At 45.4% G+C, this 224,666-nt stretch carries 263 protein-coding genes, 1 other RNA gene, 3 pseudogenes and 1 other annotated feature (2 of these 268 cut by a window edge); of the genes and pseudogenes, 108 read left to right on the top strand and 159 right to left on the bottom strand.

Translation table 11 applies throughout. The features are described from left to right. A protein-coding gene (locus ACN9MT_RS07475; protein ID WP_426273297.1) for a CPBP family intramembrane glutamic endopeptidase crosses the window boundary here: on the bottom strand, positions 1-2 show a 2-nt sliver of it. 775 nt of this gene lie to the left of the window's left edge; only 2 of the gene's 777 nt are visible here; its start codon straddles the left edge of the window (only 2 of its three bases are visible, at positions 1-2); its stop codon lies beyond the left edge, outside the window. Between the two features lie 159 nt (positions 3-161). On the opposite strand from ACN9MT_RS07475, the gene ACN9MT_RS07470 reads away from it, so the two are divergent. Both ACN9MT_RS07470 and ACN9MT_RS07465 read left to right on the top strand, forming a co-directional pair. After that, on the top strand, positions 162-485 hold the full coding sequence (locus tag ACN9MT_RS07470; RefSeq protein WP_035397512.1) for a PadR family transcriptional regulator: 324 nt from the start codon (positions 162-164) through the stop codon (positions 483-485). Between the two features lies 1 nt (position 486). Further along, on the top strand, positions 487-1,233 hold the full coding sequence (locus tag ACN9MT_RS07465; protein WP_426273295.1) for a hypothetical protein: 747 nt from the start codon (positions 487-489) through the stop codon (positions 1,231-1,233). Between the two features lie 409 nt (positions 1,234-1,642). On the opposite strand, the gene ACN9MT_RS07460 is transcribed toward ACN9MT_RS07465, so the two are convergent. The 3 genes from ACN9MT_RS07460 to ACN9MT_RS07450 form a co-directional block, all read right to left on the bottom strand. Then, a complete protein-coding gene (locus ACN9MT_RS07460; protein WP_426273475.1) occupies positions 1,643-1,873 on the bottom strand; it encodes a helix-turn-helix transcriptional regulator in 231 nt (76 codons plus the stop codon). A 160-nt stretch (positions 1,874-2,033) separates the two neighbouring features. Beyond that, positions 2,034-2,606, bottom strand: a complete 573-nt coding sequence (locus ACN9MT_RS07455) for a GNAT family N-acetyltransferase (RefSeq protein WP_426273293.1) — start codon at positions 2,604-2,606, stop codon at positions 2,034-2,036. A 15-nt stretch (positions 2,607-2,621) separates the two neighbouring features. Beyond that, the gene (locus tag ACN9MT_RS07450) at positions 2,622-3,857 is read right to left on the bottom strand and encodes an MDR family MFS transporter (RefSeq protein WP_426273291.1); all 1,236 of its coding nucleotides are present in this window, start codon (positions 3,855-3,857) and stop codon (positions 2,622-2,624) included. Positions 3,858-3,959: 102 nt separating this feature from the next. Here ACN9MT_RS07450 and ACN9MT_RS07445 point away from each other — a divergent pair, with 102 nt between their 5' ends. Then, entirely contained in the window at positions 3,960-5,591 is a 1,632-nt protein-coding gene (locus ACN9MT_RS07445) for an ABC transporter substrate-binding protein (RefSeq protein ID WP_426273289.1), read from the top strand. Positions 5,592-5,730: 139 nt separating this feature from the next. After that, a complete protein-coding gene (locus ACN9MT_RS07440; protein ID WP_426273287.1) occupies positions 5,731-6,870 on the top strand; it encodes a globin domain-containing protein in 1,140 nt (379 codons plus the stop codon). Positions 6,871-6,919: 49 nt separating this feature from the next. On the opposite strand, the gene ACN9MT_RS07435 is transcribed toward ACN9MT_RS07440, so the two are convergent. Both ACN9MT_RS07435 and ACN9MT_RS07430 read right to left on the bottom strand, forming a co-directional pair. Further along, positions 6,920-7,660 carry a sugar nucleotide-binding protein gene (locus ACN9MT_RS07435; RefSeq protein WP_347356072.1) on the bottom strand — a complete coding sequence of 247 codons (741 nt, stop codon included), beginning with the start codon at positions 7,658-7,660 and terminating at the stop codon, positions 6,920-6,922. Between the two features lie 376 nt (positions 7,661-8,036). Beyond that, positions 8,037-9,236, bottom strand: coding sequence for an MFS transporter (locus tag ACN9MT_RS07430; protein WP_426273284.1), 1,200 nt, complete (start codon positions 9,234-9,236; stop codon positions 8,037-8,039). Between the two features lie 175 nt (positions 9,237-9,411). On the opposite strand from ACN9MT_RS07430, the gene ACN9MT_RS07425 reads away from it, so the two are divergent. Next, on the top strand, positions 9,412-9,729 hold the full coding sequence (locus tag ACN9MT_RS07425; RefSeq protein ID WP_023468204.1) for a hypothetical protein: 318 nt from the start codon (positions 9,412-9,414) through the stop codon (positions 9,727-9,729). Between the two features lie 47 nt (positions 9,730-9,776). Here the strand turns inward: ACN9MT_RS07425 and ACN9MT_RS07420 are convergent, their stop codons facing one another. Both ACN9MT_RS07420 and ACN9MT_RS07415 read right to left on the bottom strand, forming a co-directional pair. Then, a complete protein-coding gene (locus ACN9MT_RS07420; protein WP_426273282.1) occupies positions 9,777-10,709 on the bottom strand; it encodes a cation diffusion facilitator family transporter in 933 nt (310 codons plus the stop codon). Positions 10,710-10,784: 75 nt separating this feature from the next. Then, a complete protein-coding gene (locus ACN9MT_RS07415; RefSeq protein ID WP_426273280.1) occupies positions 10,785-11,405 on the bottom strand; it encodes a class I SAM-dependent methyltransferase in 621 nt (206 codons plus the stop codon). A gap of 161 nt (positions 11,406-11,566) precedes the next feature. Here ACN9MT_RS07415 and ACN9MT_RS07410 point away from each other — a divergent pair, with 161 nt between their 5' ends. Both ACN9MT_RS07410 and ACN9MT_RS07405 read left to right on the top strand, forming a co-directional pair. Further along, positions 11,567-12,076, top strand: coding sequence for a hypothetical protein (locus ACN9MT_RS07410; RefSeq protein WP_426273278.1), 510 nt, complete (start codon positions 11,567-11,569; stop codon positions 12,074-12,076). Positions 12,077-12,147: 71 nt separating this feature from the next. Further along, entirely contained in the window at positions 12,148-12,474 is a 327-nt protein-coding gene (locus ACN9MT_RS07405; protein ID WP_214853536.1) for a DUF3139 domain-containing protein, read from the top strand. A gap of 189 nt (positions 12,475-12,663) precedes the next feature. Here the strand turns inward: ACN9MT_RS07405 and ACN9MT_RS07400 are convergent, their stop codons facing one another. The 3 genes from ACN9MT_RS07400 to ACN9MT_RS07390 form a co-directional block, all read right to left on the bottom strand. Beyond that, positions 12,664-12,789 (bottom strand): hypothetical protein, encoded by a 126-nt coding sequence (locus tag ACN9MT_RS07400; protein WP_426273276.1) that lies wholly within the window; start codon positions 12,787-12,789, stop codon positions 12,664-12,666. Between the two features lie 250 nt (positions 12,790-13,039). Continuing rightward, on the bottom strand, positions 13,040-13,381 hold the full coding sequence (locus tag ACN9MT_RS07395; protein WP_426273274.1) for a DUF3139 domain-containing protein: 342 nt from the start codon (positions 13,379-13,381) through the stop codon (positions 13,040-13,042). Positions 13,382-13,920: 539 nt separating this feature from the next. Then, positions 13,921-14,670, bottom strand: coding sequence for an SDR family NAD(P)-dependent oxidoreductase (locus tag ACN9MT_RS07390; protein WP_035408149.1), 750 nt, complete (start codon positions 14,668-14,670; stop codon positions 13,921-13,923). A gap of 82 nt (positions 14,671-14,752) precedes the next feature. Between ACN9MT_RS07390 and ACN9MT_RS07385 the strand changes: the two genes are divergently transcribed. Beyond that, positions 14,753-15,160, top strand: coding sequence for a MerR family transcriptional regulator (locus ACN9MT_RS07385; protein ID WP_426273272.1), 408 nt, complete (start codon positions 14,753-14,755; stop codon positions 15,158-15,160). On the opposite strand, the gene ACN9MT_RS07380 is transcribed toward ACN9MT_RS07385, so the two are convergent. Further along, positions 15,130-16,203, bottom strand: coding sequence for a threonine aldolase family protein (locus tag ACN9MT_RS07380; protein ID WP_426273270.1), 1,074 nt, complete (start codon positions 16,201-16,203; stop codon positions 15,130-15,132). The genes ACN9MT_RS07385 and ACN9MT_RS07380 overlap by 31 nt on opposite strands. 124 nt (positions 16,204-16,327) lie before the next feature. Between ACN9MT_RS07380 and ACN9MT_RS07375 the strand changes: the two genes are divergently transcribed. After that, positions 16,328-17,011: a hypothetical protein gene (locus tag ACN9MT_RS07375; protein WP_290750139.1), complete on the top strand. Its 684-nt coding sequence runs from the start codon at positions 16,328-16,330 to the stop codon at positions 17,009-17,011. A gap of 204 nt (positions 17,012-17,215) precedes the next feature. After that, positions 17,216-17,509, top strand: coding sequence for a hypothetical protein (locus tag ACN9MT_RS07370; protein ID WP_035408158.1), 294 nt, complete (start codon positions 17,216-17,218; stop codon positions 17,507-17,509). A 55-nt stretch (positions 17,510-17,564) separates the two neighbouring features. Here ACN9MT_RS07370 and ACN9MT_RS07365 read toward each other — a convergent pair whose 3' ends face one another. The 4 genes from ACN9MT_RS07365 to ACN9MT_RS07350 form a co-directional block, all read right to left on the bottom strand. Continuing rightward, complete coding sequence (locus ACN9MT_RS07365; RefSeq protein ID WP_290774554.1) at positions 17,565-18,701, bottom strand: GGDEF domain-containing protein; 1,137 nt, start codon at positions 18,699-18,701, stop codon at positions 17,565-17,567. Between the two features lie 134 nt (positions 18,702-18,835). Beyond that, positions 18,836-19,081 carry a phage holin gene (locus ACN9MT_RS07360; RefSeq protein WP_035408161.1) on the bottom strand — a complete coding sequence of 82 codons (246 nt, stop codon included), beginning with the start codon at positions 19,079-19,081 and terminating at the stop codon, positions 18,836-18,838. Then, positions 19,078-19,713, bottom strand: coding sequence for a M15 family metallopeptidase (locus ACN9MT_RS07355; protein WP_290750126.1), 636 nt, complete (start codon positions 19,711-19,713; stop codon positions 19,078-19,080). Before ACN9MT_RS07355 ends, ACN9MT_RS07360 begins: the two co-directional genes overlap by 4 nt. Beyond that, entirely contained in the window at positions 19,713-20,468 is a 756-nt protein-coding gene (locus tag ACN9MT_RS07350; protein WP_426273267.1) for a helix-turn-helix domain-containing protein, read from the bottom strand. The genes ACN9MT_RS07355 and ACN9MT_RS07350 overlap by 1 nt, the downstream gene beginning before the upstream one ends. Positions 20,469-20,559: 91 nt before the next feature. Here ACN9MT_RS07350 and ACN9MT_RS07345 point away from each other — a divergent pair, with 91 nt between their 5' ends. Then, positions 20,560-21,051 carry a DinB family protein gene (locus tag ACN9MT_RS07345; RefSeq protein ID WP_308101474.1) on the top strand — a complete coding sequence of 164 codons (492 nt, stop codon included), beginning with the start codon at positions 20,560-20,562 and terminating at the stop codon, positions 21,049-21,051. 40 nt (positions 21,052-21,091) lie between these two features. Here ACN9MT_RS07345 and ACN9MT_RS07340 read toward each other — a convergent pair whose 3' ends face one another. Further along, positions 21,092-21,577: an NUDIX hydrolase gene (locus ACN9MT_RS07340; protein WP_426273265.1), complete on the bottom strand. Its 486-nt coding sequence runs from the start codon at positions 21,575-21,577 to the stop codon at positions 21,092-21,094. 213 nt (positions 21,578-21,790) lie between these two features. Here ACN9MT_RS07340 and ACN9MT_RS07335 point away from each other — a divergent pair, with 213 nt between their 5' ends. After that, positions 21,791-22,255, top strand: a complete 465-nt coding sequence (locus ACN9MT_RS07335; RefSeq protein WP_426273263.1) for a hypothetical protein — start codon at positions 21,791-21,793, stop codon at positions 22,253-22,255. 316 nt (positions 22,256-22,571) lie between these two features. Here the strand turns inward: ACN9MT_RS07335 and ACN9MT_RS07330 are convergent, their stop codons facing one another. Continuing rightward, positions 22,572-23,105 (bottom strand): DUF402 domain-containing protein, encoded by a 534-nt coding sequence (locus tag ACN9MT_RS07330; RefSeq protein ID WP_083254793.1) that lies wholly within the window; start codon positions 23,103-23,105, stop codon positions 22,572-22,574. Positions 23,106-23,259: 154 nt separating this feature from the next. Between ACN9MT_RS07330 and ACN9MT_RS07325 the strand changes: the two genes are divergently transcribed. Genes ACN9MT_RS07325 through ACN9MT_RS07315 form a run of 3 tightly spaced genes read left to right on the top strand, consistent with a single transcriptional unit; the run spans position 23,260 to position 25,040 of the window. Further along, positions 23,260-24,369: a GGDEF domain-containing protein gene (locus tag ACN9MT_RS07325; protein ID WP_426273260.1), complete on the top strand. Its 1,110-nt coding sequence runs from the start codon at positions 23,260-23,262 to the stop codon at positions 24,367-24,369. Positions 24,370-24,386: 17 nt separating this feature from the next. Then, complete coding sequence (locus tag ACN9MT_RS07320) at positions 24,387-24,761, top strand: YkvA family protein (RefSeq protein ID WP_214729927.1); 375 nt, start codon at positions 24,387-24,389, stop codon at positions 24,759-24,761. 33 nt (positions 24,762-24,794) lie between these two features. After that, on the top strand, positions 24,795-25,040 hold the full coding sequence (locus tag ACN9MT_RS07315) for a hypothetical protein (protein ID WP_290722212.1): 246 nt from the start codon (positions 24,795-24,797) through the stop codon (positions 25,038-25,040). A 46-nt stretch (positions 25,041-25,086) separates the two neighbouring features. Here the strand turns inward: ACN9MT_RS07315 and ACN9MT_RS07310 are convergent, their stop codons facing one another. The 3 genes from ACN9MT_RS07310 to ACN9MT_RS07300 are packed head-to-tail and all read right to left on the bottom strand — an operon-like array spanning position 25,087 to position 27,601. Then, complete coding sequence (locus ACN9MT_RS07310) at positions 25,087-25,773, bottom strand: polysaccharide deacetylase family protein (protein ID WP_426273258.1); 687 nt, start codon at positions 25,771-25,773, stop codon at positions 25,087-25,089. Between the two features lie 16 nt (positions 25,774-25,789). Continuing rightward, positions 25,790-26,917, bottom strand: a complete 1,128-nt coding sequence (locus ACN9MT_RS07305; protein ID WP_426273256.1) for an MGDG synthase family glycosyltransferase — start codon at positions 26,915-26,917, stop codon at positions 25,790-25,792. A 54-nt stretch (positions 26,918-26,971) separates the two neighbouring features. Continuing rightward, positions 26,972-27,601 (bottom strand): DedA family protein, encoded by a 630-nt coding sequence (locus ACN9MT_RS07300; RefSeq protein WP_426273254.1) that lies wholly within the window; start codon positions 27,599-27,601, stop codon positions 26,972-26,974. A 159-nt stretch (positions 27,602-27,760) separates the two neighbouring features. On the opposite strand from ACN9MT_RS07300, the gene ACN9MT_RS07295 reads away from it, so the two are divergent. Together ACN9MT_RS07295 and ACN9MT_RS07290 are read left to right on the top strand one after the other, a co-directional pair. Beyond that, on the top strand, positions 27,761-28,321 hold the full coding sequence (locus tag ACN9MT_RS07295) for a DedA family protein (protein WP_426273252.1): 561 nt from the start codon (positions 27,761-27,763) through the stop codon (positions 28,319-28,321). A gap of 83 nt (positions 28,322-28,404) precedes the next feature. Beyond that, positions 28,405-28,947, top strand: a complete 543-nt coding sequence (locus ACN9MT_RS07290) for a GNAT family N-acetyltransferase (RefSeq protein WP_426273250.1) — start codon at positions 28,405-28,407, stop codon at positions 28,945-28,947. Positions 28,948-28,968: 21 nt separating this feature from the next. Here ACN9MT_RS07290 and ACN9MT_RS07285 read toward each other — a convergent pair whose 3' ends face one another. Genes ACN9MT_RS07285 through ACN9MT_RS07275 form a run of 3 tightly spaced genes read right to left on the bottom strand, consistent with a single transcriptional unit; the run spans position 28,969 to position 31,991 of the window. Then, positions 28,969-29,373 carry a GtrA family protein gene (locus ACN9MT_RS07285; protein WP_426273248.1) on the bottom strand — a complete coding sequence of 135 codons (405 nt, stop codon included), beginning with the start codon at positions 29,371-29,373 and terminating at the stop codon, positions 28,969-28,971. Then, entirely contained in the window at positions 29,370-30,326 is a 957-nt protein-coding gene (locus ACN9MT_RS07280) for a glycosyltransferase family 2 protein (RefSeq protein WP_426273246.1), read from the bottom strand. Before ACN9MT_RS07280 ends, ACN9MT_RS07285 begins: the two co-directional genes overlap by 4 nt. A 15-nt stretch (positions 30,327-30,341) precedes the next feature. Next, positions 30,342-31,991 carry a DUF6044 family protein gene (locus ACN9MT_RS07275; RefSeq protein WP_426273244.1) on the bottom strand — a complete coding sequence of 550 codons (1,650 nt, stop codon included), beginning with the start codon at positions 31,989-31,991 and terminating at the stop codon, positions 30,342-30,344. A gap of 168 nt (positions 31,992-32,159) precedes the next feature. Here ACN9MT_RS07275 and ACN9MT_RS07270 point away from each other — a divergent pair, with 168 nt between their 5' ends. From ACN9MT_RS07270 to ACN9MT_RS07260, 3 genes are all read left to right on the top strand, one after another. Next, positions 32,160-32,960, top strand: a complete 801-nt coding sequence (locus ACN9MT_RS07270; RefSeq protein WP_426273242.1) for a hypothetical protein — start codon at positions 32,160-32,162, stop codon at positions 32,958-32,960. A gap of 13 nt (positions 32,961-32,973) precedes the next feature. Then, positions 32,974-33,321 (top strand): hypothetical protein, encoded by a 348-nt coding sequence (locus tag ACN9MT_RS07265; protein WP_426273240.1) that lies wholly within the window; start codon positions 32,974-32,976, stop codon positions 33,319-33,321. A gap of 91 nt (positions 33,322-33,412) precedes the next feature. Further along, positions 33,413-33,694 carry a hypothetical protein gene (locus ACN9MT_RS07260; RefSeq protein ID WP_426273238.1) on the top strand — a complete coding sequence of 94 codons (282 nt, stop codon included), beginning with the start codon at positions 33,413-33,415 and terminating at the stop codon, positions 33,692-33,694. Between the two features lie 57 nt (positions 33,695-33,751). Here ACN9MT_RS07260 and ACN9MT_RS07255 read toward each other — a convergent pair whose 3' ends face one another. Further along, positions 33,752-33,934, bottom strand: coding sequence for a hypothetical protein (locus tag ACN9MT_RS07255; RefSeq protein ID WP_426273236.1), 183 nt, complete (start codon positions 33,932-33,934; stop codon positions 33,752-33,754). Positions 33,935-34,062: 128 nt separating this feature from the next. Further along, a complete protein-coding gene (locus tag ACN9MT_RS07250; RefSeq protein WP_426273234.1) occupies positions 34,063-34,698 on the bottom strand; it encodes an NAD(P)-dependent oxidoreductase in 636 nt (211 codons plus the stop codon). Between the two features lie 164 nt (positions 34,699-34,862). Between ACN9MT_RS07250 and ACN9MT_RS07245 the strand changes: the two genes are divergently transcribed. After that, the gene (locus ACN9MT_RS07245; RefSeq protein ID WP_426273232.1) at positions 34,863-35,300 is read left to right on the top strand and encodes an Rrf2 family transcriptional regulator; all 438 of its coding nucleotides are present in this window, start codon (positions 34,863-34,865) and stop codon (positions 35,298-35,300) included. 11 nt (positions 35,301-35,311) lie between these two features. On the opposite strand, the gene ACN9MT_RS07240 is transcribed toward ACN9MT_RS07245, so the two are convergent. Further along, on the bottom strand, positions 35,312-35,488 hold the full coding sequence (locus ACN9MT_RS07240; protein WP_375091688.1) for a hypothetical protein: 177 nt from the start codon (positions 35,486-35,488) through the stop codon (positions 35,312-35,314). A gap of 142 nt (positions 35,489-35,630) precedes the next feature. Further along, on the bottom strand, positions 35,631-36,032 hold the full coding sequence (gene arr, locus ACN9MT_RS07235; protein WP_035408197.1) for an NAD(+)--rifampin ADP-ribosyltransferase: 402 nt from the start codon (positions 36,030-36,032) through the stop codon (positions 35,631-35,633). A 193-nt stretch (positions 36,033-36,225) separates the two neighbouring features. Between arr and ACN9MT_RS07230 the strand changes: the two genes are divergently transcribed. The 3 genes from ACN9MT_RS07230 (at position 36,226) to ACN9MT_RS07220 (ending at position 37,768) form a co-directional block, all read left to right on the top strand. Beyond that, complete coding sequence (locus ACN9MT_RS07230; RefSeq protein WP_426273230.1) at positions 36,226-36,765, top strand: hypothetical protein; 540 nt, start codon at positions 36,226-36,228, stop codon at positions 36,763-36,765. 141 nt (positions 36,766-36,906) lie between these two features. Further along, positions 36,907-37,326, top strand: a complete 420-nt coding sequence (locus ACN9MT_RS07225; protein ID WP_426273228.1) for a MarR family winged helix-turn-helix transcriptional regulator — start codon at positions 36,907-36,909, stop codon at positions 37,324-37,326. Positions 37,327-37,345: 19 nt separating this feature from the next. Next, positions 37,346-37,768: a MarR family winged helix-turn-helix transcriptional regulator gene (locus ACN9MT_RS07220; protein ID WP_035408199.1), complete on the top strand. Its 423-nt coding sequence runs from the start codon at positions 37,346-37,348 to the stop codon at positions 37,766-37,768. Between the two features lie 107 nt (positions 37,769-37,875). Here the strand turns inward: ACN9MT_RS07220 and ACN9MT_RS07215 are convergent, their stop codons facing one another. Then, complete coding sequence (locus ACN9MT_RS07215) at positions 37,876-38,379, bottom strand: hypothetical protein (protein ID WP_426273225.1); 504 nt, start codon at positions 38,377-38,379, stop codon at positions 37,876-37,878. Positions 38,380-38,738: 359 nt separating this feature from the next. Between ACN9MT_RS07215 and ACN9MT_RS07210 the strand changes: the two genes are divergently transcribed. The 3 genes from ACN9MT_RS07210 (at position 38,739) to ACN9MT_RS07200 (ending at position 41,037) form a co-directional block, all read left to right on the top strand. Beyond that, positions 38,739-39,122, top strand: a complete 384-nt coding sequence (locus ACN9MT_RS07210) for a hypothetical protein (RefSeq protein ID WP_426273223.1) — start codon at positions 38,739-38,741, stop codon at positions 39,120-39,122. 155 nt (positions 39,123-39,277) lie between these two features. Then, a complete protein-coding gene (locus ACN9MT_RS07205; protein ID WP_426273221.1) occupies positions 39,278-40,363 on the top strand; it encodes a GGDEF domain-containing protein in 1,086 nt (361 codons plus the stop codon). A 62-nt stretch (positions 40,364-40,425) separates the two neighbouring features. Beyond that, entirely contained in the window at positions 40,426-41,037 is a 612-nt protein-coding gene (locus tag ACN9MT_RS07200) for a YdeI/OmpD-associated family protein (RefSeq protein WP_426273219.1), read from the top strand. Here ACN9MT_RS07200 and ACN9MT_RS07195 read toward each other — a convergent pair. Next, a complete protein-coding gene (locus ACN9MT_RS07195) occupies positions 41,026-41,916 on the bottom strand; it encodes an ABC transporter ATP-binding protein (RefSeq protein ID WP_426273217.1) in 891 nt (296 codons plus the stop codon). The genes ACN9MT_RS07200 and ACN9MT_RS07195 overlap by 12 nt on opposite strands. 1 nt (position 41,917) lies before the next feature. Then, positions 41,918-42,601: an ABC transporter permease gene (locus ACN9MT_RS07190; protein WP_426273215.1), complete on the bottom strand. Its 684-nt coding sequence runs from the start codon at positions 42,599-42,601 to the stop codon at positions 41,918-41,920. Positions 42,602-42,843: 242 nt separating this feature from the next. Between ACN9MT_RS07190 and ACN9MT_RS07185 the strand changes: the two genes are divergently transcribed. The 4 genes from ACN9MT_RS07185 to ACN9MT_RS07170 all read left to right on the top strand — a co-directional run bounded on the left by ACN9MT_RS07185 (position 42,844) and on the right by ACN9MT_RS07170 (position 45,959). Next, a complete protein-coding gene (locus tag ACN9MT_RS07185; protein ID WP_426273213.1) occupies positions 42,844-43,704 on the top strand; it encodes an alpha/beta fold hydrolase in 861 nt (286 codons plus the stop codon). Positions 43,705-43,747: 43 nt separating this feature from the next. Then, positions 43,748-44,134: a hypothetical protein gene (locus ACN9MT_RS07180; RefSeq protein ID WP_426273211.1), complete on the top strand. Its 387-nt coding sequence runs from the start codon at positions 43,748-43,750 to the stop codon at positions 44,132-44,134. A 573-nt stretch (positions 44,135-44,707) separates the two neighbouring features. Then, complete coding sequence (locus tag ACN9MT_RS07175) at positions 44,708-45,202, top strand: hypothetical protein (protein ID WP_426273209.1); 495 nt, start codon at positions 44,708-44,710, stop codon at positions 45,200-45,202. Between the two features lie 319 nt (positions 45,203-45,521). Continuing rightward, complete coding sequence (locus ACN9MT_RS07170; protein ID WP_426273207.1) at positions 45,522-45,959, top strand: hypothetical protein; 438 nt, start codon at positions 45,522-45,524, stop codon at positions 45,957-45,959. A 45-nt stretch (positions 45,960-46,004) separates the two neighbouring features. Here ACN9MT_RS07170 and ACN9MT_RS07165 read toward each other — a convergent pair whose 3' ends face one another. Next, positions 46,005-46,484, bottom strand: a complete 480-nt coding sequence (locus ACN9MT_RS07165) for a hypothetical protein (protein WP_426273205.1) — start codon at positions 46,482-46,484, stop codon at positions 46,005-46,007. 521 nt (positions 46,485-47,005) lie between these two features. Here ACN9MT_RS07165 and ACN9MT_RS07160 point away from each other — a divergent pair. From ACN9MT_RS07160 to ACN9MT_RS07090, 15 genes and pseudogenes are all read left to right on the top strand, one after another. Next, positions 47,006-48,232, top strand: a complete 1,227-nt coding sequence (locus tag ACN9MT_RS07160; RefSeq protein ID WP_426273203.1) for an MFS transporter — start codon at positions 47,006-47,008, stop codon at positions 48,230-48,232. A gap of 19 nt (positions 48,233-48,251) precedes the next feature. After that, positions 48,252-48,773: a GNAT family N-acetyltransferase gene (locus tag ACN9MT_RS07155; protein WP_426273201.1), complete on the top strand. Its 522-nt coding sequence runs from the start codon at positions 48,252-48,254 to the stop codon at positions 48,771-48,773. Positions 48,774-48,967: 194 nt separating this feature from the next. Further along, positions 48,968-52,696, top strand: coding sequence for an ABC transporter permease (locus tag ACN9MT_RS07150; protein ID WP_426273199.1), 3,729 nt, complete (start codon positions 48,968-48,970; stop codon positions 52,694-52,696). A 149-nt stretch (positions 52,697-52,845) separates the two neighbouring features. Beyond that, positions 52,846-53,019, top strand: a pseudogene (locus tag ACN9MT_RS07145) (DMT family transporter); the annotation flags it as partial. A 372-nt stretch (positions 53,020-53,391) separates the two neighbouring features. Beyond that, positions 53,392-54,270 (top strand): NmrA family NAD(P)-binding protein, encoded by an 879-nt coding sequence (locus tag ACN9MT_RS07140; protein ID WP_426273197.1) that lies wholly within the window; start codon positions 53,392-53,394, stop codon positions 54,268-54,270. Then, a complete protein-coding gene (locus tag ACN9MT_RS07135) occupies positions 54,257-54,550 on the top strand; it encodes a hypothetical protein (protein ID WP_023468121.1) in 294 nt (97 codons plus the stop codon). The genes ACN9MT_RS07140 and ACN9MT_RS07135 overlap by 14 nt, the downstream gene beginning before the upstream one ends. A 36-nt stretch (positions 54,551-54,586) precedes the next feature. Then, a complete protein-coding gene (locus ACN9MT_RS07130) occupies positions 54,587-55,006 on the top strand; it encodes an RrF2 family transcriptional regulator (protein WP_290750013.1) in 420 nt (139 codons plus the stop codon). A gap of 53 nt (positions 55,007-55,059) precedes the next feature. Next, positions 55,060-55,914 (top strand): NmrA family NAD(P)-binding protein, encoded by an 855-nt coding sequence (locus tag ACN9MT_RS07125; protein WP_050677785.1) that lies wholly within the window; start codon positions 55,060-55,062, stop codon positions 55,912-55,914. Positions 55,915-56,307: 393 nt separating this feature from the next. Beyond that, positions 56,308-56,574: a hypothetical protein gene (locus ACN9MT_RS07120; protein ID WP_426273194.1), complete on the top strand. Its 267-nt coding sequence runs from the start codon at positions 56,308-56,310 to the stop codon at positions 56,572-56,574. A gap of 33 nt (positions 56,575-56,607) precedes the next feature. Further along, positions 56,608-56,889 (top strand): hypothetical protein, encoded by a 282-nt coding sequence (locus tag ACN9MT_RS07115; protein ID WP_035397676.1) that lies wholly within the window; start codon positions 56,608-56,610, stop codon positions 56,887-56,889. An 18-nt stretch (positions 56,890-56,907) separates the two neighbouring features. Further along, on the top strand, positions 56,908-57,246 hold the full coding sequence (locus ACN9MT_RS07110) for a hypothetical protein (protein WP_426273191.1): 339 nt from the start codon (positions 56,908-56,910) through the stop codon (positions 57,244-57,246). Positions 57,247-57,283: 37 nt separating this feature from the next. Then, positions 57,284-58,459, top strand: a complete 1,176-nt coding sequence (locus ACN9MT_RS07105) for a hypothetical protein (RefSeq protein ID WP_426273189.1) — start codon at positions 57,284-57,286, stop codon at positions 58,457-58,459. A 210-nt stretch (positions 58,460-58,669) separates the two neighbouring features. Further along, positions 58,670-59,122, top strand: coding sequence for a GNAT family N-acetyltransferase (locus ACN9MT_RS07100; RefSeq protein WP_035408230.1), 453 nt, complete (start codon positions 58,670-58,672; stop codon positions 59,120-59,122). Positions 59,123-59,284: 162 nt separating this feature from the next. Continuing rightward, entirely contained in the window at positions 59,285-59,638 is a 354-nt protein-coding gene (locus ACN9MT_RS07095) for a hypothetical protein (RefSeq protein WP_035408232.1), read from the top strand. Positions 59,639-60,123: 485 nt separating this feature from the next. After that, positions 60,124-60,450 carry a hypothetical protein gene (locus ACN9MT_RS07090; protein ID WP_426273187.1) on the top strand — a complete coding sequence of 109 codons (327 nt, stop codon included), beginning with the start codon at positions 60,124-60,126 and terminating at the stop codon, positions 60,448-60,450. 94 nt (positions 60,451-60,544) lie between these two features. Here ACN9MT_RS07090 and ACN9MT_RS07085 read toward each other — a convergent pair whose 3' ends face one another. Together ACN9MT_RS07085 and ACN9MT_RS07080 are read right to left on the bottom strand one after the other, a co-directional pair. Next, entirely contained in the window at positions 60,545-60,805 is a 261-nt protein-coding gene (locus ACN9MT_RS07085) for a hypothetical protein (RefSeq protein ID WP_411211583.1), read from the bottom strand. Between the two features lie 26 nt (positions 60,806-60,831). Further along, on the bottom strand, positions 60,832-61,581 hold the full coding sequence (locus ACN9MT_RS07080) for a collagenase (RefSeq protein ID WP_426273184.1): 750 nt from the start codon (positions 61,579-61,581) through the stop codon (positions 60,832-60,834). Between the two features lie 195 nt (positions 61,582-61,776). Between ACN9MT_RS07080 and ACN9MT_RS07075 the strand changes: the two genes are divergently transcribed. The 4 genes from ACN9MT_RS07075 (at position 61,777) to ACN9MT_RS07060 (ending at position 65,101) form a co-directional block, all read left to right on the top strand. Beyond that, entirely contained in the window at positions 61,777-62,184 is a 408-nt protein-coding gene (locus tag ACN9MT_RS07075) for an Rrf2 family transcriptional regulator (RefSeq protein ID WP_329470840.1), read from the top strand. A gap of 76 nt (positions 62,185-62,260) precedes the next feature. Then, on the top strand, positions 62,261-63,163 hold the full coding sequence (locus ACN9MT_RS07070; protein WP_426273182.1) for an NAD(P)/FAD-dependent oxidoreductase: 903 nt from the start codon (positions 62,261-62,263) through the stop codon (positions 63,161-63,163). Between the two features lie 702 nt (positions 63,164-63,865). Continuing rightward, positions 63,866-64,165, top strand: coding sequence for a hypothetical protein (locus ACN9MT_RS07065; protein ID WP_329470836.1), 300 nt, complete (start codon positions 63,866-63,868; stop codon positions 64,163-64,165). A gap of 243 nt (positions 64,166-64,408) precedes the next feature. Continuing rightward, a complete protein-coding gene (locus ACN9MT_RS07060; protein ID WP_290787145.1) occupies positions 64,409-65,101 on the top strand; it encodes a hypothetical protein in 693 nt (230 codons plus the stop codon). 101 nt (positions 65,102-65,202) lie between these two features. Here the strand turns inward: ACN9MT_RS07060 and ACN9MT_RS07055 are convergent, their stop codons facing one another. The 5 genes from ACN9MT_RS07055 to ACN9MT_RS07035 form a co-directional block, all read right to left on the bottom strand. Next, the gene (locus ACN9MT_RS07055; RefSeq protein ID WP_290773723.1) at positions 65,203-65,589 is read right to left on the bottom strand and encodes a DUF3267 domain-containing protein; all 387 of its coding nucleotides are present in this window, start codon (positions 65,587-65,589) and stop codon (positions 65,203-65,205) included. Further along, positions 65,579-65,854 (bottom strand): hypothetical protein, encoded by a 276-nt coding sequence (locus ACN9MT_RS07050; protein ID WP_035408250.1) that lies wholly within the window; start codon positions 65,852-65,854, stop codon positions 65,579-65,581. Before ACN9MT_RS07050 ends, ACN9MT_RS07055 begins: the two co-directional genes overlap by 11 nt. Beyond that, positions 65,851-67,227, bottom strand: a complete 1,377-nt coding sequence (locus tag ACN9MT_RS07045) for a hypothetical protein (protein ID WP_426273179.1) — start codon at positions 67,225-67,227, stop codon at positions 65,851-65,853. Before ACN9MT_RS07045 ends, ACN9MT_RS07050 begins: the two co-directional genes overlap by 4 nt. Then, entirely contained in the window at positions 67,172-67,900 is a 729-nt protein-coding gene (locus ACN9MT_RS07040) for an ATP-binding cassette domain-containing protein (RefSeq protein WP_426273177.1), read from the bottom strand. Before ACN9MT_RS07040 ends, ACN9MT_RS07045 begins: the two co-directional genes overlap by 56 nt. 659 nt (positions 67,901-68,559) lie before the next feature. Beyond that, entirely contained in the window at positions 68,560-68,889 is a 330-nt protein-coding gene (locus ACN9MT_RS07035) for a winged helix-turn-helix transcriptional regulator (RefSeq protein WP_290757946.1), read from the bottom strand. 310 nt (positions 68,890-69,199) lie between these two features. On the opposite strand from ACN9MT_RS07035, the gene ACN9MT_RS07030 reads away from it, so the two are divergent. Together ACN9MT_RS07030 and ACN9MT_RS07025 are read left to right on the top strand one after the other, a co-directional pair. Beyond that, the gene (locus ACN9MT_RS07030) at positions 69,200-70,402 is read left to right on the top strand and encodes an MFS transporter (RefSeq protein WP_426273175.1); all 1,203 of its coding nucleotides are present in this window, start codon (positions 69,200-69,202) and stop codon (positions 70,400-70,402) included. Between the two features lie 253 nt (positions 70,403-70,655). Further along, positions 70,656-71,561 (top strand): TerC family protein, encoded by a 906-nt coding sequence (locus tag ACN9MT_RS07025; RefSeq protein WP_426273173.1) that lies wholly within the window; start codon positions 70,656-70,658, stop codon positions 71,559-71,561. A 55-nt stretch (positions 71,562-71,616) separates the two neighbouring features. On the opposite strand, the gene ACN9MT_RS07020 is transcribed toward ACN9MT_RS07025, so the two are convergent. The 3 genes and pseudogenes from ACN9MT_RS07020 to ACN9MT_RS07010 form a co-directional block, all read right to left on the bottom strand. Then, the gene (locus ACN9MT_RS07020; protein ID WP_426273171.1) at positions 71,617-72,096 is read right to left on the bottom strand and encodes a DUF4825 domain-containing protein; all 480 of its coding nucleotides are present in this window, start codon (positions 72,094-72,096) and stop codon (positions 71,617-71,619) included. A gap of 79 nt (positions 72,097-72,175) precedes the next feature. Then, a complete protein-coding gene (locus ACN9MT_RS07015; protein ID WP_426273169.1) occupies positions 72,176-72,424 on the bottom strand; it encodes a hypothetical protein in 249 nt (82 codons plus the stop codon). A 299-nt stretch (positions 72,425-72,723) separates the two neighbouring features. Further along, positions 72,724-73,998 (bottom strand): annotated as a pseudogene (locus tag ACN9MT_RS07010) (neutral/alkaline non-lysosomal ceramidase N-terminal domain-containing protein). A 76-nt stretch (positions 73,999-74,074) separates the two neighbouring features. Between ACN9MT_RS07010 and ACN9MT_RS07005 the strand changes: the two are divergent. Both ACN9MT_RS07005 and ACN9MT_RS07000 read left to right on the top strand, forming a co-directional pair. After that, complete coding sequence (locus ACN9MT_RS07005; RefSeq protein ID WP_426273167.1) at positions 74,075-74,326, top strand: hypothetical protein; 252 nt, start codon at positions 74,075-74,077, stop codon at positions 74,324-74,326. Between the two features lie 207 nt (positions 74,327-74,533). After that, positions 74,534-74,920 carry a hypothetical protein gene (locus ACN9MT_RS07000; protein WP_426273165.1) on the top strand — a complete coding sequence of 129 codons (387 nt, stop codon included), beginning with the start codon at positions 74,534-74,536 and terminating at the stop codon, positions 74,918-74,920. A 113-nt stretch (positions 74,921-75,033) separates the two neighbouring features. On the opposite strand, the gene sstT is transcribed toward ACN9MT_RS07000, so the two are convergent. From sstT to ACN9MT_RS06970, 6 genes are all read right to left on the bottom strand, one after another. Then, the gene (sstT, locus tag ACN9MT_RS06995) at positions 75,034-76,305 is read right to left on the bottom strand and encodes a serine/threonine transporter SstT (protein WP_426273163.1); all 1,272 of its coding nucleotides are present in this window, start codon (positions 76,303-76,305) and stop codon (positions 75,034-75,036) included. Positions 76,306-76,599: 294 nt separating this feature from the next. Beyond that, the gene (locus ACN9MT_RS06990; RefSeq protein WP_426273161.1) at positions 76,600-77,847 is read right to left on the bottom strand and encodes an MFS transporter; all 1,248 of its coding nucleotides are present in this window, start codon (positions 77,845-77,847) and stop codon (positions 76,600-76,602) included. Positions 77,848-78,063: 216 nt separating this feature from the next. Further along, the gene (locus ACN9MT_RS06985; RefSeq protein WP_375091640.1) at positions 78,064-78,447 is read right to left on the bottom strand and encodes a hypothetical protein; all 384 of its coding nucleotides are present in this window, start codon (positions 78,445-78,447) and stop codon (positions 78,064-78,066) included. Positions 78,448-78,877: 430 nt separating this feature from the next. Next, positions 78,878-79,558 (bottom strand): hypothetical protein, encoded by a 681-nt coding sequence (locus tag ACN9MT_RS06980; protein WP_426273159.1) that lies wholly within the window; start codon positions 79,556-79,558, stop codon positions 78,878-78,880. Continuing rightward, positions 79,530-80,174, bottom strand: a complete 645-nt coding sequence (locus ACN9MT_RS06975; protein ID WP_426273157.1) for a hypothetical protein — start codon at positions 80,172-80,174, stop codon at positions 79,530-79,532. The genes ACN9MT_RS06980 and ACN9MT_RS06975 overlap by 29 nt, the downstream gene beginning before the upstream one ends. 43 nt (positions 80,175-80,217) lie before the next feature. Then, on the bottom strand, positions 80,218-80,475 hold the full coding sequence (locus ACN9MT_RS06970; RefSeq protein ID WP_426273155.1) for a hypothetical protein: 258 nt from the start codon (positions 80,473-80,475) through the stop codon (positions 80,218-80,220). A gap of 479 nt (positions 80,476-80,954) precedes the next feature. Here ACN9MT_RS06970 and ACN9MT_RS06965 point away from each other — a divergent pair, with 479 nt between their 5' ends. The 3 genes from ACN9MT_RS06965 (at position 80,955) to ACN9MT_RS06955 (ending at position 82,896) form a co-directional block, all read left to right on the top strand. Then, on the top strand, positions 80,955-81,905 hold the full coding sequence (locus ACN9MT_RS06965) for a DUF2268 domain-containing protein (RefSeq protein WP_426273153.1): 951 nt from the start codon (positions 80,955-80,957) through the stop codon (positions 81,903-81,905). 500 nt (positions 81,906-82,405) lie between these two features. Continuing rightward, a complete protein-coding gene (relB, locus tag ACN9MT_RS06960; RefSeq protein WP_026829710.1) occupies positions 82,406-82,630 on the top strand; it encodes a type II toxin-antitoxin system RelB family antitoxin in 225 nt (74 codons plus the stop codon). Next, positions 82,627-82,896, top strand: coding sequence for a type II toxin-antitoxin system RelE family toxin (locus ACN9MT_RS06955; protein ID WP_426273150.1), 270 nt, complete (start codon positions 82,627-82,629; stop codon positions 82,894-82,896). Before relB ends, ACN9MT_RS06955 begins: the two co-directional genes overlap by 4 nt. Before the next feature lie 127 nt (positions 82,897-83,023). Here the strand turns inward: ACN9MT_RS06955 and ACN9MT_RS06950 are convergent, their stop codons facing one another. Genes ACN9MT_RS06950 through ACN9MT_RS06940 form a run of 3 tightly spaced genes read right to left on the bottom strand, consistent with a single transcriptional unit; the run spans position 83,024 to position 84,341 of the window. Continuing rightward, on the bottom strand, positions 83,024-83,314 hold the full coding sequence (locus tag ACN9MT_RS06950) for a suppressor of fused domain protein (protein WP_426273148.1): 291 nt from the start codon (positions 83,312-83,314) through the stop codon (positions 83,024-83,026). A gap of 9 nt (positions 83,315-83,323) precedes the next feature. Further along, positions 83,324-83,596, bottom strand: coding sequence for a hypothetical protein (locus ACN9MT_RS06945; RefSeq protein WP_426273146.1), 273 nt, complete (start codon positions 83,594-83,596; stop codon positions 83,324-83,326). Between the two features lie 37 nt (positions 83,597-83,633). Then, positions 83,634-84,341 carry a hypothetical protein gene (locus ACN9MT_RS06940; protein ID WP_426273144.1) on the bottom strand — a complete coding sequence of 236 codons (708 nt, stop codon included), beginning with the start codon at positions 84,339-84,341 and terminating at the stop codon, positions 83,634-83,636. A gap of 87 nt (positions 84,342-84,428) precedes the next feature. Here ACN9MT_RS06940 and ACN9MT_RS06935 point away from each other — a divergent pair, with 87 nt between their 5' ends. Further along, complete coding sequence (locus ACN9MT_RS06935) at positions 84,429-84,851, top strand: hypothetical protein (RefSeq protein WP_023468065.1); 423 nt, start codon at positions 84,429-84,431, stop codon at positions 84,849-84,851. Positions 84,852-84,942: 91 nt separating this feature from the next. Here ACN9MT_RS06935 and ACN9MT_RS06930 read toward each other — a convergent pair whose 3' ends face one another. The 5 genes from ACN9MT_RS06930 to ACN9MT_RS06910 all read right to left on the bottom strand — a co-directional run bounded on the left by ACN9MT_RS06930 (position 84,943) and on the right by ACN9MT_RS06910 (position 87,740). Continuing rightward, positions 84,943-85,323 carry a DUF5412 family protein gene (locus ACN9MT_RS06930; RefSeq protein ID WP_426273142.1) on the bottom strand — a complete coding sequence of 127 codons (381 nt, stop codon included), beginning with the start codon at positions 85,321-85,323 and terminating at the stop codon, positions 84,943-84,945. Between the two features lie 44 nt (positions 85,324-85,367). Next, complete coding sequence (locus tag ACN9MT_RS06925; protein ID WP_426273140.1) at positions 85,368-85,763, bottom strand: hypothetical protein; 396 nt, start codon at positions 85,761-85,763, stop codon at positions 85,368-85,370. A gap of 32 nt (positions 85,764-85,795) precedes the next feature. Further along, entirely contained in the window at positions 85,796-86,413 is a 618-nt protein-coding gene (locus ACN9MT_RS06920) for a hypothetical protein (RefSeq protein ID WP_426273138.1), read from the bottom strand. Positions 86,414-86,480: 67 nt separating this feature from the next. Then, positions 86,481-87,095, bottom strand: a complete 615-nt coding sequence (locus tag ACN9MT_RS06915) for a hypothetical protein (protein WP_426273137.1) — start codon at positions 87,093-87,095, stop codon at positions 86,481-86,483. 27 nt (positions 87,096-87,122) lie between these two features. Next, entirely contained in the window at positions 87,123-87,740 is a 618-nt protein-coding gene (locus ACN9MT_RS06910; RefSeq protein ID WP_426273135.1) for a hypothetical protein, read from the bottom strand. 134 nt (positions 87,741-87,874) lie between these two features. Between ACN9MT_RS06910 and ACN9MT_RS06905 the strand changes: the two genes are divergently transcribed. Together ACN9MT_RS06905 and ACN9MT_RS06900 are read left to right on the top strand one after the other, a co-directional pair. Further along, entirely contained in the window at positions 87,875-88,114 is a 240-nt protein-coding gene (locus ACN9MT_RS06905; protein ID WP_426273133.1) for a DUF2199 domain-containing protein, read from the top strand. Beyond that, on the top strand, positions 88,096-88,341 hold the full coding sequence (locus ACN9MT_RS06900; protein WP_426273473.1) for a DUF2199 domain-containing protein: 246 nt from the start codon (positions 88,096-88,098) through the stop codon (positions 88,339-88,341). Before ACN9MT_RS06905 ends, ACN9MT_RS06900 begins: the two co-directional genes overlap by 19 nt. Here the strand turns inward: ACN9MT_RS06900 and ACN9MT_RS06895 are convergent. From ACN9MT_RS06895 to ACN9MT_RS06820, 16 genes are all read right to left on the bottom strand, one after another. Next, positions 88,338-88,772: a hypothetical protein gene (locus ACN9MT_RS06895; RefSeq protein ID WP_426273131.1), complete on the bottom strand. Its 435-nt coding sequence runs from the start codon at positions 88,770-88,772 to the stop codon at positions 88,338-88,340. The two genes, ACN9MT_RS06900 and ACN9MT_RS06895, sit on opposite strands and share 4 nt — an antisense overlap. Before the next feature lie 27 nt (positions 88,773-88,799). After that, entirely contained in the window at positions 88,800-89,564 is a 765-nt protein-coding gene (locus tag ACN9MT_RS06890; protein ID WP_426273129.1) for a hypothetical protein, read from the bottom strand. Between the two features lie 7 nt (positions 89,565-89,571). Then, positions 89,572-89,739 carry a hypothetical protein gene (locus ACN9MT_RS06885; RefSeq protein ID WP_426273127.1) on the bottom strand — a complete coding sequence of 56 codons (168 nt, stop codon included), beginning with the start codon at positions 89,737-89,739 and terminating at the stop codon, positions 89,572-89,574. Between the two features lie 14 nt (positions 89,740-89,753). Further along, the gene (locus ACN9MT_RS06880; protein ID WP_426273125.1) at positions 89,754-90,431 is read right to left on the bottom strand and encodes a DUF2716 domain-containing protein; all 678 of its coding nucleotides are present in this window, start codon (positions 90,429-90,431) and stop codon (positions 89,754-89,756) included. Further along, entirely contained in the window at positions 90,338-90,757 is a 420-nt protein-coding gene (locus ACN9MT_RS06875; protein ID WP_426273123.1) for a hypothetical protein, read from the bottom strand. Before ACN9MT_RS06875 ends, ACN9MT_RS06880 begins: the two co-directional genes overlap by 94 nt. A gap of 21 nt (positions 90,758-90,778) precedes the next feature. Next, the gene (locus tag ACN9MT_RS06870; RefSeq protein WP_426273121.1) at positions 90,779-91,165 is read right to left on the bottom strand and encodes a hypothetical protein; all 387 of its coding nucleotides are present in this window, start codon (positions 91,163-91,165) and stop codon (positions 90,779-90,781) included. An 86-nt stretch (positions 91,166-91,251) separates the two neighbouring features. Next, a complete protein-coding gene (locus ACN9MT_RS06865) occupies positions 91,252-91,734 on the bottom strand; it encodes a DUF2691 family protein (RefSeq protein ID WP_426273119.1) in 483 nt (160 codons plus the stop codon). 22 nt (positions 91,735-91,756) lie between these two features. Next, positions 91,757-92,389: a hypothetical protein gene (locus ACN9MT_RS06860; protein ID WP_426273117.1), complete on the bottom strand. Its 633-nt coding sequence runs from the start codon at positions 92,387-92,389 to the stop codon at positions 91,757-91,759. A 15-nt stretch (positions 92,390-92,404) separates the two neighbouring features. Next, positions 92,405-92,884 carry a hypothetical protein gene (locus ACN9MT_RS06855; protein WP_214769636.1) on the bottom strand — a complete coding sequence of 160 codons (480 nt, stop codon included), beginning with the start codon at positions 92,882-92,884 and terminating at the stop codon, positions 92,405-92,407. 10 nt (positions 92,885-92,894) lie between these two features. Then, entirely contained in the window at positions 92,895-94,067 is a 1,173-nt protein-coding gene (locus ACN9MT_RS06850; protein WP_426273115.1) for a hypothetical protein, read from the bottom strand. A 74-nt stretch (positions 94,068-94,141) separates the two neighbouring features. Beyond that, positions 94,142-94,807: a hypothetical protein gene (locus ACN9MT_RS06845; protein WP_426273113.1), complete on the bottom strand. Its 666-nt coding sequence runs from the start codon at positions 94,805-94,807 to the stop codon at positions 94,142-94,144. Between the two features lie 26 nt (positions 94,808-94,833). After that, entirely contained in the window at positions 94,834-95,409 is a 576-nt protein-coding gene (locus ACN9MT_RS06840) for a hypothetical protein (RefSeq protein WP_426273111.1), read from the bottom strand. 106 nt (positions 95,410-95,515) lie between these two features. Continuing rightward, positions 95,516-96,238: a DUF2750 domain-containing protein gene (locus ACN9MT_RS06835; RefSeq protein ID WP_426273109.1), complete on the bottom strand. Its 723-nt coding sequence runs from the start codon at positions 96,236-96,238 to the stop codon at positions 95,516-95,518. Positions 96,239-96,268: 30 nt separating this feature from the next. Continuing rightward, complete coding sequence (locus ACN9MT_RS06830; RefSeq protein ID WP_426273107.1) at positions 96,269-96,925, bottom strand: hypothetical protein; 657 nt, start codon at positions 96,923-96,925, stop codon at positions 96,269-96,271. A gap of 29 nt (positions 96,926-96,954) precedes the next feature. Beyond that, positions 96,955-97,494, bottom strand: a complete 540-nt coding sequence (locus ACN9MT_RS06825; protein ID WP_426273105.1) for a hypothetical protein — start codon at positions 97,492-97,494, stop codon at positions 96,955-96,957. A gap of 16 nt (positions 97,495-97,510) precedes the next feature. Continuing rightward, on the bottom strand, positions 97,511-98,809 hold the full coding sequence (locus ACN9MT_RS06820; RefSeq protein ID WP_426273103.1) for a suppressor of fused domain protein: 1,299 nt from the start codon (positions 98,807-98,809) through the stop codon (positions 97,511-97,513). Between the two features lie 1,090 nt (positions 98,810-99,899). On the opposite strand from ACN9MT_RS06820, the gene ACN9MT_RS06815 reads away from it, so the two are divergent. The 5 genes from ACN9MT_RS06815 to ACN9MT_RS06795 all read left to right on the top strand — a co-directional run bounded on the left by ACN9MT_RS06815 (position 99,900) and on the right by ACN9MT_RS06795 (position 108,103). Then, on the top strand, positions 99,900-100,139 hold the full coding sequence (locus ACN9MT_RS06815) for a hypothetical protein (RefSeq protein WP_035408336.1): 240 nt from the start codon (positions 99,900-99,902) through the stop codon (positions 100,137-100,139). A gap of 109 nt (positions 100,140-100,248) precedes the next feature. Then, positions 100,249-100,635 (top strand): hypothetical protein, encoded by a 387-nt coding sequence (locus ACN9MT_RS06810; RefSeq protein ID WP_426273101.1) that lies wholly within the window; start codon positions 100,249-100,251, stop codon positions 100,633-100,635. A 170-nt stretch (positions 100,636-100,805) separates the two neighbouring features. Then, the gene (locus ACN9MT_RS06805; protein WP_426273099.1) at positions 100,806-102,698 is read left to right on the top strand and encodes a DUF5776 domain-containing protein; all 1,893 of its coding nucleotides are present in this window, start codon (positions 100,806-100,808) and stop codon (positions 102,696-102,698) included. Positions 102,699-102,843: 145 nt separating this feature from the next. Next, positions 102,844-104,418: a glycosyltransferase gene (locus ACN9MT_RS06800; protein WP_426273097.1), complete on the top strand. Its 1,575-nt coding sequence runs from the start codon at positions 102,844-102,846 to the stop codon at positions 104,416-104,418. A 160-nt stretch (positions 104,419-104,578) separates the two neighbouring features. Next, positions 104,579-108,103: a CDP-glycerol glycerophosphotransferase family protein gene (locus ACN9MT_RS06795; protein ID WP_426273095.1), complete on the top strand. Its 3,525-nt coding sequence runs from the start codon at positions 104,579-104,581 to the stop codon at positions 108,101-108,103. 58 nt (positions 108,104-108,161) lie between these two features. Here ACN9MT_RS06795 and ACN9MT_RS06790 read toward each other — a convergent pair whose 3' ends face one another. Further along, on the bottom strand, positions 108,162-110,189 hold the full coding sequence (locus ACN9MT_RS06790; RefSeq protein WP_426273093.1) for an acyltransferase family protein: 2,028 nt from the start codon (positions 110,187-110,189) through the stop codon (positions 108,162-108,164). Between the two features lie 204 nt (positions 110,190-110,393). Further along, a complete protein-coding gene (locus ACN9MT_RS06785; protein ID WP_426273091.1) occupies positions 110,394-111,068 on the bottom strand; it encodes a permease in 675 nt (224 codons plus the stop codon). A 169-nt stretch (positions 111,069-111,237) separates the two neighbouring features. On the opposite strand from ACN9MT_RS06785, the gene ACN9MT_RS06780 reads away from it, so the two are divergent. Beyond that, positions 111,238-112,221: a ketoacyl-ACP synthase III gene (locus ACN9MT_RS06780; protein ID WP_308101378.1), complete on the top strand. Its 984-nt coding sequence runs from the start codon at positions 111,238-111,240 to the stop codon at positions 112,219-112,221. 46 nt (positions 112,222-112,267) lie between these two features. Here ACN9MT_RS06780 and ACN9MT_RS06775 read toward each other — a convergent pair whose 3' ends face one another. The 7 genes from ACN9MT_RS06775 to ACN9MT_RS06745 form a co-directional block, all read right to left on the bottom strand. Further along, positions 112,268-112,798, bottom strand: a complete 531-nt coding sequence (locus ACN9MT_RS06775; protein ID WP_214729755.1) for a GNAT family N-acetyltransferase — start codon at positions 112,796-112,798, stop codon at positions 112,268-112,270. A gap of 62 nt (positions 112,799-112,860) precedes the next feature. Further along, positions 112,861-113,331 carry a DinB family protein gene (locus tag ACN9MT_RS06770; protein ID WP_308101375.1) on the bottom strand — a complete coding sequence of 157 codons (471 nt, stop codon included), beginning with the start codon at positions 113,329-113,331 and terminating at the stop codon, positions 112,861-112,863. Positions 113,332-113,460: 129 nt separating this feature from the next. Beyond that, positions 113,461-114,273 (bottom strand): ankyrin repeat domain-containing protein, encoded by an 813-nt coding sequence (locus ACN9MT_RS06765; protein WP_426273088.1) that lies wholly within the window; start codon positions 114,271-114,273, stop codon positions 113,461-113,463. Positions 114,274-114,716: 443 nt separating this feature from the next. Beyond that, positions 114,717-115,274 carry a hypothetical protein gene (locus ACN9MT_RS06760; RefSeq protein ID WP_368915123.1) on the bottom strand — a complete coding sequence of 186 codons (558 nt, stop codon included), beginning with the start codon at positions 115,272-115,274 and terminating at the stop codon, positions 114,717-114,719. Between the two features lie 2 nt (positions 115,275-115,276). After that, the gene (locus ACN9MT_RS06755) at positions 115,277-115,915 is read right to left on the bottom strand and encodes a hypothetical protein (RefSeq protein ID WP_426273086.1); all 639 of its coding nucleotides are present in this window, start codon (positions 115,913-115,915) and stop codon (positions 115,277-115,279) included. A 300-nt stretch (positions 115,916-116,215) separates the two neighbouring features. Next, complete coding sequence (gene galU, locus ACN9MT_RS06750) at positions 116,216-117,082, bottom strand: UTP--glucose-1-phosphate uridylyltransferase GalU (protein ID WP_426273084.1); 867 nt, start codon at positions 117,080-117,082, stop codon at positions 116,216-116,218. Positions 117,083-117,116: 34 nt separating this feature from the next. Then, the gene (locus ACN9MT_RS06745; RefSeq protein WP_426273082.1) at positions 117,117-118,613 is read right to left on the bottom strand and encodes a glycosyltransferase; all 1,497 of its coding nucleotides are present in this window, start codon (positions 118,611-118,613) and stop codon (positions 117,117-117,119) included. A gap of 379 nt (positions 118,614-118,992) precedes the next feature. On the opposite strand from ACN9MT_RS06745, the gene ACN9MT_RS06740 reads away from it, so the two are divergent. Then, complete coding sequence (locus tag ACN9MT_RS06740) at positions 118,993-120,936, top strand: CDP-glycerol glycerophosphotransferase family protein (RefSeq protein WP_426273081.1); 1,944 nt, start codon at positions 118,993-118,995, stop codon at positions 120,934-120,936. Between the two features lie 45 nt (positions 120,937-120,981). Here the strand turns inward: ACN9MT_RS06740 and ACN9MT_RS06735 are convergent, their stop codons facing one another. From ACN9MT_RS06735 to ACN9MT_RS06725, 3 genes are read right to left on the bottom strand one after another with little or no spacing between them, the layout of a single operon-like run. Next, positions 120,982-121,614 carry a hypothetical protein gene (locus ACN9MT_RS06735; RefSeq protein ID WP_426273079.1) on the bottom strand — a complete coding sequence of 211 codons (633 nt, stop codon included), beginning with the start codon at positions 121,612-121,614 and terminating at the stop codon, positions 120,982-120,984. Further along, positions 121,611-122,219, bottom strand: a complete 609-nt coding sequence (locus ACN9MT_RS06730) for an AAA family ATPase (protein ID WP_426273077.1) — start codon at positions 122,217-122,219, stop codon at positions 121,611-121,613. The genes ACN9MT_RS06735 and ACN9MT_RS06730 overlap by 4 nt, the downstream gene beginning before the upstream one ends. Before the next feature lie 35 nt (positions 122,220-122,254). Further along, positions 122,255-123,145: a LysR family transcriptional regulator gene (locus ACN9MT_RS06725; protein ID WP_426273075.1), complete on the bottom strand. Its 891-nt coding sequence runs from the start codon at positions 123,143-123,145 to the stop codon at positions 122,255-122,257. Positions 123,146-123,308: 163 nt separating this feature from the next. Here ACN9MT_RS06725 and ACN9MT_RS06720 point away from each other — a divergent pair, with 163 nt between their 5' ends. Next, on the top strand, positions 123,309-124,499 hold the full coding sequence (locus tag ACN9MT_RS06720; protein WP_426273073.1) for an MFS transporter: 1,191 nt from the start codon (positions 123,309-123,311) through the stop codon (positions 124,497-124,499). Positions 124,500-124,516: 17 nt separating this feature from the next. Here the strand turns inward: ACN9MT_RS06720 and ACN9MT_RS06715 are convergent, their stop codons facing one another. The 8 genes from ACN9MT_RS06715 to ACN9MT_RS06680 form a co-directional block, all read right to left on the bottom strand. Next, a complete protein-coding gene (locus ACN9MT_RS06715) occupies positions 124,517-125,290 on the bottom strand; it encodes a phosphotransferase family protein (RefSeq protein WP_426273071.1) in 774 nt (257 codons plus the stop codon). 19 nt (positions 125,291-125,309) lie between these two features. Next, a complete protein-coding gene (locus tag ACN9MT_RS06710; protein ID WP_426273069.1) occupies positions 125,310-126,275 on the bottom strand; it encodes a LacI family DNA-binding transcriptional regulator in 966 nt (321 codons plus the stop codon). Further along, the gene (locus tag ACN9MT_RS06705; RefSeq protein ID WP_426273067.1) at positions 126,250-127,098 is read right to left on the bottom strand and encodes a Cof-type HAD-IIB family hydrolase; all 849 of its coding nucleotides are present in this window, start codon (positions 127,096-127,098) and stop codon (positions 126,250-126,252) included. Before ACN9MT_RS06705 ends, ACN9MT_RS06710 begins: the two co-directional genes overlap by 26 nt. Before the next feature lie 110 nt (positions 127,099-127,208). Further along, positions 127,209-127,721, bottom strand: coding sequence for a DUF1643 domain-containing protein (locus ACN9MT_RS06700; RefSeq protein WP_426273065.1), 513 nt, complete (start codon positions 127,719-127,721; stop codon positions 127,209-127,211). A 227-nt stretch (positions 127,722-127,948) separates the two neighbouring features. After that, entirely contained in the window at positions 127,949-128,359 is a 411-nt protein-coding gene (locus ACN9MT_RS06695; protein WP_214729746.1) for a hypothetical protein, read from the bottom strand. Positions 128,360-128,389: 30 nt separating this feature from the next. Continuing rightward, the gene (locus ACN9MT_RS06690; protein ID WP_426273062.1) at positions 128,390-128,749 is read right to left on the bottom strand and encodes a hypothetical protein; all 360 of its coding nucleotides are present in this window, start codon (positions 128,747-128,749) and stop codon (positions 128,390-128,392) included. Between the two features lie 121 nt (positions 128,750-128,870). Further along, positions 128,871-130,043 carry an IS200/IS605 family element RNA-guided endonuclease TnpB gene (tnpB, locus tag ACN9MT_RS06685; protein ID WP_426273060.1) on the bottom strand — a complete coding sequence of 391 codons (1,173 nt, stop codon included), beginning with the start codon at positions 130,041-130,043 and terminating at the stop codon, positions 128,871-128,873. 51 nt (positions 130,044-130,094) lie between these two features. Further along, a complete protein-coding gene (locus tag ACN9MT_RS06680) occupies positions 130,095-130,271 on the bottom strand; it encodes a hypothetical protein (protein WP_426273059.1) in 177 nt (58 codons plus the stop codon). A 132-nt stretch (positions 130,272-130,403) separates the two neighbouring features. Between ACN9MT_RS06680 and ACN9MT_RS06675 the strand changes: the two genes are divergently transcribed. Both ACN9MT_RS06675 and ACN9MT_RS06670 read left to right on the top strand, forming a co-directional pair. Continuing rightward, on the top strand, positions 130,404-131,060 hold the full coding sequence (locus ACN9MT_RS06675; protein WP_426273057.1) for a hypothetical protein: 657 nt from the start codon (positions 130,404-130,406) through the stop codon (positions 131,058-131,060). Positions 131,061-131,118: 58 nt separating this feature from the next. Then, complete coding sequence (locus ACN9MT_RS06670) at positions 131,119-131,355, top strand: hypothetical protein (protein WP_426273055.1); 237 nt, start codon at positions 131,119-131,121, stop codon at positions 131,353-131,355. On the opposite strand, the gene ACN9MT_RS06665 is transcribed toward ACN9MT_RS06670, so the two are convergent. Genes ACN9MT_RS06665 through ileS form a run of 3 tightly spaced genes read right to left on the bottom strand, consistent with a single transcriptional unit; the run spans position 131,349 to position 135,420 of the window. Then, on the bottom strand, positions 131,349-131,825 hold the full coding sequence (locus tag ACN9MT_RS06665; protein ID WP_426273054.1) for a GNAT family N-acetyltransferase: 477 nt from the start codon (positions 131,823-131,825) through the stop codon (positions 131,349-131,351). The genes ACN9MT_RS06670 and ACN9MT_RS06665 overlap by 7 nt on opposite strands. A gap of 15 nt (positions 131,826-131,840) precedes the next feature. Beyond that, positions 131,841-132,326: an SMI1/KNR4 family protein gene (locus tag ACN9MT_RS06660; protein ID WP_426273053.1), complete on the bottom strand. Its 486-nt coding sequence runs from the start codon at positions 132,324-132,326 to the stop codon at positions 131,841-131,843. A gap of 10 nt (positions 132,327-132,336) precedes the next feature. Further along, a complete protein-coding gene (gene ileS, locus ACN9MT_RS06655) occupies positions 132,337-135,420 on the bottom strand; it encodes an isoleucine--tRNA ligase (protein ID WP_426273052.1) in 3,084 nt (1,027 codons plus the stop codon). Positions 135,421-135,477: 57 nt separating this feature from the next. Beyond that, positions 135,478-135,723 (bottom strand) — a binding site (T-box leader). Positions 135,724-135,809: 86 nt separating this feature from the next. Between ileS and ACN9MT_RS06650 the strand changes: the two genes are divergently transcribed. After that, positions 135,810-136,358 carry a GNAT family N-acetyltransferase gene (locus ACN9MT_RS06650; protein ID WP_426273051.1) on the top strand — a complete coding sequence of 183 codons (549 nt, stop codon included), beginning with the start codon at positions 135,810-135,812 and terminating at the stop codon, positions 136,356-136,358. Here ACN9MT_RS06650 and ACN9MT_RS06645 read toward each other — a convergent pair. The 4 genes from ACN9MT_RS06645 to ACN9MT_RS06630 form a co-directional block, all read right to left on the bottom strand. After that, positions 136,355-136,783, bottom strand: a complete 429-nt coding sequence (locus ACN9MT_RS06645) for a hypothetical protein (RefSeq protein ID WP_426273050.1) — start codon at positions 136,781-136,783, stop codon at positions 136,355-136,357. The two genes, ACN9MT_RS06650 and ACN9MT_RS06645, sit on opposite strands and share 4 nt — an antisense overlap. 142 nt (positions 136,784-136,925) lie before the next feature. Further along, entirely contained in the window at positions 136,926-137,309 is a 384-nt protein-coding gene (locus tag ACN9MT_RS06640) for a hypothetical protein (RefSeq protein ID WP_426273049.1), read from the bottom strand. Position 137,310: 1 nt separating this feature from the next. Next, positions 137,311-137,511: a helix-turn-helix transcriptional regulator gene (locus ACN9MT_RS06635; RefSeq protein WP_290787341.1), complete on the bottom strand. Its 201-nt coding sequence runs from the start codon at positions 137,509-137,511 to the stop codon at positions 137,311-137,313. A 137-nt stretch (positions 137,512-137,648) separates the two neighbouring features. Next, the gene (locus ACN9MT_RS06630) at positions 137,649-137,873 is read right to left on the bottom strand and encodes a DUF2188 domain-containing protein (RefSeq protein WP_290749717.1); all 225 of its coding nucleotides are present in this window, start codon (positions 137,871-137,873) and stop codon (positions 137,649-137,651) included. 146 nt (positions 137,874-138,019) lie between these two features. Here ACN9MT_RS06630 and ACN9MT_RS06625 point away from each other — a divergent pair, with 146 nt between their 5' ends. The 3 genes from ACN9MT_RS06625 (at position 138,020) to solA (ending at position 141,935) form a co-directional block, all read left to right on the top strand. Further along, entirely contained in the window at positions 138,020-138,490 is a 471-nt protein-coding gene (locus tag ACN9MT_RS06625; protein WP_035408382.1) for a DUF2975 domain-containing protein, read from the top strand. Between the two features lie 486 nt (positions 138,491-138,976). After that, positions 138,977-140,722 (top strand): methyl-accepting chemotaxis protein, encoded by a 1,746-nt coding sequence (locus ACN9MT_RS06620; RefSeq protein WP_426273048.1) that lies wholly within the window; start codon positions 138,977-138,979, stop codon positions 140,720-140,722. A gap of 70 nt (positions 140,723-140,792) precedes the next feature. Then, positions 140,793-141,935 (top strand): N-methyl-L-tryptophan oxidase, encoded by a 1,143-nt coding sequence (solA, locus tag ACN9MT_RS06615; RefSeq protein ID WP_426273047.1) that lies wholly within the window; start codon positions 140,793-140,795, stop codon positions 141,933-141,935. Positions 141,936-141,993: 58 nt separating this feature from the next. Here solA and ACN9MT_RS06610 read toward each other — a convergent pair whose 3' ends face one another. Further along, complete coding sequence (locus ACN9MT_RS06610; RefSeq protein ID WP_329470694.1) at positions 141,994-142,263, bottom strand: hypothetical protein; 270 nt, start codon at positions 142,261-142,263, stop codon at positions 141,994-141,996. Between the two features lie 150 nt (positions 142,264-142,413). On the opposite strand from ACN9MT_RS06610, the gene ACN9MT_RS06605 reads away from it, so the two are divergent. Then, complete coding sequence (locus ACN9MT_RS06605) at positions 142,414-142,932, top strand: transcriptional regulator (protein WP_426273046.1); 519 nt, start codon at positions 142,414-142,416, stop codon at positions 142,930-142,932. A 75-nt stretch (positions 142,933-143,007) separates the two neighbouring features. Beyond that, the gene (locus tag ACN9MT_RS06600) at positions 143,008-144,090 is read left to right on the top strand and encodes a hypothetical protein (protein WP_426273045.1); all 1,083 of its coding nucleotides are present in this window, start codon (positions 143,008-143,010) and stop codon (positions 144,088-144,090) included. A gap of 232 nt (positions 144,091-144,322) precedes the next feature. On the opposite strand, the gene ACN9MT_RS06595 is transcribed toward ACN9MT_RS06600, so the two are convergent. Further along, on the bottom strand, positions 144,323-144,673 hold the full coding sequence (locus ACN9MT_RS06595) for a cupin (RefSeq protein WP_426273044.1): 351 nt from the start codon (positions 144,671-144,673) through the stop codon (positions 144,323-144,325). A gap of 184 nt (positions 144,674-144,857) precedes the next feature. Between ACN9MT_RS06595 and ACN9MT_RS06590 the strand changes: the two genes are divergently transcribed. Genes ACN9MT_RS06590 through ACN9MT_RS06580 form a run of 3 tightly spaced genes read left to right on the top strand, consistent with a single transcriptional unit; the run spans position 144,858 to position 146,733 of the window. After that, entirely contained in the window at positions 144,858-145,085 is a 228-nt protein-coding gene (locus ACN9MT_RS06590) for a PLDc N-terminal domain-containing protein (protein ID WP_426273043.1), read from the top strand. Continuing rightward, a complete protein-coding gene (locus ACN9MT_RS06585) occupies positions 145,082-145,966 on the top strand; it encodes an ABC transporter ATP-binding protein (RefSeq protein WP_426273042.1) in 885 nt (294 codons plus the stop codon). The genes ACN9MT_RS06590 and ACN9MT_RS06585 overlap by 4 nt, the downstream gene beginning before the upstream one ends. Next, on the top strand, positions 145,963-146,733 hold the full coding sequence (locus tag ACN9MT_RS06580; RefSeq protein WP_426273041.1) for an ABC transporter permease: 771 nt from the start codon (positions 145,963-145,965) through the stop codon (positions 146,731-146,733). Before ACN9MT_RS06585 ends, ACN9MT_RS06580 begins: the two co-directional genes overlap by 4 nt. Before the next feature lie 46 nt (positions 146,734-146,779). On the opposite strand, the gene ACN9MT_RS06575 is transcribed toward ACN9MT_RS06580, so the two are convergent. The 5 genes from ACN9MT_RS06575 to nikA are packed head-to-tail and all read right to left on the bottom strand — an operon-like array spanning position 146,780 to position 151,783. Next, entirely contained in the window at positions 146,780-147,577 is a 798-nt protein-coding gene (locus tag ACN9MT_RS06575) for an ATP-binding cassette domain-containing protein (RefSeq protein ID WP_426273040.1), read from the bottom strand. Then, positions 147,574-148,380 carry an ABC transporter ATP-binding protein gene (locus tag ACN9MT_RS06570; RefSeq protein WP_426273039.1) on the bottom strand — a complete coding sequence of 269 codons (807 nt, stop codon included), beginning with the start codon at positions 148,378-148,380 and terminating at the stop codon, positions 147,574-147,576. Before ACN9MT_RS06570 ends, ACN9MT_RS06575 begins: the two co-directional genes overlap by 4 nt. Then, positions 148,377-149,222 (bottom strand): nickel ABC transporter permease subunit NikC, encoded by an 846-nt coding sequence (gene nikC, locus ACN9MT_RS06565; protein ID WP_374120232.1) that lies wholly within the window; start codon positions 149,220-149,222, stop codon positions 148,377-148,379. Before nikC ends, ACN9MT_RS06570 begins: the two co-directional genes overlap by 4 nt. Next, entirely contained in the window at positions 149,219-150,160 is a 942-nt protein-coding gene (gene nikB / locus ACN9MT_RS06560) for a nickel ABC transporter permease (RefSeq protein WP_290757121.1), read from the bottom strand. The genes nikC and nikB overlap by 4 nt, the downstream gene beginning before the upstream one ends. Before the next feature lie 12 nt (positions 150,161-150,172). Then, complete coding sequence (gene nikA, locus ACN9MT_RS06555; protein WP_426273038.1) at positions 150,173-151,783, bottom strand: nickel ABC transporter substrate-binding protein; 1,611 nt, start codon at positions 151,781-151,783, stop codon at positions 150,173-150,175. Between the two features lie 254 nt (positions 151,784-152,037). Between nikA and ACN9MT_RS06550 the strand changes: the two genes are divergently transcribed. Further along, the gene (locus ACN9MT_RS06550) at positions 152,038-152,595 is read left to right on the top strand and encodes a hypothetical protein (RefSeq protein ID WP_426273037.1); all 558 of its coding nucleotides are present in this window, start codon (positions 152,038-152,040) and stop codon (positions 152,593-152,595) included. Positions 152,596-152,650: 55 nt separating this feature from the next. On the opposite strand, the pseudogene ACN9MT_RS06545 reads toward ACN9MT_RS06550, so the two are convergent. Both ACN9MT_RS06545 and ACN9MT_RS06540 read right to left on the bottom strand, forming a co-directional pair. Continuing rightward, a pseudogene (locus tag ACN9MT_RS06545) lies at positions 152,651-153,064 on the bottom strand (diguanylate cyclase domain-containing protein); the annotation flags it as partial. Positions 153,065-153,091: 27 nt separating this feature from the next. Continuing rightward, positions 153,092-153,607 carry a GAF domain-containing protein gene (locus ACN9MT_RS06540; protein ID WP_426273036.1) on the bottom strand — a complete coding sequence of 172 codons (516 nt, stop codon included), beginning with the start codon at positions 153,605-153,607 and terminating at the stop codon, positions 153,092-153,094. 382 nt (positions 153,608-153,989) lie between these two features. Between ACN9MT_RS06540 and ACN9MT_RS06535 the strand changes: the two genes are divergently transcribed. The 6 genes from ACN9MT_RS06535 to ACN9MT_RS06510 all read left to right on the top strand — a co-directional run bounded on the left by ACN9MT_RS06535 (position 153,990) and on the right by ACN9MT_RS06510 (position 159,435). Continuing rightward, complete coding sequence (locus tag ACN9MT_RS06535) at positions 153,990-154,982, top strand: siderophore ABC transporter substrate-binding protein (RefSeq protein WP_426273035.1); 993 nt, start codon at positions 153,990-153,992, stop codon at positions 154,980-154,982. A gap of 20 nt (positions 154,983-155,002) precedes the next feature. Next, the gene (locus tag ACN9MT_RS06530) at positions 155,003-155,998 is read left to right on the top strand and encodes an ABC transporter permease (protein WP_426273471.1); all 996 of its coding nucleotides are present in this window, start codon (positions 155,003-155,005) and stop codon (positions 155,996-155,998) included. After that, the gene (locus tag ACN9MT_RS06525; RefSeq protein WP_035408411.1) at positions 155,995-157,059 is read left to right on the top strand and encodes an iron chelate uptake ABC transporter family permease subunit; all 1,065 of its coding nucleotides are present in this window, start codon (positions 155,995-155,997) and stop codon (positions 157,057-157,059) included. Before ACN9MT_RS06530 ends, ACN9MT_RS06525 begins: the two co-directional genes overlap by 4 nt. Then, a complete protein-coding gene (locus tag ACN9MT_RS06520) occupies positions 157,056-157,808 on the top strand; it encodes an ABC transporter ATP-binding protein (protein WP_426273034.1) in 753 nt (250 codons plus the stop codon). The genes ACN9MT_RS06525 and ACN9MT_RS06520 overlap by 4 nt, the downstream gene beginning before the upstream one ends. 27 nt (positions 157,809-157,835) lie before the next feature. Then, positions 157,836-158,531, top strand: a complete 696-nt coding sequence (locus ACN9MT_RS06515) for a dihydropteridine reductase (protein ID WP_426273033.1) — start codon at positions 157,836-157,838, stop codon at positions 158,529-158,531. 124 nt (positions 158,532-158,655) lie between these two features. Next, complete coding sequence (locus ACN9MT_RS06510; RefSeq protein ID WP_426273032.1) at positions 158,656-159,435, top strand: HAD-IIB family hydrolase; 780 nt, start codon at positions 158,656-158,658, stop codon at positions 159,433-159,435. 53 nt (positions 159,436-159,488) lie between these two features. Here ACN9MT_RS06510 and ACN9MT_RS06505 read toward each other — a convergent pair whose 3' ends face one another. Next, positions 159,489-159,755: a hypothetical protein gene (locus ACN9MT_RS06505; protein WP_426273031.1), complete on the bottom strand. Its 267-nt coding sequence runs from the start codon at positions 159,753-159,755 to the stop codon at positions 159,489-159,491. A gap of 165 nt (positions 159,756-159,920) precedes the next feature. Between ACN9MT_RS06505 and ACN9MT_RS06500 the strand changes: the two genes are divergently transcribed. Further along, a complete protein-coding gene (locus tag ACN9MT_RS06500; protein ID WP_426273030.1) occupies positions 159,921-161,027 on the top strand; it encodes a citrate/2-methylcitrate synthase in 1,107 nt (368 codons plus the stop codon). A 64-nt stretch (positions 161,028-161,091) separates the two neighbouring features. Here ACN9MT_RS06500 and ACN9MT_RS06495 read toward each other — a convergent pair whose 3' ends face one another. The 7 genes from ACN9MT_RS06495 to ACN9MT_RS06465 form a co-directional block, all read right to left on the bottom strand. Then, positions 161,092-161,649 carry a DUF1349 domain-containing protein gene (locus ACN9MT_RS06495; RefSeq protein WP_426273029.1) on the bottom strand — a complete coding sequence of 186 codons (558 nt, stop codon included), beginning with the start codon at positions 161,647-161,649 and terminating at the stop codon, positions 161,092-161,094. Between the two features lie 101 nt (positions 161,650-161,750). Then, complete coding sequence (locus ACN9MT_RS06490) at positions 161,751-162,278, bottom strand: general stress protein (RefSeq protein ID WP_426273028.1); 528 nt, start codon at positions 162,276-162,278, stop codon at positions 161,751-161,753. After that, positions 162,275-163,321: a DUF871 domain-containing protein gene (locus ACN9MT_RS06485; protein ID WP_426273027.1), complete on the bottom strand. Its 1,047-nt coding sequence runs from the start codon at positions 163,319-163,321 to the stop codon at positions 162,275-162,277. The genes ACN9MT_RS06490 and ACN9MT_RS06485 overlap by 4 nt, the downstream gene beginning before the upstream one ends. Positions 163,322-163,403: 82 nt before the next feature. Beyond that, positions 163,404-164,777, bottom strand: coding sequence for a PTS transporter subunit EIIC (locus tag ACN9MT_RS06480; protein ID WP_426273026.1), 1,374 nt, complete (start codon positions 164,775-164,777; stop codon positions 163,404-163,406). Positions 164,778-164,789: 12 nt separating this feature from the next. Beyond that, positions 164,790-165,683, bottom strand: coding sequence for an N-acetylmuramic acid 6-phosphate etherase (gene murQ / locus ACN9MT_RS06475; protein ID WP_426273025.1), 894 nt, complete (start codon positions 165,681-165,683; stop codon positions 164,790-164,792). 444 nt (positions 165,684-166,127) lie between these two features. Then, complete coding sequence (locus tag ACN9MT_RS06470) at positions 166,128-166,556, bottom strand: BsuPI-related putative proteinase inhibitor (protein ID WP_426273024.1); 429 nt, start codon at positions 166,554-166,556, stop codon at positions 166,128-166,130. 36 nt (positions 166,557-166,592) lie between these two features. Further along, positions 166,593-167,546 carry an SMI1/KNR4 family protein gene (locus ACN9MT_RS06465; RefSeq protein WP_426273023.1) on the bottom strand — a complete coding sequence of 318 codons (954 nt, stop codon included), beginning with the start codon at positions 167,544-167,546 and terminating at the stop codon, positions 166,593-166,595. Between the two features lie 156 nt (positions 167,547-167,702). Between ACN9MT_RS06465 and ACN9MT_RS06460 the strand changes: the two genes are divergently transcribed. Together ACN9MT_RS06460 and ACN9MT_RS06455 are read left to right on the top strand one after the other, a co-directional pair. Beyond that, positions 167,703-168,614: an EamA family transporter gene (locus tag ACN9MT_RS06460; RefSeq protein ID WP_426273022.1), complete on the top strand. Its 912-nt coding sequence runs from the start codon at positions 167,703-167,705 to the stop codon at positions 168,612-168,614. A gap of 3 nt (positions 168,615-168,617) precedes the next feature. Further along, entirely contained in the window at positions 168,618-169,079 is a 462-nt protein-coding gene (locus ACN9MT_RS06455) for a hypothetical protein (protein ID WP_426273021.1), read from the top strand. Positions 169,080-169,158: 79 nt separating this feature from the next. Here ACN9MT_RS06455 and ACN9MT_RS06450 read toward each other — a convergent pair whose 3' ends face one another. The 5 genes from ACN9MT_RS06450 to ACN9MT_RS06430 all read right to left on the bottom strand — a co-directional run bounded on the left by ACN9MT_RS06450 (position 169,159) and on the right by ACN9MT_RS06430 (position 171,062). Beyond that, positions 169,159-169,635, bottom strand: coding sequence for a glutathione peroxidase (locus ACN9MT_RS06450; protein WP_035408435.1), 477 nt, complete (start codon positions 169,633-169,635; stop codon positions 169,159-169,161). A gap of 73 nt (positions 169,636-169,708) precedes the next feature. After that, the gene (locus ACN9MT_RS06445; protein ID WP_029341406.1) at positions 169,709-169,927 is read right to left on the bottom strand and encodes a hypothetical protein; all 219 of its coding nucleotides are present in this window, start codon (positions 169,925-169,927) and stop codon (positions 169,709-169,711) included. Positions 169,928-170,001: 74 nt separating this feature from the next. After that, positions 170,002-170,226: a hypothetical protein gene (locus ACN9MT_RS06440; protein WP_426273020.1), complete on the bottom strand. Its 225-nt coding sequence runs from the start codon at positions 170,224-170,226 to the stop codon at positions 170,002-170,004. Positions 170,227-170,245: 19 nt separating this feature from the next. Further along, positions 170,246-170,746 carry a GNAT family N-acetyltransferase gene (locus tag ACN9MT_RS06435; RefSeq protein ID WP_426273019.1) on the bottom strand — a complete coding sequence of 167 codons (501 nt, stop codon included), beginning with the start codon at positions 170,744-170,746 and terminating at the stop codon, positions 170,246-170,248. A gap of 25 nt (positions 170,747-170,771) precedes the next feature. Further along, positions 170,772-171,062, bottom strand: a complete 291-nt coding sequence (locus ACN9MT_RS06430; protein ID WP_035397924.1) for a hypothetical protein — start codon at positions 171,060-171,062, stop codon at positions 170,772-170,774. 187 nt (positions 171,063-171,249) lie between these two features. Here ACN9MT_RS06430 and ACN9MT_RS06425 point away from each other — a divergent pair, with 187 nt between their 5' ends. Then, the gene (locus ACN9MT_RS06425; protein ID WP_426273018.1) at positions 171,250-171,438 is read left to right on the top strand and encodes a hypothetical protein; all 189 of its coding nucleotides are present in this window, start codon (positions 171,250-171,252) and stop codon (positions 171,436-171,438) included. A 57-nt stretch (positions 171,439-171,495) separates the two neighbouring features. Here the strand turns inward: ACN9MT_RS06425 and ACN9MT_RS06420 are convergent, their stop codons facing one another. Together ACN9MT_RS06420 and ACN9MT_RS06415 are read right to left on the bottom strand one after the other, a co-directional pair. Then, positions 171,496-172,341 carry an SMI1/KNR4 family protein gene (locus ACN9MT_RS06420; protein WP_426273017.1) on the bottom strand — a complete coding sequence of 282 codons (846 nt, stop codon included), beginning with the start codon at positions 172,339-172,341 and terminating at the stop codon, positions 171,496-171,498. Positions 172,342-172,577: 236 nt separating this feature from the next. Then, a complete protein-coding gene (locus ACN9MT_RS06415) occupies positions 172,578-173,033 on the bottom strand; it encodes a hypothetical protein (protein ID WP_426273016.1) in 456 nt (151 codons plus the stop codon). Between the two features lie 744 nt (positions 173,034-173,777). Here ACN9MT_RS06415 and ACN9MT_RS06410 point away from each other — a divergent pair. The 4 genes from ACN9MT_RS06410 (at position 173,778) to ACN9MT_RS06395 (ending at position 175,504) form a co-directional block, all read left to right on the top strand. Next, the gene (locus ACN9MT_RS06410) at positions 173,778-174,404 is read left to right on the top strand and encodes a hypothetical protein (RefSeq protein WP_368915180.1); all 627 of its coding nucleotides are present in this window, start codon (positions 173,778-173,780) and stop codon (positions 174,402-174,404) included. Between the two features lie 51 nt (positions 174,405-174,455). Then, positions 174,456-174,959: a PH domain-containing protein gene (locus ACN9MT_RS06405; protein ID WP_426273015.1), complete on the top strand. Its 504-nt coding sequence runs from the start codon at positions 174,456-174,458 to the stop codon at positions 174,957-174,959. A 204-nt stretch (positions 174,960-175,163) separates the two neighbouring features. After that, positions 175,164-175,343 (top strand): hypothetical protein, encoded by a 180-nt coding sequence (locus ACN9MT_RS06400; RefSeq protein ID WP_426273014.1) that lies wholly within the window; start codon positions 175,164-175,166, stop codon positions 175,341-175,343. A 29-nt stretch (positions 175,344-175,372) separates the two neighbouring features. Further along, entirely contained in the window at positions 175,373-175,504 is a 132-nt protein-coding gene (locus ACN9MT_RS06395) for a hypothetical protein (protein WP_426273013.1), read from the top strand. Positions 175,505-175,836: 332 nt separating this feature from the next. Here the strand turns inward: ACN9MT_RS06395 and ACN9MT_RS06390 are convergent, their stop codons facing one another. Continuing rightward, positions 175,837-176,982, bottom strand: coding sequence for a THUMP domain-containing class I SAM-dependent RNA methyltransferase (locus ACN9MT_RS06390; RefSeq protein WP_426273012.1), 1,146 nt, complete (start codon positions 176,980-176,982; stop codon positions 175,837-175,839). Between the two features lie 111 nt (positions 176,983-177,093). Next, positions 177,094-177,467: RNase P RNA component class B (gene rnpB, locus ACN9MT_RS06385), an RNA gene on the bottom strand. Positions 177,468-177,601: 134 nt separating this feature from the next. On the opposite strand from rnpB, the gene ACN9MT_RS06380 reads away from it, so the two are divergent. Next, positions 177,602-178,045, top strand: coding sequence for a hypothetical protein (locus ACN9MT_RS06380; protein ID WP_426273011.1), 444 nt, complete (start codon positions 177,602-177,604; stop codon positions 178,043-178,045). A gap of 46 nt (positions 178,046-178,091) precedes the next feature. Here ACN9MT_RS06380 and ACN9MT_RS06375 read toward each other — a convergent pair whose 3' ends face one another. The 4 genes from ACN9MT_RS06375 to ACN9MT_RS06360 form a co-directional block, all read right to left on the bottom strand. Further along, positions 178,092-179,435, bottom strand: coding sequence for a S8 family peptidase (locus ACN9MT_RS06375; RefSeq protein ID WP_426273010.1), 1,344 nt, complete (start codon positions 179,433-179,435; stop codon positions 178,092-178,094). A gap of 49 nt (positions 179,436-179,484) precedes the next feature. Then, entirely contained in the window at positions 179,485-179,898 is a 414-nt protein-coding gene (locus ACN9MT_RS06370) for a hypothetical protein (RefSeq protein ID WP_023467922.1), read from the bottom strand. A 59-nt stretch (positions 179,899-179,957) separates the two neighbouring features. Next, positions 179,958-180,650 carry a hypothetical protein gene (locus ACN9MT_RS06365; protein WP_035408451.1) on the bottom strand — a complete coding sequence of 231 codons (693 nt, stop codon included), beginning with the start codon at positions 180,648-180,650 and terminating at the stop codon, positions 179,958-179,960. A 69-nt stretch (positions 180,651-180,719) separates the two neighbouring features. Then, positions 180,720-181,715, bottom strand: a complete 996-nt coding sequence (locus ACN9MT_RS06360) for a potassium channel family protein (RefSeq protein ID WP_426273009.1) — start codon at positions 181,713-181,715, stop codon at positions 180,720-180,722. A gap of 68 nt (positions 181,716-181,783) precedes the next feature. On the opposite strand from ACN9MT_RS06360, the gene ACN9MT_RS06355 reads away from it, so the two are divergent. The 3 genes from ACN9MT_RS06355 to ACN9MT_RS06345 all read left to right on the top strand — a co-directional run bounded on the left by ACN9MT_RS06355 (position 181,784) and on the right by ACN9MT_RS06345 (position 183,236). Further along, positions 181,784-182,011, top strand: a complete 228-nt coding sequence (locus tag ACN9MT_RS06355; RefSeq protein ID WP_035408455.1) for a hypothetical protein — start codon at positions 181,784-181,786, stop codon at positions 182,009-182,011. A 35-nt stretch (positions 182,012-182,046) separates the two neighbouring features. Beyond that, entirely contained in the window at positions 182,047-182,253 is a 207-nt protein-coding gene (locus tag ACN9MT_RS06350; protein WP_035408457.1) for a DUF2922 family protein, read from the top strand. Positions 182,254-182,342: 89 nt separating this feature from the next. Further along, positions 182,343-183,236 (top strand): hypothetical protein, encoded by an 894-nt coding sequence (locus tag ACN9MT_RS06345; RefSeq protein ID WP_426273008.1) that lies wholly within the window; start codon positions 182,343-182,345, stop codon positions 183,234-183,236. Positions 183,237-183,326: 90 nt separating this feature from the next. On the opposite strand, the gene ACN9MT_RS06340 is transcribed toward ACN9MT_RS06345, so the two are convergent. The 8 genes from ACN9MT_RS06340 to ACN9MT_RS06305 all read right to left on the bottom strand — a co-directional run bounded on the left by ACN9MT_RS06340 (position 183,327) and on the right by ACN9MT_RS06305 (position 190,644). Continuing rightward, positions 183,327-184,424: an ABC transporter permease subunit gene (locus ACN9MT_RS06340; RefSeq protein WP_426273007.1), complete on the bottom strand. Its 1,098-nt coding sequence runs from the start codon at positions 184,422-184,424 to the stop codon at positions 183,327-183,329. Beyond that, the gene (locus ACN9MT_RS06335; RefSeq protein ID WP_426273006.1) at positions 184,421-185,473 is read right to left on the bottom strand and encodes a hypothetical protein; all 1,053 of its coding nucleotides are present in this window, start codon (positions 185,471-185,473) and stop codon (positions 184,421-184,423) included. The genes ACN9MT_RS06340 and ACN9MT_RS06335 overlap by 4 nt, the downstream gene beginning before the upstream one ends. Beyond that, entirely contained in the window at positions 185,470-186,351 is an 882-nt protein-coding gene (locus ACN9MT_RS06330) for an ATP-binding cassette domain-containing protein (RefSeq protein ID WP_426273005.1), read from the bottom strand. Before ACN9MT_RS06330 ends, ACN9MT_RS06335 begins: the two co-directional genes overlap by 4 nt. Positions 186,352-186,405: 54 nt before the next feature. Then, on the bottom strand, positions 186,406-187,479 hold the full coding sequence (locus ACN9MT_RS06325; protein WP_426273004.1) for a hypothetical protein: 1,074 nt from the start codon (positions 187,477-187,479) through the stop codon (positions 186,406-186,408). A 12-nt stretch (positions 187,480-187,491) separates the two neighbouring features. Then, positions 187,492-188,310, bottom strand: coding sequence for a hypothetical protein (locus ACN9MT_RS06320; RefSeq protein WP_426273003.1), 819 nt, complete (start codon positions 188,308-188,310; stop codon positions 187,492-187,494). Then, a complete protein-coding gene (locus ACN9MT_RS06315) occupies positions 188,307-188,987 on the bottom strand; it encodes an ABC transporter ATP-binding protein (protein WP_056060756.1) in 681 nt (226 codons plus the stop codon). Before ACN9MT_RS06315 ends, ACN9MT_RS06320 begins: the two co-directional genes overlap by 4 nt. Positions 188,988-189,399: 412 nt before the next feature. Next, positions 189,400-189,822 (bottom strand): hypothetical protein, encoded by a 423-nt coding sequence (locus tag ACN9MT_RS06310; protein ID WP_035408466.1) that lies wholly within the window; start codon positions 189,820-189,822, stop codon positions 189,400-189,402. Between the two features lie 147 nt (positions 189,823-189,969). After that, positions 189,970-190,644, bottom strand: a complete 675-nt coding sequence (locus ACN9MT_RS06305; RefSeq protein WP_426273002.1) for a CPBP family intramembrane glutamic endopeptidase — start codon at positions 190,642-190,644, stop codon at positions 189,970-189,972. A gap of 107 nt (positions 190,645-190,751) precedes the next feature. Between ACN9MT_RS06305 and ACN9MT_RS06300 the strand changes: the two genes are divergently transcribed. The 3 genes from ACN9MT_RS06300 to ACN9MT_RS06290 all read left to right on the top strand — a co-directional run bounded on the left by ACN9MT_RS06300 (position 190,752) and on the right by ACN9MT_RS06290 (position 192,943). Further along, positions 190,752-191,435 carry a lytic transglycosylase domain-containing protein gene (locus ACN9MT_RS06300; protein ID WP_056060751.1) on the top strand — a complete coding sequence of 228 codons (684 nt, stop codon included), beginning with the start codon at positions 190,752-190,754 and terminating at the stop codon, positions 191,433-191,435. A 15-nt stretch (positions 191,436-191,450) separates the two neighbouring features. Further along, positions 191,451-192,032, top strand: coding sequence for a DUF1643 domain-containing protein (locus tag ACN9MT_RS06295; RefSeq protein ID WP_035408471.1), 582 nt, complete (start codon positions 191,451-191,453; stop codon positions 192,030-192,032). Between the two features lie 110 nt (positions 192,033-192,142). After that, positions 192,143-192,943, top strand: coding sequence for an SMI1/KNR4 family protein (locus tag ACN9MT_RS06290; RefSeq protein WP_426273001.1), 801 nt, complete (start codon positions 192,143-192,145; stop codon positions 192,941-192,943). Positions 192,944-193,017: 74 nt separating this feature from the next. Here ACN9MT_RS06290 and ACN9MT_RS06285 read toward each other — a convergent pair whose 3' ends face one another. The 8 genes from ACN9MT_RS06285 to ACN9MT_RS06250 all read right to left on the bottom strand — a co-directional run bounded on the left by ACN9MT_RS06285 (position 193,018) and on the right by ACN9MT_RS06250 (position 202,293). Continuing rightward, entirely contained in the window at positions 193,018-195,393 is a 2,376-nt protein-coding gene (locus tag ACN9MT_RS06285; RefSeq protein ID WP_426273000.1) for a TIM-barrel domain-containing protein, read from the bottom strand. A gap of 152 nt (positions 195,394-195,545) precedes the next feature. Continuing rightward, the gene (locus ACN9MT_RS06280) at positions 195,546-197,069 is read right to left on the bottom strand and encodes a cardiolipin synthase (RefSeq protein WP_035408477.1); all 1,524 of its coding nucleotides are present in this window, start codon (positions 197,067-197,069) and stop codon (positions 195,546-195,548) included. Between the two features lie 111 nt (positions 197,070-197,180). Beyond that, positions 197,181-198,302 (bottom strand): GTP-binding protein, encoded by a 1,122-nt coding sequence (locus ACN9MT_RS06275; RefSeq protein ID WP_426273469.1) that lies wholly within the window; start codon positions 198,300-198,302, stop codon positions 197,181-197,183. 257 nt (positions 198,303-198,559) lie between these two features. Then, positions 198,560-199,444 carry an alpha/beta fold hydrolase gene (locus ACN9MT_RS06270; RefSeq protein WP_426272999.1) on the bottom strand — a complete coding sequence of 295 codons (885 nt, stop codon included), beginning with the start codon at positions 199,442-199,444 and terminating at the stop codon, positions 198,560-198,562. A gap of 19 nt (positions 199,445-199,463) precedes the next feature. Beyond that, on the bottom strand, positions 199,464-199,910 hold the full coding sequence (locus ACN9MT_RS06265; RefSeq protein WP_426272998.1) for a DinB family protein: 447 nt from the start codon (positions 199,908-199,910) through the stop codon (positions 199,464-199,466). Beyond that, positions 199,903-200,421 carry a GrpB family protein gene (locus tag ACN9MT_RS06260; RefSeq protein ID WP_426272997.1) on the bottom strand — a complete coding sequence of 173 codons (519 nt, stop codon included), beginning with the start codon at positions 200,419-200,421 and terminating at the stop codon, positions 199,903-199,905. Before ACN9MT_RS06260 ends, ACN9MT_RS06265 begins: the two co-directional genes overlap by 8 nt. A gap of 101 nt (positions 200,422-200,522) precedes the next feature. Beyond that, entirely contained in the window at positions 200,523-201,260 is a 738-nt protein-coding gene (locus ACN9MT_RS06255; protein WP_426272996.1) for an acetoacetate decarboxylase, read from the bottom strand. 13 nt (positions 201,261-201,273) lie between these two features. After that, positions 201,274-202,293: a ketopantoate reductase family protein gene (locus tag ACN9MT_RS06250; protein WP_426272995.1), complete on the bottom strand. Its 1,020-nt coding sequence runs from the start codon at positions 202,291-202,293 to the stop codon at positions 201,274-201,276. A 101-nt stretch (positions 202,294-202,394) separates the two neighbouring features. Here ACN9MT_RS06250 and ACN9MT_RS06245 point away from each other — a divergent pair, with 101 nt between their 5' ends. Next, a complete protein-coding gene (locus ACN9MT_RS06245; RefSeq protein ID WP_426272994.1) occupies positions 202,395-203,276 on the top strand; it encodes a LysR family transcriptional regulator in 882 nt (293 codons plus the stop codon). Positions 203,277-203,314: 38 nt separating this feature from the next. On the opposite strand, the gene ACN9MT_RS06240 is transcribed toward ACN9MT_RS06245, so the two are convergent. From ACN9MT_RS06240 to adhE, 3 genes are all read right to left on the bottom strand, one after another. Beyond that, a complete protein-coding gene (locus ACN9MT_RS06240; RefSeq protein ID WP_426272993.1) occupies positions 203,315-206,029 on the bottom strand; it encodes a bifunctional 2',3'-cyclic-nucleotide 2'-phosphodiesterase/3'-nucleotidase in 2,715 nt (904 codons plus the stop codon). A gap of 456 nt (positions 206,030-206,485) precedes the next feature. Beyond that, on the bottom strand, positions 206,486-207,886 hold the full coding sequence (locus tag ACN9MT_RS06235; protein WP_426272992.1) for a hypothetical protein: 1,401 nt from the start codon (positions 207,884-207,886) through the stop codon (positions 206,486-206,488). 191 nt (positions 207,887-208,077) lie between these two features. Next, a complete protein-coding gene (gene adhE / locus ACN9MT_RS06230) occupies positions 208,078-210,672 on the bottom strand; it encodes a bifunctional acetaldehyde-CoA/alcohol dehydrogenase (RefSeq protein ID WP_426272991.1) in 2,595 nt (864 codons plus the stop codon). 336 nt (positions 210,673-211,008) lie between these two features. Here adhE and ACN9MT_RS06225 point away from each other — a divergent pair, with 336 nt between their 5' ends. The 5 genes from ACN9MT_RS06225 (at position 211,009) to ACN9MT_RS06205 (ending at position 216,376) form a co-directional block, all read left to right on the top strand. Continuing rightward, positions 211,009-211,560 (top strand): beta-class carbonic anhydrase, encoded by a 552-nt coding sequence (locus ACN9MT_RS06225; protein ID WP_290787498.1) that lies wholly within the window; start codon positions 211,009-211,011, stop codon positions 211,558-211,560. A 299-nt stretch (positions 211,561-211,859) separates the two neighbouring features. Further along, positions 211,860-213,179, top strand: a complete 1,320-nt coding sequence (locus ACN9MT_RS06220; protein WP_426273467.1) for a Na+/H+ antiporter family protein — start codon at positions 211,860-211,862, stop codon at positions 213,177-213,179. A 124-nt stretch (positions 213,180-213,303) separates the two neighbouring features. Continuing rightward, complete coding sequence (locus ACN9MT_RS06215) at positions 213,304-213,897, top strand: DedA family protein (protein ID WP_426272990.1); 594 nt, start codon at positions 213,304-213,306, stop codon at positions 213,895-213,897. A 60-nt stretch (positions 213,898-213,957) separates the two neighbouring features. After that, on the top strand, positions 213,958-214,842 hold the full coding sequence (locus ACN9MT_RS06210; protein ID WP_426272989.1) for a hypothetical protein: 885 nt from the start codon (positions 213,958-213,960) through the stop codon (positions 214,840-214,842). 166 nt (positions 214,843-215,008) lie between these two features. Beyond that, positions 215,009-216,376 carry an amino acid permease gene (locus ACN9MT_RS06205; RefSeq protein WP_035408498.1) on the top strand — a complete coding sequence of 456 codons (1,368 nt, stop codon included), beginning with the start codon at positions 215,009-215,011 and terminating at the stop codon, positions 216,374-216,376. A gap of 69 nt (positions 216,377-216,445) precedes the next feature. Here ACN9MT_RS06205 and ACN9MT_RS06200 read toward each other — a convergent pair whose 3' ends face one another. The 4 genes from ACN9MT_RS06200 to ACN9MT_RS06185 form a co-directional block, all read right to left on the bottom strand. Then, positions 216,446-216,721: an ATP-binding cassette domain-containing protein gene (locus tag ACN9MT_RS06200; protein WP_426272988.1), complete on the bottom strand. Its 276-nt coding sequence runs from the start codon at positions 216,719-216,721 to the stop codon at positions 216,446-216,448. Positions 216,722-216,835: 114 nt separating this feature from the next. Next, positions 216,836-217,117, bottom strand: a complete 282-nt coding sequence (locus ACN9MT_RS06195; protein WP_426272987.1) for a hypothetical protein — start codon at positions 217,115-217,117, stop codon at positions 216,836-216,838. Between the two features lie 103 nt (positions 217,118-217,220). Then, positions 217,221-218,018, bottom strand: coding sequence for a transporter substrate-binding domain-containing protein (locus ACN9MT_RS06190; RefSeq protein WP_426272986.1), 798 nt, complete (start codon positions 218,016-218,018; stop codon positions 217,221-217,223). Then, positions 218,011-218,841, bottom strand: a complete 831-nt coding sequence (locus tag ACN9MT_RS06185; RefSeq protein ID WP_426272985.1) for a transporter substrate-binding domain-containing protein — start codon at positions 218,839-218,841, stop codon at positions 218,011-218,013. Before ACN9MT_RS06185 ends, ACN9MT_RS06190 begins: the two co-directional genes overlap by 8 nt. A 264-nt stretch (positions 218,842-219,105) precedes the next feature. Between ACN9MT_RS06185 and ACN9MT_RS06180 the strand changes: the two genes are divergently transcribed. Next, complete coding sequence (locus ACN9MT_RS06180) at positions 219,106-219,744, top strand: SDR family oxidoreductase (RefSeq protein ID WP_426272984.1); 639 nt, start codon at positions 219,106-219,108, stop codon at positions 219,742-219,744. Positions 219,745-219,797: 53 nt separating this feature from the next. Here the strand turns inward: ACN9MT_RS06180 and ACN9MT_RS06175 are convergent, their stop codons facing one another. From ACN9MT_RS06175 to ACN9MT_RS06145, 7 genes are all read right to left on the bottom strand, one after another. Next, the gene (locus ACN9MT_RS06175; RefSeq protein ID WP_426272983.1) at positions 219,798-220,415 is read right to left on the bottom strand and encodes a hypothetical protein; all 618 of its coding nucleotides are present in this window, start codon (positions 220,413-220,415) and stop codon (positions 219,798-219,800) included. A 20-nt stretch (positions 220,416-220,435) separates the two neighbouring features. Next, positions 220,436-221,479 (bottom strand): hypothetical protein, encoded by a 1,044-nt coding sequence (locus ACN9MT_RS06170; RefSeq protein ID WP_426272982.1) that lies wholly within the window; start codon positions 221,477-221,479, stop codon positions 220,436-220,438. A gap of 380 nt (positions 221,480-221,859) precedes the next feature. Beyond that, a complete protein-coding gene (locus ACN9MT_RS06165) occupies positions 221,860-222,387 on the bottom strand; it encodes a DUF2812 domain-containing protein (RefSeq protein WP_426272981.1) in 528 nt (175 codons plus the stop codon). Beyond that, positions 222,377-222,709: a PadR family transcriptional regulator gene (locus tag ACN9MT_RS06160; RefSeq protein ID WP_035408510.1), complete on the bottom strand. Its 333-nt coding sequence runs from the start codon at positions 222,707-222,709 to the stop codon at positions 222,377-222,379. Before ACN9MT_RS06160 ends, ACN9MT_RS06165 begins: the two co-directional genes overlap by 11 nt. A gap of 136 nt (positions 222,710-222,845) precedes the next feature. Further along, complete coding sequence (locus tag ACN9MT_RS06155) at positions 222,846-223,856, bottom strand: ABC transporter permease (RefSeq protein ID WP_426272980.1); 1,011 nt, start codon at positions 223,854-223,856, stop codon at positions 222,846-222,848. A 69-nt stretch (positions 223,857-223,925) separates the two neighbouring features. After that, a complete protein-coding gene (locus ACN9MT_RS06150) occupies positions 223,926-224,348 on the bottom strand; it encodes a MarR family winged helix-turn-helix transcriptional regulator (protein WP_023467873.1) in 423 nt (140 codons plus the stop codon). 75 nt (positions 224,349-224,423) lie between these two features. Next, a protein-coding gene (locus ACN9MT_RS06145) for a nuclease-related domain-containing protein (RefSeq protein WP_308101303.1) crosses the window boundary here: on the bottom strand, positions 224,424-224,666 show its end. The gene runs 492 nt beyond the window's last position; only the last 243 of its 735 coding nucleotides appear in the window; its start codon lies beyond the right edge, outside the window — the gene reads right to left on this strand; its stop codon occupies positions 224,424-224,426.

The following is a 224,666-nucleotide window of genomic DNA, read 5'->3' as shown; positions in this document are numbered from 1 at the left end:
ACGATCAATACCTCCCTTTTCTAAACAAGCGACGTATCTACTTTATGATTTGTTTACTTTTTTTTCAGGAAAATGAATCTTTTTTCTTTAGCTACCTTGCAATACAAAATAGCTTGGTATATCATTACCTTGTAATACCAAGTAGCGAAAGGATGATGCGGATGTCATCGACGCAAATGTTAAAGGGGATTCTCGACGGTTGTTTACTTGCACTGATCGCGGAAGAAGAGATTTATGGTTATGAACTGGCGACGAAACTCAAAGCATACGGTTTCGCTGACATCAGCGAAGGAACAATCTATCCCTTATTGATCCGGATGCAAAAACTGGGCTGGATCGAAGCGACTTCACGCGTCTCTCCGTCCGGTCCAAAACGGAAGTATTATTCGATCACGACGAGCGGTGCAGAAGAACTCACCGCCTTCAAGGAAAGATGGCAACACCTTTCGACAAGTGTTGAAAGTATTTTAAAGGAGGATGATTGAGATGACCCTATCAACGGAATCAACCCGATTTTTGGAAGACTTGAAGGTCTACCTGCTTGCTTCGGGAAAAAATGAACAAGCGACGAACGAGATCGTCCTTGAACTCGAAGACCATCTGATTGAAGCGGAAGCGGAGGGCAAATCGGTTCGCGCGATCACAGGTGACAGTCCGGGTGCCTATATCCAGTCGATCTCACACGAGATGGCATTTGATTCAAAACAAGCCTTTTGGACGATCATGCAAGTGTATCTTGGTGCGTCCAGCTTTCTATACTTACAAAATCTCTTGAATGGCACGACGACTTACAGTATCCTGCTCGTCGGTGGCTTCCTACTGATAAACGCTGTTTATTTGACGACCCTGGCATTGTTGTTCCGCAAAGACGCCTTACGCGATACTGCTCGACCACGCCTCCTGCGTTATGGTATTCATGGGAGTGTTCATCTTCTCCTGATCGTCGGACTATTGATCGTCAACGGACTCATTGATTCGCCCAAAATCACGTTATCTCCGAGCGTTGGTTGGTTAATTGGTGCCCTTCTAATTGCCTGGATTCTCGTCACGGCATGGAAAACGAAGACATGGATTTTACCGATTGCAGTGTTCGTCTTTTTCGTGCCCCAACTGCTGCTTTTGTTTGTATTTAATTTGTCAGAGATTACCGCCGTCCTCGTGAGTTATGTTTTGACCTCGATTACGATTGCAGTTACTTTTATCCGTTCATCCAAAAACAGTAAGGTAGATTAATCATTCAATCGTAAAGTAGAAAATTAGACAAAGCAGCGACGTTCTCCTACCTTGAAAACGTCGCTGCTTTGTCTTATAACTTTTCACACCTTTCACATCTTGAGTTATTTGGGTAGATTAAAGATTTACACTCGTCTTTTTAATGTAAAAATCACACCACCTAAAACAATGAATGTTAGAGGAATAAGTAATCCTAATATATTTCGATAATCGACAAATGTCAGGTTAGCGTAATTACGATGGTAGGTTTCTAACAGTAACCAACCAATTGGAAAAATCGGAAAAGTATACGTATATGCGCTTGAAACAATTCGCCTTCCCCGCTCATCTCTTCCTTCCTCACCGAAAATAAACGGTAGCGATACGAATAAGCTCAATAGAAAAATCGGTATTACTATTATGTTTAAAATCATCCTTTTCCCTCGCTTTCTCGCTCATATTGAAATACTTCGTTAATGTCCTTATTAAATAAATAAGCAATTTCAAACGCTAGAATCAACGAAGGGCTGTAGCGACTTCCTTCTAAAGAAATAATGGTTTGTCTACTGACCCCGACCTTCTCTGCCAATTCTTTTTGCGACCATCCTTTTTCAGCTCTTAAGATCGCTAATCGATTCTTAATGAATCCATCACTTTTGATGCCCAAACCATCTCTCCTTTCATCAGTCCTTTATTTATTACCATAAATAAACAGTAAAGTTTTTTTGACTTAAAGTAAAGTTTTTTTTACACATCAAATCAAATAAAAAGCGAGATTCTCAGATTAGGAGAAGTTCGCTGATTACTTGTGTTGGTTTCAATTACGTGTTCTTTATTTCGCGCTTTGCCTCATACCGCTCTCGCGTCCAGTTGTAGACATGGCTCGTCACGGTCCGTCCGTCGATTCGTTCCAAGACGAATGGTCGGTCAAGAACAGGCGTAAACCCGAGTTTCTCAACAACACGGCGTGATTGGTCATTAAAATCAAAATGGCCACACCAAACGACATCGATCGGCAGTTCCCGGAAGATGAAATCAAGCATCGCTTCAACGATTTCCGGCATCCGTCCTTCTCCCCAGTAATCAGGTGCGAGGACATATCCAATCTCGACTTGACGGTCATGGGTGATCGAATCGTCCGGCCGACGATTAAAGTGAAATCCGAAGCTCCCGATGACTTCTCCCGTCTCCTTATCGGTCACGGCATACTCGCCAGGTGACGCTTGGAAAATGCCGATCACTTCTTGGCTTTCGTCAAGTGACGCGTGCGGCGCCCAACCTGCTTTCGGTCCAACATTCGGATCCTTCGCGTAAGCATACAATGCGGCTGCATCATTTTCTTGCCAACGGCGTAACAAGTGCCGTGGTGTTTCGATAGTATTTGGTAAGTTCATCTGTATTCCCCCTTATTAAGATACGTTTCGCTCTCGTTCGACAGATTCCTTCACGAACAGACTCGTATAGACTAATCCAAATCCGGTCAAGAGGATCAATCCGAGGTATACACTCATCATCGACGGGATCAAGAAGGTCCCGACGAGAATCGTCGATCGAGAAAGTAAATCGGCTCCAGCAAACGACGTTCCCGCGAACGCTGAGTACGCCCCACGTTGATCGGCTGGCATCATATTTGCTTTTTGTGTGTTCAAGACCGGGGAGTAGAGCAACTCGCCAATCGTTGCGATGAAGATGAAGACCATCAGTGCCGTCATGCTATTGGCACTCGTCACGACAACGTAACCGATCGTGTACAGCATGAGACTCGCAGCGAGTGTCCGGCGCGGCGACAGACGCTTCGCAAGTCGCTGGACGATGAACGTCAACGTGACGACGAGCAACGTATTTTCGATATTGATGATACTCATCATCCGGACCCCGTTGATCGACCACCCGGCAAATGATAGTGGTTCGAACGAATCAGCGAGGCGGACGGCGACATAACTGCCCATCGAAAACTCAGCCGCTAAGATACACATCGAACCGAAAACGACCTTGACGAACGGACGGTCCCGCCAAGCGAGTTGATAGCTTGTAAAGATATCCGTGATGACACCACGTAGTTTTTGGCGCTGCCACGTCCGTGGCGTATCGTCGAGAAACAGGTAGTACGCGACCGGTAAAACGGACGACGTAAAGCTCAAGATCCAAAACAACAGCAGTTGGTTACTGACGTAGAGCCAGCCTCCGAGCGCCGTTCCGATGGCGATCGAGAGATTGATCAGCCAGTAGTCAAGCGCATAAACCGCTTGGCGATTTTCCTTCGTCGTTGCATCGATGATGATCGCCCCCATTGCCGGTCGACCAAGATTACTCGTCACCGAGAAGACAGCGTAGATGACCATGAACAGCAGCATCCAGTCGTATGTCAATGAAATCGTCATCGTGATGAACGTCAACGCCGTGAGCGCAGAAGTCGTGACGAGTAGGCGTTTACGAGAGAAGCGGTCGGCAAGATATCCACCGAGCAGATTGGTGATGAAGCTGACGAAGACCATCGCAATCAAAAACGCACCGGCGATGACTTCGTTGAATGCCTGGACGAACAAGAGAGCCATGAACGGCATGATCGAAAACGAGACAGCGCGGTTGAAAAACGATGTGATGAGACGTACTTTAATTGGCTTCGGTATTTCTTTCCATTTCATATTGTTACCTTCCATTCTCTACCTGTATCATAAACAAGACAAGACACAGGAAAAATGGACGTCATTTAAAAAAGATGTCCCCTTTTAAGGAGGAGAAGGACGATGGATGCTTATATTTTTATGTTATGGAAGACTTGCCGAAATGGACACTACTCGATTGCGACGCTTGCCGACGCCATCCATCTCAGTCCTAAACAAACGAAACGATATCTCAATAAATGGCAGGAAGATGGCTGGATGAATTACACGAGTGGTCGCGGACGAGGCAACTTAAGTGAACTCGTCTGGTTGCGCCACGTTGAACGGGAGTATGCGAAACGGATGCTCGAGCGGATCGACAGTGATTCAATCGAATCAGTGACGGAGGAATTGACGTGGGACTGGTCGCCGGCGCAAGCCGGTCGCTTCATGCGCCAACTCGAACGAAAATTCGGCTATACACAGACGACATCGGACGCCTTGCTGATTCCTCGAAAACGCAACTTCTTGACGACACACCCGTTAGAAGCAGCGGACATTCATAGTGCTCACCTCGTCCAAAACGTCTTCAACCGTTTGTTTACGATTGACGTCGACGGCAACATCCAAGGTGAACTGGCACATCACTATACCTGGAATGGTTCGATGCTCAGTCTCTTCTTACGTAAGGACGTCCGCTTTCATGACGGTTCCCTCCTGACGAGTAAGGAAGTGACGAAGAGTCTCCGTGCTCTGATCAACTATCCGGCTTATGCCTCTTCTTATCGGCACGTCAAACATATCGTCTCAAACGGTCCGTACCGGGTCGATCTCACACTCGATCAGCGCAGGAGTTCGATTTTGCCACAGCTCGCCTCGATACATACGAGCATCATCAAAGATGGCGTTGGAACGGGACCATTTCAACTGACGCAACATGACGATAAGAAAACCGTTCTGACGGCATTTCCGAATTACTTTGGCATCCGCGCCCTGCTCGACCGAATTGAGTTCATCCAGATGCCGGAGCAATACGATCCGGTCTACCGGACATCAGCATCTGACTCCAGTCCGATTGATACGATCGCGACGCAGTCCGGATTTGGTCTCGTCTTTCTCCATCCACGCGCCGGTGGTCCGTTTGAATCAAAAGCAGCGCGACATTATATCCACCGGCTCATCACGGAAGTCCGTGATGGCATTCATGACTTCCATGAGCGGACACAACCGAACGACTCTGGTTTTCTTGAGTCCTATAGTCCATCGTATACCGTCCCGGACGGTCCTGCTGTTTTGTTCACGCAACCGATCCGGATCAAGTTGACTGATTTTACGGACAAAGTAACACGTTGGCTCTGTCAGCGATTTGATCAGGACGGGATTCCGTATGAGTTCGTCGAAGTCGGATTCGAAGAGAGTATTACGGATTTTCATGTCTACGATACGATCGATCTCGCCATTCATGCCGAAGTGTTCGAGCGGAATGTCCAGTACGCCTTCTATCAGTTCATGACGAATACTTTTTCACCACCGATCCGGCTATTTCAGCAGATGCCCGAGATGCTGACATGGATTGAACAATACGATGCAACACCGTTCGAAGACTGGCTTCCGATTCATCAAGCAATCGAACGCTACTTGATTAACGAATCGTATTTCATCCCGTTCTATCACGATACACGACTAATTCCGTATCCGATCGAGCTGCAAAATATTACGATCGACTCGTTCGGTTATTTTGATTTCTCAAAGCTCTGGATATCTAATCAATCGTGACGAATCCTTGTCGATATTTTGACTTGCTTGTGACAAAACGCACGAAATTCTTTAATCTAGTATTTTAAATGTTGTATTAATGACGAGGCTGCGAAATACTAAGACTGTATTCATTACTTAGTGAAAAGGAAGTGGTCTTATGTTATCAACCTCTACCATTCAAATTGTTCAATCAACCGTCCCGGTCCTTGCATCGCATGGCGCCGCAATTACGAAAGTCTTTTATCAACGTTTATTTCAAGCTCATCCAGAACTCAAACATGTCTTCAATCAATCGAATCAACGGAGTGACCGACAATCGCAAGCACTCGCTACAGCCGTTTATGCCGCTGCTGCTCACATCGATCGACTCGAGACGTTAAAACCAGTCTTATTACCAGTGCTGCATAAACACCGGAGTCTTCAAATCAAGCCGGAGATGTATCCACTCGTCGGTCAAGAATTACTCGGAGCGATGCAAGACGTCTTAGGGGAAGCCGCAACGCCTGCAATCCTGCAAGCGTGGGGTGAAGCATACGGGGAGATTGCCGATTTGTTCATCACACTCGAAGCCGAACTATACACGCAGGACGAACAGGCGAAAGACTTTTACGGTTATCAGTCCGTCAAGATTTCGGATATCCAGGAACAAGCAGACGGCATCCGCTCGCTGACTTTCAAAACGGACAGTCCGCTCCCTGATTATCGAGCAGGGCAATACATCACGATACGGATTCAAGATAGCGACGGCTTATGGCACAATCGTCAATACAGTCTGACAACGGCATCAAACACGACGACTTATACGATTGGTGTCAAACGAGAAGGCATCGTCTCGAACTACTTACATGCAGCTCGAATCGGTGATACGGTGTTAATCAGTGCGCCAGCTGGGGCCTTCACGCTTGATGCATCAGGTGAACCCGTCGTTCTGATTGCTGGTGGAATCGGTATCACACCGATGCTTGCAATGGCAGACGAAGCGTTAGCTGCTGGACGAGACGTGACATTACATCACGCCGTCCAAGATGAACGCAATCGTCCGTTTAACGAACAACTCGCCCTGCTTGAGCAGCGTGGCGCTCGCGTCATTCGTTACGCAGAGCACCAGGCGACGGATCAAGCGGGTCGTCTGCCGAAAGACGTCATCGCAAGCATCACGGATTCGACATACGTCTGTGGTCCGGAAGCAATGATTCAATACGTCATTAAACACTTCACGGCGTCTTCGGACAAACTGCATTACGAAATCTTTGGACCGGCACTCGCTTTTGCCGCGGAAACGCCAGTCACGCAGTAAAAAACATCCCGCTCGCTTTGATACACGTCAAGGAGAGCGGGATGTTTGATTAGAGTGGCAATCGTTCTGACAACGGACGGACCAAAACGACATCTGTCGCCATCCGGTTATCCCGGCGCGGTTCATCGACTGGTTCAATCGTCCAGTTTTTCGCGTGGAGTGTATTTAAGGCATGCGCTAAATCGTACATCGAATAACGATCGTTTCCGTTCAACTGATAGAGCCCCGCTTCGCGTTCAAGTAAAATCGTAACGAGCGCTTCTGCTGTATCTTCAAGCAACGAACTCGACGGATACCAGTTTCGACTTGCTTGAATGACGCCGTGTTGCTTCATCTCGTTCGTGAAGAAGTCGACCATGTTGTTCGAACCTGCCTCCGTCCCGATCTGCCAGCCGATTCGGACGATTTTTGCTTGAGGATCAATTGCTTGAATCGCTTGCTCGCAAGCAATCTTATAGGCACCATACTCATCGGTCGCATCCGGTACAGCGTCCTTTTCAATCGGTGCTGGTACGTCGTCCGAAAAAACAGATACTGTACTCGTGAAAAAGAACGGAATCTGATATTCCTGGCACAAACGGACGAGCGCATCCGTCCAACTGACGGACCCCATCCCAATATGTAGGAAATAATCCGGTCGTTCCGTTTCTAAAAACGTCCGCATCTGAGACTCGTCAGTCGTTGAGACTTTCGTCCGATCCCACGCGACTGTCTCGATATCGTGCTTTGCTAAGACGTCCGCAACGACGGGTGCCACCGTTCCGTTCATGCCTGTAATGATTGCTTTCATTGTGATTCATCCCCCTTAGTTTCGATCGAAAAAATCATAAAACCACTTGCTACTTCAGTTTACACGCGAATCGCTGAATTAACGAATCTGAGGTTATTCTTCTACGACCAGTCATGACTCAAATGAAAAAAGCGCCTGCTATCCGATCTAATCTCGGTAAGCAGGCGCACTGTTTAGTTCATGATTACTCCGAAACACCTTCCGTTGCCATTCGGCGCCACAGTACATTCAAGAAGACCGTCATCCCACTGATCGGAATCAAAAACAATAATGCCGTGATCCATAAACTCTCCATCGACTCCACTCCTCATCGTTCATTTCTATCTCTAGTGTACATAAGCGCGAAACCGCTTACCTCCACCTCAAGGCGGATATTTCATCCGACCTTATCCTGTCGTGCCTCGGTAAAGGAAACGTTACGATGAATGAGTAACCAGATAGCTGTCAACACGAGACCACTTAAGGAAAACAGTAGGAAAACAAACGAGACGCTAAAGAGCGACGTCAAGTACGATGATAATCCGTAACAGAGTGCAGAACACGCCGTTGATGCTGCGACCATCGCCGTTTGAACCCGTCCGAGCAAGTGCGCAGGCGTCGAGCGTTGTAACAATGTCGCAAACGGAATCCCGAACAATGTCAGCGCCATGCCGAGTAAAACGAATCCGCCAATCGCAAGGGGCACGGACGATATATAAGCAACGATTGCAATCGCGAGTCCTTGCAGCACGACTGCGATCCGAAACAGCTTATCCTGTCTGATCGAGACGACCCACTTCCCGTAAAGGAGCGACATCGTGATCCCCCCGATCACCGTCGCTAGCTCAAGTGCGGAAAAGGTTTGGGCATTCCCCGATAAGACGTTCTTGGCATATGGCGCAAGTAAGGTATTCATCGGTGTGATCATCCAGTTCGCAAGGATCGCACAACCAAGGATCCATTTTAAGCGACCGTCACGCGCGACGTAATGAATCCCTTCGAGTAACGCTTCGCGGTACGATCCGACACGCGCTCCTTCTGCGACCTGTCCCGTCATGTGTCGGACGAGCAACCAGGCAACGAGATGCAGTCCCAGATCGAGCCACAAGATACTCGCAATCGAGAAGTGGGCAACCATCATCCCACCAAGTAAGAATCCGCTTAACGTCCCGATCCGTTCGATTGTTGCGAGATAGGCATTCGCTTGCGGCAATTGGTCATCTTCGACTAGATCAACGACCCACGTGAAGACAGCATTTCCACCAACGATTTGCAGGATCGTCTGAACGACGAGCAAGCCGAGTAACCACGGTAAGACGACGTCTGTCAGACCGATTCCCACTAACGTAATACCAAGCGCTAGCAAGCGAATGAGTAAGGTCGTTTGATACAACGATGCGCTGACGAAACGGTCAATCCACGGTCCAACGAACGTTGAAACGAGAAAACGAATCAAAAACACACCTGTTGCAAGCAAGGCGACACCGGAAGCACTAATCTGTTCCGCGCTCAACCAGTAAATCGCAATATAAACAAAACTCGTCCCGACAGTCGATAACAAATCGGAGACATACATAAAACGAAACGCACGTGACATGATGCTTTATTCCTTTCCTAAAACGACTTCTTGTTCATCTTACAATTTTTCTCAATTGCTGCCCATTCTTTTTTCGTCATCACATCGTCATCGTCTGTTAAGGCATTCTTACCCATCTGTAACAGAGCCGACATGTTCATTCGCTATACTAAAACGCATAGGGAGGTGAAGATCCATGAAAACGCAAACGCGTTATGACTATGAAACCGAACAGGAACAGGTCGACGTCCCGTCTGAGGCACGTCTAGGTTACTACTTTCTTTTGATTGTCCTGCCGCTTGGTCTCGCGCATCTTGTCCAGTCGCTTGCTCCTTCGCCGGATCAACACCACTCGTCCGTATTGACGGGTTTGACGTTCTTATCCATCGTCTTTTTCATGTACTTAGGTAACCGAGCTGCTGGAAATGCCAAAACGACCTTTTTCGGATACTCGATGTTCTTGAGTATCAGTCTGTTCGCGACGCTGTTTCTACCAACGGTGCCGATCATTTGAGCATAAGCAAACGAGCACATGTCCGACTTTGGACGTGTGCTCGTTTTTTAATGCGTATGCGATTCGTGTTTGCCGTCACAATACAACGTATTGCCATGTGCATGTTGATCCGTCTCGACCTGGATGGTCGCGTGGTTAATACCGACATGTTTTAAGTCGTGATCAATCTGTTCGCGAATCGACTCCGACTCCCGAACGGTCATGTTCTCCTTGACGACGACGTGACACGATAACGCGTTATACCCACTCGTGATCGACCAGATGTGTAGATCATGTAGTCCAAGAACGGCTTCGTTCGTCTGAATCGTCGAAACGACCTCATCAATGTCGACATCACTCGGCGTTCCTTCCATCAAGACGTGAACGGACGCCTTCGTCACGTAATAACCGCTCCGTAAGACGAGGATCGCTACGATGATACTCGCAAGTGGATCCGCCCATCCCCAACCGAAGAACAGGATCAGCAAGGCGGCTACAATCGCACCGACCGATCCGAGCATGTCGCTTAAGACGTGCAGATACGCACCGCGCATGTTGAGGTTATGTTCGTGCCCACCGCCGCGTGTCATGATCCAGGCAACTAAAATGTTGACGAGCAACCCGAGGACACTAATGATCAGCATCCCCGTCGTTGCGACAGCGGGTGGATCGATGAAGCGTTGAATGGCTTCAATGAAAATATAGAGAGCGATGACTATCAGCGTCACGCCATTTAGGATTGCGGCTAAGATTTCAAAGCGTTTTGAACCGAACGTCTTGTTCGCATCCGGTGCTTGACTCGAGAACTGGAAGGCTAACAGGGCAATCGCAAGTGAAATCGAATCACTTAACATGTGCCCGGCGTCTGATAATAATGCCAAACTGTTCGTCCAAATTCCGCCGATGACCTCGACGATCATGAACACAGTAATGATCAGGAACGACAAGCCGAGTACCTTTTTATTATCCGTATGATGGTGATGATGATGATCATGTGCCATGACATTGCCCCCTTTTACCTTTCATTCAAACGTCTATTTGAATTATAACGTGCCACTGTTCTTTGGTCAACGGGCTCATCCTTTATATCCCACAAGCGCTACCGTATGAAACGAACGAATGACTGGTCCACGTTTCAAAATGACTGATTCGAATCCTGTTTCGTTCGCAAGCGGAATGAATTCCCGCTTGATCTTCCCCTGAAGTTCTTCCCATTCTTCTCCCGCTTTTCCATCACAGTATGTCAAAACGAATCGTCCACCTGGTCGTAAGGATCGATACATTTCTTGGAGCGTTTGATCGACGGATTCCCAAAAATAGATCGTATGAATGCTATATATGCCGTCGACCGTTTCATGGAGTAATCTTAAATGGTTTAAATCGGCTTGCTGAATCGTCGCTCGGTTTGCTTGAATGGCTTGGCGATTACGAAACGTAGCAGAACGAACCATTGCCTTCGAGAGATCAAGACCCGTAACATGCGCCGCATCTGTTCGCGAGAGGAGGTAGTCAACGGCATGTCCCGCCCCCATGCCGAGTTCAAGAAACGCTTCTCCTGTTTGAACATTGAGCATTTCGATGGTCCACTTCATTTCTTCCCGATGTTGCCGGACCATGAATTCTCCAATTGATGTCCCGATGATACCCTTTGGTCTTGCATACTGTTGATCGATATACTTTTTAAATAATGATTTCAAGTTCATTTCTCCTTTCAACAATCCTCCATTCACCTTTTCCTGCCCTGCAAATGATTAAATAGTAAATTTCCGATATCCCTTATCACTGAAATCCCACACTATGAAATCAGAGAAACATGTAATACTATACATAGACGTTTTTTTATGGAGGGAGTCAGCAAATGAACCGTTTGAAACAGTTACAGATTGTCTTGTTAGTGTTAATAACGATTTGTGCTTTTTTCTTCTGGGCAGGACATGGATTTGAAGTAAGTTCTCATCAGATCAGCGGAAACGGCAATCCAGGAATTTTATTTGCTTACATCATCGTTTTCCTGCTTCCACTTATCGTATTAGGAATCATCGTTCTTTTTTATTTGATTGATGCTCGTCCCCTCTCTTTGATGACTACGATCATTTTAGCCGCTACCTATACCTACATCGGTTATTTTCATCAGCGGGAAAGCTTCGTTACATATCAGCATCTCAAAAGACAACAAATGATCGATGCCGGATTAGCTTTAGATTACATCGATGATGTTTTAGTCGGATTCTCCATTTATCTAAACTCACAATTTTTTAATCTGAACACATTTCTGATATATATCTGTTTGGTATTAATAACCGCGTCCGCTTTGTATCTTCTTCTTTCTACCATGATTCGTTTGATACAAATAATTCGATTTCGTTAAATGACTCAGACGAGCGACCTTTTTCAAACGACTTTTATACCTATACCATCAAATTGACGGGAAGTGATCGCATGAAAAAAGAAGTACGTCCACTAGTCTATACCCTTGTCGTTCTCGTCATGCTAATTGCCGCCTATCCAACGTATCGATTAGGATCTAAGGTGATTACGGAAATCAAGATTGAACGTTTGTTGGCTGAAACAGGATACGATCAGGATATCTCTAAAAAAGAAACGGTCTATGATTCAAAAACTGGAAGATATGAGATGAAAATCACATACACGAATGAACTGGATCATACATACTACTATGAAATCATTGAGGGGCATGTACTGACGACCGTATACGACCAGCATAATGTTGAAGTGACTGTCCCTGGTCAACATGAATTAAAGTAACTTGTCTTTTCAAATCAAAAACGAGTCCTCTCCACGAATTTCGTGAATGGACTCGTTTTTGGTAACTTAACATTCTTCTTTCATGTTCAATGATTCTGCCGATCGGATCGTAATCTGTTTTGCAGCATCATCGATGGATATGACACAATCCCACGTCGGCTTTAATTGCAGTGTGCCTTTTTGATCCAATCACAAGACTGCAGTTAGTTCGATGAAGTTTCCCATGACTACCATTTTTCTCGCCTTCTCATCAATGACGGCATATAGTTCATCATCCAAGCTGATTTTCCAGTCAAAGAATTCATTCTCATTCATCCTTTATCTCTCCCAATCCTTCATACACTCTCAAAATCATTCCGCTGTAGTAAACGCAATCTTCCATTTCTTCCGCGTAATCAATACAACGATTAGCGAAATCAACAGAGATATTTTAAGCGTTGTATCATCGATAAGGTGTACTCCGTAATGAAGTGAAAAAAGTACCGTTAGTAGAGCAACGACGCTTCCTAAAAAGATCATGTTTTTCATTCTATCACCTCGTTTCCTCAATGGATTTAACGTGTTGTCAATCCTTTGAAATATACCGTCCTTCTTGTTTGTTCGTAATCTGTACGCCGTCTTTATATCCCGTGACGTCAATGTGACTCGATCCCGATTGATAAATCTCATATTCATTATTCGGTTCATCTTCGAACACGACGCGTGCGAAGAATTCACCTGTGCTCGTATCATAACGAATTTCTTTATTCTTCACGTGTGTCATATAATTCTGTTGCGTCAGATAGTGATTGATTGCCTGAGTGACCTCTTGTTTTTCATCATAGTACAACGACTTATAGGCTGAAGCACCGATAATGCCGACTCCTAGAATCATCAATAACGTAATCGATATAAAGGTTCGTTTCATTTCATCACTCCTGAGAATCGTTTCTGTGTCATTCTTCGTATTAGACATTCTCCTTGTTTTTAAAATGTCGATATATATAAACTAATAGAAAAACACAAAAAAAGGAAGTTTTTTATGATAAAAAAATCCATAAAATACTTTTTATTGTTATCTATGTTGATTGTTCTTACTTTGAACTTCTTAAATGGTCAAGTGATTGATAATAAGCGATTAACGTTAGCCGTGAACATCGCAATAGTTCTGATGGCGTTATTCTTTATCAGCTTGAGGTTCTCAAAACGAAAACGTAAATAGCATGCTTTCGCCTCTAAAAAACGTATGTAAAGGTGGTCACATCGTGGAACAATTCATGATTTTCGGCGCTCTGATGAATCTTTTGATTATCGGCGCAGTCGTCTATGTCGTATGGAAGTTAGCAAAGAAACTCTTAAAAAAATAAGTAATTGATGTCTTTATTGATGCATTCATGAAATTCGTATATATAATGCTTACATAAAGAAGGTCCCTTTCTCAATTGAAAAAGGGACCTTACTTAGTTTTTATCCCGCGTAATTGAACAATGGACCACGCAATTCAAATTCATACGTTTCGCCGTCAACGATGCCGACGATTGCGTCACTTTCGATTAACTGATGCAGGAAGCCTGCCATTTCAGCCGCCGTATGATATTTCTTAACGTTCTTGCTGTAGTCGAACCCTACTTCCCCGCGCGAACGATCGGCGAACTCTGTCTCGGTCGCAGCTGGTGCGAGCACTTTCGCCCGGAGTTTTGCGCCGCCTTTTTGCAGTTCTTGCGCGAGTCCTTCCGTATAGGCGCTGACATAGAACTTCGTCGCGCAGTACGTGACGGCATTCGGTACGATCCGGTAGCCGCCTGCTGACGAGATATTGACGAGCGTCGTTCCTTCGACATCATGATGGTCGCGGACGAACAAGCTCGACAAAATCGTCAGTGCCTCGATGTTCAAGCGGAGCATCTTTTCGATTTTCCCGAGATCGATGTCCTGGACGAGATCAAAATCACCAAACCCAGCATTATTGATCCATGTTTCAATTTCAAGTTCTTTTAAGCCTTCATAAAGATCATGAACGTTTTGGTTATCAGAAAGGTCGATCGACTTGAGGATGACATCACTGTCTGGTGAAATCTGTTTGACTTCATCCCGAAGTTTTTCGAGCTCTGACGTCCGGCGCGCGACAAGGACGAGTGACTTTCCTTTTCCTGCGAGTAGTTTTGCCGTCTCATACCCAATTCCTGAACTTGCTCCTGTAATGACCGTGTACTTCATCTAGCATATCCCCTTTTCGATTTGGTATAGTCAGAGTCTAATCCTTAGAGTGAACTCTAAGTCAAGCAGAAAGGTGAGATTCATGTATACGATTTCTGAAATCAGTCGACTGACGATGACGAGTGCCCATACGATTCGCTATTATGAGAAAGAAGGATTACTGTTTCCGAAGCGCCAGAATGGCCAACGACGTTATGACGACCAAGACGTGACGTGGCTTCGATTTGTCCTCCGCTTACGTGAAACGCATATGCCGATCGAGCAAATCCGTACGTATGTGTCACTGTTTCTTGCTCACGGCGAGCAGGATACGACCCGCGAACGCCTTGCGTTGCTTGAAGCACACCATGCAAACGTCTTAGCTCAACTGGCAGCATTACAAGAAACGGAGCGAATGATCGCAGAAAAAGTCGACACCTATCGTCGCCTCCATCCTACGATTCCCGCTCCTGATGTCATTCAATCCTCTGAGAACACTTCCGTCAACTGACGAAAGACCCTTTCACGTTCGTCAGTCGTCAACGCAAGAAAACTATCGCCGATATTGATTTCCGTTGCGCAGCCTTTTTCTTTCTCGACAAGATAGCCGGCGATACCAATTTTTCCGTGCGACTGGATTTCAATCAATTTTTCCTCGACGACTGCTTTATCTGCCTCAAAGTAAAGATGAAACATGTTTGAGACCGGCTCAAGGGGACGAGTCGAGATGCCTGGTATCGCATTCAAGCTGCTCGCTAGTGCTTTTGCGACTACATAGTACTCCGCCATCCGGTCTTTTCGTTGTTCATAATAATGATCCGCGGATAGAATATACGGATAGAGACTAATCAAATCACCGCCATAGCGACGTTTCCAGATGCGAGCCTCGCTACAAAATGCTTCCGGTCCGGCTAAGATCGCTCCTGCGACGCCGCCAAGACCTTTATAAAAAGAGATATAGACACTGTCAAATAACTCTGCGATTTCTTTTGCCGATGCCTCATAGTACGGTAAGATTTCAAGTAGGCGTGCCCCATCCAAGTGCAGACGAATTCCTTGTTCCCGTGCATATGCGCAAATGATTTCAAGTTCCTCACGCGACGGAAGCAGTCCGCCGAGTTCGCGTTGTGGCAGTTCAAGTAACAAGCAACTGACGTCCGGCAAGGCTTTGACGTCGTCTATCGTCATTAAGCGATCGACTTCTCCGACTAGTACTGGTTTAATCCCGTGTAATTCCTTCAACCCATCCTGCTCATGAATCTCGAGGTGACAAAGGGGATGGTAGGCAACCTTACGATTATTCCGTTCATCAGACCAGATCCGTAACGCAATTTGTTGCGCCATCGTACCGCTCGGAAAAAAGATCGCATCGTCGTGCCCGAGTAAGTCTGCTATCTTACGTTCGAACGTTTTAATCAATTCGCCGTTTCCATACATATCGCTTGGTTGATCGGCAGAAACGGTTTGCAACGCTTCTTGTAATACTCCGATGGTTCGACTTCCGTGTCCATCCAATCGTTTTGTCGTTTTTTGGTAACTCGATCGTAAATCCATACTATTCATTCCTTTCTAAATCAATGACTATTTTTTGAAAAAATCAAAATATTCTATCTCCACTTTTGCTATACTGTGTAGCGAACGTCTGTTAAACGTACTCGTCAAAGGAGGTGTCCCTATCGTGCAAACGCTCCGCACTCGCCTGTTGCTTCTTATTCCAATCGTCTGTCTTCTACTGCTTGCCATCCAACAATTCGTCCCGTCATTCTACACGTCACTACTTGGACGAATCGATCCAGCAACAAATACATACTGCATTGATCGCTGTGGTCCGAAAGCATCGATGTTTAGTGCAGTCGAGGAAGGAACCTCATACGGCGGAGACGGAAGTACTGTCACGATTAGTGAAGCCGATCCTCCTACTCCTTGGTTCCGGACCGGTTTTGACTCTTCGGTGACGACACCTCCTTATCTTCTCATCTTATGTCTCGTTCTCCTGTTTTGTAGCTGGTTTTTATGGCACTATCTCCAGTGGTTGCGTCGGCCGCGACTAGATGCATCGGGTCATGTACTTCCACCACGCTTTCCGATTTTCGTTTACGAGACAAAAGACCTACCTGCTGACTCGATTCGAAAACAACTCGTTCGTTTTAATGAGCAACTTCCGCTTTCGTTACAGCGCAGGACACATGAGACCGTGACGGAATGGTTCGAGCGAATCGCTTTTCCGTCACCTGTTGATCCGCTTTATTTTGAAGTGCGGTACGGAAAGGTACCCGTCATCTCCACTCATCAACTGACCTTCTTCGTCCAAGCTATGGAACAATATTTAAAGAAATGCCATGTCCAGTCTTCGATATCTTGAATTTTTCTCTCCTTCCGCCCTGCTCATTGAAGCTTGGCGTTTTTTTGGCGGAGTTTAAGAGGATTTCTTGAAAATAGATTTTGGATGATTTCAAAATTCGGATTGACTTTTTTTCAAAATCAGACGATTAGTTGCCAGAAAAATGGGTAATATAGACTATAGTAGAGAAAGAGCTGATTTATCAGGAGAGTGAGGTGAGAAAAGTTGATTAGTGCACAAGAAGCCTATTACATTAAGAAGGAATTGAATGAAAAATTCGAGGATCCGCGGATTTCCTGTGATTTTTCAATCTTTTCGCTTGAACCGTTCCAACTTCTCTTGCACGTACAGGAAGATGTTGATGAGCTCAGTACTGAATTACGATATGGCTTAAGCCGTAAGATTCGTTCCCAGCTCACACAACTTAATGCGCGTGTCGGTGGTGAACCTGTCAGGACGGTTTATGTCATATCGGCGCCTCTCATTTCCGATCGATCGTATTGCGTCATCTTACAATGAAATGAAAAATCCCCCGTGTGAGAAGCAAACACTCACGCGGGGGATTTTATCGTATTCACCCTGCCAAGTCCCCAATCTGATTCCGTCCGTTCTCTTTCGCTCGATACAGTGCTTGATCGGCTTGGTCGATGATTTCCTTCTCTGTCGTCTGTTCTTCGGGTACAAGTGACGTCAAGCCAAGACTGACGCTGACCCGGCAAAGGGGTTCGTACTGCTCGTGTGTGATGTTCAAATCAAGAATGTCCTGTCGAATCCGTTCTGCGATATGACGGGTTTCTTCTATGCCACGCGTCAGTAAAACCGTGAACTCCTCTCCTCCGTATCGTGCGACTTGTCCATGCCGAGCCTGCCGTTTTAAGACGCGAGCCACTTCCTTCAAACATTCATCCCCTTTTAAGTGACCATACGTGTCATTGTAGGACTTGAAGGCATCGACATCAATCAGTATTAAGGAGAGCGGTGTCTGCTCTTGTTTGGCTTCTTCGAGAAGCTTCTCCAATCGTTCATCGAACGCTCGCCGATTCGGGATGCCAGTCAATGCATCATGCAAGGAACGATGAATCAAGACTTGTTTGCTGCGTTCCATTCGAAACGTCTGGATGAAGGCAATCAAAACAAGAACAGCGATGCTCGCGACGACAACGATAACCCATTTCGCAGCACTCGATGCTTGCTCGGAGCGTTGTGTTGCTTCCGCAATGATTCGGTTGACGTCTGTTCGCAAACGGGCATCAATCGGTCGGAACGTTTCGATGAACTGCATTCCTTGATATCGTCTTGCCTCTGCTGAAGCTCTGTCACCGTCCTTGACGAGTTCAAATTGCGTGTCGTAAAACTGCGTCGCCGTCTCGATACGGGGAATTGCCTCCGTCCGAACGAGTTTTCGCATGATGGGATGGTTCGCATCTAGCCGGTTCAGCCGCGTGATCGTTTGATCCAGCTGATTAATCGTCCGTTCATACTGTGCTAGATCCGTTTTGTTCGGTGAAAGGATGTAACTCCGGACACTGAGTTCTAGATTCAACAACGCTGGAAACAGTTCTGCTGCTTCCGTTGAGATCGGAATAGCTTCTTTTAAGATACGGGCGTTTTCTCGTTCGATTTTTAGGAAAGCTTGATAGCTCCAAACACTTGTAAATAAAAGCGCACAGAGTGCCAAAAACAAATACCGTTGCAACGTTGACCATTTCACAAGAAGACCGACCTTTCTTTCTCTATCTACTTGACTAAAGTCAATTTCTTCTATCAGTATCTTGAAGTCAAACAATTAGTCATTTGTATGAAATAATGCCCGTTGCTGACACAATCCAAACGCTTCCCGACCGTTCAATCGGTTAAGGATGTGTTTTCCAGCTGTACTTGCGACTGACGTCGTCTTAATGCCCGCTCGGTCACGTCGTTATTCTTCCACCAAGCGACGAACAAACCGATTACCCCAACCAGACCGGTCACGAATCGTTCGACGTCATTCGATGACACCGGTAAAGCGGTAAATCCAAGCGTTGGTAAGAATAACTCTAGAAAGACATAGAGCGGTATCATGAGGCGGAGCCATGCTTGAAAACGAATCATGGTGACACCGGAAAGAGACGACGCCATGTTTGCGGTCCAACAATCCCGTCAACCACAAGTCGAGATGTCTGCTGGAACGCTTGGATGGCTCGCGTCAAACGTATATCAAAGATTCCTGTCACCATCAGACCCAATCGCTTCTCAATCGCTCGGACGAGTTCCGGTGCTTGAATTCGTTCGCGTAGATAGTGTCCTGGTTTTGGCACGTGATGCCGCGCAAGACTGACATGATCGTACAATTCAAAATGTGGATAATCGGGAAAACGGGACCAATCGCCTCCCCAGTCCATTCCGCGCCGTTTCATTGCCGCAACGATTCGACGAAGTCGCGCGTCCGGTGGAGAAAGAAATAATGCACCATCTTCGTAAAGGAAGACGTCAATTGCAACACCAAAATTATGGTTTGATTGTCCACCACGGGCTTGCGTCACGATCGGTCCTTGGGTCGTCCGTCCTTTTGCGTATAACGCGTTCTGTTCCGCGATGCTCCGAAAACTTTGGGCTATACCGAGTTTGATTCCATGCGGATAAAGCTCTTGAATCACGTCACGGGCAATCCGGACGACCGACGGATGCATGCCGGGAACGGTTAGTTTTTGATTCGCGCGTCGCAGTAATTCTTCTAGTTGCATCAGGCTCCCTCCCTGGTCAATGTATGTAATAAAGCAGCAATCTCGTCATCGTCAGGAATGACTTGTCGTTCCTGTTGTTTTGCCTCGTAAGCGCGTTGTGCTTCTTTTTCATGTTCTACCCAATTCGGTAATTGAAATAATGAATTGTTCCTTCTCGAACGTTTGGTTACTTGTTTCGGACGTTCTGACGCGGATCCGGTTGCAAGGCGCTTAACGACCTGTTCGATGTAACCGAAATGACGACTGTTCGCTCGTCCCGCTTCTTCAATTGCGTACTGGATTCGCTCGATTGGATGTTCGTTCGCAAGCAACAGCAACTCTTGTTCGATTCGTGGTGTCGTCTTTCCGAGATTCGACTCATACTGCTGCACCAGTTCCTTTTTTAAAGACGTTTTCTTCAAGACTTCTTCTTCGGAGTCAGCAGAAGTCTCGGGGGCAGTCGTCTCGTGACTCGCCGGGGATGGCGTATCGACATGGGGCAGGACTCGATAAGCATTTGAGGTCTGTCCTCCGTGTTTCGTGAACCGTTCGACTTTCTCGATCCGACCACTTGCGATCAAGGACTGGATACACGACTTGACTGTCGATTTACTGCACGGAACAGCATCGGCGATCGTCTGATAGGACGGAAATGCTTGACCATCTTGACCACTGAAGCTTTCAAGGATCAGGTAGATCATTTTTTCATGGACGGACGCGAATGCCGTCCCGCTCCGTAAGAGCGTATGGGGAACCGGAAGATATGGAGCTTGCATGGTGATTCCTCCTTTCTAGGAAATATGACAGGAAGAAGTCGAAGATTGTTCGAAAAGAGTGAAGAAGATATTTTTTGAGAGGAGTGACAGGATGAACGAACTATTCACCTATTATCTACAAGAACTTGATCGCTATGAGCCGGAGGCGTTGATTCATCATCTCGACCATGACACGTGGTCGATTAGTCAAATGTATGATCATTTGATCGTCGTCAGTCATGAGTATTTGGATGAAGTCGAGTCGTGCCGGTTCGCACCCGTGACCACGTCCGGGAAGTCACCGTTCGGCGAACAGTTATTTGCTGCTGGTGCATTTCCGTCGACACCGATCCGGTTACCGGATGCGATGAACGCTCCACCGGATGAGACGGATCAGGTTGAACAAATACGGACACGTTGGTTGCAACTGATTGATCGTCACGTAACGCTCGCAACGATTGCTCAGGCGACACCCGTTGATCAAAAGACGCAACACGGTGGGATGGGCTGGTTGAACGCTGCCGAGTGGTATGCCCTCGTCTCGTACCATCTCGCGCATCACCGGCATCAAAAACGACGACTCGACGCTGCGCTAGCCAATTGAACATGAAAAAGCGCTCTCCGCATGCGAAGAGCGCTTCGATTCATTTTAAGACATCCCAATTCGAAAAGTGTCGTACCTCAAGATCGAGTTGTTGTTCCTCAATCCAGCGGAATGCTTCAAGTACGAGCGGTGACGCATTGTCGATTGAAACTTCACTCGCCTTGACCCAACGCGCACCGAGTGAGTCTTGTCCGACGAATTGCTCGGGAATGCCAAGCGTTCCACCGGTCTGTCGAACGAGATAAAAGACGGCGATATGATGGACTTCATCGAACTCCCGCCAGTCCCACGGGAGCTTGAAGTCAGCGACGCCGATCTGTCGTTCGAGTGCTACCTCAAGCCCTGTCTCTTCCGTAAACTCACGGCGCATCGCCGTAGCGAGTGTCTCCCCTTCTTCTAGGCTACCCCCTGGTAAATCATAGCGATTGATGTACGGTCCACCATTTTTATCGATTACGAGTAAAGCATCCTCTTTCATTAATAAGCCATAGACTCCAAATGCACGGTGACAACGAATCGTTTTCATTTATCATACCTCCCTTTACTTCTCTTTTACATTTTTTATTTTTTATCACAATGACACTTAAACATATTGATATCTAAAGAACGCGGTAATGCGGTTAGCTTTATATTAATCGTTACAAAATCAGTCTAAAGGCTTACGTAATAGTTCGTATTTCATCATACACTTTACATAGATCACTAAATGAAAAGTCATATGGAAAGAAGGATTGGTACCATGAATCCCCCGAAATTAAGTGTTTTTTTACTAAAGTCATGCTTATTCGTACTATCTCTTGGTCTACTGGGTTTAGCGGGCTATGCAATCCCTACATTGCTGAACGGAATCAAGAGTTCAATCATTTTTGAAAAACCAGGATATGTCGTATTGATCGTTGCTTATATTGCTCTTATACCGCTATTGGCTTCTATTTTTCACGGTTTCCGCATTTTAAGCGCCTTTACAAAAAGTCAGGACGCGGCTATTCGTATTTCTTCATCGTCGAATAGCATTAAAAAGGCATTTCTCGTGATTGCTGTTTTAGCGATTTCTATTCTCCCCGTATTCTTTTATATAGGTCAGTTAGATGATGCTCCTGGATTAGTGCTTGTAGGAATAAGTATCGTCATCATCCCACTAGCCATCAGTGCCTTTTTTAATTGCGTGCAGTACATGATGAAGAAACATATTGTTACTTCATGAATGAATCGATAACAGATGAACGAATGTCCCTTAAAACGGCTTGAATTCGGTACTTTACCGGACTCAAGCCGTTTGTTCGTTGTTTAAAGTACGCTTGGATCACAAACGAACGTTCAGCGACTTCCATAACGTTACGTAGACGACGATACTCTCACTACAGGATATTTCAATGAACTATATCGAATTACTCTACTAAGACGAGACAAACAGGTGGAGCCCTAGCTTTAATGATAGAATCAAGAGAGTCAACGTATAGACCGACTCAAACGTCTTGCGACAAAAAGCGAACAGACTAAATGCGTGATATCGTGGTTTTTTATTGGGTATCCTTTCCATCATTCATGTTCATGACGGTCAGGATGAAAGCATCTAAATAGCCGTCAAACGGAAACTGTTGCTGCGCGATCCGTTCTTGAAGGTTCAGCAATGACGCACGGGTTCGTTCAATCAATTCGACCGGATAGTGATAGAGCCGTTGGTTCTCCATAAATTCGTCCTCGTCGACGACTTGCCACACTCCGTTTCGATAGACGAGATCAAGATCCAGATCGATGAACGATAATGTTTCATCTTGAAGGACTGACGGAAGACAGATATTGCAGTAATAGCTCATCTCTCCCGTCCGTTCTATATCGAGACCAACCGTGAAATCAGCTTCAAACGGATAGAATTCGAGACTATAGTTGTCGTATGTATAAACGGTTGCGCGACGATGATGATGAAGCGTCCGCCCTGGAATATTCGCGACGAGTAGATAGTCTTTTGTCTGCTTTAGGACATATCCATCCCACGAATAGTGCGGACGTCCGTCAAGTTTCCGTGCCTCAATCATAAGACGTTTTAATTTCACTTCATCCCCCCCTTTTCCTGAAGCTCTCTTATTTTACCAAATACTTTCAATCGAGCAAGACTTTTCCTGAATCTTTAAAATTTTGAGTCTCTCTCGTTGACATCCCTTATCAAACTGCTATCGTGAAAGTATCATACTCAAGGATGTGGAACTCATGTTCATTGCCGAGTTGTTATTGAATGCCTGTATCGCCTTCACCGGCTTTTATTTAATCGCTAAAATCATCTATAGTCAACGCCTCGCATCGAGCAGAATGAAGTCCCTCATCGTTGGTCTTGCGACCGGACTACTCGGCGTGCTATTGATGTTTAAAGGAATTGCAGTCAATGAATCGTTACGGATGGACTTACGTCATTTACCGCTCGTCCTGCTCGCTTTTTATGGCTTTCGCTCGCCTCTCATCATCGCGACGCTGATCATCGGTTGTTCTCGATTTTACTTCGGCTGGACCCCACAATCAATCGTCGCCTTTCTCGCAGTCCTCGGCATCAGCACCGGGATGTACTTCATTCATAAGCGGTTACTCCATCGACCGCTCTTGCAAAACCTGATCATGAACGTCTGGTCATTGTTCATGATCTCGATCGCTGTCTCGATCAATCTCGGCTTCAGTGACGCCGCTCTTCGTTTACTTGCTTCAACGTGGACGATCGGACTTGCGGTTGGACTGTTATCGAGTCTCTTGACGATCGACTTTCAGTTGCTCAACGAACAGGTCCAGCGTTATAAGCAATCAGCAGAACTCGATCACTTGACAGGACTGTACAATCGGCGTGTCTGGGACGAACGGACGACATTGCTTGAAGCAGAAGGACGCGTCTACAATGTGCTCGCGCTCGATATCGATCATTTCAAGCATGTCAACGATACGTACGGTCATGCGAACGGTGATCTCGTCTTGCAACAGTTTGCACGGATCTTGCAGGAAGAGACACGTCCGCATGATATCACTGCTCGAATTGGCGGCGAAGAATTCATGGTCCTCATCTATGATCTCACGCCTCCAAAAGTCACGAAAGTCGCTAACCGGATTCGAGAACGGATCGCGAACACACACTTTCAGCTCGACGGATCCCCGTCGATTGCCATCACGGCATCCGTCGGGATCGCTCACGGGAAACATATCGCCATTCAACGAATGAATATTCTTGCGGACGACGCATTATATGCCTCAAAGGAACAAGGACGAAATCGTGTCATTCTGTATGAAGCGGATGGCGAGGCAGCCGTCACGACAAACGAACGGGAACCGGTTCGCTCATAAGAAAGGAGTACTCGCTTATGTTAGAGCGAATGAAACAGATCGCTAGACGGATGAAGCAACAATTATCAGTCCTCTCTTATGCCATCGAACATCCTCGTTTACCTCGTCATATTAAATGGGGAATCATCGCCTTAATCGCCTATACTGTCAGTCCGATCGACTTGATACCAGATTTTCTGCCTGTTATTGGTCTTCTCGACGATCTCTTACTCGTTCCACTCGGTATCTACTTCATCATCCGTTCGATTCCTAAAGAAATCTTGACACAAGCACAACGACGACTTGAACAACAAGGAACGCGTTCCTTTCCATTGCTCCGACGTTATGGTCTAGCGTTCGTATTAATTTGTTGGGGTATTGGTATCGGTCTTGTGATATGGTGGATAGTGTAAAATCAACCAAATCCATCCATAAGGAGTAGTTCAATGAAAAATGAGTTTGAGTTCATGACGACATCGGAAGCAATTCTATTCGTCAGTTCCTTTTTCATGTGGCTTTACATTGGTCGTCATTTCGTCATGATCACGACGTTCGACGACTTATTTTTGACGCAATCTTGGTGGTTACTACTTCCGGTCATCACCTTCATCCTATTCTTACGCTCGTTCGTCGTGCGGCGCTTGATTCTCCATCATAGTCAAGAAGATGAGGACTTGTCACGCGAAGCATAATCCATGCAAAAGAGGAGCTATCCTGCACCGGATAGCTCCTCTTTTTTTACGTTTGATCAATGCGACGAAACTGTAAGCCGCGTGCTTTCCAGTTCGGCAAGAGTTCACGAAGCGCTTCAATCGTCTGCACAGGTGCTTGTGGGTCCGCGCCGAACGTATCCCCGTTATCGTGGAGCAAGATGATATCTCCTTCTGACACATTCGATAGTAGCTTCTTGATTTTTGTTGTCCCGCCTTCTACCTTCCAGTCTTCCGCCATCTTCGACCAGAGAATCATCTTGTAAGCGGTTGGCCAGAGGACATCTCCGGCATTGAGTGCACCCCAAGGTGGACGATAGACCGTCGGACGTTCACCGGTGATCCGTTCAATGATCATAGCCGTCCGCTCGATTCCTGCCCGGACCGTCGACGGTCGCATCGACCAGTTCGGTCGATGGACGTAATTGTGGATACCGAGTTGATGCCCTTCGTCGTGTATCCGGCGAATGAGGTCCGGATGTGCTTCTGCTTTATGACCAACGACAAAAAACGTCGCCTGAATGCCTTCTTGTTTTAAGAGATCAAGCAGTTCTGCCGTATAGACGGGATCTGGACCATCATCGAACGTTAAGGCGACATATCGTGAGTTCACTGATTTTGTGACACGCCACCCAAAGACGCGTGACGCCACGTACGGGACGATCGTATAAGCGATTGTCGCGAGAATTCCTGCTGTGATAAGACGTGAACGCATAGAAACTAACTCCCTTTTATTCATTTACTTTTCGGCGACGGTCTTGCAGGCAACCCGCAATCCGTTCCGCGAAAAACCGCTGATCGGCCATGACGCGATCATTTTGATACTGCGTGACTGCTTGTTGCCAAGCATGCATGACGTCTGGGTTCTCAAGCGTCCGACGGATGACGTCCGCGAGTTTATCCGTTTGATGAAATGCGAACGCAAGTCCTTTCTCCATCAAATACGAACGATTGATCTCTTCTTGTCCCGGTAGGACGTGCTGAATGAACAACGGTACACGTTTTTCGAATGCTTCACTGACCGTCACGCCACCCGGTTTCGTAACAATCGCATCCATTCGTTCATACAGCTGATTCATCTCATCCCGTGAATCGATATAGGTGAGCGGATGGATATGTGGATGACGTCGCGAAGCTAGTCGTTTATACAATGTTTGGTTCTTCCCACATAAGACATGGAAATCTGCTTCTGGACATTGTTCGATCTGCGTCAGTAAGGTCTCGAGTTGACCTAGTCCACCGTTTCCGCCTGCGACAAGAATTTGTTTGCGTGACTGCGTCGAGCGAAAAATGGAACCGCCAGCGATTGCTGGATGGACGGGGATACCCGTCACGAACAAGCGCTCAATTGGTACAGCATGATGCTCGTGCAATTCTTGCCTTGCCTCACGATTCGGCAACAGATGATACTCGATATGCGTCTTTCCCCAGACGCGGCTGACGAATAAATCCGTATAGGCATTGATGACCGGTACGTCACAAAGGTTTCGTTCTTTTAATTGATTCAAGAGATAGGAGGGAAACGCATGTGTACAGATGATGACGTCCGGTTGTTCCGTCCGGATGATCCGTAACATCTGTTGTTGGAAATAATGCGACGTCCATCCTGTCGACCGGGCATTGCTCGAACGTCCGGCAATATGCTGATGATAAAAACGGCTATAGCCGTTTGAGAAGTGTCGGATCCAGTTCAGGTAAAACTTCGATGTCACCCATTCCGCAAACGGGCTGATCGTACTGAGCAATTCTACTTCCTTGACTTCAACCCCTGGACCTTGCAGTCGTTCGGCGATCGCTTCGGCAACCAGATGATGACCGGATCGCATCCTTAAAAAAGGAAAGATCACTATTTTTTGCATCGTTTGTCCACTCCTTCAAACTGTTCCGACGATCCTTCAAAAAAGAAGTAACGTTTAGTCTTCTTTTCCCGCTTCGTTTTTCCCTGAAACGACGCGTTTCTCAAGTCGCTTCCGCTTGAGCCATTTCACGAGCACTCCGAGCAGGAACAATACGAGTAAGGCAAGTCCGAAATACGGTACGACTTCCGGCTTGATATGAAATGTCTTTCCTGCAAAGTGACCGAGTAAGACAAAGGGGACGACCCACAGCGCGGAACCGATTGCTGACACAAAGAAGTACCGACCGAACGAAATCCGCTTCATGCCCGCAAAATACGGATTGATCTGCCGCACCCCCGGAATGTAAAGACCGCCGATGATCGTTCGATTGATTCGTTCCATGTAGCCGTTTGACACCCGCTCCCAGCGTTCCTTCGTCAATCCGAGGAATCGACCGTACCGTAGGACGGTCGGTCCGAAGAAGCGCCCCGCTCCATATGCCGTCAGCATACCGACGAACGTCCCAGCATACGCAGTCAAGATCGAATAGATTAAACGTTCTTCGTTTTGACCACTTAAGATGCCGATCAGGACGAGTAAGGATTCTTCCGGTGCTGGAATCCCGACGATGCCAAAAAATAAAAAAATAAAAATAACGCCGTATCCATAGGCATCGAGATACTGATTGATCGTATCCATATTCATGTTGTCACGTCCTCTACTGCTGTCTTTCTGTACTGTTTCAACGTCTTCTGACTATGTATTCGGTGTCGATGAAAAATTCCCTTTTCTCGTCTGATTAAACCTTTTGGAGGATTCGTCCTTTCTTGAAACGGAAAAGAACTACTAAAGGAGGGATACAGGATGCACTGGCAACAATTGATGGAGCAGTATCGTTATCTCGGAGTCATTCTTGCCTTGTTCGCTCATTTCATCCCGACCGAATTGATCCTAGCGTATGCCGGATATCTCGTTTCCATTCAAATCGTCGCTTTTTTACCGATGCTCCTGATTGCAAATCTTGCGTTCGTCGCCTCCCAAAGCATGCTGTATGCGATTGCATACTTAGGTGGACCACCCGTCCGATTCCGCTTGGCGCGTACGTTCCCAACATTCAGTGAGCGATTGACAAAGTTTGAAAATCGCTTTCATCAGAAAGGAATTTATTATTTGTTGCTTTCCCCGCTTTGGAAGACGTTGTTTGCCTGTCTCGCTGGATTTTTACGGATCCGCTTCTTGACGTTCGCAGGACTCACGAGTATTTCATTTTTTGTCTGGTCTCTCTTGTTCATGTGGAGCGGCGTTTTGCTCGGAGAACGCTGGTCCGTGATTGCCCATCTCGTCATGCGTCACGCGACCTGGGTCATCCTTGCCGCTGTGATTCTCATTTGGGGTCTTCGGCGTGCGTTGCATCACAAGCCGTGACGCATGAACCTCCTTTTAAAAATCGATACTTATTCGCTTCTACTATTTGGTAGAATGCACCTAACTCATTGAAGGAGGCCTACATGTCAAACCACATCACTATCAACATCCGTCCACTTGATTCGTCGACAGTTGCTGTCGTCAACGATGCGAACGATTCCTTTCCAATCATCGGATACATTTCACCTCAGTTCATCGCTGGCGAATGGTCGTATGAAGAACAGCTCTTTGATCGACCAGAATCGATTCGTTTTCCGGATGATCAACTCGACTGGACGACCTATATCGAAAACGCGGACCGGATCGTCCTGCTCGCGTTTTCCGGTCCATCGTGCGTCGGACAAATTCGATTGCATCGGGACTGGAACCGGTTCGCTTATATCGAAAACATCGCTGTAAGCAGTAGCTATCGTCAGCATGGTATCGGTCAACAGCTTCTTGAAGCTGCCACGAAATGGGCGAAGGAGAAACAGTTGGTCGGTCTTTCACTAGAGGCCCAGCACGATAATGTGATCGCTTGTCGGTTTTATGTACGTCACGGGTTTAAGCTTGGTGGTGTCGATACGTTGAAACAATTCGCGAATCCACATATTGATTGGACACTCTACTGGTACAAAGTCTTCTAACAGCAACAGACGCCCTCTCCATTACTGTGGACCAGGCGTCTGTTTTGAGTTCTCATCAAATACCCAAATCGACTGTCCGATAAAGTTCAACCCTGTGTATAAGATCATCCCGAACAGAATAGCGATCGTTTCGGAAAGTGTCGGAAATAAATGATGAACGATGACTAAGCTCACGCGATAAGCGATCAGGTAGCTCAGCAACACGACGAGCAGGAAACGAAGCCAGTAGCGGAAGCCGCCCGTCGTCTGACGAAACGTAAAACGGCGGTTCAAGTGATAACTGACGAAGACACCACAGCCGTTTCCGATCGCCGTCGCACCCCAGTAGCCGACTCGCATGAGATGATACAGCAATAACGTGATGGCAAGTCCGACGATCGTATTGATGATACCGACAAGGAGAAAACGTCCGAACGTCGCAATCATTGGCGTTTTTCCTCGACGACGTACCGGGGACGACGCTTGACTTCCTGATAAATCTTACCGATGTATTCACCAATCAAGCCGATCCCAAACAGTTGTAACCCACCTATGAACCAAATCGACATCATTAAAGATGTCCAGCCATTGATTGTCTCGCCGACCATTTGCCGGTAAAAGGCATACCCGACGAACCCGATCGAAACGATCAGCATCAATACGGAGATGAAGAATAACAGCTTGATCGGTCGGACGCTAAAGGAAGTGATGCCGTCCCATGCAAGCTGAAGCATTTTTCGTAGTGGATATTTCGATTCCCCCGCTTGACGTCGTTGGCGTTGATACGACACCGTTGTTGTTTTGAATCCGAGTGTCGGGACGATTCCTCGTAAAAACAGATTGCGTTCCGGAAAGTCACATAACGTCTCGACGGAGCGTCTACTCATCAAACGGTAATCGGCATGATCCGGTATCGTCTCGACGCCAAGTAACGTCATGACGCGATAAAATCCTTCAGCGCTGGTCCGTTTGAACCAACTGTCGGACGAGCGATCTGCTCGCACTCCGTAGACGATATCATGACCAATATGAAACTGCTCCAAGAAAGCGGGAACGATGCCTAAATCATCCTGTAAATCGGCATCGAGTGAGATGAAACACTCGGCTTGCGTCCGACTTTCCTTCAGACCACCAAATAATGCCTGTTGATGTCCGACATTATGGGCAAGCTTCAGACCATGGAACTGGTCGTCTTGTTCATGGATTGCAGTGATACACGCCCATGTCGCATCCTTACTACCATCATCAACGAATAAGACGAACGAATCGTGAGCAATCAACCGCTCCTCTTTCCACTGCATGAGTAACGACTGCAACGTTCGAATCGTGAGCGGCAACACGTCCGTTTCGTTATAACACGGAATGATGAAAGCAACTGTTGGAGTTTCATACATTGGCATCGTTTCTTCCTCCTCTTAACGAATCCGATATAGTCGAAGTGTCCATGCCGATTGAGGATCATGAAATGTTTTGATGCGGACGAACCCTTTTTGACGAGCATCTTTGATCATCACGGCAGAAATCAGATACGATGCCCCCATCCGCTTCATTTGACGTGTATTGAGCTGTAAATCATCAATCGTTTTCGGACGATTAGACGTCATCATGTCATCTTTTCCAAGTGCTGCTGAGAACACATACACGCGGTTTCCCCATGTGTCGTAATAACGACGTAACGTTGGACTTTTATTTAATTCTCCTTCAATGATGCGACGAAACTGTCGCTTATAGGAGAGCGGATAAAAATTGACGTATCCGTCGATCGTCTGCAGTCCATTGTACTGGGCAATCGCTGGATGAAGCCCGAGTGAGGCAACGCGATACGTTGATGTCGGACGATCAATCTCACGTTTGATCGCGTCAAACTGATTTGTCGCATAAAAGGCTCGATAGCTCGGTTCGTTCCGATAGATGATTTCCGGATGCCAGAGCAAAAGAACCATGGTTTGTGCCATCAACAGCCGTTTCACCCACCGGCGTTTTACATGAAGCCAGAGCCATTCCAGGGACAAGAAAAAGACACCATACCAAATCATCGGTTGTAAAAAATGAAAGCGTGAGAAGTTGAATGTCCGCAATAGACTGATTTGATCCTTCAGCGGATTCCACCCCACATAAAACCAACTGGCATACCAGACGGACAATCCGATCAACAGATATGTCAAACGGCGAATCCGTTGCGGGAGTTGACTTTTCTGACGCCAAGACAATATAACGACTAGTCCGATCGTCAACAACAGAATCGGCGCTTGTGCAGCCCGGTCATGCGTGTGTCCGAGAACAAGGTGTTTCAGCAAAAGTCGCATCGTCGCTAACAGTCCATTTTGTCCTTCTTCGAAGTCTTCTCGGCTCGTTGGTTCACTGTCCCATAAAAGAGAGTAGACCAGTCGATATTCAATGAGCAGATAGAGGATCGTCTGACCGATGAACGCCATCCAAAACAAACGATGGAAGGAGCGAGCGCGCATCTCTTTGATTGCATGATAAATGGCGAGTAGACACAAGAAAAAACAAATTCCTAGGACAAAACTGGAGTAAAAAGGGACGAGAAATAGAACAAGTAGACTGACACGGCGCTTTTGATGATGCCATAAGTTCCAATACGCCCAGAGCAAAAGAGGCATTCCGAGCGTACTGAGCATTCCGGATGGCCAAAACGGTGTCCAGGCAAATAAGATCGCACACCAGACGACGATATACAACGGTAGTCGATTACGTCCGTAATCTCGCAGTAAGAGATACATTCCGATGAAAGCAACAAGTCGCGTGAAGAGTTGACTGATAACATACGCCGTAAACGGACTGAACCATTCATAGAACCAAATGATGCCTGAAAAAGAACTGACGAATGCGTTGCGAGAGACGACTCCGCTCATCAAACCCGGAACCGTCGCCCCGATCGCTGCGTGCACACTATGCGCCTCGACTAACCACTTATACCAAACGACATTCGAATCCAGATTATCGTGGATGCGAACGTGGCTATCCTGCCCAAATAGGATTAGCGGTAAAACATAACAAGCCGTAAAGATGAGCCCGATCAAGAACAATGTACGTTCCCGCATGATGATGTCCTTTCCATTTAACACGACCAGTCGATGGTATAGTGTTCCTCTCAATCCCGTTACGTAATCCTCTTACCATAAGATTACATAATCAAAAAAATATCACGCAATGATTGTCCTCTGTCGTATACTAAAAGTACTAATATATGGAAAGTGGGTCTATCTTGAATGCAGCACTTATCGCGTGTATTTCTTTCGACCGTTTTGATTGCCTTCCTGTACGCCTCGGTCACTCGATTAAGCCTCCTGATCTTAGGTGAAGATGACCTTTCTTTCATGACCGTTTTTTTGATCGGATTTGTTTACGCTTTTCCCGTCATTCTCACCGGATCATTCCTATCTAGTGGTCTGCTCTACTTCACTCAAACAGTAGCGAATCACTTCATGACTCGTCTTATCATTAATCAAATGGTCACGCTGTTGTTAAGCCTTGTCTTGATTCCGCTTGTCTTGGATCAATCTTTTTCGAGCATATTTGTTCTATTCGGTTGTGGTGTGGCGCTAATCCATCTCTTTGTTTCCGAAATTTCGCGGAAATATCCGGCATCGAAACGGTATCTGTCCGACTGGCTTTTTCGGATCTTCCTCAGTTACTGGCTGTTCTCTATGTTATTTGGATCGATGGCGAGTTTTGTACCGACCATATCTCGAATGGAACAGATGATGAACGAGCATGAGGATGCATTTCTCCTACTTTTCGTTAGTGGGATCGTACTGGCTGAAGTCGTCTGTTCTTTCCTGTTTTCGAAACGGTCTCTGCCTTGGACGTCTCAGCTGTACATCCATATCGGAATCGTTTGTATCCTGGCTGGCAGTTCTTACTTCTTTACTTCGCTTCCGATAGCTTTATTTTTCGGTAACGTGTGTGCTGCATTGACCTATGTACTGATTTCTCGTCTATTCATCCTCATGAAGACTGGAAAGGAGGAGTACCATGATCCGTCTGTCATTTCGACTTCTGATGAGTAATTGGATTTTTCTGATGGTTTATCAACACCTTCCGTCATCACCACGACTCATGTCTGATCCAGACGTCGGCTATTATCCAGGTGTCTTCGAGACCTTGCTGTCGTTTGTAATCGTCATCACGGTTGGTGGCATCCTGACTGATGTGATCCGTTACTTCGGCTTCCGTACGCGTCCACTCTCCTTTACATCGCACCTCTTTTTGAATCAAGGCATCGCCTTCCTAATTGGTGGAATCTTATTAATGGTGTTCAATGGTCTGTTTCAACCGATCTATTTTCAGGCAATCGCGAGTAGCGCCGCTTTCCTCTACTTTTTGATGACGCGTTTGACATTGTTATACAAGAAAGATTCAGCTGTTTGAAATCAGCCACTTTCTTACATTTTTGTTAGGTAAAACAAGAAGACCTACGCTTTATACTAAATGTATCGTTTAGTAAAAGGAGACATGCCACATGTTTCGTCAAAAATCGCTTCTGTATTTACTCATTTTTCTGTCCTTTGGTTTAGCTTTCGATACGATCACGGGATCGTCTCTCGTTCCGTTTTTCGAACCTCTTCATCTCTTGATGACTTCTCTTGCGTTGACGATCACGACCGCCTGTTTGACACTGTTCTTTCTGCTTTACTACGGTCTTCGTCCGCATCTTGAATTACTGATCGTCCTTCCCTTTTTGATTTTGACGAGTGGCATCACGTTCTTGTTCGTCTTCTTGAGCGCAATGACTGTCATTTAACGTCACCAAAAAGCCCGTCTTCTTTAAGGAGACGGGTTTTGATCGGTCATATGTAGATCACGGTTTGACATGAAGCTCAAGCAACGGATCGGTGTCACTCGGCCAATTGATTTGTCCCGTGTAATGATCCTCAATCGTCGCGACTGGTTCCGAACGTTCGAATCGAGACGGTTGCGTCGACGTCGTAAAGACGATCAAGACAGCTAACAGACTGATGATACTAAAACATCGTCGCATCATGATGTATGCTCCTTTTGTCGTTTCTCTTCTCATTTTAAGCAAACTGTGCTGATTCGCCATCCGTCCTCCGCTGTATCTCTCACTCCGCCCATCAAAAAAGACCGACTCCACGAGTCGGTCTGACATCATCATCCTTGTTCACCAACGACGGAAAACCGTTCGTTGAGGTGTTGTCCCTTTTCAAGCTCATCCACTACAGCAATAGCGTAATCCGCGTAACTGATGTAGCTCTCCCCTTTTGCATTTAGAATCATCTGCTCGCCGCCGACCGAATACGTTCCTGTTCGTTGACCGCTCGGATCAAAGAATCCAGCGGGGCTGAGATACGTCCACGTCACGTCTTGCTGTCCTTGTAGTTCGATCAGATTTTTCCCCATGTTCGAGGCTGTCGGATAATACGCTTCCGGGAAATCAGGTGTTTCCATGACGCGTGTCGAGTGACTCTCGTCAACGAATAGACTACCAGCACCACCGACAACGAATAGGCGCGTCGTACTACCTGCTAACAGATTGATCAAGTGACGCCCGACTTCGATATGTTTCGTCTCCTCACCGGGTGCTGCGTTAAACGCATTGACGATTGCGTCAAACCCGTTCAAGTCGTCTTTCGTCAGCGCGAGGACATCGCGCTCGAGAATCGTGACGTTAGCCGTCACTTTTGCCGCATTACGGACGATTGCTGTGACGTCATGCCCGCGCTCGATTGCTTCTTGTAGAATCAATTGCCCTGCTTTTCCTGTTGCGCCGATAACTCCAATGTTCATGATGATTCCTCCTTTTGATATGTAACTACTTTGATTACATGTAACCAATATAGTTACAATTGAAGTGTTTGTCAACATTATTGTTTCTATTCCCCGTTTCTTGCCAAATGAACAATACGACGTATAATGAGAGAACACTGTTTTTAAGAAGGAGGGGTCATCCGTTGGCCATCAGTACACGTTTTTCCGTCGGCATCCACATTCTCTCGTTGATTGCAACCGACGAGAAAATGACATCCGACTTGATTGCCGGCAGCGTCAATACGAATCCGGTTGTCATCCGTAAAATCATGAGCATGCTCAAAAAAGCCGATTTGATTGAAGTTCGTCCGGGTGTCGCCGGTGCGCGGCTCGCCCGTCCATTGTCTAGCATCACGCTGCTTGACGTTTATCACGCTGTCGCTGTCGTACCGGACAAGGAATTGTTCGGCGTCCATGCGGCACCGAATCCAGACTGCCCGGTCGGACGAAACATCCAATCGACGGTCACGCCAATCTTCGAGCTTGCGCAATCCGCCCTTGAGAAAGTGCTGGCTCATGTCACGCTTGATGATATCGTCAATGAAATCGAAAAAAAAGAAGCATCGTCCTCGAAAGGATGATGCTTCTTACTTTAGAAAAACCATTGGTATAATAAATATCCTCCACCAAGGATTACGACGACTGCAAGCATCTCAAGTCCGCGCATTCCGTCGTTTTGTCCACGAGGTACGGCACTACCAAGACCTTGATCAACACCATCGCGTAGATGATCGAGTGTTTGTTTCTTTTCTTGTTTGTAGAGAGACAATCGAATAACCTCCTTTTTACATATTGTACCATTATATCCTTCTCTTGTATGATGATATTAGTTGATTAAATAAAGAGTTCATTATCAGCTGTTGATGTTGAAATAGCGAGTTTCAAAAAACGGAATGAGTAAGATTGATTTGTTAATCGATAATCGTGTCCTTCCCTTCTGCGCGTAACCGCTGAAGCGATGCTTTCATCGTCTCAATCTCTTCGTCCGTATGCCGTTCCCACGTTCCGAGTTCAGCGATGATCTTCACAGGTTCAGTCGAACGATACGACCTGGTCGGATTGCCTGGAAATCGTTTGTTCGTCAAATTCGGATCATCTTCATACGCTCCGAGCGGCTCGACGAGGTAGATGTGCTCTGGAGCGTCAGATTGTGCGAGCTCCGCGCCCCACTTCGCTGCATCGAGCGTTGCCGTGAAATAAATATGTTGAAGCGGATGTTCTCGAAAATTCGATGCATGTCCCGGCTTTAATTCGTCACCGATTTGAAGTGTCGCTTTCGTGCCATGGAAAAATGGACCTTCGACTGTTTTCATATACTCGCCTCCTAACTTGATACATTCAGTATAGACAGTAGATTCATCGAGATGTAGTCTGTTTCAAAACGAAATTTCAAGGTATACTTATAGCAAAAGAAGACAAATTTGTCGTCAGATTGTAACTCGTTTTTTATCTACCCGTCAGGCATGATGGGATTAGTCATTTTATATAGGAGGTCATCCGTTTAACGTGAAGTTCTTTAAAGCTTTAGCGAAAACCGAAGAGGCTGTCTGGATTCCAGAAGCCGAGTGGCAAACCGTCTGTAAGCAAGAAGGATTGACAGTGCCGAATCATCCACAAGAACAAATCGTTGGGCTTGCATATAATAAGCAACGCCAGATTGTTGAGGTCACTCGAAACTTGCGTCTCCCTTCCCTAAGCTATTACGTCACGATTCTTGAACCACCGAACAGTCGATCGCTCATCTCGAAACGATCCTATTTGACCGTTCTTTATGAAGGTACGAAACAGACGAAAAATACAGAATATGGTACGTTTTCTTTAATTGAAATCAATGTCAGAGAAGAAGGTCTTGGCGAACGCGGTTTGTTGCTCGAGGCTTTGATTCAAGACATTATGAAAAAATTTAAGTCTTTTGTCATTCGTGGCGACTATGCGACGATCACCTTACAAGGACGCGTCTCTGAGATGTGCTTTACGAAATATGGGTTCCAATTGAAGGATTCGTATCTCACGTTATCAAGCGGTATTCTTCCTGATCGGATTTGATTCGATCAGGATTTTTTTATAGGTATATCGAAATAATGGAAAGTGATGGTTTTTCGCTCAAACTAGTAGCACGAGATATTTTTAATATGGTATGGTGAAACTAGTTCAACAGCAGTACATTCTATATTTAAGAGGTTCTCCATGACAACAACTACAGAGACATATCCAATGGCATGCTGGCATACAATTGCGACCTATCATAATCAACAAATCAAGCGCGTCAACGCTTTCTTAAAACACTGGGAACTGTCCCATATGAATCTGGAAGTATTACGTTGCTTACACACGACCTCATGCACGAGTCAGAAGGAAATCGCCGAACGGATCCAAGTGACCGAGGGCACGATTTCACACGGAATCAAACGACTGTTCGACCGGCAATTAATCACGCGTCAACGGAAATGGAAGACGAACTATCTTCTGCTGACGGAAAAAGGAACAGCCATCCTACAAGAAGTAGTGCCCGCCTACGAACGTTTTCAACAAGAACAATTCGCCGCTTTGACTGCTCGACAACAAGAAGAATTGATCCGTTTCTTCGATAAGCTCAACCCTGCGTGACGAAAGAGGAGGAAAAAATATGACCTTCACATTCGAATCCTCGATGCAGCACTGGAACGCCATTCAGCGACTCCATGGCCGTTATTCGAAAGAAGTCAACGATGTGTTGAAACCAAAAGGACTCTCGAAGTCCCAATTCGATTTATTGATGACCTTGTATCACCAAGAAAGTGCGACGCAAAAATCACTTGAACGAACGCTTGAACTCTCAAGTGGCGCCATTTCACAAACGGTCAAGAAATTACTTGCTGAACATCTCGTCATCCGGAAACGGATCAATCGAGAAAAGCGGGTTTTGTTGACAGAACAGGGAACGAAGTTGATCCAAACGTCCGCTCCTGAAATCGAGGAAATCGATGATCGTTATTTCCGCGCCTTTACATCAAAGGACCACGAAACGTTTGATCAATTGCTGCATAAGATGCAGAGCGATCATTTTTAAATGCTTCTAGTCGCTAAAACTTTGCAAGTCCTTCTCTCTTCTGCACGGTACAGGAGAGAGAAGGACTCTTTTTGTTATTCATTGGTAACATCATGTCGCGCGATTTTTTAATCTGACTCAGATATTTGCCATTCCTCTCGAGTCCACCATGCGATCAAGCTCGCCATTAATAAGATGCTTGCCCAGTAAATCAAGAATGTGTTGCCGTTAAAGTATTGACTGTTCATATAGGGCGAAGGCATCGACGTAATACTCGTTAAATAACCGTCATCGATCATTCCACGATCTGCAATGACTTGTTGTTTGACCAACACTTGATACTGGCTGAACTGTTCGATTTGATAAATGATGCCACACACAAGATAGATCATCGTGCTGATTGATAAACCAATCAAGGATAAAAAACGTAACTGCGCTTCTCTTATCCATTTCAACACCAGAACGATCCCGATTGGAAAAAGTAACAGGAGTAGCATGAGTGGTAGGAACCCTAGATTCCCATTGCCGCTAATTTGTTGTGGATATATTTGCGTCGAGCGACCCAAGGAGACAAGAAGTCCACTAAAGATGCTCAATGCTACTATCAATCGGTCTATCTTCACGATTCTCATCCAATCGTTCCCTCCTTTAAAAAATGTTCGTAATTAATATGACTACCTTCATTATACAAAAAGGAGATATTCAAAATTTCCTTTTTCAGGAATCAAGGAAATGTATTAACCGATTTCAATTATCTTTCGCTTTCATTTTTTGAATTAATAATGTTTGCAGGATGCCGCTTGCATCGATCTCTCCCGCATAAATCGAAACCGGGACGTAAACGAGCGAAGCAACAGTCAGTGCAGACTAATCGAATGTTGCATACCAGAAAAATCCAAGATTCTTCCATCTCTTTTGAAACTTTTTTGAAAATTTTTCTCGATATTCTGACGCCGTCGCGTAATAATAGATGAAAAGGAGTGGTCTGACCATGCTATTACGTCATATGACACATCGGCATCATATGAAATCCATCGTGTCACGCGGAGGATTATCGCCGGCATTCCAAGTCGACGCACCAAAAGGCTGGATCGCGTTTGAAGTCGATCCTCCAAGCGAAGCGTACCAAATGCACTTTCATCAATTAAAGAGTGAGTGGCAAGATGGAGATATCGTCACCCTCGAATTCGACGGGGATAGAATGCAAGCAGCAGGTTTTGAAATTCTGCACTCGAATGAAGATGTCCGCAATCAAGATGCAGAGAGATTAGGGGTATCCATCAAGGAAATTGGCTCGTTTGCATTCATTCATAATTTCGTCTCACTTGATTATCTAATCGAGTCTTCACGCGAGAAAATCTCAGAGTATTATTGATTTAGAAGAGAACCTGTTATCTTTTTTTAAAGATAAGGTAATTACGATACTTTAATACACCTTTAGGGTATCGTTGGTTGTATAGAATAAATATTTACTAAGTAAATCATTTTATTGTAATTATCTTTCAGAAACCATTCGAGAGGAACACGAACATGTGGAATACATTGAATCATCTCATCCTCAACGTCGCTTTAACCTTTTTCTTCGTGCTCATCTCTCTATTCTTTTTTAAGCGGTTTCAATTCCGAAATACGCTCGACAGTTGGCTGAAAAAAAATCTGTTAGTGCTCATTCTTGCAACCGGTGCCGGCTACTGGGTCATTCACAATGCCATCACCTATGAGGGATTTCGTTTCGATTTGTCGATTACTTTAATCGTCATCGCCTTCATCTATGGAGGCATCAGTAGCGGCTTCATTACGACGCTCGTCTTCGCTTCCCTTCAAACGTTTGTTTTTCATTCCAATCATGCATTCTGGCTTATCGGTACGTATCTAATCGTCAGCATCGTTGTCTTATACTTACAAAATGAAGCACCGGATCGCTTCATCTCGTTTCCAATCATTTTTTCAATCGCACTCATTCTTTGTTTACCATTCGTTCAACATGTTCGTCCGAATGACGTGACAGCGATGACGGTATTTCTCGTCGGAAACGGCTGTGCCGGTCTCCTGCTACACAGTATTCTGCATCAAGTCCGCTGGCACTTCCATCAAGTCCGGATGCATCGGCGTCTCGCCTTGACGGATATGTTGACGGGACTTGATAATCGGCGCCATTTAGAAGAGACAGTCCAACGATATACATCACAACAGATGAACTTTTCAATCATGATCATCGATGTCGATCATTTCAAACAGGTCAATGATACATACGGTCATGACCGAGGGGATCATATCTTACGACAAATCAGTGCCTTGCTTACGTCCTATTGTCCCCCTTCTTGTGTGCTCGGGCGATTCGGTGGTGAAGAATTCATGATGCTGTTACCGGAATATTCATTGCCTGAGACGCGTCGAATCGCGGAACAAATTTGTGAAGCCAGTGCCACGCGAACGTATGAGTTATCAGCGACGGAACCGCTACAAGTAACGTTATCGATTGGTGTGTCTCGCCAAACCCATCAACCGTCTGAGATCTACAATTTTCTACAGACAATCCAGCAGGCAGACGCCGCTCTCTATCAAGCGAAAAAAAGTGGTCGGAATTGTGTCTTTCATCATGACCCGTTACGATAAAAAAGTGAAATCCCCCTCGTGTAACACGAAGGGGGATTTCGATATGAACAGGAGGAACTAGCATGGAGATCACGGACGTCTTACGGTTCACTAATCGCGAAGACTTTAGACAATGGTTATCAGAACACGCGGAACATAAGTCGTTTTGTTGGGTAATCCTCAGTCGAAAACAAGCCGGAGATGGTCTTCTCTATCTCGATGCCGTCGAGGAGGCACTTTGTTTCGGCTGGATCGATGGAATTGTGAAGAAGACAGCGGACGGTGAACTGGCGCAACGATTCACACCGCGCCGAAAGAACAGTAACTGGACCGAACTAAATAAGGAACGAGTCCGTCGCTTAGAACGGCTCGGTTTGATGCAACCGTCCGGACGACAGGTTCTCCCGGATATGCGACCTGATGCGTTCGTTATTGATGACGTAATCCAGACGCGTCTACAAGAAGACCCGGTCGTTCATGAACAGTTTAGACACTTCCCGGAACTCTATCGACGCATTCGGATCGATACGATTCAAAGTGTACGCAAGGATTCCGTTCTCTATGAAAAACGTCTGCAGACCTTGATTGAAAAAACGAAACTGAACCAGATGTACGGTCAATGGAATGACGAAGGTCGTCTCTTACTCGAAGAGGGTCCGGAGACGGAATCAGTTGCTGATTGGTCAGACCGCTAAGAAAATCTCTTCTAACGATTGGCGCTCGATTTGCACCTCGTATACTTTGACATCTTGTTTCGCAAGCGAGACGAGTAAATTCGGAATATCTTCTTTTGACGTTAATTCAAGTCGCGTACATTCATCTATTTGCGACAAAAGTCGAGCGTATTCTGGCAGATGTGATGTCTCTAACCGTGGAACAGTCCGAATATGGATTTGAATTTCCTGCCCGATTGCTTCTTGCAATGATGCAACAGTTCCGCAACGGACGATTCGCCCCTCTGCCATGATCGCGACGCGGTCACAAATCTTTTCAATCTCATTCAAGTTATGCGAGGTCAAAAAGATCGTTTTCCCATTGGCTTTTAATGCGAACAACAGTCGCTGGATATCGATTGCGGACTCTGGATCAAGACCGGACGTCGGTTCATCTAAAAAGAGTAGTTCCGGATTTCCGGTGAGTGCTTGCGCGATACTGATCTTTTTCTTCATCCCGAACGAGAAGCTCCTGATCTTTTGTCGCTCCGTTCCGCTTAATCCGACCTGCTCAAGTAACCTTAAAACCTCTTGTTTACTGATACGAACTCCGGATAATCCCGCCATATATTCAAGAAACGCACGTGCCGTCATGTCATGATAGAGATTCGATGTATCCGGCATGACTCCAATCCGTTGTTTGATTGCATCCAGTCGATCAGTGGGTTTCCCAAGAAGTACGACAGTTCCTCCTGTCGAGTGTGTGATCCCGCTCATAATCTGAATAAACGTCGATTTGCCGGCCCCATTACGACCTAAAAAACCAAAAATTTCTCCACGTTCAACCGTCAAATCCACCTCTTGTAAGACTTCTTTTGTGCCGAACGATTTCTTTAATCCTCTTACTTCAATCGCATTCATATTATAAATCCTTTCGTTTTAACGTCAGGTAGGCGACCATCAAAAATACCCCACTCCATAAAACAGGTAACAGTAATGACATTCCAGACACGATGACGGCATGGTACGGCAAGATGTATTGAAACGGTACGAGATACCATTTCTCTGAGAAAGCTGACCACAGACCGATGATCGGTACGACGATTCCGAGAAAAATACCGAGGAACATCGTCAAACCAGGCTTCGCAATTATTGTTGATAAAAAGATATTGAAACTCGTGATATATAGGATGACGATCAGCACCGTCAGATAATCCATCCAGAACCATTGTTGCGCGTAGAGCGAGACAATAAGGAAATTGATTGTTAGCGTCGTACACCAAAAAAATAACGATCCGAGAAACTTCTCTAAAACGATTCGTAGACGCGATGTCTTCGTGACCAGTAAACGAATCGTCCGCGTCTCGACTTCACGATTGATGATATCGTGTGATAACGCAGCCACGAATAGAAAACCGAAGAACAGGATGAAGAACTTAATGCTTGAAGTATAAGCAGACGGTTGATTAACGCCAGCAAGCAGTTCCGGATGTCTCGTCAAATACGATGCTGTGAAGACAGATGTAATCGTCAGAAAAAGAATCAACAGAATCGCTTTGATGCTTTTGAAGCTGCTCGTGAATTCTTGTTTTACAATCGGAAACATGATGGACTCCTTTGGACTTATTTTTGATTAACGCAAGCGTTCTTTTACTCCATTGACAAGGACACCGAGTCCGTATAAGGTAACGGCGGTTAAGAGCATCGTGATGACTGTTTTCATTTGAAATCTCTTTTATGTAAATGACGTGTCCTCTATCTCTACGCTACTCCTTAAAGAAAGTTTCCTTATTTTTCAATTTCCAACATTCTCCTCATGGTACAGTAAAAGAAAAAAGGAGACGGAACATGAAACGTTATACGATCACCTGTCAGCATCAATCCGTCCATATTACGGAATGGGGAAACAAACATCTTCCGACGATTGTATGCCTCCACGGGCTCGGCAGTACGAGTCTCAGCTTCATTGAAATCGCCGAAGCGCTCGCGGACGAATTCCGTCTGATTGCGATTGATTTACCCGGTCACGGCAAAACACCAGCTTTCTCAGATCCCCTACATTATCGCATGAAACCTTTTACGGACTGGATCGATGAAGTCTTGCACATCCTTGATATCAAGCGGTTCTATGCCTTATCACACTCATGGGGAAGTGTCCTCTCGCTCTATTATTTGATTGAACATGCGAATCGTGTGCTCAGTACGATCCTGATTGACGGCGGCTATCATAGTAAACGGCTGTACGGTCGTTCCGTAGAGGAAGAAGTTGCCTTTTATGAGCAAGATTTCGAGGATTCCGTTTCGACATGGAATGAATTTTTGAACATTGCCGTTTATGCCCCAAATGCCCGTCGCTCGCCCTCCCTTGATCAAGCGGGAGCCGATCTCCTTCGGATGGACGAAGAACGATTCCACTGGCATGCGCGAGGAGAAACGGCCGCTGCGATCGTACGCGCGCTTCACCACGATGATGTTCTTGATTTTCTCCCGGACGTTCCACCAGTAGACATTCAGTTGTACGTCGCAACGTTACCTCTGGATCAAGCACCCATCCGTCAGCAGGCGACGAACCTATTACATAAGATGACGCAAGCAACGATCCACCATGTGCCGGGTACAGGACATATGTTGCACTGGGATCGTCCCGATGTCATCATCGAGGCGATCCGGCATCATTGGTCGCCTGGAAAAAGATTGTCTTCCGCTTAAAAATTGGTTTATTATGGAATTAGAGTAAAAAGGAGGGGTTCATATGCTAAAACGGTTAACGTTCGTTTGTGTAACCTTATGCGTCGCGATCGTCGCCGTGCTCGTCGCAGCACGCCATTCAACAGGCAATACCATCTCGTTTGAGGAGCCGTTATCGGTCTACATTGCGATTGGACTAATTGTCGTCTTATTCTTACCACCGCTCGTTCTGTCGTTTTTCGAACATCCTGTCCTGAAGATCATCAATGTCGTCTATCAATCCTTGATCGTCTTCAGCTTCGTCGGACTGATTCCGGTCGGCTTCTTGATTCCGAACGGATCCTCGACGATCATCGTCGCTGTCCTCGGAACGGTCGCGAGTCTTGCCAGTATCATCGTGACAGTGAGAAATCACTCGATTTTAGCTAACTATTCTTCTGACGTACGTTAATCTATCTTTCAAACTGCTTCCGCCGTCATGGTGGAAGTAGTTTTTATTTTTAAGTATAAATTTATTTATCGATAAGCTCATTGGTTATTAATTTGTTTTTTGATTCAAGCGGGCGTATTCTAATCACGTAGCCAATCGGCTGTGTAATGCAGAATAGGAGTGGTTCTTACGCAAGCCTCCATTCTCGTTAGACAGAGGACAAAACAACAAAAAAAGGACCCAAAGAGAGTAATGGACCATTACTCTCCTTAGATCCTGCCTGCATGACCAGTCACATGTCTAACGTTCTATTAGATTTGTATTTACTATATATCATGAAAATGAAAGCGTAAACATTTTATTGAAAATAAACTTATCATTCTCTCTTATTCGCAATGACAGGTTTGAAGATGTATTATTTCTAGATCTGCTTTGATACTATACATTTGTATACAGTATGAATGAATCTAGATGTAATCACTTGATCTAGCAGGTGTTATCTATCATGCCCCCACTTAATCATTTCCTCCGTCTTGCTTTTGATTGAGTTGTGATCCATTCCATACAATCACGTTAGTGAAAGGTCGATGAACCATGAAAAAATTTCGCGGCAAACGCCGTTATTTTAAAAATCTAGAACTCGAGTTCAAAAACTACTCTTCTCCTTCCTATATCAATACAGACGATTGGTTTAACGACTGGCATGCACACCCTGACTTTTATGGACACGGTAACGCGAGTCTACGCATTCGAAAAGCACATCTTCGGATTGCGTTGAGTGCTTTGCAGGACATGCGGCAACACCTAGCGAAAAAACAGATTGAACATCAGATATATATGACGATCGCCCTCGAAGATGCTTCACAAGACGCACTGCATGTCCACACGTCGAATCCGTACGGGACTCCTTTCCCACTCGAGCGGGTTCAGTCTTTTCCTCTTTCTTTACATGTTCCGACCTGGGTAACTGAACTCTTTCCGAGCAACCGTTATACGATTCATGAATCACAAGAGGAGTTTGTTGACTATACGGAAGATGAGCCTGTCAGCTCGATCGTCACGCTTTTTTACATCTTGCCTAATTCTTAAATGGATACGACTACGAGCCACCCTTTCTTTAACAAAAATAGGATAGCTCGTTTTGTTCGTTTTCTCTTATGATAGCAAGATGACCTTGCCGAATTTATGGGCTTGTTTGACGTATGCCTGAACTTCTCGTGCTTCAGCGAGCGGAAACGTTCGATCGATGACGGACGGAATCGTCTTCGTTCGAACCGACTTCTTGTCTGTAAAGTCATGGGAAACGGATTCTCGAAATTTAAGAAAGGAATAGCCTTTCTTTTGAAAGACACCTCCGCTTGCTTTGTTTTATTTTGATAAAATAAATAAAAACAATTGGAGGTGTCTCATGAAACGTACCTTAATGTTAGCCGTTCTTCTTATTTTAGTCGCCTGCATCATCGTCTTCGAACCGTTCCGTGGTGCGCCGCCAAACCCTGACGTCGTGGCAAACGGAAAGGATGTCCCGACCGTCCAAGGCTCTTATTGTTGGGATAGCTTACTTCGCAGTCAATGTGTCGATAAGACGTACCGTGACGGTCTTGAGCTAGCAAAGGGAAAAACGTCAGTTACCGTCTCTGCCGGAGCCCCCGTCCGTGTCGAATTATCCGGTGATCTTAAAAGCGTGAAACTGATACAGTGGAACGATCAAAAACAAGAGTCGCGCGTCACTTTGAACAATGACCAGTTCAATGCTCCAACAAAGCCTGGTATCTATGCTTATGAATTAAACTCCCGCTGGAAACAAGGAGACGGACAATTTGGATTCATATTAAACGTTCAGTAATCACAATAACCCCTCTGTCGTCTCATACGTCAGAGGGGTTTGCTATCATCCAGTTTGACGGTACAGTTGCAAGATTCCGAGGACAGTCAAGATGAGATGGCCGGTTCCGATGAACAGAAAGACCGGGCGAATCAATTGATCCTTCGTTTGTCGCGTGATGCCTTCGAAGAAACAACTGACGATGAAGCCGAGGACTAAGATTCCGCCATACATGAAGAGGAACGAGACGAGAAGACCGACGGGACTTGCGTGCGTTAGTGAAGGTGCTAGCCATAAGATACTACCAATGAATACGGCAAGCATGAGGGTACCCAGTACGATCCCGATAAGTGGATGGATTGTGTTCAGTCGCCGGATCACATCATGATGTTTGACAAGACGCTCCACTACTGTCATCGCTGACAGACAGGTCAGTAAAAATAAGATTAAGAAATAGATTGCTTGCTCGATCGGATGGAACGTCGTAAAAAAGACAGCTCCGCTAAGAACCAGGAGTGGAGATATGAAAAAAATCAAACGTTTCACTTTTTTCCCACCTTTCATACACCTTTCTTGAAAGTGAACACATAACTAAGACAATGTAACATATAGCACGTTACATATTTTACCACTTTTATCATTTTTCAAATTTTGATACCTATGTACTTTTTTCAACAATTGTAAAAAAATGATAAAAATTCTTTACGATTTCATTTGGCATATGCTAGGATGAGACAAATCATATGAATCAAACGCATTGAAGAGAACAGTACGTCATTTCGATTTTTCCTAGAGAGCTCCGATTGGTGGGAAGGAGCAAAAGTCATTGACCGAACCAAGCCTCTGAGCAGCACGGTGGAACCGAATCGGGGATATCGTGACGGGTGCTCCCGTTATCGAGCTCAGGTATTTGCCGTTTAAAAGCGGTCGTACCGATGAAGGCGGTACCGGTGACGGTTTCGTGAACAGGGATGGCACCACGACACGCACAGTCTCGTCCCCAAGACCAACGTCTTGGAGGTGGGATTTTTTTATTGACGGAATCATAATAAAAAGGAGTGTGTCGGATGTCGAATTGGAAATACCCTGGATTGCTGTTACTTGGTGTCGGTGTCTCGAACATCGGAGCTTGGGTCTACTTCATCGCCTTGAATTTAATCGTCCTCGAACGAACGGGATTGGCGTTCGCCGTCTCCGTTCTCTATATCCTGTTACCGATCTCCGCGCTGTTGACGAGTCTTTGGTCCGGCAGTGTCGTCGATCGAATCAATCAACGTCGCTTGCTCGTCATGCTTGACCTTGGGCGCGCCGCGCTCGTCTTTTCACTGACATTGATCGATTCATTGTATGTTCTTTATGCGCTCGTCTTCATCCTGAACATCGGGAACACGCTATTTGAGACATCGTCGTTGATCTACATGACGAAGCTCGTGCCGGAGACTAGTCGCCAACGGTTCAATGCATTGAAGAATTTCATTCAGTCGGCCGGTTTCATTCTCGGACCGTCAATTGCCGGGTTCTTATTTTTGATCGGTTCCCCCGAAACAGCAATCGTATTGAACGCGGGAGCACTGGTGTGTTCTGCTACTTTATTGTCCGTCTTGCCTGACGTCCGCTTGGCGGCGACTACAGCAGTCCCCTTTTCACTCCGAGTGATTCTTAAGGACTGGAAAGAAACCTTTCAGTTTGCACGAACGCGGCGCTATATCACGCTCGTCTATGCCTTCTATGCGTTAATGATCGTCCTGATGAGCGGTCTCGATTCGCTTGAAGCCTCGTTTGCGACGATCGTTTTGCAGATGGATGAGAGTACGTATGGATTCCTCGTCAGTATCGCCGGAATCGGCATCATCTGTGGTTCCGCGGTCAATGCAACCTTTACGCATCGCTTGTCGCTCCGGTTCTTGATCCAGTTTGGGGCACTGATGACGCCTGTCGGTTACTTGATCTTTGCCTCGGCGACGTCGTTCCTGACTGCAGCAATCGGCTTTTTCTTACTGACCTTCGCCTTAGCATTCGCAAACACTGGCTTCATGACGTTTGCTCAAACACATATCCCCGTCGAATTGATGGGACGGTTCCTCAGTAGCATCCACGTTGTACAATCGACTGGTGTCATTCTACTGACTGCCTTGATCGGTCTATATGCCGAGACCTCGATCCGCTTGACGTATACCGTTGCTTCAGTTGGCTTCCTCCTGATTGGTGTATTGATCGTCTTCATCGTGCAAGACCGAACGAAACGTCAATATTTTACGACGGAAACCGATGAAACGATTAAACTTTCGTCATGAGAAGGAAAGGAAGATATTCATGCAGTTGACTGGAGAACGAATTTTTCTACGCCAGATTGAAGTGACGGACGCGCACGTCTTATTCGAACAAACACAAAATGAGACATTACGTTACCTGACCGGAACGACAGTGACGTTTTCGCTCGAACAGATTGAACAGCATATTCTCTTGATTCAAGCTGATGCGACGCGTCATGATTTTGCAATTTGCTTGACGTCGGGTGAGATGATTGGCGAGTGTTCGATTCTTGATATCGATTTGGATTCAGGAATCGCTGGCTTTCGGATTTCACTGCGTACCCTCCCCTGGACAGGTCAAGGATACGGGTCTGAAGCGATCGCGTGTATCTTCCAATTTTGTTTCGAGGAACTTCGACTTCATCATCTCGAACTTGAAGTGTTTTCGCATAATGAACGAGCCATCGCTGCGTATAAGAAAGTCGGTTTTGACATCGTAGAAACAATTCCTGATGCTATATCCTATGAAGGGCGTTCGTTCGACGAAATCATCATGAGGAAACGCAACCCACTTCATAGTTAAATGAATCACTCCTGATGTAGCACCTCCTTCGTGAGGTGCTTTTTCTAATCTATTAAAAATGAACATACCTAATTAACAGATTTTTTAGTCAATTCACTATTATTTGTATATAATGGAAAAATAACAAGAAATATATGGATATATGTAACCATTATAAGATTTTCTCTAAACCAAACGAAAGCGAGGGATAGTACATGCTGAGATTCATCTGGAATTCCTGGTGGCGCAATAAGGAGCGATTCATTCTGCTCCTCGTCGGCGTCCTGATCGTCAGTACCGGACTGAGTTATTTAATTGGTACGACGCAAGCGAACAACGGAACGGTCGTCGATGAACTGCAAAAACGCTGGGGCTCATCGTATGATATCGTCGTCCGTCCGGAAGGCAGCCGGAGTGTGACGGAAGACTTGAACCTGCTCGAACCGAACTATATGAGTGGACTCGACGGCGGGATCACCCGCAAGCAGTACGAGACGATCAAGCAGATTGCTGATGTCGAGGTTGCAGCACCGATTGCGATGATTGGGAACTACAATACGAATGCTGAAACGGATACCTATAATTTCAAAGAACCGGGCATTTACAAAATTTCGTTTACGGATATGCAAGATACTGGGCTAAAGAAAGAAACAGAATCTTATTCATTCTTTGCCGGAGCCGGTTGGTTCCCTCCTGAGAGTGACGGATTGAATCGAGATGTTTCACCGCAAGAATTAGGCGAGTTTCCTATCTACGGTTACGGGAGCGCAGTGATGCTTGCCGGGATTGATCCGGAAGCAGAAGCACAACTCGTTGGACTCGATCAGGCAACCAAAAAGGCTACGCATAGTCGTTATTTCACGAAGGACGATGTCGTGAACGATTATGGTGACGGTGTTTGGGACATCCCATTGATCATGAACAGTCAGGAGTACGTCAATGCTTCGCGGACCTATCGCTACGAGAAAGTCGATATCCCGCTCGTCAAAGATTCAATGGTTGAAACAGTACGCAGTATCATGAAAAAAGGTGGCGAATCCTATCTCAAGACGCTTCCTGTTAAAGATACGAAGGAATACTATATTTCGACAGAGCAAGCATCAAAGCAACTTATTAAGAACATTCTCGAAGATAAAGTTCCGGAAAAAGCAAGTGGTAGCTTTGACTGGATGTTTTTAAAGCCATCGTCTGTCGAGTATCAAACGATTGCTAGTCCCTTTGCCAAACGTTGGCCGTTCACCTATCAAGTAACACCTCAAGAGGTCGATAAGGACGTCCTCATTTCGAAACGATCGATGTATCGAAAAGCTCGTGTCTTCGGTGACAACACGGGTAACCTTGATAAAGTACCGAAAATGCATTTGAACTACATTGGTGTCTTTGATCCGAAGAAATTGAACATCTCGAAAGACCCATTGACGGAACTGCCGATGGAGACCTATTTCCCGGCGAAAGCCCAATGGGTCATGGACAAGAATGAAAAACCGGTCAATCCAGTCCGGGAAGTCAAACCGACGAACGATCCGTATGACTTCTTGACGAAACCACCATCGATGCTGACGACGCTTGACGCCGCCTTTAAGTTACGTGGGGATAAAGCCATCTCTGCCATTCGTGTCAACGTCAAAGGTGTCGAGACGATGAACGCGACGAGTGAGAAAAAGTTGAAAGCTGTTGCTCAAGAGATCGAGGACAAGACCGGTCTGATCACCGACGTCACGCTTGGCTCCTCGCCACAGCTCGCGCTGACATACCTCCCTGGATTAAAAGGTGAATCGGCACTCGGTTGGATCCAGCAACCGTGGATCAAACTCGGTTCATCGATGGCCATCTTCCAAGAAGCGAAAGTCGGAATGAGCGGCATCATCGCAAGTGTCATCGCTGTTGCGCTCGTGTATGTCTTTAGTTCAAACATCATCTTACTCTATGCCCGCAAGAAGGAATTCGCGATCTTACTGTCGCTCGGTTGGCGTCCACGTCAGCTCTCGAAGCTTCTGTTCCTAGAAGCAACGTTACTCGGCACACTCGTCGCCTTGATTTCTTGGACGATCCTCGGTTCGTTCTGGCTGACGACGGATCATCCGATTGCCTTATCACGGATCATCTTGATCGGACTTGCTGGTCTATTGATTTACTGGGGCGGTACGCTCGTCCCGATGACGCTCATCCGCCGGATTCAACCATTCGAAAGTATGCGTTCTGGTGAAGTCTCAAAAGGTCGTCGCTTCGTCCGGGCACAAAGTGTTCTTGGGATGAGCATCAACCAACTCGCAACGTATTGGCAACGGACGATCCTCTCGACAATCGCGATCGCCTTGCCGACGAGTCTGTTCATTTTCTTCCTATTCATCACCTTCCGACTGAAAGGTGTCTTGTATGCGACATGGCTCGGCGAATACGTTGCACTCGAAGTCGGCACGATGCATTATGTTGCGATGGGCGTCGCTTTACTCATCGCCATCCTGACGACAACCGAAATTATGTGGCAAAACGTCAACGAACGAAAGAGTCAGCTTGCCGTCTTGAAGGCAACTGGTTGGCGGAACGGTCAAATCCGGACGCTCGTCTTAAGTGAAGGATTAATGACGGGACTGTTCGCTGGAATCATCGGCTTACTGATCGCTCTTGCGATGATCGGCTTCGTCTATAACCAGTTCCCAACAGGTGAGCTCGGCTTTTTGAGTATTATGTTGTTGATTCCTGCCATCACGGGAGTTCTCGGTGCCCTCTTACCCGCTCAACGCGCCGTCAGCATTACACCAAATGCTGCGATTGGAAGTGTCGCAACGAATACGAAAGCGACGGAACGACGTTTCCGACTGGCCTTATCCGCAGTTGGTGGTGCCCTTGTCGTTGGTGTCGCTTCCCTATTCTTCTTTGCTACGACAGAAGAAGGACCTGCGTCCACGAAACCGGTACAAACAGCTGCACCAACGGTCAAGACGACAGGAACGAAATTGGCAGATGTAAAAGAAAAGAAAAAGAAAGCGTCCTCTACGAAAAAAGTCAATTCGAGCAAGCTCGATCAACTAATGAATCGTGGAGTCGTTCAAACCTATCCGGGAGATCCTAAAACACAAGGTAATATTTTTCATGTTGATAAACTTCTCCTATCACCTCCAAAGGAGTTGAAATTACCAACTCTTGATGATGAACAATATGTTACAGTTCCCGTCATCCTTGAGAACTACAAGGATAAAGACGCAGATGGCGGATATGGTATTTATAAGCCAAATCTATTTACGTTAGAGGATACAAGCGGTAATGTATACGAAGCTGTCGATTATGAGAACCGGAACCCAGACGCTTGGAAGGACGGCTATCGCTATTTCCCACCTTTCGTTTCTCGCGTCGATCTTGTTTTCCGTGTTCCAAGTGATAAAAATACGTATGTGCTTCTCGCGACAAGCGAAGCCATTGCGAAACCGACGACCGTCAAAATCGAAGTCGATGCTGTGAATGCTACTTCAACCACCGTGAAGACCGGACAAAAGAACAAGTCAAAGAAAACGAATACAGACGCCATCGAAGAACTGATGAATAAAGGTGGTCTTCAGACATATGCTGGTGATAAAAATTTAATGAAAGAACGTGGGTTCATGGTCAGTTCGGCGAAACGTGTTCCACTTAAGAATCTTCCGAAAGATAAACAAGCCGTATCTGTCAGACTTGAGATGCAGGTAAAGGGTGAAGATTCAGCTGACTCTTATATCGACTATAAACCCTCTTCTTTCCCATTGATTGATCGTCACAAGAAAAGCTACACGCCTGAAGAAACGATCAATCTGAACAAAAAAGCCTATTCAGAAAGCTTAGGTTATTACGCTCCGTTACACTCAAAAATTGATGTCATCTACATCGTACCTAAAACTGAAAATACCTTCGTCATGAACGTAAAAACAGGATTCACTGGTTTTCTCTATACCGTTAAAATCAAATTATGATTTACACTTCTTTCGATTCGATCACTGGCTGTCATATGACGGTCAGTGATCTTTCTATTTTACTGAAATTGATTTCCAAACTGTCTACTTTTGGTAAGATGAAATACAGGAAAAGAATTGGAAGTAAAATACGTAAACGAGGACCTGCTATGACATACTTCATGTATCTATTTTGTTTAATCGTCTGGGGACTGAACTTCATTGCTGTCAAAATCCAAGGAACACCTGTCGCCTTGGAAGTATCCCTGACCTATCGATTAGCGATGACCGCTGTTCTTTTCATCCTATTCGCGTTATTCGTTAAACGAACGAACAAACCTAGTCTTCTTTGACTCGGATTTCCTTTTGTATGTGTCGACTGATGTAGTGGATGTCATCGGAACAGACGTGAATGCGATTAGGACACTCAAGGAAACATACGCGGAACTTTACAATAGCTTTCACGAAAAATACGTCGAGTAATATTCATAATAAACCTAGATATGTAAACATAAGTATTAATAATTAATTTTTTTGAATATTAAGGTTCATATATTGAATAAATGGAATACTTAATTATGTTTTTAGCAGGAACTATCATCTATCCGGTATTTGAAAGATAATTAGGGTATTATATAACTAATACAAGTATTTTATTTACCACTTTACAACATCAGTGATGCCTCGTTCATCTAAGAGAGGAAAGGAATTTTCCCATGATTTTCATTACGGACTTTTCTTCACCGATCGGGCAGCTCGTCAGCCAACGTATGCGCACGGAAGAACAGCCTTTTTGCATTGGGGTATCCGATCCACAAGCCGCTTCCGAATTATATGGAGAGCATTTTGACTTTCGTCGATTCGATGTCCAGGATGCCTCGACGTTCGTAGAAGCACTCGCAGGATGCGATCAAATCTTTCTCGAATTTCCTGCAAACGCGGACTTGGAGACATTCGAATATTTTATTCATTATCTCAGACAGACTGCCCTACAACACATCGTCTACCTCTCAGCCAAAGACGCACTATCCCTCCCATTCACGCCACATCATCGTATTGAAGTCGTCATTCGCCAAACCGACATTCCCTACACGACCATTCGTCCTAGCTACTACATGCAGCATTTAAACATGTTCATGCGAGATATGTTACGAGATCATGCACACCTCTTTGCACCGGCAGGAATTGGTAAGACGTGCATGATTGATGCCCGTGACGTAGCGACCGTCGTGATGACGTGTCTTGAAAACCCAGCCACTCACTTCAATAAAATCTATACGATCAGCGGTGAAGCGGCTTACAATTTTTACGAAGTCGCCCGGCTTCTCGGAGAAGAACTTGAAACAGAGATCATGTATACGAACCCGTCTATTGATTTTTTCCGGTCCTTTATGATGCAACATGGATTGTCTTACGAAGAAACCAATGAAATCATCAAACTTCATGTGCCGATCTTATTAGGTCTAGCGGATGAGACGGATAACCACTTTCTAGAACTAATTGGTGAACGACCGATCACCCTTCGGCAATATATAATAGACCACCTATCCGATTGGGTAAATGAAGAGGAGGGCAAAGCATATGATTACTCATGAACGAGCACTGTTCGTTCGTCAATGCATCGTCGATTATTATCACCGGCTCGGCATTCATTGTCAGGTGACGATATTCACAGAGTACCCATTGCAATTGTTGCTCGACTTCGATTCTCGAAGAGATGAACTGATTACGCCTCAACGGCGAAGCCTCTCCTGTCGGTACATTCGCGCACACCTCATTTCTGCTTTGATCACATTCGATGATTCCTACACGCATGTTTACATGACGAAAGCGCCCTTTTCCTCCATGACGCGATATTGTCTCTTGATTGTCTGATATCATCGTCAGTCAAAAATGAAAGGAGATGCGGTCGTGCGGTTGAAACGTGCTACGGAACATGGCTTACTGACATTACTTTTTTTGGCACACACCTCAAAATCGATGACACGAAGAGGAGAATACGTAAAGACGAGAGACATTTCGCTTCAATGTAACATCTCGTACGAGCATCTCACGAAAATCATTTCAATTTTAGGAAGAGCAGGTCTTTTACGAACCCATGCTGGACGAGAAGGCGGTGTTCAACTCCTCCCATTGAGTCATACTGTCCGGGTCGGAGATGTCGTCGCGTTATTCGAACGTCCGCTTTTTCCGGGAACGCGTTATCAGGTATGTGCGTTAGATCAACTATTAGATGTTGCACTGATTTCATTCTTTAATACGCTCAATCAAGTTACGATAAAGCAATTAGCGGACGATTTACCACCTCACTTTTTCTTAGACATATCATGATTTACTTCTCATCAAACAGCAGTTCAGTCAAGTGTACAGGAAGGATGTTACACATGACGATTTTAGTAACAGGATTCACAGGAAACGTTGGACTAGCCGTCGGTCATGCAATGATGAAGCGACATATTCCCTTTCATGCGGCTGTCATCGACCCAGCAGCTGCTTCAGAGAAATTCGGCAATGCTTTTCACTATCGTCACCTGGACTACGCCGATATCTCAACGTTTTCACAAGCGTTAAAAGGCGTCGATCAACTCTTTTTGATGTATCCGTCCCAAGTATCAACACGACAGTTCCATCTCTTTCTGCGCTATTTGCGCTTCACCTCAGTCCGGCACATTGTTTATCTCTCGTTCAAGGATGTTCCAGTCTTTCCGCTGACACCTCACCATACGATCGAAAAGATCATTCAAGAGACCGGTATCCCGTTTACGATCATCCGTCCCGGATACTACATGCAAAATTTGAATCTCTTCATGCGTGATGACATCCGTTTTCACGAGCAGATCGTTACGCCCGCTGGTCTTGGGAAGACAAGCATGATCGACATCCGGGATATCGCGACGTTCGTCATCCATTGCCTCGAACATCCTGCCCCCCATTTCAATCGTGTCTATACGTTGCATGGCGAGGAAGTTTTCGGCTTCCATGAGATCGCAAGTCTGATGACGCTACTCTTAGGAAAGACGATCCGTTACACGAACCCTTCGATTCCATTCTTCCAAATGAAGATGGTCCAAAAAGGATATCCGAAAAGCTACGTCAATGAAGTCATCATGTTACACCTCCCGATTAGTCTTGGACTCACGAAACGAACGAACCGTCAGTTCCGCGAGGTGACTGGTACCGAGCCGATTCCCCTAAGTCAATATATTCTCGATTATCAAGCCCACTGGGAGAAGCATTGATTCCTCCTTTCTTCGTAAAAGGAACATGACTTCCCCAAAACCTAGTCATCTCAAAGAGACACGTGTGCCTCATTCATAATTCCTTCATCCATTTGAAGGGATTTGATAGTTTATTGTGGAAAATGATTCTATATGAAGATTCTTTTGCATGATATATGACTTGATTGATTTTAATTTCCGATTTAACACTATTATTTATTCAATAAAGGAGGAGTTGGTATCCTTAAATTCATTTTGATTGGTTCACTACTTGTCGTGATTGCTTTTTTCATCTATTTTGAGCCATTCCGTATTGAACCCTACGACCCCGACGTCGAAGTAAACGGTAAACCAATTCCGACTGTCCAAGGTTCTTATTGCTGGTCCAGTATGTTCAGCGCTCAGTGCGCGGACATGATTGATGTCGATGCGCTACATATGACTGAAAATAGTAAACCCGTCATCGTCTCACCCTCTGACAAAATTCATCTCTCGTTTGATCGTAAACCCGATTCGCTCGAAGTCGTACGCTGGGATTCGAAAACGAATAGTGAACAGGTTTCATTAAAAAACGACATTCTTAGCGCACCGTCTGCTCAAGGTACGTATACCTATGAGGTCGTTGCCGGATGGAACGAACATGGTGACGGTCTATCCGCCTTTTTGATTCAGGTCCGATAAAACCAACCTCACTCAAACAGGAGATGAATAATAATGCGTAAAGGTTTTCGACTCTGGCTACCCTTGCTCTCACTTGCTGTCTGTCTGTTCAATGCCTTCGGCTACGATGATAAAAACATCTTGTTGTTTCTGACGAGCCCTGTTTTCTGGCTTCTCGAATCACGATCCTTTCTTGGAACGTGGCTAGATTCCTTCCATGTCCCACTGTTCCTGATCTACATCCTGACCTTGATCAGTTGGTTCTTGATCGGCTTACTGATTGATGTCATTCTTTCTGTTTTGTTTAGACGATCGTCTAGACGCATCCATGATTAACTGAGGAGGAAAATACATATGGTACCAACCAATGACATGTGGGTGTGGGTACTTTCCTACGCATTCTTTTTCATCACGCTTATCAGTGCAATCTTCGTCGCGATCAAGCATCCAGCCTTGAGAAAAGCGTCGATCCGAGCGGTGGTAGCGATGCTTTTCCTGTATGCACTATTCATTTGGAACTCTTTGTACCGTCTTGACATTACAGAATTCAAACATTTTTACGAAGGATTGACGACACTGCGACCGTGGGCATGGATGTGTATCTTCTTATTCGCCTACACATTAAAGTGGTGGTATCTCGTATTTCTTTACACCCGTCGTTCGAGTCCTTCTTCACATGAGGTACAGCAATGAACTACATTTCCAAAAATCTTCGAAGGAGCTATCCGATATGAAATTACATCGATTCGCATCCGTCTTTTTCCTCTCGACCATCGTTTGGACGACAGCGGGTTGTACCATGATGGAAGAACAAGCGACACCGCGTGTAGCACAAAAAAATATCGCGTCACCTGAACAAGTAAACACTTCCTTGAAGAAAGCAACGACCGACTCCAATAACCAACAAGCAATCGGATTAGAAAAGCAAACGAAGCGCGTCACGTTAGGTCAAACGAAAACGTACGACCTCTCTTCATTACTGAGCAAACACCGTGTCTCGATTGATCCGCAGTATTTCTATCAAAACCAGATCTTCTACTTTGACCTACAAGAAAACAAGAGTGTCATCTATACATACGATACGAAACGACAGCACAACAAAATCGTCCATGCGACGAAGAATGCAATCCCGATGATGACGGGTACAGGTGCGTTTTTACTATGGGTCGAAACGGAACAGCCGACAAAGACCGGAGTCAAATGGTCGATTCGTCAACTAAATATCACGACGAATCAAGTGAAAAGACTTGATACAGGCGAAAGTCACTTCGATACATCCCCTCCGAGAATCGATGTCACGTCAACTCGTGCGTCCTGGATCACGCAAGAAGCGACTGCACAAAAAACGGTTTCCACGTTAAAGTCGTATTCGTTAAAAACCGGAAAGATCACACCACTCCAGTCCTTCATCTTAAAAACAGGAAAGGTACAAGACGGTCTATTCACATACGAGCACCGCGATAGCGATGACGGCGTGACCTTATACACGTCTCACTTTAACAACGGAAAGAACGTCCGTGTGCTTGAAACTCTGGATGGTGCCTACAAAAAAGAGATGTCCGGATTAATTGATTTCAGTCGTAGTGGCACCTATTTCGCTCTCGGCACAGAAGGCGACGCCATATTCCAACCCATCGGATTAGACGAACAGACGCTGAACTATTCTGCTTCCAGTGCCCAGACGTTGATTAACGGCATTCAATTCCTTTCGAACACACAAATCGTCTTCCGAGAAGGCATCCATCAGTTGATATATGCGGACTTAAAAGCGAAGACCGTCGCTCCTCTGACGGACTTTGAAGAGCTGGTATCGTTTCCTCTACTGCAAGATGGGAAACTCACTTACTCCATCACGAACGGGAAAAAATCCACCTTGCATGTCGTAAAGCTTCTCCCGTCTAACTAAACGATCATGATCTTAATCTAACAAAAGAAAGTCGTTTTCCGTTACTCGATACGGATGACGACTTTTTTTCTTACATGCTATTTTGTATTCTTAAGAAGGACAGAAGTTCACAGGTTCTTTCGTAACGCTTCTACATCAGCTATTGTGGCAGCAGAGTGAAACTGAAGCCTAAGACAAACATATATCAATCGATCCGTGAGGAGAATGAATATGAACATCCGACAATTATCCGTCCATGAAAATCCACCGATGGACCTCTTGCTAGCAGCGGACCCGTCTCAAAAGTTAGTCGAAAGCTATGCAAAAAGAGGTTATTGTTTTGTCGCTGAAAGGAATGACCAATGGATTGGTGTATATGTACTTCTCCCGACAAGACCTCAAACGATAGAAATCGTAAATATCGCAGTAGATGAGTCGCATCAAGGACAAGGTATCGGAAAAAATCTTTTACGACATGCGATTCGCACAGCGAAAACACTGGGGTATACGACCGTTGAAATCGGGACGGGCAATTCAAGCATTGGACAGCTAGCACTTTACCAAAAATGTGGATTCAGAATCGTTGGAGTCGATTTAAACTTCTTCTTGAGACACTATGAAGAGGTGATCATCGAAAACGGGATCCGGTGCACGGATATGATTCGGTTATCGCAAGATATATAAGAATTTCAGCATTTTTTCGAAAAGCATATTCCGCTACTTCATAGTAAAACTCGAACGATTATGGATATAACATCATTAGGCTATAAGCGTTATATAGGATTGCAAAAAATGGATTCATACTCCATAATATGAACATACGTTCTTATTATAAGGAGGTCCACCATGCAACACCTTCAAAAAGAAATGACTCATCCGGTATCGTTATCTACTATGAATCCGCTTATTTATCTCTCCATCGATTCATCCGTTATTCTTCACAATGATTCTCCCGTTTCGACGACTTATAAAATGGAAGTCATGTTATTCATCGCTTTACGGGAGAGATTATCCTTAAAACTGCTTCCTCTCCATCACTCCGGTGGCGCTGCAGAACTTGTCTACATAGAAGAAGTCGACTTCGAGAGTCGGCAGTTGACGCTCTTTCATATGAACGATTCGTCATTGTCCTATCATCACTACGTCGCAAACGATTACTTACTCTCCCAACAGCCTCAACTATTACTAAACTTGGTGTAAAACTAATAAAATTCATTTATATGACGCGTTCAGAACGTTCACATATGCTTTTTAATACATTATATCTATCACTACATGATTTTAAAGACACGCTATCACTATTTTTAAGTCTCCAACTAATCTTCTCACTTTCTTGACGAAACAAAAGGATGTTTTTATTCCTTTCTGAAACATTGTGATGAAAATCCACGGTTCTAATTGGAATTAATTTTACAGATACATTACTTAATGGCATAATAATGGTAACCTTTTCATGAGGAGGAGATACTTTTGAAAAAACAGCTTGCTTTTGCCGGTTCTTTTGCGCTCTCAGCTATCACGATCGTCATCATTCTTAAATTAGTTGGAGTCGATCTCTAAAGCAATCACTCAAATGATGTAGATTTTCAAATCAATGATTCAATCGCTGTTATGATGCATCGTCTTTCGATCATCTGTAACAGCTTTTCTAGGTTTAATGCTATGGAACGATCGGAAGTGATGAATTGAAAAAAGTCGGAATGAACGTTTTGGTTGTCTTTCTCCTATTAGGTGGACTGCTGTTTTACTTAAACGTCCGATACGATGAACGATTCGAGCAGCACGTCAGCACAAAAGTCGAAATCTATGTCGAGAAAAAATACGGTCCAGCTCATGTCGTCTCACTCCACTCTGCTTATGACGACAAACACCGCGATAAAGAGAAACGCTATAAGATTGCCGTAAAAGTACAGGGGCAAGGACTTCAAAAAGAGGAATATTTCTTGTATCGTCTTCAAGATGATCACGTCGTCGAGATGGGCACGACGACCAGTTTGCCCAAGCGAAACTAAGTCACGAGATGCTTTCTTATTTCACACTACATATCATGAAAGGTCAGAAGATTCTTTTTTACTCGGAATCAACTGACCTTTTTGTTTAACCTTTTTAAGGCTCAGAAATACCGTAAGCCAGTAACAGCAAATAGGACATCATACAGAACGTAATAAGATGGATACCAACGAATAGCCATCTAAGTACTCGATGCTTCGTTTTGTACCCTGTGTATACGCCGACTAACGGAACGATAAACAGAAGCAGGATATAGACAGTTCCAAACCCTTTCAGACTGACTCCGCTCTTCATCAAGAAAAATAAGAAACAAAAACAGATGAATGCAGATAACGAAAGAATACTGTAACGATTCACAAGCCCTCCTCCACTACAAATACAACTTAGCGATTTACCGACTGAAGATTAAAGTATGTCGAGAGCGGCACGATCCGCCCCTGCTCATGCCAGTTCCGATATGCTTCGAAAACGCGTAAGACGTCCCCGTCATATCGTTCCTCGATGAGATGGTGGATTGCGAGAAAGCTCCGCCAATAATCAAACATGATACTCGACAGACTACCAGCATAGGAGGCACTCCCAAATTGATCAATCGAGCGCGCTCCATACTCCTCCTGAAAGAGCTCGACCAGCTCTGTCTCAATTGTCGTAATTCGCTTGAATGCTTCGTCCGACAACAAATGCTTCCGGGGTAGGTACTCACACATCCCCTCTTCGAACCAGATTCCGTCTTCTCTCTCATCGTCGAATTCATCAACGAACAAATCCAAGTGATGCGTCAGTTCATGAGCAGCAATCGTCAGGACGTGATCTTCCGCAAGCGTTTCGTAGAACGCTCGAATATGCGATACGTCCTTCCCGTCGAGTTGAGACAAAAATAACGTTCGCCATTCTGCAACGTCTGGTGATATGTAAATCAAGTCCTTATTCGTAAATGCCGGAACCGGAATGTCCGAGAAGACGGTCGTCGCGAGTTCCGCTGACGTCCAAACGATTCCTTTCGGCACGGCGATCAGTTGATACTTCTCTTGTAAGATCGTTTGATACTCGTCTAACCGTGCTTGAAAGCGATGCGTGACCGCTTCGTATTTGTCATAGTCGGTTTTTGTCTCAAACGCAAACAGTTGTTTCATGTTCTCTATCACCCTTCATCAAAAAATATACGATTTCATTTTAACATATATTGGATAACGAATAAAAAACTACCTTCTGCAGGTGGTCGTGGATTGCAGATAAACCCTTCTTTCGTTAGTTTAAGTCATAACATTTGGATGTTCGTACGAATAACGGTATTATAGACATATTAAGTCTGTAATTAAGGTGAGAATATGAAATTATCAAAAGCAACCAATTATGCACTCCATACGATGTTATTTTTAGCTGTAAATCATTCTCATGATCATATTGGTGTAGCCTCGTTAGCCAAGCAACAAGGCGTTTCACCCACATACCTCTCGAAGATTTTAACTAAGCTAGTCAAAACGGGTATGGTGATCTCGACTACTGGAGCTACAGGTGGATACAAATTAAAACCAAGTTGGGAAGAGATTTCATTGCTTGATGTCATCATTGCAATTGAAGGCGTACCATCCATGTCTGACGCTTGTCTCAATAACAATCCGAACTGCTTGATTCAGAAATCAATCGAAACTGCTGAACACAAATTTTTAGATTCATTAAGACACACGCTTATTAGTGACTTATCTAATCAAGTTAATGAGACATCATCCATTTGAAACAAGTGATGTCTTTTGCTTTAATTACAGACACTATGACTCTTTAATATCTGTTATATAAAAGGAGGAAATGTTCATGAACGTATATGATTGCATCGTGATTGGCGGAGGTGCCGCCGGATCAGCTGCTGCCCTAACATTAGGAAGAGCTCGAAGAAATATTGTGATTTTCGATGATGCTACAAATCGAAATCGTGTCACACAAGAATCACATGGTTATCTCACTCGAGATGGAATTACACCGTCAGAGTTTAGAGAGATCGGATTAAAAGAACTACAAGCATATCCGTCCATTACGATTTGCAACGAAAAAGTCATCGAAGTAAAACAAGATAATCAGAATCATCTGTTTGAAGTTTCAACCGGTCAGCATCGTTATATAACTGAAACGCTACTACTCGCAACCGGAATTCAAGAAGAATTTCCCCTGGAGACAATCAAGGAGTATTATGGAAAAAGTTTGTTTAGTTGTCCCTATTGCGATGGCTGGGAGATGCGAGATTTACCCTTAGCTGTCATTGCCGAAGATCAAGCTTTTGTTCACCATTTAGCAAAGCTCGTTTTCAATTGGTCGAACGATTTAGTTGTTTTTACAAACGGTTTTGCACTATCTAAAGACGTTCGGAACGATTTAGATCGTAACCACATTCAAGCATACACAACAAAAATTAAACGCCTACATGGAAAAGCAGGTATTCTAGAACATATTGAATTAGAAGATGGAACAATGGTTGCAAGAAAAGGTGGATTCGTCGTTCCTAAATTCCATCGTTCAAACGATTTGGCTCAACAATTACGATGTATATTCGATGAGATTGGAGCCATCGTAACGGATGGAACTGGTCATACATCTGTCGAAGGGGTATACGTTGCCGGAGAGACCGAAAAACGAGGTCCTTCTTCTTTATTGATGGCAGCCGCTGATGGTTCCCGTGCAGCTGCAAGCATTAATTTCGATTTATCATCTAATCGATTTTAAGACTTCAACAAGATGATACAGGCAGTAAATGAATATGACGATCAGTTTGCCGAAGCGAAACTAAAGCAAACACCTTCTTGATACAATCGAGAAGGTCTTTTTTAAATGATATTATCTATACTAAACGATGTCATGTTCCATTCGTTTTCTTTGTAATTTATACACTCTTCTCAAGCAATGAACACTCAAAAACAATGACTTCCAAGCTACTGAATCATTTTATTTCTTCTGCAATCATCACGACGACGTTACCGAATTTTCGCCCGGTGTCGACATAACGGTGCGCTTCGACGATTTCATCAAGTGAACAGATATGGTCGTGACGGCTCTAAATCGTCCCGCTTCAAACAATTTATTCAAATAGTGTATATCTTCTTTCCGTTCTCTCGCCACACCTTACCCCGCGACGGATGCATACGATGAGTACTACAGTTGATTTCGGATCCAAACGAGGTATCACTCTAATATGCAAGACATCTAGCGGTTCGTAGCAGGTACAGATGGCTAGCTTTATCGTAACTCCTCCTCTGATCGAGATGAGGGTATTTTATCAATCATACGTAGTTTATGCCTGAATTCCTTTCATTTCAAAGCAAGAAAGATTTTTCTGATTTGCATCAATCGGTATCACAACTGGTAAAATTTATATAATAATACGATTTCATCTAACCCTATTAACTGACGAAAGTAGGTGCCTGGTTCATGCCGACGCGTCGTTGGCTTTTCGCTTTTATTCTATTCCTTTGTATGCCGCTTGGTGCCTGTACACATCAGGATGATGCACGCATCGTCGAACAGATTGTTGGTGACACGCTGTTTGTTGCTCCGAGTGAACAAAAACCGGACGAACAGTATGCTTTGACAAAGATTCGCGTCACAACGGATACGATCGTGTATGGCAAAACAGATAACACGGCTGACATTCAGACGGGTGACACGATTCAAGTGACGTTTGCAAAGGACTCGGCTGTCGCGATTGAAATCCGTCGAGCAGACAACTGAATCAGAAGGGATTGTCCACAATGCTCCAAATACTTCGCCATCTACGCAATATTTTCATGCTTGCCACTGCGATTTTTGGTTCATCCTATTTTTTTCAAAAGAATATCGGAAATGATCTCATTGGTTTCTTGTACATCGGAATACTAGGTGCGATGGGTCTTTGCATTACCACAGGACTACTCTGGTATCTCAAACGAAAAGAATCGCACGGTTTTTAATAAGCTCATCAAAGGAGACACAATTATGATGATACGTCCGAAAAAGTCACACCGTGTTCAGTTGAAAGTACTCTTCGCGCTTCTGTTCACACTTTCGATGATTGGTGCTGTTTTCGCACCTCATTCTGTCGACGCAGCAACAAAGGAGTATGCATCTTACAAGAAGCTAAAACTCGGCATGACCGCGACAAACGTTGCAAAATCGCTCTACGGAAAATCGTATAGGAAATACATAAAGAAAGAACACGGCGTCACAACACTCAAACAAAAAGCTGCATTACGAGAAATTGAAGATGACTATGCTTTGTACGCTTTTGCCTTTTATCCCTATGAAGTAACAGACGATCATTGGTTTAAGCAAAGAATGCATCTGATTTTCAAGACGAAACAAAACGGTCACACCTTATACCTTGCAGAGAAGGAATACATCCCTAAAACACCGTCAAAGAAACGACTCTTACCTGGAAAGAAGATCAAGCCCGGCATGACGCTAGCTGACGTCGATCGTGTTCTTTCAGGTATAGGACTTGGTGTCATGACGCTTCATCATACAGAAGATTACTCTACGATTGGAGAAGTCTATGCTGAAGGCACAGTCGTGTACCGAGAAAAACAGGGGACGCTTCTCTACTCGTATCGAAATCCAACGGGTGATGCATTAATGATCGTTGCATTTAAATATGATTTCGATCAAAAGAGGTATATCGCTCAAAAATAACGCCGGATACCAAATTTATCTTCGCTAGAATCTTTTCCATGTAAATAACCCCTCATTCCGCTCGAGGAATGAGGGGTTATTTGCATAGAAATGCACAAATATTACAGAGCGTCATTTCTGCGCTGTTCTTTTCTAATCATTCTTAAGCAAGATAACAGGATCATCTGGCCGTCTGTTGTCACCGGGAAAAAATTAAATACATTTGATAAACATAAAATTTTAACTAAGACCCATCCACCGCCATCTCCTTCTATCCAAATACCGAACGAAAATAAAATCGCAGGTGCAGAAGCAGCAATGATTAAATTTTGCCAGTCATTCTGATTATTCTCATAGCGGACGATTGGCGTTAAAAATCGATCGAGTTTCACTGTCGGTCGCCGTCGAAACACCCATGCGAACAATAAATGGATCATTTCGTGTATCGCTACGACAATGAATATCAGAAGAATATAGCTGATAAGATGCAGAACTGTCTCAGCTGTCATGACGCGCTAACGTTCGCCGCTTCTGTAAGAAGACACCAAACAATGTGAATAAAACGATAAATACCAAATAGAGAACAAGCGCTTGAAGTGTCAACGCGAAGTGTGTATTCAATTCTTCTTTTGTCATTACCGTTGTAATTTTTAATCCTGTCATCGTCGTCACGACACTCGTTTCATTGATTTGAAACAATTCATAAATATAATCGACTAAAAAAATAATTGCCCACAAAACAGTACCAACACCAATTAATTTCGTGATTTTCATTTTGCCACCTCGTATTCCTTCTTTAAGATAAGATATAAAACACCAAGTAAGATCGCTAATGTCGGATACAATGCCCCATCGATACTGACGAGGACAGACAGTAAGACAATTAAAATGATCGTCAACACGGATGCAATCGTCTCATTGATATTACTTTGAGATTTCGGAAATAAAAATCCTGCAATTGTAGCCGCGAAAAAGATATTGATTCCATACATATATGGATTCAAACTGTTTGTCTCAATGATACCGACATATAGTGCAGGTGCCATCAAGATGATGGCGACAGCAAGGAGTGACATGAGTTCCATCAAGGGATGGATCCGGTACAGTCCATACAACTTTCTAACTGCTAATGTTGCGTCTGCATATGTAATCGTCACTACTCCAAGTATCGGCAATAAGAACAACCAGAGTTGAAAAGTTCCCCCCCACCCGACTTGGTACCATGCTCCGATTGACATCACACCAAGTAATGCCCAAAAGTACAGAAAGTTTTTACTTCGGATGATGGCAGGCATGGTAGTCGCTAAACCAATATTGAAAGCAGGCAATCCTAACTTGAAGTAATTCTGCCGGACATACAAATGGTTTCGAGCAAAGAAAACTGCATGAAGAGTATAGGCAATCGTGCCAACGACAAGACTCGTCATCAACATAACTAGCGTGATCGTTAAAATCGAATACGGTAACGTACTAACCCATACATCAACCTGAAATCGTGTTTTTAATAAATGAAGTGTCACGAGACCCGCCAATACTAGATCAAGAATGAAACTGAAAATAGTACGCTTGATGCCTGTTACACGATGCAATACTGTTGCATGGAGACAATCCAATAACCAAAAGCTGCTGATGAATACAGTATGGAGTGTTATTAAAACAAGCAGTGCCGTTCCCAAGCGCATAGGAATTAGTTTCAGCGCTGGTGCAACGATGATCATCAGTAATTCGAAAAAGACTAGGGCAACAGAGAGTTTAAATAACCGTTGGCTGATATTAACTTCTCTTTCTGAGAATGGAAGTGTCTTCGCAAAAAATAAAGAGTTCCGATTCAATGAGACGGTTCCATTAATTAAAATGAACATAAAAGTACCTAAAATAAAGACGACATTAAAATAACTACTGAGTGTCATCTTCCCTGCCAGCAAGCGTGTTGTCTCATCTGCTTCCACTGCATTATTCGATAGGGTGGAGAGCTGAACCATGTTCAGATAAAAGTATCCAAGATAGATGCCAATTAGAAGAATACCTAACCCGTACCGATTCATCCGACTTTTAAAAAAAGGACGATTGAAAAGTCCATGAAACGTATCATTATAGAAGAATTTCAGTAGACATAAAATGTTTGCTGACGATGTCGAGCTTTTCACGTAAGACCTCCTCTTGTTTAATAACATCCGTCAATTTCTCTGGAGTTCCTTCAAAATTGACAAGTGATCCTTGTCTCATAAGTCGTATATCTTCTGGAAAACGATCAATCGTATTTCGTTCATGAGAGACGATAATCACTTTTTTCGTTGTGCTGACTGCTGCAAACAGTTCCTGAACGAGTAAAGACGTATCAAAATCAAGTCCGCCGAAAATTTCATCAGCAATTATATAGTCAGTATTGGCAGCAATCGCTGCGACAATTTGAATTTTTTTCTTCATACCAAAGGAATACGACTCAATGGTTTTATTTTGACCGTCCGCCAAATCGAGTAAGTCTATTAAAAGAGGAGCTTTATCCTCTTCACTTGTCTCATATCGACTCAAAACGAACTGTACATATTCCTTACCAGTCATGTAGCCCGGTAAATAAAAGTCAGAAGGAAGATAGAAAAATTTAGATTTGTATGCCTGACTACCAGGTGTAATACCATCAATTCGAATGCCGCCACCGTCAGCTTCTAGCAAATTCGTCAACATATTCAGTAGTGTCGTCTTTCCACTGCCATTTGTTCCAACTATGACAGAGACACCCGTTGAAGAAAATGATGCTGATAACGCATCGATAACGCGATTCTTTTTAAATGATTTTGTCAAACCATCGATTTCAATCATGTTTCTACCTCCTGAAAGAAGCGGGAGCTCTATGAGCCCCCGCCAGTTAAGTACGTTACGAGGCTTTACAGCCAATTCCCATTTGCCAGAACTTTGGCCAGTTTAATTTCACGTTTCCATTAAAGCTATAACCTCGGCTTGTGCAATAGAACGCATATGCAAATACTCCTACTAAAATGACAAGAGCGAAAACCATCCAGAACCATTTGTTTTCGATCATGTTGAAGAACTTTTCTTCCAAAGATAATTGATACGACACGAACATAGCAGACATCCGAACTCCTCCTTTCTCTGTCAAGATAGAAAGTCATTCACTCTGATGAAACATGGCATTAGTTCTTGAAAGAGAAAATTAAAACTTTCTTCCACTTGATCGTAACAAATATTCCAAAATCAGGAACCCGTCCTATAGACTCAAATCGATTATGTAGTATTCATGACTTTCTTATCAAGGGATTACTCAATACTAGTACTTTATTGACTTGTTTTATTGATATCTGATAAAAACCGCCCAAAAAATTTAAGGATTTTTCACAGTTGATGGAGTAAATATAATAAAAGATTTTTCTAACGATCACTTACTGTACAACTTATTTATTTCCAGACAATTTGAGCGCAAAAAAAGGATCGACCATAATGTCGAACCTTATTTCTGGCGATTAAGACGAAACAACCTCTCCGCCTGTCAAATTGATATGTCCTTCACCCCATGCGCACATCGCGTCAAGAATCGGCTTCAGCGACCAGCCGTACTCAGATAACGAGTAAACGACTTTTGGTGGGACTTGTTCAAAGACCGTCCGGATGATGACACCGTCTTCTTCTAACTCCCGTAATTGTTGCGTCAGCATCTTTTGCGTAATCGTCGGCATCAGCTTACGGAGCTCACTTGTCCGACGCTCGCCTTTGATTAAATGACACATAATGACGACCTTCCACTTTCCACCGATGACTTCAAGTGTTGCTTCGACCGGGATATTGTATGCCATATATGTTCCATCCTTTCGTGATTCCGTTGAGGACATAGGCACTTTTTAGTGCCTATCGTACTTGAAAGTGCGTACTTCCCAAGCGGATTGGCTGGCTATATGATAGCAATTGTCAACGGAAAGTACAACCTCCTTTTAGACCTTGCATCTAAAAGAACGAGTAGGGTACTTTTTAGTGCCTATCGCACTTTAAAGTACGTACTTCCCGAAAGGAACAACCCCCGTTATGCTGGGGTCATGTCAATCGGATCGTGTTTGGTCGGGCCCACTGAATACGATCCCTACTGAAATCATTTTAGGAGGAATCCCCATGAATCAATTAAATCAACAGGTACAGGAGGAACAGGCTCCAAGAAACGGCGGACTTGCCCTATTTGCCTTAGCAATCAGCGCCTTTGGGATCGGTACGACGGAATTCGTTCCTGTCGGACTGCTCGCAGCGATTGCTGGTGACTTAAATATCGGTATCACACTCGCTGGTCTCATCATCTCTGGTTACGCAATTGGCGTTGCTGTCGGAGCACCTATTTTGACGGCATTGACGAACCGGATGAACCGGAAAACGTTACTGATGGCATTGATGGTCGTCTTCATCGCCGGTAACTTGATCTCCGCCATCTCACCGACATTTGAATTGTTGATCGTTGCCCGTTTCATCACGGCGTTCTCGCACGGTGTCTTCTTCTCGATTGGTGCGACGATTGCTGTTCAGCTCGTACCGGAGCATAAAAAAGCAAGTGCCATCGCCTTGATGTTTACCGGTCTGACGGTCGCGACCGTCACGGGTGTCCCGCTTGGTACATTCATTGGTCAATCGTTCGGCTGGCGCGCGACGTTCTTTGCGGTTGCTGCACTCGGAATCATTGCAATCATCGCAAGCTTCTTCTTGATTCCAAAAGACTTGAAACAATCACCACCTGCGAAGTTCTCCGACATGTTCAAACTGTTGACGAACGGAGGCTTGATGCTCGGTTTCTTAATCACTGCCCTCGGTTACGGTGGGACGTTCGTCGCGTTTACTTATTTAACGCCGATCATGCAGGACGTCACGAAAATCAGTCCGAGCTTAATCAGTATCATTCTGCTCGTCTACGGAATCGCCGTCGCAATCGGGAACACGGTTGGCGGAAAACTCGCGAATGGTAATCCGATTAAAGCATTGTTTTATATGTTCATCATCCATGCCATTGTCATGATTGCCCTCTCATTCATGATTCCGTTCAAGGTCGCTGGCATCATCGGGATCATCTTGATGGGACTTCTTGCCTTCATGAACGTCCCTGGACTCCAGCTCTATATCGTCCAGTTGGCTGAAAAATACGTCCCAGCAGCAGTCGATGTCGCCTCTGCCTTAAATATCGCAGCTTTCAACATCGGCATCGCACTCGGCGCAACGATCGGTGGTCTCGTCACCGATACGATCGGACTCGTCCACACGCCATGGGTCGGCGGGATCATGGTCATTCTTGCCGTCATCTTGACTGATTTCTCACGTCGTCTCGAACTGCAGTAAAAGAAGATTTTTATGCTTAACGATCGCATGAGTGTACGATGAGCTCGGCTACAATCATCGATACGTTCGCTATTTCGTCGTACCGCATTTTCCACCACTCACATAATCCGCCAAAAGCACTGTTCGCATGAGCAGTGTTTTTTTGATTTTGTTCACAATTATAAAAAAGAGCACACTTACCTCTTTACTTTTGAGTTCTTATGAACTTATAATTAATTCAAGATAACTAATCACCTTAAAGGAGGAAGCGCTGTTGACACTACTCATTGCTTTTCTAGCCATCGTTTTCATCATGCTCGCCCTTGACCTTGGAGTCTTTCATCGCAAGGCACATGAAGTTTCGCTTCGGGAGGCTTGGACGTGGACGTTCGTCTGGATCGCGATCGCTGTCGCCTTCGGTGGCTGGCTCTACATTGATCAAGGTAGCGCTGCTGCTGTCGAATATACGAGCGTGTACTTCATCGAGAAGGCTCTTGCAATCGATAACGTTTTTGTCTTCTCACTCGTCTTCGCGTACTTCGCGATTCCATTGAAGTACCAGCACAAAGTCTTGTTCTGGGGTATTCTTGGTGCAATCTTCTTCCGCGTCATCTTCATTATCGCTGGTGTCTCATTGCTTGAGAACTTTGCTTGGGTGTACTACATCTTCGGAGCGTTCCTCGTCTACACAGGTTGGATGATGTACAAGAACATCGGACAAGAGACGTCGCTTGAAGACAACAAAACGATTCGTTGGTTAGAGAAACGTTTACCGATCACGCAAGACATCTCGTCTGGTAAGTTCGCGAAACGGATTGATGGGAAGCTGTTATTCACGCCACTCTTAATCACACTGCTCTTCATCGAAGTATCAGATATCGTCTTCGCCGTCGACTCGGTCGCTGCAAGCTTCGCGTACTCGCGTGATCCGTTCATCATCTTCTATGCGAACATCATGGCCATCCTTGGACTCCGTAGTCTCTACTTCGTCCTCGCGAACTTGATTGATCGCTTCTACTACTTGAAACACGGTCTTAGCTTCATGCTCGTCTTCATCGGAGCGAAGATGATCCTCGGTGACGTTTACAAAATGCCAATCTGGATGTCGCTCGGTACGATCGTCCTCGTCATCTTGATCAGCGTCTTCTACAGCTTCTACAAGACGAAGCCAGGAAAATAATCAATATTAAAAAAAGTGGAAGAGATGATCATTTCATCTACTTCCACTTTTCGTTTCAATTTAGTATTTCTTTTACTTTCCGTTCATCCTCAATAAAAGGCTTCGTGAATGCCTTTAAGGCTTTTTCATTATTGTAAGTTGTAAAGTCCTTTCCATACCAATCGCGTAGCTCTTGTTTCGTGAAGTGATACGAAGCATCTTCGATCGTCATGTTGACTTGATCGACATTCGGAATCAGTGTGAACAGTGCCGTCGCATTATAGATTGCCGTGCGATTACTTTTTTGCTCGACCTGTCCTTCTGTATATCCACCGTAACGCAACGTCAGTTGATATGGCTTGTCCTTTGTCGACAGTTCCATCTTCTTTAAATGATCACCGTGAGGTAGCTGTTGAACGATGTCGCGTACGTCACTGTTATCGCCTAGATATGTACCTTGTTGATCGAATAAATTGGTTTGCGTTGCTGCTGTTCCGCAACCACCGAGTATCACCATGCCGCTCGCTAAAATGATTGCACCAACTGTCTTTTTCATTTTTATTTCCCCCAATACGTTGGCTCGTTCTCATTCTAATAAACGAATCACACAAAGAAAAGTTTCAAAATAAAGGAAATCAATGCTTTGATAAACTCGATGACCTTTGTTTTAAGTAGAGTAGGCTGTACCCAGTACTTACACCTGCAGCAATCAAAGGCTTTATAATTTTGAAACGAGTGAACTCTTCAATGACGTACCCTTTTATCTTTTGAGTCAAAGTTGCTTCGGGAATCCAATCTATCGTATATCCGATGCTAAAGGATAAAAGCAAACTGAGGAATAAATAAGTGATGACAAAACTAAGAATAAATCTTTTGATGATCATGATATTCCCCCTCTTTTTAAATGTAATAAAATAACTTATTTTTATATAATAAGTAAATAAATTAAGAAATATCTAAAACAACAACCTATTTCCCTATATTTTGTTAATTACTATGTTACTCTATTACTATTCGAAAAGTTCGAAAATCTAGCTGTACCTATTTATGGAGGTCTTAAATGTTACAAATCTCTAACTTACTCATTCTGCTCTTTTTATTCATCTTCCTAACATGCGGATTTGTTTTCGCTTTATTCTGGATCATCAAAAAAATCAAGTCGTCATCATAACAACCCGGCCTCTCAGACGAGAGAAGCCGGGTTGTTGTTCGTTTCATAGAGTTGTCGGATACGATGCACGATGTCGTTTGCCGTTTCCGGTACAGGTGGCATCCAAAGACCCGTCACCGGACCGTAGACGACGGGATTGATTGCCACTTCGTACCCACCATACGGATGTTCTTCCGCTGTCGGCAAATAACCGATGTAACCGTTCGTATAGCCTCCGAAGAAGGCGAGTTCCGTTTGACGCATCCGCTTTATCTGTAGCGCTGTCTCACAGAACGGCTCCATCGGGATGCCTGAGAACGAACCTTCATTTAGTTCAAACAATTGAACTTCGACCGGGATGGTGAGTGTTGTTCCCGATTGCTCTTGAACGTACGCTAACCAGCGCGCTGCGCTGACGCCCCAAGTCTGTTCAGCGTAAGTTGCCATGTCTTGTAATTTGTTCATCTTTGGTATTTCTGTTAAGCGCATCGGATGAATGCATGACTGAATCCGGTGGTGCGTTAACGGTTGAAACGATACGTCTGGAATCGTCGTCAAGACGTGTCCACTTAGAGCAAACGCCATCTTCTGTAGACTTGCTAGGTCACCGCGATATTTCGCATTGATGTTCCCCGTCGCCCCTTGGACAATCACGACCGGACAGCCGAGTGCCTGTTCGAGTATCGTTCAAGCGACACCCGGATAATCACCGGATAAGACGACACTGTCTGATTTCAAGACGTTCGGATGCGCTGTACAGAAAACGAAGGCTCCGATGAGACCCGCATCATTGGCACGGCGAACCAACAGGGTCCCGATTCGGTCATCCGTCACCCCAAGCGGATCCGTCCCCATCACCGCGTGACCATTCCTTTTCTCCCGTCGGTTGACGCCGAGTTGTCCAGACGTCACACCCCAACCCATCTCGACCGGTTGCATCGCTTCGTTTGCTTTGACGGCAGATACGATCGCTTGTTGCGTCAAAATCGTTTTATAGGCGACGGTCAACGGCTCGTCTCCCGCTGTCGCTGGTCCCGAATGCGTATGCGTGTAAACGACCGTGATCTGTTCCTTCGAGACGTCTAGACTCTCTGCGATACCTTCACGAATGGTATCGGTATCTGCGACGAGCAAACCGATGTTATAGATGCTGACAAAAATCGATGTCGTCTGCTCGCTCTCAAAGATGCTCGCTGTGACATATAGCGGATCGTGTATGCTTGCAATACCAACTTCTCGGTGATAACCGATGAAGGTGGCACCGAGCGGCGGATTGATTTCTTCCCGATGAATTCCAAAACGACTCATGTCTGACGTTCCCCCTTGAGTAACACACTGTTTCTTCCATATAATAACATTAACTACAGTAGAGGAGGACATGCAGATGTCGATTCGTTGGAAGGAAGAGATGCTTCAGTTCGAGACATTCCGTGAAGCCGAAGTTTGGGCGGACTCGATCACGAATGAGATCCATGGTCGCTCAATCACCGGTTATTGCACCCCTGACTTTAAAGTCGCATCAATTCTTGCTTTTTATCTAGCGGAAAACTCAGATTATCGTGTATGTTCGGCAACGGTCCACCTCGATGAAGAAATCTATTATCAAGTCTGGGTCAAGATAATTGATTCACTCTGACTTCAAGAATTGTCCCAAGACGATTTCCTGAAACTCTCGCGCTACAGGTGAACCCCACTTTGACTGTTTCGTGAGCAGATGGGCATACATCGGACAGGATTTAAAACGAATGGAACAACAACAGAAACCTGTGACCTGGTTTGCCGATAGTCCGTTGTTAAATGGTCGACATGGAGTAACTTACAAAAACGAGAAAGAGGTTATGTCATGAAAAGAATCGTTTTGTTATGCGCTCTCTCGATAATAACTGTATGGCCATTGGCTGCTTGTAGTAATGAAGTAGAAATGCAACATACAAGTGAAAAACCGACAGCACTAGACGTATTAGGAGAAGATTCTACTGCTGACATTTTTCAACTAAATGATACGATCTACAAATCAGATGTAAAATGGGCAGAGAAAACAGAAGTCACTAAGAGTAAAAAAGTCGGAGAAATCAAGAAAATGAGTTCTGATCAATACGATTTTGATAATGGAACTGCTACGAAGCTCTCAAAGGGTACCGTCATATACTCTACGAAAGAAAGGAATGAAATTCTTTTAGTGAGTTTTAAAGGGAAATTAAAAAAATACGTTGCTTTAGGAGAAGGTTAAATGGATTACAACTTGTAGAAACCCCTTATTTCAATCACGAAACGAGGGTTGTCTATAAGAAAAGGCATCCTCAACTGGGATGCCTTTTCTTATTAAGATAATAGCGAATCTGATCAGCCGTTAACGACTTTTTCTGCTACTTCCTCATTCATCGATTGACGATTAATCGAGAGGTGTTCGCCTTCTTTCAACCGTTTTCGATATTCAGCTGTCGCAGTGAACAAGACATCTGTCGACGAGTTTAATGCTGTCTCAAATGAATCTTGCAACACACCGATGACAAATCCTACAGCAACGACTTGCATCGCAACGTCATTCGGAATCCCGAATAAGCTACACGCGAGTGGAATCAAGAGAAGCGATCCACCAGCAACACCAGAGGCGCCACACGCACAGACGGCAGCGAGGACACTTAAGATGATGGCTGTTGGAAGATCGACTTGAATACCAAGCGTATTGACAGCTGCTAGCGTCAATACGGAAATCGTGATGGCAGCCCCTGCCATATTGATTGTCGCACCAAGCGGAATCGAGATACCGTATGTCTCTTTATCAAGTCCAAGCTTTTTGGATAATTCCATGTTGACCGGGATATTCGCAGCCGAACTGCGTGTGAAGAATGCCGTGATCCCACTCTCACGTAGACATTTGAAGACGAGCGGATACGGATTTTGACGGACGTTGATATAGACGATCAATGGATTGACGATGAGTGCAACGACAAGCATCGTGCCGATTAGTAACCCTAACAGGCTCACGTAGTCAAGAAGAGACGAGAGACCGTTCTCTGTAATCGAACCGATGACAAGTCCCATAATGCCGAGCGGCGCAAGCTTGATAATCCATCCAACCATTTTCGCAAGTGCATCGGAGAAGTTCGAGATGAACGTTTTCGTTGAATCCGATGCATTTTTAAGCGCTAATCCTAAGATGATCGCCCATGTCAAAATGCCGATGTAGTTCGCTTGGACCAATGCATTGACGGGGTTATCGACCATGTTCAAGACGAGTGTCTTCAGGACTTCGATGGCATTCCCAGGTGCTGTCAATTCCTCCGTGCTCTCTTTAAGTGTAATCGTCACCGGGAACAAGAAACTAACGATGACCGCAATTGCTCCCGCTAAAAATGTACCGAGCAGGTATAAGAAGACGATGGATTTCATATTCGTTTGCTGACCTTTTTTGTGTTGCACAATCGAAGCCATAACTAGGAAAAAGACCAAAATCGGCGCGACTGCCTTTAGTGAGGAAACAAATAATGTTCCAAAGATGGTCAAAGAACTCGCTACTTCAGGAATCGTGACGGCTAAAATAATCCCTACGATCAAGCCGATCGCGATTTGTTTCACTAAACTGATTTGGTTCCACATCTTCAACAATTTCATACATTCCCCTCCAGGCTTTCAAAAAATAAGATATTTAGAATTCGAAAAATGAGGACTTCTCTCTCATTCCAAAACGATGAATGATCTGGTCGCTCACTTTTCAAAAAATTCTCTCAGTTGATTGTTTTCTATTTTTACATAAATCCTAAGAAATAAAAACTAGTTTTTCGCAAGAAATATAATTCCTTTTCCTGGATGTTAAATAAGAATACGAATGCAATCGATTGCATAATTACAAAAAAAGTAGAAGAAGATGCGTTCCTTCTCCTACTTCATTATGTAAACTAAAATGTTTCACAGATGTTGATTGACCTTTATTCTCTCTTCAGCAGTCTTCTCGAATTTAGTATTGACAGGTATCGTTAACGCTTTAAGTGTCGGATGAATTAAGAAATAACCGGCAAAGCCAAAATAGCCGATACCAGAGATCAATAAGATTGCTGTACTAGAAGACCATTCTCCAAAAATCCCTCCCGCAAAATATCCAAGCGGACTTAACGACCCTAACAGTGAAGAGAGAAACGAAAAACCTGTTCCTAAATAATCAGACGGAAGATTGACCTGAATGAGTGTATATAAATATATACTGTTCACCCCAATACCGATCCAAGCGATTCCGAATAAGACGATTGATAACAGACCAGCATCTTTCATTAAAAACGAACTAATCCAAAACAGTCCGGACAAGAGCGCAGCAATCGGCATGACACGATTGAGAGCAAACGTCTCCAAGTGACTTGATAGCAATGTTCCAATCATCGTTCCAAGTGAAATCGCTGCTAACCAAAATCCATACTCTGCTGACGTCTCAGAAATGATTGGTAACACCGCAAGTCCCATCGTCGCAAGAAAATTCATTCCGATGATGCCATAAATGATGGTCAATAATTTCTTTTGTTGCTTGACAACATAGTATCCTTCTTTGAAGTCATGCTTATACTGTTTCCAAAAGTTTCGTGAGGAAATGGGTTGTTCTCTTTTTGGAGATGGTATTTTGAGTACGAGCAAGAATAAGAACCCGATTCCTAGCAATACGACACTATTCACAGCGAATACGATACCGACACCGACAAACAAAATTACGATACCTGCTAACGCGTCGGCAATCAAATCAAGCGTTTGATAAGAAAAGGCAAACACCGAATTGACCTTCGTCAATTGATCTTTCGATGCCAGGCGTTCGATGAGTGTATTTTCGGTTGGATACGAGATTTCCGCTAGTGTTAACGCTAAAAACAACATGATGAACAGCAATGGAATCCAGAGCGTCTCGTTAAAATAGAGTAAAGTGATGAATCCGACTAAAATCGCTTGTCCAATGCCTGAGAAAAACAGGATCTTCTTTTTTGAATAGCGATCGATAATCGGACCATACAAAAATTGAATCGTTACCGGTAACACAGCAATCGTGCTCGTTAATCCAACCAGGAATGGCGAATTCGTCGTTGTCTTGACGAACCAAACGATCGCAATCATATAAAAACTGTCTGATATATTCATCAAAATCCTACCGAGCAACAAAGCTGATAGTTGTTTATTCAACCAACTTCCTCCTCTTCAACGGTTAAATTTAATTGAACTTTATTGTAGAGTAAAGGACTGGAAGAAAAATGTAAAGCGGAAAGTTCAATTTTATTTAACTCAGAGTATAAAAAAAGTGCTTCTCGTAAATAGAGTCTTTACGATAAAGCACTTTTATATTAGAGATGGCGTTCTAGAATCGCGAAATTTACTGATAACGCTGAAAGCTAATTTAGTTCAATCAGTTATCGCTTCTATCCCTCTTATCATTCGCTTGAATTTCGGATGATCATCAATCCGATTGGTGAAGTTTTGAATCCAGTGTTCTATAACTTCCGAAGCTTCATATCGCTTCATCACTCGTAACATCGTTAAAAATTCCGGTGCATACGCAAGCTCCATCGACTCGACGATCGTCAACCCTTCTAAGAAACACCGACTTGCTTCTTTCTCTTCACCGAGTTCAAGATGCAACATCCCGATATAAAGAATCGTACTTGATCTTGCTCGTGGTTCATCTAACCGCTCGACATGCCTCGACAATAAATCAATCGCACGTCGTCTCATATCAAATATTGCTAACCCAACAGCAGCATGGGTAATCCAATTGTAACGGTTCATAATGAAATTCTACTCCTCAAGAGATAGTTGATTTTTTACGTTTAACAATCCAGAGAACAACGAATAATATCACCTCAAGAATCAAAAATATCCCTACAAAGAAATAAAGACCAAATACCTGACTGAATCCATCTATAGCTACTGCGTAAAACCACGTCAAAGAAATAATGACTGTATACGCGATATTTACGACTGTACTTCGTAACAAACTCTTTTTTAGACTTTGTGTGTTTCGCGCTTGCGTAATGATGATGACGAGTGACCAATCGCCCAGACAAGTAAGATCAGTTCTAAAATATATTGATCATTTGGTATGACATCCATTCCCTATTCTCCTTTTCAGTAGACTGACTAAAATGATTTAAGTGATACCTATATTTTACAGCATCAAAAAGTCTTCCAGTCTTCCGAAAGTTAAATGAATACGTTTTTAAAGATCTATGTCAGAATGGTCCTTCATTTTCCTAACCCGAACACTTTCCCCCTGACCGATGTGATCAGTTTCTTCCAAACGGTGCTGTACGACGAGAAGAACCAACACAATTGCTGAAATCACACAAATCGTCGCATAATACGGTTGAGCAAATCGTTCCAACTCAATCGCAGATAACACCTGTAAAATCGTCAATCCAGCAAGCATCCCGTGGAAATATCTCTGGTAGTTGCGCGGCATTCCGGCTTGTCCAAACGTCTCATACCAGACGAATAAGCCGAGTCCGAACGCGAGTCCGTTTATGATCGGTGAAGGCAGTAGAAACAGGAGGATTCCGAGACCAAGCATCCACGAGGCATAACGAATAGCTGGCTTGAAGAAAGCAGGATCGAGCGTCGGTTCTTCTTCCTCGATGACAGGTGTTGCTTTTTCCTCTTCGGTCAACAGTCTAAAACCAAGTGCTTCTTTCTCTTCTGCTAACTCGAGCATCCGCTTTTTCATTCCGAAATAGAACGGAAAACGTTCTTTGATGATCTCCCCTTCATCCGTTTGCCCATCCGCTTGTTCTTGCACGGATACCTGATAAAGCGTACGCCCCATCCGGTAACTAACCCAGTACTCGGTCGTTTGTCCATTATTGCGTTTAAGCTCAATCACCTTGGCTTGTTGATTCGTCATGATATGTGATTCCTTTCGTCGCAAGTTCCTTTAGTTGTTCTGACGCATACAACAGGAGAATGAATCCTGAGATGAGACAGATCGTTCCGTTAATTGAGAGATTGATTGGTGATAAATAGTTTTTTGATGAGCCCGCTAACGCGAACATGAAAAGTGCTCCTGACCAGCGATACATGCGAGAACGTAAAGATTTTTCTTCGAGATGCATCGGCCAGAAAATCATCAGAACGATGAGTGTTATGTATCCCGGAATTGGCAAGATATCAGTCAGCGTCAGTAATCCACTGAACAAGATCAGTAGAGCGCTTAAAATACGTAACTTTATGATGCGTCGGTCGGCTCGAAAATCCATCACTTCAGACAGAGCAAAAGGTGATCGCCTGTACCCATCGTCTAATTTTTCACGTACCCATGCTTTTTTCTGACGATACGCAAGAAACGGATTTTTGAATACGATCCGCTTCGTTGCGGACTCTTCATTCGTTTCCATCATGTCGTCGCTATCGACTGCTTGCTCTTTTCGGGCAACTCCTTCCCGACAGAATAAAGTACGCCCTTCTTGGTGAAAGACGATGTGATACACACGATCGTCGACTTGTTTTAGTAATTGAATCATGATTTGAGCTCCCTCTATCTTGCTTTCTACATTCCTCTAGATCTCACCATGCTGCGCTGACCACGTATAGTATGAACAGTCCACCTAAGACACAGATGTAACCGTAATGTCTAACGGTCAATGAACAAAATAGGATGACGCCAATTGACAGAACGATACTGAGTACGAATGAGTCCACACTGTCGACGCTATCCCCGTGTCCCGCTAACGGTGTCTTTTTCGCATGCTTTGAGCGGATGAAATAAATGCCTAACGTAAACAAAAATAATCCTACACCATGACCAAGGAACGGAAGTATCACAGGCCTCTCCTCCAACATATATAATTATCTTATTTGACTGTAATGATTGTTGTCCCATTAAAATTATACAATTATTATACGAAAAAACTTCCTTTATTTAGCAAAAAAAATGAACGTATTTTATTCTACGGTCATCTTTTTTGTATTGAAGAAAAAGTTATCTAGACTGATTTCGTTTCTTTTTAATGGCTACCGTCAAACAAACAAATGCACCCATAAAACTTGAGAAAATCGCAACAAATGCTCCATTAATCAAAATAAAAACTCCTCATTCATTTAGAATCATAAATTTTATACAACATCCTTTTCATAATAGTACTTATACGGTTGGAAAAAATAAGTGGTTTCATTTTAATAAATTAATCATTTATTACATTTTTTGACTATGTAAAAATTGAATGCTATCGTTATTTTAATGGTTCTTCTATTTTTAAATATTTTTTGGGGAGTATTAATGTATCAATTGAAAGGATGATCATATGTTGAAAAGAATATTTGTACCTTTTTTATGTGTTCCTTTAGTCGTTTTAACCGCTTGTTCGGAAGAAAGTCAAAGCGAAAAATTTAAATCGGAGTCCATTGAACTCAACAATGACAGTGAAGTGAATATCGTTCCTCTTTACTCCCCCTATCAAAAATACTTAAAAGCTTCACTAAAAGATAATGATATTGAAGTGAGTAAACAAAATTACTTAAAATATGTTCTAAACGATATCGATAAAACGGGTGAAAAAGAAGATTTTGATACTACTTCTTTAAAAGGTTTCTTCATGCTGCAATCGACTGCTTATCAGCAAGCGCTGCTTGATCGAATCGATGCTCTGGAAGAACGACAAGACGAGATTAAAAAAATCATCACAAAAAACTACACTGCTGCGCATAAAGTCCTTCCAAAGAAAAAGAGTACGATTTTCATCGTACCGATCAACTCGGAATATACGACGATGAACGAACCGATGGGGGGAGTAGCAGCAGGAGCGTACAAAGATGCGGTCGTGCTCTATCTGGCGGAAGATTTCGATAAGGATGCTCTCGCCTATACCGTTGCACATGAATACCATCATTTAATCCTTCAAGATAGACCAGAATATCAGATGAATAAATTACTCGATTCGGTCATTGTTGAGGGAAAAGCAGATGCTTTTGCTGATCGAGTCTTAAAAAATGTGAAGGCCCCATGGGATATTCCAATGGATGAAACAACGATCAAGCATGTTTCAAAACTGATTCAGACTGGTGAGGCTACCTACGAGGATCTTGCAGGCGGTAATCCCCAAAAAGACATTCCCCGCTGGAGTAACTACAATTTAGGACACGATATTCTCAATCATTACTTTAAGTTATATCCAGATTCTAAAATAGAGGAATGGTCTTTCAAAAATGAAGCTGATCTTTTAAAAGGGTACAAATACCAAAAGTTACTTCAGTGAGAAAAGTATATTTTTGATACATTCCAAAAAAACAGATAGATGAAATAACAAGAACAGCTTACGTGTCCTAAGGAAATTTCTCTACCGAGCTCAATAATATCTTAATATGGACCAATGTCTATGACAAAAAAAGATCAAGGTACAGATGCTTTAAACAGATCTGTACCTTGATCTTTCTTCAATTCAAAACACTCTTTGTTTTCTTGTAATAGATACACGGCGCCGTCTGGATGCATATCTTGTTTTCGCAAACGAGGAGAATGAAAGAACTTATCATGATCATCACCTTCCTAAACATGGTCAAATTGAAGATGAATGACTATGTTTCCTTTAATTTGAACATAATTTCACCCACTTTTTTGGCATCATATCGTACTTGTTCATGATATTTACAAGTCGAATTTCAGCACTTCAAAGAATCTTTATTTAGGATTATCGCCCAATCCTACGTACTAAAACCTCATTTTGTATTACAATGTATTACAAAGGAGCTGATAATTATGAGCACCATTTCTGTACGTCTGGATGATCAGGATACACGACTCATCAAGGAATATGCAAAGGCAAAGAACATCACGATTTCTACACTCGTTCGCGATGCCGTCCTCGACCGTATCGAAGACGAAATCGATTTACAACTCTATCATGATTCCATGGCAGCACACCGTAAAAAATCAGAAGCGATCTCTTTCGACGACATGATGAAGGAACTTGATTTAGAATGACAGCTTATAATATAGATTTCGAGCGCGGGGCTCAAAAATCACTCAAGAAAATGGATCCCCAACAAGCGCGGATCATCATGTCCTGGATCAAGAAGAATCTGGTCGGGACGGATGATCCGCGTCGTCATGGTAAAGGACTCGTTTCGAATCGCTCAGGTGAATGGCGGTATCGCATCGGAGACTATCGTCTGATTGCTGACATCCAAGATGAAAAAGTCATAATCTTGATTCTTGAAATCGGACATCATAGGGATATCTATAAATAAGATGACTAGAACTCACGTACGTTTAAAGTGATCTAGTCTTAAATTTTGAGGAAATACGAAACACCTCTTAAATAGTAAACTTAAAAAAAGTACTAACATCAGAGGTGTTTTTGCATCTTTACTTTCTTTAGATTAAAGGCTTACGGTTAAAATCTACTAACTCATCTGTCTCAAACAAAAGATCTTCAAATTGATCCGCTCCGTGTTTTTCAATATATTTCTCCTCAGATTCAAAAATCGGTACGAACCAGACTGGCAATACGGTATCTGGCTCATTCCCAACATTAGAATCTGTTTCAAATAGGAAGAAGGATTCATCAAAGTACACAGGACTTGTAACATAAACAGAGGAGAACTGATACTTTTCAAATATTCCTTCAGGGAGTGGATAATACTCTGCTTCATTAAATAAATGCATGTCCTGTCCTCATAGCGTACTCAGCCAATTGCCAGAGTAAATAATGATCTCGTCCTGAACGTCTGGTTGTTCCGCTGACATCATTATTTCTTGATGCATCAGTGAATCATCTTCCGTTTGGAGTGGATGAAAAAGTAATCCAAGGGATGCAATCGTATAGGTTTCCTTAAACGGTGCATCTTTGAATTTCAAGATTTGGACGTTCTTTTGTTCAAGTTCCTCAATTGGAAATGCTTCCGAAAATTCTCCGCAATGCTGTTCTAAATGATCAAGATAATTCATTAAATAAACCTCCAGTAAAATTTATGATTACTAGCTTCTAATTGCTGCGTTCATATTCAAAAATCGCCCACGGCAGCCATAAGACTGCTTCTGTCGCCTCGCCTAATTCATTACAATAGTCTGAGTAACGATCCGCTTCTTCGAACGTATGGATTAAACCATGGCTGTTTAGTGAAGTGTTGAATTGATGATCGAAATCGCGTTCCAGTCCGTTACACAAATACGAATGAAATAATCCCGAATCAAATCCTAACACTTCGTACCCGATTTTTTTGGCACCGTCTGTGTCAGGGCTGATATGTTGTGATACCATTTTTTCTACTCCATAAGGCTCTGAATTTTTACTACTAAAAGCCGCTATATCTTCAAGAAAATCCACTTTATACTGCTCAGGCAAACCGATGCTAATGATACGTATTTCAGGAAGATGATTCAAAAAACGATCTACGAACGTTTGCGCAGCATTTAAGTTAGAGAACACTTGAGGAAACAACATATCTCCCGTCTTCCGATGTTCTTCTATCCATTGTTCGAGTAACTGAAAGATGGTAAGTGAGAGACCGAGTTGCTCCATATAACGGTCTTTCTTTACTTCCGAGTTTCCCCATAAGATACTGATGTCAGGATAGTGTGTACAGATGCATTCACTTACGGATAGAGCGGATTCAGGAACAACCGTCTTGTCCATGTATTCTTTTCGAGGAGTTGGCAGAATAAGATAATATCCCGCAGATAGGTAGCTCATAAATTGGCTCCTTGTCATGTAAAATGAATTCAATGAGTGTATGTAATGGATTCGGTACGATAGATTAAGTAGAAAGGAACTGAAAACATGGATAAAGAACAAGAAAGAGTGCTCGTCCAATCGTTTTTCGTCAAGCGCGTTCAAGAGCGCGTACTGCATGAACTGTTCACGCCCAAAAAACGAGATATGGCGCTTCAGCGGTTAGATCACCGGTATTTAAGCATGCTGAAAAATGATTATTTGATTGAAATCAAACCACCTAATTCATGGCCTGACGATACGTATGATTTGTTGAAACAATATGGTGCACCGGATACGTGCTATTGTCTATCAGAAAACGAGCTGATCAGCGGGAAAACGTTACCTCTCCGTGAGGCACTCGAACACGCCATCGGCTTTGGATTCGCCTCGATCATTTCCTGTATTCCAGGCGAACTAGCGTATTTCGAAGCGGAGCAATCTTTCGGTCCACCACCTCGTTATTTGTTGAAGAAACCAAGCAATCGTTAATCTTCATCCTTGCATGCTTGGTTTCTAACAGCTACGTCATGTGATCGTACGTAATATTAGCTGAATGCATACCATTAGCTCCATGTTCCTCTTAATCTGCTTCGTATATGCCCTCTCTGAAGTCATACACTTGACTCCATATCTTAATTTTTGTGCCATTGATCGTCACCGTATCCTTCGACCACTTCACTTCTTTTATTTCCCGACAAGGATATTCCCAGTACATTCTGCGCTTTTCTCCGTCTTTGTTCTCCATGATGCCGAGCATCGCAAAATCTACCGTCGCACCACCATTTGCGCGGTAAAAGCGAACCGTATACGCTTGATCGGGCGATGTACTTTTTGAGATATATTCTTCTTTTGGAACAACATTGATATCAACTAAGAAAAATAGTCGATAGATCGTCCACACGACATATATCGAAAGACTTACACCTGCTATGATTCCCGTTATCTTCAGCTTTTTTCTCACTTTTCAAAACTCCAATTTTTATATATTCTTCAACATTCAATCGTTTAGTCGCCCCAAAAACAAACCAACGTATTCTGATAGACAGACGCGATGCACATCCGCTTCAACAACTCTAAAAATTGATGTAATTCCTCAATTCGTTTATCTGACTGATGCATCACCCAAAGCTCACTCGCATAATAATTCGCTTGATTCATCATCCACGCTTCCTTCGGTGTGCAATAGCGTTGAATAAGTAGTTCGCAAATTCCGATCAACTCATTCACTTCTCTCGCTCCAAACAACTTATCAGTGTAAGGATCGAGATTAATCAAGAGATCGCAACGATTAGATGTCCTTGCGAAGTCTTCTTTCAAAAAGCGTTGGACGTTACTCGGATACCAGAGAATCTCTTTTTCGTTTTCTGGTACTTCTTTTAGACTCGTACTGATCCCAAACATGATCGTCCTCCTTTATATCATCCGTCCGGATGTCATTCATAGTAGTCAATGCCATCTCCTCTCGGAAGAAACGCTTTTACCTTGTCTTCAGTATCAAAACAAGCTTCATTCGAAAACAGATAATAGCCCATGAAATCATGCTCCATCGTGATGAATGACATCTCTTTTGTCGCACGAATGACAGGAACGATACGTTCTTTTTTGAAAAACCATCCTTTGACCATTTTCCGCTCAATCGTCAGGAGATTCGTAAACGATATGAAATAAAAATTGTTCACAGCTGCATACCAATACGTTTCGTCCAGCAGATGCTCAAGTTCGCTCGCATCGTTCACTTGAACGCTATAAAAAGGGCTGCTCTTATCTGGTTGAACCTTTGTATAGCATAGATTTTCCTTCTGAAAAAACGGTTCGACTTCTTCATTGGTAAAACCACCGCCGAACGTGACGAATAGCGGAAAGCGATTCAGACGCGTCAAAAAATGCTTCAGTACATCGTTCGAGTCACGTTGATAGTCTCGTTTCTCGTCATTCGGAATACATCCCATCGAATAAATCGACTTAATAGCACCTGGTTGATCAATATCGAGATAACGGTCTTTGATCACTTTTGCATGATTCGTATGTTCATCGAGATAGATATATAACATAAAAATTCCTCCACGTATTCTGCTTGATCCATCTACATCATCCAACTAAATCGAGTTGCTGGTTTCATTAATAGAATTCAATGGTACCGTCGTCAGGAAAGAGTGCTTTCACCTTGTCCTCGGTATTAAAACAGGATTCATTCGAAAAAAGATAATAGCCCATAAAATCATGCTCCATCGTGATGAATGACATCTCTTTTGTCGCACGAATGACGGGCACGGTACGTTCTTTTTTGAAAAACCATCCTTTGACCATTCTCCGCTCAAACGTCAGGAGATTCGTAAACGATATAAAGAAGTCTTCGTTCACAGCCCCATACCAATAGGTCTCATCTAGCAACAACTCAAGTTCGGTCGCATCAAGCACTTGAACGTGATAGTATAGGTTCTTGTTTGGTCGAACCTTTGTATACGATAGATTGTGCTTTTGAAAGTACGGCTCGACCTCCTCGTCCGTAAAGCTTCCACCGAACGTGATGAAAATCGGGAACCGATTGAGACACGTCAAAAATTGTTTCAAGACTCGATTTGAATCGCCTTGATAGTCGCTTTTAGTTTCCATATCCGGTAGACACCCCATCGAATAGATGAAGTCGATACGTTCTGGTTGATCAATGTACAAGTATCTGTCTTTGAACACTTGTGCGTGATCCATATGCCTCTCAAAATAGACATCCAACACGATTCCACTCCTCTCTCAATCACTTTATTACCGCTCGATTTCGTCTTCTGGAAACAGTGCTTCTATTTTTTCGAGTGTATCAAAATCCGTTTCATTCGAGAAAATCAAGACATTCTCGAAATCAAAGCTGATTTTAAAAAATGTCGTCGGTTCTATCATGTCAACCACTGGTACGAGTCTCTCTTTTTTGATGAACCATCGTCTCACTTTTCGTTTTTCGAATTTTAATAGATTCGTCAAAGAAATCAAATAGTAACCATTGTAGTTAGCCATTGTAATTGACTGCGTGAGTACCTGAAATAAGTCTGCTGGGCAATTCACTTCGACGGTCATATATCTTTCACGCTTAGTGATTAGGATCTCTGTATACGATAATTGTTTGTGCTTAAGCGTAGACAGCAAATCCGTTTTTTCTAAATCAATCAGTTCATTGAATCCAAAGGAGAGATAAACGGGGAACCGATTCAACCGTGTGAATAATCGTGTTAACACTTTCTCGTCCGATATAACTTCATCTTCATTTGAATCATCGTTATAATACTCGAAAGAGAAAATGGATTTGATTCGGTCTTGCCCTCTCATCGTGAGATGGTATTCCTTGATCGTTTTTGCATGCTTCTGCATTTCTTTGATATAAATTTGCACTTTAATCCCCTCACTTTCGCTGGATTGTAACGGTCTTCTTCAGGATTCACTACCAACGTGTGCTACACTACAAGTTTGCTCTCTCCTAACGTTCGATAACGAGACATACATAACTCCACTTAGAGTTAATTCCAATGAAACGACTTATGCCTTGCGCCCTCTGTGGCGAGCGCCACGACGAACTCCCGACTGAATATGAGACACTCGGACCGGTCTACTCCGAACAAATGTCTGAGAAAGAGCAAGAAACGAAAAGCGAGATGCATAATACATGGTGCGTCCTAGAACTGGAGGGTCTACATTGTTTCGTGAAGGGCATTCTTGAACTCCCGATTGCTGAACAAGACGTACCCTTCTGGGGGTTACATGGGTAAGCTTAAGTCCAGACAACTTCGCTCGCTTCATCGAGAAGAAACGTTCTCGGATCGAGGAGCCGATGTTCGGCTGGTTCTCAAGCGATCTACCCACTTCCCCGGATACCCTTAATTTAAAAGTGATGGTCCATAATGACGCTTGCACAGGTCCATGCAATAGCAGACATCGTCTATGCACAAGAGTGAACCATTTAACCCATAGCCCCTGTGGATCAGCGCTTTTTTAGTTTTCACTCTGTTTCGTGATCAAAATATGCGTTCTTTCAGGAATCTCAATGTCTTCTAACTGATCAAGTGCTAATGATAATGTCATACTTTTCACTTGCGGATAGGACTCTTCCCCAATCCAACAGGTATACAGTTCAAATGATTCACCCTCGTCTAAGAAGTCATTCATGAACGTAAACAGATAACGCAGCTTTTCCTTTGACTCCTTTGAAATGCTGGAATCAAAAGGTTCAACAATCTCGATGCCCCAATGACTCGAAATTTCATATACATACCATTTATGAAAATGCCTCGTTTTTACTTCATATAGACAGTCTTGATCCGCAAAACAGGGGCCGATGTATAAGGGAAGGGTTTCATCTTCTTCATCCAAATTGAGATACTGATCAGGAATTTGTCTCTCCATACAGATATATGACGCTAAGCTCATTGTGTTTCCTCCTTATGTGTGAAGTTTTCATTGTTTCTTGAAAGACGTCTCTCGATCGTCTGCCTTTCCAAAATGCGCAATCTTTCCATTCGTACAAAAGTGATCGAGCATGCCAAATCGATCCATCGCATCGCGAGTAACGATGAAGTTATACGCCATCAATAACGAGAATTCAGACATAAAGTCCTCAAGCGTTTGACGCGCGGGACGTGCATATTTCGAAAATAATCCTGTCGTCACTTCTTTTCGATTCAGCAAATGCAATAAATGTTCTTCAAATACCGCTTGCCAATTGGAATCATGCAACGTCAACACGTGAATTGAACCATCATTATCTAAAACATCCCGACCACAAAAGACGACCTCGACCGGAAACGTGGCGTGTGGTAAAATCGCATCAAAAAAGTTCTCATATTCTGTCCCTGCGTCATCGAGCTCCTCATATGCGATTCCATACATCGAGACACAATCGTTTGTGACCCGGACGATTCCTTGTCCTTGTTTTTGGACGATGAGTGTCACCTCTGCTTCAGTCGCCATTTCTTGCTGTTCGATGACAAGATGTTCGAGAAATCGGTCAAGTTGCGCGGCATCTGTCATGATGAAGTGGGAACGAACCGTCCAATCCGATAAATCATGAATATTTGGATTCTGCTTGAGTGGTCGTTCTAGTAACTTCACTTCAAACGGATACGAATGCTGACTCACCTGAAGACGGATGAGGTCTTGCCAATCGTCGCGTGGTAGCAGTTCCCGGAAAACATCAATCCATTCGTCTCGTTGAAATCGCATCCTATTCTTACTTTTCATCTTTAATCCGACCTTCTAGTTTGCTATAGAGGTAGCCAACAATATGTTCATGCGTCGTCCGTTCTTCGAGATCATCATTGTCGATTAATTCATTGATTGTCTCCGAGATGATCTGCCATAATGCGGTTTCTTGATACTCGTCGTATGGTGTTCTCACTTCCTGTCCCCCTTTTATCCTCTCCGGATTTCATTCATAAAAATGTCTGTCCCTTGGAACGCAGAGATCATCTCTTCTCCAAACAACGTGATACTTCCCTCCCACGGATGACCGAGATATCCCCAGCGAAAATCTCGGGCGATGAAAAAGGAGTAATCGCCATCTGGAACTGCTGGAATCATCCAGTCTCCTTCTTCATTTCGAAGAAACGTGCGCCTTGGGTCGATCCAGTATCCTTGATGATTCCAATCGAGTGCCATCACGCGTTCTCCTTCAACGGTCAGCTCGGTCAGAATACGCTTTAACGTTTGCTCGATCTCTTCGCGTTTCTCGTAATCCACTTCGTATGTAATGAACGGACTCGGGGAGTGGTATGAGGGGAAAACCGTCGTACTGGGTGTGAATTGAAATTGTTGATCAATGACGTGCCATATCTTCTTGTCCTCCGCTTGCGTCATCGGAATCCAGCTCCATGGTTTACCTTCACCAATCAGATCAAACGGCGTTCTTTCAGGGTATAAAACGGTGTACGCTTCTCCTTCTGATATCGCGATGATCGGTTCTCCTCGTACATCGTGTTCCTTCATTCCTTCAAAGATCAGAGAAACAGATGCCTCGACATCAAGTACGTAGTAAAAGATATTCGTCGTACCACTCCCGATATCTCCACCTTCGCAGTATCCGTTCCCCATATGAAGCAGACCATATGAATTACTTCTTCCATCATGTGACGTCGCTCGAGCGCTGCTTCTTCCTGACCTTTCTCATAAGAAAACTGAACGATCAGTCCCGTATAATCGGTCTCATTCAGCTCGCGATAGCCTTGGCGTTCTAATTCCTTGACTATCTGCAATATCTGAACACCTAAGCGTTTGAAGCGCGAGACGCGCATCTGTCTCACGTCTTCTTCTCTCACCCACGCTCCAACGATTCCTTGATGTTGAATGATGAGGCGTCCTTCCGTATAGATTGTTTGGTAGAGTGTATTCGAGCCGTTTTGTTTTATCAGTTGGATCATGAGTGGTTCCCGCTCCCTCCTTCACAATGCATTCAAGTCACGATCTTCTATGTAGCCCAAAAACGTATCTTGCAATGCACCATCTGTCTCTACGGTCTCGACCGGATCTCCTGCTTCGTCGACTCGGACAAGTGACAGTTTCGCTTCAAGCGCAGATCCATTTAGTCCTGAACTCCCATCGATGATGCCAAATACATGGGAAACCGTATCGATGATCGTCTGTTCCATCATCTGTCTCATCCGTTTTTGATCCGCTTCGCTCGACTGCTGGTAAAACGCGATACAGGCAGTATAGGCATTAACACTTGGATCGACTTCTTCTTCGTAGATGTCCTTATAGTCCGCCATACCTTCTTTAACAACCGTTCGATAAACTGCTTGAACGAATTCTTCCAACTCTTGATTCATGATTTTCTCTCCTTCATTAATACCCAGCAGTTCATCCCTCTTGTCTTAAACGCTTAGCGTTTACATCTGTTCGTCAGGACTACTTCTTATTCTGACCATACCGACAAACGGGTGCGAGGATCATTGTCATCGGTCACCCATTCGATTCCGGTATATCCACGTCTCACGGCGTTCTCATAAAATGCTTCGGATACGTGCTGCTCCTTACAATAGATATCGACGTACGTGCAGTCATACACCAAAATAGCGATTTGACAATTGCTTTTCTGAAACCACGCATACGTCATTCCTACTTCTTCAGTCTGACCACTTTGAAATGCAAACAATTCAGCAAAGATTAGGTAATTGCTAGGTCCCCTTAGCCATTTCGCTAGTTCACGTCCTGTTACGTTCTGATCGACCGAAAACTCTTCTAAACTGTCATACCATTCCCCGTCCATCGATTGGATCGGAAAATCAAAATTACGAAGAAACCAATCATACGCTTTCATCTCAATCGCACTTAATATGTCGATCAAGACACGCCCCGGTTCATTCGGGATTTCAAATGACACACCACGCAGACTCATCGAATCCCCTCTTTCTACCTTGTTATAAGAAGGCTGCCGTATGAAAACACTGTAGTTCTTGTTCTTCACTTGAACTTCCCCACGTGCAGACGGCGTAACCTTGTGCTGTCAATGTCGGAACCATCTCGACGACTGGTACGTCTCCACTTTCTGTTAAGCCGATATCGAGCACATGTGTTAGTAATTCCTGACAATGTAATGGTCGATCATGATTCGCACAAATAATGGTATACCTAGATGGAGAGTCACTAATCATTTCAATGGCTGTCGAAAGCTGTTCGAGACCAAATTCAGCAATCCCAACGTAATACGGTTCTTCTCCAACTTGGACTGGTACTTCTATTCGGGATGTGAAGCCATCAAGCATCTCTTCTCGTTCGAGTAGACGCCACAGTTTGTAATAATCAAAGATTCTTTTTGACTGGAACCCATTTCCGGCACACACTACTAAATAAAAGCGATACGTGCTCAGCTCATGCTTTTGCCTTAGCTCGTTACGGAACATTTCACTACTGATTTGTTTGAACTGGACGATTTCTTCTGGAAACAGGAGCATCTCACCGACTACACATAAACAACGAATTGATGAGCTCGCATCCGCAAGCCAAGGGTAGACGCGGGTCGCATCGCTATGCTCTTCGATATACGTTTTCATGAAAAATCTCCTTTTTCAATCCCACTGACACGATACGCTTTGATACGTTTCAAACTGTAGATACACGAGTTGATTCGTACCAAGATGAGTGAGTCTGAGTGATTGTTGTGATGGTTGCGTATAAGCCAATTCGAATCTGACACCTTCGATTTTCTTCAATAAAAAATAAGCCCAGTGCCGATCGTATTCATTCTCAGACAAAACATCCCATAACGCATCCTCACAACAATTCGCCTCGTAAACATACAATTTCATGATCGTATTCTCCGCTATCACGGGTAACCCCGCAAATACGGGAACGTTCGGAATTCGGGGCTTCTGTATGACCAAGGTATAGCCATCTTTCAGAAGACGATCCAATTGTTCGCGGCTATCCGGTATCTCCTCTTTGATGACGGAAGACGGGAGTTCTCTGATTCGGATCGGTAACCCCACCTCATATTCAAAAGGATCGTCGAGTGCGAGTAAGTCTTCACGGGAATAGATTGTTTTCATGAAATCATCCTCACATTCTTTTATGTAGTGCTTTCAGGTTACACGCGCGCCACGCATCACGGACGATATCTTGGAAAGTCGTCGCCTGGCGTTTGAGTTTCAACGTTCTATAGTCGAAGCGATAGACGGCTTCGTTTGGACGCTCTTTCAATACTGCGTAGTATTCGTCCTGTCTAAACGATGAGCCAAAAAAGAAATACTTATAACGGATCGCATCGAACTCGGTTAACGCGTATTCCGCTAGACTGACGGAGAGATTGCCTTGGATCTCATGCGATAACCCGTTCCAGCTCGTCAACGGAATACCGTATAAGTTCAACTCTTCGGCAAAACGCACACCGTTACAGACTCTCAAAATATCTTTATACCACTCCGGAATCGCAAAATGATTGGTCTCGAATGCTTGGATACGAGCTTCTGGACAGGGACTTTCCACTGCCACTTGATAGTTTTGAATGGAGGATGAATAATCATACAAATACAGTTTGTGCTCCACCTTCTGACCTTCAATCGGAATACTGTACTTCAAGGATTTTTGATCGTTCACATAAAATAATCGCATCGCCTGAAGGATACTCGTAAGAAAGGCATCGTCAGGCAAAGCAGTGTTCTGATGATTCAGTCGTGGTACGTCGACGTCTTCCAGCGATAATTCTTCCTCGTCATCGTGTTCTTCAAAAGCTTCATGTTCTCCGAGGACGATCGCGATGCCTATCACGTTCCCGTCTTCTCGGCGGACGAGGACTTCATAGTGTCCGTCCCCCATCAACTGAACGGCGACACCGAACGGAAACAGGAAGATCTCGTCTTCCATCATTTCGTCTGAAATTGCGATATAGAACGGGTCGATTTCTTCGTCGAACTCCAAGGTATTTCGAATCTCCCAGTCGATGGCTTCCCGTCTCCCGTAATCAGCTGTGTTCATGACAACGAGCTGCGCTGAATCAACAACGACTAGATCGGATAACGGCTCGAAATCGAATGGAGCCATCTTCGTTTTTTCGTTCACCGTTAAGTAAAGCAAATTGATTGATTCAAACTCATCTTCGTCATAGAAGACCGTCCAAATCGAACCTTGTTCAACTTGAATTGTCACGTTGTACCCAATATCCGGCTCAAGGAAAGCCGGATCCGAGACGATGAGATTTCCTTCCTGACTTGTAAACGTGCCTAATTTTTTCATGGTGTATACCTCTTTCTTAAATATAACGGTGAGGGGGCATTTATAACCTGTTAATGCTATTAGATTAATCAAATTTAATTCTTTAATTCTTGTTGCATGCGCCACTCCATGAATCCAGTGGTGTGCTCTTGCTCAAAACGAACCCAGTACGTTAAGGTTTGATTCAACTTCTGCCATTCGATGATACATTCCGATTTGAAAACTACATCATCGAGTTGCTCGATTAGCAACCGAGCCTCAGTTAAAAATGCTACATCTTCTTCTATTTCTCCTAAATACAAATCTTCATCGAGATGATGGAAGGAATACCATAACCCGTATAAATAATGGTCAATCATTCTCTCGATCGCTAACTGCTCCCGCCTTCCCCCACGCGTAATTGCCTCTTGTAAGTAGATGAAACGGTCATCTTCATCAAAAAAGAGACCATACCAGCGATACGGTCGAACGTCATCCGGCAACTCTTTCATCCACTGATTCAAGATAGGTTTTAGAAGGCGTTTTTGTATCGGATGAATCAAAAGGACCGAAACTTCTGACTCTCCTTCACACGTTAACAGCAACCAACTCACAAACGTCCGTTGTCTTTCGAAATCCCACGCATTCGCTTCTTCAATGAATTCGTCGATATGTACTAACCACTCTTTGCGCAAGCCGCGTTCTTTCGCAAGAAGAGCATTATGTAAACGTGGTATCTCAGAAACGATAGGATCTTGTAGTAACTTATTTAGAAGCGACATGTTTCATCTCCTTTTAAAGAGTGCTATTATTCCACTTTCATATTTTTTCTTGTTTTTCGAAGATGAGACCATAATAATACTCCCGTGCTTATCGAAAGAATCGGGAAAAGATACGGGATGTACGATTCCTGCTGATGAATCACGTGCATGAAAAAGTAGCTAATGAAGCAGACACTTCGAAGCCATGTAGGGAGGTAACCTTTACTGAGAAAACCTAAAAACATCAAGAGAATACCCATTCCAAATACTACAGTTGGTAAGACAGAGAAAGGTGTTACTAACTGAAACAGACCTAGTCCTATAAGTAGATAGGCGAACCACGATGTCCGTCGTCGAAACTTCTCGCGTTCCTTTCGTCCAGGTTGCATCCCGTAGATATCATCTTGTCTGTATCCCTCCGCCCGTTTCTCTGCAATCAATTCATTCAGTCTTCGTTTTGCTTGACGCCGAAACGTATACCGTTCTTCGATTGAATCACTGACATCTTGATCGAGCTTCCATTGCTCGGTGACACCGTAATACATCTGAATCGTTCGACCATCGCGATACATGAACCAGAAATAGGTGATGCCATCTACTTGCTTACTAAGTGTGACAATCATTTTTTCATCATCCTTAATCCATTAAGTTAATCTTCTTTTATCCATAGCGATAGATACGCCACACATCTGACATTCTATCGACTTGTTTCAAAACGCCCAAATCCTATTAACCTTCTAAATCGGCTAGGACATCTTCCGGATCAAGTTCGATCCCGACGAGCTCTGGTCCCCAGTTCAAGCCACAATACAGTCCGTCGTCAATCATGTTCGGTAACCAGCCATGCATGAATAAATTCAGATCCAAGCGAATTAGATGATAGTCCGCCCATTCCTTCATCCGCAACGCTTTCGCCCCTGCTTCCGTCGAAAAGAATAACAGCACGTCCGTTTCCTCTTGATTCGACGGACAATACGCCCAGCCCGACTGTTCAAACTTCGATAGACCATAGACAGCGTCCGTTTCATGAACTGTCTGTAAGAAGTCTTCTGCTTGTTCCGCACTCTGCTCCATTTGTTGTTCCTTTTCAATGAACGCCATCAACGTTGGTGCTACCGGAAACAGCTCTTGTTCCTCATGATCCCACCAGACGATCGTCTTTGTGTCCGGAAATTGATACCCGAGTTCGTCACCCGTTCCGTCCGCCGCAATCCGCAAGAACCCTTCTGGATACTCATCTGCCTCTGTCAAATTGACACGAACAAGGTCATCCCATGTCCGTTTGATATGCTGCTCGTCCTTGATCGGATGAAACTCCCAGTCACCGACGCTAAATTTGTTTTCGCGCTTGTATATGTTTCGTAATTCTTTCGGAAGCTCGCAACCGAGTGCTGTCTCTACCTCTTGTAGTCTCTCTTCTGTAACACCAGGTAATCCATTCTGATATGTCATTCTGTATGACTCCTTTTGTCTTCAATTGAATTATTCGAAGGTATTTAGTACATGATCAATCTGATAATCCGTTGGTAAAATCGCTTGTAGCTGATCGACGTTTTGAAAGGCATCTCCATTCGAAAACCACATGAAACCGAGCGCATCATGTGACGGAAGGATGAACGGTAATCTATCACGTGCATCAATCACATGCGTGTATTTCGCTTCTTTAAAGATCCATTTTCCAGAGGTTTTCAACTCAAACGTGGGGCGAGCGAACGTGATGAGGAACGTTTCACTATAGGCAGCTCGAAAAAAGGACTCTTCTAAGACGAAACGCAGATCGTTCGCATTCAACACTTCGATACAACAGTAAAAACTGGTGCGCCAATGATCGCCTTCGTACCGCGGATGTTCGTGGCATACGAATGGTCGCGATTTTAAACGTTCTAAGAGGTGCATCTCATCTTCTCTAATCTCATCAAAATTAGTCGTGATATATAAAGGAAAATGATTGTAGCGAACTAGCGTGTCATACAATACCTCCTCCGTCAATTCACTCGTAAAGCTACCTATTGTATGGTCACAACACATGATTTCGTAGATAGTTTGCAAGTGACCAAGCACATTGATTTCGGATGTCTGAAGCATACGTTGGATACTCTTCGACTGAAAAAAGTATTCATCGATCGTCAGCTCGTTCATACTGTTCCTCCTATCTGTGTCGTCATTGCTCAATTTTTTCGGTTAAAGTTTTTCCCTTCAGGATAGAGCCCGGTCAAGCGTCTGCCATAATGAACTTTTGCCTGCCCCATCCGAAGCCGTGTCAATCCATACTGTTTCTTAAAATATTCAATGACGGGTTGGACGATCTGAGATGGTTCGAGGACATGAAGGACGAATTCGATGGCTTCCGGACCATAATCATCCTCAACAAAATAACCGTTGCCGATTTGAAAAAGAAATGTATGAAGGTCGTCTTCGATATTCGAACGATGCTCAAAGATGACTTCATATTCTGTATCTTGACAAAAGATTTCGACGACAATCTCATAGTAATCTGCTTCTTGAACGACGGAGTAACCGTCTTTTTCTTTCTCCGCTACGAGCTCCCGAATGTAGGCATCCAGATTGAAAAATCGCGAGAACTTCTGCTCGCTCATTGGTTCTTCCAACCGCTTTCCCATAATGCCGTGAAACGTGTGAAGTGTCCGTCCATCCTTCTCGAATAACAAAAAATGATTCTGACCGTCGATTTGTTTAATGAGTTGCATGCAGTTCCTCCCGTTCTTATAGGTCTGCGAACCATTCTCCATTCAGCTGGCGAATCACCGTATCGCTTGGTAACTGTTGTCGCAGTCGTTTCGCCCAGTCTGTACGAAGATCATACGCGAAGTGTTCTTCGTTCGAGAGGACATAAAGCATTCCACCATCATGACCGACGATCACGACGGTCGTCTCCTCTGGATAAACGAATCGATCTTCTAGGACACGTGTTTTTCGATACGTCGTTTCGACCTCTCGTTGAATTGACAAACGATCGGAATATGAAAACATGAACAGTTCGTTCATTAATGCAGCTGCATAGGCTTGCTCAAGGATGAGTTCGAGCATCTTAGCATCTTCAATCTTGACCGTGAAGTAATGACTCTCCCACGTCGATGTTCGTTTTCCGCGTAACCATCCGTCCGTTTGTTTTTGCTTAGACAAGACATGTGAAGTGAACGACATTTGATGTTGCGTGAAGAACGCTTTGTTGTCTTTGTCTTCTTCTTCAAAAGCAAAAAAGGTCGTGTAGATCGGAAAACGATTTTGATGATTTAGAAAATCAAATAGGAAGGTTTGAGTTTCGACCGCATTCCCTTGTGCTTCCGAATCAAGGTCAATGGCATATGCTTTTTTTAATGGTCCGTCTAGCAATAATGGTCGTTGAATTTCATCTTCAAAAAGATTATCTGTAATCTCACACTCGAGAACGAGGAGTTGTCTTTTAGCGTTCAATGCTTCGATTGCTTCTTCTCCCACGAGCGGATGCCGCTTTAAATTAAGCAACTGCATCTCAGTTTCATATAACATCTCATTAAATTTCTCAGTACCGTATTGTTCGATGTATGCGACTTCTGAAGCAAAGATCGGTACAAACCAGACAGGTAGTACCGTTTCCGGTTCCCCGAATGCCACGTCTCCTTTATGGACTTGAAACGATTCTTCAAAGTAGAATGGTGTCGTCACGTATAGAGCAGCGAAGCCGTACTTCGATAACAATCCATCTGGCATCGGTAAATACTCACCTAGATCATAAGCGTGTCCAGTCTTCCATGCTTCTAGCGTCAAGCGATAAACCAATTCAATCAAGTCCGACTCAGCATCTTGTTGCATGACGGATAGCATCACTTCTTGATGAACGATAGCACCATTCTCGAATTGTAACGGATGGCGTAACAGTCCAAGTGACGTCATCGTGATAGCATTAGCAAACGGTGCATTTTGAAACTGCAACAATTGAATCGCCTGCTCTTGTAATTCTTCAATTTCTAGATGACCTGTAATTTCACCGCAATGAGCTTCTAAGTGTTCGATGTAATTCATATTTTATATCCTCATTTCAAGACATTAAAAAATGTCATTTTCAAAAAGTATCTTCTACCATATATTATATATTTCATAATACATTTTTGGGATTTTTTATTTTTTATACCTGTTACTTTAATGTTTTATTTAGTTGCACAAGATGGACGCCTTAGTTCGAAAATAAGAACTGCGCTTCATATGAAAGACGATTAGAAAATCGATGAACTGTAAGCATAAAATCCTGTAAAGCGGTATTTCTTACTTAGGTAAAGAATATCGAGACATCTGAAAATGTCAAAAGATGACTCCGGTTCAATACCGAAGCCACCTCATAGTAACGAAAAAGTTAAAACGACTTTTTTAAAGCGTCCATTTGTTAGGCTGTACTCACATGTACCGTTTTCGTTCGAAGAACTTTCCTTCGATCCATGTCCAAATCCGAATTGCTAGGTAAACATCAATTATGCCAATGATTAATGTCACAACAATCATGAGAACACCACTGTATTCAAAAACGAGTAGAGGATGCAAAATTGTAAAAACGACACTCAAAAGAATTGGAATTGTGATACCCATCCAAATAGAATTAAACAATAGTGCCTTCCACATCCAAATCATTCCTTTACTTAGAAATAGATTGTTTAAGTTTAGCATGTGATAAACAGAAAATGTGAAATATGTGTAGATGCTTTAATAGCACAACCGCTAGAACTCAAAATATGGTTAAAAGAAGATGTGCTACGAATCCTTCAAAGCAATTCATCGAAGAGTTTGAGGAGTTTTTTATTTTTATATTTCTTCGCATAATCAATGACCGTTTTCCCATTGTATCCTGATGATTTGGATCTACTCCGTACTGTAGCAACACTTGAACGACCTTAGCGTGATCCTAACTAACTGCTAACATCAAAATATGCCTCATTTGGATTGAACGGATGTATAGGTACAGGTATTCCTCTTACAGTCCTTCCTCGAAATCTCTATAAATCAAAATCCAATTTAGTTGATATATTCCATTTTGATTACAATTTTAATTTAAAACACTTTTATGTAAGCGTTATCATTATACTGTATACGGTACTTATTCTTTATTTAGGAGTTGAATCGAATGGATACGGTCATCAGTCATTATTCGAAATTCAAATGTCCACGTTGTCGCGAGAAATTCAAGGATGAGATTCTCATTGAAGATTTACATAGTGTAGCGTACGAAGACCGGCGCTTAGGTCTCGAAATCCAGTATGACTTTTCTTCGGAAGTCGCTTGTCCGAACTGCCATCATCAATGGCTCATTGAAGGCAATGTCTGGGAGTATCCTGAAGGCGTCATCGATGCCATCGAACTATAGTGCGACCAACATGAAACACTTCCCTTTTTCTTAAGTAAGCTACATATGAAGTGTTGCCTTGATGTACACTATCGGTAATACAGAACGTGTACTTCGGAGGTGTTCGCATTTGAAAAGTAAACTTTTATTTTTACTGCTATTTTCGATCGTCTATCTAGCAGGGTGTAGCGATTACGATCAAGACGGAAATACGACTAGTGAGGAAGCAAAAAAGAAATACGATGCAGCCATCAATCAAGTCTTTAAATCGGAAAACCAGTACTTAAAGAAACAGCAGGACAACAGACAATTGAAGCGAAACACCGGTGAAACGGGCGTCATCGTCTATGAGGATCAAGATTTAATTGAAATCTATTACAATCAATTATCTGGACGTGAGACAGCCATTTATCAGAAAGACGGATCAAATTACGCGCGGAAGACATATACGAAACAAATCAACCGTAAAATTGATTCCTCTGAAAAAAAATACCTTGAGAATATTGGAATCAAGTAATTCCAATCCTATAAGGCTGATGTATTACCTGTTTAAATGGTCGATGACTCTATTATTTAATGGAGTCATCGACCATTTTCGTGTTTTCTTACCCTTCTCTTTCCTTCATCTGTTTTAAGGCACAGTTCAGGGGGTATTTTTTAATATTTAGTTTAAGGTGGGAATTACTGATGGAAAGAACCGCATCAATCATTATTCCTGTATACAATAAGGCGACATATCTCTCAACTTGTATCGCATCGATCCAAGAACTCATGCTCGATCACTCAACAATCGAAGCGATTTTCGTTGATGACGGTTCGACGGATGAATCGTTATCGATTCTCCACACGGCTGCACAAACGATGGATTTCATTCGCATCATCGAACTTCCTGAAAATACGGGCAGTCCTGCACAACCGCGAAACGTCGGAATTGAAGAAGCGACAGGTACGTACGTCACGTTTTTAGATGCTGATGATCGTCTCGACCCAGTCGGATTCCCTCAACTCGTCGCACAAGCCGCTTCGCATGATGCCGATATCGCATTCGGTCAAACGATCAAACATACCGACACGTCGATTCAAAAGGTTGGTCGCTTTGCATCGTTTACGACAGCGAATCAGCTTGTTCCGTATGAAATCGACAAAGTGTTCCGCGCGGTCGGACCTCCGGGGAAAATTCTGAAGCGCTCCGTCTTGCTTGAACATAACATTCGGTTCAGCGCGATGCAGTACGGTGAAGATAAACTCTTCTTCTTTGAAGCCATCTCGAAATGCCAAACGGCTTCGATGAATCCGGCACCGGTCTATCACGTCAATCGTTTCGCGATGAATGATTCGCTTGTCGGACAAACAAGTATTTTCGAAAAGACGACCTTCAATTTACAAGTGCTTGAGAAAACGCTCGAACTTGATATTCCGGCAGTTGCTATAACCCATGCATTGAGTCGATTGATCGAGATGGACTTCCTCTCCCGACTGTTCAACAACAAGCGTTTCCTTGAGCATCCGCAACAGCAGACCTTTTTTGACCTGTTCCGCGAAATGATTGCCGTTTTTGAACGCCATGGTGCAGATCCAGCGGATTTCATTTTCGATGACATCTTTCAAAAACAGTACACCTTACTTCAGCAAAAAGATTATGACAGCTTCGTCACCTTCATCACGCTGCTCGTCCAAAAACATAAAGCCCGGCGATATGTATCGGAGAATCGTCTTTATTACCGGATGCCTCCTTCGTTGAGTCATCTCGGTCCTGTCCTTGAGCCATTCTTTGCTACGTATGCAGGCACGCGTCTCGTTGATGGTCTCTTCTATGAAGTCGTACAATTACTCAAAGACGACATGTCTTCGGTCGATCAAGTTCTCTTAATCGCACCTAACGATGAAACAACGGAGACCGACGTACCGTTCCATATCGAAGGGACTGAATTGTTTATTCCGACGGAGGCACTCGAACCGCGTTCAGATCCATTCCAATTGATGCTGATCCATGACGACTATCATCCGTTCGTCGTCCGGATGACGTTACCGAGTAGTGTCGACGAAATGCATTTGCATTATCAGCAACTTAAAGTCGAATTTCGTCCCGAGGAACAAAAATCACCGTCACAGAAAATCGACGCGACGAAGTATCATATCGAAGCACCGCCGCAAGTCGTCGTACTCGAGAAAGCCTTTTTGTATGATGACCTCGAATTCGAGCATAAGCAAGCAGCGCTCGAAGTCGGACAACTCCTGAAAATTAGTGATCTACAGTTGACGCTTGCTGGCACACCACGACTTGTCACGGCTGATGGGGCTTACGTCACGGCAAACAAAAAATATGTCCATCTTCCGCCTGTAATCGATAACGAGACGTATCTGACTGTGCCTCCAGCAACAGTCCGGATTTTGAAGACATGTAAACAGTACGCTGATCGCGACTTTAAAAATGAATTACCGACGAAAAACACACCCGATACAGTGGTTCAAATTGAGAAGGTCGTCCTGTCATCGAAAGGCACACCACGCTTGAAAACGGCTCAGGATATGTACATCACAGCCAATCGATCATTCGTTCTACCGATCAACGAAGCTTAACAATACACCTAGGGATAGAGAGATCTCTTTCCTAGGTTCCTTATTATTCCAAAAAAGTATGCTATAGTATGGGCAAGGTTCACCGATGTGCCCCACATTTCATGCTGCTAAATAAAATTGTAAGCGTTATATAAGGAGATGCCCTATGACACGAGATTTGTTTTTTACATTGAATACGTTAGCTGCCCAGCGTGGCGGTTTATCAAAAGCAGTCATTAAACGCGCGAATGCGATCATCGCGGCTGATCCCGAGCGAAACGTGACGCTCGTGACGTTCGGGATTCAACCGAATCTCGAAACAATTCGTCAAGAGATGGTCGAAGCACGGTTGCTTGATCCTCGCATCCAGGTCGTCAACGTCATCAATTATTTAGCACGTCGACAGGCAGACAAACGGTCCGTCGTTTCTTCGAAAGCCGAATTGATTCCGCGTTGGGAAAAACGGTATACGTTGTTCCTCGATGCGAGCCGTGCCGAAAAAGATTCCTATCGATTGTTCGACAATGGTACATACGTCCAGTACGCTCGGTTTGACGTTAACAATCAGCTCAGCTTCATCGATTATTTTTCAGAGAATCGCCATCGCCTACGCCGCGAGGAATACCTTGATAACGGGCAGTTGGTACAGACGATCCAGTATTCGCTTACATCGAATAAGCCGGTCTCTCGTTCCTTCTTCCACTGTGATGGAACGTGTTATTTGACGATTTGGCATAAGATCAACTCGGCGGATTGGAGCCATCTGTTTTATTTCGAAGCCGGTCAGGAAAAACAGTTCAATGATCCAGCGATTTTTAATACCTTCGTTTTGAACAAGCTGTTAGATCAACATGACGCGGTCTTGATCTCATCCGAATACCGGGATCGTCTTGCCAACCTACCGAAAAAAAATTTGGATGCGGTCATCCTAGACATCAAGCATCCGAATATTAAAAAGATTGCCTTCGGGCATAGCAATCACTTCGTGTCGCCCTTCAATGAGACAGCAGCCGTCAGTGGTGTCTGGGATACATTATTCGGTCGCATCGACGAGTGGGATCGTGTCATCACGGCAACACCTCGTCAACAAGCGCATATGACCAACCAGTTCGGTCATCCGGAAACGTTCCATGCGATTCCACACGGTGTCGGTGCTGTTCCGGAAGCCGACTACTCGGTACTTCCTGAACCTGATCCGAATCGGTTCATCGTTGTCTCGCGCATTCAAATCAAAAAGGATGTCGCTGCGAGTGTCCGTGTCATGCGGAAGATCGTCGACCACCACCCCAATGCCTTCCTTGATTTCTATGGCTTCGGTTACAACGATCAGCTCGAAAAGGATCTCCATGCTTTGATCAAGGAATTGTCATTAACGAAGCACATCCGTTTCAAAGGGTTCGTCACGAACATTCAAGACGCTTATCATGGTGCTGTCGCAACGATCTTTACGTCGCAATCCGAAGGGTTCGGGATGGCAATCCTTGAGAGCATGGGTCACGGTGTTCCGGTCATTGCCTACGACGTTTGTTACGGTCCCCGTGAAATCATTGAGCATGGAACGACTGGATTTATCATTCCACCTGGAGACTCGTCAGCCTTTGCTGACGCAGCGATTCGCTTGATGGAGCAACCATCCCTAAGACGTCAAATGGGCGAAGCCGCCTTGCATTCGGTTGAGCGTTTTTCGGATGATCTTTTCACGAAAAATTGGCTGATGCTTTTGAATCAGCTCGACGAATAGTTAGTCGACCTCCTCCCCTGTGAGGAGGTTTTTTTGTCTATCCACCAAAGTCCGCATTGTTTTTCAAATTTTAGGATGTTTTAGCTATTGATTATGATAGAATGCTAAGGGAAGATAACGCTTTCATATAACATCTTTTAGTAGGAGGTTCCTTGATTCCATGCTTTTTAAATCTGCTCTCCGGGTGCTCCAATTTGGACATTCCGTACTTCCGAAAAAACAAAAAAAGCTTAAACGATCGGCATTAAAAGAATCGTTAAAGATTCAATCTTCGCCGACAAACTATACGCTATCCGGTCAATTGAATGATCCGTTGCTGACGATCACGTCGTTACGTATCCGCGATCGATCGCAAGAGACGGTCCTTGAAGTGCCGAACCAACTGGACGATCATCGCTTCACCTTTCAGCTGTCGCATTCAATCGTGTCTCAATTGAGTCAGCATGTTGCTCAGATGCAAGAAGAGGCGGACGTTCCGACGGTCGAAGAAGACGGTCTCGCTGAGATCGAGTCCGTCGAAGCCGATCAAGATACGCTCTATCCGATTGGTCGTTTTGCGCTTTGGCTTACGTTCACGAAAAAAGTTGAACACCTCACACCGGAGCAATTACAGAAATGGGAATCTGACGGCTTACCGAGTCATGCTACGCTCGACGCGTCTGTCTTCACCCGTGAGATTCTGCTAGGACGTTTCCTTGATACGCAGATCCCTGCGCCGCTCGCACCGTTGATGGATGAGACGTTCAACGAATTCGTCCAGTTGTATACGGATTTAAAAGGCAATCTGCGTCTATTGCTGAATAAAGAACCGCAGATGAAGCCGAAGATTCAAATCGATGCGGTCCATAATGAGACGAAGGCGACGACGGTCATCAGCGGAAAAGCCTTTATGCGTCATGCGTTCATCAAGACGGGACGGTTGCTCCTTGTTCACCGAGAGAGTGGCGATCAAGTCCCTGTCCCAATCGATTGGTTGTACCAAAACGAGGCAAGTGCGAAAAAATTCGGATTGTATCGCTATCATTACACGGCGAAGATTCACTGGTCGCACCTCCATCAAGCAGCCCAATTGCAAGAAGGGGTTTATGATGCTTTCATCACGCTCGATTTCTATCACCGATCGAAACCGAAATTACACCGTCTCGGTCGTGCCCGTTATATCACGCGTCAGCTGACACCGGAAGCGTTAGGGAAAGATGAGACGTCGACGATGCATATCATTCCGTACTACACGGTCGGTCACCGGAATCTATCATTTGAGATGACCGAGTTCACGAATGAAAATTACGCCTATCTGAATCATCTGATGACGTTTGCCCCGCTCTACCGGCTGTTTGCCGAGAAGAACACGTGGCTCGTCGGAGAACGTCCATATAAAGCGCAGGACAATGGTTACCACTTCTTCAAATACATGCGCGAGACCTATCCGGAGCGACCGGTCTATTACGTCATCGATCCGGCGTCGAACGAATATGCGCAAGTCGCTCCGCTCGGAAACGTCTTGCCGATCAAATCGAAGGAACACATCTATCACTCTTTGATGGCAAAGAAGGTCATCGGGACACACCACGCGGAATACTTGTATCCGCTTCGCTCGGAGCCGTTCAAACGCAAGATGCGTGCAGATCGTGTCTTCATCCAACACGGGGTTCTCGGAACGAAGAACATGAACAATCAATACGGGAAATTTGCTGCTGCCTTCGACACGGATTTGTTCCTTGTCAGCTCGGAGCGGGAAAAACGACTCGTCACACAAGATATGGGATACGCTGAGCGCGAGGTCAAAATTACTGGCTTGTCTCGCTTTGATGCACTCTTGAAAAATGACGTCCCGGTCAAACGCCAGATGCTCGTCATTCCGACGTGGCGGTCGTGGCTACAGACGCCTCTCCAGTTCTTCGAATCAGAATACTATCAGCAGTACCAAGCGTTCCTATCGAGTGACCGTTTGCATGCGTACGCGAAACAGCATCGTCTCGAGATCGTTCTTTGCCTGCATCCAAACATGCAGCAATATTCGAGTCACTTCGAGAACTTACCGATCACGGTCATCCATCAGGGCGAACGCGATGTTCAAGGATTGTTAAAGGAGAGCCTCTTGCTCGTCACCGACTATTCGAGTGTCGCTTTTGACTTCAGTTTCTTAAAGCGACCGGTCCATTACTTGCAATTCGACCCGAAACGCTTCATCGGTCCTCTCGGTTCGTATCTCGATCTAGAAAACGAATTACCAGGTCGGATTTCAAAAACAATCGATGACTTGTTCGAGGATCTCGACGCGACGGCACGCCGTGATTTTAAGATGGCGGATGAATACAAACGACGCGCTGACGTCTTCTTGACGAAAACGGATACGACTTACTCTGATCAGGTCTATCAAACAATCGCTAATTATACGAAACAGACGAGTCTTTTAGAGAAGATTCAGACGAACGAGGCGGCGAACATCCTCTTTAAGGTCTATCGTCGTAGCCGGTTCTACTTCCCGACGATGAAGGCTGGATACCGACTCATGCAACGCGTCTTGCCGGTCGACCCGAAACTCGTTGTCTTCGAGAGTGGGCTCGGTAAACATTACGCGGACAGTCCGCGTTACATTTATGAGGAACTGAAGAAACAAGCACTCGGCTACAAAGTCGTCTGGATCTATAACAAGAAGCTTTATCTCGGAGATCCGAACGCAAAAGTCATCAAACGCTTATCTCCTGCCTACTTCTATTACATGGCGACGGCGAAGTTTTGGGTCAACAATCAGAACTTCCCGCATTACATGACGCGGCGAAAAGAGACGACCTACATCCAGACGTGGCACGGCACACCTTTGAAGAAGATGTTGTTTGACTTAGACGAGATCCATGGACGGGACGAAGGCTATGTCGAGCGTGTAACGAACGCGATCCAGCAATGGAGCGTCCTCTTGTCTCCGAGTCCCTATGCGACGAACATCTTTAGAAGTGCGTTCCAGTACGGGGGACCGGTCGTCGAGTCTGGTTATCCGCGAAACGATCTCTTCTTTACGGCGAATAATGCGGCGACAATCGAACGGATCCGGACGCAGCTTCAACTGCCGGAAGACAAGAAAGTCATCTTGTATGCACCGACTTTCCGTGACCATCAGTCGCTTGGTAAAGGGAAGTTCTACTTCGACTATCCGTTTGATTTCGACCGGGTCGCAGAAGCGTTAGGCGATGAGTATGTCTTCTTGATTCGGACGCATGTGCTCGTCACTAAAAAGCCGAAGATTCCAGCGCAGCACCGGGAACAGTTCATCGACGTGACAACTTATCCGGATATTCAAGAACTATACTTGATCACCGATCTACTGATCACGGACTATTCTTCTGTTTTCTTCGACTTCGCGAACATGAATCGTCCGATGATGTTCTATGCGTATGACCTTGATCTCTACCGCGATACGCTGCGCGGGTTCTACCTCGACTACTACAACGATCTTCCAGGACCGATTTTAGAAACGGAAGAGGCTTTGCTTCACGCCTTATCGGACATTCCGCGTCTGACGAAAATGTATCAAGCGCAACTCGATGCATTCCGTGCGACGTACGGTCCGATGGAGGATGGGTTTGCCGCTTCTCGTGTCGTCGATGCGTACTTCAAAACGGATCAAACGATGCGCACTCAAACCCTTGAATTACTTGAACAACCAGACGGCAGTTACTCTGTTTGACCGATGATATGAAAAAACGGCTTGCACCCTTTTCTGGATGCAAGCCGTTTTACATATTTTATTCGTCCGTCGCTAATTTTTCTGCGAGGACCTCGTTGAGCTTTTTCTTGAACATCGGAGCAAAACTTTCCGCATACGTATTCGTCATATGGCTGTTATCGCGATAGATGACGACATTGCCGATAACGGGACGGTACTCGCCTTTGACGTGGAAGTAACGCGTCAAATCCAGCTTATGGAGCGACTGGTTCGTTTTTTCGAATTGTTTCCAATACGCCTCATCCGTTTGATTCGGTTGAGCGTTCATCTGTTTCGTCGTGTCAGCGATGCTTGTCGTTTCCAGTGCCTCGAGCACGTTGAAATCGTATCGTGGATTGTCTCGAAGCGCCAATCCATCAATACCATACTCGTCCTTGACGAACTGCATCTGGTCGACCATTTGTTGATGGATGCTGTCTTTTGAAGCATCCGCTGCCGTCACGTGCGAGATGATCAAATCGACATCGGCATCTTTCAAATAGTTCAGGACGTTCTGATTCCATATCCCTTTTAGCGAGTCCGGTTCATAGCCGGTTGAAAAACGTGTTCCTGACCGCGTCAGGTTGAGTAAACGGATATCCGTCCCTTTGATTGCTTCATGTAAGGCACCGAACCATTGCTCCGAGTGCGAGCTACCGACGAGTGCGATCGTTGCTTTATAATCCTTCGTCTTCCCGTATTCGCCGACTTTTGCTTCCGTCTTTTGCAGCCCTTGGTTGCTACCATCCGTATGGACGAGGGGTAAGTCATTGAAGACGTTCGCATACGACGGGAATGGGTCTTGCTTCGGTACAGACAATGCCTGCTCGATCGCTAAGGCACCCGGATATTTATTCTTACTGACGGCTTGTTTCAGCTCTTGTTCTTCCATATAAGCGAATCCGAGTAATGATCCGATTAACAAAACGTTGACCGTCAACAGCGCACCTAATTTCTTGAACGCTGTCCGATTGACGGTCGAAGTCCGGATTGGTTTTTCAATCCATTCCGTCATCAGATACGATAAGCCGATCGACGAGACGATAATCAATGTGCCGATGAGCAGACCAGGTGTTTCTTGGACGTTGTAGCGATAGAACTCAAGCAGTACCCAGTGCCAGAGATAAATCCCGAAGGCAATCCCCCCAAGTTTGACCATTGGTTTAGATCCGAGGAACCGTTTTAATCCGAACTGTGTCTCTTGCGTCCCTGATAATACGATCATCAAGGCGCATGTCATTGGCCAGAGTGCGATGTAACCAGGGAACATTTGCGAGACATTAAACAGGACGCCGGTCGTCAGCAAACCGATCAGACCAATCCAGCCGATAATCGTTGCCACCCATTTCGGAATACGGATCGCCGATAAGTTCACGCATAACAAGCTGCCTAAGGCGAATTCCCAAACCCGTGTCGGCGTAATGAAATACGCCCATGGCTGATTGACTTCAGTCAGATAGATCGAGTACGCGAGTGACGTGACGAACAAGAATCCAAGCAGACCATTGAGGACGGCTTTAATTGAGCGAATCTGATATTTGTTCATCATCCATAAGATGAACGAAAACAAAACGAACCAAATCATATAAAATTGCCACTGGATCGATAACGCCCAAAAATGTTCGACGGGTGACTTCATTTGCGTCGCGTCCAAGTAATCAGTACTTGAGACGGCGAGTTGCCAGTTTTGATAAAAGAACATCGAGGCGACGACTTCACGAATCGTTTTACCGAGAATCGATGCTGGTAATAAAAACGTACTTAATACCAAAACGACTCCTAAGATGAATAAAACCGATGGCAACAGTCGTTTCAGCAACTTTGTCACATACGGCAGGAACTTGAACTCTCCTGTCCGGTTGATCGTCGAGATGATTGATGTCGTGATTAAAAAACCCGAGATGACGAAGAAGACATCGACACCACCTGAGACACGATTGAACCATATGTGATAAATTGCGACGAGTAAGGCAGCTACCGTGCGTAGACCTTCGATTTCTGGACGAAACCGGCTTTCAATATCAATCCGTTTCTGCCCAGACTGACCAGATACTTTCCATTCTTGCATGCTTCTATGTCCCTCCATCTACTTCTACACCTACGAATCCTGATGATTGCAGCGCATTTCTTGTACAGTTCGGTATGTACTCACCATTTCAAGAAAACGTTTCCATTCACTATGATAGAACATATTTCAAAAAATACAATGCCAATGAACTATATTGCCGCAAGAAACTTGGAAAATATGTAAAAGAAGTGCGTCGGTTACGAATTACGCTAGAAATCGATGCAAGTAGTCGTCAAAAATCCGTCGCATGACTTTTGGTGTGTTCTCGATATAGATCCGCATCTGTTCGACGTTTGCTTCGACAGCACCCTCGTTCTTCTCTTCGGTCGGAAAATCGGAAATGCCTTTGATGATGATACATTCAACGGCATTTTTCTGACAGATGTACGCGACAGCCCCCGCCTCCGTATCGGCAATCGTCAGACCGTTATCTCGCAGTTCGATATAGTCTCGCCACATGACGACAGCGCGATCAGCCGTTCCGATCGTTCCGAGATGAAAGTCGTTGCCATATTTTGAGACGTCGAGATTGATGACGAACGATGGTTTAATGAGTGGTTCAATCTCTTTGACCGTACAATCATATTGAACGGCACGATCTGGAACGATGATGTCAAGTTCGTCGTACCTCGGGTCAATCCCGGCACACGTTCCGGCAACGATGACCTTCGTCAATGAGAAACGGAGGATCATATATTGGTTCGCACCGATGCCATTTACTTTTCGAACGCCTGTGCTGTAAAACAAGAGCGTTTCCCCATTCATCTCGCGCGTAAAGTATTCACCATACGGATAGACGATTCTTTCTTCAGGCGAGACATGAAAATATGCAATCGTCGCGTCGAACTCCCATGTGGTGGCGATGCTGATTCCAATCATCCTTCCTTACTCCTTTCGAGCATCCGCTAAAGACCGCTCTTTTTTTCATCTAATCGAATTGATGATGTGTACGATAAGTTATATTCCTTGTGTTTAAACGAAAATTCGCTTAAATTAGTACCTAGTACTAAAACCAAGTATAACATCTTTTTACAGGGAGGAACCATTTATGACTGCATATCATGCTCGAGTAACAGCGATCGGCTCTTACGTTCCAAATCAAATTATGACGAACCATGATTTAGAGAAACTAGTAGAAACAAATGATGAATGGATAGTGCAACGCACAGGCATCAAAGAACGAAGAATCGCGGGTCAGACTGAATCGACAAGTGATCTTGCCTATCAAGCAGCCATGAATTTAAAACAGCGTTACAATACAGAATTTCAAGATGTTGATATGATCATCATCTGTACGATGACACCCGATTTTAAGACACCAAGTACTGCATCATTGGTACAAGCAAAACTCGGTATCAATCATGCAGGTGTAATTGATTTGAACGCCGCATGTGCAGGATTTACATACGGATTACACCTGGCGAACGGGTTAATTTCATCTGGTCTTCATAAAAAAATTCTCGTCATCGGAGCAGAAACACTCTCTAACATCACTGACTATGCCGATCGAAACACATGCATTTTATTTGGAGATGGTAGTGGAGCGGTTCTTGTGGAACGCGATGAAGTCCAGTCTGACTTTATTTCATTCTACTTGAACTCGGAAGGGGAAAAAGGAGCCAGTCTCTATTGCTCGAACTTGTCAAATCACATGTTCGAAGATCCTATCATTCCCACTAATAAACTCATCCAAAATGGACGCGAAGTTTACAAGTGGGCGGTCAGCACGGTTCCTCGTGGAATGAAACAAGTAGTGGATCAGGCATCGATGACTTTGGATCAAATCGATTGGTTCATTCCGCACAGTGCAAATCTACGCATGATTCAATCGATTTGCGAAAAAAGCAATGTTCCTTTTGATAAAGCGCTTTACAGTCTCATCCATTTCGGAAATACCTCCGCTGCCTCCATTCCCTTATCTTTAGATATAGGTGTTACCGAAGGGAAAATCAAAACGGGTGACTTGCTTCTATTATATGGATTTGGTGGCGGTTTGACACAAGCTGGATTACTAATGAAATGGAGTCTGTGATTCATACAAGGAGGAAGTACAGATGCATCGTACTTCCTCCTTGTTTTTAATTCTGATGACGGACAAGCGTGGTAATATCCAGCCATTCATATGCTTCATCTTTAACCGTGACATTCCCAAAACGACTCTGGCGATGATCTATGTATTTACCTCCGAGTCGTTTGTAAAATGCTCGTCCCGACTCGTTCTTTTTCATTACCCAAACTAGCATCGAGAAGACATCTGCTTTCAGGAAATGAGCAGCGATAGTCGCCATCAATTTTTTGCCGATCCCTAAACCGTGCGCTTCAGGTAATATATAGAGGGCAGATAACTCTCCTATCCGTACTCCATCATCAGCATGAATCTGAGCTGCTGCGAATCCCACTGTGATTCCCTGTTCGTTCAATACCACATATAGGAACGTATCTTGTGAGGAATCGTTCAAAAACTGTGTCCATTTTTGTTCAGCTCGTTGAACCGAGAGTTGTTTCAAATATACATCGGGTACTAAACCGGCGTATGTCGTCCTCCACGTATCAACGTAAATTTTTGCTATTACCTTCATGTCTTTGGACGTGGCTAAACGTATATTCAAGAATTTCATCCCCCTAGCATCGGTAGCTCATAGTACTACCATTATTTTCTCATTCACCTACCTTAGTCCCAAATCCGCACACGCTCAATGTCTGCCGTTCTCAAATAATCGAGTAGCTGTCCTGTATGCACTGCTTCATGATAAGCAATTCGTAACAGCATATCACCAAGCGAACGGACATAACCTGATTCGGAACGATCAATCTGGACCGTTGCTAAATCTGATTCCGGTAGTCGCCCGACATATGTCATGAATTCCTCCCGATAGACCTCCGCAAAGTCTAGCTCTTCTTGCACGGATACGAAGTCACGCCCTTCAAACGGAGACTCATACGACGATAGACTGCCTCCATTTTGTAAGGCTAAGTAATAATAATACTCGCTATCTAACACATGACGGATCATCTCAAAACACGTCATGGCGTTCTCATCCGGTTTCCAGTTCAGCTTATCTTCAGGAATCGAACACCAGACTTTGATGCTTCTTCTTCTCACTTCATTTAAATTCCATACCATCCAATCCTTTGCGTTCATTATGTATCCTTCCTTTCGATGACGAATAAGTGTTCTCCTATCTTTATTTTGACAAAGCGATTTGAATGTCCTTTTAAAAAATAAAAACAGGAAGCATCCGCAGATGTTTCCTGTTTAATCGTCCATCGTTCACTTATTCTCTTCCTCAGACAATGCATCAATCTCTTTTTGTCGTAAAATCTCCGCAATCTGATGGTGTTCATTATCCAGTGCCGCATCACGCGCTGTCCGCCCGTCTTCATTTCGATGCAATGGATCGGCTCCATAAGAGAGTAATAATCGAACGACGCGTTCATAGCCATAAGCGCTCGCTAAAGCGAGGACTGCCGTATCCCCATCTGCGATGTTTTCCGCCTCGATATCAGCTCCCGCCTTTAAGAGAACCTTGACCGCTTTCGGATAATTATTCCCGACGGCGAGATACAACGGTGTAAATCCATCTAGTCCGACAGCATCGACTTCTGCTCCTGCCTCCAGTAACAGCTGGACTTTTTTCGATTTACCTTCTTGCGCCGCATAATGGAGCGGTGTCACACCTTCCCCGTCATCGGTCCGTTGATGTAACAACTCGACGTTCTGTGCTAATTTCCGTAAGACTTTTTTATTGCCGGACCGTCCCGCTACTATATGAAGCGCTGAGAATCCGTGTTCATCTAAATCAAGATGAGCACCTCGCTTGATCAAAAGTAACGCAATGTCGGTCTTTTGATCATAAAGCGCAATATGCAACGGTGACATCCCGTCCTGATTCGGAAGGTTAACATCCGCCCCGTGATCGAGCAACAATTCGACGATCCGTAGGTACCCTTCCTGAATCGCCCAATGAAGTGCTGCAAATCCTTCTTCATCCAGTTCGTTCAGATCGTCACCACGTTCGATGCAGCGCATTACTTGTTTTCGTTTGCCCAAAAAAGCAGCATCTTGGATGGATCGTTTCGTCATGTCCGTTCGCCCCTTACCTGTTCCATTGTCCTCCTCATTTTACAACAAGAACCTGTTATAATGCGCGAAAACCATCCTACTTGAGGATGGTTTCGACGATTATTCAGCAGGGTTAGACTCATCGCTTATCAGTCGTTCGACCAAAAACACGAATACAATAGCTGATAGGATTCCAATTACACTTGGTAAGACCGAAACGATGGGGTCATTGAAAAAGGATGTTGGAATGAGAAATTTGAGGATCTACCTCACACTATTGAGAACGGCAAGGGATATTAATAAAATTAAGAAGACCGTCGATTTCTCGACACCTGCAAAAAATGGACGTCCTGCGCTATTCGCTTTCTTAATACCTAGCCAAGATAACATTTTCATCCTCTCCATTCTGAAACAATCATAATCTTTTTCTATTCAAAACAAGATCTAATTACTATTCTGTAACTTTATTGCCACGTCGATAAGTTTAAATCAAACAAAATTGCTACCGCTTGCTGTCGCTCATTTAAAAATAAGAATTGATAATTACGTGTATCCAAAAATAATGGTTTCGTTTTACTTGATATTGGTGCATTCAAGTATAACTTTTGATGGATATGCATCACCTGATTCGAATCTAATTGAAAGTTAACCTTTACGACTTCAGGAGATTTTTTCAAAACAAACTTACTCAGTACATCTTGATTCATATTCGCAGCAAAACTAAAAGTTGGTTGGTTTTTTGTGAGTTTGAATATCTTAAATAAATGTTTGGATAACTTCATTTTCATTTTCAAATCAACACTATTACTGTCTATAAGTTTAACTTGTAATTCTGTCCTTTTAAATTGATTACCTTGTATTTCAGAAACGTATTGATTAACTGATGTATACTTTTCTTCAGTTATATTTTTTTTAGTAGTCCGTTCGTCTTTTTCAAACTTAAACGTAGCAATAATAAATAAAAGTATAAGTAAACATATTGCGCAGAAGATTACAATTTTTTTAATATAAAATTTGTTCATCTTTAGCTTTTAGCATAATATACACGAGTAGAATATTTTACATCTATTGCTTCCGATTTAGATAGTGAACCTCGTTTATATACAGATACTGTACCCATCGTTTTGACTGCTTTCGATCCAAAACTAATATAAGTTGTGTGCTTTGGTGGAATAGTCCAAGTATATGATACAGAATCTACTGTAGTTGTACCAAAACTTACCTCTGCATTAAATTTAATCTTATCTTCAATTAATGGCATATTTAGTTTTACTGAAGCTTCAGCACCAATTTTCCCATTACAAAACTGACTTCTCGAGATAAGTTTTGTTACAGTATCAGATGTCTTTCCTCCATTTTTAAGCTCTGCTTTCCAGTCAATTTGCGTGTATTTTTTTGTTTGGTATGGACTATAATCACGTCCATCATAAGGAATGTAGGCTTTCCTAACTAAATCGACACTCTCATAGTCAGTCAATATAGGTTTATTATATTCATATTCTGTAACTTCAATATCACCAACATTGTCTTTAGTGATAGTTGCTTCTTCAGTGTTAGCATTTGAGCTTGTTTCAACTGTATTAGCCTCTGCTAATACAAATTGAGAGCTTGAAATCAAAATACCTGTTACGACCGTTGGTACGAATAATTTTTTTAATTTCATTTTATTTACTCCTTTTTTATACCTCTATATTTTAGTAGAAATACGCTACCAAAATATCTTATCACCTCATATCGAATATTAATTAACTGTATTAACGAATGAAGTAAAAAAAATATTTGATTATATTACAGTAAAATCTCTTTTACTTTATCTATTCAAAAAATCTGAATAAAAATAGCTAAATATGCTATAAAAATTAAAAAATATCACAAAAATGAATTTAAGTTATATTATTTTTCTCGATTAACTTGTTAAATTCTAAATAAAACCACCCTGCATCATGTCAGGGTGGTTCGTCATTTAAATATCTAGTGTCTTGATAAAAGCTTTCAGCTCGTCACGCATCTCTGCATCTTTCAACGCATATTCAATCGTTGTCTTGACGAAACCGAGTTTCTCTCCGACGTCATAACGATTACCCTCGAAATCATACGCGTAGACTTGGCTATCCGCATTCAAGCGTTCAATCGCATCCGTCAATTGGATTTCGCCGCCTGCCCCTTCTTCTTGATTCGCAAGGTAATCAAAGATATCCGGTGTCAGCACATAACGTCCCATGATCGCAAGATTTGATGGTGCTGTCCCGTGTGCCGGCTTTTCGACGAATTGTTTTACATCATACAGTCGTCCGTCTTGTGAGACCGGATCAATGATGCCATAACGATGCGTATCTTCCGGACGAACTTCTTGTACACCAATGACCGATTTTTCCGTCTGTTCGTAAACGTCCATCAATTGTTTGATTGCCGGATTGTCTGACTCGACGATATCGTCCCCGAGTAAGACAGCAAACGGTTCATTCCCAATGAATTGTTTTGCCGTCAGAATGGCATGCCCGAGACCTTTTTGTTCTTTTTGGCGGACATAAAAGATATTCGCAAGGTTCGTTGAGAATTGAACTTTCTCGAGCAATTCCGTTTTACCGGAATTTTCGAGCGTAATTTCGAGTTCTTTTTGGTTATCGAAATGATCTTCGATGGCTCGTTTATGTTTACCCGTGACGATGATGATATCTTCGATGCCGGCTTTTGCGGCTTCTTCGACGATATACTGAATCGTTGGTTTATCAAGTATCGGTAACATTTCTTTTGGCATTGCTTTTGTCGCAGGTAAGAAACGCGTTCCAAGTCCTGCTGCTGGAATAATGGCTTTTGTGATCTTTTTCATATCGTTCATCCTCTTCATCGTTCAAGTAGTAGATTTAGTTGTTCAATTCTTCTAGTAATCGTCCATAATTCTTTACAGCCGTCTCAAGGTACAGGGATGGCTTCGTCTCGACCCGCTCGAGTGGTTGTTCGACGAGTTGTACCATCGCTTGTGCGAAGGCTTCCATGTCATTGGCTGGAACGAGATATCCGTTTTCGCCATGGGCGATGATTTCACGTGGTCCGTATTTCACATCATAGGAGATGACCGGACAGCCGACATTGATACTTTCCATGACCGTCAGCCCGAATCCTTCAAATTCACTCGTTAACAACGAGGCTTTCGATTCACGGAACACTTCTGCCGGATTCGACGTAAAACCGTGGATTTCGATATCGTCCTGTAAACCGAACTCCTCGATCAAGCGTTCCATCATCGCGAGTTGCCCTTGTTCATCCATGCCGTAAAGGACGAGTTTTGTCGCGTGACCCGACTGTTTGAAAAGTGCATAACTCTTGATTAAATGATCCATCTGTTTTTGCAGACCGAATCGACCGATGAAACAGAATTGATCTTTGACCTGGTCACGTCGTTGCGCTTGTTCCGGAACGATGAAATGCGGAATGATGGAGATTTTCTCTTCCGGGATGTTATACCGTTCTAAGATGTCTTCTTTTTGGTGATTCGTCAGACTGATGAAACGTGTCACCTTATCAGATTCTGAGAACATCGTCGCGTACGACCCTTTGACGTTTGAACCATCTAAATGCGAGTTATGGATGACCATGACGCGTTTGACGGCTGCTTTGATGTTGAGAATCGAGCGATCGAGTAAACGAGCATCGACGAACAAAACATCGCCATCTTTAAACAGACGGTTGAAGTAGTATTCAAACAAATCCTTTTCTTTTTTGAACGCTTTGTACATTCTGCCGTTTCGATATAATTGAATCAAGACGAGTTTCGGACGTGCCATTTCATTGTAGAACTTCTTACAATAGACAGCACCTTCTGAATCATACAACTCCTCCATCATTTTCCCGTGATGGACGGGTGAGTAGATCGTCTTGCGGTGCAATTGACCGTAGACGTTGTATTCCCAGCGCTCGACCTTTTTAGGCGATGCTTTCGTCATGAAATCTTCGAATTCGACGACTTGCGTCTCCGGATAGAATTTACGATAGAGGACGTATTCACCCTCTTCATCATAATAGCGAACGGCATCACTGCCTTTTTTCTCAACGCTTTTCAACCCTTCGATTTCACGCGCCGATTCTTTGACGATCGGCTTGTTCCGAAAACGGGTTGTCGGAATGCTCAATAATTTATAATCGGATAACCAATCATAAATGTTTTCGAATTGGACCATTGGACCGACTTTTTCTTCAGCTCGGAACTGTTCGTACACTTCCATGTAGTTGGCATTGTAGTTCGTCGTGACGATCGTCGAACCAACACTCAATTCTTTTTCCATGAGTGCAATCCGACTCAACAGTGATTTCGTTCTACCACCGTGTTTCGGTGGTAATGTCGATGTAACAGTATACAGCATCTGTAATTACTCTCCTCTACCCTTTAAGATCGATCTCTCTTTTTTTGTGTGAGGTCAACCCATATATGTTACCGAATCTGCTATTTTCTAAACGTGTCTTGTTCAGACAGTTAAAACCAATACAATTTCTATTTATCTCCTTTTTTACGAACAAAGTCAATTATTTTTGCATAATATCCAATCATTGTCATGGTTCTGCAACTAGTAGTTCGTAAAACTGAACGAGCGGTCGATTCTACCCAACAAGTTTAAGAAGATAAACGACACTTCACTGATTTCCATTCAAACTACATCTTTGCAGAAATCGGAAGATATTGTATGGTGAAGGATGTAACAGATATACCATATGATTCAGAGTGAGAAAGGAAGCCATGCATCAATGAAAATCACCTGTCGTGACCATACGTTTTTGATCGAGAATCTCCCGCAACAAACCCTATATTTAGCTATTAACGAACAACATATACCTGTACAACAAACAGAAACAGGTTTTTCGCTATCGGTCGATGCGTTACTCAGTATCTTCCGAAAAAAGAATCATCCTATTAAATTCGTCGATGAGACAGGTACACCGATTTCATTCAAACATCTTTCCAAGCCACTGGACATCGCACCGAACAGTTACATCAAACAAGGGAAACACTCCTATTTCATCTTCATCGATCAGGACGATGAGCTCAGTCTGATCTATAACAAAAAACCGTCCATCATGAATTTTTACGACCGAGATGTCCAGTTTGAGGGCATGACGCATCAAGACGACGTGCTTCTATTGAAGTTTTCGTTTCACTCGAAGTATGTCGCAGTCGCGCAACCAAGTTGCTTCGTTAAATTCAGACATCAGGAACAAAAAATCGCTCTATCGATTGAACGCTTCACCGTCACACCAGTCGATGCCTGTCGCTTCAGAACCGAAGTCGAAGCCGTGATCGATAAAGAACTCGTTGAGCAGTTGCTCGGTGACCGGTATACATACGATGCCTTTAACGCGAACATCTATGATCTTTTATTTGGCTTTTCGATTCACGAGATGCCGATATCTGGATTCACACCCCGGATTCGTCACTTTAAAAATCATCCAGAACTCTTGCATGACGAGCACTGGTTGCCGTTAAATGAGCAATACGATGTGTTGGTTCGTCCCTATTCGACCGTGTCGGAACGCCTTGCAATGCGTCTAATCCCGGTGCCAGTCGAGACTGTCGAATATTATGCAGAACCCCGACCGTTACTTGGACTGGATCCAACTAAGAAGACGATCGTCTGTTATGAATACCCGGATAAAGCACAAGATAATGGGATGATTTTCTTCAAGTACCTTGTTGACCAGCACCGGAAACAGTTCAACATCTACTACATCATCAGTCGGTCGAGTCCGGACCTCAAAAATCTTGCCGGATATGAGAACCATATCGTGTTCTATAAATCTCCGGAGAATATCGAGGTCGTTCAGGCTGCGGACGTTTTATGTCATACGCATTCATCGAGTTATGCCTTACCGTTTGCTACCTATCATACGGAAGCACTGATTCAAACGAAACAAAAGCTGTTCCTACAACACGGCGTCATCGGGTCAAAAGATGTCAGTCATATTTACGGTAAAAAATCGCCACATCCATTTACTGATTTATTCGTCGTCTCCTCGGAGCGGGAGAAACAGCTCATCGTTCGCGATTACGGTTTTCATCCTGACGAAATCATCGTGACAGGTCTTGCCCGATTCGATCAATTAATCACTGAACGATCACGTTGGCTCAAGCGATATAAGAACCGAAAAAAGCTGTTGATCATGCCAACGTGGCGACCGAAACTTGATACGTACCCAGACGAACAGTTCATGGAAAGTGACTATTATCAGGAGTTTCAAGCGTTAATCACGGACGAACGGTTGAAAAGCTTAGTGATGGACAACAAATACGAAGTCTCGTTCTACCTTCATCGCAACTTCCAAAAATTCAGCCACTTGTTCCACTCGGACTTCATCGATGTCATCAGTCAGGATGCGTTCACAGTCAAGGAGCTACTTGAAAATCATCATGTGTTGATCACCGACTATTCGAGTGTCGGTCTCGATTTCTCCTTGATGCACAAAAAGGTACTCTACTATCGCCCACCTGTCTTGATCGGTGAAGATAACGCCGGGGAATCGACAGACTTATTACCAGGAGACGTCATCGAATCCAGAGAAACCTTGATGGAATCACTACGCGAATCGAAGATGCCGAAACGCTTTAAGCGCAATCTCAGTCACATCTATGCGTTTGATGATACAAAGGCGAGTAAGCGGATTTTTGAAGCGATGCAACATCATTTTCAGCTATAACAGACAAGGAGCAATGAGACGGTCTACCGTTTCATTGCTCCTTTTTCATCGACGAAATTCCAACGAGACTCCGTCTGCGATTTGTGAGGACTGTTTTAACAACTCCCGCTTGACTGGATCAATCCAGTAATACTGAACACGTTCACCAAACGCAACGTGGACGCAAAGTGTCTCTACGTGTTCGCCTGATTCGGTCGTCAATCGATCGTACCGCAAAGGATGTACTTGAACTGGCACCTCACGTCCGGAAACGGCACTAAAACCGCTAAACGATAGCGTCGAGTTAACAGCTAGTGGTAATGCTCGCAACAACAATTCGATTGAAAACAGATCAACACTTTCGGTATGAATCGGTAGGACAGACTGCTCATTGCCTCGCGTAATTACGACTGCATCCGCTCGATACAACGCATGCACGGTTTGGACGCCATCTTGGTACTCGACGAATTCGAGTGGCGTATAGTCTTCTGCATCAATCGTCAGGCGGATCGTTCGATTGCCGATTTTTTCTGACACCAATTTTTGCTCCCGTACTAGGATGGATTGATGTGATGTCTTTTCTAACCGAATCGTTTCGTAGGTCTGTCCGATCTGAACCGTTTCTCCTTTTTCTATCCAGTAGATCTGTTTTTCGTCTTGTCCCTCGATGAGGGGATAGGTCGTCCTTTTCCATTTCATATCTCTTTCTCCCTTCTTAAGAATCCGATGGAAGATAGCTGATGAACTGCTGCTTCTCGGACTTGCTCCGGCGTTTTCGCTGTCGTATCAATCGGACAGACCGGAAACTGTTTATACCATTTCTCTTCAAGTGCCCAGAGCGGTTCGTGCTGTGCAAAGGATTGGCGAGTTCTTGTTTGATCAGCGTCCCGACGCGTTTGTAAGAGTTGGTCTGTCGCGCGTAAATAAAGAATCTGGTCGGATCGACACTCTCTTAATGCCTCAAGTTCCGCCTTTAAACGAGATTCCATATCCCAGTCTTGCCCATGCACCTGTGGATAATGGAGCGTATAGAATTCAAGATCTTCCGGACCACGGTCTAATACGATGTGTCCGTCCGGAAAGTGGCGAAACCGTTCGAGTTCCGCTTGAATGAACAAGCGTTGATTCTCAACGAATCCATCTTCGGTTCGGATGTCTAACCCGAGCTCCTTTCGTTTTTGAACGATAGGATATGGATTTTCATAATAGACATGCAACTCTGGGTAAGCGTCTTCGAGCGCTCGCGCAAGCGTCGTCTTCCCGGAAGCCATGCCGCCTTGAATCGAAACGATATGTCGATGCATGTTATTATATCTCTCCTTTAGCTCATTACGATTTGTTATGGACGATCCACTGTTTCAGCGAACAACGATTGCGCTGTTTCGATGAATACTTCCGTCGCCTTCGACATCTCTTTCTTATTTCGTACTGCAATCTTAATATCTGGCGTTTCGTTCGTTTCCAGTTGACGAATTAGACTTTCGCTCGATAATTCAGATTCAGCGATACTTTGTCGTGTCGTGATGACTACACCTAGTCCTTCTTCCATCATCTTAAGTCCCGTTTCGAGATGTTGCATTTCATAACGCACCTGTGGTACAAGACCTTGATCTTGAAATAACATCTGCACCTGCTGCTTCGTCTCCACTTGTTCAATCAAGAGCGACTCTTCCGCCAGATCGAGCAGACTGATCGATGCTTGATGTGCTAAACGATGGTGTTCGGGTAACACGACGACCCATTCATCTGATACAAAAGAAAAACGATCAAATTCCTCTTCTGGAGACTTGACGATCCCGACATCTACGCAGTCGGTCCGCAACCATTGCTTGATTTGGTCAACGGTTCCTTCCCACAGTTTGACTTCAAGTCCCGGATACCGCTCATCCATCGTTCGAATAATTTTCGGTAAAAAACGTGTATACGCCGTTTTATAAACCCCGACATGGACCTTTCCGATCGCTAGTCCTTGTTCCGACGCAATCAATTCATCCACTTTATGAAATTCACTATTGATGCGCCTTAAAATGACGAGAACCTGCTCGCCCACCTCGGTGAAGAACAGTCCTTTTTTCTTATCCCGTTTGATTAGTTTCGTTCCAAGTTGTGCCTCGACTGAGGCAATCGTCCGACTGACCGCTGGTTGTGTCATGTGTAACTGTTCCCCTGCAGCTGTAAAACTTCCCGTCTCAGCAATTTGAAGAATCAATTCGATTTGTGCTCTATTCATAACGTTTTTGGTATACCCCCTATGCGAAAGATGCATTTCATTTATCATAATCGCTACTGTACTATAACCAAGTATCACAAATCAACTTGGACAGATGAAACTTCTCAAACGCCTAAATGAAATGGGATACGAATCGAAACAGAAACAGTGAGGTGTAGATATAATGAAACACATGGGAAAAATTTATTTACTTGCCATCATCAGCTTCTTAAACGGGACATCGGAATATGTCATTGCAGGAATATTGGATCGCATTGCACATTCAAACCATATATCTGTCTCGTCAGCTGGACAGTTAATCACGGTCTTCTCGATCGCTTTCGGAGCTGGCACGCCCTTTTTAATTGCTTTGACAGCGCGACTCGATCGAAAAAAATTACTGGTCTATACGCTTAGCTTGTTCTCCATCATCAACGTATGGATTACCTTCTTATCCAGTTATGAGCTGTTGATTGGCGCACGTATTCTATCGGCGCTTTGTGCCGGTGTCATTCAAGTCACCCTATTAACACTTGCCGCTGTCCTTGCCGCACCGGGAAAACAAGGAAACGCCATCGCAACTGTCGTCATGGGTAACAGTACGGCACTAGTCGTCGGTGTCCCGATTGGTCGCGTCATCGCCTCTCATTATGAGTGGCATATCATTTTCGCTGGCCTTGGAATCATCGGAGTCATCTTGGCACTTTTAACGTTCGTTTGGATTCCTCAAACGGTCGCAGAAGAACCTGTTCCGTTACGCGAACAACTTCAATTCTTCGTACAACCGCGAATAGTTGCTTATTTATTGATTACGTTTCTTTGGTTGGGTTCCTATTCAATCGTCTTTACCTATATTTCTCCTTATTTTTTAGATGTCTTTCATAAGAGTGATCAAGCCGTCACGACAGCGTTGTTCCTGTTTGGAATCGCTAGTGCGTTTGGTTCTAAGCTCGGTGGAATCGGTACGGATAAATGGGGCACGTTTTGGACGCTTGTCGGTGGGACGGCACTACATGCCATCGTACTGCTACTGTTCCCACTGCTTGGTCACGTTGCATCTGCCTTTTATATCCTCCTCATTCTTTGGGCATTGACGGCTTGGTCTTCTGGTACACCGATTCAATTACGGATGATTACGTTGGCACCAGCTGCTGCAAGTATCGTTTTAAGCTTGCATAGCGCATTTGGACAAATCGGGATGGCAGCAGGTGCCGGAATCGGAGGCATCGCAGTCACGAATGGTTTGTTGCAGTACTTGCCCTGGATCGGTGCCCTTGCACTCACGCTTTCAGTCGCTGTTATCGTAACGGATCATTTATTTGCTAAATCGACTAACGCTCAAGAATCGGAAGAAATGCGATATGTCGAAAAATAATCGCTATCTCTCATTTTTCAACTGAAATACGCGGCAAGATCCGGATGCTCGATCAGTTCCTTAATTCGTTCTTGCTCAGCATCCGGGATTTGCTCAAGCGTCCTAAGAATGGCGATGAGTCGTAACCAGTCTGCAAGGTTCGATAGCTGAATGGATGAAACAGCTTGATAGCGATCGAGGTATTCTCGACAGACGTATCGTCGCATCTCGTCCGGCACTGTTGTTCCACCTGCTATTCGCAGTAAGAGCAACGTCCGCGCGACATCCACAATCGGTGGTCCTATCGTCGCATCATGCCAATCAATGACGACAAACGTTTTATCTGCTGTCACGAGGATGTTCTGAAAATGAAAGTCCCCGTGGAGCAATCCTTGCTGTTGCGGAACGTAAAGTGTTTCGAGTAATCGTTCCGCCTTCAAGCGTAACTCTAGTGATAGATGACGTATTTTGTGCTCGGTGACATCGTACCATTCAGGAGCTACACGCGATTGTTGCTGATGAATCCGTTGATGTAATGTCGCGAACGTGTTGAGAAACTCTGTTATTCGTTCCGGTTCAAACAACTCTAACATTTCGCTGCCGTCGATCCGCTGCATCTCAATAAACGGCGAATTTTCTAATTCAACGGCATATACGTTTGGTGTCGGGATGACCGTTTGCTCAAGTTCTTCGAGCATACGAAATTCCTGAGTGATCCGTTGTTTTTCAATCGATGCTTGAAAGTACTTACGGACTCGTTCGTCAGACATCGTCATCACGGTAGCGGTCGCACCGGTTTTTTCCTTTTTCATCTGAATAACCCCCAATCTCTTATGTCGTTTGTCGAATCATCAAAGAAGGTTCCAGTAAAGAACTAGCGCTTTCACTCTGATTCAGCGCGTCATTCAATAATTGTTCCGCTGCCAATTTGCCAAGCATTACAACCGGTTGTCGGATCGTTGTTATTTCAAGCGCTCTGGCAATTGGTACATCATCAAATCCCGTTATCGCGATATCCTCTGGTACCCGAATGCCATCCTTGCGAAATTGATGGATGAGACCCGCTGCGACTTCGTCATTGCCGACGATGATGGCGTCTGGCAAGTCTATCGTTAGAAGTTGACCTGCCAGTGCTTGTCCGTCCTTGAAAGAATAGCACCGATCCGCGTACCATTGAATTTCATGACGGAGCGTAGACATCTTGAGATATTGGTCGAACGCCTCTCGTCTGACTCTTCCGACTCCGCTATCTGGATTTCCAAGACAGAGACCGACTGTTTGTGCTCCTCGTTCTTCAACATGTTGTAGCAACATTGTGATCGCTTTTCCATGATTAAAAAAGAGCGACGGCACGATATCCTGATGGTCTTCGCAGGCAACGACTGGTCCAACCGTACGCATCGTCTCAAGTAATTGCGGGTGACTGATGGCGCCAATGATCAATCCGTCAATCCGCTTATCGCGAAGGTATTGCATACTCGCTTCTTCTTTTGCTGGATCGTGTTCCGTCTGGATGACAAGGAGTGTATGGTTTCGTTCCATGCACACTTGACCGATCCCTTCGATTAATTGATGAAAAAACGGATGACCGACACGTGGCACGAGGACACCAATCGTATTCGTCTTACCGCGTGAGAGGTTGATCGCATTTCCGTTCGGACTATATTCCAGTCGCTCCATCACGTCTAATATGGTCCGTCGCTTTTCTTTTGATACATGCTTATGACCGTTTAAGACACGGGATACCGTCGATTTCGAGACGCCCGCTTGTTTAGCGATGTCCGAGATGTTCGCCATGCTGTTCCTCCTTCGTTTGTTCCCATCGTTCTAAGCCGTTTAATGCCTCCGCTACACCGTCCTCGTCATGAGCACTGGTCAGGTATGTCGCTCTGCTTTTGACAGACGTTTCAGCGTTTCCCATGGCAATCGATGTTCCCGCCACTTCGAACATCGGTAGATCGTTTTGATTGTCACCGATCGCAATGATGTCCTCGGGTGTCATCCCGTAGGCGCTCGCAATGTCTTGAAGGGCAGTCCCTTTTGTCACGCTGTTTGCCATGACTTCTAAGTTATAGGCACCTGAATGTGTCACGGAACAGATCTTCAGCTGAAGGAGTTGTTGCTCGAGGTGTTCGAGTCGCCATCTGTCAGGTGAGACGAACATGAATTTGATGACGTCCAGTTGATCGATTGTGATTTCGTCAACTTCCTCAACACCGTATTGCGTTAATTGAGCCTGAATCGCTTCTTGAAACGCAAGATCTCCGTCTTGAAGAGCAGCAAGCGAAAACTGCGGTAACAGGATGTTGTCTTGTAGATAAATATGTATGAATACGTTTGTAGATCGTACGATCTCCCAAATCGTTCGACTGCTGGAACGGTTCAAAAAACACCGTCTACCTTGTCCCACCTCGACCTCTGCCCCGTTCGCACCAATGACCGGACAATCCAGTCCGTGTTGCGCTAGAATCCGTCGTGCATCAAAGGCAGCTCGCCCGGTGACGATGATGACGATATCTCCTTTATCCTGCCGTTTCTTGATGGCTACCTGATTTCCCACCGAAATTCTGTGTTCCTTATTCAATAACGTTCCATCTAAATCAATCGCAAAGCATCGCATCGCGTGTCCTCCTTTTCGTGTCCTCTTGATGCTACAGGCTGAAACGCGTCCCAGTGCAACAAAAAATCTTGAATGAACAGTTCATTCAAGATTTTAAAATTAAATATCTATTACGATTGTACGAAAGGAATCGGTTTTAATTTTCCAGAGAGATAAAGTGGATGTTTCGGATATTGTCCACATGTCGTCATTTGAAGACAATAAAGCGGCGTATCTCCCAACATCTTAAGCATTTGTTGAATTCGCTGTTTCGCTAACGGTGTCGTCAAACTTTTCCCCCACGCTGCAATGACAAGCTCTGAACGTTTAATAACGGTACGAATGTATAAGTCATTTTCAGGTCCTACCGGTTCTGCCACACTTTTAATGATTTCCGGAGAAGTCGAAATATATGCGAATACATTTATGACATGAAGACCATCATATCCCCAACTTTTAGCATATGAAATACAACGTTGAAGAGTACGATCATCCTGCCCCTGATTACCTTGACTCGGATTGAGCATCAAAAACGTCACGTGTTTCCCACTATTTCCCCATTCACAAGAAAACTGATAACGATATATTCGTTTTTCATCTAAAACAGCCTGCACCCGATATTGTTTGTCCCACGGTTTAAACATAACAGTTCTCCTTAAAATTCATGATTCACGAATTGGTCAAATGCAAAGAGATTTTAAACTCTGACACTTCCTTTTCACGATTGTTCTTTAACTACGTATTCTTTCTAAATAGTTAAAAGCTCTAGACAGTATCAATTGAATCCGAAAACTTCTTTTTAAATTCAGCATCATCCATCTTCAAACACCGCATCGATTTCTAGTACAACGCTATCGTGTATTCATTATTTTTAAATCACTTTCGTTCGGACGCGCATCCGTTTGAGTCCCGTCAATAGGAGACACAACAAGATGATGCCCGAAACGAACAGTACGTACGTATGAATTGTAAAGAGGGAACGGAAATCGATTACGGCAACATTCTGTTGCACCTCAATCCAACTACTAAGTATGATTCCGCTGATTGCAAATAAGATGAGTACGCCGACCTGTCGACGTGTCAACGTAACATACATCAAAACGCGCATGCCTTCACGGATCACGAACGGTAGGAGAACGAGGAGTGCTGCGACCGGTAAGATGACCGGGTCACCGCCTTGCTGAATCGGCATCGACCGGGTCAAATAGCCAAACAGAAAAAAGAAACCACATACGAACAACAATAATCCGAACGCGATACTCGCATTCACCGCTTTGTTCATCTTACTTCCCTCACTTTTTAGAATAATGAATTATGAAGACACCGTACTTTGATGCCATACGCCCGCTGCATCAAGCCGGACCCGATGTCTGCCGTCGAGTTCCATCTCGATCGGACTGACCTTCGCCGTCTTCGGTGAGAACAACCATGTGCGTCCTTCTGGGACGAGCAAGATATGCGTTCCATCCGCGACCGGTCCAAGGAAGTTGAGTGACGCACCGTTGAGTGGACGTTCCCGTCGCTCGAGAACGCCGATCTCTGCTAACTGCTCACCCACTTCAAGCACATCTTTCACTGTCAGACTCATCTCACTGATTCCGAGGATGTCGGATACATCAAACGTCAGTTCCGCTTTAGATGGATTGATTTGATGCCGCGCGATCAGCTCCAAGACATTTTCATCTGGATCATAAAAATAGCAGGAATGCGAGTCCGTGAAGTCAAATTGAACTACCACTAGGCTTAAGCCGTAGTGGATTCCTGAGTTATCCGACCTGACGGTCGAAAAATGATCAGGCTAACCCCGTCGTCCCGACGGTTGAGGAAGCTAAGATACGTTCTGCTTCTTGTTTAAGATTCAGTCCTGCGTTCATATCGCGATCATGATGGACTCCGCAACTCGGACATGTCCACTCCCGTAAAGCGAGATTCTTAACGTCTTTGTGTTGATGCCCGCAATCAGAGCACAGTTGACTGGAAGCAAAGGTCTTGCCGACCTTAACGACAATCTTCCCGTACCATTCTGCCTTGTACTCCAGCATGCGGAAGAACGCTGACCAACTGACCTCGGAGATGGACTTGCTCAACTTGCGGTTCTTCTGCATGCTCTTCACCTGCAAGGTCTCGATGCCGATGACGTCGTGGTTTTTGACGACCTCGGTCGATACCTTGTGCAGGAAGTCGGTGCGTTTGTTCGCAATCTTTTCGTGGATGCGGGCGACCTTCCGCTTCTGCTTCTGGTAGTTCTTCGCCTCGGAGAGCTTGACTTTCCTAGTCAGGGCGATGCGCTGACGTCGTGACAGCTTCCGCTGCTCGCGCGCCAGTTTCTTCTCAAGCGAACGGAAGTAACGGTCGTTCTTGTATACCGTGCCGTCCGACAGGACGGCAAAGTTCTTGAGTCCGACGTCGACGCCAACGGATGAGCTGGTCTTCGGCAATTCGTGGATCTCCTGCTCGACGAGCAGGGAGACGAAATATTTCCCTGAAGCGTTACGTCGGATCGTAGCGTTCAAAATACGCCCTGCGATCTGTTTCGAATAGGCGAAACGGACCCATTTCAGCTTCGGAAGTTTGAGCTTGTTCTCGATGATGGATACTTTAGGAAGTTGGGACTTGCCTTGGATGTTCGTCTTGTACGATTGCACAGGGTTTCGCTTTGATTTAAAACGAGGACGTTCATTCTGTTTCTTGAAGAAACGGTCATAGGCATCGGCAAGATGTTTGACGCTAGTTTGCACAGAAGTACTATCGACTTCTTTCAGCCAGTCAAACTCCTGCTTCAGGATAGGAATTTCTTTGGAACAAGAACCGTAAGAGAGTCCTTTTCCAGTCGCTTTGTAGGTCTCATCCCACTTCGCCAAGAAGTGGTTGAAGACGAATCGTGAACAACCGATCGTCTTCGCGATCAGGATTTCCTGCTCTTTCGTGGGGTAGATTCTGAATTTATAGGCCTTGTGTTTTTTCATCTTGATACCCCCTTATAGTATATAATAAGCATATATTTAATGAGAGGTGATTCAAATGTAGCGCGTATCAACATCGTCCGTCAGTCGATATGTTAGCTGATTGGTACCGATTTGCATCATAAACGACTCATTCGTTTCCGAGACGAGCGGGAATCCGATCTGGTTTATGTAAAAAGCCTTCATCGCCTGTAGATTGCGTGTCACAAGAATGGTTTTTGAAATGTTCAAGCTGATGTCCTTCCTTCATTTGCAGTAAAATTTATCAAAAAGCGATATGCTTTATTTTACCACTAATGGTAAAATCATGACGAATGTAAAGTCTGATTTTTCAGATATATTTATACCTGAGAGGATGTTTTGATGAAATTATTAATCGCTCAACCGAAACGCGAGACCGGGCTCGAGCAATTCGAACGTGAAATCGCCGCTCATCCTGAAGTCGACCTGATTGTCTACCCGGAAGGCTATTGTACGGTCGCAGAACTCGAACGCGTGCAACATCTTGCCAAGCAGTTCGAAACAGCAATCGTCCTTGGTTACAAAGATGAAGCGAATCTCGATCGCGCTGTCATCATCGATGCGAGCGGGACGATTCTGCTTGATCGCGCCAAAACACCAGAAGCTGGACCGCTTTATACACCATCAACAGCAAACGACGGGTCGTCCCGTTATGGGTACGTCCTTTGCCGTGAAATCTTTTTAGGAAACGATGGACTGCGCGAAGAATCCGAACTTGATTTCATCTTCAATCCGATCGGTGTCGGTATGTTCAGCGAGGAACAGTACGTTGAGTGGTCCGGTGAAGCACGTAGTATCAGTCAGGCGCAACAAGCGCTCATGATCGGAACGAGTCATGCCGATGGTTCGTACCGCAACTGTGGTTTTTCGATTCCGATTGCCTTCATCTATGACGAGACCGGTAAACCGTTGCTGTTGTCCCATAACGATACGCGGACACGTCTGTTTGATACGGTCACGCGTCACGTCGAAGTCGTTGGGACACCCTCTTTATCGTAAACGAACACACGCTTCTTCCGGTCAGAAGAAGCGTGCCATTCCTTCAGGAGGTGCTCATATGTTCCAATCAGATCGTGCGTCATTCTTTTGGAAACGATATTTTTATGTCTTCTTTCCTTTATTCATCTTCGGCGTCAGTCACGAATCGTACTTGATCGATAATTCGTTAGCTAGCTTAGAAGACATCGGTGAGTTAGTCTTCTTCCTTTGCCTTTATCTCTTTAATTTTGCCGTTCTCTCTGCTTTGGTGACGAATTTGTGGTGGTTCTTCCTTCCGACAAAACAAGCTCACTGAGACACGGATTTTCGATAGGAAACGAGTGTCGCTCGTTCATTGAGCGGTTGACTGACACCGGTCAATCGGTAACCCATCTTCTCATAAAAGTAACAGTTACGTGTCTCTTCGCGAATCGTCCGCAGTTCCCATGTCGTTGCAGTCGGATACGCTGCTTCAACGAGCTGTAATGCGCGTTGTGCAATCCCTTCACCTTGACGGGCTGGATCTAAGAACATCGGACTGATCGCGTAGCGACTCGGTGCTTTCGCAACGACACAAATCCCGCCGACGACGACATCGTCGACGATGATTTGATGGAACGTACTGCTTGGATGTGTGATCCGGTGAATGATACGATCGATCGATTCGTTCGCCGGATTCGTCGTAAAATCTTGATACCGCTCGAGTGTCTCTGAAAAAGCCTTGATTTGGAGCTTGTGAAGCTTTGGAGCGTCTGCAAGAGACGCTGTCTTTAATTGAATATCCAATGTACTCGTCCTCTCTTAACGGAACCAATTCCAAAATTGTGTACCTTGCGCGACGATCAAGTAATCAAGCCATCGCTCGAAGCCGAACGGCATCGCGTCTTCTTCCCACTCCTCGAAATTAAGAAATTCCCCACTCCAAATCCGATTTCCTTCCGGTCGATTCATCTCATAGACGATCCACTCCCCGTCTGGTCCTGCACCGATTGCTAGGAAGTTTTCGGGGCATTCCCAAATATTGCTATACGTCAGACAATCCTCGATCGAAAAGAGTTCAAATCCATCATTATAGGATAACGTTTCGTGCTGAAAGAGCTTAGCCCCGTTATGTAGACGTAAGAACGTCTTATAGTCGTCTGCCGTCCACTCAGGTAATTGCGCTAACTGTTCGTCCGTCGCTCCTTGGTTAAAGATGAAACGTTCTCGGGCAACATATCCGTCTTCTTTTTGAACCTCTAACAAACTGTCGACGAGGCGACCTTTTAATGTTTCTAATGCAATCATGATCTTCTCCTTAACAGTATTCTTTCGTTGATGCGAACGAAACACTGACATCGTGTCCGCCTAGCTGGATATCTCCTTCTCCCTGTAGCGATTCAGTTCGCATGGAGGATAAGGCAAGATGTTTGAATAACAAAGGCTCAAACGTCTCGACGATCGGTCGGAACGTCGCATCGACCGACAAGACGAGATCGATTCGTGCGTCACGCGATAACGCTTGTGCCTTTCGTTCAGACTGGATATAGCGGATGAGCTCCCGCATCCAGCGTTCCTGCTCCAGTGCTTCCGTGATCCGCGTATCAAGCGTCACTGTGAGTCCACCACCCGTCGCGGCAGCAAAACCCGTCTTGACGATTGGTTCGACGATGACATCGGTTAAACTTACCTCTACTTCATGTCCTAGTGCTGTCTGATACGATACGCTGCCCGTTTCTAGCAAGTTCATCGTCTCCTGATCCGGCAGTAGTTGTAACCATTGATGGATCGCGTTCGCCTGTTGCGCAAATTTTGCTCCGGCTTCGCGGAAGTTCAGTTTAAGGCGAAACTTCGTTGTGTCTCCTGTCGTTGTTAAGAACTGTACGTCTTTTACATTCAGCTCTTCTTTGATGAGCGCCAGATAGTCCGACCACTTGAAGGTGTCGCTCGATTGGACGGTTAGACTTGCAAGCGGTTGTTTGACCTTTAAGGCATGTGTATTTCGCACTTGTCGTCCTAGCTCAACGACAGTGACGACTTGTGTCATCTCGTATTCCAGAGTAGATTGGATCATCGATGGATCGGCAACCGGATAATCCGATACATGAACGCTCATTCCCGTCAATCGCTGATAGACATCATCGGCAAGATACGGCGTGAACGGAGCGAGTAGTCGTGCCGTCGTCGAGAGTGCAACGTGAAGCGTCGCGTACGCGGCTTGTTTTTCTTCCGACCAGTCAGCTTGCCAGAAACGTTCCCGCGAACGGCGGATGTACCAGTTACTGATCTCATCGACGAGTTGCGCAAGACTCCGTGTTGCTTGTGTCAGTTGATAGTCGTCCATCGCAACCGTCACGTCTTGCGTCGTCTGATGGACACGCGAGAGTAGCCATTCGTCTAGACGCGTCGGTTTCTGTGGACATGATCTATCGAATTCATCTAGCTCAGCATACGTTAGATAAAACTGGACGGCGTGATCCAGCGTATCGACTAGTTTTGATTTCGCTTCCTGGACGATCCGCTCGGCAAACCGTTTCGCACTCCACGGACTGCTGTCGACGAGTAGTGCCCAGCGCAAGCTATCAGCACCATATGTCTCGATCAATGCCACCGGATCGAGGGCATTACCACGACTCTTCGACATCTTTTGTCCGTTCTCATCGAGGACGTGACCGAGCGCGAGGACCCGTTTATAGGCAGATTGTCCGGTAAAAAGCGTTGAGATTGCCTGCAGACTATAGAACCAGCCGCGCGTCTGATCGATGCCTTCGATGACGACATCGGCTGGATACCGGTTAAGTGTCTGCGTCCGCGACGGGTAATGCTGCTGTGCGAACGGCATCGCTCCGCTATCAAACCAGACATCGATCACTTCTGGTGTCCGGTGCATCTTTCCCTGACACGTCGGACACGAGACCGATAATGCATCGACGTAAGGTTTATGCAACTCGATAGATTCTGTCGGTGTTGTCGTCCGGCGTAATAAATCTGCTTTGTTTTTTGGAACGAATATCGTATCGCACGTGTCACATTCCCAGACGTTCAGTGGTGTCCCCCAGTAGCGATTGCGACTGATGTTCCAGTCGACGAGTTGCTCGAGGAACTTCCCAAACCGTCCTTCCTTGACGTGATCGGGATACCACGTTACAGCTGCATTATTCGCAAGGAGTTGTTTCTTGACGGCCGTCGTCTCGATGAACCAGTTGTCTTGTGCGTAATAGAGCAGTGGCGAGTCACAACGCCAACAATGCGGATAGCTATGTGTGTAGCGTTTTTTCGCAAATAAACGCCCCCGTTCAGCGAGCAGTTGGATGATCGCAACGTCTGACTCTTTGACGAATCGACCAGCGAGTGGTGGAACGGCATCCGTATAACAACCAGCAGCATCAACGACGTTAACGAACGACAGTCCGTTTTCCCGGACGACCCGGTAATCTTCTTCCCCGTACGCCGGAGCAAGATGGACAAGTCCGGTTCCGCTCGTCGCTTGAACGAATGCCGCACCGATGACTGTGTGACCGTTCTCCGGTGTCACGAAATCAAACGGTGGTTCATAACGCAAACCGACGAGTTCCGCACCGAGCTGTTCGGATACGACCTCGACGGATTCCGAGAACAGTTCAGCGACTAACGCTTTAGCGACAATGAATCGCTCTCCTACAAACGCTACCGTGACGTACGTCAATTCCGGATGAACCGCCACCGCGACGTTTGCCGGTAACGTCCAAGGTGTCGTCGTCCACGCAAGCAGAAATGTCTGCTCCATGTCGACGATCGGAAGTTTGACCGTCGCCGATAAGTCCGTCACGTCCTGATAGCCTTGCGCGACTTCATGGGAACTGAGTGACGTCTGACAGCTCGGACAATACGGCGATACACGATGTCCTTTCGTCAACCAGCCTTTGTCATGGATCGTCCCAAGGATATGCCAGACGCTTTCGATATACTCGTCCTCCATCGTCACGTAAGGGTCATCCATGTCGACCCAGTAGCCGAGTTTTTCCGTGAAGGCACGCCACTGTGTTTCATAGGAGAAGACACTTTCCTTACAGCGTGCGATGAATGCTTCGACACCATAGTCTTCGATCGCTTGTTTGCCGGAGATGCCGAGTTGTTTCTCAACCCCGAGTTCGACCGGTAGTCCATGTGTATCCCAGCCGGCTTTTCGTTCGACCCGGAATCCTTGCATCGTCTTATAGCGGGCGACGGTATCCTTGACGGTTCGTCCGAGTGCATGACCGACGTGGGGTAAGCCGTTCGCGGTCGGCGGTCCTTCGTAGAATACAAATTCTGCTTCCGTGCGTTGCTCAACCGATCGTGCGAAGACCTGGTCTCGTTTCCATCTGTTTCGGATACGGTCCTCCCGTTGTTGTACGGTTTCTGCTTGGTTTTGTGACGTCATCCCTTGTTCGCTCCTTTAATCGGTAACTAAGAGAATACAAAAAAGTCCGCCCCCTTTGACAGGGACGGACTTCACCGCGATACCACCCATATTCCGTCGAGAATGCTTGTTCTCGACAGCACTTAGTTGCACACTATCATGTGCATTCCATGTAACGGTGGACACCCGGTCACACTTACTGAATGGTTCAGCGTGACTTCTCAGAGAGGATCTTCATGATTGATCTGGCTTCCGGTTCTCAGCAATCCCGGTTTTCTGTAAGGCAGAGGAACAATCATTACTCTTTCTCGTCAACGAAATGATATGCTCTTGTTGTGGAGAATCTTACCATATGCCTTAAACGTTAAACAACACTTTTTTTACATTTTCTTGAAAAGGAGTTTTTTTGAATGGTACATACTTTCCCAACGCTTAAAACGAACCGTCTCGCCTTACGCGAAGTGTTACCCACAGATGCTACGAGTGTCCTCGCTTATTTATCAGACGAACACGTCGTCAAACAGATGGGACTCGCTCCGTTCCAATCGGAGGCTGACGCCCTCGAAGAGATTGATTGGTACGCTTCGATTCATCGTGAGGGTACTGGCATCCGTTTTGGGATCGCTTTATCAGAAGACGATGTCATCATCGGTAGTTGCGGTTTCTTAAATCAATCGGAACGCCATCAGCGGGCTGAAATCGGGTTTGAGTTGAACCCTGCCTATCAGGGACAAGGCATCGCGAAGGAAGCAGCCCTTGCGGTCATCGAATATGGTTTTAAGGAACTTTCGCTCAACCGGATCGAAGCACTCGTTTTACCCAAGAATGCCACTTCGCAACGATTGCTTGAACGACTCGGTTTTCAACGTGAAGGGTTGCTTCGTCAATATGAGAAAACACGCGGTCAGTTTGATGATTTGTATATGTACTCGTTATTGCGGAGTGATTGGTCTGTCTAAGGTCTCACATTAGATTTCTGGACTCTAAGTCTTTTTATCCGTCGGTAGACTTCTTCTACTTCTGATTGTGCAAACCAGACATCGGGATGCTTTTCAAACATCAACAAACTGATATACAAATCAATGTTATCAGGATCTAGTTCGACTGCTTTTTTGGCATGAAATAAAGCGATTACGCAAGCTCCCTCGAGATGACAAAGTGGATGTAGCATCAATGAAGACGTCAGATCATGTATCTCACTTGATTCATGGTGTTGTAGTAAATAATTCATAAAAGCATATATAGTGAGATTAAACGTCTCAAACCCTACACTAAGGATCATGTCGAATCGCTTTTTTTCCGTTAACTCCAAAAATAGTTTCGCTGCTTTCTCAAAGTCCATCACAGCAATATATTTTCGCAACCGGTACTCTAACTCTTCCACGTCGGTTGTCCTCCTCGATTGAAAATCCGGTATTGTTCGTCAACATTTTCCACTAACAAAGACATGTTCTTAATACTTAGAATGTGTCTTCTTATAATGTATTACAGTATTTCTCCTACAGATGCTCAACTATCATTCCTTTTCATCTATAAGATCGTGCTTTGATGAACTCAATGATTGGTAAGATAACTAAAGCAATCGCGAATAAGACGATCAATAACAGATTAGCTGATTTATGTAAAAAGTAATCGAGACAGATACATCCAAAAATCAGGACGATCAGAATTTTGTAGCTAACGAGCCCACTCTCCGTCGTAATCTTTTCTCCAAGTTCATCATTCGGCGTCGGTCGACTGTCTTCTCCTGAATGTGCCCACGTAAAATATGAGAAGAACATGATCATCAGAATAGCCAATTGCACGATCGAGAAGAACGTTACATTGTTTTCGAAGATCATACTAATGATAGTAAGACTCGCAAGTATCACGAGCGTCACTAAAAATAGAACTGTTTTTTTCTTGGACATCTCATTCCTCCTGTTCTGAAATGAACAGATGATCGACTTGTGTTCGTAAGACTTTGGCGATATTAAATGCTAATTGTAAAGTCGGATCATACTTGTTGTTTTCAATCGCATTGATCGTCTGGCGACTGACCTGACAGCGGTCAGCCAGTTCTTGTTGCGATAATTTTGCCGCTAGACGTCGCTCTTTGATGTGGTTTCTCATGTTCATTCCTCCACGACGTGTCAAATCCTTTTTACATCTCAACTGTAATGAACTTCCATCATTATGTCAAAAACTTTTGACATGACAATCATTAAAAAGACACACTCTCATGATCAGAACGTGTCATATATGATGGCTCAACCTCGTGGTGGAAATGGATCATGTCCGTAAGAATCTTTTTCGCGAATCTGTCCCTCTTTGTTATGAATGACAAGCTCCGTCTTCTGTTTTTTCGCAATCCGACGCCCTTCTGCGATCGCTTCCTTCTGTGTAGCGAATCGCTTCGTTGCTCGAGTCGCACCGGCAGCTTTCACTTGATAACCACCTTTAGGATGCGGCATGACATGTTGATCTCGTTTCATCCTATGCCCTCCCTATACTTAATCTATTTCACTTTCATGAAATTGTTTTGTCGTGCGAGTGTCTCTTCACTTGAATTTTCTACTAGCTTATCAGGAGATACAGTATACTAAAAGAAACGTTCGCCATCTTGAAAGGGGTTGATATCGTGAATCATTTTGTCTGGCAAGTTCGATTTTTACGCTTTATCGTCTTCGGCGTCATCTTCAGTCTATTCGGCTTAGCTGGACTTGGTATTCCCCTTGTCTGGCATGGTATCATGAAAAATTTATTACTCGAACGACCTGGTTACAGTGTTCTATTGACCGCATACCTTATTTTCATTCCGACTCTTATGATTTTATTTCATGCGCTCCGCATCCTCCGATACATGTCGACGGCTCCTCCGGTTTTTCCGCTCATCACGGCTTCCCTTCAATCGATGAAATTGTCTTTTTATATCGTTACTGCTTTAATGACATGTCTTTTTCCCGTCTTTTTCTATATCGGTCAGATTGACGACGCACCTGGTGTGATTATCATCGGTATAGGTTTAGTTCTTGCTCCATTGACAATCGGAACACTACTTTCCTGTATTCAGCAATTATTATTACACTATGTGTTGCCTATGAAATCCTAAACGTCCACGACCGAAGAATAAACGTTCATGATTATTTTTTTATTCTAACTGTTGCCTGTTCTATCTAACACTTTATTTAATCCCGCTCTTAAGAGTGGGATTTTTTAGTTCGTGTCACATTGATGGCTGTCCTGATGTCCCTGCTTTAACAGGATTTTTGATTGACAACGTAGACATGTCATCAGACGAAAACTCGCTTTTTTTGTACTGACTGCGTGTCTTCGTAATTCATTTTCATATACATGTCTTGCTTTGATTCGATGATCGACTTCACTTTCCATCTCGATCCCTCTTCCCTCAATTTGTATTTTTTTCTATTTAATATGTGCCCTGAATCATTCTTAATAAATCCTTTTTTTAGAAGAAATAGTTTGTCTTCCAGCAGTGACATAAAAAAAATCGTTAAAAGGTCCTGTTTAATATGTATTTTACCGACCGATAAATGAATTATAGATAGAAAATATGAGTTGAGAGGACTAGTTACACGTGAAGAACACAACCAAGAACCATTCCATCCGAACACGACTTTTAGTAATGATTAGTTTAATTTTGATCGCCTTTTTTGTTTTTAGTAGTCTGGCCTTATACTTCAATACGAAGCAAACTGCGGTTTCAACGCTTAAAGCGACCGCTGAAAAGGATGCTTTACGTATCAGCAAGACAATCAACACGGCGGCTTACAGCGAATTTCTACAATCGCCTATCGCGTCTGAGCAATATGAAACGTTACGAAATGAACTTGATACATTACGCAAGCAAAACGGACTCTTGTATACATACACAGCACGCATCGACCAAAACAAGGTCCGTTTGCTGATTGACGGTCTCCCTAAGAAAGATGCCTCAAAGATTAATGAACCGGCGAGTGGCGCAAAAGTTACTGACATGAAGGACGTATTAAATGGTGGAACACACGCGACGGACATCATTAATGATCCTGTGTATGGGCAGTATATGAGCATCTACGTTCCGTTAAAGGATGCGTCTGGTCAAATCATCGGAATTCTTGGCGTCGACATCGCTGCGAAGGAAGTCGATGCGCTTACGACGGATCTATTACAACAAAACGCTCCGATTTTCATCGGGTTAATGCTCCTGCTGTTAACGATCACCCTCGTCTTGCTCTACTTCGTCCTCGGTCGAAAATTACGTCCGCTCGAGACGTTACAGAAAGTCGCTGCCTTGATTGCCGAGGGGCGACTGGATCAGGCAAAACAGACGTTGACCGATTTGACGATTGCTTCGAGAGACGAAATCTATGCGCTTGCGATCTCGATTCGTGATATGAACGAGATGCTACGGACGATGATTGTCGACATCAAACAGACGGCCACTCTCGTCTCGACGACGAGTCAATCGATTGATCAAAGTACATCAGAAGTACTCGACGGATCTGAGCAAATCGCTCATACGATGTCGGAAATCGCAGCGGGAACTGAAAGTCAGACGCAGGTCACGCTTTCATTGAATGACGAGATGAATCGGTTCGCAGCATTGATCGAGACGACGAATCAGTCTGGTGTCGAAATTCAAGGAACGACGGAGCAGATGGCAACACTGACGCGAGTCGGACGGGATCAAATGTCCGCTTCCGTCGAACAGATGCGCCACATTCATCAACATGTCACCCAGTCTGCTGAACAGATTGATCTACTGAAACAGCAATCATCGGATATTCAAACGCTCGTCGGCATTATCCGCGGTATTTCCGAGCAGACGAATCTACTTGCCCTCAATGCCGCGATCGAAGCAGCACGGGCTGGTGAACAAGGCAAAGGCTTCGCCGTCGTTGCGACCGAGGTCAAGAATCTTTCAAGCCACGTCGCAAGCAGTGTCAGTGAAATCGCAACAATCGTCACCTCGATTGAAGACAGTGCGCAACAGATGCAACACAGTTTCAAGACAACGGTTGAAGCAACAGCAGCCGGTAAGCAGATCGTCCTTGATACAGATACAACGTTCGAACGGTTGACGGATCAAGTCATGTACGTCTCGTCAGCAACACAGCAGATGACGCAACAGATGGAAGACGTCTTGCAGGCAGAACGATTTATTCGCAATGCCTTGACGGAAATTGCCGCTGTTGCGGAAGAGCATACGGCAAGTAACGAGGAAGTCGCCGCTGCGTCTGAACAGATGATTGCGACGATCACAACGTTGCATACGCTCGTAGGTGATTTAAACGCACGAACGGAACACTTAGAACAAGAAGCCCGTCGCTTCGAGATTTGATATCACATTTGTCATGTTTTGGTTCTCACTTTATACTGGTATGAATATACATATGAAGGAGTCGAACCAGATGTCCCAATATGATGTCATCATCGTCGGTGCTGGATCCATGGGAATGGCTGCCGGTTACTATCTTTCACAAACCAATCAAAAAATCTTACTACTAGACGCCCACAATCCGCCGCATGATCAAGCAAGTCATCACGGGGAGACACGGATCATCCGCCATGCCTATGGTGAAGGGGAAGCTTACGTACCGCTCGCGTTAACTGCGCAAAGCTTATGGTACGAGTTAGAACAGATCAGCGGTCGGAACTTGTTCCTAAACACCGGAGTCTTAAATGCCGGTCAACGCTCGTCCCGTTCGATGCAGACGATCATCAAGAGTGCTGAGCAGTATGATTTGCCGCTCGAGGTCCTGACGGCTGACGAAATGAGAACTCGCTGGTCCGGTTTAACAATGCCCGACGATTATATCGGCTGCTTCGAACCGACGTCTGGAGTATTGAAGTGCGAGGATTGTATTGAAGCGTACCGTGACCTTGCTGTCGCGAACGGTGTCGACATCCGGACGAATGCAACAGTGACGACACTTACTGCTCATGCCACTGGTGTTAACGTGACGGTTGGATCAGACATCTATTCAGCTGACGCGTTGATCGTCGCAGCCGGTGCTTGGTCTGGTCCGTTGCTCGAACAGACCGGACTCTCCTTACCGCTTCGCCCGGTCCGCAAGACGTTTGCCTGGTTTGAAGCGGCGGAAGAAGTATTCAACGACGCGGTGTTCCCTGCCTTCGCCTTTGATACACCCGCCGGTTATTATTACGGTTTTCCAAGAATCGCTCAAGCCGGTCTGAAAATCGGACGGCACGATGGTGGCATCTCGATTGATCCGAATCATCCACGCCGTCCATTTGGTCAAGAAGCCGGTGATCTGGCAGATTTACGACAGTTTACGAACACATTCATACCTTCGATCGATACCTTATCTCATGGTAAAGCATGTCTTTATACGATGACGCCAGATGAGGACTTCATCATCGATCTGCACCCGGACTATCCGCACATCGCGATCGCCGCCGGCTTTTCCGGTCACGGATTCAAGTTCAGCAGCTTGGTCGGAAAAGTACTCAGTGAATTGATCATGGAACAATCGACGAATGAACCGATCGCACCGTTCGCCATTGAACGATTTGCGAAACAAGGCATATGAAATGACAAAGACCGGCAACGAAAATTCGTTGTCGGTCTTCTCTTTCAACGGTATGATTTCACACCGATTCCTTCGATTCTTGCTGATTTTTTGCAGCTAGTTTTTCATGCTGCTTTTTTTCATCTTCACTCCACCAGCCGTGGATAAATAATACGAGTCCAACGAGCAATGCACTTATCGGGAAAAACGATAAACCGTATTCTCCAAGGTTTTCTCCTAGAAATTCGGGTGATAATTCAATATACGCTTGGAATAATTGAACGATGAAGAATAAGAAAAAACTAGTAACGAGTGCATATGTACCATAGCGATAACTTATATTTTTCATATGATGACTCCTTTCTTTACAATATTCTAGTATAAATCATTCAAGAGAGGCATCACATTTCCTCTTTTTTCATTATCATTTTTAAGAATGTTTTCAAAAACATGCTAAGATAGTTTTAGGAAACGATTAAATGAAGGAGGGGAACACGACGTGAACTTTAATCTCTTCAAAAACCATGTCCGTTTTAAGATTGCGCTCGAATTGATTGATCTCGATGATGGTTTATCAATCATGCAACTGAATCAACGCTTAACGGATGTACCGCAGTCGACCTTATACCGGCAAGTTAATGCGATGATGGACGATCAGTTGTTGAAAGTCGTCGCCGTCCATCGTGTCGGAAAAGTCGAGGAGAAAATTTATGCCTTGAACACAAGCGGTTATCAAATTAGCGAAGCAGACTGGAACAGTGCGACGTACGACGAAAAAGTGAATTTCGTCTCGTTCTACTTCATGTATGTCTTACAGCAGTACCAAACATACTTCGAACAGACCGTTCAAATGGAAGGTCAGGACCACTCGACGTTCTCAATTGCTAAACTGCAGCTGACGGATGAAACCTTCAATGATTTCCAACAGGACATGCGGACATTGCTCGAAAAATATCATCAATTGGAGACGGAAGACCGGGCAAAAGAACGGACCGTCTCACTCGTCATCTTACCGTAACTATTCTCTGTTTAAGGAGGCTGTTTTTATCAAAATGAAACGAGATCATATTGCGAGGGAGAGAACATGGACCCTATGAAACACATCAAAGAAGATCTTGATGCAATTGTAATGGACACGTTGAACATAAAAGCAGAGCAGATTCTTAAGATTGGTGAAGGAGCTTGGCACACTGTGTATCAATTAAAGAGAGTAGATGATCAAGACCTTGTAATTCGAATGAAAAAAAATGATGCTTATGGCGAATTACAACAGATTGATGAACAAGAGTTGACTACAGAGTATGAGTCAACGAAAGCTTACTATTTACACGCCAATACAAGTGACCAACATGTCTGTCCTGACTTTTATGAATATTTTATTGAAGATGACACAGTATTCACAGTAGAAACTTTCATGGGTCGTGGAACAGACTTATTGTTACTCAATCAGAATAAAGCCCATTCTTACGGTACGAAATTAGGACAAATTTATCACAATATACATAACCATAAAATATCCATTAAAGGTTTCGGAGAACTGCGCTGGCAGGCAGAAACTTTACAAGGTAGCGATTTAAGAAACAGTGATACATTATGGCAGGAAGAAAATAACCATGTCTTAACCGCTTTAAGTACACTCATTCATTCTAGCCTTCGCTTTGATAAAGAAAAAGTCGATAAACATATTCATGCTTTAATTAAAAATAGACGAACTCAAATTCAAAATATCTCTCTCGTGAATCAAGATGTAACCCCAGAAAATTTAATCTTAAACAATGAGCAGATCGCAATCATTGATCCGTTTCCAAGATTGGATTTTGATTTGAAATATACGGCTTACTTTGTTTTTTGTTACAAATTTCTGTTACCAGCCTTTTCGAATGCACCAAGATACATAAATCAAGCGTATCAAGAAAAAAGTAATGTGTTAAAAGAAATCGCTGATGGATTTATAAGTGGATACTTCTTTAACGTGGTTGGAGACGAACGCACCACTCAAATCCGACGATTACTGGATGAATATACGTTATGGATATTGCAAGAAGCGTATGAGCACTATGAAACCTTACGACAACCTCACCTCAATCATAAAACAACGCAACAGATGGGGAATCGAGAAATGATAACTGCTCGGTTGCATCTATGCCTCGAAGAATTAGAAAAATGGTGTACGTAATAAGAGTAGATGCTGACTCAAACTGTAGTCTCTACAAAGATAAAAAGAATGATGCTTTACACGCAACTCTTACAGGAAAAGCGCAATTTTGCGCTGTCAGAGACAAACAAGACCCGCTTTCCTGCTTGGATGAAGCAGGAAAACTGGCTTGTGTCTTGCCTGAGGAAAGGGCGCGAGAAAGCGAATCATTCTTTTTTTGAGTCAGCCTCTTTATGTATCATGCTAGGTTTTGTTAAACGGAAACGAGAGATGATGTATCGAGTTCTTCACTTTCGATTACAATCGCCGTTAAACCCGTATCTGTCTTCGTTTCGTGCCATTCTCCTTGACTCCAAAACACGGCTTCCCCACTCTGAACGTTTATGTAGTCATCCGTTTCCCCTCTTACCCAACCTTCACCCTCTACAATTAATAGAAGTTGCGGTACGACAGCCTGGTGATAACCGACTACACCATCCTTTTCTAAATGAATACATCCGATGTGCGTCACTTTTTCCGTCTGCATGATCCGTGACATCACAAAGTTCGAATCGAATCTCGTAATTTTTTTACCAACTTCTTTTTTGAATTGATAAATCTGCATATGACCTCCTATAAATCATAATTCGTCTTTCATTCAAACTAATCAATCTATATGTCATTTGGAAAATTTTGATAAGAGAAGTTTATCACAGCTGTAATGGATTGAAAACAAACGGTAATTCGCATCGGTCATTGACTTTTCTATTTTCATTATTGATAATGGAAATAGAAAAGGAGGGTGTTTCATGAATACAGATTTCTCTGCCTTATCACACATCGACTGGGAACGCTTTTTGCCCCTATTATTGATTTACATCTCCATCAACCTGATTCTACTCAGCTGCGCCTGTATCGATTGGTTTAGACGCAAGGACCGGATTGCGACACCGGCAATATGGTTGATGGTCATTCTCCTCGTCCAGCCGATTGGCTCGATTCTTTACTTTGTCCTCGGAAGGAGGACGACGGTATGATTCAGATTTCCCATCTCCAGCTTTCACTTCAACGACGTCTCATTCTAGACGATATTTCCTTTACGATTAATGAACATGAGTGTCTCGGACTGATTGGTCCGAATGGTGCTGGAAAGACGACACTCCTGAAATGTCTGAGCGGCATGATCGAGAGTGACCGTGGTTCGATCACGATGTCTTCGCGCTCCATCCGTCAACAGCAGCAATCGATCGGCTACTTATCACAACAGACCGACTTTAAGCCTTGGATGACGTGCGAACAATCATTACGTTTTTTCGGTCGCTTATCCGGTCTTGATCGCGCAACGTTAAATAAGCGGATTCCAATTGTCTTACAAGAAGTGGGACTACACGCTCAACAAGCAGAAGTCATCGAACGCCTGTCCGGCGGGATGCGCCAACGTCTCGGAATCGCCCAAGCGATCTTACATGAACCGATATTTTTGATTCTCGACGAACCGGCTTCCGCCCTAGATCCGAGTGGTCGACATGATATCAATCAATTGATCCTCCGTTTAAAGAAACGGATGACGATCATCGTCTCGACACACCTCTTAGAAGATGCGAAAACGTGTTGCGACCGTTTCCTCGTCATCAAACATGGAAAATTGCTTGGTCCGCTCGACAATCAACGCAACGTTGATCAATACCGGATTCAAGTCGAGACGCTTACACCTGTCCTATCGTTTTCTGCGACGCTATTTCCACGAGTCGAGATTAATCGAATCAACCCATGCTGCTATCAATTCTCTGCACAGCAGCCACTTGACCTTTCAGAGTTAGCGACCACCTTGATTCAACTAGGATGGTCGATTGCTTCGATTGCCTATCAACCGATTGGACTCGAGGAACGGTTCCTCGATATGGTGGCGGACGTATGAGGACGTTTTATACACTGACGCTGACCGAGTGGTTGGAAGCGTGGAAAGAATGGAAAATCGTCTGGTTACCGCTGTTCTTCATTGCTCTCGGCGTGACGCAACCATTGCTGTTGATGTATATGGATGTCTTGCTCGCACACGTCGGAAACGCGGATGGCATCATCGTTGACCCAAATCGTCCTGCTCCGCAATCACTTGACGTCTTCAGCGCAACGATTCATGGACAGTTCAATCAGCTTGGCTTGATCGTTCTGATCATGAGCTTCATGGGACTGCTAGCGTCAGATCGCCAAACCGGCATGCAGGATTTCATTTTAACGCGTCCTGTTTCTCGGAATGTCTACCTGCTATCGAAATGGTTCAGTCACGGTATGATCAGTTTATTCGGAATTCTAATCGGGGCAGTCACGTCCTATTGTCTGACCGTCTATTGGTTCGGATTCCTTTCACCGATGCTTGCGCTACTCATCATCCTCGATTTTAGTCTTTGGACGTTGTTCGTCGTTAGTCTGACATTACTGATCAGCACCTTCTTGCAACGCGCTGTACCAATTGGCATCCTATCGCTCGTCGTCTCCTTGCTTCTTGTTGTACTTCCTTCTCTAAAGCCAGACGTTCTATTTTTCATGCCTGGTGCGCTTCTGTCAGTTCCATCGAACACATCGTTTTTTTCTTCGTCCCATCTGTTCGGTGTCATTTCTTGTCTCGTTTGGATTGTCCTCACACTCGGCTGGTCGGCACTTCGGTTCCGAAAAACGGCTTACTGATCCGGCTCTACAACAAAAAAGGATAACGGAAGCGTTCAGCAGTCCGTTATCCTTTGTTTGGTTGTGTCTTTCGAATCGTTCGTTGTCTTGGGTGCATGGCAAGCTTCGCTTGACGCATCCGTTCAACGGCAGGATCCGTCGCAGCATCGAACGCCGCTAGACTCGGGTAATGTCCGACAAGGCGTCCCTGCTCCAAAATCGCAAAGCTGTCACAGAGTTGTTCGGCAGCTTTAATGTCATGCGTGATGAAGACATATGTTAAGCCATGTTTTCGCTTTAAATCAGCCAGTAATTCGAGAATCAATCGTTTGTTGACCATGTCGAGACTACTGACCGCTTCGTCTAAAACGATCAGTCGTGGTTCAGCAGCAATCGCTCGCGCAATTGCGATTCGCTGGAGTTGCCCGCCACTAAACTGCGCCGGATATTTCGTCAAATCCGTCGCCTTGAGCCCGACTTGTTCGATTAACGTCATCAAGCGTTGTTGCCGCGCCTCTCCCTTTAAACGAATGAAGTTATCGAGCGGTTCCGCAATGATATCAGCCGCTGTCAGTTTCGGATTGACAGCAGCAAACGAGTCCTGAAAGACGACTTGGACGTCACCTTGAAACGGACGTTTTGTCGCGTAACGATCGACACCGTTAAACCAGATCGTTCCGCTCGAGGGACGTTCGAGTCCAAGCAATAGTCGTCCGAGCGTACTTTTCCCGGCACCGCTCGATCCGAGCAACCCGAGACAGCGTCCGGCTTCAAGAGTCAATGAGACTTCGTGTAAGACAATCTGTGCTGGTTGAAACCGGCGCTTGTAGACATGCGAGACTTGATCAATTTGCAGTAGACTCATCCGAGCGCCTCCCTTCCGATATGCTGTGCGAGAAGTGACTGCGTATACGGATGCTGCGGTCGATCAAACAATTCAAAGACATCCGCCTGTTCGACGATCCGTCCTTGTTGCATGACGAGGACTTCGTCTGCAAGTTCAGCGATCACACCGAGATCGTGCGAGATGAGTAACATCGCCGTTCCGTAGGTCGCCCGCATCCGTTCAAGTAACTCAAGAACCGTCTTTTGATTGAAGACGTCGAGCGCGGTCGTTGGTTCGTCGGCAATCAGGACGCTCGGGCGAAGGGCGACGGCTAATGCAATCATGATCCGTTGCAACATCCCGCCACTCAGCTCGAACGGATAAGCTTTGAGCAACCGGGCGGCATCTGTTAGATTAACTTCTTCAAGTGCCGTCATCGCTTGCTGTTTCGCTTCACGCTTTGAACAACGTGAATGGGTCTGAATCGTCTCGATCATCTGGTGCCCGATCGAGTAGACCGGTGTGAAGGCACTCATCGGATTTTGCATGATGAATGCAATCTCACCGCCCCGAATCGACCGAACAGCGCGTTTCGATAAGGAAAGGATCGATTTTCCGTTCAGTCGGATATCACCGGTCACGTCTGTCGTTTGCGGATTAAGCAGACGCATCAACGCAAGACTCGTCACTGTCTTCCCACAACCACTTTCTCCGACAAGACCGAGGATTTGACCTGGTTGAATCGAGAACGATACCTTTTCAATCAATGTCACCTGTTGTTTCGTACGGACGGTCAGACCGTCGACAGCTAATATCGGTTCGATACGGGCACCTCCTCTCATTTCATCGTTTTTGATACACCGAATCGTTCTGCTAACTGTTCTCCTACTAGGTTAAAGCTAATGATGACGAGCATGATCGCGAGTCCTGGATAAATCATCAATTCCGGATTCGTCCGGATGTACGATTTTCCTTCATGAATCATCGCACCCCACTCGGCTGTCGGTGACTGGACACCAAGCCCGAGGAACGACATCGCCGAGATATCCATGATCGCCCAGCCCATCTCAAGAGTCCCAATGACGAGTAGCGGCGGTAAGATGTTCGGCAGGATGTGCGTCCGAATGATCTTCCATGAAGATGAACCGTTGACGCGAGCAGCGGCGATGAACGCTTCCGTCTTCAACGTCATGACCATTCCGCGGAACATCCGCGCGTAATAAACCCACTGGACGAGCATCAAGGCGATGATGACCTGCTTGAGACCCGGACCAAAGATACCGACGAGACCGAGGACGAGTATCAGACTCGGAAACGCCATCACACCGTCGCACAGACGCATTAAGAGTTGATCAACCCAACCGCCACGATAGCCGGCAAGTGTTCCGACGAACAATCCGATTGCAAGTGAGGCGATGAAAATCAACACGGCACACCCGAGTGAGATCCGCGCACCATAGATCAAGCGCGACAAGAGACAACGTCCGAGCTGGTCGGTTCCGAGTGGATAGGCTGACGAAGGTCCATGAAGCTTTTGTGTCAAGTCGACGAGATTCGGATCATGTGGCGCAATCCACGGTGCGAACAACGCAACGCCTGCCATGCCAATCAAGACGAGGGCACAGAGATAAAGTAGCGGTGTGTACCGCGACCGAATCATCGTTGCTGGAAGTGGAGTATTCATACTGCTCCTCCTTTTTTCGCTAGTCGTGGATCGAGCACGGCTTGAATGATATCGACGAGCAAACTGCTGCCGATGAAGACGAGTGCCGCGAGAAAGACGTAGCCTTGGATGACCGGCATGTCTCGATCAAAGATCGCTTCGATGAAGTAGCGACCGAAGCCGGGCCACGAGAAAACGGTCTCGACGATGATCGTTCCCGTCAGCAACTTCCCGAGGTTCATCCCTAGACCCGTGATCATCGGCGGAATCGCCATCCGAAGGACGTGTTTGCCAAGAATCCGTCCTTCCTTTAATCCACGTGTCCGGGCAAACAAGACATACGGTTCATTCAATGCTTCAATCACACTTCCGCGCAGCAATCGTGTATACAAGGCAATCAACGGAAAGGCGAGTGTCAATGCCGGTAAGATCAAGTGCATCACACTTCCCGTCCCACCGACTGGAAACCAATCAAGCTTTACGGCAAAGAAGAAGATGAACAGATATCCGAGCCAAAACGACGGAATCGAAGCCCCGATGAAGGCGATTCCCCGACTCAGATGGTCAAAGAAGCCATTTTTCTTAATGCCGGCAAGGAACCCGAGTGGAATACTGATGACAAGCGCCAGCAACAGACTCGTCAAAGCCAGTTCGACTGTCGGTGGTAAGCGGAGCAAGACATCTTCAAGGACCGGTTTACCCGATAGATACGATGTTCCGAAATCAAGCTGCGCCAAGCGGATGACGGCATCGATATATTGTTTATAAAACGGTTGATCGAGCCCAAATTCTGCTCGTTTTGCCGCGAGCAGTTCATCCGTCGGTTGGATATGGGCAGCAGATAGATAGGCCTGTGCCGGATCAACTGGCGATAAATGAATCAACCCGGTCAGAATCAAGACAGCAAGTAACAAGATCGGGATGACGGATAGTATACGTTTGACGAGGAAGACCCCCATGTCATCCCTCCTTTACTTGATTCCGATACGCGCGAATGGACTCTCGTCTCGGTTCGCTGGGAACTGGAAGTTCGTCACGTCCGATTGATAGATCGCCATCTTCTTTAAGTACGAGATTGGAATTAACGCACCTTGATCTTGGAGCGATGGCAGAATGTCGGCGTACATCTTCTGACGCTTTGTTTCGTCCGTCGTCTTCAAGACATCTTTGATCTCTTGCAAGAGTTTTTCTTTATTCGGATAAGCCGAAATCGCTTCCTTGAAGCCGAAGCCATCTGTATCAATCAAGTTCACGAACGTATGCGGATCATACGGCGCACCGAAGTTACTGTAGAAGTTGATATCAAACCGGTTATCCTTGAAGCGCTGGACTTGATCCGGTAGTTCGACAGCTTCTGTCTTCAGCTCGACACCGATTTTTGACCATTCCGACTGAAGTGTCTCGGCCATCGCCTTTTGGACCTGTTCTGCTGCGTCATACATCATCCCGATTTGCAATGGTTGACCGTCCTTGACGCGAACCTTCTCACCTTTCGGCAGTTTCCAGCCTGCTTCGTCAAGAAGACGATTCGCTTCCTTGACGTCATAATCCCGTTGCTTCACTTTCAGGTTCGACGTGTACGGCATGTTCGGTGGCAACAAGTAGTCAGCTGGGGATTCTAGTCCTGACGTGATTCCTTCGACGAGGGCGGCTTTATCGAACCCGTGCTGTAACGCCTGGCGGACGCGTTCGTCAGACAGACGTTTATTTTTCGTGTTCAAGACGAGGAGACGCGTCGCGACTGGTTCAGACATCTGCGTTTTGTACGACTTATCCGTCTTCAACTGGTTGAAGGCATCGATGCTGATCGCCCCTTCCCCGTAAATCAGATCAACCTGTCCTTTTTCGAGTGCTAAGACGCGTGTCTCCGCATCCGGGATGATGTCGACCTTGATGTGATCGACGTTCGGCTTCGGTCCCCAGTAGTTCTTGTTGACCTTAAACGTCGCGTACTGATCCGGTTTGTACTCGTCGAGCATCCATGGACCTGTCCCGACTTCCTTTTTGACACCTTTCGATGTATCGCCGTTCTCCGGGAATCCAGCCTCTCCGAGGAAACGTACCGGACGGACGACCGCGAGTTCCTGAATCGTCGGGTAATAGGCTTCGGATAATGTCAGACGGAATGTCTTCGCATCAACCGCTTCCGTCTTCTCGATTTTCGTGATGAACCCAAGCCAGCTATGTAAGGCTTTTTGTTTAAGGATCGCATCAAAATTCTTTTTGACGATGGCTGCGTCGAACGTCGAGCCGTCCGAGAACTTGACACCGTCACGGAGCGTGAACGTATACGTTTTTCCGTCTTCAGAAATCTTCCAAGACGAGGCTAAGTATGGCTCAAGCTTTCCACCTTCGCCGTAGTGGACGAGTGGCTCATAGATCATCGACTGTGCAAACAGTTGTGATGGGTTATAGACGTGTGGGTTCATCGTTCCAACGTCGCGTGGCCACGCGAGCGTCAATGTATCTTTATCTTTTCGCTCTCCTGTCGACTCGCCCGGGTTCGAGCAGCCGATCAATAATGATGTCAAAGACAGGATCGAGACGGTAGAAATCAGTAATTTTTTACGGTTAACGTTCATGGTAAGCAGATCCCCCAACTTGTATTGATAATCATTTTCAATTGTAAGAGGGAAAGATAAGGATTGTCAATGAATAATCTAGATGTTGACTGGACTTTAAGCGCTTTTTGACAGGGTTTCCAAACTTAACTGAGCCACATTCTGAGTACGTCTCTTTTTTGTAAATAATTGTAATCAAATACGTTAAACGGTATCCTAATCTGTAGGATATGTCTCTTGTGCAACAAGACGATTCGTATTGAAAGGATGATGTTATGTCACGACTGGTTTCCGCCGTCTCGCTTGTGTTTCTCGCTCTCCTCTTAGTGCTTCCTTTGCTAATGATCGATGGACTGATTTTATCCGTCGGAGATGTTTCCTACGACTCGTTCGTTGGTTGCCTTGTGTTTCTCTTATGTTTCTATCTCACGAGTCTCTTTGTTAGCATCATCTTCGACGGAGCGATGCGTGCGTTCGGTGGACTTTTTAAGCGCCCTGTCTCGAACGTACTCTTTGCCGTAGTGAACTTTTGGGTAAGTTTAAGTGTCTTGCTTTGGATGGATCTCTACGTTAAGTCCATCACGATTTCTCTCGCGACGAAAATCGTACTTGTGTCCGTACATACGGTATTGTTTTACTTGATTCATCGATCGGGAGATTCGACTGCTAAAGCTTCCGAAGTCACCGAATCACTTGATCCAGTCGTAAAGGAAGCCCTCCGCTTGTTAGAAAATGAGGATCCTGTGACATGTGTCGAGACGTTGTGTCTCAGGTTTCCTGACCGTCCGAAAAAAGACATCATTCGGATCGTCCATCGCCTTCATAGCAATTAAAAAGACCTGATCGTTTCTGTGAAGACTCAGAAGCGTCAGGTCTTTTGATATTCGTTCATTTCTTCGCCATCTCATAAAACTGATACGTATTCTTTCCTGACGACTTAGCGGCATATAGCGCGACATCTGCCTGCTGTAGCAAGGTTTTTAACTCTGGACGAAATTCGGTGTCATACATTACAATCCCGATACTTGTCGACACTCGGTAGTCTGTTTCCCACTCACTTAACGAAGTGACGATCCGCTTCGCGAGTCGCTCCCACCCTTCCCTTGAATCAGCATGACCGAAATGGAGGATGAACTCATCGCCTCCTAGGCGCACGGCCATCGCATCGTCTTGTTCGCGCACGAACTGTCGTAGACGTTGCGCGACCTCTTGCAAAACAATGTCCCCCGTCTCATGTCCAAAGACATCGTTGACTTGCTTAAAGCCATCGAGATCAAGGAAGAACACCGCTCCTGTCTGTCCGGGATGATCCTCGAACTGCTTCGTTAATTAGCGCCGATTATACAGTCCTGTCAACGCATCCTTCCAAGCATGACGCTCAAGCTCTAAGTAGTACAGAAAGAGTCGGACGATCCGTTGCAGCAGCTGAACATTCTTCTGTTCATACAAGCTGACCCGATTATTGATCGCACATAACGTGCCGAACGTTTCCCCGCTCGTCAAGACGATTGGAATCCCTAAGTAGGACCGGACGTGAGCCTCCTCCAAACCTTTTCGCCAATCGCCGAGTTGTTCCGCGTTCGGAATATCTTCGAGGACGACCGGCTGTTTCGTCTCGAAATCAACCAGTTTACATAATGATTGGTTCAATTCAATCTGCATGCCTTCCACCATCGGAATATCTGCTTTATCGTTTGCAATCTTTAACATCCGTTGTTGTCCTGCTTCGATTGCTGATAAGTACAACATCTGATCCGGTAAAATCTCTTTTGCGAAATCGAGTACATCGTCAGCAAGCTCATCAAAATTTTGATACATCTTCAATTCTTCAAATGGTTGATTCATACAGCACCTCATTTCAAAGTCGTCTTCTGCGGTGTCTCTGATTTGAAAATTTGATACATATATTACCACTTTCTCTTTTTGAAGTCGTCTAAACCTCTGTTGCTTAAAAGCGTCCGATGGTCCTATTTCTATATCCAAATGAGAAGGATTATCATTTTTTTATTTTTGTATATTTTATAGAAGTAAAAAACTGTTTCAGGTAATTCCTTGGAAAATGGCGTTGCGTCTTCCGAATTCGTTTGCTATGATTCTCAGTGAACATGACAATGATAATCATTATCACTTATTGAGGACAGATTAATCAGGTAGACATACATAATCCATCTGCTGCTCAATCCGTGATTTATGTGTTATCAAATCAAATATGAGGAGCTGAATCATCATGGGGAAATGGAAAACACCACTCGTCGTGAGTTCGCTTGCTGTTTTACTCGCAGCATGCGGGAATGCAGGAGAAGCAGACACGAAGAAGGACGCAGAAGCACCAAAGACGGTCAAAATCAAGGACGCACACGGAACGGTCAACGTTCCGGTTGATCCGAAGAAAGTCGTCGCACTCGATAACCGGACATTTGAGACGCTTGCCGCATGGGACGTCGAACTTGTTGCAGCACCAGTCGGACTGCTCCCGGCTGAGTCACCTTATGCAAAAGATAAGGATATCGTCGATGTCGGCATGCACTTCGAACCGAACCTCGAAGCGATCGCTGGTGTCAATCCGGACGTCGTCATCGTCGGGCAGCGTTTCGCTGATCATTATGAAGACATCAAAAAACTCGTTCCAAACGCCGCTGTCATCGATCTTGACATCGCATTACCGGAAAACTCTGGTACGCCAGGTGAGTTACTCGTCAAAGGACTTGAAGATACGACAGAGACACTCGGACAGATCTTCGATAAAAAACAAGAAGCGGATCAGCTCGTGACGACACTCGAGCAATCGATCAAAGACGTCAAAAAATCGTATAACGGACAGGACAGCGTCATGTCGGTCATCGTCTCGGGTGGCGATATTGGATTCTCAGCGCCGATGAGTGGACGTGTCTTCGGACCGATGTATGATTTGTTCGACTGGAAACCAGCCCTCGAAGTTAAACAAAAATCAGGGAACGATCAAGGTGATGAAGTCTCGGTCGAAGCGATCGCTCAAAGTAACCCGGACTGGCTACTCGTCCTTGACCGTGACGCGCCACTCGGAAACGCAGAAGGTGCCGTACCGGCGCAAGATGTCATCGACCGTGCGCCTGCTCTACAAAAAACGAAAGCAATCAAAGACGACAACATCGTCTATGCACCAAAAGATACGTACTTAAACGAATCGATCCAGACGTACTCAGAATTATTTACTGACATCGCGAAAGCGCTCAAGAAGTAATGGCACATGCACAGCAACAAATGAATGGAAGAGTTGAGCCACCCGCTCGACCTTCCTTTTCTGTCGTTTGGACGAAGCCGTTCGTCTTGACCTTATGTCTCGTCTTAGCGCTCGCAACGGCGTCCCTCTTCACCGGCGTTTACGAACTACGGAGTGCCGCGAACGATTTCGATATGTTCTGGATCACGCGCGTTCCGCGAACACTTGCCTTGATGCTGACCGGTGCTGCGATGGCGATGGCAGGACTTGTCATGCAACTGATCACCCAAAACCGGCTCGTTGAACCAACGACGACGGGAACGATCGAATGGGCGGGACTCGGACTGTTAGCCGTTTACTTACTCGTTCCGGCACCGTCGCTAATGATGCGGATGACTGGTGCCATCGTGTTTGCATTCATCGGGACGATGGTCTTCTTCTGGTTTCTCCGTTCGGTCCGACTGCGGTCATCATTAATCGTCCCAATCATCGGTCTGATGCTCGGAGCCGTCATCTCTGCGATTTCGACGTTCCTCGGCTTGTTCTTCCGTGCCAGTCAGGCAATCGAAGGCTGGTTCGTCGGTTCGTTCGCGTCCGTTCAGATCGGTCGCTACGAGTATCTCTGGATCATTATCGGAGTCACGGTCTGTATCTTCTTCCTTGCGAGTCGCTTGACGCTCGTTGGGCTTGGCGAAGACATTGCGACGAGTCTCGGTGTCAACTACAACCGGCTGATGCTGATTGCGACCGGACTAATTGCCCTATCCGTCGGTATCGTCGCGACTGTCATTGGCAATTTGCCCTTCCTCGGCTTGATCGTTCCGAACATCGTCTCGATGTTTCGCGGTGACGATCTTCGTAGTAATTTGCCGTGGGTCTGTCTGATTGGCATGGCAACAATTCTAATTAGTGATCTGATTTCACGCACGATCATCCGCCCGTTTGAACTGCCGGTCTCCTTGATTCTCGGAACGGTCGGAGCAGCCGTCTTCATCATCATTCTGTTACGTCGGCGGAAGACTGGAGGTGTCAGATGAGTACCGCGATTAGACAACAAGAACATACAAGAAATCAACCGAGCGTTACACGTGAAACCAATCGCCGGGCGTCTGCCTTTCAGTCGAAACGACTCGAGCGCCGCTACTGGATTCTCCTCATCCTGTTCCTTAGCGGCGGAGTGTTCAGTACGATTGGTCTCTTGCTCTACAATAATCCGGTTCCAGTTGATTCTCCGTCTTTTTGGCCGGTCGTCGAACGCCGGATCACGGCAGTCATCACGATGGCGATTGCAGCAATTTGCCAAAGTCTCGCGACCGTCGCCTTTCATTCGATCACGAGCAACCGGATCATAACACCGTCCCTGCTTGGTTTTGATGCTCTTTACTCAACGATCCAAACATCAATGATCTTTTTCTTCGGTGCGGGAGCACTCGTTGGCTTTACCGGCACGAGCGCCTTTTTAACACAGGTTGCGATCATGCTCGCGATGAGCCTCTTGTTATACGGCTGGTTATTGTCTGGTAAGTACGCGAACTTGCAATTGATGTTACTCGTCGGAATCATTCTCGGTACTGGTCTCAACTCGCTATCGTCATTCATGCGAAAGATGCTCGCGCCGTCCGAGTTCGACATCCTACAAGCGCGCCTGTTCGGTTCGGTCACGAATGCCGACGCAGCTTACTTCCCGATCGTCATTCCGGTCGTCCTCGTAGTTGGTCTGTTGCTCTACTTTTCGTCCGGACGACTCAACGTCGTCGCACTCGGAAAAGAGGTCGCGACATCGTTCGGTGTCAATCATCGCGGCAGTGTCATCTACTTCTTGATTTTGATTTCACTCCTGATGTCGATGTCGACGGCTCTGATCGGACCATTGACGTTCTTTGGTTTCTTAGTGGCGACGCTCAGCTATCAAGTCGCTGCGACATACGATCATAAATATGTTTTCCCGATGGCATTCGCAATTGGTTTCTTCGTTTTAACGACTGCCTATTTCTTCATGTATCACATTTTCAACACGCCAAGTGTCGTCTCCGTCATCATCGAACTGTTCGGCGGGCTGATTTTCCTTATCGTGTTGCTTAGAAAGAGGTCCCTATGATATCACTCGAACAAGTTAAAAAATCGTATACAGACGATGTCAGAATCGGTCCAATCGACTTAACGATTCCAAAAGGCGGTTTCACGGCGTTGATTGGTCCAAACGGTGCCGGTAAGTCGACGACGTTAATGATGATCGGCCGTTTGCTGGATCTCGATGCCGGGCAGATCGAAGTCGCTGGCATGGATGTGACAAGTAGTAAATCAAAAGATTTAGCAAGGATCATCACGATCTTGCGACAAGAAAATCATTTCGTGACCCGGCTGACGGTCCGACAGCTCGTCGGTTTCGGACGGTTCCCCTACTCACAAGGTCGCCTGACAGCGGACGATGAGACGATCATCTCGAAATACATTGATTTTCTCGAGTTGACATCGCTTGAGAACCGCTATCTCGATGAATTATCGGGTGGACAGCGGCAACGAGCTTATGTTGCGATGGTTCTTTGTCAGGAAACGGAATATGTCCTACTCGATGAGCCACTTAATAACCTCGATATCGCCCGTTCAGTCCAGATGATGGGTTATCTACGACACGTCGCTGATACGTTTGGACGAACGATCATCACCGTCTTGCACGATATCAATTTTGCCGCGAAATACTCCGATCACATCTGTGCGATGAAGGACGGACAAATTGCCGCCTTCGGAACAGTCGCCGAGGTCATGGATGAAGCGCTATTATCCGAGATCTTTGAGACACGACTTGAGATCATTGAAGGTCCGTATGGTCCGATTGCTGTCTATTGATACTTTAATTGAAATGAGGAATGAACGATGCAGATCGATTGGCTATCCCTAGAACAAGTGACGCAAGAGGGCGAACATACCTATACGTTTCATTTAAAACTTCCAGATGATTTCGTTTGGGAGGAAGGCGCACACACGCATATGGCGCTAGAAGGGTTTAATGCAGGAGAAAAGCCGAACCGCACTCTGATCCGGCATATGTCGATTTCAACGTTGCCTAGCGAGGGAACGATCGGGATCACGACACGGATCAAACCGGCATGTTCCGTCTTTAAGCAGACACTTCAGCAATTGAAAATGGGTGAAAAGATTGCCTTATTCAAGACGCACTCGAATATTCCACTGCGTCGGGAAGGTCGTACGGTGTACTTACTCTCAGCAGGCGTCGGTTTGGCAACGTTTCGTCCGATCATCTTGCAACATCAGGCTGATAGAAGTGGCGTTCCTCATCTACACTCGTTGAACGTCGATTCTACGCGCACTGAACTATTTAAAACTCAGCTTCCTTCACATGAGCAGTTTAGCCCGGCTTATGTAGAGAGTCGCGCTGCCTACTACGATGCTGTCAAAGCGATGACAGAGGATAAGGAAGGGTTGTTCTACATCGTTGGCAGTGATGAATTTCTCCGAGACACGATTGACGTGTTGCAGACTGCTAACATTCCGGCAGCACAGATCATGATTGATAAACGTCAGGACCAGCGAGATACGTTTTTAGCATAAGGTACCAATGATTAGACTTCAGCATTTACTGGAGTCTTTTTGTTTTCTCAAAATAAAGAATCGGTATGTTATCTGTAAATATTTGTTATGATAAGTGCATCAACTGACTTTTGGAGGGTTGCTTATGAATTTTGTATTTGATCTCGACGGCACAATCTGTTTTAAAGGAAAACCGATGTCTCAAGACATCGTACAGGCGCTTCATGCAGTCGAGGACGACGGACACCGTGTGATTTTTGCTTCAGCACGTCCTATCCGTGACATGCTACCCGTCATTCATCCTTCATTCCACGACCATATCTTAATCGGCGGAAACGGGTCGTTGGTCGCATCGGAACAAACAATCGTTCAGTCCAAATCGTTCGACGATCGTGAGCTTTCCCTTATTACGGGATTACTCGACAAGCATAAAGCCACATATTTAATCGATAGTGACTGGAATTATACATATAACGGACCGCAAGACCATCCTATCCTGAACAATCTAGATCCGGGTAAGACGGCACAAAATGTTCCGCTAGCTCACCATGATCGAATCATAAAAATCCTCATTTTGAGTGCCAACAATCTGAAATCCTTAGAAAACGAGCTGCTTCGAATGGATGTCGTTGTTCATTATCATGGATCGGAACAAGTATTGGACATTAGTCCGACCACCATCAATAAACGGACTGCTTTACAATCACTCGGGATCGAGAGCGAGGGATACATTGCTTTTGGGAATGACGCGAATGATATCGAGCTATTCAAAGGAGCACAGTATGCGGTCATGATCGGAAGCCATAAATCACTCCGTTTTTACGCAGATCACACCATTGACTCCACCAGTCCTTTAGAATCTCACATAGTCGAACAAATCAGGCATCTAAGCCAAAAATACGTCTATTCCACGTCGTATTCCTAAATAACGCCTGGTGAAATTTTCGGATCAATAGTTAAATCTCTATCAATAGTTACTCATCCAAAGAGGAATACGATGGGTAAGAATAATCCGCCCATCAGGAGCATCCCTATTATGACAGCGATACTCGATTTGAAAACCGACAGCGTTTGTTCTTCTAGTGGCTTGAGCCGTTTCACAGGAATGAGCGTGGTCAATGAAGCAACGACTAATGCTAGTGGCTCAAGAATCGTTCGGCTCATCGAAAAGAACAAATCGATCATTAAAAAGACATTCAATACAAAGAAAAATCCTAATAAGCGAATAATCATGGCTTTATTCATATGTACTCCTTTATGGCTACTATCTATTTGATTTGTTTCATGAAACAGAATGCCCTCTAATTATAGCGCTTCACAGAATAATTTTGGAAACGCATTCAAATAACTGGTGATTTAATATCGTTGTAAGTCATACTGACAGTAGGTATTAGAAAAGGAGTGTTGAAGATGGAATACAAAAAAGGACTCGAAGGCGTCATTGCCGCTGAAACACAAATCGGTTTAGTCGATGGAACATTAGGTCATCTTATCTATCGTGGACACTGGGCAAAGGAACTTGCATTATCTTATTCGTTCGAAGAAGTGGCGTATTTCATCTGGAACGGTGCGTTCCCGACTGAATCGGAACTTTTGACATTCAAGGAACAGATGACAAGCTATCGTGAACTTCCTTCTTACGTAAAGACGATTCTCGATACATTGCCGAACGAGATGGATGTCATGAGCACGATGCGCACGGCAATCTCTGCGCTTGGTACACCCGCTTTCGCTTGGCCACCAACAATCGATCAAGCGATGCACTTAACGGCACTCTTACCAACGATCATCGCCTATAAGTATCAAAAAAATCAAGGCGCTGACTTCATTGAACCGAATCCGGAACTTGATCACGTCGCGAATTATATCTATATGATCAAGGGACAATTACCAAGTGACGTTGAGATTAAAGCGCTGACAGCGTATCTGATCTTAACAATCGAACACGGCATGAATGCTTCGACGTTCGCTTCTCGTGTCGTCGTCTCGACGGAATCGGAAATGATTTCCGGCGTCTGTGCTGCGATCGGATCCATGAAAGGACCACTTCATGGTGGTGCCCCTTCAGAAGTTATTGAGATGATTGATGAAATTGGAACGATCGACAACATCGAACCGTGGATCCGGAACAAATTAGAAAAAGGCGAAAAACTGATGGGCTTTGGTCACCGCGTCTATAAAACACGTGATCCGCGTTCAGAAGCTTTAAAAGTCGTCTCAAAAGATCTCGCGCAAGAGAGCGATTGGTTCAATCTGATTACACAAATGGAGCAAACAGCAATTGATTTACTCGAAGAGTACAAACCGGGCAGAAAACTCTATACGAACGTTGAGTTCTTTGCGGCAGCCGTCTTAAAAGGACTCGATATTCCGAAAGAACTGTTCACACCGACGTTCACATCTAGCCGCATCATCGGTTGGACGGCACACATCCTTGAACAAGCAGGAGACAACCGAATCTTTAGACCACAATCGTTGTATACGGGTCCGATGCCAGAAAAAGCGGCTAAGTTTTAATTAGTCTCTAGTTACGATCAAAAAATGGACCGATGCCTGACATCGGTCCATTTGATATGACGTTTTATTCAACGTTTGTTTCTAATGAGAAATCTAGTACTTCCACTTCACACCCTATCGCTTCTACCTCCGGGCTACAGGCGTACGGTCCGATCTTCAAATCGGTCACGTCATGTAAGTGCGCGATCCGGAGTTGCTCTTTGTACTCTCCTGTTATGTGATACAACGTGACGTCTTGATTGAGATAATGAAGTTCAAAGACGAACGGCGCATCAAATAGTGTATTGTCGACATCCCGACACGACCAGTCCGAGTACCCAAAGCTCGTCACGACGGCACCCAGATGAGATGGACCATCCGGAATGAACTCAGCCGAGACTTTCACCCAGTGGTCATCGTTCACATATAGCAAAATCCCCGCTTGATCATATGTAGCATTCGGTTTTAATTTCACTTCAATCCGGCATTTGAATTCTCCACTTGGAGCATCCTGTAACAGCGCATGCCCCGTCAGACGGTTGAACTGATAATGGGTATTGCGCCAAAAATCCGTATCCGGATCCGTCATGAAGCGTAACGGTGTCTCTTGTTCGATACGTGTCGGTCGATTGATCCACTTCATCGATAGTATCCTCCCTCTTAACGCCCTCTTAACTTCCTTAACTTTCGATAGCCACGAATGAGCATATCGAGCATACAATCCCTCCTATTTTCTATGAACCCTTAGACTACTTTACGAAGTCGTTGCATATCCTTATTCAATGCTGATCGTTTCAAACGTCGATTCCGTATTAAGTATTGCATATCTGACCGGTTATCGTACATCAGTTGGATATGGAAATAATTGATATATTCAAGAATCGCAAAAATATATAGAAACAAGGTGATTCGTAATCCATACACCGGAAGCTCAGATTGAAAACGAATCCAGTCGATTCCGAACGTGCACGTCGTCAGAACGATTAGAATAATATTGATGACACGACAGTGGCGTAATCGTCGGACGACCAGTTTCGGGGTATTCGACGTTCCTTCTTTCTTCAGACGTCTCCACTTGCTGTACCAATACCAAGCTCCCTGAATCAACAACAGTTCGAACAAAAACAGTGACATCCAAAATGCACTGAGTTCAAATAACTGAAGTTGTGGAAAGACACGATTGCCAAACCAGCTGAGCGGTAAAATCGTGATGACCGTGAACAATTCCCCTCGGTATAGATAGGCGAAGCGCTCGGCAACGATCTGCCTCATGGCGCCACCCAGTCAATCCGGAATTTACTTCCTGGACCAAGTAACGCAATCAAAGGACGATCTTCTGCAATCACGCGTCCGAGGATGTTGATTCGCTCATCCGCCGGCAAATCACGTTTCGTGATTTGAACCTCGCCCGCATAGCGTCCGTATCTTTCATTATCGATCGTGATCGTCCCAAGCGGACGGGCAGACGGATCTTGCGGTCTTAGATCGATTGTCGACTTATTCATCCGCGACTCGACGGACCGAATGACATCCCGCGCCGGATCAAATCGATTTGTTTCCGTATCCCGTTGTTCTTGTCGTCCGTTCGCGAGTGCCCGCAGTACGATGACTCCGTCTTGCTCTGCTTCGAATTGCCGAATCGTCGCTTCCGCCAATCGTGGATCTCCGACAAGAATTCGGTCGACGGTCGGCTTTAAGTCCAGATAACTTGCGAACGGTGCCACTCCCCGATGGTCTTCAAGTGTCGGTAACGTCTCGAATAACGGTCCGCGAAGTGTTCCATCGCCCGGTATGAATGCTTGGACGCGTAATCCTTGCGCCTGCAACCAGGCATTTTTTTCGTCAAACCACGTCCGGTCGAGTCCGGTTTCCGGTCGCGGATAAAAGTTATGCCACGCTTCCGTACGTTCGAGTTGCAGACCATGTGCCTTCATCTCAGTTAATTCGTCTGCCGTTAAGGTACTGGCGTTGAGTGCGACCATCATCTGGTTCGATAATGTCGCGATTTGTCGCGGACTGATGCCGTAATCAAGCCGCAGTCCGGTGACACCCCAGTCCGTTAGCGTCGCTGCCGTCTCCCACGTCTTGCCGAGCGTCGCAAGTGACGCCGGTGCGATGTCCGCTACGAGCTCATACCCGAGTGTCTTTGCTACACGACCGAGCGCTTGCAAGCGTTCGACGTACAGTGAGGAATCATCCTCAGGGATATGAAGCGATGTAAAGAGCGACGTAAAGCCGACGGTGCGCATCCGCTGCAACCACTCATTTGTCTCATCCGTGATCGGTTCATTTAAATAGATCGATAATCCTTTCATCGACTCACTCCTTCACTTCTCTACTTAGGGAAAAAGCAGCTGATTCCTTCTTTTTCGAAGGATTCAACTGCTTTTCATTACTTTAAATACCGTCTGCCATCTCTTCTTTGAAACCGAACCAGTACGTGAACAGGAAGCCTGCGACGTATGAGATGACGAGACCACCGATATACGTCAAGTACATTCCGTTATCGATCAACGGTGTTAACGATAAACCGGATACGCCGACACCAAGTGCTGTAGTCTTCATCGTCGCTTGGAAGGCACCACCGACCGCTGCCCCGAGACATGCCGTTACGAACGGTCGACCAAGTGGCAACGTGACCCCGTATAACAACGGTTCACCGATTCCAAGGAAACCAACTGGAATCGCACCCTTGATGATGTTACGCAAACGCGGGTTACGCGTTTTGACGAAGATTGCCATCGCTGCCCCGACTTGACCTGCTCCTGCCATCGCAAGAATCGGTAAGAGTGGCGTGTTGCCGATCGTATTCAAGAATTCAAGGTGGATTGGCGTTAGTCCGTGATGGAGACCGACCATGACGAGTGGTAGGAAGAAGCCGGCAAGTACTGCCCCAGCAAGTGGTCCACCAACCTCAAGTACGGCATTGATTGCTTTCATGATGCCGTCTGACAACAGTCCAGCCACCGGCATGATCGCATACAGCGAGGCGAATCCGACGATCAGCACCGTCAACAGTGGCGTGAAGATGATGTCGATCGATGCGAACATGAAACGACGGATATGCTTCTCAAGATATGTCATCAGCCACGCGGCAAAGATGACCCCAAACAAGCCACCCCTGCCTGGAACAAGCGGTTCCCCGTAAATCGTGATGTCCGCAAGCACCGGGTTGAACAAAATTCCGCCCGCGATTGCGCCGAGTACCGGCGTTCCGCCAAACTCTTTCGCCGTGTTCCAGCCGACAAGGATCGCAAGATATGCAAAGACCGTCCCACCGATCAATAATAATATCTGCATCCATGTCTGCGTTGCATCGACACCCGCATTTTTCGCGAAGTTTGCGCCACCATTGATGATACCGGAAGCGACGAGCCCCGGAATGAGCGGAATAAAGATATTCCCGATCCGGCGTAAGAAGCGCTTGAACGGTGACTGTTGTTTCGCTTTCACTTTTTGCCGCTCGACAGCTGCTCGTTCTTCTGGCGTCAGATTTGGATCGACGGACTCTTCCCCGATCGCAAGTCCCGTTTCGCGACTTAAATGGTCTGCTACCCGATTGACCGTTCCCGGACCGACGACGATTTGTAACGTTTCGTCATCGATGACCCCCATGACCCCATCAATCTGCTTTAACGCATCGATATCTGCTTGCGTCGGGTCCTTTAACGATAAGCGAACCCGCGTCATGCAGTGCGCAAGCTGCCGGAGATTGTCTTTTCCGCCAACGTGCTCGAGGATCGCTTGTGCCAGCACTTCTTCCTTCTTCATCGTGTTTCCCCCTTAGAGTGCGTCTCGGACGAATCCGTTTGCTTGCTGTAAACGTTCAACGGCTTCCGCATGCGGAACATTCGCGAGAATCATGACAATCGCCGTCTTGACGTGACCGTTCGCTTCATGGAAGATCCGTTCCGCCGTTACGGCATCGACTCCTGTCGCCTCACTGATCATCCGCTTCGCCCGGATCTCGAGCTTCTCGTTCGTCGACTGAACGTCGACCATCAGGTTTTGATAGACTTTACCGACACCGATCATCGCTGCCGTCGAAATCATGTTCAAGACGAGCTTTTGCGCCGTTCCAGCCTTTAATCGTGTTGATCCCGTCAAGACTTCCGGACCTGTTTCGACTTCGATCGCATAACGCGCGTGCCCACTGATGACCGCATCCGTGTTGCAAGAAATCGCTGCCGTCACCGCTCCGACTTCCTTCGCGTAATCAAGCCCGCCAATGACATACGGCGTCCGACCGCTTGCTGCGATCCCGATGACCGTATCACGTGCTTCTAGCTGGAGCGCTTTCAAATCGTCGACGGCAAGCGTCCGACTATCCTCTGCTCCCTCGACCGCTTTGATCAACGCGCGTTCGCCGCCAGCAATCAAACCGACGACCATGTCTGGTGAGACCCCGAACGTCGGCACACATTCTGCCGCATCGAGAATCCCGAGCCGCCCGCTCGTACCAGCACCGATGTAAATCAAGCGTCCTCCGGCATTAAATGACGTAATGACGTGTTTGACAACTTCAGCAATGACTGGTATCTGCGTTTGAATGACCGTTGCGACCGTCTGATCCTCGGCATTCATCACGCGCAACACATCTTCGACCGACATATCGTCGAGATGCATCGTGAGCTCATTTCGACGTTCCGTTGCTAACTGATCTAACATCTGCTTCACCCTTTCTGTTATCCCTCCCTTTATTATACAATTAAGAAATTTTAATTCAATATTTTTTATTTAATTTTGAAATTAAATTTCTATATACAATAATAAAGTTCTTTTCTTCTTTTTCAGGATGGATCAGTAGATTTCCTGCGGGCTTCGCTGACCATCTCTTTTGAAAAATCGAGTAAGGAACAGACTTGGTCGCGACCGATCGTTTCAAGGAGCAATGGGATTCGTGGACCTAGGGTTGATCAATCGTCAGTTGATAGAGCAGCGTCGCATAGTATCATTAATAAATAAAAAGCTGATTTTCACCCGTTAGTTGCCTAAAGGACAAAAATCAGCTTCCTATGAAACCACTTTTTACATCTCATGTTACTAATAGCATCATTCGTACCGGAACCTGCATGAGGCTCTAAGATATTTATTGAAGAAGTCGTTCACCAGAGGCGTAAATCATTTTAATTTCACTTCCATATCCTCTACTGAACTAGAACTGTCGCTATTCTTTTCTTTCTCCTCAACGAGATATTCGATATCATATGTACCCGGCTCGATCGTACCGCCTTGTACCGTTTGTTTGAGAACGACGGTTTCTGATGCTTTGACGCGTTTCTTTTGTTGGCTTGTTTTACTCTGTTGCTTTCTTGAATCGAAGACGACAGTCCTTGATTTGCTCTCACGAACGATGACATTCAACAAATGCCCAGAGCGAGCTACAACATCAAATGCATGGTCTCCTGTGTTCGTCAATTTGTATTCAAAGACGAGTCCCTCTTTCGTAGTCCCTTTGAAGGATGTCTCATTCGTCTCACTCCCACTTTGCGGTTGAATCATACAACCGGTCAAATAAAGAATCATAGGGATCAACAACCATTTTTTCATCTATAAAACTCCATTCTGTATAAAGAAATTGCTGAGTTACTCCCATCCTGGAAGTGGACGCGGTGGCTCCTCGACGAAGGTACGGTACCCGTCGAAGCGCATTCCTTGCCGTTGTGGATTGTGGTTACGAATCAAAGGATCACCCGTCTCGTCATCGTTCTGCCAAAATCGGTGTTCCGTTTGAAAGACCTTGATCGACGAATACTGGAATCGCTCTGCCATTAAATATTCTCGAACCGATTGCATCACTTTTTCAAAGCGCGCATCCGAGTCGTAGCTAGCGCCGAGACTTTCTTTATCTTGTTTCCCTTCGAAAATCTTAACCGAGAAATAAGCATTCTTCTTCGCAATCGGGTACTCGATTTCAACGCGAACCGAGTCGACGAAGCGAATTGGTCGAGGTTTGCTCACTTCCTCTTCGGAATTGTAGTCCTCTACATAATAAGCATCTGTTGCAATCGAGAAGTCCTTGAACTCCCAGAACATATCCCCTTGCGCAATGATCGCATATTCAAGAAACGTGCCGAAGTTCTGTCCGATCGGGTCAGTTTCCTCTGTCGACAACTCATGAAACATCCAGTGCATATACGGCGTCTCCTCCGTCTTCGCATCTTCCGTATGGATCAAGACGTATCCTTCGTTCATTTCGCCAATCATCAAGAAATGATCGTAGTCTTCATGGATCAGGTCGTCCTCTTTAGCCTGGATCGTCATTTCAATGACTTTTTCAAGTGGATAGAGTTCGATACCAAGACCTTGGATCATGAACAACTCCGCTCCGTCATGTAAACGAAGGAATGTCTTATATTCACTTGGTAACGTTAGTTTGAACTGTTTTTCAAATGACTGAATCGCCTGTTCCGTCACCGGATCATTCAAATTGAATTGAGCGACTCCTGTATCGTATCGTCGCTGAATGAAGGTCGACCCGTGATTGATTTTTTGTGATAAGACGTCAAGTACCGCTTCGATTTGGTTCATTTCTTTCATGGGTCCCATCCTTTTCATTTTTGTATTCGTGAATGATACGACTTCACCCTATACACCATACCATTTTTTCAATTATTTGGTGTATTCCATCCTACGCGTTCTGTGGTATTCTCGTTCTAATATCATTTTAAAAAATTGCATTCGAAGAGGTGACCCATGTCTAAATCATCATCGATGTTGCTCATATTACTTGCTGCGATCTTTTGGGGCACGACGGGAACCTCACAAGCCTTTGCGCCAGAAGATGCACACCCGATTGCAATTGGTGCCGTTCGTCTGGCTGTCGGTGGACTGTTCTTACTCTGTCTCGTTCTCTTCAAAGGAACGCTGACGTTACGCGACTGGCCGGTGCGGACGATTTTACTCGCTGCCGTCAGCATGGCGGCTTACCAACCGCTGTTCTTCTCCGCTGTATTGATGACCGGTGTCGCCGTCGGTACCGTCGTCGCAATCGGTAGCGCACCAATCTTTTCCGGGTGTATCGAGTGGCTGTTCCTAAAGAAACGTCCAGCGCTGCTGTGGTGGGCATCGACCGGACTATCGATCACCGGCTGTCTGTTGCTATTGAACAATCAAGGAACGGTCGCGATTGATCCAATCGGAATCGTCCTTGCACTCGGTGCCGGACTATCCTTTGCCGGGTATACGTTCGTCAGTCGAAACCTCGTCAAGACACACGCGCCGCTGTCAGTCGTTGCCGTCATTTTCACGACGAGCGCTTTACTGTTGTCACCTCTGCTCTTCTTATTTGATCTCTCGTGGTTAGTCACGCCACGAGGAGCCGGGATCAGCCTCCATCTCGGCGTCGTTACGACCGGAATCGCTTACTGGTTATTCGCGAAAGGACTATCGAACGTACCATCGTCGACTGCCGTCACGCTCTCGCTCGGTGAGCCGCTGACTGCCGCCTTGCTTGGTGTGTTCGTCCTCGGTGAAGAATTAAGTGGTACGGCTTGGTTCGGAATCTCGTTATTATTACTCGGTATCGTCTTATTAATCAGTTCGTCTCGCCTAGCAACGCGCCAAACCGTTTTGATAGAAGAACGACAAACTCGGACAGGAGGCTAAATCATGCAAGAAATCACGCTTGAAAAACTACAATTTCGCGAGGATTACAACATCGGACTCGATCAGTTCTTGATGGATGTCGCAAATGGTAACAGATTGATCTTTCATTTCCGTGGGCATACGGAGGAGACGATGGTCATCGTTGGTGACTACAGTTGCAATTACTTCCGATTGACCTTCGAGGCGGATGCGATTCTGCTACGTTCACCGGACCTCTATGAATTAAAAGAAGACGTCGAGATCAATCCGATTCCACTCCTGACGCTGACCGATTCAAAGCTACTGACGTTTGCGCGTGAACTGATGGGACTCGATCCTGCAAAAGACTGGGTCCATTACTGGCTCCGCGCATTCGAGCAGGATTTTCATGTCTTGTCTCCCCGTCCACCAGTTCTGACCGACCTCGGACATAAACGAAGTGATGCAATTGTCACGTATTCATTTGATTCGTTCAACGCTGAATGACATAAAAAAGCCCTACCTCGCCAAAGGTAGGGTATTTCTTCGTCCCGCTGCAACGACTCGCGCTAAACGGTTCCCTTTATTATACATAAACAGGCAGCGTCTTTTCAATCGACTGGACAGAGTCGATTGGACTGAAGCGCTTGACGACCTGCCCCTTCCGGTCGACGAGGAACTTCGTGTAGTTCCATTTGATTTTCGACGACAGCAAGCCGGACTGTTCTTTCTTCAAGAACGTATAAAGCGGATGCTCGTCCGGTCCATTGACGTCGATCTTCTGAAACATCGGAAACGTCACGCCATAGTTCAGCTGACAGAACTGCATCGTCTCTTCCTGACTCCCGAACTCCTGCTGATTGAATTGATCACACGGAAATCCGAGCACTGTGACTCCTTGTTTCTCATATTTATCATAAAGCGCCTGTAGTTCGCCAAGTTGTTTGACGAGCCCACACTTACTTGCTGTGTTGACGATCACGAGGACTCGTCCAGCATAATCACTTAGCGAAACAGTTTCTCCTGCTGCATTTTGTACGATTGCATCATATACGGTTTGCATGTTTCCCAGCTCCTTTGCCCCGAGTATAAGACAAAACGCGCACCCTGTCGTTTTCAGGCATGCGCGTAATGCTTTACCAGATCGTCTCTTCTTTGTCGCTCAGTTTGATGACGAACGGTAGGATCAAGACGAACAAGAGACTGACGTATCCGAGCGATAAGTAATGTTGCGAGTCTTTTGAAATGTATTGCTTCACGCCGCAGTTCGGACATGCTTTCCCATGTTTCGCAAATCCGACAGCAAGCACTTCTTTCGTTTTGAACTTATATTGGCAATTCGTACAGCGTACCATCTGACCATCTCCTTCTTCCTTATCTACTGGTGGATGCAGGAAAAAGTTTCATGAAATCGAAGGTAATCGACATCTTACCTCATCGATTCTTCTCGGCCGCTCAACCGAATCAGAAACGGCAAGAACAGGACGAACAAGAGACTGATATTCCCGAGTGAAAGATAAAATTGTGACTTCCGGGACATGTATTGTTTCACGCCACAGTTCGGACATGGTTTGCCTTTCCCATGTATTGCAACACTGACAGCGAGTAGTTCTTTTGTGTTGAACTTATACTGACAATTCGTACAGCGTGCCATGACATCATCCCCTTTTCTGTTATCTACTTATAGAGTTTGGAAAAGGTTCCGTTGCGTCGATAGGTTGTAAACGCATCTTCAAAAATTCATAGCTTCCACCATTCGTAGCCTGTTGGAAGCGTTCGACGGGAAGGAAGCCACTTTTCGTATACAGGCGAATCGCCCGCTCGTTGAATGTCGCGACAGCTAATTCGATTTGTTTAGGTGCATACCGGTCCATGATGAACGCAAGACCGGCTTCTAAAAATGCCACTCCATTTCCTCGGCCCGTCAAGTCTGGTCGCATGCCAAGCCCGACGTCAACGACGTCTGCGTTTGGTTCGAATACATAATAACCAATCAATTCTTCACGATCCAACACAGCAAAATAATGTTCCGTTCGCTTTGCTGGATCGAGAAATTCTGCTAAATCTTCTTCGTCATTCGGCATATCATAAAATGCAAACACCCCGTCATATTGCCACTCGTAGGCAATCTGTTCCGCCTGTCGTTGCGTCAGCGGTAAAAATGTATAGTTCATCAGGATTCAGCTCCTCTTGGATTCCTCAACGAGATCGATTCTTTCGGTAGTCTAACAGTAGCGGCAATACATTTAATCCGATCGAGATGAACGTCAATACCCACAGTGCCCGCTCCATGCCCGGTACGACGTCCTGTAACGCTGCCCAATCCTCCCGCGCCACGAATTCCGCGACGAGTCGGTATTCGGCGCACAAAGTCAGTGCCGTAAAACTCAGTCCGAGCACCATCAGGAAACGATAGTCCTTACCGATCAAATAAAAGATGATATTCAGTGCCGTAAATCCAATCGCCAGTAAACCCAGTATGATCCACATTGAATCGTCTCCTCCTTATTCCACCTCTTTATTTACTATATTTGGAATCTGTTAATTGGTATATCCGCCTTCAGTTGGATTTCACAACTTTTTGATAGATTTAATGACAAATGGATATCATTTGTAAACGAATCTTTCGAGCGATATACTCTTCCTTTCACATACGCTACTTAGGAGGAGATTACGAATGGAATCGCTGAAGGAGTCATATGTAAAGCTTGACGGATATGTCGTCGTCAAAAAAGATGGCGGACATGTACCACACGAGGAATTTCTCGTTGAATTCACTAGCTGGCTGGAGACAAAAGGTCGTGGCTGGACAGGACTTTCTACTCAAGTCGATCAGGACGGAAACGCTATCGACAATATTGAATAACTACATATCGCAAAAAGACCGGACGAAGGTGCATTCCTTCGTCCGGTCTTTCGATTGCTACTCCATGAAATTGATTCGTACTCCGATGATTTGTTTATCTAGATTTTTCTTTACTTTCAGATGATAAATACCGTCTCCATATCCAGACTCAGTCATGATACCCGCTTGAAACAAATGGACGTCCTGTTGACCGAAAAAGAGTTCATCGGCTAGTTCCTCCTCACGAAACGCAACATCATCACCGATCAATACAAATCCTGAATCAATCGCGATCTCATGCGAGCGCGTCCATCTGCCCGTCGGCTGATTGACACCTTCGTATACTGTGAGTAAACGAACCGTTCCATCTGAATCATATGTGACGGAAGCCGTCCATGCGCCAGACTTCACTTGCTCCAAGACAATCGATGCTGCGTCCTGTTCATTCGAATCCGTCACGAGCATTCGACTACTAACATTAAAAGTACCAATTGAAATCTTTTTATTTGCCCGGTCGCGTAACATCTCTGATTCCACCCATGCGTCAAGTGAAGAAGCGCAATATTTTTCAAGTCCTTTTTTCGGATGCCACGTAAAGACGAGTTCCTGTAGAAAACGGCGTCGAATCCGGTAGCATAACCGTCTACCATCTAAATGTTCGCCAAAGCAAATCATATCCTCTGGTAAATCATCTGGACGATTTGCGTAATGGTGGATGATGTCTTTTACTTCAGCATGACTCGATTCGGTCGGTATCGAATAGAGTTGCCAGTCATGAAAGGCTGGACCATTTGATTCCTGCATAAGCGAAATGTAATCCGTCGGGAATTTTACACCGAGGATTTTTTCTGCTCGTTTTATTTCGACGAGTGATACACCCGGACGTTTAGACGATGGATTGATATGTTTGATAGCTGGCTTCATATATTACCTCCGATAGTTGAAGAATGAATTCACTCTTCATCCTCAGGTTCATACAGTTCATCATTGATTTGATAAATAATTATTTCTTCCGGCATACTTTGGATGACGTTTTCTAACGAGTTCATCGATACATCGTTTGAGCATATGAAAAAACCACAACCGTCATGACCAGGCTTGATAAGTACCGATAGATGGGTTCGATCAAACGAAGCAACTGACAGATATTGTTGGAACCCCTAATGCCGCCTTTCCTCTAATATAAATTTTAAATTATCGTAATTCGAAATCATATAGAAAACATTCTCTTCTCCCAACCAGTACGTTTTGCGAACGACGCGTCTGAGTGCTTCCTTGTCCTTTAACTCGACTGTAAAATAGACAAGCGGATCTAAATGATGTTTGCGACTTGGATAAACCGTTTGAATGGTATAGTCAATATCCTGTTGCTGAAAGAACTGCTGATGTCGTTCTCTTAATACATATTCATCCGAAAAATACAGATACAGTGGAAAGTCATTCCGATGCTCCAAAAACTCGTACAAAATTTTCTTCGTTGGTGAAACACATTCATCTCCCTCTGACGGACTAATTAAATATGCCGTTTTAATTGACTCGTCCATATCTAAAAAATGACCAAAAATACTTCCTAAATCACCCGTCACTGCATATTCCTCAATCCAGATTCTTGTCATTCTTATCTCCTTTAGTATGTATAGGTACTTCATTAATATATGCTGAACTGTTTGAAACAGGATTAATTCAAGATGACGATTCAACTTTTGAAGTTATTAAAACAGTATCACTATAAGCAAAAGCAGTTTTGAAAGTTATGAATTCAATATTCCCAACTCCTTACGCAATCAGAAAAAAACAAACCGGCGTATTAGATGAAAAATGAATGAGATATCCGATGAAATTTTTAATCAATGATTTTGGTATGACACCTAAGTTTAACGTTTTAGGTATTAAAAACAACAAATAACAAAGTAGTTGTAAGTGATCAAATATTAAGCAATCCAAAAAAACTAATGAATAACGTATCACAATTTTTAGATCAAAGTTTTTTACCAGAAGTTACTGAGCTGAATTCGGGCGATAACATATTTAGACCGTTTGTCATCTATAGAACTTTAAATTAATTTATATCCAAATCAGAGTATCCGATAACTGGATGCTTTTTTGATACAGTCTATATACCAGTTATATGGAATCATTTTGACTAACATAAAATGATACTAGACATTGACTGCATAATCAGAAATGAATAACTTTTACTACAAATGTATAAATAAATTATTTCTATTATTTTGTAACTCCTAATGATTAGTTAAACGCTTACTGTGCGACTATTTTTTTATTTCTAAAATAAAATATATAAAATAAGATTGATAATTCGTAAAATAAGGTTAACTAAATTTTAAAGGAGGATATTTATAATGAAAAAGCTGATTGTTAGTGCATCGTTGACGGCATCACTAATGCTCGCTGGTTGCAGTGAAGCTGTAGACACGACGAAAAAAGCAGATACAGAAGCAAAAGTAGATAAGAGTAAAGAAGCCTCCAAAGAATCTGCGAAAAAGAAGGAAACAACTGATCCAAGTAACGAAAAGTCGGACTTCGGAATGAAGAAAATTCAGTACACGAAAGATAACTTGGGCATTGTGAAGAGACTTGGACCGATAGACTTTAAAATTAACAGCGTGCAAACGTCACGTTTGATGATTGATGAACCTTCGAGGGCCATGTTCGAAGATAAGGAAGAAGTAACACTGATTATTCTTGGGGTTGATGTTGAAAACATGAGTGACGATACCGTCAGCTTCTATCCAGATCAAGCTGTACTGACAACGAATACGGGTGAGCAGATTGATTCTGAAATGATGTTCGTCGATGAAATCGGTGGTGACTTTATCGGAAAAGTAAAAAAATCAGGAGAAATCGTATTCTTAGCCGAATCTGATCCAAAAGAAATTACAAATATCAAATACATTGTAGACGGTCCAAGTGATGAAAACTTTGAACCATTAGCTGAGAAATACACTGTCGAAATCCCGACAAAATAATAGTTCTCTGTTTGATTGTCTGAATACATTTTAGAAGTGGAGGCAAATGACATGATCACTAACTTTACAAAATTGAACGAGCGATTCGCTTTAATTGAGTTCCCAGTTACATTGGCCACTATGGATGAAATCAAAATGGAGTTTCCAAAGAGTGAACGTGCTTTTTATGAAATTACGTTAAAGGAATTAAAAAAGCATTTCAAACCGACGGATCAATTGTTTAGTTTCGAAGGTGTGCAGCCTACCATGACAAAGTATGGATTTATGATTTTGATGAAGGATGAGATTGTATTATCTCTTCACTCAGCTGGACTATTCCCCAAAGCAAACCTTGAGCGGATTCCTATGAAGAAAGTTACTGAAGTCGACTTTGATATTGCTCCGACTCCTTTCGGTAATCCAGCGAACTTCGGTTTGGGTGTCATTCACATCAGCTATGGTAAGACATTCGGCACTAAAAAGTTCACGATTCGAAATATCGATACTCAGAACTTGGATAATATCTTAGCTCGTATCCGTGCTCTAGTAAAACAGGCGCAAGAGAATATTAACTAAGCACCCATTCAGGGTGCTTTTTTGCACGTTAACAATAGAACATAAATTCTAAAAGAAAAGAACTAAGAACCATGACGATGGAAGATAACTTCGCCGCCTGTGTGCGGGCTCATGTCCGAATGATTAAGACGACGTTCTGTCACTCCTACCAATTAATCCTCAACCGCAACCTGAAGTGATTCATACAGCTGAAGGTCGACCTGGTTGAATCGACGCATGCCTCTCCTCTCCAACTGGAATCGGGAAGGCTTGAAGGCATCGACGATTAACTTACTACGCGTCATCTTCGTCGACATGTTCAGCTTGTCGATCCGGATGAACAACTACAAGGGAGCTAACCCCTTCTCTGCCGTAGCGAAACTGAATGAAGGACTGAAAACATAAATTGATACGAAGGCAAGAAGGTCCGAGTCGTGAAGATTTCGACGCACGTCGCTGGGAAATTAAAATGGATTCAAATCGAGCAACGGTATGAAGGCATGCTGATGAGTTTGCGGAACGACGAGGTCTTGATCTGTTTCGATGTCCCCAGTCCCTACCTCTAGCATTCGGGTTTATGGAGACGACATATCGAGACGATTAAAGCCGCCGAACTTCCGAAGGTTACTTTACACAGATTGTGCCATACGCATGCCTCACTCCTCATGGAGATGGGCGTCCATGCGAAGAACGACTCGGTCATGCCGATGTGACTTTGACGAAGAACACGTACGCTCACGTATTGCACACTTTACAATCAGATACGGCGACGCAATTCGAACAGCTTTTGAAACGCAAAAAAAACCGCTCAACCGAGCGGCTCATGACATTTTGGCGAAAAAAATAAAAAAGTGGGAATTGAGTGGGAACTGACTCCCACTCACCTCTCACAAATCGCTTAAGCCTGCGGACGTTTCCGGCGCAAACCATAGTACTGATAAAATTGAACTTCGATATTTCCGTTATACAGCTTTCGGCGCTTCGTCGCTGGGCGACCATACGCTTTTTCGAACTCAACATACGACGTGATCATATAGACACTGTAGTATGGGAATTCTTTATACGCTGTTCCAATCTTGCGGTACAACTGATGGACTTCACGTGCATCTTCCAAACGTTCCCCGTACGGTGGGTTCCCGATGATAACACCGAAGTCTTCCTTCGGTTTGAAGTCTGCCGCGTCGCGTTGCATGACGTTGATCGCATCGCGAACGTCTGCGAGTTCTGCGTTTGTTTTCGCGAGCTTGACCATCTCTGGATCGACATCGCTTGCGTAGATCTTCAGTGGTTTGTCCCACTCTGCTTTTTCGTTCGCTTCGTTGATTGCGTCGAACCATGCCTTCTTCGGAATGCATTTCCATTCCTGTGAGACGAACTCGCGGTTGATCCCTGGTGCGATATTACGCCCGATCATCGCTGCTTCGATCGCAAGCGTACCTGAACCGGTGAAGACGTCGTAGAGCGGCATATCCGGCTTCCAATTCGTCAGCATCAGCATCGCTGCTGCCATCGTCTCTTTGAGTGGAGCGGCCGAGTGGAACTCACGGTAGCCACGTTTGTGTAACGCGTCGCCAGACGTATCGATCGTTAATGTCGCGATGTCTTTTAACAAAGCAACTTCGATCGGATAGCTCGCGCCTGTCTTCGGTAACCATTCCGTTCCTTTGCTGTACTGTTCTTGCATGTGCGAGACGATTGCTTTCTCGGTGATCTTCTGGCAGTCACGGATCGAGAAGAGCTTCGACTTGACCGAACGACCGTTGACGATGAAGTTCGCATCCCACGGCATCAATTCGTGCCATGGTAGTGCCTTGACTTGATCGAACAATTTTTCGAATGTCGTCGCGCGGAACTCAGAGACGACGAGTTTGATCCGGTCCGCTGTCCGAAGCCACATGTTCAAACGGGGAATGTCCTCCATCTCACAATCGATGTAGACCTTTCCGTCCTCGACCGTGCATTCATATCCTAACGCACGGACTTCTTTTGCGACGAGCGCTTCGATTCCCATCGCCGCTGTCGCGATGACTAAGCGTTTTGCCATATCGCGTTCACTCCTTTATCGTTTCTTCCACAGTATCGTTTCATTGCAATAAAAAAAGAGCCCAGGGTGGACCTGGACTCTCGTTCAACTTAAAAATAACAGCCTATGTGGTCCTGTAAGCCATGTTCTGTTCCTTAGTGTTCCAAACGGTTTGACCCTCACACGCAGGCGACAATCATCTATCTCCGTATTTGCATACGCTCTCCTTCGCGTTCAGTTCCGCTCCGGAAATTCCCCTACCAAATTTGGGTTTCTCGCTCGTGGGGTTTACCTCGTTCCACCTTCATGGTTTCCCATGAAGCTCCGTCACTGTGGCACCTTCAAGAAGTTTCGGCCATATCCGAAGACTTAGGCGTTCCTTCTGCCGTCAGCTTGACGCTGCCTACACTTATCTTTTAGTGTAGCACGATCACTACAGCCATCGCAGGCTGTGCGAGCATGGACTTTCCTCAAAGCATCGAAATGCCCCGCGATTGTCCGAACCAACATAGTCACTGCTTATGAGTGTAGCGTAGATGCCGCTTTCCTGCAAGAGGTAATTCTCGTTTTACAAACGAAAAAGTTGCGTCCCTGCCTCATTTCACGGTATAGTACAAGAGTTCAGAAGGAGGCATGCAGCATGAAAAAACGACGCTCTGGTACGAACCGGCGAGCGGTTCGCAAGTTGACATTCCTGATCGAGATCGACGAGATCAAGGCACTTCATCTGCGAAACGGCATCTTCGCCTTCTATCGTCAAGGAGAGCTCATCCACGCGTTCGAGCCGTTCAACGTCAAGGCGCCCGATGCACTCTCAAAACGTAGCTATCATTTCGATCAACACGATATCTTGCTTATGAACGAACGGTTCCCTGAGCAAATCCCGTTGTATGATGAAGCGATGACGTTACGCTCTTGGGCCGACCAGGTCGCTTATGGTTTATACCAATTGATCGATTCCAGTCGCCTGTCGTTCGTCCATGAGGATGACACAGGATACAAGATGGAAGCGATGATCACATGGACTGGAGAGGCATTGACGCCTCCGACGCCCGTCTATAAAAAAGGAAAAGACCCGAAGTAACCTTCAGGTCTCGTACGGCGCTTCCCACTCAGTGGGAGGCGCTTTTTTATTTGACTGTCAGTAAGCGTTCGACGGTCCGCGTATGCCGTCCACCTGTCGTTGTAAAGACAAGCTTATATGCCCCCTTGTCTTTCAACTTATACGTAAACTTATGCGTACCGTTCGTTAAATTCGATTGCGTGAACGTCTTAATGACCTTCCCGTCCTTATAGAGACGTGTCGTCGTCTTCGCACTCGCATACTCATCAAAATAGAATGTAAACGCCTGATTCGGCTTAACCGTTTCCGGTAACGAGATCTTCGAGATCGGTGCCGGCAGTGTCGCTAAGATTCCGGCATTCAAGCGACCTGCTCCGTAATGCAACTTCGTATCACCTGATTTTTTCGTCGCTGCAGCATATAACTTACTGCGCATCGTCGTATTCGAGACGAATGGGTTCTTCGATTTCGCGAGCGCCAACACACCACTGACGACCGGTGTCGCCATCGATGTTCCGTCCAAGTAGCCGTACTTGTTGCCGACGATCGTCGAGTAGATCCCTTCCCCCGGTGCCATGATGTTGACTCCTTTACCGTAGTTCGAGAACGTCGAGGCACGCCCCAGCGTTCCGACGGACCCGACACCGACGACTTGACTCATCGATCCTGGGAAGAGTACTTTATTGCGCCCGTCGTTTCCGGCTGCTCCGACGACGAGTATGTTCTTCGCTTCCGCCTTTTTGACCGCTGCTTCCATATACGGATCAAACTCATATTGTCCGAGTGAGAGATTGATGACATCTGCTCCCTGCTCGATTGCATACAAAATACCGTCGCCGATGTCGATTGATGCAGCAAAGTCTCCATCGAAGACATCGGCCCCGATCAGTTTGACACCAGATGCGACACCGACGATCCCTTGACCGTCTTCACGCGCCGCGACGATACCGGCGACGTGTGTCCCGTGATCGTCAGGTTTTCGGATTCCAGAAATCGTCGTCGTCTTATAGATGACGTCCTTGAACTCGCGGTGTTTCGTATCGATTGCATCATCGATGATCGCAACGCGAACGTCCGATTTCCCGCGGCTGTACTTCCAGTAAGCCGGAATCCGTGACTGATCGAGGTACGTTTGCTGGAACTGGGCAGAATCCGTTGCTCTCTTGACGTCCGTGATTGGAATCAAATCGGCATCGATATCCTTTTCTTCGAGATGTGCAAGCGGCTCGACGAGCGAGAATCCTTTTTGTTTCAAGGCACGAATCTCGGTCAGCCCCTGATTCGCCAACCACTCTTGTTTTTGTTGTTCTGTAAACGTCGGATCATATTGTACGTATTGAGACTGCGCGAAAGCAGACGTTGGCATGGCGACGATTGTCGCTAGCGTGAGTAGTGCAAGTTGCTTTTTCATGGGAACCCTGCCCTTCTCTGATTACGCGCCGACCGAAGAATCGTCTGGACTAAAGCGGAACCGTACCGTCCGGTTCTTCGCTGACTTCAAAAGGAATGATCTTTCCGATCGTCACGTAAGCATAATAGCGTGCAAGGACCGCACGCCAACGCGTTGCATCGATCCCCGTCAGGTCTTCACCTAACGGGGAACCGTCGAACGTCTCGAACTGTTGGCAAAAGAACGCTTCTTCTTCTTCATGCCACGTTACTTCTTCGCCGATGAACCCGGTCGAAAAGCGGACGAAGTCCGCAATCGAGGGTCCAATCACTTCTGCCGGCAAGCGTTCGCTCATCCGTCCGACCAGTTCATACCGGTCGCGTTGTGCTTGTTCCGCTTCTTCAATCGAATGACACAGCAGCACTTCACGATTTATTTCTACTAACACGACATAGTCACCACTCGGTAAATTGACGTGAATCATCCCTACACCCCTCGGACTGAATTCGTGCGGCTTCTAGGTGTCATTTTTTCTTCGATAATTTATAATGTCCATTTTCGATCAAATGTTAATTCAATCGGCTCGTTATCTTTCGACTTTAACATAACGACCCGCGTCGTTTCAATTTGATCGACGAGATCCGCTTGACGAAGAGACTGAATTTCCTTTGAAGAACCGGCTTCAATCCGGTCTCTGTAAGGGGCAAGCAACTCTTGTTGATTGCTTGCGAGTGCGTACCAGGCAAGACGGGCAAACGGTTCGTCCTTCGCCGTTTCAAGCGCATAACTCTCGAAGATATCTGGAAGATAACTGCTAAATTGATCAAGCGCGTCGATTCGTTCAGCGACATCTAAAATCGTCAACCAGCTCGGGAGTGAAAGCAACGATTCGCTCGACCACCAGTCGAGTAAATCGACATGCTCTTTAAGTAATTGATGAGCTTCCGGCCGGTCAATCATATGTTGTAGCGTCTGGATGAGTTCGTTCCAGGCAAGTGACCAGTACTCCTCTGATGGATTAGCTGAAAGGAAAAATTGACGATAGACCGTCAACAATTCCGAAACGTCCGTTAATGGTTCGACTTCTAACCGTTGATTGAATCGGCTAACTGCTTTTGTAAAATAATTTGGTTCAAGCGTCAGTGCCATATAGAGTAATTTTGGTGCATTTTTAATTTCGCCTTGATCGACCGTCTCAAATAATTCTTGAATCCATTCTGGTTGTGGTTGTGTCATAATCTTTTTCCTCCGTCTAGTAAATTTATTTACTATACCCGAAAAAAGATTGGTTAAATCCTTTCTTCTCTAAATCGCTCCGATTCGTTGGGCGGTTTCCTCCGAACACAAGACAATCAACGTCCCGTTTTTCGGAATCGCTTCATCGAGTCGACGGTTCAAATCGAGTCGTTTTCCATCAGATAAGATCGTGACGCCTTCTTCTAGCAAGGCATGATAGGCGTCACGGTACGTCCCCCACTCCGGTCTACTCGGAATCGAGAACATGCCCTCACCGTCCTTCGTCAACAAATCCGTCACGACCTTCGTCACACCAGGATGATGGGACGCGAGGATCGCCATCCGGGCAATCGTCTCATCACCAAGTAACACCTCATCAACCTTAACCTGTTCGAAGCTGTCGAGGTGTTCTTCAAGCATCATTTCGACGATTGTATAAATGTTCGGATTCGCCCGTTCGATGCTTGAAGCAATCAACAATGTCCGTCCGTCAGCATGGACCGGTGGAATCGAATGATCGGCGAGGACGATCGCGCGAACTGCCTTTTCGATGTGTGCCCGTTCGAGCGTCGATGTCAGTGCCGGATCACCACAGACGTAATGAAATCGTGGATGACTGAATGGCTCGCGCTCTAAATCATCGACGAGGACGACATCCGTATGTTCGATTAATGAATCGATGACGTGCTTCGAACGCCGACTGTAACCGAAAACGACGGTATGCCCTGTTTCTTTCACTTGTAATAACCCTCTTTCCTTTTGATTGCGAATCAACTGGACACCGTCGACCAGTTTTGAGATTAGTCCCCCGACGATCCCGATTCCAAAGATGAAGACGAAAATCGTCAGAATCCGACCGGTATCAGAATTCGGGAAGAAGTCGCCGTACCCGACCGTGACGACGGTCGTCATCGTCCAGTAGACGGCCCGGAAGTAGGATCCGAACGTTTCTGGCTCAAGAGCATACATGATGCCCGCGACACCAAAGACGAAGATCAAGGACGCATATCCGAGCGTCCGCATGCGTAAAAACGATACTTTTCGTAAAAAACGTAACCAGACCATCTTTTTTTCATTCCTTTCGAACAATCCGGTCTCTTCCCCTGTCAATAAGGGCGAAGGAGGTGATACACATGACACAAGCAGAAGAAATCAAGACGAGTCTCGTCATCGTCTTCGAGCGGAAGGACAAGGTGACAGCAAACGGTGATGCCGTCGTTGCTCGCCGCCGCTACAACGGCTTACGTTCGAATCTTCCAGCAGACGTCGTCGCTTCGATCGGTCAAGCGGTCGGCAGCTTACTCGACGGACGCTACGCGCTGACGGAAATCAGCCGTGACTACGCTCTACTCAAGGCATAACTCGTCCCTACATTTCATGAAAGGAGTGACCATTGATGGAACATACGATCGTCCTGACATTCGATACGGTGACAAAAAAACCGTATCGCTTGCGGATCGCTGGTGCGAAGGAAAATGCGACCGTGGCTGAGATCAAAGCAATCGGTGACTTGTTCGTCGCCCATGACCCGTTCATGAACGGTGTCACACGTCTCGCGTCCGCTGAATTGCAAAATAGTTCGGAATCGCCATTCGTCTTGTAAGCTTTTTCAGTCCATCGTCACGGGATTACGTGACGATGGCTTTTTTTTGGTATACTAGAAACATCAACCAGCTGAAAGGAAGTCAATTTATGGCCAAACGCCCACTCACTCCTCGCGAATGCGAACTCGTCGTCTGTAGTCTCTACGTAATGGAACTCATCCCGTTCGAAGGCATCATGGAACGTCTCGAATCCATTACGCTCCGAGACATCATCGGCCCCGTCGCACGTGGTGAATCGACGCGGGAGCAAGCTGCTGACGCGCTTGACCAGTACATCAAGGTCCGACGTCGCCGGTTCCGCAACGTCCCACCGGAACATCTGTGGTCGCTTGACGACCGGATTGAACAAGAAGCACTGCGGATGATCCGCAAGCGTTCGCCGCTCTCGGCAGGAGAAAAGCTCCAGCCGAAAGCCATTCCTCATGAAATGGGTGATACGGTCGAGTTGAAAGTGACCGAAATCCAGGATCGCAACAACAAAGTGACCTTGATCGGAAAAGTCGGTAACGTCACGGCGAAGCTTCCGGTCGCGAACCGTCAAGCCTATAAAGGCAATAAGACGATCTCCGCCTGGATCACGGGTGTCGAGAAAAAACCCGCCTTACTTCATTTGTCGACATCCGACTACGGCAAACATCAGCCGTCAGAAGACGTCAAGGCAGCGTATGCGACTGCCGTCGCCGCGTTACGTCGCTATTTCGAGACGAACGAGCTCCCGACGACCGAAGAAGTCGATCTCGCAAAATCACTGTTTCAACGGATGATCCGCCGCGATCAGAACGATTGGTTCACGGTATACGTCGCGATGGGTCGCCCGCAACTCGATCACGTCCGGCGCTGGGTCAAGGTCATCCAGATGCTCGCCCGCTCCCTGCGCGGGGACGAGGAAGCAACACAACAACTCGCTTCGCAGGAAGATCGTTTTTTCAAGGATGCCTTATTGCGTGCCTGTAAAGCGGCAGAGAAAAACTTCACGTCTTGATGCTTTCGCCTCACGACGTATCAATTCCTAGTCAAAACGAAAAAAAGAACGCTTCGCACCGGATAACTTTTTTCGGTGCGAAGCGTTCTTTTAGGTAGACTGACGCGAGACAAGCTTGTAACAACCCCAGCCGAATAAGAAAATCGTCGTGATGCTACTGGCGATGACGACTACTGGTAAAATAATCGGTTGCCCAAACACCGGTATAGCAAGGTAATCCCTAAACAATACGAACACCATCAATGACTGCCCTTGTGTCAGGAAGAGAAGTGAGCGAATCGTTTCGCTCGCCATGATGCCTCCAAAGAACTTTTCAAGCACGAACGGACCAATCAACCAGATCGATGCGAGTATCAGAACAGCAAGGACGTGCCGGACGAGTAACGAGAAAAACGTGAACGTCATGACTAACGAGACAGCGACCAGCCACTGCATCAAAATAGCGAGCAGATACAGTTGCCCGAATGTCAACGGATATGGAGAATCATGATAGTTAAACTGAATCGGTAACTCCCAGCCGCTCGACTGACGGAAAAATAAGAGCCACTGGACGATATTGTAAACGAGGATGATGCCAGTGACGAGCAGGATCGAGAGTGTTAATTTTGCCGTCAGGACGTCTTTGCGACCATGCTTTGCGCTATAGAGCAGTTGCAACATCCCGGTCTGCGCTTCGCGAGAAAAACTCGTCGCGGTTACTAACGTCAAGACGATTGCCAGCAACGCAAATCCTCCGACACCGAGAAATACGATGAATTGATCAAGCGTCCGGTAGTTGCCAACGTGTTGATAATCGATTTTCGCAAGCAACGACGCCTCTTGTTCGAGTTTTCGTTTTTTGATGTCAGATGTCGCAGAGCGCGCTTGTTGACGCAATTTGTCGACACGTTGCGATTGTGACTGATGCCGCCCATCCGCCTTCAAAATCTGCGAATAAATGTCGTATTCACGCTGTTCTGCTTTCGTGATCCCATTCTTCATTACACGCTTTTTCCCCTCTGTTGCCTGCTTTACGAAATCCCTTGTCAGTTTCCCTTCAAACGGCGCATTCGTCCGTTCCGTTCCAGACAAGCCCATCCGACTAAACGAAAAAATCAGACCGATGCTGAACACGAGGCACAGGAGAACCCACACCATTTTTTGTTGTTTTACCTTTTGCCATTCCACCTTCAATAACTCGCGACTCATGTCAGCTCCCTCCTTTTAACGTAACGCATCATGAATACGTAAAGGGTGACAATCAGTAGCATCCAAACGAGCATCACAAAAATCGGTAAGACGAATGGTATGTCTGTCTGGAACAGTTCACGCGTCAGGACGCCACGACTTGGGAAAAAGAAGATCAGCATTTGTACGAACTCTGGGAAAAAGACATCCGGAATGACGTAACCATACGTCAATGGTAAGCCGATCAAAATCATTACGTAAATGAAGGCGTGACTGTACTGTTTCGCGAATAACGAGGCACATAAAATAGCTGTCGCTAGCGTCACAAAGGCAAGTTCCTGATAAATGAACGTACACAGTACATATCCACCAATCGATAATGGATACGGTGCTGCAGCAAGTCCGTCCATCGCTTGCATCGGTGCCGACCAATCGATTGGTCCGAGTTGATAACGGACGACTAAGATCGTCGCAAGATACGTCAACACATGGATGATCGTCACGTACATAACGGCAGCCATCCATTTCGCACGTAATAAGACGTGTCGTCCATTCCGCGACGTCAACTGGTACTGTTCGACTCCGGTCATGCGTTCACGTGTATAACTGATCGTCACGAGTAGGAGTGCGATCAACGGGAACAGGAGTCCGGATTGATTGACGAACGTCGCTACGATTTCCGCCGGATCGTGATAGCGAATCGATGCGACGTTGATACGATTGACGAGCTTTTGCTCGAACGTATCGCTTTTTAAAACGTCGAGGCGTTGCTGCCGCTGAAGTTGAGCTTCTTCCATATGTAAGATTTGAGCATAGATTTCATTCTTGTAAAATATGTCGTCTTCTCCTATTCGTGTATCTGGATCATTGATGATGTTACCATCTGCCTCAATCCTCTGAAAGACGTCTTTCGTCGCTGGTCCTTCGAACGAAGAATAGCGGGACTTGACGACATGATCAACGGGTTCCACTAATGTTGGAAAGAAAAAGATTCCCATCAAGGTCAACAGCAACCAGACGATTAGCGATTTATATAATTTGTATGATTCGAATCGTAACATCGACATCACGCGCCACGCATCCGTTCATCTAAGTGATAAAGGTATAAATCTTCTAGTTGCGGCTCTTCCTGAACCGCATCTGGATGCGGTTGATCGGACGAGATGATCCGGACGCGGTTTTTACCATACCGCGTTTGGTGAATCGCACCCATTTGGTACGTCTCCTGCAAGATGAGCAATGTCTCGTCCGATACATCGACGGACCAGATCGAGGTCGCGATCTCATCGAGCAAGGTATAAGGATTAGCTTGGCGGATGATCTTTCCTTGCTGCATCAGGATGATTTCCTTTGCGATTGATCCGACATCCGAGACGATATGTGTCGACAGTAAGACGATTCGTTTTCGCGCAATCGTCGCGATGACGTTTCGAAAATGAATCCGTTCTTTTGGATCAAGCCCTGCCGTCGGTTCATCGATGATCCAAAAGTCCGGGTCGTTCAACAATAGTTGCGCGATCCCGATCCGTCGCTTCATTCCACCCGAGAAGCGGCGTAGTTTCTGATTTTTTTGTTCTAGCAAATTCACATCAATCAAGGCTTGCTCGACGCGAGCGGTGATGACGGATTTAGGAACGCCCTTGACCGTTGCCAAGTACGTTAAAAACTGTGTTGCCGTGAAATCACCGTAAAGCGGTGTCTCCTGCGGCAAATACCCGATTCGTTCGCGATACGTCTCTTCTAGCGGTGAGACGACGTGACCGTCGACTCGAATCACCCCTTGAGATGGACGTAACAGTCCAGCAAGAATCTTCATCAACGTCGTCTTCCCTGCTCCATTTTCACCAAACAAGGCATACACTCCGGCTTCCAGTGTCAACGTGATCTCCTGCAACGCTTGTTTTCGATTCGGATAGATTTTCGATAACTGTTCGATTTCTAGTTTCATATCATTCTGTCCTTTCAAAAAGACGTCATCCGGTTTCGGTATGACGCCTCCATTTCATTGCACTACAAAATTAGAAATACTCGTTTTCTTCTGGTGGTTCGCGTCCTCGATTTTTCCTTGATAGAGAAGTCGATCCTGTTTCAAATCGACGATGGATACTTGAAACCCACCTTTGGTCTCTGACGTCAGATAAAGTTTCATGTCATTCGTCATGTTCATCCACTCGACATTTCTCAATACAAGTGGACTCGTCACGCTGTGCTCGGATCGTTGTTTTGTCTTCATGTCGAATGTCGACCACTCGAGTCGTTTCGTGTCTCCTTCTGGAAAACGGAACCCGACGAGATATCGTCCATTTTCATGCGTCGTATAACTAACGTTCCGCTGATTCAACGCTTTGATCGGTCGAACGCTTTTTCCGTCATCAAGAAAATGGAATGCTTCGGGTTCTTCACTTCCATCACTTTCGAATGCTCTCTCCGAATAAACGACTTCATTTTGATGGATAGCTACAAACTGACGTACTCGATCCACTGGAGCTGATTTTTGAAGAACGATGTCCTGCACCGTACCACTCGCTAAATCCAACACGACGAGCTTCGTATCTTTCGGTTGATCGATATGATCCAACTGGACATAGACTTTCATCGCTTGCTTATCGACGACATTCGCTTGCAACTCGATTCCCGTCTCGAGCTTCGAATGATAGTCGAACGTCTTCTCGAACAGTTCTTTTGTTTGATAGTTGAACATCTTGAACTTCAAATGATTATTTTTGATCTGAATCGCATAATTCAGCGTTTGATTTTCACTCGTATTCGTTTCTTGTTGCGTAATGAATTCATAGTAACGGTCCGGTATTTCTGGAAGATTGTTCGTTCCAAAGAACTGATTGAAGTAGCTATTCGATTGCCCATCTACTGAACCCTTATTTGTAATTTCATAAATCTGAGAACGTTTACCCTCTGTATGCAAGTCCACTGTAAACGACTCTTTGTTTGTTGTTTGCCCGCTAACCGTCTGGATGGAAAAGGCTGCGTCTTTGATCGTCCACGTATAACCGATATAGCTGCCAACCGTTACGAGACTGATCAGCCCGATTACTAGGAGTTGTCGATATCGTTTCATGAAGTTCTCTCCTTATACTGACAGTCGCGTCTGGACTAATCGTAGATTTTTGTAGGATATGTAAAGCGTCAGGAGCACGACGTATCCAAAGTATAGTTGAACATGGAGTTGCCCGAAATCGTATGGAAATACTGCTGATAGTAATCCGATGACGAACCAACCGCCAATCAATATGACAGCATACAGTCCAATCTGTAGCATCGCTTTTCCTCTTCCGAGCGATCGCTCCAGTAATACCGTTAAAAAGACGAATGAGATGACGACGAAAGCAAGTAGTAAAATGAACAAAACATCACTTGGATACATCGTATAGAAGGCACTCAGGAATCTCGTATACTCGTCGATACTTGCTGGAACTTGTTGCGGTTCAGGTAACAACCATAAGTAGAGATTACGACTAAGCAACAACAGCCCCCACTGAATTCCGATCAAACTAGTCACGACAAGTAAGAGTGCCGTCATTTTCGACCCAAAAATCGCCCGGCGTGATCCCGGTAACAATAGTAATCTGTAGATGTACTTCGTCTCACCTATCCAGTCGCGGTACCAAATCCAAAACGCAAACAGGATGATCATCCCCATTGCTAATACAATGATTGAATCGTAAAAATCCGTTGCCTGTGCGAATGTCAACGCACCACCTGCTCGCGCAATTGCGTCCATTTCTGATATCTGTTCAATCCGCATCGTTTTCTCGATCGTGCTTTGATAATCGTAAATTTGATAGAGCAGTGACGCGATTTCCGCGACGATCAAGCCTGAAATCAACAACACCAGTAATTTCGTACTTCGTTTTAGTTCTTCATTCGTTAATAACAACCAGCGTTTCATCCTTGATATACCTCCCGCATCCGGTCTTGGACCGATTGATGATGATGACCTCGCAGTTCATCCGTCTCTTTAACTTCGACGATCTGACCGTCTCGTAAGAACAACACTCGGTCGATCACTTGCTCGACTTCAGCGATTTCGTGAGTCGTCATCAGGATACTCCGTCCTTCCATGAACTCACTTGAGAAAATCCAGGCAATCTGTTCCTTCATGAACAAATCGATTCCCGCGAGCGGTTCGTCGAGTAATATGTATGGACGATCGAGGGCGAATCCTAAGACGAGATTGAACTTCGCTTTGTTCCCTTTTGATAAGTTCGCCATTTTATCCGTCGTAAACAGCTGGAACGTCTGCAGTAACCGTTCCGCTGTCTCTTGATTCCAGTCCGGATAATGATCTGCCATATATGCGAGCGCTTGTCCGATCGTCATGTAGCTCGGCATCGTCTGAAGATCAGGCACGAACGCAATTTTGTCGCGCGATGTTTTACCGTCGACCGTCACCGTACCGGCATCCACCGGAATCAGACCGAGAATTGCTTTTAGGATCGTTGACTTCCCTTCCCCGTTCAAGCCGATCAAACATGTCACTTCGTTTAGACCGACGGAGAACGTCACGTCACGTAAGACCTGTTTTTTTCGTCCATATCGCTTCTGTAACCCTTTTACCTCAAGCATCGGATTCACCCTCCTTGATTATCACCATTGTATTAAGACAATAGTACATCTGTTAACTGTATGGTACATGCCATACAGTCTAGCGTCAACTTGTTTTTTTCCTGCTATCATCCAGAAAATGAAAAAGAGCCGGACAATCCTGTCCGACTCCGCGAGTATTCGACTTCGTTTTTGCTTTTTAATTTATGAAAGAAGAGAGACGTTTTGTTCACTCGAAATCGCTTCCTAAGGAAAAACAAGCAGGAGCGACCCTGCAACGAAGTGAAGCGGCGCGATGCTTGTCCCAGGAAAACGATTCGAGATGAACAAAAAAGTGCACGCTGTTTTCACGACGTCGAATTCTCTCGATTCGTTGATTAAAAAAAGAGAGGACGCCCTAATGGACGCCCCCTCTGAAAACGTGACTGGTGCTTCAATAAATATCAATCGTTGACTCCAGTGCCCGGCATGTCCGACGCACGGTCGGTAAGAAGTCGGTCCGTTTTGCGACACCGCCTTCAATCTGGACATGCTGAATGCCTTTCGTCCGCTGCATCGCTGTTAAGACGGTGACCAGTTCGATGAACCAATTGGAGATCAGTTCGACGACCTGTTCGTCAAAAGCGGCAGCGCCATACACATCATACCCGTTCTCGCAGAGATGGTTCGGGAAGCGGGCTTTGAACCGATGAATCAAAGTGTCCGTCGTTGGAATCAAAAATTCGTTATAGACGACACGTTGTTCGGCATCAAGCGTTTGTTCTGTCACACCATCCATCATCAAATGTGGCTGATTGCCGATATTCAATGTCCAACTCGTCTTCTTTCGCTCGCCAGTGGAAGTGATCGTTCGCATGGTTTCATCCATCTCCTTTTGATGTGTAAGCGTTTACCTTCTCATTTTACCTGTCATTTGACATGTTCTGCAACCGTCAACTTGACCATTTTAAACGATGACTTCGCTTGACATTCAGTCTACCAAATTCAACGCTTTTTGACGATGTCAGGAATTAACATCGTCCTTGTAAATGTAGACAGCAACGAGATCGATCAAGACATGGATGATGATCAGCGGCCAGAGCGTCTCAAGTGCTAGGTACAAGTAACCGAATCCCGCCCCGATTAGTCCTGTCACGAGGATTGCGAACCACCCTTGATAACGATGCGCGACACCAAACAAGATTGCCCCGATCCAGACGAAACTGACGTCAGAAAACGGTAAAAATAATCCGAGAGCATGAAAGAGAAATCCGCGATAAATCAACTCTTCCGTCACTCCTGCCATCAGCGCGACCATCTGAAACCCGGTCCGTTCCTCTTTCGTTCGTGGCAGAATCAGTCGCTCCGCCTCACTTTGATAAAGCGGCAACAAACGTTTGCGAAACGCCGGAACGGTCGCTGTCAAAAGCAAGACGATACAGAGAAAGACGATTAGTCCGATCGTCGCGTACCAGACCGGACCACTTGGGACAAAAAACGTCAAGCCGATTTCCGGCAACTGTGTGCCGCTGATCAGTGTTCCACCGACGAGCAACAAACATAAGATCCCGCTTGACTGGACCATCGAGGGGTAGAATTCCTTGCGAGGAACGATCGTCAAATCGACCGGACGGACCGCCGCGATGATCGAAAGGACGACGAGTAATCCGAGTAAAAACCCATTTACGAAGAGATACATGACTTCGACTCCTTTTTTGATTCCACACTCCCGTCACAGAAAGTGCTATTAGACCCTACTAAAATATGATACCATTCAGTGGAATCCTAAACAGAGGAGAGAACAATATGCGAAAAGTTTTTCGAATCAGCATCTTGTTCGTACTGTTCGCCCTCATCGTCAGTAGCTTCATCTACTGGCAAAATCGGGAACGTGTTCAAAATGAAATGTATCGTACGTATTATGGACAGCATGGCGTACCTGCCGAGAACATCGACATCTACGAACAAGCCGCGGCACGTTACGGCATCGACTGGAAGCTACTCGCCTCCATTCATCGCGTCGAGACGATCTTCTCGAACTCGTCAGCGATGCAATCGTCCGTTGGCGCCATCGGCCCGTTCCAATTCATGCCGAAAACATGGGTCGGTTGGGGATACAAAGGTGGCACGTCGCTCGGTGACATCGAGCATGACGGCATTGACGTCACGGATCCGGAAGCCATCGAGAAATATGGTGGTCTCGGAGTGGACGCGGACGGCGACGGGAAAGCCGATCCGACAAGTCTCGTCGATAGCGCCCACACGGCAGCGAAATACCTGAAGCAACACGATGTCACACAGACATCCGACCGAGACACGCTCGCGACAGCACTGTTTGAATACAATCGCAGTGAACAATATGTCTCTGACGTGCTCGCCCAATACGATCGTTACCAGCAACACGTCGAGGCGATCGATGCGAACGACCTCGACCTCAAGAAGAAGACACTCGCGTTCTTCCTTCGCATCAGCTCACGTTTGACCAATTAAAAGGAGGCACCACCCATGACACCAGCCGATTCTTCCGAACTCTTGATTGAGGAATCGTCGATCCGCGTCCAGACGACGTTTGATCGAGACAAGACGAAACGCTATTTACGCAGCTATATCTTTGACGACATCGCAGAAGGAACGCACGTCGCCGCTTTAATCTACACACCACGGACGACGGATGCCTTTCTCTCTGGAACGACGACACAACGTGCGTACAATTTGATGAAGAAGTATGTCAATGACCCCGTCAAACAATATGACATCATCAGTTTGATGCCGGACCTTCTCGTCAGCGAGGATCTACCGTTCGCTCAAGCAAGCTTCGATGAGACGAACTATGAGTTCGTAGCGAAGACGCTTGCCGATGTCAAAGCGAAAAATGGCGTCGTCCTCTGTGGCTGGGGTTCTCCTGGTCGTCTGATGCACCACTTGCCGGCATATGAGGAACTGTTTGATCAATATGCTGACATCCTTTATTGCTCCGGCATCACGAACAAAGGTGAACCGAACCATCTGCGCTTGACGATGGACGATAGCCCGATGATCACGTATAACGACATGAAACAAAAAGCGAAAAAATTGCGTCGTAAATGACGTAACAGACCCTTCCTTAATGGATAGGGTCTTTTTTCGAAACATTTTCCAAACATATTGCGTATAATCAAGGTCTACATCAATCATTACATAGTAAGGAAGGTCATATGATGCCATTTTGGGATGAAGATCTACAAGAAGAAACGATCATTTCAGTCAAAGAAACAGACATCACACGAATCGAGCAAGCCGTCAGCGGTCGACTCCCCGCTCGCTACCTCAAACAGATGCGAAAGCAAAACGGTGGTGTTCCAGAAGCGAAGGTCGTGATGGTCGAGTTCGAGAATACATGGTCGGACGAAGAAACGGGTCTACATCTTCCGCTCTGCTCGATGACATCATTGACATTCGAGCGGTATCTGGACGAATTGTCGGTCCTCCGGGAATGGGACGTCGAAGGGAACGTCATGATGTTCGCTGAAGGACAAGGTAGCTATTTTTGGTACTTCCACTTTACGGAAGATACTGAGCCGACTGTCTGGTGTCTCGACATTTCGGACGAGACGAACCATTTCGTTGCGTCAACCTACGACGAGTGGTTAACGAAGCTGAGTAGCGATGTTCCGGAAGTCTTCATGCCGGATGTCGTATTTCTGACGTTACCTGAAATCAAGGACATTCTCCGTGGAGATGATGAAAACGAAAAACTCCTCGCCTACTCCCACTGGATGATTCTCGATGAAGAACAAGAAGAACTCATTGAAGCGTTCATGACACTGATCGAACGAAACGACCAGCCTGATTTCCTTGGCTCTTATGCGTATTACCTCATAGAAGTCTTGACGAACAACCCGGATTTATTAGACCAGAAACGAGATGTCGTCACTGCCTTGATCCTCAGCAAAGGTGACGATCTCGATGCAGAGGATCTGTTGTCTTGGATGGACGAAGAGAAAGACGAAGAGTTATGACCTAAACCATAAAGCCAGTATTCCTCGTCCAAACGGATGACGAATACTGGCTTTTTGCATGCATGTAAAATCTTTTAAGACAACATCAACTCAAGCAGGCAGTCGACAAGATCCTTCTCCAGTTCAAGTGCTTGCAACTGGTGCATCATGTTGACCGGATCGAGCTTTTGTGACAATAGACGGTACAAACGGTCCTTCAGGTCATAGCTGATTTCCGCTTGATCGAGGAACGCATACAACCGGTCCATCTTGTTCTCGTTCGTCGAGATCTCGACTTGGAGCGACAACGTGATCGTATCCGTCACTTCACCGAGTTCGACACGAAGTGACTGCGTCGCATGATCATAGACGCCGGTGACACTTTCCCCGTCGCGCTGGACGTAACCTTCGCGGACCCCGCGTAAAATCAATGTGATTGACCGATTTTCCGGTAGCAAGTCACGATGTCCAGTGGGTGCAGCGATCGTCAGTTCACGCGCTTCCCAGTCGAGCGCGAATGTCGTCTCAACATTGACGCCATCGCGGTGTGCGATCCCTGTGCTGTCGTCTTCAAACAACGTAAACCGGTTCGAGGCTCCTGGGAAGACGACAACTTCGAGATCGTCCGGATTATGCAATGCATTCGAATGCTCGAGATGACGACCGAGTGGGACGATCGCACCGGCTTTCGCAAGTACGCCTTGGTCTTCGAGATAGCGGAACAGACGGATCTGTTTGCCACCTCGATAACGGTGCCCATTGAAGAAATCGAACCATTCTCCTTCTGGCAACCATGCAGTCGCAGCCGTCATGTGCAGTTTCCGATGCATCGGCGTGACCATCGGCGCGACGATCAATTCCGTTCCGAAGTAAAACTGATTCGGGACATTGTATGCTTGATCGTCTTCTGGATGCTCATAATACATTGGTGAGACGAGGGGCAAGCCGTCAAAGTGATTGCGGGCATTCATCGTGTAAATGTACGGCACGAGCTGATGCCGGAGTCGTAAATATTTCTTCATGACGTTCGCCGCATCGGTCGAATAGCGCCATGGTTCCTTCCCATTGAAGATGCTCATCGTACTATGCAGACGCATAATCGGACTGAAGACACCGTACTGGAGCCAACGTGTCGATAACTCGTCATCTTTTTCCCCGCGCTGGTGCCCCCCGATATCATGACTCCACCAGCCGTAACCGATGTTCGACGCCGTCGCCGTGAAATACGGCTGGAATTGGAGTGATGCCCACGAGATGATCGTATCACCCGAGAAACCGACCGGATAACGGTGACTTCCGGGTCCCGCGTAACGTGAGAAGATCAACGGTCGATTACCATCACGTGCGATATCGAGTGCGTGGTAATGATTGAGCATCCAGAGCGGATCAAGCCCTTTCATCTTCGAGTTCGCACCCTGTTGCCAGTCGATCCACCAGAAGTCGACGCCATCCGCCTCATGCGGATGATGCAACTTCGTGAAGTAGTTCTCGATAAACGTCCGGTCCGAAAAATCAAACGGAATCCGGACATCCGATTCGGGATCAACACCCATCGCGACCGCCATCGCCTCGTATGCTTCCTCAAACCCACGCACACCGTCCGCCGGATGCAAGTTGAGCGTGACCATCCGATCGTCGTCCTTCAACCATTGCAAGAATCCGCGTGGATCCGGGAACAAATCACGGTTCCACGTATAACCCGTCCAACCGCTTCCGTATCGTTCCGGAATATCGGTAACGTGCCAGTCCATATCAATGACGCTGACCGAGAACGGAATATCTTCCGTCTTGAAGCGTGTCATCAAGTCCTTATATTCTTTCTCACTATATCGCCAGTAGCGACTCCACCAGTTGCCAAGTACCTGACGCGGTAACATCGGTGTCGGTCCTGTCAGGTGGTAGAAGTCACGCAGTGCCTGTTTGTAGTCGTGACCGTATCCGAAATAATAGATGTCATGCGTACCAGAGCGACGCGGTTCGACGAAGTGGTCTTCCGTCAGTACGAAGGCGTTCGAATCGTCGATCGCCGCGTATCCTTGCCGTGAGACAATTCCTTCCTCGAGAGGAATGACACCGTCCGCGTGGTCAAGCGTCCGTGCCGTTCCTTTTAACGTCCGGAGTGGTCCGCCGAACGTATAACGGCTGTAATAGGTACTGAAGTTCCCTAAGACATCGATATAAAGTGTGTTCGCAGCGAACGGTCCCTTTGTATAATGCAGATGGACGTGCTCGGTGATGATTTGCAATTCTTCCTCGTTTTCGACGATGCGGTAAGCAGGTACCGGGAAATCACGATTGAAAACCGTTTGGGTCGGTCGATCCTCGAATTGTCCATCCGCCGCGTATTCGAGTCGGATCATCCGACTCGTCAAGACCGTGAAACGGTAGACATCTCCTTGGATGATAGCGTCTGGTCGTGCTTGTGGTTTCATGTCGCGCGTGTAGAAATGGGATTCATCAATTGTTCGCATACGGGTTCGGGACTTCCGTCCCTTTCACTTCCTTCCAGGCTAAGTAGTGTGCAACCGATTACACATCTAGTGTATAAGAGTTCATGTTCCCACTTCAAGGAAGAATCAACCTAAAAATGTCCCGCACCTGAAAATAGATGCGGGACGTTACGTCATAATAAGGGTGAAATCAAGCGCGAAAGTGACTCGAAAATACGGAAGCGGAGCGGGCGTTTGACGTAATCATTCGATGATAACTGAATCGAGACGTCGAAATCAGCAATGAAGTCACGCTCGAGCTGTTCGGCACTTTCCGTATCGTACAGGAACGCCATTAGTTCATAGTTGAGGACAAAACTGCGAATGTCCATGTTTGCCGTTCCGACAGCACCAATCTTGCCGTCGACGAGAAACAGTTTGGCATGGATGAAGTGACGGTTGTACGTGTAAATCTTGACCCCATCTTTCAGGAGTGGTCCAAAGTAGGAACGGGTGCCGTAGTAAGACGTAAAACTATCGCCTTTCCCCGGTGTCAGGATGCGGACGTCAAGCCCGGCACGTGCAGCAAGTCGAAGTAGCGTCATCGTCTCATTGTCCGGAATCAAATACGGTGTCGCAATCCAGATCGAGCGTTGCGCCGAGATGATGGCCGCAATCAAGGCATTGCGAATCGCGGGATCCTTTGAGGTCGGTCCGCTCGTGACAATTTGAATCGCTCCGTCGGATGCAACATCATGTTTCGGGAAGTACTGGTGGATTGTCTCTTCCCCCGCAAACGTCTCCCATGTGTCGTCCGATTCGATTTGGGCATAAATCCAGTCGTCGAGGAACGTCGCTTGTAATTCCTTAACGGCACGTCCTTCGAGCCGTAAATGCGTATCGCGCCAAAACCCGAACTTCTTACTCTTGCTGTCGTACTCATCACCAACGTTCAGTCCACCGGTGAAGCCAACCTTCCCATCAACGACGACGATTTTCCGGTGATTGCGGAAGTTCGCCGTGAAGATGAATAAGGGACTCGAGATTGGATCATAGGCTGCGATATGTGCCCCAGCGTCGCGTAACGGACGTAGGAAATTCTCACCAAGCATATAGCTTCCAAGTCCGTCATACATGAACCGCACTTCGACTCCCGCTTCGAGTCGCTCGATCAATGCTTCCCGGATTGCCTTGCCTGTCTCATCGTTGCGATAGATGTAGTACTGGATGTGGACGTGATGTTTCGCTTGACGAATTGCGTCAAGAATCGCCGGGAACGTCTCTTCCCCGTTCGTCAGAATCTCACTTGCTGTATGAACGTCCACCCCGCCACCACCGAAGTTGCGAATCGTGTTCGCAAGCTTCAAGTGATTCGGTGGCAATTCACTGACGGCAAGCGACCGGACTGGACGAATCGCTTGTTTCAGCAATTTTCGTTCGTCATGCGAACGACGATTCCGGCGGCGACGCCGTGGATTCCGACCGAACATCAACCAGATGATGACACCGAGAATCGGTAAGAAAATCAGGACGAGAAACCAAGCGATCGTTGATTCCGCTGTCCGGTTCTCGATGAAGATGATCATGATGACGGCGAGCGGCACAACCGTCGCTGAAATCGTTAAGACATAAAATAAATAGCCGAGTTGATATAGTCCCCAAATAATTCCGCCGGCGACTAAAAATACAAGCGCGAATTGTAAAATCCGGTTGCGCACAGACCTTCCTCCTTCAATTAACATACCTTCACTAGTATTCTTTCCCCATTCACTATGAAAATATAACAAAAAAGAGAAACCGCAGATACGGTTTCTCTAAAGATTGACCTTTTATAAAAAGTTTTCTTCGTACATCTCACGACCGGGTATCGGATCGTTCAGAGATGCCCAGTCTGTTTCGTCTTCCTGGACGAGACTCGCATCAAACAACGCTTCGAGCTTCTCTTGTTCTAGTCCGATCCCAATCAAGACCAGTTCCGTCCGTCGATCCTCGTCTGATGCAAAGCGACCGGCGTATTCCATGTTCGACGCATATCCTGCCTGATGGAACAATAGTGCCATCTCGGGACGTGTCGCGAGGAACAAGAATCCTTTCGCCCGGACGACTTCTTGCGGCCAGTCTTCAATCAAGGCTAGCAAGCGCTCAGGGTGGAACGGCACGTCGCGCTTGTAGACAAACGAACTGATCCCGTACTCTTCCGTTTCCGGAATATGTTCTTCCGCATTCAACTCACGGATCCAACCGGCACTCGCTGCTGCTTGTTCAAAATCAAATAGATCAACGTCTAAGATGTCTGCCGGATCGACTTGACCATATGTCGTCTCGATCAAGCGGGCAACTGGATTCAATGCCTTCAGATAGCCGATGACGGTATGGCGTTCTTCCGGTGTCAGGCGATCGACTTTATTTAAGACGATGATGTCCGCAAACTCGACTTGGTCGACGAGTAGATCGACGACTTCGCGCACGTCTGTCTCATCGACTGCCTGTCTGCGCTCGATCAACGACTCACCGGATTCGAAGTCCTTCAGGAAACGGTACCCATCGATGACCGTGACCATCGCATTGATTTTCGTGACATGTGATAAATCGATTGCGCTGTCCGGATCTTCATACGTGAAGGTCTGGGCGACCGGAATCGGTTCCGAGATACCACTCGATTCGATGACGATCCCGTCAATATTGCCTTGGTCGACGAGGCGTTTGACTTCAAGCAACAGATCATCACGCAATGTGCAGCAAATGCAGCCGTTCGAGAGCGTGACGAACGACTCTTCCGTCCGCGAGAATCCGCCTTGCTCAATCAATGTCGCGTCGATGTTGACCTCACTCATGTCGTTGACGATGATCGCAAGGCGGCGCCCTTCGCGATTATGTAGCAAATGGTTCAATAGTGTCGTTTTACCAGATCCTAAGTAACCGGATAAAACGGTGATCGATATCGGATGCATCATCATTCATCTCCTAAAACGTAATCATTACGTTTTATAGAGTAACCGACTTTTCATCTGCCGTCAATCGGAATGATTTCGATTTATTTTTTCTATAAAAAAGGATGTCAATTCAGAAGAACGAGAAAAGAAACGTTTTGTAAGCTCGGAATCGCTTCCTAGGGAAATACAAGCAGGAGCGACCCTGCAACGAAGTGTACCGGCGCGATGCTTGTCCCAGGAAAACGATTCGAGCGAAACGAAAAAGCGTAACCTTACTACTGACTTTGAATCGGTAAATCCCATGTCGAGCCAATCAAATCCGTGATCCGCTCCGCTGCCTCGTGAGAAAATCCGGCGATCGTGTAATGATTCGTATCTGCAATCACATGATACATTCCGTTCGGTAAACTGTCGGCGAACGCAGCATGAGCCGCATTGATTTGTTCGGTCAATGCCGGGTTCAACCAACTTTCTGGCATACCACCCGCCCAGTTCGAAGCGGACAGGACGAGAACCGGCTGCGTCACGTCTTCGATCAACGAAAGAATCATCTGATTGTTCTCCTCTACCGATTGCCATTCATCGAGCGTTCCCCGCCAATGCCCAGGTGCCGCAAAATGCTGCCACATCAGCAATTGATCAGCCTCCGGTAAGACACTGAACATCTTTTTTCCCAGACGGTCAGGAATCATCCAAGCAATCGGTCGGATGTGACTAAGAAAATAGAGGAATCGATTCCACTCTTCTTGCGTTCGTTCGTACCAGTTCGGCAATGCCGCATCGACATCCGGGTGCGACGGATCAAGCAAGACGATGCCGCGTGTCTCGTCTGCAAACAGGCGTCCACTTGCGAGCGAAATATATGCTCCGAGCGAGTGACCGATGAATACATACGGTCCTTCGACTCGAAGTATCCGTAAAACATCTGCCAACTCATCCGCTTGATGTGTAAAGAGTCGTTTGTTTTTGCCACGACTCGACCGCCCATAACCGAGACGCGAATATTCAAAGACCCGCCCCCGTTTCAATAATTCAGTTCGGAGCCAACCCCACTGATGCCGATTCGACATCATCCCGTGATCGAGGACGAATGTGACGTCCCCACTTCCTGTCAACCGGGTATCAAATCGACCGGCTGATGTTTCGACGATATATTCCATACACTATCCCTACTTCCATTCATTCAAATAACGAGATCTCTAGTTCGTACCCAAGGATGTTCAAGTAATCAAATAACTGGGATCGATGATGATAGAGATGCACGGCTGCTTCGATCGCCCAGCCGTTCATCGAGTCGGTAACCCCCCAGTACGTCGGACGCGTCAAAAATCCGACCGTGACTTTTTCTTGATAGACCCGAAAGGCTTGATCGATTCGCTCTGATAACTGATTGCACATGACCGGTTCCGCATAAAATGCCTGCATCGCTTCTGCCGTTGCTCCTTCTGCGAGCATCAAATCGGCTTCAAGCAATACAGCGAGATGGACGGCGACTTCACCGACCGTCCGCTTCCCGAGGATCGGTTGCGTGTTCCAGTCCTTTGCTTCGATCTTCTCAAACAAGACTTTCGACGTCTTCACACCAACACTGACATGGCGAATAAGGGCATATTCCCAGTCAGTCATACTCTTTCCCCCAAGCGATCGCACGTTGTTCGAGTTCCTTGACGAACGCATCCTTACCGGCGATATAGGCTTCGATATCAAACGGATATGTTGTCGCTAACTGTTCCTTTAATGCCCCGTAAGCAGCGGCTTCTTCTGGATGTTTGCGTAAGTAATCCCGGAAGACGAGATGGCGCTTGATATCAGGATCTCCCGTCGCATAGAGATGAATATGATGCGTCCGTTCGTCTCCACCTTTTCGGTAATAGCGACGTCCCGGCATCCCGAATTCACCCTTCGCCTCGTAGCCGATTGCTTCCATCCGTGCGTCGAACTGCTCGATCCCCTCGAGCGCATCGACGACGGGCAGTATATCGATGATCGGTTTTGCTGCGAGTCCCGGAACTGATGTACTTCCCATATGATGGATCTGCTTAAGACGTGCTCCAAACACCTCTCGTAACCGGTCCGCTTCTCGTATATATGCACTCGCCCATTCTGATTGATACGGTAACACAATGACTTGTCGCATGGTCGTTTCCCCCTCTAAATTCAGTATGCCAGTTTTTGGGGTAAAACAAAACGACCATCCGCTTTGGAGGTCGTTTCGTTACGCATGGTGTCCGATGTTCGTTAATCCTTTAGATAATCAAACAGTTTCGCAGGTCCACCGAGTCGGAGATCAGCGATGATATGCTGAGCATCGACGACCTTTCGAACAGGGAAGTCAGCGAGTGGTGCCATGACATGTTCAAACAATTGAAGCCGAGCCGGTCCACGGTATGCTTCTTTAATCTCAAGATCCGTGATTTGACTGCGTGTCAGTTCAGAGATGATCAACTCGCCTTGATAACCGCGATGTTGTTTGAGCATGAACTGCGGCGCACCGACAATTGACTGTGCCTCTTCGACTGCCATCGGAACGTATTTATATCCCATTGTCGCTTGTGCAACGCGGAGCGAATGATAGTCAAGCGTTCCAACGAGTACATCATTGTCGAGATACAATCGGGGTGAACCATACTTCTTCGGAAAAGCAGCTACTTCTCGACCAGAGGCGATCGCCGGCTGATTGTTGACATACATCGATAGGTAGAACTCACCGATTTCCCCTTGATACCGAATCGGAATGACTTGCCCGCACTCAAGATAACTCCCAAGACCGGTGCTATCTGGCATATTGATGATCTCGAACTTGATCTGATTGCTCAGCACCTCAAGCGGTTCCGGAACGACTGCTTGTAACGCTTCGATGTCCGTCTCATAGATGATGTTCAAGTATTCCCGATTCCGAAAGAAGATATCGACTGCCGGAAAAACTGGCGCATTGATAGGCGTCGCGACGACGTTCTTTACATCGCTCTGTTTCATTTAAATCCCTCCTTTATGCGTTTAACAATGCGGCAAAGCGTGTGACACTTGTTTCAAAATCAGGAACTGTCTTCGCTGCTTGCGCTTCTTCAACGATTTCTTGAATGAGCGAGTTGAACGGCGTTTTGATATCGTACGTGTTGCCGTACATCGTGACGATCCCATTGATGAAACGAATTTCGGTCGGTTGTCCTTTTTGTAAATCCTGCAACATACTCGCTTCTAAGTCGCGTGATCCGTGCATCAATCGTGGTACAGTGATCAATTTTTCATCGATATCGTCTAATGTCGCATAGGCTGCCGGCTCAAACGTACTCATCATTGCGAATGTGATGCCGTGGGCGTGACCGACCTCAACAACTTCCTTCATTGTATGGATTGCTGCCCGTAACAAGACAGGATGATCGAGAACGTCGCCGTACGTACCGTTACACGCAGCGGATAACCCGCTGAACGTACTATTGATGACGAGTTTTGACCATTTCGTTCCCGGTAGATTATCAGAGATTTCTGTCCCACCGATGTGATCAAGGATTTCCTTTAGTTGGACGATCCGATCCGTCTTCTTCCCGTCCAGTTCACCGATTTGCATCGCATACGTCTTGAAATGTTCGTAATCTGATGTCAGGCGTGACTCACCTGGTCCGACGTATGTCGCTCCGAACTCGACAGATCCCGCAATGATACGTTCGCTTGGAATCTGTTGTTGAATGAACTCTTCCGGTACACCGTTTTGCAAGGAGACGAGAATGCCGTCTTCCTTCAAGATCGTCCGCACTTTCGCGAGGACCGGTTCATTGTAGACCTGCTTCGTCAGCAATAATATGATATCGTACGTTTCTGTGATGTCATCCGGATGAATTGCATGAACAGCTTGCGTTAAATCCGGACCAATGACGTGTGCCCCTGTTGTGTTCAGTGCCTCAATATGTGCACGGTTCGTATCAATCAAATCGACACCCGCATACTGTTGACTTAGATAAGCTCCCATGATGGTTCCAAGGGATCCTGCTCCGTAAATTCCGATTTTCATTTCTATCACCTCTGGTATATACGGTATACTAGTTTCATCATAAACAGAAATATATATAATTATATGTTTTGATAACCTATAGGTTATGTTAGGAGGATGTCATGGAACTCTTACATTTAAATTATTTTCGTCACGTTGCAGAGGAATTGAACGTGACGCGTGCTGCCGAACGATTATTCATCAGTCAACCTGCCCTTAGTGCGACGATCAAGAAACTCGAGCGTGAATTGAACACAACATTATTTCATCGAAAAGGTAGAACGATCAGTTTGACTGACAATGGTCGACTGTTACTTCAGTCTGTCGAAAAAATCGAACACGAGTTGACACGTGTTCAGGAACGAATGGTACGAAACGATGCATCAACGAAAACACCACTCAGTCTTGCCAGTTCACATGGTCGTTTCATCCAATTGATTCTACGGGAGTTTCTTCTTCCACAAACTGCTCCCTTGTTCAACTCGGACATCCTCTCGAACCGTGAAATCCTGAGCGGTCTCCTTCATCAAGAATTCCATTTCTCAATCAGCTTCATGGAACTCAAACATCCGCTCATTACGAGTGAACCAATCGTGGAAGAGGAGATCGTCATCACCTACCCTGCTTCCTATTCAGAGAAAGAAGCGATTACAGCACTCTATACGGATGCAACGGAGACTGCCTTTTTGTTTCCCTCCCACAATAAGGACTACAACCGCTTCATCCAATTGAAGATGGCGGAACTGAACATCTATGCCGATACCACGCACTACATCGATGATGTCTCACTTCAGCTCGCCTTACGCCAGCAACGGTATTTCAGCTTCGTTCCCGTCTCCGTCTGTCGCGAGATGGGACTCCCTTTCATCACAGACGATGTGTTTACCGTTACGTCACAACTCTACATGTCGCACGCGACGGATCAATTGACGGTCGAGCAAGCAATCATCTATGAACGCATTAAACGGTTTCTGCTCTCGCAACGCACGTATCTAATCAAATAAAAACGGATGCCTGCATATGCAGACATCCGTGTGAGATATTACTTCGTGATGAAGTAGCGTGACTGATCGAGATGATCCTTCGCTGTATAGATGTTGAGTTTGTAAGAGCCGTTCGTCAATGCCTTACGCATCTTCAAGACATAGTTCCCGTGCTGATCCGCCACGTCTTGAGCGATCAATTGATAACCAGACGCTGTTTTTTGGTAGAGGCGGACGATTTGTCGTTTTTCGACTTTACCTGTCAACGTCTTTTTGCCTGACCATTTTTTGACCGGATACGTGTTCTTAATCGTGAACGACGCCTTTTTCGTGATCTTGTTCGAGATGTCTGTCGACTTGACCGTATATGTTCCTGTCGTTAGACCATTCTTGACCGCGATTTTGAAACCACTTGCCGTCGTTTTTGCTTTTGCGATCTTCGTTGATCCTTTGTAGAGCGTGACGTCAAGACCTTCCGTTGCTTTACCGCGGAGGATAGTTGATCCGTAAACTGCTGATTTTTTATCGATCGCTGGTGTCGCAACGACACCTGTTCCGACCGTGACGTTCGTTTCTGTTTTCATGAAGCTGAGTTCTGAGACGATTGTCAACTTGTCACGCAATTTGAGCGGACGTGTCACGACTTCATATTGACCCGCTTCGTTTGCAGTTGCTGTTCCAAGGACTTTATCGCCGAGTTTGACCGTGACTGTTGCGCCCGGAACGGCTTGACCTGTGACGACTTTTGCACCTGGTTTAACTGCTTTTGCCGAGACCGTGAAGTCTTTCATCGGCACATTCATGTTGAATTTAAGGAACGTACCTGTCTCACCTGGACGTGTTTCACCTGTGTTCGTGATACCTTCATACCGCTTGACGTATGGTGCAGCTGCAGCCGCTGAATCAAAGCTGACCGTCATCGGTTTGCTTGCGACGAGTGACCAGTTGTCGTCCGCTTTATAGTCGACCGGTTGTTTCGCTTTGATGAAGTCCGAGATGACATTACGTGTTTCGTAAGCCGATTTGTAGACGATGTTCTTACCGCCGCCAAGACCTGGGAACGTCGCACTACCTGCACGATAGTTGTTCGTCGCGACGAGGAATTCTTGATCGTCTGTGATGGCTTTGCCTTGATATTTGATGTTTTGAACACGACTTGCATCTTTATTGGCGACACCACCGTTATAATCGAATTTCGCCGGTTTCGTGATATCGATTTCATATGTCAGTCCATCGAGAATATCGAAGTTGTAGCTCCGGAAATCTTTGTTCAACAACTCTGTCTGCTCAGCACCAACTTGATTGAATTGACCGGCTGACATCTCAAGCCAGTCTTTAACGTCAGCACCTGTTACTTTGACGACTTCGAGTGTATTCGGATAAACATAGAGATCGGCAACGTTCTTCAGTGCGATCGGTCCCTTTTTGATCAATGTGTAATCGGATGCGTTGACTTGGTTACGACCACCTGTTTTGAATGGTGCACCTGCTGATAACAACGGGAGATCTTTATATTTAGCAAGATCCGCATTTTCTTTGAGTTGTTTCTCGACATACCATTTTTGAGCATTCGTCACGAACTGAACTGAATCATCATCTTGTGCAAGAGCGAAGAAGCTCTGGATATCATCATTGATCGTACCGACTTCTTGACGAATATATGCGAGTGTTCCTTCATGCGATTTTTCGATCAACTTGACGGCACCTGCATCTGCTGTCGTGTCTTTCGTCACGTCCGCTAATTTAGCGCCAGATGTATCAACGACCCATTTCCCGTCAACTTGCTTCAATTGAAGATCGATGACACCGACGTTTTTCCCTTGCGTGTTCGCCATGACGACCGGCTTGCCATTGATCAAGCCGTTCGTTGCATCAACGTTTGGTAGTTTATTAAACGCCGAATCGGCTGCTGGGAATTTGCCGTGCTGGTGACCTGTCATCAATACATCGATGTCTGCGACTTTCGTCAACGCGTAACCGACATTCTCATCGCCATCTTTTTGATCCACAGTATCCCCAATACCTGTATGTGCGAGCGCAACGACGACATCTGCGCCTGCATCTTTTAATTTCTTCGCTGTTGCTTTAGCAGTTGGGACGATATCTTCTGCTGTGACTTTCCCCGTCAGGTTCCCCGCATCCCATGCCATGATTTGTGGCGTGACGACTCCGAACACACCAACCTTGACTGTTTTCATGTCACCGTTCTGGTCTTTGACCTGACGTTCGATGATTTGATAGTCTTTTCCATCTTTATTGTAGTCCGCGACGATTGGCTTTTTCGTAACGGCATCCAATACGTTCGAGTTGACGAACTTGATTGAACCGCTCGAAGCACTCATCGCTGACTTAAGGAAATCAAGACCGAAGTTGAATTCATGGTTTCCGAGCGTGACTGCATCATAACCAAGGTATTCCATCAATTCGTACATCGGATGTTTGCCTTTGTTTCCTTTGTCGTACTGATTTTTCACGTAATCACCAAACGGCGTTCCTTGAAGAGTATCCCCGTTATCAAACAAGAAGCTATTCGTTACGCCCACTTCCGTTTGTTGCTGTTTGATGACTGTAGCGGCTTTGACAAGACCGATCGTCTCGTCCTGTGCATCCTTGAAATAATCGTAGTTCATTGAGTTCGTATGTAAATCCGTTGTTTCTAAGAAGCGTAACTTGACGACACTGTTGTCGGCAGCAAGTGTCTTGACTTGAACGACTGGTACGAGCATCGGTGCGATCAATGTCGATGCGATGACAAGTTTCGTAGCTTTTTTCATATGGATTTCCCCCCAGGAAGTTTTAACTGCTTCATTAATTTAGCATGGTTCGATTATAGCTAATAGTCCTTTCAAATAGGTCGGACATCCGTCTTATTTAACCTACTTAATCAATTCCAAATACTGGCTTTACATTGTTGATTTTACCTTTACAAATCAGGTTCACATGGTAAAAAAAGGAGATGATACAAATGAGATGAACCACATAAAAAAACGATACATTTCAGGACATGAACCTGAAAACGTATCGTTTATAATTGATGTAGAACGTAATTGTTCATTCTCAACTCCTACAGGAAAAGAAAGCACGTTTTTCGCTTTCGTCAGGGTCAGGTGAGACCCGGTAGACGAAACATAGTTTAGGATACCGCGGCTTACCCGACTGTGGAAAACGAAAATGACAGAAACGTTCTTCGATCAGATTCATGGCATAAGATTTTCACCACTCCACGTCCCTTACACCGTTTTCTCTGGTTTCCGCCGGACGACATAACCAAGAATTCCACCAAGTAACGCAAGTCCTGTTGCGAAAAGCACCGTCCATCCTGCCGTCTGTTGAGCGAACTCGAATAAGACGTCACTCCGCCACTTCATCGCGAACTGAACATATGAAGCTTGACTGACGATGAAGCTGATGACACCGATCGCGATCGCAAAAATGAATGGGTCGATGATCGACTTGAAACTCCGGATACTACAGACGAAGTAAATCACAAATGTCACGAGTAACAACACCCAATACGCACTCTCACTTGAGATGTTTGGTGCCGTCGTTCCGGCCGATTCAGCATCAATTGCTTGGATCGTCTGTCGTGCGACACCGTAATCAACAGGATCAAGCTTCAATTGTGTCGCTGATAAATCAGGACGTTCTCCACCGATTAACGTCAGCAATTGTTCCGTCACCCGATTCGTATCAATCCCATCGACAACTTTCTGAATCGAGTCATTGAGCTGTTCCGTTGAAGTCTCCCCGTTTAGCATCGAGACCGGGATTTCCGCATTCGCTCCAAGGACGTCTGCTTGATACACGACTTGTCCACCATGAATCCAGTCATACATCCCTCCACTTCCGGCGTTCAGACTCGCAACGGTCAATGCCGTTCGTAGTGAGGAATCACCGTCATACTCCGCTTCGTCCTGCACCGTAAAGACAAGTTGGAGCGTACTCGCGAACATCAAAATCAGCAAGCTGGCACGTCCGGCAGCTGTCAGACCGGATAACTTTTGCGGGAAAAACGCCATCCAACCAAGCAGACTGACGACGAGAAGTGGTAAGATCCCGCTCATCGCATAGCCGTCTTGTAACGCAAGGAATGGGACACTGTTTCCGCGTCCGGCAAGAACGAACCAGATGATGCCGACCGTTAAAAAGAAACTGACCGATCGAATCGTCCACCCAAGCCGACTTGCCTTAATCCGTAACACTAAAAATAACAGGACGATCAATCCGATACCAAAAACAGAATAAAGCAACGTGCCGTAAGAGACATCGAACGTCAATGGCGCGAGGACTTGTTTTAAGTCAATCCCAAACAACGATAAGACGTCGCCGGCAGAACTTGCATCAAGCACCTGATTGATGATCCCTTCTCGGACTGCGCTCGGCATCGTGATCGACAGCCCACCGACGAACAAAAGCATCAACGAAACAGTGATGTCTGTTTCTTTCCATGTGATATCCGCCTGTTGCATCTGCTTCACGAGATCCTGATAGTCTGAGGATGAGGTGATTTGTGAAGTCAAAAATGCCATCACACCGTAGATGACACCGAAAAAGATGAGACCGATGAGGACGCCATACAGGACGTCCCAGACGGAAAACCGTCGTTGTTTCCTTTCTTGCCTTGACTCCATCCCATTTCCTCCTTTTTATGTCTGATGTTTGAATATTCCTGCTACAACGAAACCAAAAACATCAAATTCATTCAACAGCCATTATATCCCACCTTTTCTCTGACTGTCTCCATCGATTTCCAAAACAAAAACCGACTTCTCAGAGTGAGAAGCCGGTTGAACGATCTTTTGCCATAGTATTTTTTTCTCTATTAGATGCCTTCGTATGCTTGTTTCATGATCGTCCGTAATTCAGCGACAAGCGGCATCTTTGGATTCGCTGTCGTACATTGATCTTCGAAAGCATCGACTGCCATCTTATCGAGTTTTGCCTCAAAGTCTGCTTTTTGAATACCTTGCGCCTTGAATGACATCTTGATGTTGAGACGTTGTCCAAGATCGGCAACTGCTTGAATAAGTGATTCGACCCCTTGTTCTGTCGTTGCTGCCGGAAGACCGAGGTAACGTGCGATGTCAGCATACCGTTCATCGGCGACGAATGATTCGTATTTTGGGAATGCTGCCAGTTTCGTTGGGCGTGACGCATTATAACGAATGACGTGTGGCATCAGGATCGCGTTCGTCCGTCCGTGTGGTGTGTGGAATTCCCCACCGATTTTGTGCGCGATCGAGTGGTTGATTCCGAGGAAGGCGTTCGCGAAAGCCATCCCTGCCATCGTTGACGCATTGTGCACTTTTTCGCGTGCTTCTGCGTCAGATCCGTTCTCGTACGCTCGTGGCAAGTAGTCAAAGATCATCTTGATTGCTTTGAGTGCCAGTCCATCCGTGTAGTCGTTCGCAAGAACCGATACGTATGCTTCTGTTGCATGAGTCAAGACGTCCATTCCGGTATCAGCAGTAATCGAAGCCGGTACAGTCATGACGAATTCCGGATCAACGATCGCGACGTCGGGTGTCAAGGCATAGTCAGCAATCGGGTATTTGATGTTTTTCTCTTTATCCGTGATGACGGTGAACGGTGTTACTTCAGAACCCGTACCCGATGTCGTCGGGATCGCGACGAACTTCGCTTGACGACCAAGTGTCGGGAATTTGTAGGCACGCTTACGGATATCCAGGAATTTTTGACGCAAGTTTGAGAACGTTTCGTTCGGTTGTTCATAGAAGAGCCACATTCCTTTCGCAGCATCCATCGCTGACCCACCACCAAGAGCGATGATCAAGTCGGGTTTGAAGTCACGCATGGCTTGGGCACCTGTCTGAACAGTCGTCACCGATGGATCTGGTTCGACTTGGTCGAAGATTCGGTAACTGACGGACTGTGGCAAGTTTTGAATCACTTTATCGGCATAACCGAACTGTACCATCGTTGGATCGGTGACAATCATGACGCGTGAGACGTCTGTCATCGACCGCAAGTACTGAACGGAGTTCTTTTCGAAGTAGATTTTTTCTGGTACCTTGAACCATTGCATGTTCACGCGTCGTCTCGCCACCTTCTTGACGTTGAGTAAATGTTTCGCTGTCACGTTTTCAGAAACAGAGTTTTTCCCGTATGATCCGCAACCGAGTGTCAGTGATGGTGTCAACTCGTTATAAAGATCACCGATTCCGCCATGAGCAGATGGGCTGTTGACGAGAATCCGGCAGGCTTTCATGCGGAGTCCGAACGCTGTCATCAATCCATCGTTTGTTGTATGAATGACGGCGGTATGACCGAGACCCCCGATTTCAAGCATCTGTTCAGCAATCGAAAAAGCTTCTTCGGTTGATGCAACGCGGTACGCACCGAGTACGGGACTGAGTTTTTCATGAGACAGTGGTTCTGCTGCTCCAACGTGCTCGAGTTCCGCGACGAGCATGACCGTCGTTTCCGGAACATCGATCCCAGCTTTTTCTGCAATCCATGTCGCAGGTTTCCCGACGATGTCCGCGTTGACGGCACATGTATCGGTTTTGATGACGAGTAATTCGAGGCGTTGTTTTTCTTCCGGTGTACAGAAGTAACAACCGAGTGCTTCCATTTCTGCACGGACCGTTGCATATATTTCTTGGTCAACGATGACGGCTTGCTCAGACGCACAAATCATCCCATTATCAAACGTTTTTGAGAGAACGAGATCGCTGACTGCCCGTTTGACTTTTGCTGATTGTTCAATGTAGCAAGGAACGTTCCCTGGTCCAACACCGAGTGCCGGTTTACCTGTTGAATACGCTGATTTGACCATTCCTGCACCACCTGTTGCCAGGACCATGGCGATGTTTTCATGGTTCATCAAGACTTTCGTTGCTTCAAGTGATGGTTCTTCGACCCATTGAATGCAGTCTTTCGGCGCCCCAGCTTTGATGGCTGCATCGCGAAGTGTTTTCGCTGCTTCGACGGAACACCGTTGTGCCGACGGGTGGAACGCGAAGATGATCGGGTTACGTGTCTTAATCGCAATCAATGCTTTGAACATCGTCGTTGACGTTGGGTTGGTGACTGGTGTGACACCACAGACGACACCGACCGGTTCAGCAATATATGTGATGCCGTTTTGGACATCTTCTTCCAGAATCCCGACCGTTTTTTCATGACGTAGACTGTTGTAGATGTATTCTGTCGCAAATATATTTTTAATCATCTTATCTTCAAAGACACCGCGTCCTGTCTCTTCTGTTGCGAGACGAGCGAGTTCGACGTGCCGTTCAAGTCCGGCAAGTGCCATATCACGGACGATCGTATCAATTTTTTCTTGATCGAATGTCAATAACTCCTGTAATGCACGTTGTCCTTTTTCAACAATTTGTCCAATTGCTTGTTCGACCGGCGTTACCGTCGATTTTGTTTTTTCTTTCACAGCCATGAGTGGTTTCCTCCCTGTCGTGGAACGAATCTGAGTTTGATTTGCCAACCATTATGTCAGGAATGCCAAGCTGTTTTTCAATAGTTTGTGCTTTCCTTCACAAATTAATCATAACCCCTTTTTCCTGTTTTGTGCATGACCATCCTGTGAATTCCCTCACATCCTTGGTAACGTTTACATCTATTGCGGATTCTCCTTTTTCATCGTTTTACTCTATGTACGAAGACGTGTGCGATTTATCACACCCGCATTTTCGTGACTTGATAGCCATTTCATCATCTTGTATTCTGATTATGGGGTACATATTAAGAGCTACCACTAAAGGAGGACACTTAAATGTCAGTTGTACAGGAAATGCTAGCCTTCAACGAGCGATTCGTCGCCGAAAAACAGTATGAGCAGTTCGTCTCGGATAAGTTCCCAGACAAAAAGGTCGTCATCCTGACATGTATGGATGCCCGTCTAACAGAACTTCTTCCACACGCACTCGGTCTAAAAAACGGGGATGCGAAGATCATCAAAAATGCCGGTGCTATCCTATCGCACCCATTCGGTTCCGTCATGCGTTCGATTCTCGTCGCATTGTATGCACTTGGTGCCGAAGAAGTCGTCGTCATCGGTCACCACGACTGCGGCATGAGTACGATTGATCCTAAACATATGATCAGCGAAATGAAGGATCGAGGTATCGACCAACAGATTCTTCACACGCTTGAAGTATCAGGTGTTGATTTGAATCAATGGTTGCGTGGTTTCACGTCGGTTCAAGAGAGTGTCGCCCACTCGGTCAGCCTCGTGAAGAATCATCCGTTATTGCCACCTGGTACGAATGTCCACGGACTCGTCATCGATCCAGGGACCGGTAAACTCGACATCGTCGATTGCTGATTGCTCTCTATAGAAGAAACTCAAATAGACTCAGCTGCTATACGCCGTCTGAACTTAAAGATAACGTGCCATTTTCTCGTACCGGAGAAGGATGGCACGTTTTTTTGTGTGATCCATACGCTTTTCACCTTATACTTCCGGGTATAAAAAAATGTGACTTTTTATGCAAAGCTAAAAAGCCTATCGTGAAGTCCTTTAATACGAGGTCAGACTTTTACCCTTGACAGTGTTCCAACATGGCTGTAAGATACTTTAGTATAGTGCAGTGATAACAAAAGAAAGTGTGGTTTTACCGAATGATTAACGCCGTATTGTTTGCCGTCTTTTTACTATTCATCTTAGCGATCTTCCGCGTCCACATCGTGCTCGCGATGGTCATCAGTGCGTTCGCCGGCGGTCTCGTCGGCGGTCTCGATTTAACGAAAACAACCGAAGCATTTGCTGGTGGTCTTGGCGACGGGGCAGAAATCGCTCTTAGCTACGCGATGCTTGGTGCGTTTGCCGTTGCCCTCTCGAAAACAGGTTTACCGGATGCTCTCGCTCACGCATTGATTGCGCGTTCGCGTGGTAACGCAAGTGCCGCATCGGTCAAAAAATTAAAAGGATTCATCTTATTTGCGATTCTGTTACTCGCAATCAGTTCACAAAATGCTTTACCGATTCACATCGCTTTCATTCCGATCATCATTCCACCGCTCCTTGGTCTCTTTTCACAGTTGAAGATGGATCGACGTCGAATTGCGATCATCATGACATTTGGTCTCGTGACACCGTACATGTTCTTACCGATCGGATTCGGAGACATCTATTTAAATCAGATCTTGTTGAAAAACCTTAAAGCTAATGGTCTTGATACAACGGGAGCTTCTGTCATCGAAGCGATGGCGATTCCAGCACTCGGAATGGTCGTCGGTCTCTTGATTGGTCTTTATACGTACCGGAAAGAGCGGACGTATGAAATTCGTGATATCGCCCCAGACGACTATGAAATCCCGGTCATTACGAAAACGAAACTGATCTTAAGTGGTGTCGTCGTCATTGCGACATTGATCGTTCAACTGCAGACGGAATCAATGATTCTTGCTGCAACGACGGGACTCCTACTCTTCTTGTTGCTTCGTCTCGTTCGATTCAGTGAAGCGGATGATGTCATCACGCGTGGTATGCGGATGATGTCATTCATCGGTTTCGTCATGATCTCAGCGAACGGATTCTCGAACGTCTTGCGTAAGACGGGTGATATCGAACCACTCGTTGAGAACTCAAAAGCATTGATGGGCGATTCGCAACTCGTTGCCGCGTTCGTCATGCTCTTGATCGGTCTGCTCGTCACGATGGGCATTGGATCAAGTTTCTCAACTGTTCCAATCATCGCTGCGATCTTCGTTCCACTTTGTATCCAGTACGGATTCAGCTTAGAGGCGACAATCGCTATCATCGGTACAGCCGGTGCGCTCGGTGACGCGGGTAGCCCAGCCTCAGACTCGACGCTTGGACCTACGAGTGGTTTGAATGCCGATGGTCAGCACGATCACATGCGAGAAACTGTCATCCCGACGTTCTTGCACTACAATATTCCTTTGATCATCTTCGGTACGATTGCTGCGGTCGTATTATAAAAACAAGACGGATTCGCTATCATGGCGGATCCGCCTTTTAAATTGTCTCCGTTTTTTTCCTTTTCATTTGATCGTTGGTTCTCTAAAATAAAGGAATGTACTGATTACAAAGGAGTTGTCTAACGTGTTATCTCAAGTCGTCAACCAGATTTTGCTTTCGCTTGCCGATCTCGGATATTTCGGCATCGCCCTCGGGTTGATGATTGAAATCATACCGAGCGAGATCGTCCTCTCTTATGGTGGATTCATGATTTCTCAAGGAACGATCGGCTGGCCGCTCGCCATCGTCGCCGCCGTCATCGGTGGATTATTGTCGCAATTATTCTTATACTGGTTCGCCCGCTACGGCGGTCGCCCACTGATTTTGAAATACGGAAAGTATGTCCTGATTTCTGAACACCATCTGGATTTAGCTGAGCGTTGGTTCTTGAAGTACGGTCAAGGTGTTATCTTCGGCGCTCGTTTCATTCCCGTCGTCCGCCACGCCATCTCGATTCCAGCTGGTCTTGCCAAGATGGATCAAACGAAGTTTTCCCTCTATACGGTCCTTGCGATCATTCCGTGGTCAATCTTGTTTCTCTATCTTGGTGAAACACTCGGAACGAACTGGCGCTCGATCAAGGAAGTCGCTGCACCATATACGAATGGTGTTTTGATTGCTGCCGTCGCCTTAATCATCGTCTATTTCTTCTATAAACGCCGTCAACGGTCGGTTTAACTTATCAAGCAGTCTGTCTGTCGACGGACTGTTTTTTTACAACACATAGGAGGTCCTGCCATGCTCACATACCCGCTCGCCCATTTCCCGCTACGTCGTTTGACTGCATCCCATCGTTCTGGAAGCCCGGTCGCGACTGGCATCACTGTCGACGGACATATTTTAATCGTTGAAGAATCGATCGATGAATTTCGTGAAACACAGATCCTCTCCATTCATCAACTGAAGGATGATTGGCGAAAGACGACGATCGTCGAAAGAAACGACATCGACTTTTCCCTCGTTGATCGTTTTCCAGACGGACGACTGTTACTCGTCGCTTCTCGTTGTGATGATGATATCGACGGCACATGGTTGCCGAATGCCTTTATCTACGATCCTCAAGGTCAGTTACTGAATAGCTTTTGTTTAGACGACGGGATTCAAAATATGCAAATCGACGAACAAGGTTGGATTTGGGTCAGTTATTTTGATGAAGGTGTCTATGCCGATGCCGTCACGAGTTCAAATGGTGCTTTCGGTCTGGTCGCTTTTGACGATACAGGTGAAGTGCAGTATAAGAATCGGCAATATCCGATTGATGATTGTTATGCTCTGAATGTCTGCTCATCAACAGAAGTCTGGTTCTTCTACTACTCCGATTATCGTTTCGTCCGTATTAATCAAGAGGATGATCTCGTTTGTGAGGCTCCTACGATCGCCTTTTCTCAGTTTGCTCGGTACGATGACCATCTACTTGCCGCATACTCTGATGATGTACAGTTACTTGAACGAAACGGAACACGTTTTAAGAGCATTCGTTCGATTCGTTTCATGACCGAACAAGGAAATTCCCTGTCAGGTGACCTTACAATGCGTAATGATTTGATCGTCTTAGCAACTGCTGAGCATCTGTATTTTGGAAGACTAGGTCAACAACTTGACACTCTACTAATGGGCGAATGAAAGCTGTTACATGTTTGTTTCATGAATATCTGATTATTGAAAACTCTATTTCAAATTTTCAAAAAGACTAGCCGAGCCCTATCCGAGGATAGTATACTCAGCTTTATAGTTCTTACGACAAGTTGTCTGAACATTATGACGTCACAGATTTTTTTTGGGGGAAACGATGAGTTCGAATTTGAAACGAGATTTAACAGCACGACAGGTACAAATGATTGCACTCGGAGGAACGATCGGGGTCGGTCTTTTTCTTGGAGCATCGAGTACAATTGCTTGGACGGGACCATCCGTCTTACTCGCGTACATGCTAGCAGGAGTCTTTATCTTTTTCATCATGCGGGCACTTGGTGAGATGGTCTACACCCATCCGCACAGTGGTTCGTACGCAAAGTTCGCAAACGATTATATCCATCCAGCTGCTGGTTTTTTAACAGCAAGCAGCAACATCTTCAACTGGGTCGTCGTCGGAATGAGTGAAGTCATCGCTGTCGGGACATATTTACGCTTCTGGTGGCCGGAACTACCGACTTGGATTCCAGGGGTCATCGTTATCATTCTCTTGACGCTCGCGAACCTCGCTTCCGTCAAGATGTTCGGTGAACTCGAGTTCTGGTTCGCCTCAATCAAGGTAATAACGATTCTTCTAATGATCGTCGCTGGCTTCGGAATCATCTTCTTTGGTCTAGGGAATGATGGAAACCCGGTCGGCTTCTCGAATCTTTGGGCGAACGGTGGATTTTTCACGAATGGTTTCACCGGCTTCTTCTTTGCCCTCTCGATCGTCTTCGCCTCTTACATCGGTGTTGAGTTGATCGGCGTAACAGCTGGAGAAACAAAAGATCCAGAAAAAAACATCACGAAGGCGATCAATGGTGTCGTCTGGCGAATTTTGATTTTCTACGTCGGATCCATCTTTATCATCGTCACGGTGTATCCGTGGAACGAATTATCCGATCTTGGCAGTCCGTTCGTTGCGACATTCGCCAAGGTCGGTGTGACGATCGCTGCCGGCATCATTAACTTCGTCGTCATCACGGCCGCTTTATCCGGTTGTAACTCAGGAATCTTCAGCGCCAGTCGGATGATCTATGCATTAGCGGAAAAAGGGCAAATGCCGTCTTTCTTCTTAAAGGTCAATAAACGTGGGATTCCACTCTATACAGTTCTAGCCATTTCAATCGGGATTTTCTTTGGTGTCATTCTCGATATCATTCTCCCGCACGTTCTCGGAAAGGATACGAACATCTTCGTTTATGTCTACAGCGCTTCGGTACTACCAGGGATGGTGCCGTGGTTCGCGATATTAATCAGTCATATCCGTTACCGAAAACTCGAAAGTGAACGGACAGCCTCGCATCCGTTCAAGATGCCAGGTGCGCCGGTGACGAACTATTTATCGATCGTCGCGCTGATCACAGTACTCGTCGGCATGCTGTTTAATGACGAGACACGCGTCTCAATCTTAATCGGAATCGCCTTTTTGATTTTAAGTACGATCTACTACATCGTAAAAGTACCGAAAATCGAAAAATAAAACTGTTGCTACTCCTCTCATGACACAATGAGAGGAGTTTTTTTTATTCACTGTATTTTTATTCTGAAGTCACATATTATTCATGATAATCGTGATTTCCCGAACGTCTAAACAATTTAACGAAAGAAAGGAGAGATGAAATATGAATGGATTCAATTGTTTCCTGCTCGTCCTAATCGGTATTCTCAGTTTAATCAGCGTCGTCAGCATCTGAACAGTCGTCGATTTCCCGGCACCGTTCGGTCCAAGAAAGGCGAAAATCTCCCCTGCTTGCACGTCAAACGAGATACCTTTGACGACATCCTTTCCATCGTACGTCTTCGTCAAGTTCACGACATGAATCATCTTCATTCCTTCTTTCTCTGAATTCCAAGTCATGTCCAAGATTTTCCCGTTTTTTCTGTTCTCGAATTAAAAAAAAAGACACCTGATTCGGTGCCTTGATTCACTCTATAACTATTACGCAACAATCTGATACACACCATACAAGACGCTGGCAGATACCACGAGCGTTGTGACGATCGACACCAGCATCATCGTTAATCCGATTCCTTTTAATCGAACGACTCGTGCCAACGCGAGACTAAACGAGAGCACTGCACCACTTGTAAATATAAGCGCCCCTCCAAATAACAACGTAGAATTAATCCATGACTCTCCGATGACGATCCATGCGTAAGTGACACAGCCTAGAAGAACAGTCATGATGAGCCATTGTTTCGATGTTCCCTTTTTCAACATATCGATTCCTCCTGATTTGCTTCTATGTTACTTGTTCGACTTTTCCCATCAGATTCCTGTCATTAAAAAATCATGCCTCCTGCTATCAGGAGACACGATCCACTTATGACGCCACTTGCCATTTCTCTTTTAATTGCTCCATCTCTTCCTGTCCTTCGTGCGATTGCATCCAGAGGTTAAAGACATCGACGACGTCCCCTTCTGACTCCCGGACGAGGTAGCTTTTCTCCGCCGGAATCCACTTTTCTTGAATTCTTGGTGCCGCGAGTCGTTGATCGAGTGCTTCATAATGAATCGCCTCGACCGTATCAGTGATCATGACATCAACTTCGCCTGAGGCAACAGCATGCGGGATGTCGAGGTTTTGCTCATACATGACGATGTTCGCCTTCGTAAACGTCTTGCGGACGAATTGTTCATTCGTTCCGCCTGGATTTAGACCAATCGTCACGTCCGGTCGATTGATCTGTTCAATCGAAGCGAGGCGTCCGGCATCTTCTTTACGGACGAGCGGTGTCTTTTGGAATGACAGGTAACTTGATGTGAAGTCGCCAATGATCTCGCGCTCGATGTTTTTCGTCACTCCCCCGACGACCATATCGAATTTCCCGCTAGCGAGATCAGCAGACAGCGTCGGCCATGTCGTCGGGACGAACTCCACATCGATGCCGGTCGTCTTCGCGAAAGAACGGACCACTTCGATATCGAATCCTTCGTACTCGTTCGTCTTCCGGTTCAAGTAGGTGAATGGTTTATAATCGCCGGTCGTTCCGACGACGATTTTTTTCGTCGCAAAGACGTTCTTTGCTTGTACACGTCGTGGTTGCTCCGTTTGCCAAAGTGTTAGTAAGCTGGCAAACAAGACGCCACCTCCGACGACGATCCATCCCCATTTACTCATGTGCTCCCGCTCCTTTCGCTCCGACCGTCTCACGCGTCGAGACGATGTTCCATTTTTCCTTCAGTTGTTGCACCTGCTCTTGTCCTTCCGCACTTTCAATCCAGACCCGGAAGACGTCTCCAAGCTGCTTTTGTCCTGGTTTCATCAAATACGCCATCTCGGCTGCTTCCCATGCTTCAGTGAGTTTGGGAACCGCAAGATTCAGTTCTGTTGCGTAATGCAACGCTTCGATGTCGTCTGTTACCATGACGTCGACTTGACCGCTTTGGACGGCTTTTGGAATGTCTAAATTATTCTCAAAGACGGTCACATTCGCCTTCGGAAAATGCTTCTTCACGAACGCCTCGTTCGTCCCACCCGGATTGACACCGATTTTGACGGATGGATCATTGATTGCATCAAGCGAATTCAAGCGTTTGACATCTTCCTTCTTTACGAGCGGTGCTTTTTGAAAGGAGAAATACGACGACGTAAAGTCTCCGACGACCTCGCGTTCGACTTTCTTTGTAATCCCACCGACAGCGATATCAAACTTACCTGACTTCGTATCTTCCGATAACGTCGGCCATGTTGTCTTGACGAACGTCACGTCAAGATCCGCTGCTTTAGCAAACGCTTGGATGACTTCAATATCAAAGCCTTGATAACGATTCCGTTCCTCGTTCCAGTATGTAAAGGGTTTATAATCCCCCGTCGTTCCGACAACCAGTTTTTGGTCTTCGAAGATGTCATGTGCTTCGGCATTCGTCTGTTGATTCCAGATCATCCAAGCGGCAACGCCTGTCAGGACAAGTCCAGCTAATAGCCATGGTTTCTTTCTCATCGTATCTCTCCTTTCTGTTTCGTCGTTGCCCATTCACCGAATATTTCCACAATTTAACCTAAACGATTTTCGGTGTGGGTAATAGTCATTATCCTACCACACTTACACGTGATTTCAAGATAATTTGACGATTTTATGCATAAAAGTGTTAAAAAGATTTTTTGATGACGGTTACAGTTCCATAAGTCGTCTCTCTTTACAGAATCCCCTCGTCTTTTCCATACTGAAACAGAATCATCAAATCGTGAAATGGAGGAATGGAACATGAGTCAGATTTTTATCATTGGTGCAAATGGTAAAGTAGGTCGTCACGCTGCTCGCTTACTGCAGGATTCGGAGCACGATGTCAAAGTAGGATTACGTTCCAAGGACCAATTCAGTGATTTTGAGAAACTCGGTCATACCCCGGTCCATCTTGATCTTGAAGACGATGTCACAACAATCACGGAAGCATTACAAGGATCAGATGTCGTTATCTTTACCGCAGGATCAGGTGGTCATACAGGAGCGGACAAAACGATGCTGATTGATTTCGACGGTGCCGTCAAAGCCGTTGAAGCAGCGGAAGCAATCCATGCGAAACAGTTCATCATGGTCAGTGCTTTAAATGCCGATTCGCCAGAAACATGGTCCGACAGCATGAAGCCGTATTACATCGCGAAACGTTATGCGGATCGTGTCCTGAAGGAATCATCACTCAACTATACGATTCTTCGTCCGGGCGGACTGTCGGATGAAGCGGGAACAGGAAACGTCACGACGGATCCGTCCGAGCAAGCGACTAAAAAAATTCCACGTGAGGATGTCGCCCGTGTCATTTTAGCTGCGATCGGTCATGATAAAGCATCGAAACAAGTCGTCACACTACTCGAAGGTGACACACCGATCAACGAGTTGTTCTAATACAAAAGCTCACGTCTCAATCTCCGAGACGTGAGCTTTTTCGATAAAATCGATTATTCATATAATTGGCGATACATCATGAACATCGTCTCACCAATGACGGGTAACGACGCTGGAATATCGATCCAGCGTTGGCTATCGTGATCAAAATACAACCCGTCCATACGCATTTTCTCTTTTGTATTGATCTCATCGAACTCAAGAAACATATCCAGTTCATCATCCGCCTTTTGAAAGTCGTTCCACGGTCCGGGACCGAAATAAAAGAGTAGTCCTTCCGCATCGTAACCAGCAAGCTCGTTCAAAGCCCGTTCCAAGTGTTCTACTGACTTGGCAGAGGTCCTGACGGAGTCTGCTAAAGTTTGATGAATTCCAAATGCGTTTCCACTCATTAAGTGACATTGCTGATACCATTCCCAGATATTTTTCCAGCGCTGCACGAAAATACTAAACCGATCTGCTTGGGTTGCTTCATCCCGTTCTCGCATGTCATATGACCAGGAAATCTCCTCACCACTAATCCGCATGCTTACGTGAAAGGTCCCTTCACGCGCTTCATCATCTTGTAAAGAAGCCCAATCTAACTGCTGTTGCTCAGTATATTTGAAAAGTGGAAGTCGTTCTCCCTCGTTTTCTGCAAACTCAAATTCAATTCGCTCAATACGATTCAAAGCATCTTCCTCCCGTTCCCTCATTCGATCACGAAGTCGATTCCGATCGGCCCTTCAACCGGTATTTCATGAAGCAATTCATACTTCTGGTTCGTGATGAGTAGTTTCCCTTTATCCGGTTTTTCAGGATCAAATTCGATGAAATATGATTTTTTCGTCTCGGGATGAATGTAAACGTACTCGTACCATTTATCGGCTTTCCAAAACTTCGGTTTGATTTCCTTGACCGAAAACGGTTGCCCAAACGTCCATTTAACTAGAATTTGATGATCCGCATCTAGGTTATTCCGTGAGAATTGTTGAACGACTTGAACACCTTGTTTTTCATTGATCATTCGAATCGGATCCGTAACATCATAATTCGAATCCTGAAGAAACGAATAGTATTGCTCGGTTTGTTCACCTTTCCCATTGATCCGAATCATCCAACCATCCGTACTAGCGAAGTATGCCGTGTCGTCCTTACCATAAAGGGCTGAATATGCATAAGGTTCTTCCTTCTTACGGTATACGATCGGTTTTTCAGTCCGTTTATCCAAAAAAATCATCGCTGCTTTTTCTTCTTGTTCATCGTCGCTTCCAATACTGGCATAAGCTAAATGATGCTCTAATTCAATCATCATCGAATTGCCTGGTTCGAATCGCGCAGGCGTCTCGTAGTTCTCTTTTGTATCAAAATTAGAAAAGGTATGTGAAAATCCTGTTCCTTGAGATGACTTTGGTGAACCGGTTTTGTATGAATTCAGCGTTTTGAACCATGTATCCGTTCCAAAGTGTTTGATCGATTCCAACATGGGATCGTGCTTGAAATACGTCACATCATGTTGAACAAACCGTCGCTTCGTAAAATCGAATGTATAAAAATGATTTGGATAACCTTGTACTGAAGCATACAACACATTCGGCGTACTCAGCTTTTGTACAAGCGTCAGGTTCGTAAATCGAGGGTCATGGATTTGTCGTTCACTTAGTACCTTTCCTTTCATATTGATAGAAACAATTGAACTATAGGCAAGTTCGGGATCATTCGTTTTTCCTTGCACCTGTCCTGGGTAAATTAACATCACGGTATCTTGTTGAGGACTGAAATCGATCGCAGTAATCGAAGAACGCGGTAGAATATTTGCGGTTGCGCGATCCTTTTGCACTTTCATCCAGGTCGCTAAAAGAATACTTCCACATACAAGACATACTAGACTAAAATATATCCACTTATTTCGGATAAGCTTATCCATTCTATTCATTACTCCCGACTCTTTGATTGGTATAATGCCTTCTCTCTAGTTATACACTGTTAAATCAGCACATGATGTCATTCTTACAAGACTGTTAGACGGATTGACCCACTTTAAAAACTTTCATTTTGAATTCTGAATACGTCAAAAAAAAATCCCTTACGTTCATTTTAGCAACGTGAGGGATTGAGAGATCGACTTGTATGAATTTAATCTTGTTCTGCAATAGTACGCAGTCCACGTAACGTTTGAATTTTACGTTCATGGCGTTGCATCACGAATGATAGACCCGTCACGATTGCAAGATTGAACCAAATCATCGTATCTGTAATCGGATTAAACAAGTTAATAAGTACTGCGATGATATTAACAAAAAGAACGACTTTATAGAGCTGTAAAATCCGATGCTCGTGATGGATCTGTGACTCAAAGTCAGAGTACAAATGAAATGGTTCATCCGAGGTCCGTTTTCTTAAGAAGACCCAGCGGAATGATGTATCGACGACTTCAATGTCCATTTCTTCTAAAAACTCAAAGTAATCCTGCGACTTCGAATGGTTTGGCATGTTTTCTAATAATTCGATTCGATAAGTATACATGCTAGGTTCGCCTTCAACGAATACATAACGTCCGAATCGAAATTGCTGTAAGTACCAGCCTTTGTTTGCCATCTCATTTAACCACACTTCTTCTTTTGCATAATCAGCATAAAAGCGATAGACGGTTTTACTGCTCACTTTGCTCCACTCCCATCATTTCTTGGCCATGTCGTACGAGTTCTTTTAATCGATTCAGCTCTAGCATTAATCGATCTCGTCCCTGATTCGTCATGATGTACTCTTTCTTTCGACCTGCTTCTTGATCAGTGGCTTCAATCCATCCTTTATCCACTAAGCTACTGAGTGCTCCATATAAGGTACCGGCTGCTAATTTCACACGGTCGTTACTCAACTCTTGTACGAATTGCATGATTCCATAACCATGGCGCGGTTGTTGGAGCGAAAGCAAAATATAATAGACAGCTTCTGTTAATGCTGTCGCTTGATCCGCACGTGACATTTTCACACCCCTTATTACACCATCCGTTATATCGGCTACCGATATACTAAAAATATCCTATTTTGTATCATTTGACAACAAAAACATGTCTGAGCTGGGCTCAAACATGTCCGATTCTTACTTATCTTTTTATTTTTCAAGCCATGGCTTGCTGCCTAACGCCCTCTCTTTTCCAGACTGTAATGAGACACGTCACCAAGAAACTACCAACAAAAAGTAAGGATAGATGAAGGACTTGCGTCTCGACTGATCCATCCATGAATAGTAATCGACCGAAACCAGAGACGGCATTTGGAACAGGCAGGAACGTTCCGAGCGATTGATAAAATGGTGCCAGCATCTTCGCTGGAACAATGTTCCCTGCGGTCATTAACTGGAACGGGATCAATGCGACATTAACGAGTGGAGCAATCGGACCAAACAAGGCAAAGTTCATCTGTGTGACGGCGATACAGGTCGCAACGACGAGGAGCTCGAACGCCCACAATTTGATGAATGGTGTATTGATATCTGTCAGTAGATGCGCCATCGAGACGAGGAGCAATGGTACGACAAGTAAGACGATGCCGTGCAGTAGTTGTCGACTCCAGAAAAGATCCCATTTTGTGTGACGACTCTTTAAAATCGTACTGACGAGATTGAATTGTATCCCCATCGTCATCGTCGCGATGTAAATGACAAAACCGAGAACGAGCGGAAGCATTGATAAAGCAAAATCAGAGACGGCATGTTCCGTAACGATTGACGTCGTGAACGTCGGCTTTCCATTCAACTGTTTGCTGATCGTTTCCGTTGCTCTCTCGAGGATTGCATTTGCGAATTCCGCATTCGTCTGACTGACGTGTGCTGTCAATCGATGCGTTGCATCATCTTTTTGTAAGACGAGATCGACTTGATTCGCATCAAGTGCTTGCAACCCTTTTGTTTCTGTTGCAACCGTCTGAACCGTGAATGGTGCTTGTTGCAACGACTGGATGAACGGATCATTCGCTTCTGCGACGACCCCAACATTTAATTGATCAAGACGTTCTGTCGTTCCTTGGTAACCCGTCATCCAGACAACGAGGAACAAGAGCGGTACGACGATCGCGAAGACGAGTCCGACTTTCGTTTGTGTCATTGACCAGACATCTTTCCATGCTTTCATGTTTCTATCTCCTTTTTATATGCATTACTTATAATATCACGTGCAACTATATGCCCGAAGGAAAACCATTCACGTCACATTCCGGTGAATGGTCTCAAGTGTTTCTTTTAATTGCTCGATTTGCTCTCGCGATAGTCCACGGAACGCTTCGAGTTGTAGCTGATCGAGCTCTGGCCCGAGGCGATCGACGATGTCGCGTCCTTCTCGTGTCATCAAGAGCAGAACCGCTCGTCGGTCCCGGGGGTCCGGCGTCCGAACGATTAGTTCTTTTTTACCGAGCTTATCGAGAATCTTACCGATCGTCGTTTGATCACGTTCTGTCACGAGTGCCAGCTGCTTTTGCGAAACACCATCTTGTTTAGCGAGTTCGCTCAGGACAGAAAACTGCTCTGGTGTCAGACCGAACGCTTCCATCCGTTTAGCAGCAGCACGTTTGAACGCATAATAACTACGGGATAATTGCATTCCAAGCGACCATTCCGATTCTTTCATCCCATCATCTCCATATAGTTGCACTACTTATTATTTATTAACTATACCTGAAGGAGAATGAGCTCGTCAACGGTCTCATTTTGCCTGTCGTTGACGAATCCTATCGATATGCGCTTGTTGGGTGGCACGATCGACTTGTGAATGAACACCGAGTTTTCCTGCAATCGTATCGACTTGACTCGGTGTCAACGGCTTTTCTGTCGCGAGTTGCTCGATCGTCTTACGTAAGACGTTTCGTTTCAAGACACGGACATGCGCTGAATCGACCGTGATTTTTTTGAGTTCACAGCGTTCGCTGAAAACGATCAAGGAGTGAAA

Source organism: Exiguobacterium sp. R-17, from assembly GCF_049913315.1.
In the GTDB taxonomy this organism is placed as follows: domain Bacteria; phylum Bacillota; class Bacilli; order Exiguobacteriales; family Exiguobacteriaceae; genus Exiguobacterium_A.
The sequence above is the reverse complement of the archived record's forward strand: the minus strand, read 5'-3'. Positions and strand labels throughout refer to the sequence as shown.

Bases quoted from the DNA above. Each gene is read 5' to 3' on its own strand.
- ACN9MT_RS07470 (WP_035397512.1), top strand. From the start codon at position 162: ATGTCATCGACGCAAATGTTAAAGGGGATTCTCGACGGTTGTTTACTT.
- ACN9MT_RS07465 (WP_426273295.1), top strand. From the start codon at position 487: ATGACCCTATCAACGGAATCAACCCGATTTTTGGAAGACTTGAAGGTC.
- ACN9MT_RS07455 (WP_426273293.1), bottom strand. From the start codon at position 2,606: ATGAACTTACCAAATACTATCGAAACACCACGGCACTTGTTACGCCGT.
- ACN9MT_RS07450 (WP_426273291.1), bottom strand. From the start codon at position 3,857: ATGAAATGGAAAGAAATACCGAAGCCAATTAAAGTACGTCTCATCACA.
- ACN9MT_RS07445 (WP_426273289.1), top strand. From the start codon at position 3,960: ATGGATGCTTATATTTTTATGTTATGGAAGACTTGCCGAAATGGACAC.
- ACN9MT_RS07440 (WP_426273287.1), top strand. From the start codon at position 5,731: ATGTTATCAACCTCTACCATTCAAATTGTTCAATCAACCGTCCCGGTC.
- ACN9MT_RS07435 (WP_347356072.1), bottom strand. From the start codon at position 7,660: ATGAAAGCAATCATTACAGGCATGAACGGAACGGTGGCACCCGTCGTT.
- ACN9MT_RS07430 (WP_426273284.1), bottom strand. From the start codon at position 9,236: ATGTCACGTGCGTTTCGTTTTATGTATGTCTCCGATTTGTTATCGACT.
- ACN9MT_RS07425 (WP_023468204.1), top strand. From the start codon at position 9,412: ATGAAAACGCAAACGCGTTATGACTATGAAACCGAACAGGAACAGGTC.
- ACN9MT_RS07420 (WP_426273282.1), bottom strand. From the start codon at position 10,709: ATGGCACATGATCATCATCATCACCATCATACGGATAATAAAAAGGTA.
- ACN9MT_RS07410 (WP_426273278.1), top strand. From the start codon at position 11,567: ATGAACCGTTTGAAACAGTTACAGATTGTCTTGTTAGTGTTAATAACG.
- ACN9MT_RS07405 (WP_214853536.1), top strand. From the start codon at position 12,148: ATGAAAAAAGAAGTACGTCCACTAGTCTATACCCTTGTCGTTCTCGTC.
- ACN9MT_RS07400 (WP_426273276.1), bottom strand. From the start codon at position 12,789: ATGAATGAGAATGAATTCTTTGACTGGAAAATCAGCTTGGATGATGAA.
- ACN9MT_RS07395 (WP_426273274.1), bottom strand. From the start codon at position 13,381: ATGAAACGAACCTTTATATCGATTACGTTATTGATGATTCTAGGAGTC.
- ACN9MT_RS07390 (WP_035408149.1), bottom strand. From the start codon at position 14,670: ATGAAGTACACGGTCATTACAGGAGCAAGTTCAGGAATTGGGTATGAG.
- ACN9MT_RS07385 (WP_426273272.1), top strand. From the start codon at position 14,753: ATGTATACGATTTCTGAAATCAGTCGACTGACGATGACGAGTGCCCAT.
- ACN9MT_RS07380 (WP_426273270.1), bottom strand. From the start codon at position 16,203: ATGGATTTACGATCGAGTTACCAAAAAACGACAAAACGATTGGATGGA.
- ACN9MT_RS07360 (WP_035408161.1), bottom strand. From the start codon at position 19,081: ATGATTCGTTTTCAAGCATGGCTCCGCCTCATGATACCGCTCTATGTC.
- ACN9MT_RS07355 (WP_290750126.1), bottom strand. From the start codon at position 19,713: ATGCAACTAGAAGAATTACTGCGACGCGCGAATCAAAAACTAACCGTT.
- ACN9MT_RS07350 (WP_426273267.1), bottom strand. From the start codon at position 20,468: ATGCAAGCTCCATATCTTCCGGTTCCCCATACGCTCTTACGGAGCGGG.
- ACN9MT_RS07345 (WP_308101474.1), top strand. From the start codon at position 20,560: ATGAACGAACTATTCACCTATTATCTACAAGAACTTGATCGCTATGAG.
- ACN9MT_RS07340 (WP_426273265.1), bottom strand. From the start codon at position 21,577: ATGAAAACGATTCGTTGTCACCGTGCATTTGGAGTCTATGGCTTATTA.
- ACN9MT_RS07335 (WP_426273263.1), top strand. From the start codon at position 21,791: ATGAATCCCCCGAAATTAAGTGTTTTTTTACTAAAGTCATGCTTATTC.
- ACN9MT_RS07325 (WP_426273260.1), top strand. From the start codon at position 23,260: ATGTTCATTGCCGAGTTGTTATTGAATGCCTGTATCGCCTTCACCGGC.
- ACN9MT_RS07320 (WP_214729927.1), top strand. From the start codon at position 24,387: ATGTTAGAGCGAATGAAACAGATCGCTAGACGGATGAAGCAACAATTA.
- ACN9MT_RS07315 (WP_290722212.1), top strand. From the start codon at position 24,795: ATGAAAAATGAGTTTGAGTTCATGACGACATCGGAAGCAATTCTATTC.
- ACN9MT_RS07310 (WP_426273258.1), bottom strand. From the start codon at position 25,773: ATGCGTTCACGTCTTATCACAGCAGGAATTCTCGCGACAATCGCTTAT.
- ACN9MT_RS07305 (WP_426273256.1), bottom strand. From the start codon at position 26,917: ATGCAAAAAATAGTGATCTTTCCTTTTTTAAGGATGCGATCCGGTCAT.
- ACN9MT_RS07300 (WP_426273254.1), bottom strand. From the start codon at position 27,601: ATGAATATGGATACGATCAATCAGTATCTCGATGCCTATGGATACGGC.
- ACN9MT_RS07295 (WP_426273252.1), top strand. From the start codon at position 27,761: ATGCACTGGCAACAATTGATGGAGCAGTATCGTTATCTCGGAGTCATT.
- ACN9MT_RS07290 (WP_426273250.1), top strand. From the start codon at position 28,405: ATGTCAAACCACATCACTATCAACATCCGTCCACTTGATTCGTCGACA.
- ACN9MT_RS07285 (WP_426273248.1), bottom strand. From the start codon at position 29,373: ATGATTGCGACGTTCGGACGTTTTCTCCTTGTCGGTATCATCAATACG.
- ACN9MT_RS07280 (WP_426273246.1), bottom strand. From the start codon at position 30,326: ATGCCAATGTATGAAACTCCAACAGTTGCTTTCATCATTCCGTGTTAT.
- ACN9MT_RS07275 (WP_426273244.1), bottom strand. From the start codon at position 31,991: ATGCGGGAACGTACATTGTTCTTGATCGGGCTCATCTTTACGGCTTGT.
- ACN9MT_RS07270 (WP_426273242.1), top strand. From the start codon at position 32,160: ATGCAGCACTTATCGCGTGTATTTCTTTCGACCGTTTTGATTGCCTTC.
- ACN9MT_RS07265 (WP_426273240.1), top strand. From the start codon at position 32,974: ATGGTTTATCAACACCTTCCGTCATCACCACGACTCATGTCTGATCCA.
- ACN9MT_RS07260 (WP_426273238.1), top strand. From the start codon at position 33,413: ATGTTTCGTCAAAAATCGCTTCTGTATTTACTCATTTTTCTGTCCTTT.
- ACN9MT_RS07255 (WP_426273236.1), bottom strand. From the start codon at position 33,934: ATGATGCGACGATGTTTTAGTATCATCAGTCTGTTAGCTGTCTTGATC.
- ACN9MT_RS07250 (WP_426273234.1), bottom strand. From the start codon at position 34,698: ATGAACATTGGAGTTATCGGCGCAACAGGAAAAGCAGGGCAATTGATT.
- arr (WP_035408197.1), bottom strand. From the start codon at position 36,032: ATGAAAACAGTCGAAGGTCCATTTTTCCATGGCACGAAAGCGACACTT.
- ACN9MT_RS07225 (WP_426273228.1), top strand. From the start codon at position 36,907: ATGACAACAACTACAGAGACATATCCAATGGCATGCTGGCATACAATT.
- ACN9MT_RS07220 (WP_035408199.1), top strand. From the start codon at position 37,346: ATGACCTTCACATTCGAATCCTCGATGCAGCACTGGAACGCCATTCAG.
- ACN9MT_RS07215 (WP_426273225.1), bottom strand. From the start codon at position 38,379: ATGAGAATCGTGAAGATAGACCGATTGATAGTAGCATTGAGCATCTTT.
- ACN9MT_RS07210 (WP_426273223.1), top strand. From the start codon at position 38,739: ATGCTATTACGTCATATGACACATCGGCATCATATGAAATCCATCGTG.
- ACN9MT_RS07205 (WP_426273221.1), top strand. From the start codon at position 39,278: ATGTGGAATACATTGAATCATCTCATCCTCAACGTCGCTTTAACCTTT.
- ACN9MT_RS07200 (WP_426273219.1), top strand. From the start codon at position 40,426: ATGGAGATCACGGACGTCTTACGGTTCACTAATCGCGAAGACTTTAGA.
- ACN9MT_RS07195 (WP_426273217.1), bottom strand. From the start codon at position 41,916: ATGAATGCGATTGAAGTAAGAGGATTAAAGAAATCGTTCGGCACAAAA.
- ACN9MT_RS07190 (WP_426273215.1), bottom strand. From the start codon at position 42,601: ATGTTTCCGATTGTAAAACAAGAATTCACGAGCAGCTTCAAAAGCATC.
- ACN9MT_RS07185 (WP_426273213.1), top strand. From the start codon at position 42,844: ATGAAACGTTATACGATCACCTGTCAGCATCAATCCGTCCATATTACG.
- ACN9MT_RS07180 (WP_426273211.1), top strand. From the start codon at position 43,748: ATGCTAAAACGGTTAACGTTCGTTTGTGTAACCTTATGCGTCGCGATC.
- ACN9MT_RS07175 (WP_426273209.1), top strand. From the start codon at position 44,708: ATGAAAAAATTTCGCGGCAAACGCCGTTATTTTAAAAATCTAGAACTC.
- ACN9MT_RS07170 (WP_426273207.1), top strand. From the start codon at position 45,522: ATGAAACGTACCTTAATGTTAGCCGTTCTTCTTATTTTAGTCGCCTGC.
- ACN9MT_RS07160 (WP_426273203.1), top strand. From the start codon at position 47,006: ATGTCGAATTGGAAATACCCTGGATTGCTGTTACTTGGTGTCGGTGTC.
- ACN9MT_RS07155 (WP_426273201.1), top strand. From the start codon at position 48,252: ATGCAGTTGACTGGAGAACGAATTTTTCTACGCCAGATTGAAGTGACG.
- ACN9MT_RS07150 (WP_426273199.1), top strand. From the start codon at position 48,968: ATGCTGAGATTCATCTGGAATTCCTGGTGGCGCAATAAGGAGCGATTC.
- ACN9MT_RS07140 (WP_426273197.1), top strand. From the start codon at position 53,392: ATGATTTTCATTACGGACTTTTCTTCACCGATCGGGCAGCTCGTCAGC.
- ACN9MT_RS07135 (WP_023468121.1), top strand. From the start codon at position 54,257: ATGATTACTCATGAACGAGCACTGTTCGTTCGTCAATGCATCGTCGAT.
- ACN9MT_RS07125 (WP_050677785.1), top strand. From the start codon at position 55,060: ATGACGATTTTAGTAACAGGATTCACAGGAAACGTTGGACTAGCCGTC.
- ACN9MT_RS07120 (WP_426273194.1), top strand. From the start codon at position 56,308: ATGATTGATGTCGATGCGCTACATATGACTGAAAATAGTAAACCCGTC.
- ACN9MT_RS07115 (WP_035397676.1), top strand. From the start codon at position 56,608: ATGCGTAAAGGTTTTCGACTCTGGCTACCCTTGCTCTCACTTGCTGTC.
- ACN9MT_RS07110 (WP_426273191.1), top strand. From the start codon at position 56,908: ATGGTACCAACCAATGACATGTGGGTGTGGGTACTTTCCTACGCATTC.
- ACN9MT_RS07105 (WP_426273189.1), top strand. From the start codon at position 57,284: ATGAAATTACATCGATTCGCATCCGTCTTTTTCCTCTCGACCATCGTT.
- ACN9MT_RS07100 (WP_035408230.1), top strand. From the start codon at position 58,670: ATGAACATCCGACAATTATCCGTCCATGAAAATCCACCGATGGACCTC.
- ACN9MT_RS07095 (WP_035408232.1), top strand. From the start codon at position 59,285: ATGCAACACCTTCAAAAAGAAATGACTCATCCGGTATCGTTATCTACT.
- ACN9MT_RS07080 (WP_426273184.1), bottom strand. From the start codon at position 61,581: ATGAAACAACTGTTTGCGTTTGAGACAAAAACCGACTATGACAAATAC.
- ACN9MT_RS07075 (WP_329470840.1), top strand. From the start codon at position 61,777: ATGAAATTATCAAAAGCAACCAATTATGCACTCCATACGATGTTATTT.
- ACN9MT_RS07070 (WP_426273182.1), top strand. From the start codon at position 62,261: ATGAACGTATATGATTGCATCGTGATTGGCGGAGGTGCCGCCGGATCA.
- ACN9MT_RS07065 (WP_329470836.1), top strand. From the start codon at position 63,866: ATGCCGACGCGTCGTTGGCTTTTCGCTTTTATTCTATTCCTTTGTATG.
- ACN9MT_RS07060 (WP_290787145.1), top strand. From the start codon at position 64,409: ATGATGATACGTCCGAAAAAGTCACACCGTGTTCAGTTGAAAGTACTC.
- ACN9MT_RS07055 (WP_290773723.1), bottom strand. From the start codon at position 65,589: ATGACAGCTGAGACAGTTCTGCATCTTATCAGCTATATTCTTCTGATA.
- ACN9MT_RS07050 (WP_035408250.1), bottom strand. From the start codon at position 65,854: ATGAAAATCACGAAATTAATTGGTGTTGGTACTGTTTTGTGGGCAATT.
- ACN9MT_RS07040 (WP_426273177.1), bottom strand. From the start codon at position 67,900: ATGATTGAAATCGATGGTTTGACAAAATCATTTAAAAAGAATCGCGTT.
- ACN9MT_RS07035 (WP_290757946.1), bottom strand. From the start codon at position 68,889: ATGGCATACAATATCCCGGTCGAAGCAACACTTGAAGTCATCGGTGGA.
- ACN9MT_RS07030 (WP_426273175.1), top strand. From the start codon at position 69,200: ATGAATCAATTAAATCAACAGGTACAGGAGGAACAGGCTCCAAGAAAC.
- ACN9MT_RS07020 (WP_426273171.1), bottom strand. From the start codon at position 72,096: ATGAAAAAGACAGTTGGTGCAATCATTTTAGCGAGCGGCATGGTGATA.
- ACN9MT_RS07015 (WP_426273169.1), bottom strand. From the start codon at position 72,424: ATGATCATCAAAAGATTTATTCTTAGTTTTGTCATCACTTATTTATTC.
- ACN9MT_RS07005 (WP_426273167.1), top strand. From the start codon at position 74,075: ATGTCGATTCGTTGGAAGGAAGAGATGCTTCAGTTCGAGACATTCCGT.
- ACN9MT_RS07000 (WP_426273165.1), top strand. From the start codon at position 74,534: ATGAAAAGAATCGTTTTGTTATGCGCTCTCTCGATAATAACTGTATGG.
- sstT (WP_426273163.1), bottom strand. From the start codon at position 76,305: ATGAAATTGTTGAAGATGTGGAACCAAATCAGTTTAGTGAAACAAATC.
- ACN9MT_RS06985 (WP_375091640.1), bottom strand. From the start codon at position 78,447: ATGAACCGTTACAATTGGATTACCCATGCTGCTGTTGGGTTAGCAATA.
- ACN9MT_RS06980 (WP_426273159.1), bottom strand. From the start codon at position 79,558: ATGACGAATCAACAAGCCAAGGTGATTGAGCTTAAACGCAATAATGGA.
- ACN9MT_RS06975 (WP_426273157.1), bottom strand. From the start codon at position 80,174: ATGATTCAATTACTAAAACAAGTCGACGATCGTGTGTATCACATCGTC.
- ACN9MT_RS06965 (WP_426273153.1), top strand. From the start codon at position 80,955: ATGTTGAAAAGAATATTTGTACCTTTTTTATGTGTTCCTTTAGTCGTT.
- relB (WP_026829710.1), top strand. From the start codon at position 82,406: ATGAGCACCATTTCTGTACGTCTGGATGATCAGGATACACGACTCATC.
- ACN9MT_RS06955 (WP_426273150.1), top strand. From the start codon at position 82,627: ATGACAGCTTATAATATAGATTTCGAGCGCGGGGCTCAAAAATCACTC.
- ACN9MT_RS06950 (WP_426273148.1), bottom strand. From the start codon at position 83,314: ATGCATTTATTTAATGAAGCAGAGTATTATCCACTCCCTGAAGGAATA.
- ACN9MT_RS06945 (WP_426273146.1), bottom strand. From the start codon at position 83,596: ATGAATTATCTTGATCATTTAGAACAGCATTGCGGAGAATTTTCGGAA.
- ACN9MT_RS06940 (WP_426273144.1), bottom strand. From the start codon at position 84,341: ATGAGCTACCTATCTGCGGGATATTATCTTATTCTGCCAACTCCTCGA.
- ACN9MT_RS06935 (WP_023468065.1), top strand. From the start codon at position 84,429: ATGGATAAAGAACAAGAAAGAGTGCTCGTCCAATCGTTTTTCGTCAAG.
- ACN9MT_RS06925 (WP_426273140.1), bottom strand. From the start codon at position 85,763: ATGTTTGGGATCAGTACGAGTCTAAAAGAAGTACCAGAAAACGAAAAA.
- ACN9MT_RS06920 (WP_426273138.1), bottom strand. From the start codon at position 86,413: ATGTTATATATCTATCTCGATGAACATACGAATCATGCAAAAGTGATC.
- ACN9MT_RS06905 (WP_426273133.1), top strand. From the start codon at position 87,875: ATGAAACGACTTATGCCTTGCGCCCTCTGTGGCGAGCGCCACGACGAA.
- ACN9MT_RS06895 (WP_426273131.1), bottom strand. From the start codon at position 88,772: ATGAGCTTAGCGTCATATATCTGTATGGAGAGACAAATTCCTGATCAG.
- ACN9MT_RS06890 (WP_426273129.1), bottom strand. From the start codon at position 89,564: ATGCGATTTCAACGAGACGAATGGATTGATGTTTTCCGGGAACTGCTA.
- ACN9MT_RS06880 (WP_426273125.1), bottom strand. From the start codon at position 90,431: ATGGGGAACGGATACTGCGAAGGTGGAGATATCGGGAGTGGTACGACG.
- ACN9MT_RS06875 (WP_426273123.1), bottom strand. From the start codon at position 90,757: ATGATCCAACTGATAAAACAAAACGGCTCGAATACACTCTACCAAACA.
- ACN9MT_RS06870 (WP_426273121.1), bottom strand. From the start codon at position 91,165: ATGAATCAAGAGTTGGAAGAATTCGTTCAAGCAGTTTATCGAACGGTT.
- ACN9MT_RS06865 (WP_426273119.1), bottom strand. From the start codon at position 91,734: ATGAGTCTGCGTGGTGTGTCATTTGAAATCCCGAATGAACCGGGGCGT.
- ACN9MT_RS06860 (WP_426273117.1), bottom strand. From the start codon at position 92,389: ATGAAAACGTATATCGAAGAGCATAGCGATGCGACCCGCGTCTACCCT.
- ACN9MT_RS06855 (WP_214769636.1), bottom strand. From the start codon at position 92,884: ATGAAAACAATCTATTCCCGTGAAGACTTACTCGCACTCGACGATCCT.
- ACN9MT_RS06850 (WP_426273115.1), bottom strand. From the start codon at position 94,067: ATGAAAAAATTAGGCACGTTTACAAGTCAGGAAGGAAATCTCATCGTC.
- ACN9MT_RS06845 (WP_426273113.1), bottom strand. From the start codon at position 94,807: ATGTCGCTTCTAAATAAGTTACTACAAGATCCTATCGTTTCTGAGATA.
- ACN9MT_RS06840 (WP_426273111.1), bottom strand. From the start codon at position 95,409: ATGATTGTCACACTTAGTAAGCAAGTAGATGGCATCACCTATTTCTGG.
- ACN9MT_RS06835 (WP_426273109.1), bottom strand. From the start codon at position 96,238: ATGACATATCAGAATGGATTACCTGGTGTTACAGAAGAGAGACTACAA.
- ACN9MT_RS06830 (WP_426273107.1), bottom strand. From the start codon at position 96,925: ATGAACGAGCTGACGATCGATGAATACTTTTTTCAGTCGAAGAGTATC.
- ACN9MT_RS06825 (WP_426273105.1), bottom strand. From the start codon at position 97,494: ATGCAACTCATTAAACAAATCGACGGTCAGAATCATTTTTTGTTATTC.
- ACN9MT_RS06820 (WP_426273103.1), bottom strand. From the start codon at position 98,809: ATGAATTACATCGAACACTTAGAAGCTCATTGCGGTGAAATTACAGGT.
- ACN9MT_RS06815 (WP_035408336.1), top strand. From the start codon at position 99,900: ATGGATACGGTCATCAGTCATTATTCGAAATTCAAATGTCCACGTTGT.
- ACN9MT_RS06805 (WP_426273099.1), top strand. From the start codon at position 100,806: ATGGAAAGAACCGCATCAATCATTATTCCTGTATACAATAAGGCGACA.
- ACN9MT_RS06800 (WP_426273097.1), top strand. From the start codon at position 102,844: ATGACACGAGATTTGTTTTTTACATTGAATACGTTAGCTGCCCAGCGT.
- ACN9MT_RS06795 (WP_426273095.1), top strand. From the start codon at position 104,579: ATGCTTTTTAAATCTGCTCTCCGGGTGCTCCAATTTGGACATTCCGTA.
- ACN9MT_RS06790 (WP_426273093.1), bottom strand. From the start codon at position 110,189: ATGCAAGAATGGAAAGTATCTGGTCAGTCTGGGCAGAAACGGATTGAT.
- ACN9MT_RS06785 (WP_426273091.1), bottom strand. From the start codon at position 111,068: ATGATTGGAATCAGCATCGCCACCACATGGGAGTTCGACGCGACGATT.
- ACN9MT_RS06780 (WP_308101378.1), top strand. From the start codon at position 111,238: ATGACTGCATATCATGCTCGAGTAACAGCGATCGGCTCTTACGTTCCA.
- ACN9MT_RS06770 (WP_308101375.1), bottom strand. From the start codon at position 113,331: ATGAACGCAAAGGATTGGATGGTATGGAATTTAAATGAAGTGAGAAGA.
- ACN9MT_RS06765 (WP_426273088.1), bottom strand. From the start codon at position 114,273: ATGACGAAACGATCCATCCAAGATGCTGCTTTTTTGGGCAAACGAAAA.
- ACN9MT_RS06760 (WP_368915123.1), bottom strand. From the start codon at position 115,274: ATGAACAAATTTTATATTAAAAAAATTGTAATCTTCTGCGCAATATGT.
- ACN9MT_RS06755 (WP_426273086.1), bottom strand. From the start codon at position 115,915: ATGAAATTAAAAAAATTATTCGTACCAACGGTCGTAACAGGTATTTTG.
- galU (WP_426273084.1), bottom strand. From the start codon at position 117,082: ATGAAAAAGATCACAAAAGCCATTATTCCAGCAGCAGGACTTGGAACG.
- ACN9MT_RS06745 (WP_426273082.1), bottom strand. From the start codon at position 118,613: ATGCTGTATACTGTTACATCGACATTACCACCGAAACACGGTGGTAGA.
- ACN9MT_RS06740 (WP_426273081.1), top strand. From the start codon at position 118,993: ATGAAAATCACCTGTCGTGACCATACGTTTTTGATCGAGAATCTCCCG.
- ACN9MT_RS06735 (WP_426273079.1), bottom strand. From the start codon at position 121,614: ATGAAATGGAAAAGGACGACCTATCCCCTCATCGAGGGACAAGACGAA.
- ACN9MT_RS06730 (WP_426273077.1), bottom strand. From the start codon at position 122,219: ATGCATCGACATATCGTTTCGATTCAAGGCGGCATGGCTTCCGGGAAG.
- ACN9MT_RS06725 (WP_426273075.1), bottom strand. From the start codon at position 123,145: ATGAATAGAGCACAAATCGAATTGATTCTTCAAATTGCTGAGACGGGA.
- ACN9MT_RS06720 (WP_426273073.1), top strand. From the start codon at position 123,309: ATGAAACACATGGGAAAAATTTATTTACTTGCCATCATCAGCTTCTTA.
- ACN9MT_RS06715 (WP_426273071.1), bottom strand. From the start codon at position 125,290: ATGAAAAAGGAAAAAACCGGTGCGACCGCTACCGTGATGACGATGTCT.
- ACN9MT_RS06710 (WP_426273069.1), bottom strand. From the start codon at position 126,275: ATGGCGAACATCTCGGACATCGCTAAACAAGCGGGCGTCTCGAAATCG.
- ACN9MT_RS06705 (WP_426273067.1), bottom strand. From the start codon at position 127,098: ATGCGATGCTTTGCGATTGATTTAGATGGAACGTTATTGAATAAGGAA.
- ACN9MT_RS06700 (WP_426273065.1), bottom strand. From the start codon at position 127,721: ATGTTTAAACCGTGGGACAAACAATATCGGGTGCAGGCTGTTTTAGAT.
- ACN9MT_RS06695 (WP_214729746.1), bottom strand. From the start codon at position 128,359: ATGAACAAAGCGGTGAATGCGAGTATCGCGTTCGGATTATTGTTGTTC.
- tnpB (WP_426273060.1), bottom strand. From the start codon at position 130,043: ATGAAAAAACACAAGGCCTATAAATTCAGAATCTACCCCACGAAAGAG.
- ACN9MT_RS06675 (WP_426273057.1), top strand. From the start codon at position 130,404: ATGAAATTATTAATCGCTCAACCGAAACGCGAGACCGGGCTCGAGCAA.
- ACN9MT_RS06670 (WP_426273055.1), top strand. From the start codon at position 131,119: ATGTTCCAATCAGATCGTGCGTCATTCTTTTGGAAACGATATTTTTAT.
- ACN9MT_RS06660 (WP_426273053.1), bottom strand. From the start codon at position 132,326: ATGATTGCATTAGAAACATTAAAAGGTCGCCTCGTCGACAGTTTGTTA.
- ileS (WP_426273052.1), bottom strand. From the start codon at position 135,420: ATGACGTCACAAAACCAAGCAGAAACCGTACAACAACGGGAGGACCGT.
- ACN9MT_RS06650 (WP_426273051.1), top strand. From the start codon at position 135,810: ATGGTACATACTTTCCCAACGCTTAAAACGAACCGTCTCGCCTTACGC.
- ACN9MT_RS06640 (WP_426273049.1), bottom strand. From the start codon at position 137,309: ATGTCCAAGAAAAAAACAGTTCTATTTTTAGTGACGCTCGTGATACTT.
- ACN9MT_RS06635 (WP_290787341.1), bottom strand. From the start codon at position 137,511: ATGAGAAACCACATCAAAGAGCGACGTCTAGCGGCAAAATTATCGCAA.
- ACN9MT_RS06630 (WP_290749717.1), bottom strand. From the start codon at position 137,873: ATGAAACGAGATCAACATGTCATGCCGCATCCTAAAGGTGGTTATCAA.
- solA (WP_426273047.1), top strand. From the start codon at position 140,793: ATGTCCCAATATGATGTCATCATCGTCGGTGCTGGATCCATGGGAATG.
- ACN9MT_RS06610 (WP_329470694.1), bottom strand. From the start codon at position 142,263: ATGAAAAATATAAGTTATCGCTATGGTACATATGCACTCGTTACTAGT.
- ACN9MT_RS06600 (WP_426273045.1), top strand. From the start codon at position 143,008: ATGAAACACATCAAAGAAGATCTTGATGCAATTGTAATGGACACGTTG.
- ACN9MT_RS06595 (WP_426273044.1), bottom strand. From the start codon at position 144,673: ATGCAGATTTATCAATTCAAAAAAGAAGTTGGTAAAAAAATTACGAGA.
- ACN9MT_RS06590 (WP_426273043.1), top strand. From the start codon at position 144,858: ATGAATACAGATTTCTCTGCCTTATCACACATCGACTGGGAACGCTTT.
- ACN9MT_RS06585 (WP_426273042.1), top strand. From the start codon at position 145,082: ATGATTCAGATTTCCCATCTCCAGCTTTCACTTCAACGACGTCTCATT.
- ACN9MT_RS06580 (WP_426273041.1), top strand. From the start codon at position 145,963: ATGAGGACGTTTTATACACTGACGCTGACCGAGTGGTTGGAAGCGTGG.
- ACN9MT_RS06575 (WP_426273040.1), bottom strand. From the start codon at position 147,577: ATGAGTCTACTGCAAATTGATCAAGTCTCGCATGTCTACAAGCGCCGG.
- ACN9MT_RS06570 (WP_426273039.1), bottom strand. From the start codon at position 148,380: ATGAGAGGAGGTGCCCGTATCGAACCGATATTAGCTGTCGACGGTCTG.
- nikC (WP_374120232.1), bottom strand. From the start codon at position 149,222: ATGAATACTCCACTTCCAGCAACGATGATTCGGTCGCGGTACACACCG.
- nikB (WP_290757121.1), bottom strand. From the start codon at position 150,160: ATGGGGGTCTTCCTCGTCAAACGTATACTATCCGTCATCCCGATCTTG.
- nikA (WP_426273038.1), bottom strand. From the start codon at position 151,783: ATGAACGTTAACCGTAAAAAATTACTGATTTCTACCGTCTCGATCCTG.
- ACN9MT_RS06550 (WP_426273037.1), top strand. From the start codon at position 152,038: ATGTCACGACTGGTTTCCGCCGTCTCGCTTGTGTTTCTCGCTCTCCTC.
- ACN9MT_RS06540 (WP_426273036.1), bottom strand. From the start codon at position 153,607: ATGAATCAACCATTTGAAGAATTGAAGATGTATCAAAATTTTGATGAG.
- ACN9MT_RS06535 (WP_426273035.1), top strand. From the start codon at position 153,990: ATGGGGAAATGGAAAACACCACTCGTCGTGAGTTCGCTTGCTGTTTTA.
- ACN9MT_RS06530 (WP_426273471.1), top strand. From the start codon at position 155,003: ATGAATGGAAGAGTTGAGCCACCCGCTCGACCTTCCTTTTCTGTCGTT.
- ACN9MT_RS06525 (WP_035408411.1), top strand. From the start codon at position 155,995: ATGAGTACCGCGATTAGACAACAAGAACATACAAGAAATCAACCGAGC.
- ACN9MT_RS06520 (WP_426273034.1), top strand. From the start codon at position 157,056: ATGATATCACTCGAACAAGTTAAAAAATCGTATACAGACGATGTCAGA.
- ACN9MT_RS06515 (WP_426273033.1), top strand. From the start codon at position 157,836: ATGCAGATCGATTGGCTATCCCTAGAACAAGTGACGCAAGAGGGCGAA.
- ACN9MT_RS06510 (WP_426273032.1), top strand. From the start codon at position 158,656: ATGAATTTTGTATTTGATCTCGACGGCACAATCTGTTTTAAAGGAAAA.
- ACN9MT_RS06505 (WP_426273031.1), bottom strand. From the start codon at position 159,755: ATGAATAAAGCCATGATTATTCGCTTATTAGGATTTTTCTTTGTATTG.
- ACN9MT_RS06500 (WP_426273030.1), top strand. From the start codon at position 159,921: ATGGAATACAAAAAAGGACTCGAAGGCGTCATTGCCGCTGAAACACAA.
- ACN9MT_RS06495 (WP_426273029.1), bottom strand. From the start codon at position 161,649: ATGAAGTGGATCAATCGACCGACACGTATCGAACAAGAGACACCGTTA.
- ACN9MT_RS06490 (WP_426273028.1), bottom strand. From the start codon at position 162,278: ATGAGGCAGATCGTTGCCGAGCGCTTCGCCTATCTATACCGAGGGGAA.
- ACN9MT_RS06485 (WP_426273027.1), bottom strand. From the start codon at position 163,321: ATGAAAGGATTATCGATCTATTTAAATGAACCGATCACGGATGAGACA.
- ACN9MT_RS06480 (WP_426273026.1), bottom strand. From the start codon at position 164,777: ATGAAGAAGGAAGAAGTGCTGGCACAAGCGATCCTCGAGCACGTTGGC.
- ACN9MT_RS06470 (WP_426273024.1), bottom strand. From the start codon at position 166,556: ATGAAAAAATGGTTGTTGATCCCTATGATTCTTTATTTGACCGGTTGT.
- ACN9MT_RS06465 (WP_426273023.1), bottom strand. From the start codon at position 167,546: ATGAAAGAAATGAACCAAATCGAAGCGGTACTTGACGTCTTATCACAA.
- ACN9MT_RS06460 (WP_426273022.1), top strand. From the start codon at position 167,703: ATGTCTAAATCATCATCGATGTTGCTCATATTACTTGCTGCGATCTTT.
- ACN9MT_RS06455 (WP_426273021.1), top strand. From the start codon at position 168,618: ATGCAAGAAATCACGCTTGAAAAACTACAATTTCGCGAGGATTACAAC.
- ACN9MT_RS06450 (WP_035408435.1), bottom strand. From the start codon at position 169,635: ATGCAAACCGTATATGATGCAATCGTACAAAATGCAGCAGGAGAAACT.
- ACN9MT_RS06445 (WP_029341406.1), bottom strand. From the start codon at position 169,927: ATGGTACGCTGTACGAATTGCCAATATAAGTTCAAAACGAAAGAAGTG.
- ACN9MT_RS06440 (WP_426273020.1), bottom strand. From the start codon at position 170,226: ATGGCACGCTGTACGAATTGTCAGTATAAGTTCAACACAAAAGAACTA.
- ACN9MT_RS06435 (WP_426273019.1), bottom strand. From the start codon at position 170,746: ATGAACTATACATTTTTACCGCTGACGCAACGACAGGCGGAACAGATT.
- ACN9MT_RS06430 (WP_035397924.1), bottom strand. From the start codon at position 171,062: ATGTGGATCATACTGGGTTTACTGGCGATTGGATTTACGGCACTGAAT.
- ACN9MT_RS06425 (WP_426273018.1), top strand. From the start codon at position 171,250: ATGGAATCGCTGAAGGAGTCATATGTAAAGCTTGACGGATATGTCGTC.
- ACN9MT_RS06420 (WP_426273017.1), bottom strand. From the start codon at position 172,341: ATGAAGCCAGCTATCAAACATATCAATCCATCGTCTAAACGTCCGGGT.
- ACN9MT_RS06415 (WP_426273016.1), bottom strand. From the start codon at position 173,033: ATGACAAGAATCTGGATTGAGGAATATGCAGTGACGGGTGATTTAGGA.
- ACN9MT_RS06410 (WP_368915180.1), top strand. From the start codon at position 173,778: ATGAAAAAGCTGATTGTTAGTGCATCGTTGACGGCATCACTAATGCTC.
- ACN9MT_RS06405 (WP_426273015.1), top strand. From the start codon at position 174,456: ATGATCACTAACTTTACAAAATTGAACGAGCGATTCGCTTTAATTGAG.
- ACN9MT_RS06390 (WP_426273012.1), bottom strand. From the start codon at position 176,982: ATGGCAAAACGCTTAGTCATCGCGACAGCGGCGATGGGAATCGAAGCG.
- ACN9MT_RS06380 (WP_426273011.1), top strand. From the start codon at position 177,602: ATGAAAAAACGACGCTCTGGTACGAACCGGCGAGCGGTTCGCAAGTTG.
- ACN9MT_RS06375 (WP_426273010.1), bottom strand. From the start codon at position 179,435: ATGAAAAAGCAACTTGCACTACTCACGCTAGCGACAATCGTCGCCATG.
- ACN9MT_RS06370 (WP_023467922.1), bottom strand. From the start codon at position 179,898: ATGATTCACGTCAATTTACCGAGTGGTGACTATGTCGTGTTAGTAGAA.
- ACN9MT_RS06365 (WP_035408451.1), bottom strand. From the start codon at position 180,650: ATGACACAACCACAACCAGAATGGATTCAAGAATTATTTGAGACGGTC.
- ACN9MT_RS06360 (WP_426273009.1), bottom strand. From the start codon at position 181,715: ATGGTCTGGTTACGTTTTTTACGAAAAGTATCGTTTTTACGCATGCGG.
- ACN9MT_RS06355 (WP_035408455.1), top strand. From the start codon at position 181,784: ATGACACAAGCAGAAGAAATCAAGACGAGTCTCGTCATCGTCTTCGAG.
- ACN9MT_RS06350 (WP_035408457.1), top strand. From the start codon at position 182,047: ATGGAACATACGATCGTCCTGACATTCGATACGGTGACAAAAAAACCG.
- ACN9MT_RS06345 (WP_426273008.1), top strand. From the start codon at position 182,343: ATGGCCAAACGCCCACTCACTCCTCGCGAATGCGAACTCGTCGTCTGT.
- ACN9MT_RS06340 (WP_426273007.1), bottom strand. From the start codon at position 184,424: ATGAGTCGCGAGTTATTGAAGGTGGAATGGCAAAAGGTAAAACAACAA.
- ACN9MT_RS06330 (WP_426273005.1), bottom strand. From the start codon at position 186,351: ATGAAACTAGAAATCGAACAGTTATCGAAAATCTATCCGAATCGAAAA.
- ACN9MT_RS06325 (WP_426273004.1), bottom strand. From the start codon at position 187,479: ATGAAACGATATCGACAACTCCTAGTAATCGGGCTGATCAGTCTCGTA.
- ACN9MT_RS06320 (WP_426273003.1), bottom strand. From the start codon at position 188,310: ATGAAACGCTGGTTGTTATTAACGAATGAAGAACTAAAACGAAGTACG.
- ACN9MT_RS06315 (WP_056060756.1), bottom strand. From the start codon at position 188,987: ATGCTTGAGGTAAAAGGGTTACAGAAGCGATATGGACGAAAAAAACAG.
- ACN9MT_RS06310 (WP_035408466.1), bottom strand. From the start codon at position 189,822: ATGCGAACGATCACTTCCACTGGCGAGCGAAAGAAGACGAGTTGGACA.
- ACN9MT_RS06305 (WP_426273002.1), bottom strand. From the start codon at position 190,644: ATGTATCTCTTCGTAAATGGGTTTTTACTCGGATTACTCGTCGTCCTT.
- ACN9MT_RS06300 (WP_056060751.1), top strand. From the start codon at position 190,752: ATGCGAAAAGTTTTTCGAATCAGCATCTTGTTCGTACTGTTCGCCCTC.
- ACN9MT_RS06295 (WP_035408471.1), top strand. From the start codon at position 191,451: ATGACACCAGCCGATTCTTCCGAACTCTTGATTGAGGAATCGTCGATC.
- ACN9MT_RS06290 (WP_426273001.1), top strand. From the start codon at position 192,143: ATGCCATTTTGGGATGAAGATCTACAAGAAGAAACGATCATTTCAGTC.
- ACN9MT_RS06285 (WP_426273000.1), bottom strand. From the start codon at position 195,393: ATGCGAACAATTGATGAATCCCATTTCTACACGCGCGACATGAAACCA.
- ACN9MT_RS06275 (WP_426273469.1), bottom strand. From the start codon at position 198,302: ATGCATCCGATATCGATCACCGTTTTATCCGGTTACTTAGGATCTGGT.
- ACN9MT_RS06270 (WP_426272999.1), bottom strand. From the start codon at position 199,444: ATGGAATATATCGTCGAAACATCAGCCGGTCGATTTGATACCCGGTTG.
- ACN9MT_RS06265 (WP_426272998.1), bottom strand. From the start codon at position 199,910: ATGACTGACTGGGAATATGCCCTTATTCGCCATGTCAGTGTTGGTGTG.
- ACN9MT_RS06260 (WP_426272997.1), bottom strand. From the start codon at position 200,421: ATGCGACAAGTCATTGTGTTACCGTATCAATCAGAATGGGCGAGTGCA.
- ACN9MT_RS06255 (WP_426272996.1), bottom strand. From the start codon at position 201,260: ATGAAACAGAGCGATGTAAAGAACGTCGTCGCGACGCCTATCAATGCG.
- ACN9MT_RS06250 (WP_426272995.1), bottom strand. From the start codon at position 202,293: ATGAAAATCGGAATTTACGGAGCAGGATCCCTTGGAACCATCATGGGA.
- ACN9MT_RS06245 (WP_426272994.1), top strand. From the start codon at position 202,395: ATGGAACTCTTACATTTAAATTATTTTCGTCACGTTGCAGAGGAATTG.
- ACN9MT_RS06240 (WP_426272993.1), bottom strand. From the start codon at position 206,029: ATGAAAAAAGCTACGAAACTTGTCATCGCATCGACATTGATCGCACCG.
- ACN9MT_RS06235 (WP_426272992.1), bottom strand. From the start codon at position 207,886: ATGGAGTCAAGGCAAGAAAGGAAACAACGACGGTTTTCCGTCTGGGAC.
- adhE (WP_426272991.1), bottom strand. From the start codon at position 210,672: ATGGCTGTGAAAGAAAAAACAAAATCGACGGTAACGCCGGTCGAACAA.
- ACN9MT_RS06225 (WP_290787498.1), top strand. From the start codon at position 211,009: ATGTCAGTTGTACAGGAAATGCTAGCCTTCAACGAGCGATTCGTCGCC.
- ACN9MT_RS06210 (WP_426272989.1), top strand. From the start codon at position 213,958: ATGCTCACATACCCGCTCGCCCATTTCCCGCTACGTCGTTTGACTGCA.
- ACN9MT_RS06205 (WP_035408498.1), top strand. From the start codon at position 215,009: ATGAGTTCGAATTTGAAACGAGATTTAACAGCACGACAGGTACAAATG.
- ACN9MT_RS06200 (WP_426272988.1), bottom strand. From the start codon at position 216,721: ATGATTCATGTCGTGAACTTGACGAAGACGTACGATGGAAAGGATGTC.
- ACN9MT_RS06195 (WP_426272987.1), bottom strand. From the start codon at position 217,117: ATGTTGAAAAAGGGAACATCGAAACAATGGCTCATCATGACTGTTCTT.
- ACN9MT_RS06190 (WP_426272986.1), bottom strand. From the start codon at position 218,018: ATGAGTAAATGGGGATGGATCGTCGTCGGAGGTGGCGTCTTGTTTGCC.
- ACN9MT_RS06185 (WP_426272985.1), bottom strand. From the start codon at position 218,841: ATGAGAAAGAAACCATGGCTATTAGCTGGACTTGTCCTGACAGGCGTT.
- ACN9MT_RS06180 (WP_426272984.1), top strand. From the start codon at position 219,106: ATGAGTCAGATTTTTATCATTGGTGCAAATGGTAAAGTAGGTCGTCAC.
- ACN9MT_RS06170 (WP_426272982.1), bottom strand. From the start codon at position 221,479: ATGTTAATTTACCCAGGACAGGTGCAAGGAAAAACGAATGATCCCGAA.
- ACN9MT_RS06160 (WP_035408510.1), bottom strand. From the start codon at position 222,709: ATGTCACGTGCGGATCAAGCGACAGCATTAACAGAAGCTGTCTATTAT.
- ACN9MT_RS06155 (WP_426272980.1), bottom strand. From the start codon at position 223,856: ATGAAAGCATGGAAAGATGTCTGGTCAATGACACAAACGAAAGTCGGA.
- ACN9MT_RS06150 (WP_023467873.1), bottom strand. From the start codon at position 224,348: ATGAAAGAATCGGAATGGTCGCTTGGAATGCAATTATCCCGTAGTTAT.